This window comes from Corynebacterium sp. zg254 (assembly GCF_024701495.1).
Lineage (GTDB): Bacteria > Actinomycetota > Actinomycetes > Mycobacteriales > Mycobacteriaceae > Corynebacterium > Corynebacterium zhongnanshanii.
On record NZ_WIAR01000001.1, the window covers coordinates 403,701 to 634,386 of the forward strand.

Annotated in this window: 201 protein-coding genes, 2 tRNA genes, 3 pseudogenes and 1 riboswitch (2 of these 207 only partly in view); of the genes and pseudogenes, 86 read left to right on the forward strand and 120 right to left on the reverse strand. The window is 61.3% G+C overall.

The window, feature by feature from the left end:
* The 4 genes from GC425_RS01885 to efeB all read left to right on the forward strand — a co-directional run.
* A protein-coding gene (locus GC425_RS01885) for a hypothetical protein (RefSeq protein ID WP_257821735.1) crosses the window boundary here: on the forward strand, window positions 1-795 show its 3' end. The gene continues 807 nt to the left of window position 1, outside the view; only the last 795 of its 1,602 coding nucleotides appear in the window; its start codon lies beyond the left edge, outside the window; it ends in the stop codon at window positions 793-795.
* Between the two features lie 147 nt (window positions 796-942).
* Entirely contained in the window at window positions 943-1,833 is an 891-nt protein-coding gene (gene efeU / locus GC425_RS01890; protein WP_257821736.1) for an iron uptake transporter permease EfeU, read from the forward strand.
* A gap of 39 nt (window positions 1,834-1,872) precedes the next feature.
* Window positions 1,873-3,015: an iron uptake system protein EfeO gene (efeO, locus tag GC425_RS01895; RefSeq protein WP_151841760.1), complete on the forward strand. Its 1,143-nt coding sequence runs from the start codon at window positions 1,873-1,875 to the stop codon at window positions 3,013-3,015.
* Window positions 3,015-4,271 (forward strand): iron uptake transporter deferrochelatase/peroxidase subunit, encoded by a 1,257-nt coding sequence (gene efeB, locus GC425_RS01900; RefSeq protein ID WP_151844014.1) that lies wholly within the window; start codon window positions 3,015-3,017, stop codon window positions 4,269-4,271. The genes efeO and efeB overlap by 1 nt, the downstream gene beginning before the upstream one ends.
* Here the strand turns inward: efeB and serA are convergent.
* Both serA and GC425_RS01910 read right to left on the reverse strand, forming a co-directional pair.
* On the reverse strand, window positions 4,268-5,857 hold the full coding sequence (gene serA, locus GC425_RS01905) for a phosphoglycerate dehydrogenase (protein ID WP_151844013.1): 1,590 nt from the start codon (window positions 5,855-5,857) through the stop codon (window positions 4,268-4,270). The genes efeB and serA overlap by 4 nt on opposite strands.
* Window positions 5,858-5,953: 96 nt before the next feature.
* Window positions 5,954-7,063, reverse strand: coding sequence for a GTP-binding protein (locus GC425_RS01910; RefSeq protein ID WP_151844012.1), 1,110 nt, complete (start codon window positions 7,061-7,063; stop codon window positions 5,954-5,956).
* Window positions 7,064-7,176: 113 nt separating this feature from the next.
* Here GC425_RS01910 and GC425_RS01915 point away from each other — a divergent pair, with 113 nt between their 5' ends.
* From GC425_RS01915 to GC425_RS01930, 4 genes are all read left to right on the forward strand, one after another.
* Window positions 7,177-7,776 carry a VanZ family protein gene (locus tag GC425_RS01915; RefSeq protein ID WP_151844011.1) on the forward strand — a complete coding sequence of 200 codons (600 nt, stop codon included), beginning with the start codon at window positions 7,177-7,179 and terminating at the stop codon, window positions 7,774-7,776.
* Window positions 7,777-7,816: 40 nt separating this feature from the next.
* Entirely contained in the window at window positions 7,817-9,193 is a 1,377-nt protein-coding gene (gene bioA, locus GC425_RS01920; RefSeq protein ID WP_151844010.1) for an adenosylmethionine--8-amino-7-oxononanoate transaminase, read from the forward strand.
* The gene (gene bioD / locus GC425_RS01925; RefSeq protein WP_151844009.1) at window positions 9,190-9,921 is read left to right on the forward strand and encodes an ATP-dependent dethiobiotin synthetase BioD; all 732 of its coding nucleotides are present in this window, start codon (window positions 9,190-9,192) and stop codon (window positions 9,919-9,921) included. Before bioA ends, bioD begins: the two co-directional genes overlap by 4 nt.
* A 194-nt stretch (window positions 9,922-10,115) precedes the next feature.
* The gene (locus tag GC425_RS01930) at window positions 10,116-11,141 is read left to right on the forward strand and encodes a zinc-dependent alcohol dehydrogenase (protein WP_151844008.1); all 1,026 of its coding nucleotides are present in this window, start codon (window positions 10,116-10,118) and stop codon (window positions 11,139-11,141) included.
* Here the strand turns inward: GC425_RS01930 and GC425_RS01935 are convergent.
* The 4 genes from GC425_RS01935 to GC425_RS01950 all read right to left on the reverse strand — a co-directional run bounded on the left by GC425_RS01935 (window position 11,138) and on the right by GC425_RS01950 (window position 15,910).
* Complete coding sequence (locus GC425_RS01935; RefSeq protein WP_151844281.1) at window positions 11,138-12,361, reverse strand: 8-amino-7-oxononanoate synthase; 1,224 nt, start codon at window positions 12,359-12,361, stop codon at window positions 11,138-11,140. The genes GC425_RS01930 and GC425_RS01935 overlap by 4 nt on opposite strands.
* Before the next feature lie 48 nt (window positions 12,362-12,409).
* The gene (gene ilvC, locus GC425_RS01940) at window positions 12,410-13,426 is read right to left on the reverse strand and encodes a ketol-acid reductoisomerase (RefSeq protein ID WP_151844007.1); all 1,017 of its coding nucleotides are present in this window, start codon (window positions 13,424-13,426) and stop codon (window positions 12,410-12,412) included.
* Window positions 13,427-13,541: 115 nt separating this feature from the next.
* Entirely contained in the window at window positions 13,542-14,048 is a 507-nt protein-coding gene (gene ilvN, locus GC425_RS01945; RefSeq protein ID WP_151841770.1) for an acetolactate synthase small subunit, read from the reverse strand.
* On the reverse strand, window positions 14,048-15,910 hold the full coding sequence (locus tag GC425_RS01950; protein WP_151841771.1) for an acetolactate synthase large subunit: 1,863 nt from the start codon (window positions 15,908-15,910) through the stop codon (window positions 14,048-14,050). The genes ilvN and GC425_RS01950 overlap by 1 nt, the downstream gene beginning before the upstream one ends.
* 189 nt (window positions 15,911-16,099) lie before the next feature.
* Between GC425_RS01950 and GC425_RS01955 the strand changes: the two genes are divergently transcribed.
* The 5 genes from GC425_RS01955 (at window position 16,100) to GC425_RS01975 (ending at window position 21,227) form a co-directional block, all read left to right on the forward strand.
* Window positions 16,100-17,701, forward strand: a complete 1,602-nt coding sequence (locus GC425_RS01955) for a mechanosensitive ion channel family protein (RefSeq protein WP_151844006.1) — start codon at window positions 16,100-16,102, stop codon at window positions 17,699-17,701.
* Window positions 17,702-17,722: 21 nt separating this feature from the next.
* A complete protein-coding gene (locus GC425_RS01960) occupies window positions 17,723-18,271 on the forward strand; it encodes a PH domain-containing protein (RefSeq protein WP_225723456.1) in 549 nt (182 codons plus the stop codon).
* Window positions 18,272-20,119: a dihydroxy-acid dehydratase gene (gene ilvD / locus GC425_RS01965; protein ID WP_151844005.1), complete on the forward strand. Its 1,848-nt coding sequence runs from the start codon at window positions 18,272-18,274 to the stop codon at window positions 20,117-20,119.
* 85 nt (window positions 20,120-20,204) lie between these two features.
* On the forward strand, window positions 20,205-20,708 hold the full coding sequence (locus tag GC425_RS01970; protein ID WP_151844004.1) for a VanZ family protein: 504 nt from the start codon (window positions 20,205-20,207) through the stop codon (window positions 20,706-20,708).
* Window positions 20,709-20,900: 192 nt separating this feature from the next.
* On the forward strand, window positions 20,901-21,227 hold the full coding sequence (locus GC425_RS01975) for a LysE/ArgO family amino acid transporter (protein ID WP_192930364.1): 327 nt from the start codon (window positions 20,901-20,903) through the stop codon (window positions 21,225-21,227).
* 21 nt (window positions 21,228-21,248) lie between these two features.
* On the opposite strand, the gene GC425_RS01980 is transcribed toward GC425_RS01975, so the two are convergent.
* The 3 genes from GC425_RS01980 to gatB are packed head-to-tail and all read right to left on the reverse strand — an operon-like array spanning window position 21,249 to window position 26,026.
* On the reverse strand, window positions 21,249-22,988 hold the full coding sequence (locus GC425_RS01980) for an ABC transporter ATP-binding protein (RefSeq protein WP_151844280.1): 1,740 nt from the start codon (window positions 22,986-22,988) through the stop codon (window positions 21,249-21,251).
* A gap of 23 nt (window positions 22,989-23,011) precedes the next feature.
* Window positions 23,012-24,508, reverse strand: coding sequence for an ABC transporter ATP-binding protein (locus GC425_RS01985; protein ID WP_151844002.1), 1,497 nt, complete (start codon window positions 24,506-24,508; stop codon window positions 23,012-23,014).
* Window positions 24,509-26,026, reverse strand: a complete 1,518-nt coding sequence (gene gatB / locus GC425_RS01990; protein ID WP_187767867.1) for an Asp-tRNA(Asn)/Glu-tRNA(Gln) amidotransferase subunit GatB — start codon at window positions 26,024-26,026, stop codon at window positions 24,509-24,511. It lies immediately after the preceding gene.
* Between the two features lie 99 nt (window positions 26,027-26,125).
* Between gatB and GC425_RS01995 the strand changes: the two genes are divergently transcribed.
* A complete protein-coding gene (locus GC425_RS01995) occupies window positions 26,126-26,917 on the forward strand; it encodes a DUF4261 domain-containing protein (RefSeq protein ID WP_192930363.1) in 792 nt (263 codons plus the stop codon).
* Between the two features lie 48 nt (window positions 26,918-26,965).
* Here GC425_RS01995 and GC425_RS02000 read toward each other — a convergent pair whose 3' ends face one another.
* From GC425_RS02000 to gatC, 5 genes are read right to left on the reverse strand one after another with little or no spacing between them, the layout of a single operon-like run.
* Complete coding sequence (locus GC425_RS02000) at window positions 26,966-27,994, reverse strand: ATP-dependent 6-phosphofructokinase (protein WP_151844000.1); 1,029 nt, start codon at window positions 27,992-27,994, stop codon at window positions 26,966-26,968.
* Between the two features lie 10 nt (window positions 27,995-28,004).
* The gene (locus tag GC425_RS02005; RefSeq protein WP_151843999.1) at window positions 28,005-29,327 is read right to left on the reverse strand and encodes an MFS transporter; all 1,323 of its coding nucleotides are present in this window, start codon (window positions 29,325-29,327) and stop codon (window positions 28,005-28,007) included.
* A gap of 18 nt (window positions 29,328-29,345) precedes the next feature.
* Entirely contained in the window at window positions 29,346-30,017 is a 672-nt protein-coding gene (locus tag GC425_RS02010; protein WP_151843998.1) for an NUDIX domain-containing protein, read from the reverse strand.
* Window positions 30,017-31,513 (reverse strand): Asp-tRNA(Asn)/Glu-tRNA(Gln) amidotransferase subunit GatA, encoded by a 1,497-nt coding sequence (gene gatA, locus GC425_RS02015; RefSeq protein ID WP_151843997.1) that lies wholly within the window; start codon window positions 31,511-31,513, stop codon window positions 30,017-30,019. The genes GC425_RS02010 and gatA overlap by 1 nt, the downstream gene beginning before the upstream one ends.
* A gap of 7 nt (window positions 31,514-31,520) precedes the next feature.
* A complete protein-coding gene (gene gatC, locus GC425_RS02020; protein ID WP_151841784.1) occupies window positions 31,521-31,829 on the reverse strand; it encodes an Asp-tRNA(Asn)/Glu-tRNA(Gln) amidotransferase subunit GatC in 309 nt (102 codons plus the stop codon).
* Between the two features lie 27 nt (window positions 31,830-31,856).
* On the opposite strand from gatC, the gene GC425_RS02025 reads away from it, so the two are divergent.
* Window positions 31,857-32,519: an amino acid-binding ACT domain protein gene (locus GC425_RS02025; RefSeq protein WP_151841785.1), complete on the forward strand. Its 663-nt coding sequence runs from the start codon at window positions 31,857-31,859 to the stop codon at window positions 32,517-32,519.
* 47 nt (window positions 32,520-32,566) lie between these two features.
* Here the strand turns inward: GC425_RS02025 and ilvA are convergent, their stop codons facing one another.
* From ilvA to GC425_RS02045, 4 genes are all read right to left on the reverse strand, one after another.
* Window positions 32,567-34,108 carry a threonine ammonia-lyase, biosynthetic gene (gene ilvA, locus GC425_RS02030; RefSeq protein WP_151843996.1) on the reverse strand — a complete coding sequence of 514 codons (1,542 nt, stop codon included), beginning with the start codon at window positions 34,106-34,108 and terminating at the stop codon, window positions 32,567-32,569.
* Window positions 34,109-34,131: 23 nt separating this feature from the next.
* Window positions 34,132-35,559: a cation:dicarboxylate symporter family transporter gene (locus GC425_RS02035; protein ID WP_151843995.1), complete on the reverse strand. Its 1,428-nt coding sequence runs from the start codon at window positions 35,557-35,559 to the stop codon at window positions 34,132-34,134.
* A 76-nt stretch (window positions 35,560-35,635) separates the two neighbouring features.
* Complete coding sequence (locus GC425_RS02040) at window positions 35,636-36,304, reverse strand: 3'-5' exonuclease (protein WP_151841788.1); 669 nt, start codon at window positions 36,302-36,304, stop codon at window positions 35,636-35,638.
* Window positions 36,305-36,351: 47 nt separating this feature from the next.
* Window positions 36,352-37,434 carry a hypothetical protein gene (locus GC425_RS02045; RefSeq protein WP_202879016.1) on the reverse strand — a complete coding sequence of 361 codons (1,083 nt, stop codon included), beginning with the start codon at window positions 37,432-37,434 and terminating at the stop codon, window positions 36,352-36,354.
* 667 nt (window positions 37,435-38,101) lie between these two features.
* Between GC425_RS02045 and ligA the strand changes: the two genes are divergently transcribed.
* Window positions 38,102-40,132, forward strand: a complete 2,031-nt coding sequence (ligA, locus tag GC425_RS02050; protein ID WP_151843994.1) for an NAD-dependent DNA ligase LigA — start codon at window positions 38,102-38,104, stop codon at window positions 40,130-40,132.
* Window positions 40,133-40,168: 36 nt separating this feature from the next.
* Here ligA and GC425_RS02055 read toward each other — a convergent pair whose 3' ends face one another.
* The 30 genes from GC425_RS02055 to rho form a co-directional block, all read right to left on the reverse strand.
* Window positions 40,169-41,218: a hypothetical protein gene (locus tag GC425_RS02055; protein WP_151843993.1), complete on the reverse strand. Its 1,050-nt coding sequence runs from the start codon at window positions 41,216-41,218 to the stop codon at window positions 40,169-40,171.
* Window positions 41,211-42,341, reverse strand: a complete 1,131-nt coding sequence (gene mnmA, locus GC425_RS02060; RefSeq protein WP_151843992.1) for a tRNA 2-thiouridine(34) synthase MnmA — start codon at window positions 42,339-42,341, stop codon at window positions 41,211-41,213. Before mnmA ends, GC425_RS02055 begins: the two co-directional genes overlap by 8 nt.
* 14 nt (window positions 42,342-42,355) lie before the next feature.
* A complete protein-coding gene (locus GC425_RS02065; protein WP_151843991.1) occupies window positions 42,356-43,582 on the reverse strand; it encodes a cysteine desulfurase family protein in 1,227 nt (408 codons plus the stop codon).
* Between the two features lie 18 nt (window positions 43,583-43,600).
* Window positions 43,601-44,482 (reverse strand): siderophore-interacting protein, encoded by an 882-nt coding sequence (locus GC425_RS02070; RefSeq protein WP_151843990.1) that lies wholly within the window; start codon window positions 44,480-44,482, stop codon window positions 43,601-43,603.
* 4 nt (window positions 44,483-44,486) lie between these two features.
* Window positions 44,487-45,278 (reverse strand): ABC transporter ATP-binding protein, encoded by a 792-nt coding sequence (locus GC425_RS02075; RefSeq protein WP_151843989.1) that lies wholly within the window; start codon window positions 45,276-45,278, stop codon window positions 44,487-44,489.
* The gene (locus GC425_RS02080; protein WP_151843988.1) at window positions 45,275-46,297 is read right to left on the reverse strand and encodes an iron chelate uptake ABC transporter family permease subunit; all 1,023 of its coding nucleotides are present in this window, start codon (window positions 46,295-46,297) and stop codon (window positions 45,275-45,277) included. Before GC425_RS02080 ends, GC425_RS02075 begins: the two co-directional genes overlap by 4 nt.
* Window positions 46,294-47,262: an iron ABC transporter permease gene (locus GC425_RS02085; protein ID WP_151843987.1), complete on the reverse strand. Its 969-nt coding sequence runs from the start codon at window positions 47,260-47,262 to the stop codon at window positions 46,294-46,296. Before GC425_RS02085 ends, GC425_RS02080 begins: the two co-directional genes overlap by 4 nt.
* Before the next feature lie 21 nt (window positions 47,263-47,283).
* Window positions 47,284-48,318, reverse strand: coding sequence for an iron-siderophore ABC transporter substrate-binding protein (locus tag GC425_RS02090; RefSeq protein ID WP_151843986.1), 1,035 nt, complete (start codon window positions 48,316-48,318; stop codon window positions 47,284-47,286).
* Between the two features lie 145 nt (window positions 48,319-48,463).
* Window positions 48,464-49,417 (reverse strand): electron transfer flavoprotein subunit alpha/FixB family protein, encoded by a 954-nt coding sequence (locus GC425_RS02095; protein WP_151841798.1) that lies wholly within the window; start codon window positions 49,415-49,417, stop codon window positions 48,464-48,466.
* Between the two features lie 22 nt (window positions 49,418-49,439).
* Window positions 49,440-50,228: an electron transfer flavoprotein subunit beta/FixA family protein gene (locus tag GC425_RS02100; RefSeq protein WP_151841799.1), complete on the reverse strand. Its 789-nt coding sequence runs from the start codon at window positions 50,226-50,228 to the stop codon at window positions 49,440-49,442.
* 93 nt (window positions 50,229-50,321) lie between these two features.
* Window positions 50,322-51,542 (reverse strand): SAM-dependent methyltransferase, encoded by a 1,221-nt coding sequence (locus GC425_RS02105; protein WP_151843985.1) that lies wholly within the window; start codon window positions 51,540-51,542, stop codon window positions 50,322-50,324.
* A 6-nt stretch (window positions 51,543-51,548) separates the two neighbouring features.
* The gene (locus GC425_RS02110; RefSeq protein ID WP_151843984.1) at window positions 51,549-52,436 is read right to left on the reverse strand and encodes an NUDIX hydrolase; all 888 of its coding nucleotides are present in this window, start codon (window positions 52,434-52,436) and stop codon (window positions 51,549-51,551) included.
* Window positions 52,426-53,298: an ABC transporter ATP-binding protein gene (locus tag GC425_RS02115; protein WP_151844279.1), complete on the reverse strand. Its 873-nt coding sequence runs from the start codon at window positions 53,296-53,298 to the stop codon at window positions 52,426-52,428. The genes GC425_RS02110 and GC425_RS02115 overlap by 11 nt, the downstream gene beginning before the upstream one ends.
* Before the next feature lie 58 nt (window positions 53,299-53,356).
* Window positions 53,357-54,253: a tetratricopeptide repeat protein gene (locus GC425_RS02120; protein WP_151843983.1), complete on the reverse strand. Its 897-nt coding sequence runs from the start codon at window positions 54,251-54,253 to the stop codon at window positions 53,357-53,359.
* Between the two features lie 35 nt (window positions 54,254-54,288).
* The gene (gene nucS, locus GC425_RS02125) at window positions 54,289-54,969 is read right to left on the reverse strand and encodes an endonuclease NucS (RefSeq protein WP_151843982.1); all 681 of its coding nucleotides are present in this window, start codon (window positions 54,967-54,969) and stop codon (window positions 54,289-54,291) included.
* A 78-nt stretch (window positions 54,970-55,047) separates the two neighbouring features.
* Window positions 55,048-55,461 (reverse strand): DUF2550 domain-containing protein, encoded by a 414-nt coding sequence (locus GC425_RS02130; RefSeq protein ID WP_151843981.1) that lies wholly within the window; start codon window positions 55,459-55,461, stop codon window positions 55,048-55,050.
* Window positions 55,462-55,608: 147 nt separating this feature from the next.
* Window positions 55,609-55,983, reverse strand: a complete 375-nt coding sequence (locus GC425_RS02135) for a F0F1 ATP synthase subunit epsilon (RefSeq protein WP_151843980.1) — start codon at window positions 55,981-55,983, stop codon at window positions 55,609-55,611.
* 12 nt (window positions 55,984-55,995) lie between these two features.
* Window positions 55,996-57,441, reverse strand: coding sequence for a F0F1 ATP synthase subunit beta (gene atpD / locus GC425_RS02140; protein WP_151841806.1), 1,446 nt, complete (start codon window positions 57,439-57,441; stop codon window positions 55,996-55,998).
* A 2-nt stretch (window positions 57,442-57,443) separates the two neighbouring features.
* Entirely contained in the window at window positions 57,444-58,424 is a 981-nt protein-coding gene (locus tag GC425_RS02145; protein WP_151841807.1) for a F0F1 ATP synthase subunit gamma, read from the reverse strand.
* Window positions 58,425-58,481: 57 nt separating this feature from the next.
* Window positions 58,482-60,119 (reverse strand): F0F1 ATP synthase subunit alpha, encoded by a 1,638-nt coding sequence (gene atpA, locus GC425_RS02150; protein ID WP_151842405.1) that lies wholly within the window; start codon window positions 60,117-60,119, stop codon window positions 58,482-58,484.
* A gap of 59 nt (window positions 60,120-60,178) precedes the next feature.
* Window positions 60,179-60,997 carry a F0F1 ATP synthase subunit delta gene (locus GC425_RS02155; protein WP_151841808.1) on the reverse strand — a complete coding sequence of 273 codons (819 nt, stop codon included), beginning with the start codon at window positions 60,995-60,997 and terminating at the stop codon, window positions 60,179-60,181.
* A gap of 5 nt (window positions 60,998-61,002) precedes the next feature.
* Window positions 61,003-61,566 (reverse strand): F0F1 ATP synthase subunit B, encoded by a 564-nt coding sequence (locus GC425_RS02160; RefSeq protein WP_151841809.1) that lies wholly within the window; start codon window positions 61,564-61,566, stop codon window positions 61,003-61,005.
* Between the two features lie 79 nt (window positions 61,567-61,645).
* Window positions 61,646-61,888 (reverse strand): ATP synthase F0 subunit C, encoded by a 243-nt coding sequence (locus GC425_RS02165; RefSeq protein ID WP_151841810.1) that lies wholly within the window; start codon window positions 61,886-61,888, stop codon window positions 61,646-61,648.
* 108 nt (window positions 61,889-61,996) lie between these two features.
* The gene (gene atpB, locus GC425_RS02170; protein ID WP_151841811.1) at window positions 61,997-62,794 is read right to left on the reverse strand and encodes a F0F1 ATP synthase subunit A; all 798 of its coding nucleotides are present in this window, start codon (window positions 62,792-62,794) and stop codon (window positions 61,997-61,999) included.
* A gap of 442 nt (window positions 62,795-63,236) precedes the next feature.
* Window positions 63,237-63,710 carry a hypothetical protein gene (locus tag GC425_RS02175; RefSeq protein ID WP_151841812.1) on the reverse strand — a complete coding sequence of 158 codons (474 nt, stop codon included), beginning with the start codon at window positions 63,708-63,710 and terminating at the stop codon, window positions 63,237-63,239.
* Window positions 63,676-64,839, reverse strand: a complete 1,164-nt coding sequence (locus tag GC425_RS02180; RefSeq protein WP_370451931.1) for an MraY family glycosyltransferase — start codon at window positions 64,837-64,839, stop codon at window positions 63,676-63,678. The genes GC425_RS02175 and GC425_RS02180 overlap by 35 nt, the downstream gene beginning before the upstream one ends.
* An 11-nt stretch (window positions 64,840-64,850) precedes the next feature.
* Window positions 64,851-65,510: an L-threonylcarbamoyladenylate synthase gene (locus tag GC425_RS02185; RefSeq protein WP_151843979.1), complete on the reverse strand. Its 660-nt coding sequence runs from the start codon at window positions 65,508-65,510 to the stop codon at window positions 64,851-64,853.
* A gap of 27 nt (window positions 65,511-65,537) precedes the next feature.
* Window positions 65,538-66,422 carry a peptide chain release factor N(5)-glutamine methyltransferase gene (prmC, locus tag GC425_RS02190; protein WP_231699692.1) on the reverse strand — a complete coding sequence of 295 codons (885 nt, stop codon included), beginning with the start codon at window positions 66,420-66,422 and terminating at the stop codon, window positions 65,538-65,540.
* A 4-nt stretch (window positions 66,423-66,426) separates the two neighbouring features.
* Window positions 66,427-67,503 carry a peptide chain release factor 1 gene (gene prfA / locus GC425_RS02195; protein ID WP_151841814.1) on the reverse strand — a complete coding sequence of 359 codons (1,077 nt, stop codon included), beginning with the start codon at window positions 67,501-67,503 and terminating at the stop codon, window positions 66,427-66,429.
* Window positions 67,504-67,505: 2 nt separating this feature from the next.
* Window positions 67,506-69,338: a transcription termination factor Rho gene (rho, locus tag GC425_RS02200; protein ID WP_151843978.1), complete on the reverse strand. Its 1,833-nt coding sequence runs from the start codon at window positions 69,336-69,338 to the stop codon at window positions 67,506-67,508.
* Window positions 69,339-69,565: 227 nt separating this feature from the next.
* Between rho and GC425_RS02205 the strand changes: the two genes are divergently transcribed.
* On the forward strand, window positions 69,566-71,260 hold the full coding sequence (locus GC425_RS02205; protein ID WP_151843977.1) for a long-chain-fatty-acid--CoA ligase: 1,695 nt from the start codon (window positions 69,566-69,568) through the stop codon (window positions 71,258-71,260).
* 6 nt (window positions 71,261-71,266) lie between these two features.
* Window positions 71,267-71,920 (forward strand): DedA family protein, encoded by a 654-nt coding sequence (locus GC425_RS02210; RefSeq protein ID WP_151841817.1) that lies wholly within the window; start codon window positions 71,267-71,269, stop codon window positions 71,918-71,920.
* A gap of 45 nt (window positions 71,921-71,965) precedes the next feature.
* On the opposite strand, the gene thrB is transcribed toward GC425_RS02210, so the two are convergent.
* From thrB to argS, 4 genes are all read right to left on the reverse strand, one after another.
* Window positions 71,966-72,892: a homoserine kinase gene (gene thrB, locus GC425_RS02215; protein WP_151841818.1), complete on the reverse strand. Its 927-nt coding sequence runs from the start codon at window positions 72,890-72,892 to the stop codon at window positions 71,966-71,968.
* A 5-nt stretch (window positions 72,893-72,897) separates the two neighbouring features.
* On the reverse strand, window positions 72,898-74,232 hold the full coding sequence (locus GC425_RS02220) for a homoserine dehydrogenase (protein ID WP_151841819.1): 1,335 nt from the start codon (window positions 74,230-74,232) through the stop codon (window positions 72,898-72,900).
* A gap of 94 nt (window positions 74,233-74,326) precedes the next feature.
* Window positions 74,327-75,724 carry a diaminopimelate decarboxylase gene (lysA, locus tag GC425_RS02225; protein ID WP_151843976.1) on the reverse strand — a complete coding sequence of 466 codons (1,398 nt, stop codon included), beginning with the start codon at window positions 75,722-75,724 and terminating at the stop codon, window positions 74,327-74,329.
* Window positions 75,725-75,795: 71 nt separating this feature from the next.
* Window positions 75,796-77,448 (reverse strand): arginine--tRNA ligase, encoded by a 1,653-nt coding sequence (gene argS, locus GC425_RS02230; RefSeq protein WP_151843975.1) that lies wholly within the window; start codon window positions 77,446-77,448, stop codon window positions 75,796-75,798.
* A gap of 60 nt (window positions 77,449-77,508) precedes the next feature.
* Here argS and GC425_RS02235 point away from each other — a divergent pair.
* Window positions 77,509-77,581 (forward strand) — tRNA-Arg (locus GC425_RS02235).
* Between the two features lie 54 nt (window positions 77,582-77,635).
* Here the strand turns inward: GC425_RS02235 and GC425_RS02240 are convergent.
* From GC425_RS02240 to GC425_RS02255, 4 genes are all read right to left on the reverse strand, one after another.
* Entirely contained in the window at window positions 77,636-80,476 is a 2,841-nt protein-coding gene (locus GC425_RS02240; RefSeq protein WP_151843974.1) for an AAA family ATPase, read from the reverse strand.
* Entirely contained in the window at window positions 80,473-81,669 is a 1,197-nt protein-coding gene (locus tag GC425_RS02245) for a DNA repair exonuclease (protein WP_231699691.1), read from the reverse strand. Before GC425_RS02245 ends, GC425_RS02240 begins: the two co-directional genes overlap by 4 nt.
* Window positions 81,666-82,556, reverse strand: a complete 891-nt coding sequence (locus tag GC425_RS02250) for an SWIM zinc finger family protein (protein ID WP_151843972.1) — start codon at window positions 82,554-82,556, stop codon at window positions 81,666-81,668. Before GC425_RS02250 ends, GC425_RS02245 begins: the two co-directional genes overlap by 4 nt.
* A 61-nt stretch (window positions 82,557-82,617) precedes the next feature.
* The gene (locus tag GC425_RS02255; protein WP_151843970.1) at window positions 82,618-85,689 is read right to left on the reverse strand and encodes a DEAD/DEAH box helicase; all 3,072 of its coding nucleotides are present in this window, start codon (window positions 85,687-85,689) and stop codon (window positions 82,618-82,620) included.
* A gap of 107 nt (window positions 85,690-85,796) precedes the next feature.
* Between GC425_RS02255 and putP the strand changes: the two genes are divergently transcribed.
* The 3 genes from putP to GC425_RS02270 all read left to right on the forward strand — a co-directional run bounded on the left by putP (window position 85,797) and on the right by GC425_RS02270 (window position 88,712).
* The gene (gene putP / locus GC425_RS02260) at window positions 85,797-87,377 is read left to right on the forward strand and encodes a sodium/proline symporter PutP (protein ID WP_151841825.1); all 1,581 of its coding nucleotides are present in this window, start codon (window positions 85,797-85,799) and stop codon (window positions 87,375-87,377) included.
* Window positions 87,378-87,581: 204 nt separating this feature from the next.
* Window positions 87,582-88,169, forward strand: coding sequence for an HNH endonuclease family protein (locus GC425_RS02265; protein WP_192930361.1), 588 nt, complete (start codon window positions 87,582-87,584; stop codon window positions 88,167-88,169).
* A gap of 57 nt (window positions 88,170-88,226) precedes the next feature.
* On the forward strand, window positions 88,227-88,712 hold the full coding sequence (locus tag GC425_RS02270; protein WP_151843967.1) for a hypothetical protein: 486 nt from the start codon (window positions 88,227-88,229) through the stop codon (window positions 88,710-88,712).
* Between the two features lie 36 nt (window positions 88,713-88,748).
* Here the strand turns inward: GC425_RS02270 and GC425_RS02275 are convergent, their stop codons facing one another.
* From GC425_RS02275 to GC425_RS02290, 4 genes are all read right to left on the reverse strand, one after another.
* The gene (locus GC425_RS02275; protein ID WP_151843965.1) at window positions 88,749-90,584 is read right to left on the reverse strand and encodes a S9 family peptidase; all 1,836 of its coding nucleotides are present in this window, start codon (window positions 90,582-90,584) and stop codon (window positions 88,749-88,751) included.
* Between the two features lie 35 nt (window positions 90,585-90,619).
* Complete coding sequence (locus GC425_RS02280) at window positions 90,620-92,881, reverse strand: DEAD/DEAH box helicase (protein ID WP_151843964.1); 2,262 nt, start codon at window positions 92,879-92,881, stop codon at window positions 90,620-90,622.
* A gap of 63 nt (window positions 92,882-92,944) precedes the next feature.
* A complete protein-coding gene (locus GC425_RS02285) occupies window positions 92,945-94,261 on the reverse strand; it encodes an FAD-dependent oxidoreductase (RefSeq protein WP_151843962.1) in 1,317 nt (438 codons plus the stop codon).
* Window positions 94,262-94,433: 172 nt separating this feature from the next.
* Window positions 94,434-95,036, reverse strand: a complete 603-nt coding sequence (locus GC425_RS02290; RefSeq protein ID WP_151843961.1) for a hypothetical protein — start codon at window positions 95,034-95,036, stop codon at window positions 94,434-94,436.
* Between the two features lie 201 nt (window positions 95,037-95,237).
* Between GC425_RS02290 and GC425_RS02295 the strand changes: the two genes are divergently transcribed.
* The 3 genes from GC425_RS02295 (at window position 95,238) to GC425_RS02305 (ending at window position 103,328) form a co-directional block, all read left to right on the forward strand.
* The gene (locus GC425_RS02295; protein ID WP_151843960.1) at window positions 95,238-96,026 is read left to right on the forward strand and encodes a hypothetical protein; all 789 of its coding nucleotides are present in this window, start codon (window positions 95,238-95,240) and stop codon (window positions 96,024-96,026) included.
* A 29-nt stretch (window positions 96,027-96,055) separates the two neighbouring features.
* On the forward strand, window positions 96,056-99,496 hold the full coding sequence (locus GC425_RS02300) for an ABC transporter transmembrane domain-containing protein (RefSeq protein ID WP_151843959.1): 3,441 nt from the start codon (window positions 96,056-96,058) through the stop codon (window positions 99,494-99,496).
* Between the two features lie 88 nt (window positions 99,497-99,584).
* Window positions 99,585-103,328, forward strand: coding sequence for a multifunctional oxoglutarate decarboxylase/oxoglutarate dehydrogenase thiamine pyrophosphate-binding subunit/dihydrolipoyllysine-residue succinyltransferase subunit (locus GC425_RS02305; protein ID WP_151843958.1), 3,744 nt, complete (start codon window positions 99,585-99,587; stop codon window positions 103,326-103,328).
* A 547-nt stretch (window positions 103,329-103,875) separates the two neighbouring features.
* Here GC425_RS02305 and GC425_RS02310 read toward each other — a convergent pair.
* Window positions 103,876-104,514, reverse strand: a complete 639-nt coding sequence (locus tag GC425_RS02310) for a hypothetical protein (RefSeq protein ID WP_151843957.1) — start codon at window positions 104,512-104,514, stop codon at window positions 103,876-103,878.
* Window positions 104,511-104,735: a hypothetical protein gene (locus GC425_RS02315; protein WP_151841837.1), complete on the reverse strand. Its 225-nt coding sequence runs from the start codon at window positions 104,733-104,735 to the stop codon at window positions 104,511-104,513. Before GC425_RS02315 ends, GC425_RS02310 begins: the two co-directional genes overlap by 4 nt.
* 65 nt (window positions 104,736-104,800) lie before the next feature.
* On the opposite strand from GC425_RS02315, the gene GC425_RS02320 reads away from it, so the two are divergent.
* Genes GC425_RS02320 through GC425_RS02330 form a run of 3 tightly spaced genes read left to right on the forward strand, consistent with a single transcriptional unit; the run spans window position 104,801 to window position 107,831 of the window.
* Entirely contained in the window at window positions 104,801-106,078 is a 1,278-nt protein-coding gene (locus GC425_RS02320) for a magnesium transporter MgtE N-terminal domain-containing protein (protein ID WP_151841838.1), read from the forward strand.
* 21 nt (window positions 106,079-106,099) lie between these two features.
* Entirely contained in the window at window positions 106,100-106,657 is a 558-nt protein-coding gene (locus GC425_RS02325; protein ID WP_151841839.1) for a DUF1003 domain-containing protein, read from the forward strand.
* A gap of 43 nt (window positions 106,658-106,700) precedes the next feature.
* Window positions 106,701-107,831 carry an Mrp/NBP35 family ATP-binding protein gene (locus tag GC425_RS02330; RefSeq protein WP_151841840.1) on the forward strand — a complete coding sequence of 377 codons (1,131 nt, stop codon included), beginning with the start codon at window positions 106,701-106,703 and terminating at the stop codon, window positions 107,829-107,831.
* 139 nt (window positions 107,832-107,970) lie between these two features.
* Here the strand turns inward: GC425_RS02330 and tatB are convergent.
* The 3 genes and pseudogenes from tatB to sigE all read right to left on the reverse strand — a co-directional run.
* A pseudogene (gene tatB / locus GC425_RS02335) lies at window positions 107,971-108,357 on the reverse strand (Sec-independent protein translocase protein TatB); the annotation flags it as partial.
* A gap of 4 nt (window positions 108,358-108,361) precedes the next feature.
* Window positions 108,362-108,724 carry a zf-HC2 domain-containing protein gene (locus GC425_RS02340; protein WP_151843955.1) on the reverse strand — a complete coding sequence of 121 codons (363 nt, stop codon included), beginning with the start codon at window positions 108,722-108,724 and terminating at the stop codon, window positions 108,362-108,364.
* Window positions 108,725-108,811: 87 nt separating this feature from the next.
* Complete coding sequence (sigE, locus tag GC425_RS02345; protein ID WP_151843954.1) at window positions 108,812-109,468, reverse strand: RNA polymerase sigma factor SigE; 657 nt, start codon at window positions 109,466-109,468, stop codon at window positions 108,812-108,814.
* A 201-nt stretch (window positions 109,469-109,669) separates the two neighbouring features.
* On the opposite strand from sigE, the gene GC425_RS02350 reads away from it, so the two are divergent.
* Window positions 109,670-110,398: an O-methyltransferase gene (locus tag GC425_RS02350; RefSeq protein ID WP_231699690.1), complete on the forward strand. Its 729-nt coding sequence runs from the start codon at window positions 109,670-109,672 to the stop codon at window positions 110,396-110,398.
* A gap of 44 nt (window positions 110,399-110,442) precedes the next feature.
* Window positions 110,443-111,903, forward strand: coding sequence for a GH32 C-terminal domain-containing protein (locus tag GC425_RS02355; RefSeq protein WP_231699689.1), 1,461 nt, complete (start codon window positions 110,443-110,445; stop codon window positions 111,901-111,903).
* Window positions 111,904-111,957: 54 nt separating this feature from the next.
* Here the strand turns inward: GC425_RS02355 and GC425_RS02360 are convergent, their stop codons facing one another.
* The 5 genes from GC425_RS02360 to dapE form a co-directional block, all read right to left on the reverse strand.
* Window positions 111,958-112,839, reverse strand: coding sequence for a methyltransferase domain-containing protein (locus GC425_RS02360; RefSeq protein WP_151842410.1), 882 nt, complete (start codon window positions 112,837-112,839; stop codon window positions 111,958-111,960).
* A gap of 74 nt (window positions 112,840-112,913) precedes the next feature.
* On the reverse strand, window positions 112,914-114,386 hold the full coding sequence (locus GC425_RS02365; RefSeq protein WP_151843953.1) for a M17 family metallopeptidase: 1,473 nt from the start codon (window positions 114,384-114,386) through the stop codon (window positions 112,914-112,916).
* A gap of 19 nt (window positions 114,387-114,405) precedes the next feature.
* Window positions 114,406-114,699 carry a DivIVA domain-containing protein gene (locus tag GC425_RS02370; protein WP_192930360.1) on the reverse strand — a complete coding sequence of 98 codons (294 nt, stop codon included), beginning with the start codon at window positions 114,697-114,699 and terminating at the stop codon, window positions 114,406-114,408.
* Between the two features lie 50 nt (window positions 114,700-114,749).
* Window positions 114,750-115,703 carry a TIGR00730 family Rossman fold protein gene (locus tag GC425_RS02375; protein ID WP_151843951.1) on the reverse strand — a complete coding sequence of 318 codons (954 nt, stop codon included), beginning with the start codon at window positions 115,701-115,703 and terminating at the stop codon, window positions 114,750-114,752.
* Window positions 115,704-115,776: 73 nt separating this feature from the next.
* A complete protein-coding gene (dapE, locus tag GC425_RS02380; protein ID WP_151843950.1) occupies window positions 115,777-116,940 on the reverse strand; it encodes a succinyl-diaminopimelate desuccinylase in 1,164 nt (387 codons plus the stop codon).
* Window positions 116,941-116,979: 39 nt separating this feature from the next.
* On the opposite strand from dapE, the gene GC425_RS02385 reads away from it, so the two are divergent.
* Window positions 116,980-118,365: an amino acid permease gene (locus GC425_RS02385; RefSeq protein ID WP_187767871.1), complete on the forward strand. Its 1,386-nt coding sequence runs from the start codon at window positions 116,980-116,982 to the stop codon at window positions 118,363-118,365.
* Window positions 118,366-118,386: 21 nt separating this feature from the next.
* Window positions 118,387-119,343 (forward strand): 2,3,4,5-tetrahydropyridine-2,6-dicarboxylate N-succinyltransferase, encoded by a 957-nt coding sequence (gene dapD / locus GC425_RS02390; RefSeq protein ID WP_151843949.1) that lies wholly within the window; start codon window positions 118,387-118,389, stop codon window positions 119,341-119,343.
* Window positions 119,344-119,802: 459 nt separating this feature from the next.
* Here the strand turns inward: dapD and GC425_RS02395 are convergent, their stop codons facing one another.
* The 7 genes from GC425_RS02395 to typA all read right to left on the reverse strand — a co-directional run bounded on the left by GC425_RS02395 (window position 119,803) and on the right by typA (window position 127,477).
* Window positions 119,803-120,666 (reverse strand): pseudouridine synthase, encoded by an 864-nt coding sequence (locus GC425_RS02395; RefSeq protein ID WP_231699688.1) that lies wholly within the window; start codon window positions 120,664-120,666, stop codon window positions 119,803-119,805.
* A 3-nt stretch (window positions 120,667-120,669) separates the two neighbouring features.
* Window positions 120,670-121,818 carry a succinyldiaminopimelate transaminase gene (dapC, locus tag GC425_RS02400; protein WP_151843948.1) on the reverse strand — a complete coding sequence of 383 codons (1,149 nt, stop codon included), beginning with the start codon at window positions 121,816-121,818 and terminating at the stop codon, window positions 120,670-120,672.
* Between the two features lie 113 nt (window positions 121,819-121,931).
* Complete coding sequence (gene fdxA, locus GC425_RS02405) at window positions 121,932-122,255, reverse strand: ferredoxin (RefSeq protein WP_151841852.1); 324 nt, start codon at window positions 122,253-122,255, stop codon at window positions 121,932-121,934.
* A 13-nt stretch (window positions 122,256-122,268) separates the two neighbouring features.
* Window positions 122,269-122,754, reverse strand: a complete 486-nt coding sequence (locus GC425_RS02410) for a hypothetical protein (protein WP_151841853.1) — start codon at window positions 122,752-122,754, stop codon at window positions 122,269-122,271.
* Window positions 122,754-123,689, reverse strand: coding sequence for an N-acetyl-1-D-myo-inositol-2-amino-2-deoxy-alpha-D-glucopyranoside deacetylase (gene mshB / locus GC425_RS02415; RefSeq protein ID WP_151843947.1), 936 nt, complete (start codon window positions 123,687-123,689; stop codon window positions 122,754-122,756). The genes GC425_RS02410 and mshB overlap by 1 nt, the downstream gene beginning before the upstream one ends.
* A complete protein-coding gene (locus tag GC425_RS02420; RefSeq protein WP_151843946.1) occupies window positions 123,673-125,499 on the reverse strand; it encodes an ABC transporter substrate-binding protein in 1,827 nt (608 codons plus the stop codon). Before GC425_RS02420 ends, mshB begins: the two co-directional genes overlap by 17 nt.
* Before the next feature lie 61 nt (window positions 125,500-125,560).
* Window positions 125,561-127,477 (reverse strand): translational GTPase TypA, encoded by a 1,917-nt coding sequence (gene typA, locus GC425_RS02425; RefSeq protein WP_151843945.1) that lies wholly within the window; start codon window positions 127,475-127,477, stop codon window positions 125,561-125,563.
* Window positions 127,478-127,760: 283 nt separating this feature from the next.
* On the opposite strand from typA, the gene GC425_RS02430 reads away from it, so the two are divergent.
* Window positions 127,761-128,447 (forward strand): hypothetical protein, encoded by a 687-nt coding sequence (locus GC425_RS02430; RefSeq protein ID WP_151843944.1) that lies wholly within the window; start codon window positions 127,761-127,763, stop codon window positions 128,445-128,447.
* A 290-nt stretch (window positions 128,448-128,737) separates the two neighbouring features.
* Here GC425_RS02430 and GC425_RS02435 read toward each other — a convergent pair whose 3' ends face one another.
* The 7 genes from GC425_RS02435 to GC425_RS02470 form a co-directional block, all read right to left on the reverse strand.
* The gene (locus GC425_RS02435) at window positions 128,738-129,130 is read right to left on the reverse strand and encodes a hypothetical protein (protein WP_151843943.1); all 393 of its coding nucleotides are present in this window, start codon (window positions 129,128-129,130) and stop codon (window positions 128,738-128,740) included.
* Between the two features lie 3 nt (window positions 129,131-129,133).
* Entirely contained in the window at window positions 129,134-129,514 is a 381-nt protein-coding gene (locus GC425_RS02440) for a hypothetical protein (protein WP_151843942.1), read from the reverse strand.
* Between the two features lie 644 nt (window positions 129,515-130,158).
* Window positions 130,159-130,290 carry a hypothetical protein gene (locus GC425_RS02450; RefSeq protein WP_257821816.1) on the reverse strand — a complete coding sequence of 44 codons (132 nt, stop codon included), beginning with the start codon at window positions 130,288-130,290 and terminating at the stop codon, window positions 130,159-130,161.
* Between the two features lie 120 nt (window positions 130,291-130,410).
* The gene (locus tag GC425_RS02455) at window positions 130,411-130,791 is read right to left on the reverse strand and encodes a hypothetical protein (RefSeq protein ID WP_151843940.1); all 381 of its coding nucleotides are present in this window, start codon (window positions 130,789-130,791) and stop codon (window positions 130,411-130,413) included.
* A gap of 3 nt (window positions 130,792-130,794) precedes the next feature.
* Window positions 130,795-131,175, reverse strand: a complete 381-nt coding sequence (locus GC425_RS02460) for a hypothetical protein (protein WP_151843939.1) — start codon at window positions 131,173-131,175, stop codon at window positions 130,795-130,797.
* The gene (locus tag GC425_RS02465) at window positions 131,151-132,677 is read right to left on the reverse strand and encodes an LGFP repeat-containing protein (protein WP_257821818.1); all 1,527 of its coding nucleotides are present in this window, start codon (window positions 132,675-132,677) and stop codon (window positions 131,151-131,153) included. Before GC425_RS02465 ends, GC425_RS02460 begins: the two co-directional genes overlap by 25 nt.
* Before the next feature lie 168 nt (window positions 132,678-132,845).
* Window positions 132,846-133,262: a DUF3151 domain-containing protein gene (locus tag GC425_RS02470; RefSeq protein WP_151843938.1), complete on the reverse strand. Its 417-nt coding sequence runs from the start codon at window positions 133,260-133,262 to the stop codon at window positions 132,846-132,848.
* Between the two features lie 244 nt (window positions 133,263-133,506).
* Between GC425_RS02470 and GC425_RS02475 the strand changes: the two genes are divergently transcribed.
* Complete coding sequence (locus tag GC425_RS02475) at window positions 133,507-133,941, forward strand: hypothetical protein (RefSeq protein WP_151843937.1); 435 nt, start codon at window positions 133,507-133,509, stop codon at window positions 133,939-133,941.
* A 107-nt stretch (window positions 133,942-134,048) separates the two neighbouring features.
* Here GC425_RS02475 and GC425_RS02480 read toward each other — a convergent pair whose 3' ends face one another.
* Window positions 134,049-135,218, reverse strand: coding sequence for an acyl-CoA dehydrogenase family protein (locus GC425_RS02480; RefSeq protein WP_151843936.1), 1,170 nt, complete (start codon window positions 135,216-135,218; stop codon window positions 134,049-134,051).
* Between the two features lie 287 nt (window positions 135,219-135,505).
* On the opposite strand from GC425_RS02480, the gene GC425_RS02485 reads away from it, so the two are divergent.
* From GC425_RS02485 to GC425_RS02500, 4 genes are all read left to right on the forward strand, one after another.
* On the forward strand, window positions 135,506-136,129 hold the full coding sequence (locus tag GC425_RS02485) for a DUF4232 domain-containing protein (protein WP_151843935.1): 624 nt from the start codon (window positions 135,506-135,508) through the stop codon (window positions 136,127-136,129).
* Window positions 136,130-136,213: 84 nt separating this feature from the next.
* The gene (locus GC425_RS02490) at window positions 136,214-137,965 is read left to right on the forward strand and encodes a hypothetical protein (RefSeq protein WP_151843934.1); all 1,752 of its coding nucleotides are present in this window, start codon (window positions 136,214-136,216) and stop codon (window positions 137,963-137,965) included.
* A 63-nt stretch (window positions 137,966-138,028) separates the two neighbouring features.
* Complete coding sequence (locus GC425_RS02495) at window positions 138,029-138,937, forward strand: DUF808 domain-containing protein (protein ID WP_151843933.1); 909 nt, start codon at window positions 138,029-138,031, stop codon at window positions 138,935-138,937.
* Window positions 138,938-139,037: 100 nt separating this feature from the next.
* The gene (locus tag GC425_RS02500; RefSeq protein ID WP_151843932.1) at window positions 139,038-139,913 is read left to right on the forward strand and encodes a patatin family protein; all 876 of its coding nucleotides are present in this window, start codon (window positions 139,038-139,040) and stop codon (window positions 139,911-139,913) included.
* Between the two features lie 209 nt (window positions 139,914-140,122).
* Here the strand turns inward: GC425_RS02500 and GC425_RS02505 are convergent, their stop codons facing one another.
* From GC425_RS02505 to GC425_RS02515, 3 genes are all read right to left on the reverse strand, one after another.
* The gene (locus GC425_RS02505) at window positions 140,123-140,731 is read right to left on the reverse strand and encodes a hypothetical protein (protein ID WP_151841869.1); all 609 of its coding nucleotides are present in this window, start codon (window positions 140,729-140,731) and stop codon (window positions 140,123-140,125) included.
* A 798-nt stretch (window positions 140,732-141,529) separates the two neighbouring features.
* Window positions 141,530-142,183 (reverse strand): hypothetical protein, encoded by a 654-nt coding sequence (locus tag GC425_RS02510; protein WP_151843931.1) that lies wholly within the window; start codon window positions 142,181-142,183, stop codon window positions 141,530-141,532.
* Window positions 142,184-142,279: 96 nt separating this feature from the next.
* Window positions 142,280-143,029, reverse strand: a complete 750-nt coding sequence (locus tag GC425_RS02515) for a sulfite exporter TauE/SafE family protein (protein WP_151843930.1) — start codon at window positions 143,027-143,029, stop codon at window positions 142,280-142,282.
* Window positions 143,030-143,239: 210 nt separating this feature from the next.
* A riboswitch (TPP riboswitch) is annotated at window positions 143,240-143,354 on the forward strand.
* Here GC425_RS02515 and thiC point away from each other — a divergent pair.
* The 7 genes from thiC (at window position 143,352) to GC425_RS02550 (ending at window position 150,174) form a co-directional block, all read left to right on the forward strand.
* Complete coding sequence (gene thiC, locus GC425_RS02520) at window positions 143,352-145,172, forward strand: phosphomethylpyrimidine synthase ThiC (protein ID WP_151843929.1); 1,821 nt, start codon at window positions 143,352-143,354, stop codon at window positions 145,170-145,172. Its footprint overlaps the riboswitch before it by 3 nt.
* Entirely contained in the window at window positions 145,153-145,968 is an 816-nt protein-coding gene (locus tag GC425_RS02525) for a thiamine phosphate synthase (RefSeq protein ID WP_151843928.1), read from the forward strand. The genes thiC and GC425_RS02525 overlap by 20 nt, the downstream gene beginning before the upstream one ends.
* Window positions 145,969-145,980: 12 nt before the next feature.
* Window positions 145,981-147,108, forward strand: a complete 1,128-nt coding sequence (gene thiO / locus GC425_RS02530; RefSeq protein WP_151843927.1) for a glycine oxidase ThiO — start codon at window positions 145,981-145,983, stop codon at window positions 147,106-147,108.
* On the forward strand, window positions 147,105-147,305 hold the full coding sequence (gene thiS, locus GC425_RS02535; protein WP_151841875.1) for a sulfur carrier protein ThiS: 201 nt from the start codon (window positions 147,105-147,107) through the stop codon (window positions 147,303-147,305). Before thiO ends, thiS begins: the two co-directional genes overlap by 4 nt.
* A 6-nt stretch (window positions 147,306-147,311) precedes the next feature.
* Window positions 147,312-148,094, forward strand: a complete 783-nt coding sequence (locus GC425_RS02540) for a thiazole synthase (RefSeq protein WP_151843926.1) — start codon at window positions 147,312-147,314, stop codon at window positions 148,092-148,094.
* Window positions 148,094-149,299 (forward strand): ThiF family adenylyltransferase, encoded by a 1,206-nt coding sequence (locus tag GC425_RS02545; protein ID WP_151843925.1) that lies wholly within the window; start codon window positions 148,094-148,096, stop codon window positions 149,297-149,299. The genes GC425_RS02540 and GC425_RS02545 overlap by 1 nt, the downstream gene beginning before the upstream one ends.
* Window positions 149,296-150,174, forward strand: coding sequence for a bifunctional hydroxymethylpyrimidine kinase/phosphomethylpyrimidine kinase (locus GC425_RS02550; RefSeq protein ID WP_151841878.1), 879 nt, complete (start codon window positions 149,296-149,298; stop codon window positions 150,172-150,174). The genes GC425_RS02545 and GC425_RS02550 overlap by 4 nt, the downstream gene beginning before the upstream one ends.
* Here GC425_RS02550 and GC425_RS02555 read toward each other — a convergent pair.
* Window positions 150,171-150,677, reverse strand: a complete 507-nt coding sequence (locus GC425_RS02555; RefSeq protein WP_151843924.1) for a 2'-5' RNA ligase family protein — start codon at window positions 150,675-150,677, stop codon at window positions 150,171-150,173. The two genes, GC425_RS02550 and GC425_RS02555, sit on opposite strands and share 4 nt — an antisense overlap.
* A 94-nt stretch (window positions 150,678-150,771) precedes the next feature.
* On the opposite strand from GC425_RS02555, the gene GC425_RS02560 reads away from it, so the two are divergent.
* Window positions 150,772-151,176: a hypothetical protein gene (locus tag GC425_RS02560; protein ID WP_151843923.1), complete on the forward strand. Its 405-nt coding sequence runs from the start codon at window positions 150,772-150,774 to the stop codon at window positions 151,174-151,176.
* Window positions 151,177-151,196: 20 nt separating this feature from the next.
* Here the strand turns inward: GC425_RS02560 and ychF are convergent, their stop codons facing one another.
* The gene (gene ychF, locus GC425_RS02565; protein ID WP_151843922.1) at window positions 151,197-152,282 is read right to left on the reverse strand and encodes a redox-regulated ATPase YchF; all 1,086 of its coding nucleotides are present in this window, start codon (window positions 152,280-152,282) and stop codon (window positions 151,197-151,199) included.
* Between the two features lie 233 nt (window positions 152,283-152,515).
* On the opposite strand from ychF, the gene GC425_RS02570 reads away from it, so the two are divergent.
* The 4 genes from GC425_RS02570 to GC425_RS02585 all read left to right on the forward strand — a co-directional run bounded on the left by GC425_RS02570 (window position 152,516) and on the right by GC425_RS02585 (window position 156,935).
* Window positions 152,516-154,186 (forward strand): sodium-dependent transporter, encoded by a 1,671-nt coding sequence (locus GC425_RS02570; RefSeq protein WP_151843921.1) that lies wholly within the window; start codon window positions 152,516-152,518, stop codon window positions 154,184-154,186.
* A 17-nt stretch (window positions 154,187-154,203) separates the two neighbouring features.
* Window positions 154,204-154,368 carry a methionine/alanine import NSS transporter subunit MetS gene (gene metS, locus GC425_RS02575; protein WP_151841883.1) on the forward strand — a complete coding sequence of 55 codons (165 nt, stop codon included), beginning with the start codon at window positions 154,204-154,206 and terminating at the stop codon, window positions 154,366-154,368.
* Between the two features lie 117 nt (window positions 154,369-154,485).
* Window positions 154,486-156,021, forward strand: coding sequence for an AI-2E family transporter (locus tag GC425_RS02580; RefSeq protein ID WP_192930359.1), 1,536 nt, complete (start codon window positions 154,486-154,488; stop codon window positions 156,019-156,021).
* Window positions 156,022-156,041: 20 nt separating this feature from the next.
* Window positions 156,042-156,935 carry a DUF6542 domain-containing protein gene (locus GC425_RS02585; RefSeq protein ID WP_151841885.1) on the forward strand — a complete coding sequence of 298 codons (894 nt, stop codon included), beginning with the start codon at window positions 156,042-156,044 and terminating at the stop codon, window positions 156,933-156,935.
* Between the two features lie 13 nt (window positions 156,936-156,948).
* Here the strand turns inward: GC425_RS02585 and GC425_RS02590 are convergent, their stop codons facing one another.
* Window positions 156,949-157,935, reverse strand: coding sequence for a 4-hydroxy-3-methylbut-2-enyl diphosphate reductase (locus GC425_RS02590; RefSeq protein ID WP_151841886.1), 987 nt, complete (start codon window positions 157,933-157,935; stop codon window positions 156,949-156,951).
* Window positions 157,936-157,997: 62 nt separating this feature from the next.
* Between GC425_RS02590 and xseA the strand changes: the two genes are divergently transcribed.
* Together xseA and GC425_RS02600 are read left to right on the forward strand one after the other, a co-directional pair.
* Complete coding sequence (xseA, locus tag GC425_RS02595; RefSeq protein ID WP_231699685.1) at window positions 157,998-159,335, forward strand: exodeoxyribonuclease VII large subunit; 1,338 nt, start codon at window positions 157,998-158,000, stop codon at window positions 159,333-159,335.
* Between the two features lie 40 nt (window positions 159,336-159,375).
* The gene (locus GC425_RS02600; RefSeq protein ID WP_151843918.1) at window positions 159,376-159,693 is read left to right on the forward strand and encodes an exodeoxyribonuclease VII small subunit; all 318 of its coding nucleotides are present in this window, start codon (window positions 159,376-159,378) and stop codon (window positions 159,691-159,693) included.
* On the opposite strand, the gene GC425_RS02605 is transcribed toward GC425_RS02600, so the two are convergent.
* Window positions 159,690-160,319, reverse strand: a complete 630-nt coding sequence (locus GC425_RS02605; RefSeq protein WP_151843917.1) for a DUF4245 domain-containing protein — start codon at window positions 160,317-160,319, stop codon at window positions 159,690-159,692. The two genes, GC425_RS02600 and GC425_RS02605, sit on opposite strands and share 4 nt — an antisense overlap.
* Window positions 160,320-160,548: 229 nt before the next feature.
* Between GC425_RS02605 and glpX the strand changes: the two genes are divergently transcribed.
* The 3 genes from glpX (at window position 160,549) to GC425_RS02620 (ending at window position 164,727) form a co-directional block, all read left to right on the forward strand.
* Window positions 160,549-161,514 carry a class II fructose-bisphosphatase gene (glpX, locus tag GC425_RS02610; protein WP_225723513.1) on the forward strand — a complete coding sequence of 322 codons (966 nt, stop codon included), beginning with the start codon at window positions 160,549-160,551 and terminating at the stop codon, window positions 161,512-161,514.
* A gap of 157 nt (window positions 161,515-161,671) precedes the next feature.
* Window positions 161,672-163,072: a class II fumarate hydratase gene (locus GC425_RS02615; RefSeq protein ID WP_151843916.1), complete on the forward strand. Its 1,401-nt coding sequence runs from the start codon at window positions 161,672-161,674 to the stop codon at window positions 163,070-163,072.
* 140 nt (window positions 163,073-163,212) lie between these two features.
* On the forward strand, window positions 163,213-164,727 hold the full coding sequence (locus tag GC425_RS02620; protein WP_308240235.1) for an MDR family MFS transporter: 1,515 nt from the start codon (window positions 163,213-163,215) through the stop codon (window positions 164,725-164,727).
* A 42-nt stretch (window positions 164,728-164,769) separates the two neighbouring features.
* Here GC425_RS02620 and GC425_RS02625 read toward each other — a convergent pair whose 3' ends face one another.
* From GC425_RS02625 to GC425_RS02635, 3 genes are all read right to left on the reverse strand, one after another.
* Window positions 164,770-165,366 carry a GNAT family N-acetyltransferase gene (locus GC425_RS02625; RefSeq protein WP_225723465.1) on the reverse strand — a complete coding sequence of 199 codons (597 nt, stop codon included), beginning with the start codon at window positions 165,364-165,366 and terminating at the stop codon, window positions 164,770-164,772.
* Between the two features lie 78 nt (window positions 165,367-165,444).
* On the reverse strand, window positions 165,445-166,023 hold the full coding sequence (locus GC425_RS02630) for a hypothetical protein (RefSeq protein ID WP_151841891.1): 579 nt from the start codon (window positions 166,021-166,023) through the stop codon (window positions 165,445-165,447).
* Between the two features lie 145 nt (window positions 166,024-166,168).
* Complete coding sequence (locus GC425_RS02635) at window positions 166,169-166,927, reverse strand: LysR family transcriptional regulator substrate-binding protein (protein ID WP_192930358.1); 759 nt, start codon at window positions 166,925-166,927, stop codon at window positions 166,169-166,171.
* Window positions 166,928-167,049: 122 nt separating this feature from the next.
* Here GC425_RS02635 and GC425_RS02640 point away from each other — a divergent pair, with 122 nt between their 5' ends.
* Entirely contained in the window at window positions 167,050-167,376 is a 327-nt protein-coding gene (locus GC425_RS02640) for a DUF5997 family protein (protein ID WP_187767991.1), read from the forward strand.
* 734 nt (window positions 167,377-168,110) lie between these two features.
* Window positions 168,111-169,286: an acyl-CoA dehydrogenase family protein gene (locus tag GC425_RS02645; protein ID WP_151841893.1), complete on the forward strand. Its 1,176-nt coding sequence runs from the start codon at window positions 168,111-168,113 to the stop codon at window positions 169,284-169,286.
* Window positions 169,287-169,467: 181 nt separating this feature from the next.
* Here the strand turns inward: GC425_RS02645 and GC425_RS02650 are convergent, their stop codons facing one another.
* Window positions 169,468-169,725 carry a MoaD/ThiS family protein gene (locus tag GC425_RS02650; RefSeq protein ID WP_192930390.1) on the reverse strand — a complete coding sequence of 86 codons (258 nt, stop codon included), beginning with the start codon at window positions 169,723-169,725 and terminating at the stop codon, window positions 169,468-169,470.
* Window positions 169,726-169,872: 147 nt separating this feature from the next.
* On the opposite strand from GC425_RS02650, the gene GC425_RS02655 reads away from it, so the two are divergent.
* The 7 genes from GC425_RS02655 to GC425_RS02685 all read left to right on the forward strand — a co-directional run bounded on the left by GC425_RS02655 (window position 169,873) and on the right by GC425_RS02685 (window position 178,143).
* Window positions 169,873-170,844, forward strand: coding sequence for a molybdenum cofactor biosynthesis protein MoaE (locus tag GC425_RS02655; RefSeq protein WP_151843914.1), 972 nt, complete (start codon window positions 169,873-169,875; stop codon window positions 170,842-170,844).
* The gene (locus GC425_RS02660) at window positions 170,841-172,007 is read left to right on the forward strand and encodes a ThiF family adenylyltransferase (RefSeq protein ID WP_151843913.1); all 1,167 of its coding nucleotides are present in this window, start codon (window positions 170,841-170,843) and stop codon (window positions 172,005-172,007) included. Before GC425_RS02655 ends, GC425_RS02660 begins: the two co-directional genes overlap by 4 nt.
* Window positions 172,004-173,131, forward strand: coding sequence for a GTP 3',8-cyclase MoaA (gene moaA, locus GC425_RS02665; RefSeq protein ID WP_151843912.1), 1,128 nt, complete (start codon window positions 172,004-172,006; stop codon window positions 173,129-173,131). The genes GC425_RS02660 and moaA overlap by 4 nt, the downstream gene beginning before the upstream one ends.
* 6 nt (window positions 173,132-173,137) lie before the next feature.
* Window positions 173,138-174,592, forward strand: a complete 1,455-nt coding sequence (locus tag GC425_RS02670; RefSeq protein ID WP_151843911.1) for a molybdopterin molybdotransferase MoeA — start codon at window positions 173,138-173,140, stop codon at window positions 174,590-174,592.
* Between the two features lie 17 nt (window positions 174,593-174,609).
* Window positions 174,610-175,080, forward strand: a complete 471-nt coding sequence (moaC, locus tag GC425_RS02675; RefSeq protein ID WP_151841898.1) for a cyclic pyranopterin monophosphate synthase MoaC — start codon at window positions 174,610-174,612, stop codon at window positions 175,078-175,080.
* A complete protein-coding gene (modA, locus tag GC425_RS02680; RefSeq protein WP_231699684.1) occupies window positions 175,070-175,897 on the forward strand; it encodes a molybdate ABC transporter substrate-binding protein in 828 nt (275 codons plus the stop codon). The genes moaC and modA overlap by 11 nt, the downstream gene beginning before the upstream one ends.
* Window positions 175,898-175,968: 71 nt before the next feature.
* Window positions 175,969-178,143: an ATP-binding cassette domain-containing protein gene (locus tag GC425_RS02685; protein ID WP_151843910.1), complete on the forward strand. Its 2,175-nt coding sequence runs from the start codon at window positions 175,969-175,971 to the stop codon at window positions 178,141-178,143.
* Between the two features lie 92 nt (window positions 178,144-178,235).
* Here the strand turns inward: GC425_RS02685 and GC425_RS02690 are convergent, their stop codons facing one another.
* The 3 genes from GC425_RS02690 to glyA are packed head-to-tail and all read right to left on the reverse strand — an operon-like array spanning window position 178,236 to window position 180,997.
* Window positions 178,236-179,054, reverse strand: coding sequence for an enoyl-CoA hydratase/isomerase family protein (locus GC425_RS02690; RefSeq protein ID WP_151843909.1), 819 nt, complete (start codon window positions 179,052-179,054; stop codon window positions 178,236-178,238).
* A 10-nt stretch (window positions 179,055-179,064) separates the two neighbouring features.
* Window positions 179,065-179,694: an isochorismatase family protein gene (locus GC425_RS02695; RefSeq protein ID WP_151843908.1), complete on the reverse strand. Its 630-nt coding sequence runs from the start codon at window positions 179,692-179,694 to the stop codon at window positions 179,065-179,067.
* A gap of 1 nt (window position 179,695) precedes the next feature.
* Entirely contained in the window at window positions 179,696-180,997 is a 1,302-nt protein-coding gene (gene glyA, locus GC425_RS02700; RefSeq protein ID WP_151841902.1) for a serine hydroxymethyltransferase, read from the reverse strand.
* A 109-nt stretch (window positions 180,998-181,106) separates the two neighbouring features.
* Here glyA and coaA point away from each other — a divergent pair, with 109 nt between their 5' ends.
* Window positions 181,107-182,096 carry a type I pantothenate kinase gene (gene coaA, locus GC425_RS02705; RefSeq protein WP_151843907.1) on the forward strand — a complete coding sequence of 330 codons (990 nt, stop codon included), beginning with the start codon at window positions 181,107-181,109 and terminating at the stop codon, window positions 182,094-182,096.
* 10 nt (window positions 182,097-182,106) lie between these two features.
* Here the strand turns inward: coaA and GC425_RS02710 are convergent, their stop codons facing one another.
* From GC425_RS02710 to mca, 3 genes are read right to left on the reverse strand one after another with little or no spacing between them, the layout of a single operon-like run.
* Entirely contained in the window at window positions 182,107-182,904 is a 798-nt protein-coding gene (locus GC425_RS02710; protein ID WP_151842416.1) for an isoprenyl transferase, read from the reverse strand.
* A 32-nt stretch (window positions 182,905-182,936) separates the two neighbouring features.
* On the reverse strand, window positions 182,937-183,383 hold the full coding sequence (locus GC425_RS02715; protein WP_225723467.1) for a hypothetical protein: 447 nt from the start codon (window positions 183,381-183,383) through the stop codon (window positions 182,937-182,939).
* On the reverse strand, window positions 183,380-184,258 hold the full coding sequence (gene mca, locus GC425_RS02720; protein WP_370451972.1) for a mycothiol conjugate amidase Mca: 879 nt from the start codon (window positions 184,256-184,258) through the stop codon (window positions 183,380-183,382). The genes GC425_RS02715 and mca overlap by 4 nt, the downstream gene beginning before the upstream one ends.
* 238 nt (window positions 184,259-184,496) lie before the next feature.
* On the opposite strand from mca, the gene GC425_RS02725 reads away from it, so the two are divergent.
* The 3 genes from GC425_RS02725 (at window position 184,497) to GC425_RS02735 (ending at window position 188,606) form a co-directional block, all read left to right on the forward strand.
* Window positions 184,497-184,976, forward strand: a complete 480-nt coding sequence (locus GC425_RS02725; RefSeq protein ID WP_151841905.1) for a DUF4307 domain-containing protein — start codon at window positions 184,497-184,499, stop codon at window positions 184,974-184,976.
* A 75-nt stretch (window positions 184,977-185,051) separates the two neighbouring features.
* Window positions 185,052-185,573 (forward strand): transcription elongation factor GreA, encoded by a 522-nt coding sequence (gene greA, locus GC425_RS02730; protein ID WP_151841906.1) that lies wholly within the window; start codon window positions 185,052-185,054, stop codon window positions 185,571-185,573.
* Between the two features lie 162 nt (window positions 185,574-185,735).
* Complete coding sequence (locus GC425_RS02735) at window positions 185,736-188,606, forward strand: ATP-dependent RNA helicase (RefSeq protein ID WP_257821852.1); 2,871 nt, start codon at window positions 185,736-185,738, stop codon at window positions 188,604-188,606.
* A 525-nt stretch (window positions 188,607-189,131) separates the two neighbouring features.
* On the opposite strand, the gene GC425_RS02740 is transcribed toward GC425_RS02735, so the two are convergent.
* Together GC425_RS02740 and GC425_RS02745 are read right to left on the reverse strand one after the other, a co-directional pair.
* Window positions 189,132-190,412 carry a hypothetical protein gene (locus GC425_RS02740; RefSeq protein WP_192930356.1) on the reverse strand — a complete coding sequence of 427 codons (1,281 nt, stop codon included), beginning with the start codon at window positions 190,410-190,412 and terminating at the stop codon, window positions 189,132-189,134.
* 584 nt (window positions 190,413-190,996) lie between these two features.
* Window positions 190,997-191,884, reverse strand: a complete 888-nt coding sequence (locus GC425_RS02745) for a Bax inhibitor-1/YccA family protein (protein WP_151843905.1) — start codon at window positions 191,882-191,884, stop codon at window positions 190,997-190,999.
* A gap of 244 nt (window positions 191,885-192,128) precedes the next feature.
* Here GC425_RS02745 and GC425_RS02750 point away from each other — a divergent pair, with 244 nt between their 5' ends.
* Both GC425_RS02750 and GC425_RS02755 read left to right on the forward strand, forming a co-directional pair.
* A complete protein-coding gene (locus tag GC425_RS02750; protein ID WP_151843904.1) occupies window positions 192,129-193,727 on the forward strand; it encodes a succinic semialdehyde dehydrogenase in 1,599 nt (532 codons plus the stop codon).
* Between the two features lie 99 nt (window positions 193,728-193,826).
* Entirely contained in the window at window positions 193,827-194,714 is an 888-nt protein-coding gene (locus GC425_RS02755; RefSeq protein ID WP_151843903.1) for a class I SAM-dependent methyltransferase, read from the forward strand.
* A gap of 70 nt (window positions 194,715-194,784) precedes the next feature.
* Here GC425_RS02755 and GC425_RS02760 read toward each other — a convergent pair whose 3' ends face one another.
* The 9 genes from GC425_RS02760 to GC425_RS02800 all read right to left on the reverse strand — a co-directional run bounded on the left by GC425_RS02760 (window position 194,785) and on the right by GC425_RS02800 (window position 203,072).
* A complete protein-coding gene (locus GC425_RS02760) occupies window positions 194,785-195,555 on the reverse strand; it encodes an SDR family NAD(P)-dependent oxidoreductase (RefSeq protein WP_151843902.1) in 771 nt (256 codons plus the stop codon).
* 18 nt (window positions 195,556-195,573) lie between these two features.
* Window positions 195,574-197,352, reverse strand: a complete 1,779-nt coding sequence (locus GC425_RS02765) for a bifunctional ADP-dependent NAD(P)H-hydrate dehydratase/NAD(P)H-hydrate epimerase (RefSeq protein WP_151843901.1) — start codon at window positions 197,350-197,352, stop codon at window positions 195,574-195,576.
* 45 nt (window positions 197,353-197,397) lie between these two features.
* Window positions 197,398-197,471: transfer RNA gene (locus GC425_RS02770), tRNA-Leu, on the reverse strand.
* Between the two features lie 122 nt (window positions 197,472-197,593).
* Window positions 197,594-198,589, reverse strand: coding sequence for a Ppx/GppA phosphatase family protein (locus GC425_RS02775; RefSeq protein ID WP_151843900.1), 996 nt, complete (start codon window positions 198,587-198,589; stop codon window positions 197,594-197,596).
* Between the two features lie 55 nt (window positions 198,590-198,644).
* Entirely contained in the window at window positions 198,645-199,217 is a 573-nt protein-coding gene (locus GC425_RS02780; protein WP_151843899.1) for a DUF501 domain-containing protein, read from the reverse strand.
* 59 nt (window positions 199,218-199,276) lie between these two features.
* Window positions 199,277-200,053, reverse strand: a complete 777-nt coding sequence (locus tag GC425_RS02785) for a septum formation initiator family protein (RefSeq protein ID WP_231699682.1) — start codon at window positions 200,051-200,053, stop codon at window positions 199,277-199,279.
* 86 nt (window positions 200,054-200,139) lie between these two features.
* Window positions 200,140-201,417 carry a phosphopyruvate hydratase gene (gene eno, locus GC425_RS02790; RefSeq protein WP_151841915.1) on the reverse strand — a complete coding sequence of 426 codons (1,278 nt, stop codon included), beginning with the start codon at window positions 201,415-201,417 and terminating at the stop codon, window positions 200,140-200,142.
* A 55-nt stretch (window positions 201,418-201,472) separates the two neighbouring features.
* Window positions 201,473-202,309 (reverse strand): hypothetical protein, encoded by an 837-nt coding sequence (locus GC425_RS02795; RefSeq protein WP_151844268.1) that lies wholly within the window; start codon window positions 202,307-202,309, stop codon window positions 201,473-201,475.
* On the reverse strand, window positions 202,302-203,072 hold the full coding sequence (locus GC425_RS02800) for a metal-dependent transcriptional regulator (protein ID WP_151843898.1): 771 nt from the start codon (window positions 203,070-203,072) through the stop codon (window positions 202,302-202,304). Before GC425_RS02800 ends, GC425_RS02795 begins: the two co-directional genes overlap by 8 nt.
* Window positions 203,073-203,293: 221 nt before the next feature.
* On the opposite strand from GC425_RS02800, the gene GC425_RS02805 reads away from it, so the two are divergent.
* Genes GC425_RS02805 through GC425_RS02815 form a run of 3 tightly spaced genes read left to right on the forward strand, consistent with a single transcriptional unit; the run spans window position 203,294 to window position 205,876 of the window.
* Entirely contained in the window at window positions 203,294-204,196 is a 903-nt protein-coding gene (locus GC425_RS02805) for a metal ABC transporter solute-binding protein, Zn/Mn family (RefSeq protein ID WP_151843897.1), read from the forward strand.
* Window positions 204,197-204,208: 12 nt separating this feature from the next.
* Window positions 204,209-204,976, forward strand: a complete 768-nt coding sequence (locus GC425_RS02810; RefSeq protein WP_151843896.1) for a metal ABC transporter ATP-binding protein — start codon at window positions 204,209-204,211, stop codon at window positions 204,974-204,976.
* A 3-nt stretch (window positions 204,977-204,979) separates the two neighbouring features.
* Entirely contained in the window at window positions 204,980-205,876 is an 897-nt protein-coding gene (locus tag GC425_RS02815) for a metal ABC transporter permease (RefSeq protein ID WP_231699681.1), read from the forward strand.
* Here GC425_RS02815 and GC425_RS02820 read toward each other — a convergent pair.
* Together GC425_RS02820 and mfd are read right to left on the reverse strand one after the other, a co-directional pair.
* Window positions 205,873-207,204, reverse strand: a complete 1,332-nt coding sequence (locus GC425_RS02820; RefSeq protein WP_151843895.1) for a MazG nucleotide pyrophosphohydrolase domain-containing protein — start codon at window positions 207,202-207,204, stop codon at window positions 205,873-205,875. The genes GC425_RS02815 and GC425_RS02820 overlap by 4 nt on opposite strands.
* Window positions 207,205-207,231: 27 nt before the next feature.
* Window positions 207,232-210,945 (reverse strand): transcription-repair coupling factor, encoded by a 3,714-nt coding sequence (mfd, locus tag GC425_RS02825; protein WP_151843894.1) that lies wholly within the window; start codon window positions 210,943-210,945, stop codon window positions 207,232-207,234.
* Window positions 210,946-212,472: 1,527 nt separating this feature from the next.
* Here mfd and GC425_RS02830 point away from each other — a divergent pair.
* The 5 genes from GC425_RS02830 to GC425_RS02840 all read left to right on the forward strand — a co-directional run bounded on the left by GC425_RS02830 (window position 212,473) and on the right by GC425_RS02840 (window position 215,733).
* Window positions 212,473-213,138: a hypothetical protein gene (locus tag GC425_RS02830; RefSeq protein ID WP_151843893.1), complete on the forward strand. Its 666-nt coding sequence runs from the start codon at window positions 212,473-212,475 to the stop codon at window positions 213,136-213,138.
* Between the two features lie 169 nt (window positions 213,139-213,307).
* Window positions 213,308-213,598 (forward strand): transposase, encoded by a 291-nt coding sequence (locus GC425_RS09920; RefSeq protein ID WP_374707623.1) that lies wholly within the window; start codon window positions 213,308-213,310, stop codon window positions 213,596-213,598.
* Window positions 213,583-213,900 (forward strand): IS3 family transposase, encoded by a 318-nt coding sequence (locus GC425_RS09925; protein ID WP_374707624.1) that lies wholly within the window; start codon window positions 213,583-213,585, stop codon window positions 213,898-213,900. The genes GC425_RS09920 and GC425_RS09925 overlap by 16 nt, the downstream gene beginning before the upstream one ends.
* A 191-nt stretch (window positions 213,901-214,091) precedes the next feature.
* On the forward strand, window positions 214,092-214,247 hold the full coding sequence (locus GC425_RS09930; RefSeq protein ID WP_231699680.1) for an integrase core domain-containing protein: 156 nt from the start codon (window positions 214,092-214,094) through the stop codon (window positions 214,245-214,247).
* A 250-nt stretch (window positions 214,248-214,497) separates the two neighbouring features.
* Window positions 214,498-215,733 (forward strand): hypothetical protein, encoded by a 1,236-nt coding sequence (locus tag GC425_RS02840; protein ID WP_151843892.1) that lies wholly within the window; start codon window positions 214,498-214,500, stop codon window positions 215,731-215,733.
* Between the two features lie 592 nt (window positions 215,734-216,325).
* Here the strand turns inward: GC425_RS02840 and GC425_RS09935 are convergent.
* The 3 genes and pseudogenes from GC425_RS09935 to GC425_RS09940 form a co-directional block, all read right to left on the reverse strand.
* Window positions 216,326-216,514, reverse strand: coding sequence for a hypothetical protein (locus tag GC425_RS09935; RefSeq protein WP_374707634.1), 189 nt, complete (start codon window positions 216,512-216,514; stop codon window positions 216,326-216,328).
* A gap of 24 nt (window positions 216,515-216,538) precedes the next feature.
* Window positions 216,539-216,985 (reverse strand): annotated as a pseudogene (locus tag GC425_RS02845) (transposase); the annotation flags it as partial.
* A 63-nt stretch (window positions 216,986-217,048) separates the two neighbouring features.
* Window positions 217,049-218,069, reverse strand: a pseudogene (locus GC425_RS09940) (IS3 family transposase); the annotation flags it as partial.
* Window positions 218,070-218,946: 877 nt separating this feature from the next.
* Here GC425_RS09940 and GC425_RS02865 point away from each other — a divergent pair.
* The 7 genes from GC425_RS02865 (at window position 218,947) to GC425_RS02895 (ending at window position 226,591) form a co-directional block, all read left to right on the forward strand.
* Window positions 218,947-219,492 carry a hypothetical protein gene (locus tag GC425_RS02865; protein WP_151843888.1) on the forward strand — a complete coding sequence of 182 codons (546 nt, stop codon included), beginning with the start codon at window positions 218,947-218,949 and terminating at the stop codon, window positions 219,490-219,492.
* A 31-nt stretch (window positions 219,493-219,523) separates the two neighbouring features.
* Complete coding sequence (locus GC425_RS02870; RefSeq protein WP_151841923.1) at window positions 219,524-219,742, forward strand: hypothetical protein; 219 nt, start codon at window positions 219,524-219,526, stop codon at window positions 219,740-219,742.
* 90 nt (window positions 219,743-219,832) lie between these two features.
* On the forward strand, window positions 219,833-221,161 hold the full coding sequence (locus GC425_RS02875; RefSeq protein WP_231699679.1) for an MFS transporter: 1,329 nt from the start codon (window positions 219,833-219,835) through the stop codon (window positions 221,159-221,161).
* Window positions 221,162-221,241: 80 nt separating this feature from the next.
* Window positions 221,242-222,723 carry a bifunctional UDP-N-acetylglucosamine diphosphorylase/glucosamine-1-phosphate N-acetyltransferase GlmU gene (gene glmU, locus GC425_RS02880; RefSeq protein WP_151843887.1) on the forward strand — a complete coding sequence of 494 codons (1,482 nt, stop codon included), beginning with the start codon at window positions 221,242-221,244 and terminating at the stop codon, window positions 222,721-222,723.
* Window positions 222,724-222,909: 186 nt separating this feature from the next.
* On the forward strand, window positions 222,910-223,881 hold the full coding sequence (locus GC425_RS02885; protein WP_151841925.1) for a ribose-phosphate diphosphokinase: 972 nt from the start codon (window positions 222,910-222,912) through the stop codon (window positions 223,879-223,881).
* 363 nt (window positions 223,882-224,244) lie between these two features.
* Window positions 224,245-224,904: a 50S ribosomal protein L25/general stress protein Ctc gene (locus GC425_RS02890; protein WP_151841926.1), complete on the forward strand. Its 660-nt coding sequence runs from the start codon at window positions 224,245-224,247 to the stop codon at window positions 224,902-224,904.
* A 310-nt stretch (window positions 224,905-225,214) separates the two neighbouring features.
* Window positions 225,215-226,591, forward strand: coding sequence for an NAD-dependent succinate-semialdehyde dehydrogenase (locus GC425_RS02895; protein WP_257821868.1), 1,377 nt, complete (start codon window positions 225,215-225,217; stop codon window positions 226,589-226,591).
* Window positions 226,592-226,612: 21 nt separating this feature from the next.
* Here GC425_RS02895 and gabT read toward each other — a convergent pair whose 3' ends face one another.
* Window positions 226,613-227,941 carry a 4-aminobutyrate--2-oxoglutarate transaminase gene (gabT, locus tag GC425_RS02900; protein ID WP_257821870.1) on the reverse strand — a complete coding sequence of 443 codons (1,329 nt, stop codon included), beginning with the start codon at window positions 227,939-227,941 and terminating at the stop codon, window positions 226,613-226,615.
* A gap of 209 nt (window positions 227,942-228,150) precedes the next feature.
* Here gabT and GC425_RS02905 point away from each other — a divergent pair, with 209 nt between their 5' ends.
* Window positions 228,151-228,666, forward strand: a complete 516-nt coding sequence (locus GC425_RS02905) for a hypothetical protein (RefSeq protein ID WP_151843886.1) — start codon at window positions 228,151-228,153, stop codon at window positions 228,664-228,666.
* 44 nt (window positions 228,667-228,710) lie between these two features.
* Here the strand turns inward: GC425_RS02905 and GC425_RS02910 are convergent, their stop codons facing one another.
* A protein-coding gene (locus GC425_RS02910) for a YhgE/Pip domain-containing protein (protein WP_151843885.1) crosses the window boundary here: on the reverse strand, window positions 228,711-230,686 show its 3' portion. The gene runs 73 nt beyond the window's last position; only the last 1,976 of its 2,049 coding nucleotides appear in the window; its start codon lies beyond the right edge, outside the window; the stop codon is at window positions 228,711-228,713.

Consider the following 230,686-nt stretch of genomic DNA (forward strand, 5'->3'; position numbering starts at 1 on the left):
ATCCGGCACCCGATTGCTCGCTCTCGGGGCGGCGCGGAGATCACGCGCCGTGCCCACCGCACGATCCTGGTTCCCTGGGCGCAGCCCGGCCAATTCGGCGCTCTGTATTCCCGCGCGCTGCGCTACTGGATTCGTGATACACGCCAACTGGCCAACATGATCATGCTGCCTCTCATGGGTGTGGCCTACTTCTTTCTCGGCATGACCGGCGAGGACCACTACATGACCTGGTTCAGCCTGGGTTTTGTCGTCGTGGCCTCTGGTAGTTTCCTCGCCAATGACATCGGCATGGACGGACCCGCCAACTGGGTACACCTGGCCGCCGGTGTTCCTGCCCGCGCCTTCCTGTGGTCCCGCTGGGCAGCTGGGGCCACGGTGATGCTGGGCTGGACGGCACTCATCGGCAGTGCACTGGGCGTTCTGCACCACTTTTCCCCGTTGTGGGTTGTTGTCGTGGGGCTCGCGGTTCAGGTGCTGGCGATGAACATCGCCCTGGGGTTGTTCTGTGCAGTCCTCGCGCCCTCCCCCACCGCCAAGCCCAAGGGCACACTCCACATTCAGAAGAACAACAATAGCGCTGGCGCCGCAGTACTTATGGGAACGTTCTCCTTGGCCATCATGGTGATGGTGGTCCCAGGCATTGTAGCGTACGTGATGCTCGACAACGCCTGGCTGGGACTACTCATTCAGATACCCGTCACCGTGGGTGTTGTGTGGGGAATGATGGCGATGGCAACCAAGCGCCTCACCTCCGCATGGCCCAGGCTTTTCTTCCGCGTCCGTCAGTGGGCATAGGTGTGCTACCCACTTTTGGACACACTTCAGGCATGGCTTATTGAAAAAAAGTACAGAACTGGCTTAACTAGAATTGTCCTTACGCTAAGGACAGGCTAAGGCAAACCAGCGTTAGCCTTGACTGTTCAAGAGAAATGGAAATTTAGCGTGCTGTACGCAAACTTCCTCATAGGCCTGCGCGAAGGCCTTGAAGCAACCATGATCGTGACGATCCTGGCTGCTTACCTAAAGAAAACGGGACGTACAAAAGAACTCCCCTGGCTGTGGGCAGGTGTAGCCACAGCACTGATTGTCACCCTGGCGGCGTTTGCCGGAATCCACTTCGGAACGAAAACGCTGTCCACCATCGGCCAAGAGCTCATCGGCGGTATCGCCAGCCTCATCACCGTAGCCATGATCACATGGATGCTGCTGTGGATGTCCAAGGCTGGTCACAACATCGCAGCAGAGCTCAAAGGAAAGATGGACAGTGCCATCGGCCCACGCGCCGTGTGGTTTGTTGCCTTCATCGCGGTGGCCCGCGAAGGCATCGAGACCATCCTGTTGGTGTTCGACAGCATCACCAGCGACAATTCCACACCCATCCTGGGACTCGCAGCCGGCCTGGCTATCGCCGTTGTCCTGGGTGTGGCCATGTACAAGGGTGCCATCAAGATCAACCTTGCGGTGTTTTTCAAGGTGGTGGGAATCCTGCTGGTGATCGTTGCCGCGGGAATCCTGCGCTACGGCATCGGCGATCTTCAAGAGGCAGGTGTGCTGCCCGGCGTGCACACATACGCCTTTGACATCAGTGCCGTGCTCACCCCAGGAACGTGGTACGCATCCCTGCTGGAAGGCATGTTTAACATCGTCCCTCAACCCACACTTCTGTCCTTCATCGGATGGGCAGTGTACCTGGTTGTGGCGATGGTCCTCTTCTTGAAGCCTCCGTCCACCAAGGCCACGGCCTCCACGACCAAGGCTTCCGAGGCTAAAGCCACCGAGGCCCAGGCTCCAGCAGCATCCGCTGACACCACATCCGAGCACACCGCTCGTTAACCACTCTCTTCGGATTACATCGGATAGAAAGAAGTCCTCATGACTACTCAGCCATTCAAAACCATTCGCGTTGCCGCTCCCCTTCTGCTGATCCCAGGCCTCCTAGTCGCCTGCGCGGACAAGGCAGACACCAGCGAAGCCATCACCGTTGCCGCCACGGACACCGCTTGCGAACTCAGCACCACGGACGCAACGACCGGTACCAACACCTTCACCATCACCAACAACGGTTCGAAGGTCAATGAGTTCTACGTCCTCACCGAGGCCGGCCGCATCCTGGGCGAGGTGGAGAACATCGGCCCAGGCGCCACCCGTAACCTGGTGGTGGAGATCCAGGAAGCCGGCTCCTACCTCACCCAGTGCAAGCCTGGCATGGTCGGAGAAGGAATCCAAGGGCCACTGAAGGTCACGGGTGATTCCGTGAACCTCGCCGAGGGCGATGCAGCCCTGTCTGAGGCCGTGGACCGCTACCTGGACTACGTCCGCAGTCAGACCAAGGCCCTGCAGTCCCAGGTGGATGAGTTCACCGCAGCCATCGACTCCGGCGATGTAGAGACCGCCAAGAAGCTCTACCCGATCGCCCGCACCCCATACGAGCGCATTGAGCCTGTCGCCGAGTCCTTCCCGGATGACCTCGATCCTCGCATCGACCTGCGTGAAGCTGACGTTGCCGATGGCGACGACTGGACCGGCTTCCACCCGATCGAGAAGGACCTGTTCACCAAGGGCAAGATCACCGACGAGACCAAGAAGCTGGCCGAGCAGCTGAAGAAGGACGTGGCCGAGCTAGTCGATGGTGTGAACGCCGACGATTACTCCGTCACCCCCGCTCAGATCGCCTCCGGTGCTCAGGGTCTGCTGGATGAGATCGCTACCAGCAAGATCACCGGCGAAGAGGACATCTTCAGCCACACGGACCTCTATGACTTCCAGGCAAACCTGGATGGTTCCAAGGCCGCCATCGCCTCCCTGGAGAAGCCTCTGCAGGAGCGCGACAAGGACCTCCTGGAGGAGATCAACAAGCGCTTCGATGCTGTGCAGAAGCTGCTGGATAAGTACCGCGAGGGCGACGGCTTCATCAGCTACGAGAAGGTCAACGAGTCCCAGCGCAAGGAGCTGTCTGTGGCTCTGGACCAGCTGACGGAGAAGGTCTCCGCTGTTCAAGAAAAGGTGACGAGCTAATGAGCACGTCTTTTTCCCGTCGTACCTTCCTGACCGGTGCGGGCTTGGGCGCCGTGGCAGTCGGTGGCGGTGCCGCCGCCGTCGCCGCCTTTAATTCCTCCGACGCCGAAGCGCAGGAACTGGAAGCCCCCGTCGAGTTCTACGGCCCTCATCAGGCCGGCATTGCCACCCCGCAGCAGGAGAACCTGCACATCGTGGCGCTGGATGTGTTGAAGGACGCGAAGGCCGAGGATCTGAAGAAGCTGCTGACCCAATGGACCGGCATGGCCGCGCACATGTGCGCGGGCGAGCCGGCGTCGGATAAAAATAATGGGATTCATGACGACATCAGCGAATACGCCGTGCCGTCGGATTCCGGCGAAGCCGCCGACCTTGCCGCCAACCAGCTGACCATCACGATCGGCTACGGCCCTAGCCTGTTCGATAACCGCTTCGGGCTGAAAAAGAAGAAGCCAGCGCAGCTGGAGCCGCTGCCGAAATTCCCTTCCGACCAGTTGGTGGAGGAGCTGTGCTATGGCGACATCGTGATCCAGGCCTGCGCCAATGATCCCCAGGTGGCTGTCCACGCGGTGCGCAATCTGACGCGCGCCGGCAGCGGTGTGGTGGAAGTGCGCTGGTCGCAGCTGGGCTACGGCCGCGCGAGCTCCACCAGCGAGGAGCAGTCCACCCCACGCAACCTGTTCGGGTTTAAGGACGGCACCCGCAACATCAAGGGCGAGGAAACCGCCGACATGGACAGCTATGTCTGGTCGGACGAACCCACCTGGATGGACGGCGGTTCCTTCATGTGCGTGCGCCGCGTGCGCATGCTGCTGGAGGTGTGGGATCGCCAGACCTTGAAGGATCAGCAGGAGACCTTCGGGCGTTACCGCAAGTCCGGTGCGCCGATGGGCACCGCCGATGACCCGGCGAAGGAGCACGATACCGTGCCTCTGGACCTGGTGATGGGAACGGAGCCTGCGGTTCCGGAGACCTCTCACGTCTACCTGGCTCACCCGGATAATAACGACGGGCAGCGCATTCTGCGAAGGGCCTACAACTTCGTGGAGGGCTCCGATAGCTTCGGGCACATCTCCGCGGGCCTGTTCTTCATCGCATACGCTGCCCGACCTGCGGAGAGCTTCATCCCTATTCAGATGAAGCTGTCCCGCAACGACAAGATGAATGAGTACGTACGCTACGAATCCTCCGCCATCTTCGCCTGCCCTCGCGGGCTGGCTGATGGGGAGGATTGGGGTACGCAGCTATTCGATTAGAAGTCCAGCTGGAAAGCGGACTCTGCCTTGAGCTCTGCGGAGATCTCCTCCAGCAGAGCCTCAGGGATGGTGTTATCCACGCGCAGCACCAGGGTTGCGGTGGAGTCACCATCGTTAGGCGACAGTGCTGCGGCATCGATGTTGATGCCCTCGGCGCCGAGCTTGGTTCCTACCGTGCCCAGGGCGCCTGGCTGGTCGCCGTAGACCAGGAACAGGTTGGAGCCCTGTGCGCGCAGGTCCAGGCCACGGTCGTTGATGCGCACGATCTTCTCTACACGGTCCAGGCCGGTCAGGGCACCGGTGACCACGGCGTTGGTGCCGTCGGCTGCGATGACGTTGACCTCCAGGACGGAGCGGTGGGTGACGGACTCATCGGCCTTCTCCACCTTCAGCGTTACTCCACGCTCTTCGGCGATCTTTGGTGCGTTCACGAAGGTGACCTGCTCGTCGATCACGCCGGAGAACACGCCGCGCAGTGCGGCCAGACCCAGGGCGTCAACAGACTCGGTGGACAGCTCACCGCGCGCGGTGACCTGAACGGTGGCAGGAGCAGCGCCCAGCAGGGCTCCACCCACGCGGCCCAGGTTGGTGGCCAGGGACAGCCACAGGGCAACCTCTTCGGAGACCTTTCCGCCGGAGACGTTCACGGCGTCCGGAACGAAGTCGCCAGCCAGTGCGCGCAGCACGGAGGCTGCAACGTCGGTGCCGGCACGGTCCTGTGCTTCCACGGTGGAGGCACCCAGGTGTGGGGTGACCACAACTTCTGGGAGCTCGAACAGTGGGGAGTCGGTGCATGGCTCGGAGGCGTAGACGTCGAAGCCTGCGCCGCGGATGTGACCGGACTTGATGGCGTCTGCCAGTGCCTGCTCATCCACCAGGCCACCGCGGGCGGCGTTGATGATGATCTGGCCCTTCTTGGACTTAGCCAGCAGGTCTGCATCGAACATGCCTGCGGTTTCCTTGGTCTTTGGCAGGTGGATGGTGACGAAATCCGCGCGTGCCACGAGGTCTTCCAGCTCCACCAGCTCTACGCCCAGCTGTGCAGCGCGTGCTGGGTTGGCGTAAGGATCGTAGGCGATGATGTCGGTCTCGAAGGCTGCGAGGCGCTGGGCGAACAGCTGGCCGATGTGACCAAAGCCCACGATACCGACGGTCTTGCCGAGGATTTCCACGCCGTTGAAGGAGGAACGCTTCCACTCTCCGTCACGCAGGGTCTTGTCGGCTGCGGGGATCTGGCGGGCGGTGGCCAACAGCAGGGAGATAGCGTGCTCGCAGGCGGAGTGGATGTTGGAGGTTGGGGCGTTGGCCACCATCACACCCTTGGCCGTGGCGGTGTCGATGTCGACGTTGTCAAGGCCCACGCCTGCGCGTCCGACGATCTGCAGCTTCTTAGCGGCTTCCAGCACCTCCGCGTCAACGGTGGTGGCGGAGCGGACCAGCAGAGCGTCTGCGTCGACGACTGCCTTCAGCAGCTCTGGGCGGTTTGGTCCGTCTACCCAACGGACTTCTACGGAATCTCCCAGTGCGTCAACGGTGGACTGGGAAAGCTTGTCTGCAATGAGGACAACTGGACGGTTGGTACTCACGAATTTATCTCCTGGAATGGAATATTGCGCCTCTACCACGAAACGACCGCGCCGTGATACAGGTGGACCACGCCTGCCAAATGTGACGTGCGACCCCTACAGAATAGCGCGTACCTCCTCATCCGTCAGCATGGCCTCCCGGAATTTTCGAACCGCTTGGTCTGCATCGAAGTTCACACCGATGAGAACCACTTCGTTTCCGGGCTTTAGGTCCACCTGTTGCCAGAATCCTGCAGCTTGAATCCGCAGGTCAGGTCCCGCTTGGTGCCATACCTGGACCTTGTCGATACTGTCGGCGATCCAGCAGTACCCCTTGGAGCGCACCAGTCCGCTGGTGGAGCGCAGCGCCTCGATGAGCCTCCCCCGATCAAACGGCCGGTCGCCGGTGAAGACCACGGAGCTGATGCCGTATTCTTCCGTTTCTGGCGTGTGGGGGTTGGTCAATTCGTCCATGTAGCCCTGGTAGGCGCGCGCCGTATCTTCGTCGTACAGGTGCGCGCCCAAGATATCCGACGCCACCGTGTGCCGTCCCCCATCGTTTCTGACAACTCGCCCGTGTTCCATCTTCTCGATGGTGGCGCGGGGGTTCATCCTGCGCAGGATCTGATACGTGGCGTGGTAGCGAGCCTCGGGGATGAGGTCTGCTTTGGTGATGTAGATTTTGTCGGCGAATTCCACCTGGTCAACGAGGAGGTCGGCGATGGTGCGCTCGTCGTCGGGGGTGGCTCCGAGGTCTTCGTCCACGAGCTTTTGTTTGTGGCCGATCTGGGTGAGGAATTGGTTGGCGTCCACGAGGGTGACCATGGTGTCGATGGGAGCGACGTCGGCCAGCCGGGTGCCGTCCTCCCACTGCCATTCGAAGGTGGCGGCCACGGGCATGGGTTCGGAGATGCCGGTGGATTCGATGACGATGTGGTCGTAGTCGCCAGACTTGGCGAGCTCGCCCACGGATTCCACCAGGTCTTCGCGGAGGGTGCAGCAGATGCACCCGTTGGTGAGTTCCACGAAGCGGTCTTCCCCGCGGGTGAGGTGACCTTCTCCGGCGATGAGGGCGGCGTCGATATTAATTTCGGAAAAATCGTTGACGATGACGGCGATGCGGCGGCCTTCTCGATTGGCGAGGATGTCGTTGAGGACCGTGGTTTTGCCGGATCCGAGAAATCCGGAGAGGATTGTCACGGGTGTTTTATTGGAAATGTTTTTCATGGTGGAGACTGTACACCGTCGTGAAAATACTTACCAATAAATGAGGGGTGTGAGGGCTCACTGCTAGGGTGGATGTTAATTATCCGAAACAACCCGAACAGTTCACCCTCATCATGACCACACGTACCTCCACACCACCCCGCTGGCTCACCCTCCTCGCACTCGCGGCCTACACCGCAGTCGTCCTTGCGCTCACCATGTTTAAGGCCTTCTATCAAATCGGCTATCTCTGGAATCCGGACAACCAACGGCAGCAAGGCATATCCCTGCAGCTGTTCGGCGAGTTCAGCCGAGGCGATAGCTGGTTTGCTCCCCTGTTCGGATACGTTGGCAACATCGCCTTCTTCGTGCCTTTCGGCATGCTGCTCTACTTCCTGCTTCGCGGCCACGCGTCTTCTCAGGGGCACACCTCCTCACGCGGCGTGGCGCGCACGATCGTGCTCACCACCCTCATCGGGATGTGCACCAGTGCTGCCATCGAGGCCGCCCAATACATCTTCTCCCTCGGTTTCACGGACATCGACGACCTCATCATGAACACGTTCGGCGCGGCGCTGGGCGGAGTGATTGCAGCGGCGTCGGATAAGATTTTTGGCCCACGCGGCCGGTGGGCATGGGTGTCCCTCGCACTGGCGCTCGGCATTGTCTTTGCGGTTCTGGTGGGGCTCGGGGAGCGCCTCGGTGACCCGGATAAGGTTGTGGAGGTTAACTAAACCACGCCCAGGTGTCGGGCCGACACACTAGAGTTGAACTATGTTCAATTCTGGCTCATTCCATGCTGCCTCGTCCCACGCTGAGTCCAACACATCAGGGCGCACGGCTCGCGCCACCCAGGCTGCTATCCGCCACGGCGACCGGCAGTTCCTGTGGCACCCCTACGCGCCCCGCACCTCACCCACCGACAACCTGGTGGTGGACTCCACCGACGGTGTGCACCTCACGCTCGGCAGTGGGCAGCGCGTCATCGACGGCATGAGCTCATGGTGGGCCGCAGCACACGGACACGGCTACCCTCACATCACGGCCGCCGCGCATCGGCAAATAGACACGATGAGCCACGTCATGTTCGGCGGGCTCACCCACGCGCCCGCCGTGGAGCTCGGCGAGAGACTCATCGCACTGTGCCCCAGCATGGACAGCGTGTTCTTCTCTGATTCTGGCTCCGTGGCCATCGAAGTGGCGCTGAAGATGGCCCTTCAGGCCCAGCGCGGCCTGGGGCGCCCGGATAAGACCCGCTTCCTCACCTGGCGCGGCGGCTACCACGGGGACACCCAAGGCCCCATGTCCGTCTGCGATCCTGACAACGGCATGCACTCCCTATGGGGGTCCGTGCTACGTCCTCAAGTGTTCGTGGATGCTCCGCCGCCGCGCGGGAGCAGCAGCGCTGACCTGCGAGCATATATGGAGACCGTGCGCGCGGAACTTGTCCGCCCGGATAGCGACATCGCCGGCGTGATCGTGGAACCCATCGTGCAAGGCGCTGGTGGCATGACCTTCCACGACGCCGAACTGCTACGCCACCTGCGCGAGCTGTGCACGGAGACGTCCACCGTGCTGATCTTCGACGAGATCGCCACGGGATTCGGGCGTACCGGACGCATCCTAGCCTGCGATCACGCAGGTGTAGCGCCGGATATTCTGTGCCTCGGCAAGGCCCTCACGGGCGGGTTCATGAGCTTCGCTGCCACCCTGGCGGCCGAGTGGATTGCCCGCGCGATCGACACTCCTGCTGGCGGCGGGGCGTTGATGCACGGGCCGACGTTCATGGGCAACCCGCTAGCCTGCGCGGTGGCCTGTGCCGCACTCGACTTGATCGACAGCGGCTACTGGAAGGAGTCCGTACCCAGGATTGAGCAGGAGCTTCGTGATGGCCTGGAGGATCTCGCCGATCACCCAGCTGTCGCCGACGTGCGCTGCCTCGGGGCCATCGGCGTGGTGGAGATGCGCGAGCCTCTGGATATGGCGCTTGCCACCCGCACCGTGGTGGAGCACGGCGTGTGGCTGCGTCCGTTCGGCAGGCTGCTCTACACCATGCCGCCATTCATCAGCACCAGCGAGCATATCGCCACAATCACCCGCGCGATGCGGGCAGTGGTGGCCGCACACACGCCCGGGGAAGGACTCTCATGATTGTTGCCATCACCGGAACCGGCACCGATGTGGGCAAGACCGTGGCCACCGCCGCCTTGGCCAGCCACACTGCGCGCGCCCACAGCGATGGGCTGGACGGCGTGCACATCGTCAAGCTTGCCCAGACGGGTGAGCCGGTGTCCGAGAGGAATACCACTGGCGATGCGGCCACGATCGCCGCGCTCACCGGGGCTCGTCACGTCCACGAGCTGGCGCGCTACCCCGATCCCTTGGCGCCCCTCGATGCAGCGGTGGTCAGTGGCCGCACTCCCCTGCGGCTATCCCATGCGCTCTCCCGGGTTGAGGAGATTCACGCAGCGGCCGGCGAGGATGGCTGGGTGCTTATCGAAGGCGCCGGCGGGCTGCTGGTCAACATCGGGCTGGATGATGGGGGAGACGCGTGGACGATGGCAGACTTGGCGTCGGCACTCTCTATCCCCGTCATCGTGGTAACCACGACAGGTTTGGGGAGTCTCAACGCGGCGGCGCTCACCCTGGAGGCGTTGAGCAGCCGGGGTGTGCAGTGCGCAGGGCTCATTGGCGGCAGCGTGCCTCAGGACCTCAGCGGCGCGGAGAATCTGGCGACGCGCATCAACCTGCAGCACTTCTCTTCCGGGGCTGCAGCACCGTGGCTGGGCGCACTTCCTGCAGGGGCAGGCGCACTCCCTCAAGAACAGTTTCGGTCAGGAAATTGGTTAAAAATAGAATCATTACTCGAAAATCATTAACAATTAGAGGATGCGGCGGGGGTAATTGTTAGGTTGCGCCATTTATCCCGTAGTGTCCACCACCAGGATAAACATCGCCACGCACGCCTCATCACCCTCCAGTCAGGGGTAACCGGAGTAGAAAGCATAGCCACACCTTTCTAATTTTGGAATGGAAATCAACCGCTCATACTTTTTCACGAAAGGATGCCACCATGACTGAACAATTCTCTGCCGCAGTGGTCGAAGAATTCGGCCCCACCCTCAACGTCCGCGGAGTGGACCTCCCCGAGCCAGGCCCGAACCAGGCACTGGTGCGCAACGTCGCGTCCGGAATCTGCCACACCGACGTCCACGCCGCCGAAGGTGATTGGCCCGTCAAGGCCACTCCCCCATTCGTGCCTGGCCATGAAGGCGTCGGCGAGGTCGTCAAGCTCGGCCCTGGCGAGCACACCGTCAACATCGGCGACATGGTCGGAAACGTCTGGCTCTGGTCCGCCTGCGGCACCTGCGAAAAGTGCCGCACCGGATGGGAGACCCTGTGCGACAACGCCGAGTACGGCGGATACACCGTCGACGGCTCCTTCGGCGAATACATGCTGGTGGACACGCGCTACTGCGCACGCATCCCCGAAGGCTCCGACCCCATCGAGGTCGCACCAATTCTGTGTGCGGGCGTGACGGTCTACAAGGGCCTCAAGGTCGCCGAGACCCGGCCGGGCCAGTTCATGGTCATCTCCGGCATCGGCGGCCTGGGCCACATCGCCGTCCAGTACGCCGTGGCGATGGGCATGCGCGTCATCGCCGTGGACGTGGCGGACGACAAGCTGGAGCTGGCGAAGAAGCACGGCGCCGAGTTCACGGTCAACGCCAAGGAGCAGGACCCTGCCGAGGCAGTGGCCGACTACACCAATGGCGGTGCCCACGGCATCCTGGTGACGGCCGTGCACCCGCAGGCCTTCGGCCAGGCGATCGGCATGGCACGCAAGGGCGGAACCATCGTGTTCAACGGCCTGCCTCCAGGAGAGTTCCCGGCACCGATCTTCGACATTGTCTTCAAGGGCCTGACCATCCGCGGATCCCTGGTGGGAACCCGTCAGGACCTGGAGGAGGCGCTGGACTTCTACGCACGCGGCAAGATCAAGCCGACCGTCAAGGAAGTGCAGCTGAATGACATCAACGATGTTTTCGATGGCCTGCTCAAGGGTGGCATCGACGGCCGCCGTGTGATTCGCTACTAGCGAGTCCACACCTCGCGGAGCGTATCCACTAATGTGTCGATCTGCTCCCGAGTGTGGGTGGCCATGACGGTCACCCTCAACATCGCGGATCCACGTGCCACCGTGGGATAACGGATAGCCGGCACGTGGATTCCGCGTTCCCGCAGACGTTTCGAGATCTCCATCGCGAGCGCCTCATCTCCCACATGAAGCGGAATGATGGGGCTGTGCGGATGAGGCCCCGGATGCAGATACTCCGAGGCCCGCTGTGTGAGATACTCCACGTTGTCCTGCAAGCGCTCCGCCAGCGCAGGCGTGTTCTGCAGCTGCTCCAGGGCCGCCCCCGTTGCAGCCATCACCCCGGCCGCGTTCGAGGTGGAGTACACATAGGGGCGGGATTGATTCCGCAGCAGCCGTGCGGTCTGCGTATCGCAACACACGAACCCACCCTCACTACCCAGGGCTTTGCTGGCGGTGCCGACCACGATATCGGGGCGCGCACCGGTCTCCTCGGCAAGTCCCCGCCCCGTGGGGCCTAAGGTTCCCAGGCTGTGCGCCTCGTCGACAATCAGCCATGCCCCGTGGCGGTGCGCGACCTCCACGAGCTCAGCGATGGGTGCGACCGTCCCATCCATGGAGAATAATCCGTCCGTCACCACGAACATGGGCCCCGCAGGGTGGTCACTCGAGGACTGTGTGCGTGCGCGATGCGCCGCTAATGCGTCATCTAATTCTTCGACGCCACAGTGCGGGTAAATGACGGTGCGCGCCCGAGACAGCCGGCACCCGTCGATGATGCTGGCGTGGTTGCGTTCGTCGGAAAAGATGGTGGCGGTGGAATCGGCGAGCGCTGTCAGGAGCCCCACGTTTGCTTGGTAGCCGGTGGCGAAGTACACGGCGGAGTCATAGCCCAGCCACTCGGCCAGGGAGCGCTCCACGGCATGGTGAATGTCCAGCGTTCCTGTGGTCAGGCGCGAGCCACCGGATCCGGTTCCCCTCTGATCGATGGCGTGCTGTGCGGCGGCTTTCACCTGGGGATGGACGGACAAGCCCAGGTAATTGCTGGAGGAGAATAGCAAAAACTCACGGCCATCAATGGTTGCGAGCGGTTCCTGGGCGGAAGAAAACTCCCAGGCAGAGCGTTCCAGCCCGTGCTCTGCCCACGCTGTGTTGCGTTGGCGGATCGAGGCTGGCACGTCCTGCCCGAAGCTCTTCGTGGGATTATGCCCGGTGTGATCCATCACTGGCCGTGAGTAGGTACCACTACTGACGTAGTGTGTGCGAAGGACTTAGGCGGTCTCTGCGCGAGCGTCAACCTTGACCCAGCTCATCAGGTCGCGCAGCTTCTTACCGGTCTGCTCGATCTGGTGATCGTTGTAGGATGCGCGCAGGCCTTCCAGCTCCTTGTTGCCACCCTCAACGTTGGCCACCAGGCGCTTGGTGAAGGTGCCGTCCTGGATGTCGGTCAGGATGTCCTTCATGCGCTCCTTAGCACCGGCGTCGATCACGCGTGGGCCGGACAGGTAGCCACCGAACTCTGCGGTGTCGGACACGGAGTAGTTCATGTTTTCGATGCCGCCCTCGAACATCAGGTCCACGATCAGCTTCAGCTCGTGCAGGCACTCAAAGTAGGCCATCTCTGGCTCGTAGCCAGCCTCTACCAGAACCTCGAAACCGGTCTTGACCAGTTCCTCGGTGCCACCACAGAGCACAGCCTGCTCACCGAACAGGTCGGTGACGGTCTCAGCCTCGAAGGTGGTGGGGATGATGCCTGCGCGGCCGCCACCGATGGCGGATGCGTAGGACAGGGCCAGCTCGCGGCCGTTGCCCTGTGGGTCCTGGTCCACGGCGATCAGGCAAGGAACACCCTTGCCATCGACGAACTGACGGCGAACCAGGTGGCCTGGACCCTTTGGAGCTACCATGCCGATGGTGATGTTCTCAGCTGGCTCGATCAGCTTGAAGTGGATGTTCAGGCCGTGTCCGAAGAAGACCGCGTCGCCGTCCTTGAGGTTCGGAGCGATGTCGTTGTTCCAGATCTGAGCCTGGGAGGTATCTGGAGCCAGCAGCATGATGACGTCGGCCCACTCAGCGGCGTCAGCGGTGTTCTTGACCTCGAAGCCGGCCTCCTGAGCCTTCGCTGCGGACTTGGAACCCTCGCGCAGACCAATAACAACCTCAACGCCGGAATCGCGCAGGTTCTGGGAGTGTGCGTGCCCCTGGGAGCCATAGCCGATCACTGCAACCTTCTTACCCTGGATCAGGGACAGGTCAGCATCCTTGTCGTAGAAAACATCGATTGCCATTGTGGTTACTTCCTTTCGTCGATCTGGTTGCTTACTCTATCAGATCGTTTCATCAATTGGGATATTTATTCCACATAGTGGAACTATGGTGCGGCCTCACCGGCCGCATCCACTGCTACAGCTTGGAGGGGTACATCGCCTTCGGGCCACGGCTCATCGCGGTCATGGAGGACTCCACCAACTCACGAATACCAAACGGCTCCAGCACATCCAGGAGCGCCTGCAGTTTCGTAGACGTTCCGGTGCATTCGATGATGACAGAATCCGGCCCCACATCCACCACGTGCGCGCGGAACAGCTTGGCGGATTCCACCACCTGGGCGCGGGTGGAGTTGTCCGCAGACACCTTCACCAGCATCAATGCGCGGGCCACAATCGCCTCTGGATCGTGGCGGGACACCTTGATGACCGGAATCAGCTTGTTGAGCTGCTTCGTGATCTGCTCCATCACGTGCTCTTCGGCCTCCGCGCGGATTGTGATGCGGTTGATGCCGTCGATTTCGGTGCGACCAGAACTGATGGAAATGATGTTGTATGCGCGGCGGGTGAACATGCCCGTGATACGGGACATGATGCCGTCGACGTCTTCACACAGAACAGACAGAGTGTGGATGGTTGCCATTAGTTCTGCTCACCTTCTTCAACTACTTCGTGGATTTCTGCGGGATCTTCAGCGGCGGACTCTTCGTCGTCGAACAGCGGGCGAAGATCGCGAGCGTACTGGATAGCCTGGTTGGACGTACCGGCGGGAACCATCGGCCACACCTGGGCGTCCTCACCCACGATGAAGTCGATCACCACGGGACGGTCATTGATCTCCATGGCCTTGCGGATCGTTGGTTCGACCTCTTCTTCCTTCGTCACACGGAACGCAGCACATCCCATGGACTCAGCCAGCATCAGGAAGTCCGGCAGGTACTCTTCCTTCGGCTTCAGGTTGGTGTTGGAGTAGTGACCATCGAAGAACAGGGTCTGCCACTGGCGAACCATGCCCAGGTTTCCGTTGTTGATCAGGGCAACCTTGATCGGCAGGTTTTCCACGGCACAGGTCACCAGTTCCTGGTTGGTCATCTGGAAGCAACCATCGCCATCGATGGCCCACACGGTGGCGTCGGGGTCGCCGGCCTGCGCACCCATGGCCGCAGGAACCGAGTAACCCATCGTGCCCAGACCACCGGAGTTCAGCCAGGTACGAGGCTTTTCGTAGTCCACGAACTGTGCAGCCCACATCTGGTGCTGTCCCACGCCGGCCACGTAGATAGCGTCAGGTCCTGCAACCTTGGACAGCGTGTTGATGACGAACTGTGGTGCCAGCTTGCCGTTCGGGTTTTCCTCGTAGCCGCGTGGGAAGTCGGTCTTCAACTTGTTCAGGTAGCGCAACCACTCGGCGGTCTCAGGCTTCGGCAGGTCCAGGTCCTCCATCGCCTCGTGCAGCGCGGTGAGCACCTCGCGGGCGTCGCCCACGATCGGCACCTGTGCCTCACGGATCTTGCCGATCTCCGCAGGGTCAATGTCGGCATGGATGACCTGCGCGTCAGGAGCGAAGCTCTCCAGCTGGCCGGTCACGCGGTCGTCGAATCGGGCGCCAATGGTGATGAGCAGGTCGGACTTCTGCATCGCAGCCACAGCCGGCACGGTTCCGTGCATTCCCGGCATTCCCATGTTGAGCTCGTGGCTGTACGGGAATGCGCCCAGCGCCATGAGGGTGGTGACAACCGGGATGTCGTTGGCCTCGGCGAAGCGGATGAGCTCGTCGGTGGCGTCGGATTTAATCACTCCGCCACCGATGTACAACGTCGGGCGTTCCGCGGCGCTGATGAGCTTGGCCGCCTCTTCGATCTGGCGGGAGTGTGGCGTGGTGACCGGACGGTATCCCGGCAGGTCGTAGACGGGTGGCCACACGAAGTCCAGCTCAGCGTTCTGAATGTCCTTCGGGATGTCCACCAGGACGGCACCTGGGCGTCCGGTCGAGGCCACGTGGAATGCCTCGGCGATCGCGCCCGGGATGTCCTCGGGGCGGGTCACCATGAAGTTGTGCTTCGTGATGGGCATGGTCACGCCGCGAATGTCGGCTTCCTGGAACGCATCCGTACCCAACAGCTGCCGACCGACCTGACCGGTGATGGCAACCAGCGGAACGGAGTCCATGTTGGCGTCCGCGATGGGGGTCACGAGGTTGGTCGCACCGGGGCCCGACGTGGCGATGCACACACCCACGCGGCCCGTGACCTGGGCGTAGCCCGTCGCAGCGTGTCCGGCACCCTGCTCGTGGCGGACCAGGATGTGATTGAGCTTCTCGGAGGAGTACAGCGCCTCATAGAGGGGCAGTACGGCGCCGCCGGGAAGGCCGAAGACAACGTCGGTTCCCAGCTCCTCGAGGGAACGGACAATGGCCTGGGCGCCATTGATACGCTCAGGGCTGCCTGACCTGTTGTTCTTCGCCACAGTTGCTGGGCTTGGTTGCGAGCGTGATGCGTCAGTCACGGGTAATTCGCTCCTGTTAGTACGGACAAAACGTGAGCCAGCTTATATGGCCGCTGGCGGGGTCGCAAACAACTATACCCCCATTCACCATAGTTTTCCCAAATGATGGTTATCTATTTCCCACAGAATGAAACATAGGTCACTTTTGCACGCCACGCTGTGTAGGACGTACGCGCTAGTGTGGCAAGCATGGATTTCAAGTTCTTCCTGTTCAAAATATGGGGTCTCTTGATCGACCACGGCATCCCCTTAGCCGCACTATTGGTCTTAGCCATCCTCATCCCGCGCGCCGGCAGGCTGCTCAACCGCATCCTGTCCCGCAAGCTCGATGAGGGTGAAGAATCCACCAAGGCCTCCCTGGCGTTGATGGGTGCCCTGGTGTACGTCCTGCAGGCGGTGGCCTACTTCGCCATCATCATGTTGGCCTTGACCAACGTGGGCGTGCCTCCCATGGGTGCGGCGATTCCCGCTACCGTCGTCTCTGCGGCCGTCGGTTTCGGTGCCCAGTCCGTCATCGGCGACTTCCTCTCTGGATTCTTCATCATTTCGGAACGCCAGTTCGGCGTGGGTGACTTCGTCTCCTTCGACGGAACTTCAGACTCTGTCTCGGGCACCGTGGTGGCCCTGACGCTGCGCGCCACCAAAATCCGCACCTCCACCGGCGAGGTCGTCACCATCCCGAACGGCTCCGCCGGTGTAATCACCAACTTCTCGCAAGAGTGGTCCCGCGCGGTGGTGGACATGCAGATCCCTCTGCGCCCCGGCGAGACGATGAAGGACCTCAACGAAGCCCTGAAAACGGCCACGATGAAGGCCTTGGAGGATACGTCCATCCGTCGCGACGTCACTGGCGAACTCGATATCTGGCCCGCCATGTCCATCAATCCTCCGGCCACCGCGGGTCAGCCGTGGACCGTGACCACCCGCATCAACGTGGAGGTCAATCCCGCCCGGCAGTGGGCCGTTGAGCGCGTCATCCGTGCCGCGTTGCTGAACACCTTCTGGGACCGTTACGAGCACACGCCCGACGTCACCGGGCTCACTCTCACCGAGTCCTCCCACGCGCTGCCCGTCGATGCCGCCGATGCTGCTACCGATACTGCCTCCGCTGAGGACTCCACGCCGTCCTCCTCCCCTTCTACCGACGCCGAGGCCTCCACCACCGAGGCACACTCGGACACCACGGAGGGACTTGAGGAGGTGGCTCGCGCCACGTCTGACGATGGCCCAGGAAAGCCGGCATTCTCGGACGAAGAGGATACGAGTCGGCCCGCGTCTACGCGGCCGAGCGCGGAGGATGTTGTCCAGGACACCTTGAGTGTGGGTGGCCGCATGCGCGCCTCGACCACGGTCTTGCTGATTACTCTGTTAATTCTGGGAACGTTGGCGCTGTTTTCCGCCAATCCAGAAGGTGCGGATGCCGGACTGCTCAATCCTGATCGGTGGAGGACCAGTACCGCGGCGTCCAGTGAGGAGACAACCCCCAGCGCCACGGAGACCGCACCGGCAGAGGCCACTGCGGAGAACACCGCGGGCGCCACCTCCACTCAGGATCCGAACGCGCAGTCCGGCACGGTGGAGCGCGGCACGCCGACGGAGAGCAACGGGCGCCCGAACTCCGGCTCCGATAATTCTGAGCGGGAACCCACCTCCAATAACTCCGGCGGCGCCGGTTCTACGGGACAGTCCCAGTCCGGCAATAACTCCAATGGCACTGGTGGACAGGACTCATCTACTGGCCAGACTGGACAAGGCGATAGCCAATCAGAGCCAATTGCAACCAATCCCTAAACAACTGATTAAATGGAACCCATGAGCTCACACCCAACCACCGTGATTCGCCCGAGCAGGGAACACCTTCTGGGCGCGGCCATTATGTTTTTGATCTGCCTGATGTTCACTGGCTATAACATCAAGTGGTTCTTCTGGGTGCCGATTCTGCCGTTACTGTTTATCGTGTGGGTCCTGCGCGTGCGCACCATCGTGACGGACAAGGGCTTGTCCACGCGCTATCTGTTGAAGTCCAATGAGTCCGTCAGCTGGGATGACTTCTCCGGCGTACTCATTGCGAAAAACGGACGTGGATATGCGGTTCGCACAGATGAGACGAAGTTTTGGCTCCCCGGTGTCACCTTCAACTCTCTCGTGGAGCTCAACAAGGCCAGCCAGGGTAGAATTCCTGACCCGGTGACCGCGGGTCGCGAGGCTGCCCATGACAAGGTGCAGGTTGTCCACAAAGACGGCTATGCAGTCTTGATGGATAAAGACGACTATGCAGAATACGAGGCTCAGCGACGCGCTGAATATGCTGAGCAGCACAACAAGAAATCCGCACACAAGACATCCAAAGAAGAAGAATAAATGAACGCCATCTCTCTGAGGTCCTCAGTCACCACCCAAGGCCGTAACGCAGCCGGTGCCCGTGCCCTGTGGCGCGCCACCGGTATGACCGATAATGACTTCGACAAGCCCATCATCGCGATCGCCAACTCCTACACCCAGTTCGTTCCGGGCCACGTACACCTCAAGGACGTGGGAGAGATCGTCGCTGACGCTGTGCGTGAAGCCGGTGGTGTGCCCCGCGAATTCAACACCATTGCCGTGGACGATGGCATCGCCATGGGTCATGCGGGCATGCTGTACTCGTTGCCGTCCCGCGAGGTGATTTCCGACGCCGTGGAGTACATGGTCAATGGCCATGCCGCGGACGCCCTGGTGTGTATCTCCAACTGTGACAAGATCACCCCCGGCATGCTCAACGCCGCGATGCGACTCAACATCCCCGTGGTGTTCGTCTCGGGCGGACCGATGGAAGCCGGCAAGGCTGTGGTTGTTGATGGCGTGGCTCAGGCGCCCACGGACTTGATCACCGCTATTTCTGCCTCCGCCTCGGATGCGGTCAATGCTCAGTCTCTGCTGACGGTGGAATCCGCGGCCTGCCCAACCTGTGGTTCGTGCTCCGGTATGTTCACCGCAAACTCCATGAACTGCCTGACCGAGGCTCTGGGCCTGTCCCTGCCGGGTAACGGGTCCACGCTGGCCACGCACGAGGCGCGTCGGGCACTGTTCACCAAGGCCGGTCATACCATCATGGACCTGTGCAAGCGGTACTACGGCGAGGGCGACGAGTCAGTCCTGCCCCGCAACATCGCCACCCGCGAGGCCTTTGAGAACGCGATGGCTTTGGACATGGCCATGGGCGGTTCCACGAACACGGTGCTGCACATCTTGGCCGCGGCTCAGGAGGGACAGGTGGACTTCAACCTGTACGACATCGATCGTCTGTCCAAGACCGTCCCCTGCCTGTCCAAGGTCTCCCCGAACTCGGACTACCACATGGAGGACGTGCACCGCGGTGGAGGAATCCCCGCAATCCTGGGTGAGCTGAAGCGCGCTGGAAAGCTCAACGGAGGGGTGCACTCCGTCCACGCGTCCTCCCTGGATGAGTGGTTGGGCACCTGGGACATCCGTAGTGGCACGGCCTCCGAGGAGGCCATCGAGCTGTTCCACGCCGCACCAGGTGGCGTGCGTACCACGGAGCCTTTCAGCACCTCCAACCGCTGGTCTGAACTGGATACCGACAGCACCAACGGTGTGATCCGCGATGCCGAGCATGCCTACACCGCCGATGGTGGACTGGTCATCCTGCGCGGCAACCTGGCCGAAGATGGCGCCGTCATCAAGTCCGCCGGTATCGACCCTGACGTCTGGCACTTCGAGGGCAAGGCCCTGGTGGTGGAATCCCAGGAGGACGCCGTGCGCGTGATCCTGGACAAGGTGGTCCAGCCTGGAGATGTGATCGTGGTTCGCTACGAGGGACCGTCCGGCGGACCTGGCATGCAGGAGATGCTGCACCCCACTGCCTTCTTGAAGGGCTCCGGCCTGGGCAAGAAGTGTGCGCTGATCACCGACGGCCGCTTCTCTGGCGGTTCCTCCGGAATCTCGGTGGGCCACATCTCCCCTGAGGCTGCCCACGGCGGCCTCATCGGACTGGTTCGCGATGGCGACCCGATCCTCATCGACGTGCACGAGCGCCGCCTGGAGCTGCAGATCTCCGACGAGGAGATTGCGCGCCGTCGCGAGGAGATGGAAGCCTCCGACAAGCCATGGACCCCCACCACCCGTCAGCGCACCGTCACCAAGGCGCTGCGCGCGTACGCCTCGATGGCGACGTCCGCGGACAAGGGCGCCGTACGCGAGGTGCGCTAGCACCCTATGCTCTTGCGCGCTAGCACCCTATGCCCTAGCGCGCTAGCACTTATGAATTAGTGTGCTAACCCCTATGATGTGAGGTATGACCCGAGCCCTCGCAACCCGCCAGGCAACCGGCATCACACTCGGTGTGGTGTCGGTTGTGGTGTTTATCCTCACCCTCGGCAAGAGCCTGGTCTCCCTGGCAGGCCTGTGGTCCACGGAGGCGCACAACCAGCGTTCCCTGGACTTCATCCTCTTCAACGACTGGTTCCGTCCCACCGTCTGGTACGCGCCGCTGACCAACACCTTCGGGAATATCCTGCTCTTTCTCCCCCTCGGCTTCTTGCTGATGAATCTCCATCGCCGCAGTTCCCTCCGCGTCGTGGCGCTGATCGGCCTTGCGATCAGCCTGTCCATCGAGAGCCTTCAGTACATCTTCGCCCTGGGCTACTCGGACATCGACGATGTCCTCTTCAACACTCTCGGTGCCGTCGGCGGCGCGCTGCTGGCCCGCCGTCACTCGGTACCAGCCCGGGGCGCCGTCACAGGTATTATCCTTGTCTCGTCGCTGGCCATCCTTGTGCTGATGGCCCTCACCAACTAACAACCAGCTCGAGCATCATCGAGGAGGAAATCCAGTGAGCTTTTCTGTGGCCGCGCAAGCGTTTGCCCTGTGGATCTCACTCATCGTGGCCATCGGCCCGCAAGTGGGGTGGCATTGCGTAGCTGGTGTGGTTCGCTTGGACGAGCTTCCGGGAGGCCTTTTCTTCCTCGTCGCTGTCCCCCCACCGACGTTGTGCGTGATCCTATCAATCCCGACGCCCAGCCGTCGCCCACTCGGCGCGCCGTCACCACCGCCCTCGCATTGACCTGGCTCAATCCCGCGATGTACGTGGACACGCTGGTGATGCTAGGGAGCCTCTCAACTCATTTCCCCGGAGAGCAGCTGTCGCTGGGACTGGGGAGCATGGCCGGCACACTGCTGTGGTTCCCTGTGCTGGGATTTGGCGCGGCGGCGCTGTCGAAGCCGCTTTCCCGCCCACGGGTGTGGACGTGGATCAACTGTGCGATCGGCTGTGTCATTCTTGCCGTGGCACTCAACCTCGCGCTGAACGCACTCTGAGGTATGGGTCAAACCGGTGGCTTACTGCTGCCCCTCCCAGCGGTGGAACAGCTCGGCGTACTTTCCGCCGCGGTTCACCAGCTCCTGGTGCGTGCCGTCTTCCACGATGCGCCCCTGCTCCATCACGAGCACTCGGTCGGCCAGCATCGCCTGGTCCAGGCGATGGGCCACCACCACGCTGGTGCGCCCCTTCGCGATAACTGCCGCGGCCTGCTCCAGCGACCGTGCGTGATCGGAGCCGGCTTCCGCCGTGGCTTCGTCCATGATGAGCACGGGCGGGTCCCTCAAGATCACCCGTGCCAGGGAGATCTGCTGGGCAACCTCCGGCGCCACAGGCTCCGCCCCCGCCCCGATGAGTGTGTCCAGTCCTTCGGGGAAGGCCCTGCGCCACGCAGCCGTACCCGGCTTGAGCCCCGTGATCGCCAGGGCTTCCAGAAGCTCTTGGTCCGAGCGCTCCCCCGCCATCAGCAGATCCTCGCGCAGCGTTCCGGAAAACAGGTGCACCTCCTGGGAGACGAGGGCCACGGTGTGCGAGAGCCAGGCGTCGGATATATCGGAAATATCATGACCACCCACAGCAATCGTGCCGCGCGTCGGTTGCAGCAGCCCCGCGATGAGGGAGGCGACGGTGGACTTGCCCGCCCCGGACGTGCCCACCAACGCCGTGGTGGTGCCCGGGTGCAGGGTCAGGTTTAGCGACTCCACCACCGGGGCGCCCGTGGGATAGGCGAAAGTGACATCGCGCAGCTCCACGGCGGGTGCGGTGACGGGCTCCGGGTGGTGGGCGTGATCCTCCGGAGCCATCGTCGCCAACGCCACCGCGCGGCCCACACCCACCATGGATTCCTGGATCTGGCCTGCGAACATCAGCACGTTGAACACGTGGATCTCTAGGCGCACCACCAGGACAGTCGCTGCAGTCGCCGCGCCGATGCTCAGCTGCTGCTGGTGGACCAGCACCGCGTTGAGAGCGATCGTGCCGATCAGCAAGATCCCATAGACCACATGCCCCACGGCCATCAGGCGGATGAACAACGGGATCCGGCGCACGTGAGCCTGGACCGCATCCCAGGAACCGCGCTCCATGCGCTGCAGTGCCCACGGGCCGCGGCGCAGAGCCTGCAGCGTGGGAAGGCCGCGGACGGTATCCAGCACCAAGTTATTGCGGTGGGCCTCCGCGGCGGAGACAGCGTTGGCAGTCGGCGGCAAGACCTCAAGAATCCGGCGCAAGGCAGGCCAGACGATCAACGCGCCCGCAATAAACAGGAGGAGATACCACGGGCTGATGAACAGCATGGACACCACGGTGAAGGGGAAGATCAGCAGCGTCACCACCAGGCGCAGGCCGATGATGGTGGCGACCATCACCGCCTGGTCAATGTCCTTGGTCAGGCGGGTGATGACGTTTCCGGTGCCGAGCTCAAGGACCTGCGGGGCGGGCGCCCGCAGCACGCTCGCCAGGCCCGCGCGGCGCAGGTCCACGCTGAGCGCGCGGACCTTGGACAGCAGCACATAGTTACTCACCGAGCGCGCCAGGTTTTCCACCAGCAAGGCCGCGGCAATGACGGTGAGCAGCAGGGCGAAGTTGTCCCCGATGAGGGGGATCGACCGTCCATCAATAATGTCGACGGCAAAGCCCATCAGGTTGGCACTGGCCAGCATGCACAGCACCACCGTGCCGAAGGACAGCACACTCGCAAAAATCCAGCGTGCCCGCGGGCGGCTGGGCAGCGTGCCCAGAAACGCCGCGGACTGTCTCATGGAGGCGGGAGCCAGAGCATCACTCACAGCCGCACCACCTGATCCGCCACGGACTGCCAAGCACGGGATGTGGAAATGACCACGGTGGTATAACCCTGGCGCATGGCCTTCACGTTGTGGGCCACGCGGTCAAGGGTGACCGCGTCCAGCCCGGTGGTCGGCTCGTCCAGAATGAGCACGGCGGGACGGGCGGCCAGAAAGCGCGCCAAAGCCACGCGCTGGCGCTGGCCGCCGGAGAGGGTCAGGCCGGCCTCCCCAATGAGCCCCTCGAGCCCGCCGAGACGAGCAAGGATGTCTCCGCATTCGGCCACATGCAGGGCGGCAAGCTGGTCTTCTTCGTCCGCGGCCCAGATGTTATCCCGCAGCGTGCCTTCAAACACGGACACCGTATGGGGAGCCGCCACTGCCCCATCCCGCGTGAGCGCAGCCACCCGGCGATGGACCTCCGCCAGGCTGTCCTCCGTCTCCGCATGCCAGACTGTGAGTCCCTCGGGTAGCGCGACTTCGCCCGTTACGTCCTCGGGCTGCGCCTCCAGCTCCTCCAGAAGCTCGCGAACGCGCGTGGACGCCGCCATGCCCCTGCCCCACAAGTCAGCCATGACATTCAGGGACTGCCCCGTCACCATCAGCGACGGCGGTGCCAACAGCACCGTCGTCAGCAGCTGCCCGGAGGTGATCGCGCCCGCGTGAGCGAGCCAGCCGCCCAGGACGATCACGGCGATGGTGAAGGCAGTGGGCACCAATTGTCGAAGGAACATCACCAGGGAGGACACTGTGGCGTCGGTCAGCATGGCGCGCAATGCGCGGTCGGTCACCTCGTCGAAACGGCGGCGCGTAATGTCCACGGCGCCCAGTCCCTTGATCACGCGGGAGCCTTGCGCCACGTCCGTGGCCAGCGCAATGGCGCGGCTTTCCTCCACGCGCCGCTGACGGGCGACCCGGGCAATGGGGGCGGACGTGACATAGCTCGTCACCGCGGTACTTGCCCCGCCCAGCACCAGAAGCAGCGATATCCAGGGTGAGGCTGCCCACAACGTGACAGCCGAAGCGAAGAGAAAGCCCAGCATCACCAGCGGAAAGTTAAGGATCTGCTTCAACTGCCCCAGTTGCTTGGAATCCTCGTCCACAGTGTTGAGTACGGTGCCCGAATGGACCGGCCTGCCCGCCTGAATCAGGCGGCCGGTGAGCAACAGACGCAGATCATGGACGGCCCGCGCCTCGGAGAGGTCCGTCAACGCGTCGCCGGTGATGGAGCCCAGCCATGCGCAGAAGAGGCACAGCACCAGCAGCAGGCAGGGAATGAGCAGTGCCCCGCCGTCGGTGATGCGCCCCACGATCAAGGAGGTCAACGCGCCCGTTGCCGCATCCGTCACGGTTCCCGCCACAATGCCCACAACCGCCGCGGGGTAGGACGTCAGCATGTCCCAACCCACGCGGCGGTCAGCGTTCCACCTCTCCAGGTGGAGTTGGTTGGCGGTGCGTGGCGGATGTGCAGGAGCGAACCATCGCCACGTGCTCACCTAGCTCAGCTTCTTAGCAATCAGCTGGTTCACCTGGCCTGGGTCGGCCTTACCCTTGGTGGCCTTCATCACCGCGCCAACGATCGCGCCGGTGACCTTGGTGTTTCCAGCCTTGTACTTCTCCACGATGTCTGGGTTGGCGGCCAGAGCCTCATCAACGGCAGCCTCGATAGCTCCGTCGTCACGCACAACCTCCAGGCCGCGGGATGCGACAACTTCATCGACGTCGCCCTCACCCTCCAGCACACCGTCCACAGCCTGGCGGGCCAGCTTGTTGGTCAGCTTGCCTTCGCCGACAAGCTCGATGACACGTGCTACCTGGGCCGGGGTGATGTTTAGTCCGTCAAGCTCCACGCCCTGCTGGTTGGCCTTTCCGGCAAGGTATGCAACCCACCAGGAGCGAGCCTCCGACGGCTGCGCGCCTGCCTCCACCGTCTCGATGATCAGGTCCAGTGCGCCGGCGTTCACCAGGTCGCGCATCTCCTCGTCCTTGAGTTTCCACTCTTCCTGGATGCGGGCGCGGCGGATCCATGGCATCTCCGGCAGGGTGGAACGAATCTCCTCCACCCACTCCTCGGGGGCCAGGACGGGTGGCAGGTCGGGATCGTTGAAGTAGCGGTAGTCCGCCATGGTCTCCTTCGGACGTCCCTTGGAGGTGGTGCCGTCCGTCTCCTGGTAGTGGCGGGTCTCCTGGACGATCTCCACGTCGTTGAGGATGCACGCAGCCTGGCGCTGCATCTCAAAGCGCACGGCCTGTTCCACGGACTTCAGAGAGTTGATGTTCTTGGTCTCTGTGCGAGTGCCGTACTCCGTGGCTCCCTTCTTCATCAGGGAGAGGTTGGAGTCCACACGCATGGAGCCCTGATCCATGCGTGCGTCGGACACGCCCAGCGCCTTCACGAGCTCGCGCAAGGCGGTGACGTACGCCCGGGCGACCTCAGGGGCGCGCTCCCCTGCACCCTCGATGGGCTTGGTCACGATCTCGATGAGGGGCACGCCTGCGCGGTTGCAGTCCACCAGGGATGCGGTGGCGCCGTGGATACGGCCGTCCGCGCCTCCGAGGTGGGTGAGCTTGCCCGTGTCCTCCTCCATGTGCGCACGCTCAATCTCCACGCGCCACTCGGTGCCGTCCTCCAGCACAACGTCCAGGTAGCCGTCGTAGGCGATGGGCTCGTCGTACTGGGAGATTTGGTAGTTCTTTGGCTGGTCCGGGTAGAAGTAGTTCTTCCGGGCGAAGCGGGAGTACGGGGCGATGGAGCAATTCAGCGCCAGGCCAATTTTGATGGCCCATTCCACGCCCTGCTTGTTCACCACGGGCAGTGCGCCGGGCAGTCCCAGGGAGCATGGATCAACGTTGGAGTTAGGATCGTCGCCGAATTCGGCGGACGACGTGGAGAACATCTTCGTTTTCGTGGCGAGTTCAACGTGAACTTCCATACCCATGACGGGGTCGAAGTGCTCGAGAACCTCGTCGAAATCCAGTACATCATCTGAGTAGTCGTACACAGGCGCAGTCATGTGTGCCATCTTAATACGTATCTGGCTCTGTGTAACTGTGAGGTCGTGAATTGCCGATGTGCCCTCGCGATGCCGCGTACGCCTTGTACCCTGAAGGGCATGACTACCGAAACTCCCCACCTCATTGATCAGTCTTTCATTCGGCACCCTTTGCTGAATATCTTGTTGCTGTCCCGCGTTCCTACGCGTGACGAGATTGAGCAGGTATTAGCGGCAACATTTGGCCCCCGTCTGGGCGAGAAGAAGAACACGGAACACGCCGTGGCCGTGGAACTGGATGATCACTATTTGGTGCACGCCATGGTGCTGGATGCCCCGCCTCAGGATCCTCAGGCCACGTATGAGCTCCACCCAGTGCTGACGGAGGACCCTTCTGGACTGGAAAAAGTAACCGCCCAGATTATGCTGTCTGTGCTTCCCGATAATGAATGGACGGCAAAAGCCAAGCAATTCCGTGAGCCTCGGCTGCACGAGATTATGCTTCATGCCCAGGCCACGGCGGCACTGGCCGCGCTGGAGGGCGTGGAGGCTATTCATAATACGGTGGGAGACGTGACCATTTCTCCGCGTGTGTTTGTGGAGGCAGTGACCAATAATGATCCCGCGATGTTTAGCACCAGCGTGTGGCTCACCCAGGGCGAGCGCGGCATTACCGCCTACACGGTGGGCATGGTGTGCGCGGGCCACCCGGAGATTATGGCTGTGGATTCCACGCAGGATCCCACGAAGCTGTTTTATTCCATGCTCAATGTGGTCAATTACGCGCTGTTGGTGGATGCGCTGAAGGATGGCGATACGTTTGCCTTTGAGCCCGACGCCGAACCTCTCTCCATCACAGCCGGCCCCTACATTTCGGATCCCACTATTCCGGCTGTTCACGTTCCCCTCTAAGGGGAGCGCCGTTTAGCGCTAAGGGGCGCTGCTCAGCCGAACAGGAACTCAGCCGAACAGGGACGTTGCGGTGCAGTAGCGACTCTCGGGAACAACCTTGAGCTCCCCCACGGCCGATTCAAAATCGATGAGCTCAATGTTTTCGCCCTTGAGGGCCACCACCTTTCCAAAGTCGCCATTCATGGCGGCTTGGGTGGCATTCACGGCAAAGCGCGTGGCGAGGACCCGGTCGAAGGCCGTGGGGGTTCCTCCGCGCTGGATGTGACCAAGAACCGTGGAGCGGACATCAATATCCAGACGGTTTTCCAATTCTTTGCGCAATTCACCGCAAATATCCTGGAACTTTTCGTGCCCGAATTCGTCCACTTCCCGATCTTTGGTGTGGAACGATCCCTTTTTCGGCAGCGCTCCTTCGGCCAGAACAATGATTCCGTATTTTTCACCCATCTGGAATCGCCTGGCCATCCGCTTTTCCACGTCATCAATATCGAAGGGGAACTCAGGAATCAAAATGTCGTGCGCGCCACCGGCCATGCCCGCGTGGAGGGCAATCCATCCCGCGTGGCGGCCCATCACCTCCACGATCATCACGCGATCGTGAGATTCGGCAGTGGTGTGCAGGCGATCAATCGCGTCCGTGGCCACGGCCACCGCGGTATCGAAACCAAAGGTGTAATCGGTGCCGTTGACGTCGTTATCGATGGTCTTGGGCACACCCACCACGGGGACGCCGTTGTCGTGGAGGAAGCGCGCGCCCTTCAGGGTGCCTTCACCACCGATGGGGATGAGTGCGTCGATCTCAGCATCCCGGAGGTTGTCCTTCACCCGATCGATTCCCGCCATGAAGTCCCGAGGATGCAAGCGACCGGTGCCCAGGATCGTGCCGCCGCGCAGCAAAATGCGGTCAATGTGCTCGTCGTCATACAGCTGGACTCGGCGGTCTTCCAGCAGACCTTCCCAGCCGTCCTCAAAACCTACGACCGTGTGGCCGTGAGTTGCTGCCGTTCGGACAATTCCCCGGATCACGGCGTTCAGCCCTGGGCAGTCACCACCGCTGGTCAAGGTCGCAATACGCATGCCCTCGATACTACTGTTCCTTCGCCCGCGATGCAGCCCACAGACCCACGCACAACATCACCAGCGCCGGCACCAAGGACTCAGCAAACGCGGCGGCGCTGCCCATATCAACCCGAGCCTGCAGCACCGCAGCCAACACGGCCGTTCCCGTGACCGCACCCAGCTGGCGCATGAAGTTATACATGCCCGAGCCGGCACCGGCCACCTCCCCGGGAAGGTCGCGCAGCGTCAGCGTGGAATTAGGCGACCACACGCACGCGTTGCCAAAGCCCAGCACCACCATCGCCCCGGTAACCCACCATGCGGACACCTCCGGACGCAGGCAGAACACCAGCATCGCCACGCCCACCGCCATCATAAGGAAACCCGCCATGGACACAGGGCGAGGATCCCGGCGATCCACCAGCCGCCCCACATACGGCGCCAGCACCCCGGCGATGATGGACATCGGCGTGACCATCAGCCCCGCAGCCAGGGGACTCACATGCTGCACATCCTGCAGGTACATCATGACGGGCACCATCATGCCGGCGATCGTGAAACCCATCGCGAAGATGGAGACATTGCCAAAGGAGAAATGCCGACGACGAAACAGGCCCACGGGCAACAGTGCGGTCTCGGACAGGCGCGCTTGGCGTCGGATAAACATCACAGCAAGCACCAGCCCCGCCGCAAGTAACCACCCATGGGCGCGTTCCTGGATCGAAAACACCACGCAGGAAATGCCCACGATGGACAACACAATGGACGGGCCATCGATGCGGGACTGGGTGGTCTCCAGGTTCGGCACCCACCGCAGCACCAGCGCCAGCGTGACCAGTCCCAGGGGGACATTGATCAAAAAGATCCACTGCCAGCTCGCCAGCTGGGTAATCACGCCTCCGAGCAGCGGACCCAGAAGATTGGACAAGCCGGCCACCGCACCCCACACGCCCAGGGCGGCACCGCGTTTGTCCCGAGGGAACACACGATTGATGACCACCATGGTCTGCGGCGCCATCATGGCACCGCCCACCCCCTGGGTGGCACGGCCGGCGATCAGCACCTCGATACCGGGCGCCAGGCCACACACCACGGAGGATGCGGTGAAGAGCACAAGACCACACAGGTAGACCCTGCGCGGGCCGCACCTGTCCCCCAAACGGCCCATCACCAGCAGGGGCACGGCGAACGTCAGGAGGTAGACGCTGTGGACCCACATTGCCTGGGAATAGCTGGCCTGAAGCTCCTCCTGGATCGCGGGCGTGGCCACGGAGACGATGGACTGATCCAGCAGGATCATGAAAAAGCCCACGCACAAGGCGGAGAGGGCACGCCAGGCTTGTGTCATCATCACACCCTTTGTGTAGCCCTAGTCCGCATCCCGGTTCGGGGCTTCGTTCGTGTTGTGGTCCAGTTCGCGCAGCGCAGCGCGGAGCTGTGGGAGGCTCGCGGCGAACGCAGGCATCAGCGGCAGGTCCTCCACGTTATTCCAGGGGACCCAGCGCAGCTCGTCGGACTCCCACGTGGTGGCCACGGACAGCTCGGAGGGCGCGCGCCCCAATACAGTGGTGTAGGACCATTCGGTGACAGACGTGTCTTGGTACTCCCACCAGTACTGCTCGCCCAGGCCGTAAATCAGGTGGGATCCATGCTCGGGGTGAACGATGGGATTGCGTTCCAGCCATGCATTGGACGGGTGGGCCTCGGCCAGGAGAGGCTCGTCCTCCGGGAGGACCGGACGGCGGGCCAGCGCATAGGCAACCTCCCGGCGCGTGGTGACCACGGAGCCCATCACGGTGATCAGCGCTGGATCAATGCCGGTCTCCTCGTGGTTCTCACGCAGGGCGCCCTCAACGGCGCTCTCCCCGACCTCGATCGCTCCTCCGGGTAGCGCCCACGTTCCGCCTTGGGCGGTGAGGACGGAACGGTGTTGCATGAGCACGCGGTTATCCGGGGAAAACAGGCATAGGCCAGCGGCGCCGAGGGTTCCCCACATCCGGGAACCGTCCGCGGCTACTGCCCAACCATCGCCCGTGTGCATTAGCTGGCGCGACCTGCCTCAAAGGCTCCACCCACGCGGTAGAGAATGTCGTCGCCGTGGGCAGGTCCCATGATCTGCAGGCCGGTGGGCAGGTTCGTGTCTGCCGCAAAGCCACCGGGGACGGACATGCCACACACGCCGGCCAGGTTCAGCGGCAGAGTGAACAGGTCGAAGGCATACATCGCCAACGGATCGTCCACCTTCTCCCCCAGCTTGAAGGCGGTGGACGGGGTCACGGGCGCCACGATGGCGTCCACCTGGCTGTAGGCCTTCTGGAAGTCCTGGGCGATCAGGTTACGCACGCGCTGTGCCTGCAGGTAGTAGGCGTCATAGTAGCCCACGGACAGGGCGTAGGTGCCGATCATGATGCGGCGCTTGACCTCGGGGCCGAATCCTTCGGCGCGGGTCAGGGACATCACTTCGTCGGCGGAGTGGGTTCCGTCGTCGCCCTTGCGCTGGCCATAGCGCATGCCATCGAAGCGGGCGAGGTTGGAGGACACCTCACACGGCAGGATCAGGTAGTACGCATTCAGGGCGTGATCGAAGTTCGGGCAGTCGACCTCCACCAGCTCTGCGCCCTGTTGCTTCAGCTGCTCCAGGTTCGCGTGGTACAGATCCAGCACGCCAGACTGGAAGGCCTCGGGGCGCTCGAACTGCTTCACCACGCCCAGCTTCACTCCGCTGAGGTCGCCGGAGGCTCCCTGGCGGGCTGCCTCAACTACGGGGGCGATGGGGCGTCGGGAGGAGGTGGAGTCGTGATCGTCGTGACCGGCGATGACCTCGTGCAGCAGCGCGGTGTCCAGCACGGTGCGGGCGGTCGGGCCGCCCTGATCCAGGGAGGAGGCGCAGGCAACCAGGCCGTAACGGGACACGGTTCCGTAGGTGGGCTTCACACCCACGGTGTTCGTCAGTGCTGCCGGCTGGCGGATGGAACCACCCGTGTCCGTTCCGATGGCCAGGGGTGCCATGCCGGAGGCCAGCGCGGCAGAGGATCCACCGCCCGATCCGCCGGGGGTGCGCTCCGTGTCATAAGGGTTGCGGGTCACGCCATAGGCGGAGTTTTCGGTGGAGGAGCCCATGGCGAACTCATCCATGTTGGTCTTGCCGAGGATCGGGATGCCTGCGTCGCGCAGGTTCTTGGTGACCGTGGCGTCGTAGGGGCTGATGTAGCCGTCCAGGATCTTGGAGGCGCAGGTGGTTGGCGCGTCCGTGGTGGTGAAGACATCCTTCAGGGCAAGAGGAACGCCAGCCAGAGCGGAGGCGGGCTTGTCGCCTCCCGCGATGGCGTCGTCGACCTTCTTCGCCGCCTCCAGCGCCGCCTCAGGTCCCACGTGCAGGAACGCGTTGATGTCCAGGTTGAGGGATTCAATGCGGTCCAGGTGTGCCTGCGTGACCTCCACGGAGGTGATGTCACCGGCGTGGATTTTCTCCGCCAGATCCGCGGCGGTCCACGTGGTGTAATCGGATTCGTTGTATTCGCCTACTACGTAATTCATCTTCTTTTTACTCCCCACCCAGGATCTGTGGAACTTGGAAACGCTGCTCTGCCTGCTCTGGAGCCTGGTCCAGCGCCTGCTGTGCGGTCAGCGATGGGATCACTACGTCGTCTCGCATGACGGAGACGTCACCGTCAACGTTTTGCGTTGGGTGACTGAGCGGCTTCACGCCGGTGGTGTCTACCTTCCCGATGGCGGCAACATGTTCCACGATGCCGTCAATCTGGGTGGCGTATTCCGTCAATTCTTGTTCTGTGAGCGTCAAGCGGGCCAAGCGGGCCAGGTGTGCAACGTCGTCGCGGGAAATCTCAGACATGTAGTCCACTCTAGTACACTGGGGCACATGTCTTTTTTGATGCGTGTCCGTATGCCCGATTTGCCGGGTGCCCTGGGTCTGCTTGCTGCAGCGCTGGGGACGGTCGGCGGTGACATCCGCGGCGTGGACATCGTCGGGCACGATGAAACTGGTGAGGTCATTGACGATATTGTGGTCAGCCTGCCGTCTGGTCGTCTTCCCGATGCGTTGATCACCGCCGCACAGGAAATTGACGGTGTGTACGTGGATTCTATTCGCCCGTACTCCGGCACCGTTGACCGTCGAGGCCAGGTGCAGATGCTTGCGGGCGTTGCAGAACGACGACGCCAACTGGATCATGCCTTGAGCATCATGATGAAGGATCTGCCTCAGTCCATGACGGCTGGGTGGGCGATCATGCTAAAGACCACGCCCAATACCCATCGTGTGGCTGCCTCCGACGCCGCCCCCGAAGATAACGGCCGCGTGCTGGATGCGCCTCCCGTGGAGGAGGCTCGGGTGCTTCGCCCCGAACGTGAGGACTGGATCCCGCCGAACTGGTCGGTGATGGACTCTGCGCTGGCGGCCACGCCGGTGGAGGGAACGGACCTGATCCTGGTCATCGGGCGCCCCGGCGGCCCGGACTTCCTGCTGTCCGAGGTGGAGCATCTCCGCCAGGTGGGCACCATCGTGGGTGCGTTCTTCAGCTGATGGGCTGATGAGCTAGTGAGCTCATCAGGAGAATTAAGGATGGCGCCTTAAGCCCTCTGGGAAGGCTGCAGGAAGAACTTGTAGGCCTCACTGTCGGACACGTCTGTGGCGTGGTAGCCCAACTGCGTCAAGTGCTCCTGGAACTCCGGATCCGCGGACACGTTTTCAAACGCCGTGAGGATGCGGCCGTAATCCATGCCGAAAGAACGGTAGTGGAACATGGAGATGTTCCAGCGTGTTCCCAGCACCTCCAGGAATCGCTGGAGTGCGCCCGGGTGCTCAGGGAACTCGAAACTGTAGAGAGTCTCGTCCACATGCGTTGGCGGCTTTCCACCGATCATGTAGCGGACGTGCTCCTTGGCCATGTCATCATCGGACAGGTCCACTACCCCGTAGCCTGCGGCCTCGAGGTCCTTCATAATCTCGGCGCGCTCCTTCGCACCTTCGGTGATCTTCACACCCACGAAGATGCGGGCTGGCCGTTCACCCTCGCGCTCATCCACGCGGTAGGAAAACTCGGTCACGGCGCGACCACCCAAGACGCGGCAGAACTTCAGGAAGGATCCTTCCACCTCTGGGATGGTCACTCCGAAAATGGCCTCGCCGCCTTCACCGAGTTCCGCACGTTCGGAGACATAGCGCAGGGAGTGGAAGTTCATGTTCGCGCCGGACAGGATGTTCACCAGGGTCTCCCCCGCGATGCTGTGGTCCGCAACGTAGCGCTTCAAGCCGGCGAGGGACACGGCGCCGGCGGGCTCGGCGATGGCGCGCGTGTCGTCGTAGATATCCTTCGTGGCCGCCGAGATTTCATCGGAGGACACGGTGATGACGTCGTCCAGGTACTCGGTGCACAGACGCAGGGTCTCTGCACCGATCTGCTTCACGGCCACGCCCTCGGCAAAGAGGCTGACGTGGTCCAGGGTCACAGCCCGGCCTGCCTTCAGGGCGGCGCTCAAGCACGCGGATTCCTCCGGCTCCACACCGATCACGCGAATGTCAGGATTGAGCTGCTTCAAAAGCACGGCCACGCCGGCGGCGATTCCGCCGCCTCCCACGGGAACGAAGACGCGGTCGACTGTGGGCAGGGACTGGAAGATCTCCAGGCCAAGAGTGCCCTGGCCGGCGATGACGGCCGGATCGTCGAAGGGAGCCACGAACACCATGCCGTCGCGTTCCGACAATTCAATGGCCTTGGCCTTGGCCTCATCGAAGTTCGAGCCGTGCAGCAGGACTTCGCCGCCAAAACCCTGGACGGCGTCGATTTTAATGGTCGGCGTGGTCACCGGCATCACAATGATGGTACGGATCCCCAGTTCGCGACCAGACAAGGCCACGCCCTGGGCGTGGTTGCCCGCAGAGGCGGCCACCACGCCGGCGGCGCGCTCGGTCTCGCTGAGTTGTGCCATCCGGTTGAAGGCACCGCGGATCTTGAAGCTGTGCACGGGTTGCAGGTCTTCTCGTTTAATGAAGACGGTGTTTCCCAGGCGCTCGGAGAGCGCCTTCATGGAATCCAGTGGCGTGTGAATGGCCGCCCGATAGACAGGGGCGGCCACGATTTGCTTGAGGTAATCAGCACCAGTCAGTGACATGGTTGCCGATTATAGTTCCACGGCTACTTGTCGTAGTCCTTGAGGTTCACCTGCGGGGTTGGCTGCAGGTCATCTGCTGGGTTCTCCACAGAGGGATACGCCAGGTTCACGTCATGGCCATCATCCTCGCCGGGAACGTACGGATCCTCCCCGTTCAGCACGCGGTGGACCTGCTCCTTATCGACGGTCTTGGTCCACGTGCCCACCAGGAGGGTGGCCACAGAGTTACCGGCGAAGTTGGTCAGGGCACGTGCCTCGGACATGAAGCGGTCGATACCCACGATGATGTCCACGCCGTTCAGCAGCTCTGGGCGGTGCGATTGCAGGCCCGCGGCCAGGGTGGCGATACCGGCGCCACTCACGCCGGCGGCTCCCTTGGAGGCGATCATCATGAAGACCAGCAGACCGATCTGCTCGCCAATGGTCATCGGCATGTTCATCGCGTCCGAGACGAAGATGGCTGCCATCGTCAGGTAGATGGCTGTACCATCCAAGTTGAAGGAGTAGCCGGTGGGTACCACGATGCCGACGGTGGACTTGTCCACGCCGATGTGCTCCATCTTGCGCATGAGGTTCGGCAGAGCGGACTCGGAGGAGGACGTGGCGAAGATCAGCAGGAACTCGCGGCCCAGGTACTTCGCCAGCTTGAAGATGCTAAAGCCGGTGAACACCTTGAGTACCAGGCCGAGGATTCCGAAGACGAAAACCACGCAGGTGATGTAGAAGCCCAGCATCAGCACACCCAGTTGGATGACTGCGTCCAGTCCCGTGCCCGCAACCACGCCAGCGATCGCACCGAAGGCGCCGATGGGGGCGAGCCACAGGATCCAGGACAGGATCTTGAAAACGAGGCGCTGGAGCATCGCCACAAAGTTCAGAATCGGCTCCCCTGCCGGCCCCATGGATTGGGTGGCGAAGCCCACCAGCAGGGCGATGAAGAGCACCTGGAGAACGGATCCGGAGGTGAAGGCGCTGAAGAAGCTCTCGGGGATGATGGATTGGACGAATCCAACCAGACCCTCGTGGTTGCCTTCTGCTTTCTTGATCAGGGCGCTCGCATCACCGCCGGTGTGACCCACGTTCAGGCCGTCTCCGGGCTGAAGCAGGTTTCCCACGATCAGGCCCACTCCCAGCGCCAAGGTGGACATCGTGATGAAGTATGCCAGGGCGATTCCGCCGGCTTTACCCACGGAGGCTGCCGCACGGACTGATCCGATGCCCAGCACGATAGTGCAGAAAATCACAGGAGCGATGATCATCTTGATCAGGCTCACGAACATCGTTCCGAGAACCTTGAAGTTGATCGCAATGCTGGGGGCAACGAGCCCAAAGACGATACCGCCAATAACGGCGATGATCACTGCGATGTATAGCCAGTGCGTGTGGTCCTTGCGTGGCTTTGAGGATGCCGCGATCTGCGGACCATGACCACGGTCGTGTGTGGATGCCATGGGTCTTCTCTTTTCTGTGTGGACACAAGTCTTGAAAACGTCAGACAGAATGTTACGCCCCTGTGGCCTCCAACCACTACACAATCAGTGGCCAGGACGTTTTCACGTCTGCCTCTTTGCCAATGCGTGTGAAGTACTCCTGCAGATCGGTCTGCGCTTCGTAGTGCCACGTAGCCTGGGCGTGCATGAGTTCATCGCCAGTCATGGAGACGATCTCAGGGTAGGCGCGGCTGAGTTTCCAGGCCACTCGAGCCGCAGCAATGGCGTCTGACGTGGCCTCATGGGCATTCTCGACAGGCACTCCGTAGTGCTCGCTCACGCTCTCCAAGGTCTTTTTCCCCTTGCGGTATTGGTCCATCTTCTTGTCGATCACCAGCGGATCCACAACCAGGCCGTCGATCGTGAATGAGGGGTCCAGGGATTTCAGCACGGAGAGGTCATAGGGGGCGTTGTAGACAATGAGCGTTGCCCCCTGAGACCACCCCTCACGAATGCGATTTATTGTTTCTTTTAGAACTTCTTCGTGGTCGCGACCATGCTCGCGGGCATAATCCGTGGTGATTCCGTGCACGTCGCTGGCGGCCTTGGGGATCTCGATGCCGGGGTCGGCCAGCATCTCGAGGTCCTGGCGCTCACGCCCGCGGATGGTGACCAGCGCACTGGTGACAATGCGTGCAGTTGTGGGGTCCACTCCGGTGGTTTCCAAGTCGAAGCTGAGCATGTGTGAGGGGTCGAATCCGTTCATGCTCACCACTCTAGTGGCTAGGGGTCACGCACCCCGATGCGCAAGCATCATGGCTTGCGGGTGAAGTGGCCCCACAACGCAGGCCCAATGGCCACGCCCAACCCAATGGCCCCCAAAAAGGCGATCAGGCTCAGGAATCCCACTGGTGTACGTGGTAAGGGCGAGATGTCGCTGTGGGACAGCACTGCGAAACCACCCGGAGTCGATTCTGACTCAGCCGCATCTAGCTCACCTGGCACGTGCTTCTTCGAAGTGCCTTCGGCAGGCCGTAACCACGATTCACCTCGCGGACGCAGCTCATCGTCACGATGGCCTGTGTACACCTTGGGAACGACCTCGCCCCGAGCGCGCGCCCTCTGCAGTTGCCGGGCTGCCCGTGGGTTCGTGGATGCTTGTTCGATGAGATCTTCCAATTCCCGGCGCCGCGCCTCGTTGGTCGTCGCTGGGCGCAAAAACTTCTTGGTATTCACCCGCTCGTGACCGCGTGGGGATTCTGCAAGGGCAGCCAGGAGAGAATCCACAGTATATCCGCCCGTTCCTCTGTGAGGGGCATCCTTGTGTGGACGTGGCTTTGTGGATGGCTTGGACGGCTTCACGGGTTTCGCAGGCTTGCCCGGCGTGGATGGCTTCGCAGGCTTGTCAGAAGGCTTGTCCGGCTTCGCAGGCTTGTCCGGGTTAGACGGCTTGGAAGGCTTCGTAGGCTTCCCGATTTTGTCTGAAGCACCGGGCTTTTTGCCGCTCGGCCTTGCACTACTGCCATGAACGTTTCCATGATCATGTCCATGGTTATGAGACGGACCCCCGGTGATCGGAATGACATATGAGTCATCCGGTTGATGAGGGGCAGGTGCCGGCTGTGATGCTGGCGTCTCTTCATCTAGATCCGCCAACGGTTCAAAATCAAAATCAGAGGCATCAATAACGGAGGTATCACTGAGAGGAATCTCAAGGCCAGGATCGACCTCGTTGGTAGTGTCCGGCTCATCTGATTCGGAGGGGCCCCACTGGCTATCGCATTCCAGATCTTCTGCGCAGGGGTCGCGCAACACTATTCCGGACTCATCAATGTCGTCGACGATGAACGTCTCCGCAGTTGGCTGGTCGGTGCCAGTCGGCTGTGCATCAGCCACGGCGGCGAGTGCAGGGTATGAGAAAAGTGCAGCGAGTGCCACAGGCGCTGCTAAGCCTTTCCTTATACTCCTACTTTTCACATGTGTAGTATCTCAGAGTAGACCTCAAAAGACCACTATTGAGCTGACCAGGGCGTTTCCCTTCCCCCTCCCCACCCAGGTTGCATATAGCCGTGCACTTCACTAAGAAAAGCCAGGACCCGCACAGGTCCTGGCTTAAGCATCTGTAAGGATGTGCTTTAGATCAGCATATCCTCGGCGATGCGGTTGGTGTTGTCGGCGGGGACGAAGAGTTCTTGGTCATCGCCGAAGAGGTAGCCGTTTGCCTGGAGAGTCAGAGCGTCGAACAACATAAGGTTATTCCTTTCACATTTTCTTGGGTGTTTGCCTTGAGGTTCCTTTACGCTAACGCTCGACCCCGCCCCACCTGAACACCCTTCGCGGCGCCGTCGCACCTGATAATTCAATAATCGAAAGAACGAACACCCAGCGCTAGAGGGGCACTCACACGCGATATATCTATATTTCCCATTGTTTTACCCACCCCCTTGTGTTACCTAGACCGACCCAACACGTGATCCAGCTCACTCACACACCCGGTGATCACATAATGTTTTCACAACTAACTCCCGCGACCGCACCCGCTCACACCGTAGAATGGCTTATCGTGACTGACCCTTCGCTGACCGAACTCACCCAACACTGGCAACGCCTCGCCGAGCAGGTGCGCCACCACCGGCACCAGTATTACTACGCCACGCCGGAGATCTCGGACGCGGACTTCGACCAGCTCTTCACCGACTTGAAGAACTTCGAGGAGGAGCACCCCGAGGCCGTCACGGGTCCCAGCCCCACACAGGAAGTGGCTCCCGCTCCCCCTACCAGCACAGCTTTTCGCAATGTGAACCACCGCGAGCGCATGCTCTCCCTGGACAACGTCTTCGATACCGAGCAGCTCCAGCAGTGGCTCGACCGCACCCCGGCCAGCGAATACCTCACTGAACTCAAGATCGACGGCGCCAGCATCAACCTGCTCTACATCCAAGGCAAGCTAGAGCTAGCCCTCACCCGCGGTGACGGAACCACCGGCGAGGACATTACCCACAACGCCCGCACACTGTCCGACATCCCGGACACCCTTCAGGGTGACAACATCCCCGAGCTCGTGGAGATCCGCGGAGAGGTGTTCATCGACGTGGACGACTTTGCCGCGATGAACGCCCAGCGCCAGGCCGAGGGGCTCAAAATGTTCGCGAACCCCCGCAATGCTGCCGCCGGTGCGATGCGCCAAAAGAACGCAGAAGATACTGCCAAGCGTCCGCTGAAACTCATCTGCCACGGCATCGGCGCCCGCGAGGGGTTCGACGTGGACAGCCAGTGGGACGCCTACCAAGCCATCGAATCCTGGGGGCTGCCCGTCAGCCCCTACACCAAGCGCCTGCACAGCACGAAGGATGTGCTGCGCGAGGTCACGTATTGGGGCGAGCATCGCCACAGCGCCACCCACGAGATGGATGGCCTGGTCATTAAGGTCAACGACCTCGCCGACCAGCTTTCCTTGGGCACCACCAGCCGCGCTCCCCGATGGGCGATCGCCTACAAGTACCCGCCCGAAGAGGCGATGACCGTGCTGAAGAACATCCGCGTAGGCATCGGGCGCACCGGCCGGGCTACCCCGTATGCCGTGATGGAGCCGAAGTATGTTGCCGGTTCCACCATCAGCATGGCGACGCTGCACAACCCTTCGGAGGCGCATCGCAAGGGCATCCAGCTGGGCGATTCCATCATGATCCGCAAAGCCGGCGAAGTCATCCCCGAGGTGCTAGGGCCCGTGGAGGATGCCCGCACGGGGCGCGAACGCCCCTTCATCTTCTCCTCCCTGTGCCCGGAATGTGGCACGCCCCTGGCTCCGTCGAAGGAGGGCGACGCCGACTGGCGCTGCCCCAACACCCGCCGCTGCCCCGGCCAGCTGCACACGCGCTTGACCTACCTCGCCGGGCGCGGCGCCTTCGACATTGACGCCCTGGGGGAAAAAGCCGCCTACGACCTGATCCACTCCGGCGTGCTGACCGACGAGTCCACCCTCTTTTCCCTGACGGCCGAGGACCTGGAACGAACGAGTGCCTACACCACCCGTTCCGGCGCTCTGAATAAGCAAGGAACAACCCTGCTGGAGAAGCTGCAGGCTGCCAAGGACGTGGACCTGTGGCGCGTGATCGTGGCGCTGTCCATTCGGCACGTGGGTCCCACGGCCGCGAAGGCCTTGGCGAAGCACTACGGCTCCCTGGAGAAGATCCGCCAGGCCAGCCCGGAGAGCATGGCCGAGATCGACGGCGTGGGCGCCACCATCGCCCACTCCATCGCCGACTGGTTCACGGTGGACTGGCACGTGGACATCGTGGAGGCCTGGGCTGCGGCCGGGGTCCGGATGGAGGAGGATCTGCCTGAGCCGGACGACCTTCCCGAGGCCACGCTGGAGGGCCTCACGATTGTGGTGACCGGCACCTTGGAGGAGTTCGACCGTACCCAGGCCAAGGAGGCCATCGAGTCCCGTGGTGGGAAGGCCGCCGGAAGTGTCTCGAAGAACACGGACTACCTGGTCGCCGGCGCGAAGGCGGGCTCCAAGCTCACGAAGGCGGAGCAGTTGGGCGTGCCGGTTCTGGACGAGGCGGGCTTCAAGGAGCTCCTGGGTCTGTAGCCAGATGGCGCACTACAGCGCCTCAGCCGTAGCCCGCTAGTTATGCCAGATCATCGCAGCAGCGCTCCGAATGATCGCCGCCTGTGTGCTGGCCTCGGCCACACTCCGCACGCCCTCGGGCAGCACGAGGTCCAGCGCATGCGGCAGCAGCGCTGGCTCCAGCGTCCACTGATCCCACTGACGCACAACGCCCGTCGCAATCGCCGCCGCCTGCTGCTCCACGGCGCTCGCCCCTGATTTTTCCCCGACGCCCAGCTCACGTCCCCCAGGCACCCATCCGATCCGCACTCCGCGTGCCAACAGGTCTCCCACGAAGTCCTTACCCGCGGTGGTGCGTGCCTGCGAGGCGGGTATGACCACGCGCTCGAAATCCTCGATCCCCTCTCCCAGCTGCTGAGGAAGCTCGCCCTCGCAGTCCAGGATGACCGGCAGGTCCACCTGCCGCAGGAAGCGCTGCCACACGCCACGCACGTGCTCGCGGTCCACCGGCGGGAGGTGCTCAAAGTCTGTGGCTCCGCGCACCCCGGCTAGGACCTCGTGCACGTGAGGTTCGTGCAGCACAATGCTCACGTCCACGCCTAAGGAAGCTCGCAGCTGGCCGGCGAACTCGCGCACCCCGTCCCCGAGGGACAAGGCGCAGTCGCGGAAGGCGGGCTTGTCGCGCAGCAGCGGGTGACCCGCATATTCCACGCTTACTCCGAAGGACCACGGCCCCAGCACGTGCAGCAGCATCCGCTGCGCGTGTCCCGCTACCAGTTCTTCGGCAACGTCCGTGGCCTCACGCAGGAATCCCGCGGTACGGCGGGATTCCAAGGAGGGGTGGGCCGTGAGCTCCCAGCCTCGCGGGTTGGTGCGCAGGGGCAGCTGGGCCATGCTCGCGCTAGTGGCCAGCAGGGAGCGTTCCAGGTGGTCCACGCGGATAAACCCGAGGGTAGAAGGCGCGCCGGTGTCCTCGTCCACGTCAACGCTACGGGACAACGCGCTAGTCCACGCGGCATGCACGTCGGTGTGCGGGGTGATGGTGTTCTCCCACCAGCCGTAGCGCTCGCGCCCCTCGTCCTGGCTCGGGGACACTGCATCAGGCATGCGTGGCTCGAATGGTTCCGGAGCCGAGGAGGATGTCGCCGTCGGCGTCGGGTTGATAGACCACGGCGGATTGCCCGCGGGCCACGCCATCCAACGGCTCCAGCAGGTCCAGCTCCAGGCGCCACGGTGCCTCGTCCGCCTTCTTTTCCCGGCCGGCCGGGGTCACGGGGTCGGGGTCGTCCACCAGGCGCGCGATGGCCGGAACCACCCCGCCGTGCGCACGGACCTGGACCTCGCAGCGGAACTCGCGCCCGTGGACGTCGGGGTTCAAGCGCTTCAGGCGATCGGCCACGATAGACCTGGTTTTCAGATCTTCCCTGCGGCCAATGGTCACGGTACCGGTCGCCGCGTCGATGTCGGTCACATAGCGTGGGGTGCCGTCCAGCCCTTCGCGGGGAAGGCCGAGCCCCTTGCGCTGACCAATCGTGAAGCCGTACACGCCGTCGTGGCTGGCCAGGGTCTCCCCGTCTTGGTCCTTCACCAGGCCGGGGCGCAGCCCGATCCGGGATCCCAGAAAAGCCTGGGTCTTCCCATCGGGGATGAAGCAGATGTCGTGAGAATCCGGCTTGGAGGCCACGCCGAAGCCATTCTCGGCTGCCTCTTGACGGATCTCCGGCTTCACCGTGTCCCCCACCGGGAACATGCAGTGCGCCAGCTGCTCGTCGGTCAGCACGCCCAGCACGTAGGACTGGTCCTTGTTCTCGTCGATCCCGCGGCGCATCACCCCGTCCTTCAACCGGGCGTAGTGACCGGTCACGACGGCGTCGAATCCCAAGGCGATAGAGCGATCCAGCAAGGCCTCAAACTTGATCTTCTCGTTGCAGCGCAGGCACGGATTCGGGGTCTCTCCGATCGCGTAGGAGTCCACGAAGTCGTCGATCACGTCTGCCTTGAAGCGATCGGAAAAGTCCCACACATAAAAAGGGATCCCCAGCTTATCGGCCACCCGGCGCGCGTCCGCCGAGTCCTCCAGGGAGCAGCATCCACGCGACCCGGCGCGCACGGCCTCAGGGGATTGAGACAGGGCCAGGTGCACACCGATGACCTCGTGTCCTTCCTCCAGGGCACGGGCTGCTGCGACGGCGGAGTCCACCCCGCCACTCATTGCTGCTACTACTCGCATGCCTTGCACCCTACCTATCTAGTTGATTTATCACCAAATGCCATTCCGGCGGCTCGAGCCTGCGCCACGACCTCGGGCAACAGGCCGGCGATCCGTCGCGCGTCCTCGTCGGTGGTGCCTGGGCCTAAGGTGATGCGCAGCGCCCCACGTGCCACGTCCACCGGCACGCCCATCGCGGTGAGCACGTGGCTGGCCCGGTTCACACCGGAGCTGCACGCCGACCCCGTGGAGGCATCCACTCCCGCCACGTCCAGCAGCATGATCAGCGAATCTCCCTCCGCGCCGGGGAAACTCACGTGCAGGTGGCCGGGCAGGGCGGGTTCCTGCGTCCACACGCGCACGTCGTCGATTCCCCGCGCGGCCTGGGCCACGTGATCCCGGAGGCGGGTAACGCGGGCGTGGTCCTGTTCCATTGTTTTATACGACGCCGCCAGCGCCGCGGCCACCCCGGCCGCCGCCTGCGGGTTGGCGGTTCCTGAGCGGAGGCCTCGTTCTTGGCCGCCGCCGCGCAGGGGGCTGTCGATCTGGGCGTCCCTGCGGGCGAGGAGGATGCCGGCAGACTTGGGGCCGCCGAACTTGTGCGCGCTGGCGGCCAGAGTTTGGACTCCGAGGGCATGGAAGTTCACGGGGACGTGACCGACGGCCTGGACGGCGTCGATATGGAAGGGCACAGTGCCCGCGTGGCTACTGCCCTGGCGGCGGTGCTGTGCACGTCGCTGGGTGATCGCCTCGATGGGCTGGAGGTTTCCGGTTTCGTTGTTCGCCCACATGCAGGTGGCGACGGCCACGTCGTCGGTGTCCAGGAGGTCCGTGTCCGTGTCCACGCGGCCGTGCTGGTCCACGGCCCATTCGCGGTGCTCAAAGCCCAGGTGTGTGAGCCACTGGACCGATTCCAGCACGGCGGGGTGCTCGATTCCGCTGCTCACCACGGCGGTCGCGCCCCGCAACCGCCGTGAGGCGAAGGCGAGCCCTTGAATCGCGATGTTGTCCGCCTCGGTGCCGGAGCCAGTGAAGATCACCTCCACCGGATCACAGCCGAGCAGCTCCGCCACCTGCTCCCGGGCCTCCTCCAGCACGGCGCGGGCCGCACGGCCAGAGGCGTAGTGGCCCGCGGGGTTCAGCAGGTGCTGGGCCTGTTCCATCGCCTCGATCGCCTCCTGACGTAGCGGCGCCGTGGCAGCGTAATCAGCGAAGATGCGCCGTGGTTGGCTGGGGCGATTGGTGGAGGAGGTGGTAGTCACGGCACACGAGTATACGCTTTAGTGCGTGTCCTTCCAGTAGCCCATGAAGGAGACCATGGAGCGCGGAACCCCGGCGTTGCGGACGGCGTCGCGGCGCATGGCCTTCACCACGGAGGATTCTCCGGCGATCCAGTAGTAGCACTCGTCGGGTCGGCTTTCCTGCGGGGCCTGGAGGTCCTCACCGGAGGAGCTGTAGGCAGGGGTTTCCCACACCAGCATCTCCTGATCGTCGCCGGACGCGTCCTCGCGGGAGGCTGCCTCCGTCTCAGCAACCGTGAACCCGAGAAGCTCGGAGAGCTTGTCCTGCATCGCCGCACCTCGAGCACGGTCCTCGCGCGGCAGCCAGGTCACCTCGCAGGCGTCGGGAGTCTCGATATCCAGGATGTCCTCGGCGCTCGGCACCTCGATGAAGGCGTGACCAGTCACGCCATCGGGCCACTCCTCCACCGTCCGGGCGATGGCGGGGGCTGCGGTTTCGTCGCCCAGGAGGTAGGCGGTGGTGGCATCGCCGGGGTTGAATTCGATGCCCATGCCGGAGGCGTCATCCAGCGGCGGGCCGATCACCACCACGGTGTCGCCGGGCTCACAGGCCGCGGCCCACTCGCTGGCCAGGCCACCCGGGTGATCCACAAAGTCGATGTCGATCTCTACATCGCCGTTATCCTTCACACGGCGGTCTCGGATTGAGTAGGTGCGCAGAGCCTCGCGCTGCGCCACCGACAGGTGGGAGTGCCAGTCGGGCACGTTCGGCAGGGGCTCGTCGCTAATCAAGAGCTTGACGCGCAGGTCGTAGATGGGGCCTGCTGGCCCGAAACCTGGGGCGTCCAGCGTGATCCGGCGAAAGCTCGGCGACAGCTTGGTGTTGCGCACCACGGTGCACGGGATGGGTGAAAAAGCCATTGTATTAATACCTTCCGATCGGGGTGACCAAGGGAGATCCAGAGACAGGATCTGTGATCACCTGAGATTTCACGTTAAAGATGCGTTGCACATTGTCCTGTGTGACCACGTGCTCGGGCGTGCCCGAGGTGACGATCGCGCCGTCGCGCATCGCCACCAACTCGTCCGAGTAGCGGGCGGCCAGGTTGAGGTCGTGCAGAACCATGACGATGGTGGTCTGATGGGTGAGGTTTAACTCCTTCAGCAGATCCAGCACGTCCAGCTGATGAGCCACGTCCAGATACGTGGTGGGCTCATCCAGCAGGAGCACATCCGTGCGCTGAGCCAAGGCCATGGCAATCCACACCCGCTGGCGCTGCCCGCCGGATAGCTCCTCGATGCTGCGTTCGGCGAGTTCCGCCACCCCGGTCATGGTCATGGCCTGCGCCACGGCGTCGTAGTCATCGCTGCTCCACCGGCCCAGCATCCCCTGGTACGGCGTGCGGCCACGGCCCACCAGGTCCACCACCGTGATGCCCTCAGGCGCCAGCGGGGTCTGCGGCAGCAGGCCCAGTGTTCGGGCCAGCTCCTTCGATCCCCACTCCTGAAGCTTCTTCCCGTCCAGTTCCACCCGGCCGGCGGAGGGGTGAAGAAGCCGGGCCAAGGACTTCAGCAGGGTGGACTTCCCGCACCCGTTGGGACCGATGATCGAGGTGATCTTTCCCGGCGCGATGGATAGGGACAAGTCTCGGGCAATCACCCGATCGCCATAGTGCAGGGTCACATCCTGAGCCTGCAGACTGTGAGACGTGGTCATAGACCTGCTCCTTTCTTCGTGGTGCGGATCAACAGGTAGATCAAGAAGGGGGCGCCCAAGGCGCCGGTCACCACGCCCACGGGGTAGCGATACGGCAACACCAGTTGTGCGAGCGCATCGGCACCCAGCACGAGGATCGCCCCCACCAGCGCGGAGGTCAGCACGCTGTTGGTGTGTGGCAGGCGGGCTGCGATCGGCCCGGCCATAAACGCCACGAACGCGATCGGCCCCACCGCGGCCGTCACCACGGCGATGAGGAACACCGCGATACTCATGATCACCAGCCGAGTCCGTCCGGCGTTCAGCCCCAGTCCGGTGGCCAGCTCATCGCCCAGGCGCAGCACGGACAGGTGATGGGTCAGGACAATCAATGCGGGTAGGAGCACGGCCACGAGCACCGCCACGGGCACGATGATGTCCCACGAGGCCACGTTCAAAGAACCGGCCATCCAGCGGGAGGCCGCCTGTAGGTCCGGCGCATTGGCCCGGGAGAGCACAAATACCACGATGGAGTTCATGAACGCGCCCACACCGATGCCGGTCAGGATCAGCCGAGTGCCACCGCGCGCGAAGGCGTACATCGCGGCGGCCAGCGCCAGCGTTCCCGCCAGCGACAGCACGGACACGGTCCACTGGTCCAGGTGGAACATGGTGATACCGATGACTCCCACAGCACTGGCCGCAGCGGAGATCCCGATGATGTCGGGACTCGCCAGCTGGTTGCGCAGCATCGTCTGGAAACTCACACCAGCGCTTCCCAGTGCCAGCCCCACCAACACCGCCAGGATGGTTCGAGGTAGGCGGAGCTCACCGACCGTGTAGGACGCTCCCGGCACGGTCTTGCCCTGGATCACCTGGAGTACCTGGCTCATCGGATAGAAGGTCTCCCCCATCATCAGCAGGCAACACACAAAGGCCATCATCACGGCGAGTAAAGCCACCGTCACACACCAGGACCGGATGCGGGCGCGGCGCTGGTGGCGTCGGATATCGTGGGCGGTGAGCACAGGATTCGTCATGCCAGCTCACGCACCTTAAACGTCCGGACGATCCACACAAACACGGGCGCACCGAGCAGCGGCATCAGGATACCCACGGCGATCTCGGTGTTCGGGATGATCATGCGGCCGACCGTGTCCGAGAGCAGCACCACGAACGCGCCCATCAGGGCGGCGAACGGCACCAGGACGTGGTGGTTCGTGCCGGCCAGCATGCGGCACACGTGAGGCACGATCAGCCCCAGGAAGGTAATCGGGCCACACAGGGCCGTGGCCATGCCACACAGGACGATGCCCGCGGCGCCCGCCAGGACGCGCACGCGCGGCACGGACAGGCCTAAGGACGTGGCCGCCTCATCGCCCAGGGCCAGGGCGTTCATGCCGCCCGCCTGGCTCCACAGCAGAATGAGAGCCAGTGCCATCACCGGCGCGGCCACGGCCAGGGTGTCCCACTGCGCGCCCGCGATGTCACCCACCTGCCAGTGACGGAATTGATCCATCACCTGGGACTGCGGAAGCAATACCGCACGGATCAGGCTCACCAAGACGGCGGCGGTGGCGGCGCCGGACAGAGCCAGCTTCAGCGGCGTGGCGCCACCGGGCCCCATGGAGCCGATGACGAACACGAACACGCCCGCCAGGCCAGCGCCCAGCACGGCCAGGAGGAACGGCGCGTGAAGACCAAAGGTGATGCCCAGCACCACCGCGAGAGCGGCGCCGTGCAACACGCCAAAGATGCCGGGATCAGCCAGGGGGTTTCTGGTGATGGATTGGAACGCCACGCCCGCGGTGGCCAGCGCCGCACCAGCGACGATGCCCAGCACCGTGCGCGGAAGGCGTGCCGCAGCCACAGCCTGGCCGGCAGTCTCCGTGTGGCCCTGCGCGGCGGCCATCACGTCCTGCAGGGAGATGTCTCGCACGCCCAGGGTGATGCTGGCGATGATCGCGAGCCCCACCAGGACAATGCTCAGCAGAATATGTTTCATGAACGTGGATGCGTGGATGCCCTAGAGAACGTCGCTGAGTTTCGTGAAGTACTCATCAATGCCCCACTCCAGCGCCAGCGGCGACGGGTTCGTCGCTGCCGCCTGCGGACCATTACCCAGGAAGAGCACACGGCCTTCCTTGATGGCTGGGATGCGGCTGAACAGCGGATCCTTCTGCATCTTCTTCAAGGCCTTCTCGTTGGCCTTCGGATCATCCTCACCATAGGCGACCATCAGATCCACATCCTCGAACTGCTCCGGCTTTTCCAGGGAGCGCTCCACATAGAACTGGTTGGACTCCTCAGCGGCCTTCTTCACCACCTCGGGCACTCCCAGGCCGGCATCGGCCAGGAAGCCCATGCGTGGATCATCGGTGGTGTAGAAACCGATCTTAGATCCGTCAGTAGCGGTGCCGAAGGAGGTGAACAGAACCTTCTTCCCCTCCAACTCTGGGTGCTTCTTCATCGCGTCTGCCACGCGGGCCTTCAGCTGCTCGTCCAGCTTCTTGCCTTCTTCTGCCTTGTTGATGCCCTGGGAGTCCATGAGGTTCATCTGCTCCAAGGTGGTCGCCCAGGCCTCACCCGGCTGCGCCACCACTGGGGCAATCTTGGAGAGCTTGTCGTAGTCCTCCTGGGTCAGGCCGGAATATGCAGCCAGGATTACGTCGGGCTTGGTGTCTGCAACCTGTTCGAAGGGGATGCCATCCGTTTCGTCGAAGAGCGCGGGCTGTTCCCCGCCGAGTTCCTTGAGCTTGTCCTCCACCCAGGGGAGGATGCCGTTGCCGTCGTCATCGCCCCAGGTGGCCTTGGACATGCCGACGGGAACAACGCCGAGCGCGAGGGGGATTTCGTGATTACCCCAGCCCACTGTGGCAACGCGCTGTGGCGTGCCGTTGATCGTGGTCTCGCCGAAGGCGTGGGTGATGGTGACGGATTCTCCGGAGGTGGAATCGGAGGAGTTCGATGCCGTGGTGTTCTGCTGGTTGTCGGAACACGCTGCAACGGACAGCGCGAGTAGCGCTGCGGCTGCGGCGGCGACGAAACGAGGTGCGTTCATGTCATTCTCCAAAAAGTTAGGTTGCCCTATTTTAGGCGTGGCTATATTTATAGCACGATCGAGAATGCATAAGAAAAACCGCCAGCGTACCTCCCGTGTGACGGGAGTACGCCGGCGGCTCGGTTACGCGATGAGCGCGACGGGCTTACTTACGGCCCTTCAGCTCCTCGGTAGCCTGAGGTGCAACATCGAAGAGGTCACCCACAACACCGAAGTCTGCGATCTCGAAGATCGAAGCCTCTGGGTCCTTGTTCACTGCAACGATGGTCTTGGAGGTCTGCATACCTGCCTTGTGCTGAATAGCACCGGAGATACCCAGTGCCACGTACAGGTTTGGAGACACGGTCACACCGGTCTGGCCGACCTGGAACTTGCCTGGGTAGAAGTCCGCGTCCACGGCGGCACGGGAAGCACCCACGGCAGCACCCAGCACGTCTGCCAGTGGCTCGACGGTGGTCTCGAAGCCCTCGGCACCTGCAACACCACGGCCACCGGAGACAACGATGTTTGCCTCGGTCAGCTCTGGGCGGTCGCCCTGCTCCGCTGGGGAGAAGGAGGTGATGGTCACGGCGGTTGGGCCTGCACCTGGCAGCTCCACTGCCTGAACGTTACCTGCGGCACCCTGTGGCTCTGGGTCCACGGAGCCTGGGCGCACGGAGAACACTGGGGACGCACCAGCTGCGGATGCGGTCACGGTGTACTCACCACCGAAGATGGAGATCTCGGCGGTCTTCTCAGCGGTGACGTTGGAGGCGTTGTAGATCACGCCGGAGGCCACGCGGGCACCCACACGGCCAGCGATCTCGTTGCCGGTTGCGGTGGCAGCAACCAGAACAGGAACCTGCAGGTTGGCAGCCAGTCCGGACAGAGCGTCTACGGCCGGGGTAACGAGCAGCTTCTCAGCCTCGTCGGACTCAGCAGCGTAGATGTTCTCTGCGCCGGCCTCTGCCAGTGCGCCCTGAAGCTTCTCAGCGGAGCCTGGAGCGCCCACAACGACAGCTCCCACGGTTCCGAATGCTCGACCTGCGGTGATGAGCTCGAGGGTGGTGTTCTTCAGTTCACCTTCACCATGCTCAACCAGTACCAATACGTTAGTCATAGTTGTTATCTCCCTCTTGTCCTTAAACCAGCTTTTCCTTGACCAGGAACTCAACCAGCTTCTTGCCGCCCTCGCCCTCGTCGGTGATGATCTCACCAGCAGACTTTGGTGGCTTCGGGGTAGAAGCGGACACGGAGGTGGTGGCGTTTGCCAGACCAACGTTGGCAGCGTCTACGCCGATTTCCTCGATGGACAGTTCCTTGATGGTCTTCTTCTTTGCAGCCATGATGCCCTTGAAAGCAGCGAAGCGTGGGGTGTTTGCCTTCTCGGTCACGGAGACGATGGCTGGGGTTGGTGCCTCGAGGCCGAAAACGCCCTCTTCGGTCACGCGGTTACCGGTCACCTTGCCGCCTTCAACGGTCAGGGTTTCCATGTGGGTCAGGGCTGGGATCTGACGGTACTCAGCCAGCAGACCTGGGATGGAGCCAGCTCCACCATCGGTGGAAGCGTTACCAGCGATGATCAGTTCGATGTCCTCGATCTGGTTCAGCGCGTTGGAGATGGTCCATGCGGTTCCCAGTGCATCGGAGCCAGCCAGGGACTCGTCGGTCACCAGGATCGCCTCGTCGCAGCCGAGGGACAGAGCCTTACGCAGAGCCTCGGTGGCGCGGGATGGTCCCACGGACAGCACGATCACGTTGCGGGAGTCATCAGCTTCCTTGAGCTGAAGAGCTGCTTCCACAGCGTTTTCGTTGATTTCATCCAGGACAGCATCTGCGCTGTCACGGTCCAGGGTGAAGTCATCTTCGGTGAGCTTGCGCTCGGAGTAGGTGTCCGGCACCTGCTTGACCAGAACAACGATGTTCGACATTCGTTGGCCTTCCTGCTCGGGTGTATTTGTCGTAGGCCATCCTACCCATGCTTCGGTGACCTCTGCCACAAGCAAGCAACTATTTATTTATTACTACCCCCGCACAGGACGGCAGATGAAGGCCATCCTCTGGTCTTCGGAATCAATCCGGGCGATAATCACGCTCACCGCGGCCTTTCCCTTCAGCTTCCACTTCTTGCGCAGCACGTCCGGATCGAGGTCCACCCCGCGGATCAGAATCTCGGCGCTGCCCACCCCGCGCGCCGCCAACGCCGCCTTGACCTGGCGCAGCGGCACCTGCTCCAGCACCTCGAACCCGCGCACCCCTGGCGGCACCGTATCGCCGGACAGAAATGCAATATGGGAATCCAGTTGCCACAGGCCGTGGGCGTGCCCGTAATGTCTCACGAGGCCTGCGCGGATGAGGGCGGCGTCGGGTTCCACGATGAATCTCCCGACCGGCCGCACATCACAACCCTCGTCGGGCATGTCGGACGTCCATATGTCCCTCGACGTGGTGCCCGAATTATCACCGATGACTACCGCTCGCCGAATAATATCCGACGCCGGCCTGCCCACCACCGGCGCCGAATACACACTGGCCTCCTTCATGTCGCCCCCGACGGAGATGAAATCAACTTGTCCCGCCCAGTCGGAGACATCCTTCACGTCGATGCCCGGAGCGCACTTCACGACCAGGCGCGGGTAGCGTTCGACCAGCTCCGGCAGGGTGGGGCGCACCTCGTCGAGGCGCGCGATGCGGCCCGAGGAGTTGCGGCGCGCGGGATCGGCGATCACGATGTCCGAGGGGCTCTCCCCCGCCCCGGCAGGCCCGTTCGGCAAAGCGGTTCCGGTCCACACAGGCTGCAGCGCATCGGCCTGCGCCACGCCCAGAACCTGGGAGCACCCGCGTGTGTTATGCACGGCCATGCGTACCCGAGACGCATCCAGATCCGAGCCCGCCGCGGGGACCTGCGAGAACAGCAACTCCGTGCCGATGGAACACGTCACGTCGGTCACGCGGGCAGCACCCAGGCTGCGGAGGTACTCGGCGCGGAAACGCGCGACGGCACCGGGCGTGGCCTGCTGGGCGGAATCACTATCGGCCAGCCACTCGCCCGGGCCGATCTTAGCCTCCAGGCTGCGCCGGGCAAGCGTGGCCTCCACCACCGCCCGGGCGTAGTCCCCGTAGGTCTTCTTCAGCACCCCCATGTCCTTCATCATGGAGGTTCGTGTCAGCTCGTGCTGGGATGCCTCGGCGATAGCCTCCGGGTGAGCACACAGAAAGTTCAGTTCGTCGCGGTCAAAAGCCATGGCTCTCTACTCGAAAAAGAACCCAGGGCGATCCTCGAAAGGATGCGCCGGCAACTCTTCGGGATCAATGGCGAACTTCATACCCGGAGCAAACTGGCGCTTCGGGCGGCCATACATCTGCGCTTCCATCAGGTAATACTCCGCCATGTACGGAAGATCGATCGGCTCTTCCAGCACCGGGTCCACCGAGAGATTCGCCGAAAACTCCAGGACCTCATCCACCGTGCGGAACGTATCCAACAGCTTCAGCTGCGCCCAGGTGGGAGGCATCAGACTGATCTTCCGGGAACGCCACCCATCCAGCAGCGTGGACGGGCGGAACCAGCCCGTCGAGGTCGCCTCCTGAGTATCGGCACACGTGCTCTGGCCTTCCGGCATCGCGGCCACGAAGAAAGCCGTGTCATAGCGGATCGGTTGCTCCTTCGGCGTGACCCAGTTGGCCCACGGACGCATGAGATCCGAACGCAGCACCAGGTTGTTCTGGTGCATAAAATCCGAGAAGCTCAAGCGGTGAGCCTCCAGGTCCTTCCGCTCCGCCTGAAACGGTGCGGTATCTGCCACGATGGTGCCGTCCTCGTGGCTGGCCAACAGCGTTCCCGATTCTTCGAAGGTCTCCCGCACCGCAGCGCACACCAGCGCCCTGGCCATGGCCTCGTCCTTTTGCAGGCGAGAACCCCACCACTCCACGGGTGGGCCCTGCCAGCGGATCTCCGGCTCGGAGTTCTTGTCCCGGGCATCCACACCACCGCCGGGAAACACGGTCATCTCTGCGCAAAACGCCATGGTGGAGGCGCGTTCCTGCACATACACTTCAGGCCCGGACAGGGTGTCCCTCAGCAGAATCACCGTCGACGCATGCCGCGGCTCCACGGGACCGAGAAGACTATCGTTCACGGTGGCTCCCTCCCGTGCGCACACGCCGGGCAAACCAGCGGCCGTCGTCGTTGCGAATCTCAATCGGTTGGTGGAAGGCGCGCGTCAGGTGCTCGGACGTCAGGACGTCGTCGATAATTCCCTGAGCCACAACCTGTCCTTCATCCAGCAACATCGCGTGAGTGAATCCCGGTGGGATCTCCTCCACATGGTGCGTGATCAGCGCAATCGCCGGGGAGTACGGGTCCTGGGCCAGGTCGGTGAACAGCGCGACCAGGTCCTCGCGGCCTCCCAGGTCCAAGCCGGCGCCCGGCTCGTCGAGCAGCAGCAGCTCGGGGTCCGTCATCAACGCGCGGGCGATCAAGGTGCGCTTGCGCTCTCCCTCGGACAGGGTCATCCACTTGTGCCCCACCAGGTGAATGGCGCTGACCTTCTCCATGATCTCGTAGGCCTGCTCGCGGTCCGTGTCATCGTATTCTTCCCGCCACCGTCCCAGGACGTCGTAGCCGGCGGAGATCACGATGTCCTCCACCAGTTCATCCCCTGGGATGCGGTGCGCCATGGCGGAGGAGGACATACCAATCGACGTGCGAATCTCGCGCAGATCCACCCGGCCCATCTGTGCTCCCACAAGCTTCACGGTGCCGGTCGTGGGAAACATCTGGGCGGCAGCCAGCTTCATGAGCGTGGTCTTGCCCGCCCCGTTCGGGCCAATGATGACCCACCGTTCATCCACCTCAACCTGCCAGTCCATGGGGTGCAAGATGGTACGGCCGTCGCGCACAACGGACACGCCCTTCATGTCAATCACCACGTCCTCCTCTGCAGCGGCTGCAGTGGACGGGGCAGAGATCAGGTTGGTGTAATCAGTCACGGGTTCCATCGTGCCACAAAGTGAGATCTCCATGTGGAAGACCCCACGGTGGCGGGCCCCGCTGGAATCAGAACAGGGCGCTGGCCATGGCCGTGCGCGCGGCGATCACGTCCGGATCCCCCGGTTCATACATTGCGAACAGCTCGAACAGGCGCTTCTTCGCCTCTTCGCGCTCGTCGCCCGACGTGGCCACGATGTGATCCACCAGCACGGAGAAGGCCCCGGCCTTGTCGTTGCTCACCAGCAGCCGGTCGGCCTTCACGAACGGATCGGTCGCCTCTTCGGCGGACGCCTCCGAAAACTCCTCACTGCTCATCCGCGCGAGCAGCAGTGCCTGCGCTCGGGCTGCGACGGCCTCTTGGTTCTTCGGCTCCTCAGCCAGGATCGAGTCATAGACAGCCAGCGCTGCGTCTACCTCCCCGGCTTCCAGGTAGTCCGCAGCCTGCGCCATACGAGGATCCTGCTGTTCCTCAGCAAGGCCCGGCAGCTTACCCTGCGTGGCCTGAAGCAGAGCGCTCACCCACTGCTGGAGCTGATCGGGTGACTGCGCCCCCTCAAACTGCGTGAGCGGACGCCCCGCAGCCAAGGCGATCACCGTCGGCACGGCCTGCACCTTAAACGCCTGGGCGATCTCTGGGTGCTGGTCCACATCCACGTAACGGAACAGCCACGTCACCTCGGACAGGTTCTCCGCATCCTGCTGGTTGACCATCTGCTGAAAATAGCCCCGCATCTGGTCGCTCTCCGTGGAGCGGGCCGATCCCACCTGTGTCACCACAACCACCTTCGTGGAGGGCATCACCAGGTCAGACTCAAACGTCTCCGGGGTAACAGCAGCGCACAGGGACACCTGCCCCGCATCGGACTGTGATGGCTGCGGGGACGAGTGTGGTGACTTCTGTGCGGCCTGGCCGAATTGGCCAAGATCCACCGCACCAGCAGCAAAACGGCGAGGGGTAGTCATGAACAAAGCTCCTTACACGCGAGAAAAATTAAGCTCTAAAACAATCGCAACTCATCGGATTCGGTACCGCGCATGGCGTCGTAATCCAAAATCACACACCGAAAACCTCGATCCTCCGCCAGAGTACGCGCTTGCGGCTTAATTTCCTGCGCGGCGAAGATTCCGGACACCGGAGCCAGCAGCTCATCCCGGTTCAACAGTTCCACATAGCGCGTGAGCTGTTCCACGCCATCGATACCCCCGCGGCGCTTCACCTCGACTGCAACGGTGGCGCCGTCGGCGTCGCGGGACAACAGATCCACGGGCCCGATGGGGGTGGCATATTCACGGCGAATGAGGCGATACCCCTCCCCCAACACCTCGATCTGCTCCGCGAGCAATTCCTGCAGATGCGTCTCCACACCGTCCTTTTCCAGGCCGGGGTCCTCGCCGAGCTCAAACTCCGAGTCGGAATGCACCTCAAATATTTGGATGCGTAATTGCTCGCCCTTTTTATTCTCGACGATCCACAACTGCCCCTCGTCGCTTTCCGGCAGCGGGCTTTCGGTGAGAAAACACGGCGGGGTCATCCAATTGAGCGGTTTATACGCGCGATCATCCGCGTGGACGGACACGGAGCCGTCGGCCTTTAACATAATCAAACGCATGGCCTTCGGCAGATGAGCAGATAACCGGCCCACGTAATCAACTTGGCAGTCAGCAATGACAAGACGCATAATCCCCTAGCGTAGCGTATGGTCCTTCGTCAGCGTGGCCCATGCACGCTGCCGTGCCGAATCAGCGCACGCGCCGGGTTAGCGCACGCGCCGCTCCGAGGGGCGGGACTCCAGCCACGCCACCAGCGCCGTATCGGCTTGGGAATCCAGGGCGAGCTCCAGAGATTTTTTATTGCATTGCAATTCCACGATGTGCAGCGAGGATTCCAGAATGTGCCGCTCTACGTCCTTCACCTGCCGACGCCCAGCAATCTCCGTGCTCAGCCGCTTCAGGTGAAAATCTGCTCGCGGGAGCAGCGATCGCAATTTATAGACGCGCAGTGCGTTGGGTGAATACACTACAACCCCGTGTCGCCAATGCCGGCCTTCCTCACCGGGAAGGCTGCGGACGACCACGGGGAATCCCTTGGTACGCAAGGTCAAAAATCGCCACGCCGCGGAGGCCATGGCACAGATGCCAACGACCACCAAGAAGGACACTACGAACGTCATCAGTCCCCGTTTCCTGCTCTCTCTTTTGCCAATAAATTACTCCCCAGTAGGTGTGGAAACAACTTCGTGACGCACGAAAAAACACCCCCGATTACTCGGGGGTGTTTTTCACTTAAGGTCCTGGGACCAGCCTTGTTATCACAAAGGCTACTTCTCCTGGAGTCGCTTCACAGCGCGCAACTCGGACTCAGCGATCGCCTTTTCACGCTCATCGGAGGATTCCGTGGCGCGGCGCTGAGCATCCGCCTCGTTGACCTCAGAGGCCCACGACGCAGAATCCGCCAAGATGGTGATCTTCTCGCTGGACACGGAGAGGAAACCTCCCTGTACCGCAGCGACAAGCTTGTCACCCTCGCCGGTCCGGATGATCACAACGCCGTTGTCGACCAGCTGGCCGAGCATTGGTTCGTGACCAGGGAGCACGCCGATCTCACCCTCAGTGGTCTGTGCGATAACGGACGTTGCGGTACCAACCCACAGCGCACGCTCCACGGAGACCAGTTGTGCGGCAATCTCAGCCATGTGCGATTCCCCTTACTTTCCGGTCAGCTTCTTGTATTCGCGCTCGACGTCGTCCAGACCACCCAGGCCGTTGAAGGCCTGTTCTGGGTAAGCATCGAATTCACCGTTGCAGATGCGCTCGAAAGCATCGATGGTGTCTTCCAGCGGAACGTAGGAGCCTGGGATGCCGGTGAACTTCTCTGCAACGAAGAAGTTCTGGCCAAGGAAGCGCTCAATGCGACGTGCGCGCTGAACGGTCACCTTGTCGTCCTCAGACAGCTCGTCCATACCCAGAATTGCGATGATGTCTTGCAGTTCCTTGTTCTTCTGCAGAATGTTGATCACGCGCTGTGCCACAGCGTAGTGACGCTCACCGACGATGCCTGGCTCGAGGATACGAGAGGTGGAGGTCAGTGGGTTCACTGCTGGGTAAATACCCTTGGAGGCGATACCACGGTCAAGCTCGGTGGTTGCATCCAAGTGGGCGAAGGTGGTTGCTGGTGCCGGGTCGGTGTAGTCATCGGCTGGAACGTACACGGCCTGAAGGGAGGTAATGGACTTACCCTTCGTGGAGGTGATTCGCTCCTGCAGAACACCCATCTCGTCAGCCAGGGTTGGCTGGTAACCCACTGCGGAAGGCATGCGGCCCAGCAGCGTGGACACCTCGGAACCTGCCTGGGTGAAACGGAAGATGTTGTCGATGAACAGCAGCACGTCCTGGTGCTGAACATCGCGGAAGTACTCCGCCATGGTCAGACCGGACAGTGCCACACGCATACGCACTCCTGGTGGCTCGTCCATCTGGCCGAACACCAGGGCGGTGTCCTGGAGCACGCCCATCTCTTCCATTTCCAGGAAGAGGTCGGTGCCCTCACGGGTACGCTCACCCACGCCGGCGAACACGGAGGTTCCGGAGAACTCACGTGCGATACGGGTAATCATTTCCTGAATCAGAACGGTCTTACCCACACCTGCACCACCGAACAGGCCGATCTTGCCGCCCTTCACGTATGGGGTCAGCAGGTCGATGACCTTAATGCCGGTTTCCAGGATCTCGGTCTTACCCTCGAGCTGGTCGAAGGCTGGTGGCTCGCGGTGGATTCCCCACTGCTCGCCGTCGCGGCCGAGGCCTGGCTCGTCGATGCAGTCGCCCAGTGCGTTGAACACGTGGCCCTTCACGACGTCACCAACGGGAACGGAAATAGGCTTGCCGGTGTCCTTCACCTCGGCACCGCGGACCAGGCCGTCGGTAGGTGCCATGGACACGGCGCGCACCAGGTTGTCGCCCAGGTGCTGTGCGACCTCCAGGGTGATGGTCTTTGCTACTGCCTCGAGGGAAACCTCGACGGTCAGAGCGTTAAACAGAGCCGGCTGCTCGCCGCGTGGAAACTCCACATCGACCACAGGGCCGATGACTCGCACGACGCGGCCCGCAGCAGTCGGTGCAGAAGTGCCCTGCTCCTGAATTGCTGTAGTCATAATTAATCGCTTTCTCCGCTATCGGCGAGCGCGGATGCGCCACCGACGATCTCTGTGATTTCTTGAGTAATCTGTGCCTGACGTGCCTGGTTAGCAACACGAGAGAGCTGCTTGACCAGGTCGGTCGCGTTGTCCGTAGCCGCGCTCATAGCGGTACGGCGGGCAGCAGATTCAGACGCTGCGGCCTCCAGCATCGAAGCAAAGATGCCGCGGGATACGTACTGCGGAAGCAACGCATCCAGCAACGTGTCTGGGTCTGGCTCAAACTCAACTTCGGCGGACACGTGGTCAACCTTGTCGCTGACCATGTCGTCACCCAGGTTGAGCTTTTCGGTTTCAACAACAGTCTCAATGGGCAGCAGGCGCTGCGCGCGAGCGGTCTGGGTCAGCATGGACTCGAACTTGGTATACACGATGTGCACCTCGTCGAAGCCCTGTACGCCCTGGCCTTCCTCGCTGCGCAGGCCCTCGCGCCACTGAGTGGTTCCTTCGGAACCGGCGACGAAGCCTTCAATCAGGTGGTGACGAAGATCGTGGGTGAGCTGGTACTCGGGGTCCTGGGAGAATCCGGTCCATGCGCCCGCGAAGTTCTCGGCGCGGAAGTTGTAGTAGGTCACGCCCTTGTTGCCTGCGATGTACAGGACAACTTCCTTGCCTTCCTCCTGCAGCTTCTTGCGAAGCTCTGCAGTCTTCTTGAAGACGTTGTTGTTGTAGCCGCCGCACATGCCACGGTCACTCGAGACCACCAGGATGGCCGCGCGCTTCGCGTTCGCTGGCTCCTGAAGAATCTTGTTCTCCAGGGAGCTTGCGGACGCCAAGCGCTGGATCACAGCGGTGATCTCATCCGCGTAGGGCTGAGCAGCCTCCACACGAGCCTGTGCCTTGGTAATCCTCGAGGTGGCGATGAGCTCCTGAGCCTTGGTGATCTTCTTGGTTGAGTTCACGGACTTGATGCGTGTCCTCAGTTCACGAAGATTTGCCATTGACTATCGCCTCCCTTCTTGTCCGTAATTTGTGGTCACTGTGCTACACCTAGTCCTTTACTTGGACTTGCGGGACACGGTGATCTGGGACTTAGCGTGGTCTTCTTCAGCCAATGCCTCTGGCTCTGGTTCGTTGATAACCGAGCTGCCATCGGTGGTCTGGAAACCGCGCTTGAACTCCTCAACGGACTTCTTCAGGGTCTGCTGAGACTCATCGCTGAAGGCCTGACCGCCGGCGATCTGGTCGTAGACACCAGAAGCGTTCGCGTGCAGGTGATCCAGCAGCTCAGCCTCGAAGCGACGCACGTCCTCAACAGGAACGGTGTCGAACTCGCCCTCGCCGGCCAGGTAGATGGACACCATTTGGTCTTCCACCGTCTGTGGCTTGGTCTCGTTCTGCTTCAGCAGCTCCACCAGACGCTTACCGCGCTCCAGCTGAGCCTTGGACGCTGCATCCAGGTCAGACGCGAAGGCTGCGAAGGCCTCCAGGTCACGGTATGCAGCCAGGTCCAGACGCAGGGAACCGGATACCTTCTTCATGCCCTTGGTCTGTGCGGCACCACCCACACGGGACACGGACACACCAACGTTGATAGCTGGTCGGACACCCTGGTTGAACAGGTCGGACTCCAGGAAGACCTGACCATCGGTAATGGAAATAACGTTGGTTGGAATGAAGGCAGACACGTCGTTTGCCTTGGTCTCAATGATGGGCAGTGCGGTCAAGGAACCGCCGCCGAGGTCATCGGACAGCTTTGCAGCACGCTCCAGCAGGCGGGAGTGCAGGTAGAACACGTCACCTGGGTATGCCTCACGGCCTGGTGGGCGACGCAGCAGCAGGGAGATCGCACGGTAGGCCTCTGCCTGCTTGGTCAGATCATCGTAGATCACCAGAACGTGCTTGCCCTGGTACATCCAGTGCTGGCCCAGTGCAGCACCTGCGAACGGTGCCAGCCACTTGAATCCAGCGGAGTCAGACGCTGGGGCTGCAACGATGGTGGTGTAATCCAGCGCACCGTTTTCCTCCAGGGTCTTACGGATGGAGGCGATGGTCGAACCCTTCTGGCCGATTGCTACGTAGATGCAGCGAACCTGCTTGCTTGGGTCACCGGACTCCCAGTTTGCGCGCTGGTTCAAGATGGTGTCGATGCAGACCGAGGTCTTACCGGTCTTACGGTCACCAATGATCAGCTGACGCTGGCCGCGGCCGATGGGGGTCATTGCGTCGATAGCCTTGATGCCGGTCTGCATCGGCTCTTCGACTGGCTGGCGCATCAACACGGATGGTGCCTGAAGCTCGAGGACGCGGTCCTCTTCCTTCTCGATGTCACCAAGGCCGTCGATAGCCTCGCCTAGTGGGTTGATAACACGACCGAGGAACTTGTCCCCGACCGGAATGGAGAGAACCTCGCCGGTCCTCTTAACTTCGTCGCCCTCGCGAAGGGACTCGTAGTTACCCAAGACCACAACACCAACCTGGTCGGTGTCGAGGTTCTGGGCGACGCCAATTACGCCACCTGGGAACTCGAGCAGCTCATTAGCCATTACAGATGGCATGCCGCTCACCTGGGCAATGCCGTCAGCTGCCGTCGTGACCACGCCGACCTCCTCACGGGAGGCCTCCGGGGAGTAGCTCGAGGTGTAGTTCGCAATCGCGCTACGGATCTCATCGGAGGAGATCGTCAGCTCCGCCATGTTCTTCCTGCTCTCGGTTTTGTCTTCCAGCATGTACTCGTTATTACTTTCGGCCGGCCTTAAACGAGGCTGCGACGGAGGCGCTGCAGCTTACCTGCAGTGGATCCGTCGATGACCTCATCGCCAACTCGGATAACAGCACCGCCGAGGAGGCTGGAGTCAACCTCGGTATGTACTGAAATCTTACGACCGTAAATCTTTTCCAGCTTGTCAGCCAGCTGGGACTGCTGTTGTTCGCCCAACGGTGCCGCAGCACGGACACGTGCAACCTCGGCGCCCTTGAGCTGTGCTACCTCATCACACAGAGCGTCAAGCTCTTCGACTGGACGTTGCTGCAAACGGCCAACGGCCTGCAATGCCAGCGCTTCTGTGACAGAGGTGACCTTTCCGTAGAGAACCTTCGCCAGCAGGTCGCGGCGGGCATCTGCCGATACCGCGCGGTCTGCGAGCAAAAGCTCCAGTTGTGGCTCGCGCTCGATGATACGTGCCAAACGGAAGAGTTCATCCTCAACACGGTCCAGCTGTCCCTGCCCTTCAGCAGAACGCAGCAGGGCGCGACGTCCCAACTGCACCAATCCGGCGCGGAAGTCACGGCTATTGGACCAGGTTTGAGCAACAGCAGCGGAAACGTTTTCCACAGTGGTTGCGGATGCCTTGCCACCGAAGAGGTTTTCCGCGAGTGCGGAGCGCTCTGCTGGTGACTTGGACTGGTCAACCATTGCGACACGTAGGGTGCGGTCCGAATCCAGGATGTCGACGATGTCGAATAGCTCGGATCCGATGACGGCGCCTACGCCGACGGTTTCGTTGGACTCGTTCAGCCCCTTATCGAGGGCTGTGCTAAGTCGTTCTAATGCCTCACGGCTCGCTGCGTGCATACAGATCACTTCCCAGCGGCGCCGACGTTATCCAGGTCAGCGAGGAAGGAATCGATCGTGCCCGAACGCTTAACATCATCGGAGAGCTGCTCTCCCAGCAGACGCTCTGCCAAGCTGATGGAGTTCTCGCCCATCTCCTTGCGCAGATCGGAGACAACTGCGGAACGCTGTGCCTCCAGCTGCTTGTTGCCAGCCTCGATAATGCGGTTGGATTCTTCGGTTGCCTGAACCTTGGAGTCAGCAATGATCTTCTGACCCTGGTTACGAGCATCGTCACGAATCTGTGCGGCCTCGGTACGTGCCTCAGCGAGCTGAGCGTTGTACTTCTCCAAAGCAGCCTTGGCTTCTGCTTGAGCAGCCTCGGCGCGCTGGATGCCACCTTCGATCTGATCTTCGCGCTGGTTCAATACTTCCTGGAACTTTGGAAGAACGAACTTCCAGAAGACCACCAGGATCACAATGAATGGGATGAGGGACCAGACGAGGTCATACAGGGGTGGCACGAGCGGGCTAGGAGCCGTCTCCAAAGGGAGGTGCTCCTCAGCCGCTAGCAAAAATGTGTTCGCCATAGTCTCTAGCTTTCAGATTTGTTTAGTAGTGAATTCAACTGCTTGTCTGAAGTGTGGAGCACTTCAGTCGAAGCATCAACTAAAACATCAAGCCAGCGACCAGGCCGATCAGGGCCAGCGCCTCAGTGAATGCAATACCCAGGAACATGGTGGTACGCAGCTGGCCGGCCATCTCTGGCTGGCGTGCCATAGCCTCAGCGGTCTTGCCTGCAACCAGGCCCACACCGATGCCTGGGCCGATTGCTGCCAGGCCGTAGCCGACTGCACCGAGGCCCTTGAAGGTGGTGGTGGTGTCCTGCGCGAGGAGGAGGATGTCGTTCATGTGCTTTCCATTACCTTTCTGGTGTTCGACCAGCTGTCTTGGTCTATGAAGTTCTGGTCGAGCTAGTTGAGTTTTTAGTTATGTCTGTGAACCGCGGTGGCGCCAGGCTTAGTGCTCATCAGCATGCAGAGACAGTTCGATGTACACAGCGGCCAGCAGAGCGAAGATGTACGCCTGCAGGAAAATCACCATGAGCTCGAAAAGGCTGAATGCGATTGCGAAGAGCAGAGTACCTGCCGACAGCAGGGTCCAACCGTTCATCTGCCAGAACAGGAAGTTCGTACCAGAGAACAGCATGACAAGAATGAGGTGTCCCGCCAGCATGTTGGCCATAAGACGAATGGCCAGAGTGGCTGGACGGAGGATGAATGTGGAAACGAACTCGATTGGCACCACAAGCAGGTACAGAAATGGTGGCAATCCAGGAATAATCAGCGAAGACTTGATGTACTTACCGAGTCCGTAGCGCTTCACGCCTGCGTAGATGAAGGTCACATAGGCGATGAGAGCCAGCACCACTGGGAATCCAAATCGCGCAGATGGCGAGATATTGAGCCCAGGGATGACGGTTGGCGCGTTCACAGCAAGAACAGCGAAGAAGATCGCAGCGATTAGTGGAAGGAAACGTCGGCCTTCCTTCTTTCCCAAAATATCCTCCGCGATGTGAATACGTACGAAATCCAGAGCCAACTCAGCGAAGTTCTGGACGCCGCTTGGGATCAGCTTTGGCTTGCGCATCGCAAAGAAGAAGAATGCTGAAACCAGCACAATCATCAGGATACGAATGAGCATCAGCCTGTCGAGCGCGAAGGCTCCGTTGGCGAACTCATTAAACCAAAGGTCCCCATTCACATGCCCCGGGAAGAATTCGTGTTCCAATGAAGGCGCGTGAAACTCGCCCTTCATGGCCAAGGTTGTTACGCTCAGCGTTCTCTCCCGTGATTGGGCCGCGAGAATAAGTATTCAGGCGGTGCGATGGAGGTCTTTTGTGATGTCCAGCCTGCAAGGACTCCGTCGCACGTCCAAGCCAGACCGGTGGGCACATTGGCCTAGGGAAACTGTATCATTCCGCCCGCCGAAACTCCCGTTGCCACCCCCTTTGATTGGGTGAGTGTTACCCTGCAGGCGGCCAGTTCTCCATGAAAAACCGTGGATGCACTGGGTTTTTCTGCTAGATACTTCACCCCACCCCTGCAAAAAGTGGTATAAGTCACCGGTGACGCCGCCCGTTATGTCCCCCGCTGTGCTCCCCCGTCGCCGAATACAAACCGACGCCAGGCTCTCCTCCCCCCCGGCCTCCGCCCACGCACGGGCCTCCTGCACGCGGAGTTCTAGCGTGCGCGCAGGCCTAGCCCACGTATAGGCGCTGCGCCTGGGTCACGGCATACGTCTCCGTTGCCAGGGCCGCGATCATAGCCAGGATGGTCGTCACGGCAAACGCCGGTCGGTAATAGAAGTCCATGTCCTGGATGAAGATCATGATCCCAAGGAACACAGCCATCTTGAGCAGCCAGCTTCCCAGGACAATCACCAGGGTCCGCGTGGGGGTAGTCCGGGCGCTCAGCAGAACCACCCACACCGTGAGCAGCATGAAGCTTCCGCCAATCAGGCCTCCGATGAGCGCGCCCCACAATCCGGGAAGGTCGTTCGTTGCACCCCAGAACATGAGAGACACCACGATCAGCGCGGCCACGGCAATGCTTCCGTTGCGGACGGCGCGGGTGAGCGGCCACACCTGGTCGTCGACCTGACTCACATCGTTGAGTTCAGGCAGGTCCGCAGGCCGATCATGTGCTGGAGTGTTCGCGTTGTGTTCGCTCATGGTTGTTCAGTCTAGACCACTGGGGAATGACCGTGATCGCCAGAACGGCCAAAAGCGATACACCGAAGATAACCAGCGTTAATCCCGTGGGGAAGATGGTGGAGCCGATCGCCACGAAGGCCACCACGGCCACCCACGCGTAGAGCACCAGCACCACTTGCTTTTGGCTGTGGCCAAGGCGCAAGAGGCGGTGGTGCAGGTGTTCCTTGTCCGGAGCGAAGGGCGACTTGCCGGCCGCAAGCCGCCTCACCACCGCCATCAGCAGATCTAGCAGCGGGATGCTCAGGGCAGCCACCACCACAATCACCGGGGACATCAATGCGAACATGTCCGCGGCACCGAACAGGGACATGTTGATGCGGCCGGAGGCCGACACGCACGCAGCGGACAGCAACAGCCCAATCAGCATGGAGCCACTGTCCCCCATGAAGATGCGGGCCGGGGAAAAGTTGTGAGGCAAAAAGCCCATGCACATGCCGGCCAGCGCGGCGGAGATGATCGCGGGCGGATAGGCGGAGACCGTACCACCCTGGTCGTAGAGGATTGTGAGGGAATACAGCAGGATCGTGGAGGCCGCGATCAGGCCCAGTCCGGCAGCTAGCCCATCCAGGCCGTCCACAAAGTTCATGGCGTTGACGATCGTGACCGTCAGTAGCGCCGTCAAGATCGTGGACTGGACTTGGTCGAGCACCAGCGTGGTTCCGTCGCCGAAAGGCAGGGCCAAGAGATACCAGGACAGGCCCATCAAACTCATCACCACGGCGCCCACCACCTGGCCGCCGAGCTTTAACCACCACGCGATGTCATACAGGTCGTCGAGGATTCCCACCACCACGATCACGAAGGCGGCCATAATCACGGCAGCCATATCCGGGGTGACAGGCGGGAAGCCTCTGTTGAGGGCAGGCAGCTGCGCTGCCACCACCACGGACACGATCAATCCGGTGAACATCGCCACGCCGCCCAAGCGCGGCGTGGGCGTGCTGTGCACATCGCGGTCGCGCGGGGCCTCCATGCGGCCGTAGCGCACCATAATGTGACGGACGATGCCCGTGACCAGGTAGGTCACCGTTCCCGCCAACAGCAGCACAAGCCCTAGCTCGCGCAGTGGTACACCAACGCCCATCATTCACCTACCGTCTAGATGTCCCCGCGCAATTCTTCGGCACTCATGCCCAGCACCTCGCCAATTTGCTCGGCGGTAATTGCTCCCTCGCGCAAGATGCGGGGCCGGCCGCTGGACAGGTCCACGATGGTGGAGGCTGTCCCCACGGTGGCGTCGGCGCCGTCGATATACACGCTGACGGACTCGCCCAGCTGGTCCTCGGCCATCTGCACGGTGGTCGCCGGTGGCTGGCCGGAAATGTTCGCAGAGGAGACAGCCATGGGGCCGGTCTCCTGCAACAGCTCAATGGCCACAGGGTGCAGGGGCATGCGCAGCATGACCGTGCCGCGCGTATCGCCCAGGTTCCACGGAAGGCTGGGGGCCTGATGCACCACGATGCTCAGGCCGCCGGGCCAAAACGCCTCCACCAGCCTGCGCATGTCATAGGTGTAGTTCTGCACCAACCCCTGGACGGTGCTCCAGCTGCCCACCAACACTGGCACCGGCATATCGGGGCCGCGGTGCTTGGCCTGCAGCAGCTTCTCCACGGCACGGTTGTTAAAAGCGTCGCAGCCAATGCCATACAGAGTATCCGTGGGCAAGACCACCAACCGCCCAGCCTTGACCGCGGTGGTAGCGATCTGGATCGCCTGCTGTCGGTCCTGGGGGTCAGTTGCGTCTACTCGCTGTGCCATAGGGGTGATAAAACCTTTCGTGATCGCCTATATCTTACGCGCGCTCACAAAGCGTGGGCGTTCAGTAAGGTCATAATGTTGTTCGCGGGCCTCGAAGCCGTCCTCCAGCAGCGCCAGTGTGGCGGGGCCGGTCGAGTCATCGTGCTCAATGGCCACCACCCCACCGGGCTTCACGGCTGCGCGCGCCGCCGCCACGATGTGCGGCATCAGCTCCATCCCATCAGTGCCTGAAAACACAGCGTGATGTGGGTCCGCCAGGACCTCCGGTTCCACCGACTCCTCGTAAGCCCCTGGTCCTTCGGGAACATACGGAGGATTGCACAGCACCACGTCATAGTCCTCGCTGAAGCCCAGCGCGTCGATACTCCCTGAATCGGACAGGTCGGCCTGCACAAAGCACACGCCCCCGGGCACGAGACCTTGGTCCTGAAGATGAGCCTGGTTGCGGCCAGCTAGATCCAGGGCCGTGGCGTCGATGTCCACCGCGGTGATGGAGAGCTGGGCGTCGGGGAATTGGGAGGACACGGCCAGCGCAATCGTCCCAGGTCCGGTGCACAGATCGAGCACGCGCCGCGCTCCGGTCTCCCGGATCATCCGCACGGCCCAGTCCACCAGCAGTTCGGTCTCCGGACGGGGAATAAACGCACCTGGCTCCGCCAGCATCGGCAGGCCATAAAACCATGCCCGGCCCGTGATGTGCTGCAACGGCTCGCGCGCGACACGTCGGCGGACCAACGGCCACACCTCGCTCGGCGCGGGGTCATCCCCCAGCAGGAACAGCTGCGTGGGCTCGGCATCCAGCACATGAGCCATCAGCAGACGCGCATCCACCAACGGCGAGGCCACCCCAGCCTGCTGCAACTGTGCGGCAGCCTCCCGGAGAGCCTCGGACACCGTGCCACGCCCAGCCACGAAACTAGCCTTCCGCCTCAAGGCGCCGCTGGCGATCCGCCTCCTTCAACGCGGTGAACAGCGCATCCAAATCGCCACTCAACACGGCATCCAGGTTGTTGGCCTTGTAGCCAATGCGGTGGTCGGACACACGGGACTCAGGGAAGTTGTACGTGCGGATACGCTCCGAGCGGTCCATCGTGCGGATCTGCGCCGCTCGATCCTCAGCGGCCTCCGCGGCGGCCTCCTCCTCGCGCATCTGCTGCAGACGCGCTGCCAAGACTTGCATCGCGCGGGCCTTGTTCTGAATCTGCGAACGCTCCTTCTGGCAGGTCACCACAATGCCCGTGGGCAGGTGAGTAATGCGCACCGCGGAGTCCGTGGTGTTCACGCCCTGACCGCCCTTACCAGAGGAGCGGTACACATCCACGCGGATGTCCTTATCGTCGATCTCCACGTCCTCCACCTCGTCGGGCTCCGGATACACCAGAACTCCGGCGGCAGACGTCTGGATACGCCCCTGGGACTCGGTCACTGGGATGCGCTGCACGCGGTGCACTCCGGCCTCAAACTTGAACTCGGACCAGGCGCCGTCGCGGGACGGGTTTTTCGCGCGAATGGACAGGGTCATGTCCTTCACGCCACCCAGATCCGTTTCATTGAGCCCCAGGATCTCCGTGGAGTAGCCGTGGCGCTCAGCGTAGCGCTGGTACATGCGGGCCAACTCACCGGCGAACAGGGCTGCTTCTTCCCCACCGGCACCGGACTTGATCTCCATCACGATGTCATCGGCATCGTGCGGATCGCGCGGAGCCAACAGGTCCGTGAGCTGCTCTTGGAGCTGCTCGATCTCTTCCTCGAGGCGTTTCGCTTCCTCTGCGAACTCCTTGTCCTCGGAGGCCATCTCCACTGCTGCCTCGTGGTCTTCGCGGGCCTGGGTCAGCTTCTCGTGGGTCTGGATGATGGGCTGCAGCTGGGAAAAGCGCTTACCCACCTTGCGCGCGGCGGCAGGGTCGTTGTGCAGCTCCGGATCACTGAGCTGCATCTCCAAGCCCTGGTATTCAGCCAGGATGTCATCGACCATAGACGGTGACTCTGCCATGATTAGTCCTCCTCACTCTCACCGGCCAGCGGCGCGGAGCTTGCGACCTGCATCAGGAACTCGCGGTTGTTCTTCGTCTTGCGCAGCTGCTTGATCAGCAGATCAATAGCGGCCTGGGAATCCAGTGCAGACAGGATGCGGCGCAGCTTGTGCATGATGCGCGCTTCCTCCGGGTTCAGCAACAGCTCGTCCTTGCGGGTGCCGGACGGGTTCACGTCCACCGCCGGGAACACGCGACGCTCGGAGATCTTGCGATCCAGCTTCAGCTCCGCGTTGCCGGTTCCCTTGAACTCCTCGAAGATCACGGTGTCACCCGCGGATCCGGTCTCCACCATGGCCGTGGCGATGATGGTCAGGGATCCGCCATTCTCAATGTTTCGGGCGGCACCCAGGAATCGCTTCGGCGGGTACAGCGCGTTGGAATCCACACCACCGGACAGGATGCGTCCGGACGCCGGAGAGGAGTTGTTGTACGCGCGGCCCAGGCGGGTAATAGAGTCCAGCAGAAGCACCACGTCCTTGCCCTGCTCCACCAGGCGCTTGGCGCGCTCCACGGCCAGCTCCGCCACGTTGGTGTGCTCCCCCGGTGGACGGTCGAACGTGGAGGCAATGACCTCGCCCTGCACCGACCGCTGCATGTCGGTGACTTCTTCGGGGCGCTCGTCCACCAGCACCACCATCAGGTAGCACTCGGGGTTGTTGCGGGTGATCGCGTTGGCGATGTCCTGCATGATCGTGGTCTTACCGGCCTTCGGCGGGGACACGATCAGGGCGCGCTGGCCCTTACCGATCGGCATGATGAGGTCGATCACGCGCGTGGTCAGGATCTTCGGATCAGTCTCCAAGCGCAGACGCTGGTTGGGGTATAGCGGCGTGAGCTTGTTGAAGTGTGGGCGCTTGTTCGCCTCATCCGGGCTGAGCCCATTGACGGTTTCCACCTGGTAAATGGGGGTGTACTTCTGACGGTTGCGGCCGCGCTGGTGGCCACCATTGTTGCCGTTGTTTCCGTTGGTGCGGTTGCGGATGGTGCCGGTGATCGCGTCGCCGTGGCGCATGCCGTATTTGCGGACGGTGTTGATCGGCACGTACACGTCTGTGGGGCCGGCGTGGTAGCCGGAGGTGCGGATGAAGGCCGTGTTCTGGTCCGCGAAGTCCAGGATGCCACTGATACTGGTCAGTTCCTCAGGATCAACCGGCTGGTTGTCGTTGTTCCGGTCGTTACGGTTGTTGCCATTGTTACCGTTGCCGCCGTTACGGTCGCCGCGGTTGCGACGATTCCGACGGTTGCGGCGGTTGCGGCGCCCACCACGCTCATCATCGTCATTGTTGTCCCGATTGTTGTTGCGGTTGTTGTCGCGCTGATTGTTTCGGCCGTTGTCGCGATTGTCCCGGTTGTCGCGATCCCTGTTGTTGTCCGAATTATCCGACGCCGGCTCTCCCTTGTCGCGGGCTTTCGAGGACTGAGGCTCGGCGTCGTTGGAGGAATCATCGGATGCATTGCCCTGGTCATCGCGACCAGCAGCGCCGGAGCGGCGGACGATCTGGCGACGCACTCGGCGAGCCGGACGGCCATTCGCAGCATCCTGGGAGTCCGTCCCAGAAGCCTCCTGGCTACGTTCCTGCGGCGCCTCGTGCTTCTTTTCCTGCGGAGCATCCTGCGGTGCAGGTGCAGAGGAACGCCCCCCAGCGTTTTCAATAGCCGCGATCAGTTCCCCTTTGCGCACGCCAGAGGTGCGCTTGATGCCCTGAGCTACGGCAATCTGCTTGAGCTCAGGGAGCTTTAAAGAATTCAGGCCATTGGCTTCTGCGCGGGCCAAAATTTCGGACAGGCTCACGAAAGTCCTTCCATCGACTGGCGGAAAAAGTGCACGCCAGCGTCTCAACTGTGGTTTAAAAATATGTGATTCGCACGCATAGATACGGCGTGCTGAAGAATAAGGGATCCTTGGGGATTACCGGAGAAAAGCAAAAGCAAGGGCAATCTCACCGAAGTTAAGCACCAGCATAGCACCAACCACATCGAGGCACACTTTTCAGGGCACGGAATGTAGGCTACGTAACTATGAAGTCAACGATGCAGGATGTTCCTCTGTCCATCGCCCGAATACTGGACTACGGGGCCACGGTGCACGGACACACCACGGTTGACACCTATTCCACAGCAGAACCGGACCACACCACCTTCGCAGAAATCGCGGCGCGCGCGGCGGCGCTGGCACACGTCATGACTGAGGAATACGGCATTGGCGTGGGCGATACCATCTCCACCTACATGTCCAACTGCAACGAGCACCTAGAAACCATGCTGGGCGCAATGGCCATGGGGGCGGTCTTCCACCCCATCAACCGGCTGCTGGCCACCAGCCAAGTGAAGTACGTCATCAATCACGCGGAAGACCGCGTGATTGTGTGCGACCCGCGCTTTGCCGACGACCTCATCGCCATGCTGCCCGAGTGCCGCACCGTGGAGGGAATCATCCTGATCGGCTCCAACCTCGCAGAGGTCCGCCGAGTTCGGGAGGCCGTGAAGGATCTGGGCATCCGCGTGGACGGTTTCGAAGACATCTTAGACGGACGCCCCACGCACTACGACTGGCCGGAACTGGATGAGAAGTCCCCCGCGGCGATTTGCTACTCCACGGGCACCACGGGCGATCCCAAGGGCGTGGTGTACTCTCACCGTTCGTTGTGGCTGCATTCTCAAACGCTGCGCACCGCCGACGGCTTCGGTATCCGCAATGGGCAGAAGTTTTTGTGCTCCGTGCCGATCTATCACGTCTTAAGCTGGGGCGTTCCCCTGGCCGCGTTCATGAGCGGCACGCCGCTGGTGTTTACCGGCCGCACGGCCTCGGCGGCCCACCTGGCGCACGTCATTGAGGACGCCATGCCCCGCCAGGCCCACGGCGCCCCCAGCATGTGGATCAACCTGCTGCAGCACTACCTCATCCACAAGCCCACGCGCATGAGTCTGCGGGAGATTTACTCCGGAGGCTCCCCCGTGCCCGCCGCTCTGATCGAGCAGTGGGAAGAGCTCTACGGCGTGGACATCATCCATGCCTGGGGCATGACGGAAACCGGCCCTGTGGGGACCGTGGCGCACCCGCCCGCAGGAGTCGCGGGCAGGGCCCGCGCCCGCTATCGCGAATCCCAGGGCCGCTTCTCCGTGGGCATGCAGTACCGCCTGGTGGATGATGACGGTCATGTGCTGCCCGCGCATGACCGCACCACCGGCGAGCTGCAAGTGCGGGGCAACACCATCACCGCCCGCTACCACCACCGCGATAGGCCCGAGCGCTTCACCGAGGACGGCTGGTTCTGCACCGGCGACATCGCCACGGTCACCAAAGACGGGTTCCTCACCGTGCACGACCGCAAGAATGACATCATCCGCTCCGGTGGTGAATGGATCTACTCCGCGGTGCTGGAGAACTACTTGATGGAACACCCGGCGGTCGTGGAAGTGGCTGTCATTGGCGTACCCAACGAACAATGGGGTCAGCGCCCCCTGGCGGTCGTGCACCTGGAAGACCAGAGCACCGTGCCGACTGAGGACAAGGACTCCAACGCTGCCCATGCCATGGCAGAAGACCTCGCGCGCACGCTCGGCACCAAGGTTCCACGCTGGATGGTTCCGGAGTATTACACATTCGTCGATACGCTGCCGAAGACCTCGGTGAGCAAATACGATAAAAAGCTTTTAAGAAAGCTGGAAAACGCCGACCGCTTCGCCATTGTGGATATCTCGAGAGTACTCTAAGGTTCCATGAGTGAAACTGTGATGGCACTGGGGCCTGAATGGGCAGATCCCATGGTGCTTCTGAGCGGATCAGGCCCTTTCGGCGATGCCATTCTTGCCGCGATGGCACTTATCGTGTTCATCGAATCCGGGCTGCTGTTCCCCTTCCTGCCCGGTGATTCCCTCCTCTTCACCGCGGGGCTGCTCGCCCGGCAGCCGGACCCCTTCGCACCGCTGTGGCTCATCATGGTGGTAGCCCCCATCGCCGCGTTTCTCGGCGACCAGGTGGGCTACATGATCGGACACAAACTGAACCCGTACCTGGAGCAACGTCCCGACGGAAAGATCTTCAAGCGGGAGTACGTCACGCAGACGGAGGACTTCTTCGACAAGCACGGACCGATCACCGTGATTCTATGCCGCTTCGTTCCCATCGTCCGCACCTATGCCCCGCTGGTCGCCGGCATGGCGGGCATGCATTACCGCACGTTCGTGGCGTACAACGCCATCGGTGCTGTCTTGTGGGGCGCCGGCGTGGTGGGGCTCGGCGCCCTGTTGGGAGAGATTGACTTCGTCAAGAACAATATTGAAGCAATCTTCCTGGTCATCGTGCTCGCCTCCGTCGTGCCTGCACTGTATGGCGTGATCCTTAAATGGTTCAAGAAGGAGAAGAAGGCCTAGTCCGGAAGGACGATGAAGGCCTAGCCCGAAACGGGCGATGAAGGCCTAGCCCGAAACGGATACTTCCACGGGGCCCGCCACCTCTAACTCGAGGACGCGCATACCGCGCTGGCGGGCCTCTTCCAGCAGTTCCGAGGCCACCGGCTTGGTGTCCAGCACCATCACGGTCGGGCCGGCTCCGGACAAAAACGCAGGATAGCCCAGGTTGCGCAGGCGGTTGATCCACTCCGCGGTTACGGGCAGCACTTCCGCACGATACGTCTGGTGCATACGGTCGCGCGTTCCCTCAAGCAGCAGCGACGGGTCATCACGCAGAGCCACGGTCATGACGGCGGTCCTGGAGACGTTGAACCGGGCGTCGAGGTGAGAAATGTCGCTCGGCAGCACCCGGCGCACGGCTTCGGTGGACGCGTGGAAGTCAGGGACCAGGGCGGTGACCACGATGTCCGGGTGCACGTTGATCGGCGCGGCGAAGTACTGCGGCGCGGTACGGCCGTCGATGGGCACATTCGTCCAGCTGACCACCCCGGAGCCCAGGATGGATGCCGCGGCGTTATCCGGATGTCCCTCAAACGTGGAGGCGATCTGGACCATCTGCTGATCGGACAGCGTGTTGCCCGCCAGCGCATTCGCCGCAGCTACACCGGCCACCGCAGCAGACGCCGAAGAACCCAGGCCACGAGACTGAGGAATGCTGTTCTGGCAACGCACCTTCAGCCCCCGCACGCTCACGTCCGCGACCTTCAACGCCTCGCGTATCGCGCGCACCACCAGGTGGCGTTCATCCAGCGGAACCTCGCCGGCTCCCTCGCCGGTGACTTCCACCTCCAGGCCAGAGTCGATGACCTCCACCACCACGTGATCGTAAAGCCCCACCGCCAGGCCCAGGGTGTCGAACCCAGGGCCAAGATTGGCCGAGGACGCGGGAACCTTCACCGTCGCAGTACGACCGACCGGAATCTCCGTGCTCACTGTGATTAACCCTCCATGCGGATGACGGACCGGACAGCCTTCACGCTCTCCAGCTGCTTGAAACGCTCCACCGTGGCCTCCAGGTCCGCCTCCTTGGCGTGGTGGGTGATGACCACCAGTCGAGCGCCTTCTTCCAGGCCCTCCTGACGCACCGCACGGATGGATACTCCCTGCTCAGAGAACACGTTGGACACCTCAGCCAGCACGCCCACCTTGTCGTCCACGTGCATGTCCACGTGGTAGCGGGTCAGCACATCGCCGAAGTCAGCGATGGGCAGACGCGCGTAGGTGGACTCGCCTGGTCCCCGGCCGCCGTGAACGATGTTGCGGGAAACTGCCACCACATCGCCCAATACTGCCGACGCCGTCGGTGCGCCTCCCGCACCATTGCCGTAGAACATCAGCCGTCCTGCCGATTCTGCCTCTACGAACACGGCGTTGTAGGACTCGTTGACGCTCGCCAGCGGGTGGGAGGTTGGGACCAGCGCGGGGTAGACGCGGGCGGACACGGACTCCTGGCCCTGCTCGTCCACCAGACGCTCACAGATAGCGAGCAGCTTGATGGTGGAGTTGGCGGCCTTAGCTGCCTCGATGTCCTCCACCGTGATGGTGCGGATACCTTCGGTGTGCACGTCGTCGGCGGTCACGCGGGTGTGAAACGCCAGGGACGCCAGAATGGCGGCCTTGGATGCCGCGTCGTAGCCGTCCACATCCGCGGAGGGGTCGGCCTCCGCGTAGCCCAGAGCGGTGGCCTCGGCCAGCATCTCCTCGTAAGAGGCGCCGCGGCTGTACATCGCGTCCAAGATGAAGTTGGTGGTGCCGTTGACCACACCAATGACGGTATCGACCTTGTCACCAGCCAGGGACCGGCGCAGCGGTCCCACCACAGGGATGGCCGCGGCCACAGCGGCCTCGAAGAACAGGTCCACGCCCTGAGCCTCAGCAGCCTCGGACAGCTCCTCGGAATGCGCGGCGATCAGAGCCTTGTTGGCCGTCACCACAGCCTTTCCTGCGCGCAGAGCGGCCAGAACCACCTGGCGTGGATAGTCAATACCACCGATGACCTCCACCACCAGATCAATGTCCTCGCGCTTGACCAACGACAGCGCGTCGTCGGTCAACAAGTCCTTCGACACACCGGGACGCGGCTTCGACAAATCGGATACGGCAATACCGCGGACCTCGAGGTTTCCGCCGATGCGAGCAGCAAATTCATCCTTGCGCTCCTCCAACAGACGGAGCACCTCCGTGCCGACGGTGCCCATGCCCAGAACAGCTACGCCAACGGTCGCGCCGGCGCCCTTGCCTGGCTTGAAGGTGGAAGTGGTTGTATCGGTCATGTTTCATCCTTGGGGGTTGTTAATGGAACTGCTTAAAGTGTAGGCCATTGCACGCACACACGCGCGCCCGGGATCGAACTGTTCTACTCGATGCTTAGAACACGTCCAAGCTTAAGATGTCCTCCAGGGTCTCGCGGCGGACCATCACACGCGCCTGTCCATCTCTAATGGCAATGATCGGCGGGCGCAGCATCATGTTGTAGCGAGAGGCCATGGAATAGCAGTAGGCGCCGGTGGCGCCAACCATAATCAGATCGCCCACCTGCACATCATCGGGAACTTGGGCGTCGTTAATAAGAATATCCCCGGACTCACAGTGCGATCCCACGATGCGAGTGGGGATCACACGGCCAGAGACCTCGCGGTTGACCACGCGGAAATCATATTCGGCCTGGTAGAGCGCGGGGCGAATATTGTCGCTCATGCCGCCATCCACGGAGATGTAGCGACGGGACAGCTTCGTGTTGACCGGCACGTCCTTCACGGTGCCCACACGGTAGAGGGTCACCATTGACGGACCAGCGATCGCGCGGCCGGGCTCCACGTTCAAATTCGGGTAGGGAACGCCGGCCTCCTTCGCGGCCTCGGCCACCTTGTTCTTCAGGTCCTCGGCAACCGCCGCCACATTCAACGGCTCCTGATCCGCGGTGTAAGCGATGCCGTAGCCGCCGCCCAGGTCCAGGGTGTCCAGGGACGCGGTGGCGTCGGCGGGCAACTCATCCAACAGCTGGGACCAGAATCCCAGCAGGCGCTCGGCCGCCAGCGCAAAACCGGAAGCCTCGAACACCTGGGAACCCACGTGGCAGTGCAGACCACGCAGGCGCAGCCCCGGCGCGGCGGCCGTCCGCACGGCAGCATCGTGTGCCACCCCGGCGGCCAAGGAAAAGCCAAACTTCTGATCCTCATGGCTGGTGGCGATGAACTCGTGGGTATCCACGTGCACGCCGGGAGTCACGCGGATCAGCACATCCTGCGTGCGCTGGTGCTGCTGCGCCAACGCAGAGAGCCGGTCGATCTCCTGGAGGGAATCCACCACGATCAGCTCCGCGCCGCTGGTGATCGCCAGAGAGAGGAACTCATCCGACTTGTTGTTGCCGTGCACCGTGATGCGATCGGCGGGAAACTCCGCGGCCAGCGCCAGCGCCAACTCACCCTGGGAGGCAACGTCCAGCGCCAGGCCTTCTTCCTTCACCCAGCGAGCAACCTCGCGGGTCAGCAAGGCCTTGGACGCGTAATGCACACGCTCTCCACCGTCGAAAGCCTCGGCGAGTGCGCGGCATCGGCCGCGGAAGTCATCCTCGTTGATCACGAAGGCACTGGTGCCGTACTCCTCGGCGATGTCCGTCAGGTCCACGCCCGCGATGGACACGGACCCGCTCGGGGTGCGGACGGTGTCCACGGGGTAAACCGCCTCAGGAATGCGGTTGAACTCCGCAGCTGAGGAAATCTTCTGCTTCAGGGGTTCAGAGTGCAAGTGAGTTTCAGGATCCATAGGACGTCCACTGCTTTCTACATACGATTTTCTACCGACGTTGTTCTACATACTTGTGCTACATGCGTGGTCTACATGCGCTCTGGTGCAGTCACGCCCACCAACGTCAGCGCGTTGGCAAGGGTCTGGCGGGTCGCTGCGGCCAGCGCCAGGCGAGCGCCCGTGATGGGGGTCGCCTCTTCGTCGGACTTCGGCAGAATCTGGCACGCATCGTAGAAACGGTGGAACGTTCCCGCCAGCTGCTCTGCGTAACGCGCCACGCGGTGCGGTTCGCGCAGCTCAGCGGCGGACTGAACGACCTCCGGGAACTCGCCCAAGGTGCGAATCAAATCTCCCTCACGCTCGTGGGTCAGCAACGACAAATCTGCGTCGTCATATCCGACGCCCAGCTCACTCGCCTTCCGGGCAATCGAACACAGGCGAGCGTGCCCGTATTGCACATAGAACACCGGGTTATCGCTGGACTGGGATGCCCACAGGTCCATGTCGATATCCAGGGTGGAGTCCACGGAGCTGCGGATCAGCGAGTAGCGGGCGGCGTCCACGCCGATCATTTCCACCAGGTCATCCAGCGTGATGACGGTTCCTGCGCGCTTGGACATGCGCACGGCCTTACCGTCCTTGACCAGGTTCACCATCTGACCGATGAGGACCTCCACCTGGTTGGCGTCGTAGCCCAGTGCAGCGGCGGCAGCCTTCAGGCGCGCGATGTAGCCGTGGTGGTCCGCGCCCAGCATGTAGATGCACAGGTCGTGGCCGCGTTCGATCTTGTTGGCGATGTAGGCGATGTCGCCGGCGATGTAGGCGGCGTCACCGTCGGACTTGATGACCACGCGGTCCTTGTCATCGCCGAAGTTGGTGGAGCGCAGCCACCAGGCACCGTCTTGTTCATAGAGGTTGCCGTTGCCCTTCAGGGTGTCCACGGCCTTGTCCACGGCGCCGGATTCGAACAGGGAGTTTTCATGGAAGTAGACGTCAAACTCCGTGCCAAATTCTGCGAGGGTGCGCTTGATGTGCGCGAACATGAGCTCCACGCCTTCGGCGCGGAACAGTTCCAGCATGTCCTCGTCACCCAGGGTGTTCCACTCGGGGTGTGCCGTGGTGACCTGCTGGGCGATGTCCTGGATGTAGTCGCCGCCGTAGCCATCCTCGGGGGTGGGGTTGGCCTGGGCTGCTGCGAGCAGGGACTTGGCGAAGCGGTTGATCTGCGCGCCGTGGTCGTTGAAGTAGTACTCGCGTGTGACTTTCGCGCCGCGGGCGCTGAGCACCCGGCCCAAAGAATCACCGACGGCTGCCCAGCGGGTTCCGCCGAGGTGGATGGGGCCAGTGGGGTTGGCGGAGACGAATTCCAGGTTGATGGTGCTGCCGGCGAAGTCATCTCCGTGTCCGAAGGTGTCCCCTGCCTTCAGGATCTCTTCCACAATTTTGCCTTGGGCTGCGGCTGCCAGGCGGATGTTGATGAAGCCGGGGCCTGCTACGGAGGCTTCGGTGATTCCGTCGTTGCCACTCAAGTCCTCGACGAGCCACGTGGCCAGTTCGCGTGGGTTCGTGCCGGCCTTTTTCGCGACCTGCATGGCGATGTTGGTGGCGTAGTCACCGTGCTCGGGGTTGCGGGGGCGTTCCACGGTTGCGGCATCGGGGACAACGGAGCTGTCCAGATCGTGGCTGTTCAGAACCGCGCGAGTGGTTTCGGTGATGAGATTTGAGAGTTCAGCTGGAGTCACGGTTATCAACAATATCAGTCATGCTAGACTGTCTTCTCGTAGCCATACAGTTGGTTGCTTGCCCTCGTAGCTCAGGGGATAGAGCACTGGTTTCCGGTACCAGGGGTCGGACGTTCGAATCGTCTCGGGGGCACACTTTTTATCAGGGTGTGCGCGCACCATGCAGGTGCGTGCACACCCCTTGTTGTTACTCCCCACGTGCCGCGACGGCGGATTGGTTACTTTTCGCCTGGTCGATGCTGATGGTGTATGCCCCGGCCACCGACGAGAACCTGCGTGCATCACAGGTGGTCACGATGATCTGGTGCTCCTTGCCCATCAGAGCCAGCACCGCGTTCATGTTCTCTGTGCGGAACTCATCGGTGTATCCCAGCGTGTCATCCAGGAAGATGGGGACGGACTCTCCCTTACCCATGAGGCTTGCAGCGGCAAGCCTGTAGAGCATGGCGATCTGTTCCGTTGCACCTCCCGACAGCTGATCGAGGGCTATCCCCTCCCCATTCATGATTCTCTTGGTTACAGACAGGTCCTGCCCCAACTCGAAGGTCACACCTGTACCAAAGATTCGCTTGGCCAGTGAGGTGAACTCGTCCAGGAACGGGGCCTGGTACTGAACCATCACGTCCTCGTAAGCCTGGTCGAACAGCTCCACCAGAAGGTTGGCTGCCTCGGCTTGGCTTTCGGCTGAATGCACGGACTGTCGCAGGTGTTCGTAGCGCGCTTCCGCTTCTTGAACGTCTTCCGCGGTTCCACCCGCGCTGTCGATTTCGTGGCGTGCGATGTCGATAGAGCGTTCTTCCTCGCGCTCTCGACGGTCCACGTCGCGCAGCGCCTGACGTTTGCCGTTGACCTTGGACGCCAGCATCTCTGGCGAGTCCACCCCGTCCACGGAGGCCTCTACCTGTTGCTTGTTCTGTACAGCTGTGTCCAGGGCAGCGCTCGCTTCCGCAATGCGCGCCTCCAGGTCATCATCGCTCAATGCCTCCCGTGCGGCGGCAAGATCCTGAGTGCGCAATTCCAGGGCGCTACGCACGGTGGCATACTCGCTTTCTGCCTTCGATTGTGCGGCCTCGCACCGCTCCACAGCGCTGTTGTCCGCCCGCTCTGCGTCATCAATGCGCTCACGAAGATCCTTGATCCACTGCTCATCGAAGAACTCACGGGAGCGAAGCTCCTCCAGGTTCAGATCTGGAGACTCCGCCTGGTGAGCATAGTTGTCGTGCTCCGCGCTAAGCATGCGCTCAGCGGTCGCAACCGTGTCTAGCGCGTGGCGGTGTTGCGCCTCCAGTTCCTCAAGCTCCTGTTGGCGCTGTGCCAGGGATGCTGATCCTAGAAGCTCACGTAGATCCCCCATCACGTCATCCAACTGCGTGGTAAGCGCAGCTCGCCGTGTAGCGCTCTGCCTCACCTCCTCGACCAAGCGCGCACATTCTTCGCCAGAGGTCAGTGGCTCCTCCAGGTGGATTCCCGCTTTCTTGAGGCTGGCCACCAACCGATCGTGAGCATAGTGAACACTCTCCTCCAGGTCTTCGGCGTGGCCAGCCGGCGCGACGGTGACGCGGTAGTCACCCAGAGTGAAGGTTCTTCGCGAACCCACGGTGATGTCCACTCCATCATCGCCAAGGGGCCAGGCACGATCGCCGTCGCCGACTGTCGCTCCCGCTGGGCCCTCGATGTGGACGGTCGTGGCGGCGGCGTCCCGGCGTGCGGTACTCACTGTGAAGTCATGCGCCCTCTCCTGGATCTCGGACAGGATGTCCGAGGTCACAGGAAGCTCGTCAATGCGCTCCTTCAGTTCAATGCGCTGACGATCAAGGGATGTCGCTGCGTCTACCTTCTGCGCCACGTCATCGCGCCGCTGGGCACACCGGGTTGCATCGATTCGTGCCCGCAAGAGTTCTCGCAAGGCTTGGGCCACGTTCAACTCCACGCGGATGCTTTTCAAGGAGCTGCGTTGCGCTTCCCGTGCGCGTTTCTCTGCGTCCGTGGCCTTGGTGGCCTCCTGCACCTTCACGTCCAGTGCTGCAAGTGCGCGGGTTTTGGAGTCAATCTCCTCAATCAACGCACGGCGTTTGTCCTGGACAGATCGGGCTTCATCGACCGCAGAGTGCGCCGCTGTGACCTGTTCGGCAGCCTGCGCCAATTCTCGTTCTTTGCTCTGTGCCTGCTCCAGCAACTGTTCCAGTTCCTGCAGACGCTGCGTCAGCTGCTGTTTCTCGTCAGAAAGATTCTTCAGCGATAGCGTTGCTCGCTGAATGGTCTCCGCGTGCCGTTGAGCTTCACTCATGCGTTCACGAGCGGTGTGCAATGCCTGTTCTGCCTCGGCGAGCTCGTCGACGTGAGCTTTAAAAGCCTTCGTGTACGTGTTGGTCGATTTCGGTGTGAAGTATTTTCCCCGAACTTCGCGCGCACGATCAATGAGTTGTTGGGTGTCAGCGTCCATCGCCACATCAGCCACGGAAGGTGCGGCAGCTTCCTCGGTAGTGCTCGCACGGCCGATAGCCTGGCTCAGGCTGTTGTGCTTAAACAACTCCTCGATGCGCAAAATGTCGCCCTGCTTCACGCTCATGGAACTGCGCAAGGATTCATCGGAATAGGAGGACAAAATCGCCTGAAAGCGATTAATGGCCTCCACTCCCGTCACGTTCTCAACGTGGGGTGCATCCACCCGGAGTTCCGCCTTGGATTTCTTACCGGCGAACACCCGGCGATAGGTGAGGTGATAAGGACCGATCTGCAGTGTGGCTTGCACATCGGGCTGCTCGTCCCGAGATACGGGTCTTAAGGCCTTCACGTCGACCTTTTGTGATGTCAGCGCGCTGCCCGCCAAGAGTTGGTGGAAGGCCTCGATAATGGTTGACTTACCCGTTTCATTATCGCCATGAATAACGGTCACGCCGGTGGCCTGCGGACGGACGATGAGGTGGTCAATGGCCTTCACATTCTTCAGCTGGATTTCCTCCACGCGCAAGGCCGGGTGAAGTCCGCTTGTTCTATCCTTTTCGGGCTGGTCGACAAAGGGGTTCATCGCTCCGTCACCTTCATTTCTTGGGAGAGCTTGTACAGCAGGTTCAGCGCGTCGCTGGCTCGCGTGTCTCCTGCGTCGATCAATTCCGCCAGGCGGTGTGCCACGGTTCCTGCGATGCCGTCACCGAAGGCCTCTCCGCTCAGCTCCTCGTCGCTGGGGCGGGTGTAGAGGGACCACGTTCTGGTGCGGCGATACAGGGCTGCAAACTTGGGCGCCATCTGTTCTGCCATGGACTCCAGCCAGGCGTAGGTATCCACATCCACCACCCCCGACAGTGAATACTTCACCGAGGTCTGAGCCTTATTGGGGAGGGCTTTTAATGTTTCGATGAAACGTTCAGCGTCCTGCCTATTGTTCACCTCTGCACTCAGCGCCTGAAACGCCCACTGGCCGATGGTGATCTCCTCCACTGCAACGTCTGCCGGGCGGAATGGATCCTCCACAGTGATGTCCACGATCAGTGCTTTACCGGAATTGGACTCTCCGCCGCCATCGGGCTCTCGGTAGTCCGTCACCTCGGGCGAGCCGGAGTACCAGATCGCACCATCCTGGTCGAGCTGCATCGCGGAGTGGGTATCACCGAGGGCAATGTAGTCCACCACACGGCGCCGGTAGGCCTCCTCGGCTCGCGCAATGTCGATGTGCTCGGGCTCTGGAGTCCCGAAGGCAATGGCCGCACCATGGCCCACCAGAACCGTGATGGTGGAATCCAGAGGCGGCATGAGAGTATCCAACGCCTGACCCACCAAGTCCACATTCACATGGCGGGAACGCATGGGCGCTCCCACAATCCGGGCGGCTCCCTCCCCCAGGCGCTCCAGCTGAATCGGCGTGGAGTCAGCCAGGACCGTCACATTCTTGAGCTGTTGGATCCCGTCGGTGCGATAGATGCTGGCGGCGTCCAGAGGATCGTGATTGCCTGGAAGGAGAAACACGGGCAGCTCTGCGTCCTCCAGGATGTCCAGCGCACGCTGGTACACCTCGGGCTTGAGGAAGTTGTTATCAAAGACATCCCCTGCCACAACCACCGCATCGCACTGATGCGCCTCGGCTTCGGCGAGAACTTTTTTCACAGCGACCAGGCGGTCATAGGTGTATCGGGGGCGTGCTTCCTCACTCAAGAAACTGGGCGACATGCCCAATTGCCAATCTGAGGTGTGCAGGATGCGGAGGTGGTTGGCGTGTGTGCTCACGAGTCATCCCTTTCTTCTTTGTCTGGGTCATTTATCTCATACACCTCAGACATCCGAGCCGAATAATCGAACAAAGGTTCTGCGTTTTCTAAGGTTTCATAGCAACGATCGATCTGATACGAGGCATCCAACTGGTCAATGTGCGTCCACGTCACGGACTCTAACGCCGCCATCAGATGCTCCCGCTCGCCCAGTTCCATACCTTCTTCTACGTCAGGTGGATCCCAGCTCACTGCCGTGGAGCCTCTTCCCCAAAAAGCTCGGGGATCCACCATCTGTTCCGGCTGCGGATCATCCAGGAGCCGGGGCTTAGAGGGGCCTCCCGACGGTCCCCACAGAGCTTCTCCGCTCGCCAAGGCGTCCTTGAATGGCTGGGGATCAATGCCACGCAGGTGCAGCAGCTCTAATGGGCTCTCCTCCAACTCCCGTGCAAAACGCATCGCCACAGCCACAATATGTTTACAAACAGGCATGCGATCCGGGCAATCGCAGTAGCACCCTGCAATCGCACTCAACAAGGGCGTGGTCAGAATCGACGGCGGACGCCCCACCATGTACTCATGCAGCACCTTCGGCGAGCTTCCGAGCAGCGTCGCCACGGCATCCTTCGTATCCTCATCCATCGGGTTGAAGGTCATCACTACCTCAAAGGGCTCGAGCTGACTACCCTTCACCCAACCCACCAGGTGATCGGTCGACCAGGCCACATACAGGACATGTCCTGCGCGGAAATAGTCCCGACCTCGCGTCACCCTTCCATGATCCGCCCCCTCGAGCGCCAGGTCCATAAAGGTAGTGGAGGCCCAATTGCCGCCAGAGCGTGGAACGGCGGGGCGGCGGATCTCAGCCTGCTGTTCGGCGCGTCGGCGCGCTCCAAAATCTGCCATCACCACCGTGTCATCGATCCGCTTGCGGCCTCGGCGACCCCGACCATGAGAATTCGTTGGCCTAGTGACCACTGTCCTCACCTCCACGCTTGAACCGATGTAGCGGTTCGTCCGAGCCTGTACGAAGGGTCCACAATTCGGACAGCTCGGCGTCGGATAGATCGGCAATCCATCCTTCCCCGGCCCCGACCACGGTGCTGGCCAGCTCGCGTTTGCCCATGATCAGATCGTTGATGCGCTCATCCAGCGTTCCCTGAGCCACGAGTTTGTACACAGTCACGTCCTTATTTTGCCCGATGCGGTACGCGCGATCGGTCGCCTGATCCTCCACCGCTGGGTTCCACCAGCGGTCGATGTGAATGACCACACTAGCCTCCGTCAAGGTAATTCCCGTCCCGCCGGCCTTCACGGACAGCACCATGAATTGCGGCCCATCGGGGGATTGAAAATCCTCCACCAACCGCGCGCGCTGCGCTCTGGTTAAGCCTCCATGAAGCATAGGAATCTTCATGCCGAAATGCTGTTCCATCTCCGGAATGAGCAGTGATCCGAACGTGGGAAACTGGGTGAACAGCAAGGCCTTTCTGCCATCGACCCGAGCCTGCTCAAGAATCTCAAAAATCCGTTCCACGCGATGAGAACGATGCTTTCCATCTTTCAAGATTCCCGATCCATCCTGGGTGAAATGCACCGGATGATTGCAAATTTGTTTAATCCGCACCAACGCCCCCAAAATCATCGCACGCCGACCCGTTGTTCCGCGTTGCATGTCCTCTTCCAACCGGCTGATATACGCCTCGTACAGAGCCGCTTGTTCAGCGGTGAGCGCAATGGTCTCCACAATTTCCTGCTTCGGCGGTAGATCCAGCCCCACCTCTTCATCCGTTTTCAACCGTCGCAAAATAAACGGCTGCACCAGGTTTCTTAACCGCGCCGTGGCGTCGGGATCCTGATAGCGCTCAATGGGTATCGCCAAACGATTCTGAAAAGCCGGAGCGCTGCCCAAAATCCCAGGATTAGCAAAATCCATCAGCGCATAAAGGTCCGCCAGTTTATTTTCCACCGGAGTTCCCGACAGGGCAATATGGTGATACGCATCAATACTGCGCACCGCGCGCGACTGTTTCGTGTTCGGATTCTTAATAGCCTGCGCCTCATCGGCCACAACCCTGCCCCACCTCTGCCCGCGATAGCGTTCAGGGTTGCGCGCCACGCGCCCATAGGTGGTGAGCACAATATCCGGCGCTTCTTCAGGCGCCTGCTCATCCATTGCAAGCGACTCCGGCGCCCGAGGTCCATGATCGACCAGAATCTTCAGGCTGGGAACGTGCGTACGCGCCTCCCTCACCCAGGCGTTCAGCACCGAGGTTGGCGCAATGACCAACGTGGTGACGGACGCCTGTCCTTCCTCCGCCCGATGCGCTTTTTCCCACGCCACGAGCGCCAAGATCTGCAGCGTCTTCCCCAAACCCATGTCATCAGCCAAGATGGCCCCAAGGTTATGCTGCAACATCCAGGCCAACCACTTCACGCCCCTGAGCTGATGCTCACGCAGGGGTGTCACGACCGTCTCCGGCAGCTCGATATTCTGGGGCGGCTCCACCCGGTTGTCGTGGGTGAGCAGCTGATCCACCCATCCGTCCGTGATCACCGTGAATTCGTGTTCGTCCTCGCGATCGTCCTGGGATGCCGCGTTGGCCTCCAGCACATCGCGTACTGTCACCGCGGCCAGGTCCTGCTGTCCGCTGCGTTCCTTCGCCGATTCCTTCAGCGCATCCATCCACTGCCGAGCACGCCGCAAGGTTGTCTGGTCAAGGTGAACATATTTCCCATTGATCTTCACAATGGACGACGCCGAGTTCACCATCTCTCGGGCAACCCGTTCATCCACAGCCTGACCGTTGAGGGAGATGCTGACGCTGAAGTTCATGAGCTGATCCAGACCCAGCTTGCCGCTGCCGGGCCCATCCCCCACTGCGGTGGTGCGAATACGTACCGACGGCCGCTGCGCGATCCACTCCCGAGGGATCATCACGTTGATCCCCCGGGACTTGAGCTCTGCCGCGCGAGTATCCAGCAGCTCCGCCACCTGGTCAAGAGTGAGTCCTATGGCGACCATGCGGTCGCGCAGCGGATCCCCCGTCACGATGTCCGATCCGGGGATCCACCAACCGGGTTGTGCCCACACGTACACCGCATCTAGGGCTGGCCGCAGCTCGGGCCAGGCTTTCACCAGATCGTCCACGAATCTGGCGACCATGGTTCGGGTCTGCTCAGGCGTCTCCGCCGCGACCAGCGGCGTGACTGGGCCACCGTTGGTGGACAGCGCGAAGCCCAGCCGCCAGTGCCGTTTCTCCATGTTTTCTACGGTGTCCTGCGGCGAGGACAGCATGAGCGTGAGCTCGGTGGCTTTCCGTGCAGCAGAACGGCGCCACTCAGCCAGAGCCTCCATGGTCCTGGAGCTCACGCGGGACGATTCAGTTCCCGTGGCGAGTGCCTCCACAAACTCAACGCTTAAGTCCTCGTGCAACCCCTGGGCACGGCCGAGATGTTCCACAGCAATCCAGTGGATAAAATCATCCAGCACAGCGTGAACATCGGTGCCGTTGCGTGACAAGACTCCGGGCAGCACGCGCTCAAAGCGTTCTATCACGCGGTGATGGTCACCGGCGGCAGAGACCACCCAGCGCGGATACCACGTCCGCTCCACCAAGTCCGTCCGAAACATGATGCGTCCCGAGCGCACGAGAGAATCGGCGAAGGCAAAAAGGTCGCACAGATACAGTATTTCTGGAGATAGACCTATCTCCTCGGGCGTTTTCCCCTCAGATTCGGTAGCCGCTGTATTGATATAGGAACACAGTGCCGTCATCAGCGCCACGCTTTCCTGTGGCGTGAAGGCCAGCGTGGGAACCTGGATCTCCACAATCCGACCCTTCGGCGAGGCCAGGGTATGCATACCCCTGCGGCGCCTGGGACGGGAAATGACCAGTTCAAAGAGCTCGTGGGGCAGGCTCGTCCGGTCCAGTGTGCGCGGATCAAGCACCACGGAGTGGCCGTCTACTTGCTCTACCCACACGTGAATGCCACCGGAGGCCGGTGCGAAGGCATGAACGAGGTGGGTGTAACTCATACCTGAAAGTTCTACCAGTCCCCTCCTACATGACTCACATCACAAAAGACTCAAAATAGAACACAGGTCATATGATATGGTCGGTCGGAACCCTAAGGAGAGTTTTTATGACTGAACAAACATGGTTCGTCATTGCCATGGTTATCTACCTCGGCGCCATGTTGCTCATCGGACTTTATGGTTACAAGAACACCGACGAGTACGAGGACTACATGCTGGGTGGGCGCACACTGCACCCATTCGTTGCAGCGTTGTCTGCTGGCGCTTCCGATATGTCTGGTTGGCTGCTGATGGGCCTGCCAGGTGCCCTCTACATGTCCGGCTATGGAGAATTGTGGATGGCAATCGGCCTGCTCGTGGGCGCTGCCGTGAACTGGAAGATCACGGCTCCACGTCTGCGTGCGTACACTGAGGTCGCGAACAACTCCATTACTGTTCCGTCCTTCCTGGAAAACCGCTTCAATGACAGAACCCACATCCTGCGAGTAGCATCCGGTCTGATCATTTTGCTGTTCTTCACCTTCTATGTCTCTTCAGGCATGGTTGCAGGTGGACGCTACTTCGAATCGACCTTCGACGGCGATTACCTAACCGGAATGATCATCATCGCCGCCGTGACGGTGGGCTACACCTTCATCGGTGGCTTTACCGCTGTGTCCTACACGGACATGGTGCAGGGACTCATCATGTTCCTGGCGCTCATCGCGGTGCCTATCTTCGCGCTGATGGCGATGGACGACCCAAGCCAGATCTGGACCTACCAGACTCAGCACTCCTATGGAGCGAACCTGATCGAGGCTAACCCGAACTGGTTCTCCATGTTCGCGGGAGTCAGTGGCGTGGTCATCATTTCCAACCTGGCCTGGGGCCTGGGTTACTTCGGCCAGCCACACATCATTGTGCGTTTCATGGCTCTGCGCAAGCCGTCCGACGCCCGCGCGGGTATGGCCTACGGTGTGGGCTGGATGGCGCTGTGCCTGGTTGGTGCCGTGACGGTAGCCACCATCGGACCGGCCTACTTCGGCATGGACCCCAGCATCTCCATCGTGGACAAGCAGAACTTTGAGACGATCTTCCTGGACATGGGACGCATTCTGTTCCACCCACTGATCGCCGGTCTGGTTCTCACCGCTGTGCTGGCGGCAATCATGTCCACCATTTCTTCCCAGCTGCTGGTGGTTGCCTCCGCGCTGATCGAGGACATCTACAAGGGCCTCATCAACAAGCAGGCTTCCGACAACGCTCTGAAGAACCTGTCCCGCATCGCAGTGATTGCCGTGGCACTGTTCGCGGCACTGATCGCCCTGAACCCGGACGCCGGTATCTTGGCCCTCGTGTCCTTCGCCTGGGCTGGTTTCGGTTCTGCCTTCGGCCCTGTCATCGTCGGTGCGCTGTACTGGCGCCGGCTCAACGCCGCAGGCGCTGGAGCTGGTCTGGTTGCCGGTGCCGTGGTCGCGTTCCTGTGGGGTGGTCTGGAGTCCTTCGGAATCATGGACAAGCCCTTCGGCCTCTACGAGATGGTCCCAGGTGTGCTGGCCAACGTCATCGCCATGGTGGTCGTCACCTTGATCACCAAGGCACCGGACGAGACCGTGACCTCCACCTTCGATAAGGCCGTTCAGGTTGCCAAGGACCCGAACTACGCGCTGCCAACGACGCAGCAGAATCCCGCTGAGCAGCCGGCCTAAGGGCACGGCTGTTCCCCTTGCGGGACTACCGCGCGGGAATACACCCTTCGCGGGAATAAAAAAGTGAACCTTACAAGCGCCACTGCAGTCTAATACTGCATGTGGCGTTTTCTTTCTGTCTTCATCCGCTGTGCACGCCTCTTCTGTGTGCGCTTCTCCCCCGCACGCGGCTTCCTCGCCGCCTGCACCGCGACCTCCCTCCTGTTGCTATTTCTCCCGCAGCGCACCCCTCCCACCCCACCAGAGTTGGCCGCGTCGCTGACGCATGACCTCTCCACGCTCACCGTCATCGCCGTGCGCCCCAAAGTGCTTGGCTACGATCGCGACCAGTTCGGCCATGGCTGGGCCCACTCGCTCAATCAGCACACCGGCCAGCTCTGCACCACCCGTGAAGCCGTTCTGCAGGACACCTTCGCCCTGCACGATTGCCGCGACCGACGTGAGCTCGGCGTCACACATCCGCAGCCCGACCCCTACACCGGGCGAGCCATGGACCCCACCCACGTCGATATCGACCACATTGTCCCCCTGTCCGCCGCATGGGACCTGGGTGCCTGGTCGTGGACGTCGCAGCGTCGTCGCGATTTTGCCAACGACGCCCAGCTCAACCTCGTCGCGGTGGACTCCACCATCAACCGCACCAAATCCGATGCCACCCTGTCCGCCTGGATGCCGCCGGATCCGCGACAGCACTGCGCCTATGCGGCACGGTACATCCACGTGTCGGCGGTCTACGGGCTCGCCATCACCCGCGCCGACGAGCGCACAGCCCGCGCCGCGTGCGGCCTCTAAGAGTGCGAAGGCCTGGCTAATCTGACAAAGCCCTGCTCATCTGACAAAGTAGAGCATATGGATAACATTATGGTGATTCTTCACGTCCTGGCCGCCATCCTCCTCATCGGCCCCGTCACAATTTCCACCTCCATGTTCGCACCGCAGTTCCGTCGTGCCGTCGCCGGCGAGGCTGCCGCGAAGGGAGCCCTGCGCATCCTGGCAGGTATCACCCGCACCTACGGCTACATCTCCCTGCTGGTGCCGGTTCTAGGTATTGCAGCATGGTTCACCGTCGAGGGCGCCATGCAGCGCTACAACTTCCACGCCGCCATCCTGCTGGCCGTGATCGCATGGGTTCTGCTGGTGGCCGTGGTCATCCCGAAGCAGCGCGTGGCAGTGCTGGCCGCGGGCGCTCAAGAGCCTGGCGATGACCCAGCAACCCCTGGTGAAGAGGAGAAGCTCCGCGACGTTGACGTGGACAAGATCCCAGGTCAGACCGCAATGTTCGGCGGCATCTTCAACCTGCTGTGGTTCATCACCGCGGTGCTGATGTTCTTCTAAGAATTCACCGAGCCAGCTCGCTTATCAGCTAGCCCACTAATCAGCTGACTCAAGGCACCGAATCGTTCTCAAGAAGTCCAGCATCGTATCGGCAATCAGCCGGCGCGACTTCGGCTTCACAAACTGGTGCCCCTCCCCCGGAACCGTCAAAAACTCCGGGGTGTGCCCCGCATCAACCACAGCGTCATACAGCTGCTGGGATTCCTGCAGGGGCACATTCGTATCGTTCGCGCCGTGAATAAACAGAATCGGCGTGACCAACTCTCGCGCCTTATACAGCGGCGAAATCTCCAGCAACAACTCCGCGTCATGCATCGGATAGCCATACTTCGGGGACGCCGCCGAAGCCAACCACGGCTCCGTGGACTCGTAATACGTCTCGAAGCTCGTCATGCCGCAGGCATCCACCACACCACAGAACATCTCCGGGTAGCGGGCGGCCGCCAACAGCGCCAAGAATCCGCCATAACTGCGGCCTCCCACGGCGATGCGGCCGGGGGACGCGAGGTTGGCGTCGAGCAAAAAAGAGGCAGTATCCGCAACATCATCGACGGCGGCAAATCGCCCGTAACGGTCATCGGCGTGCACAAACGCACGTCCATTGCCCTGCGACCCGCGGATGTTGGGGGTAAACACGGTCACTCCGGCGCTGACCAGATCGGCCAACACGTCATGGTGGCTGGGGCGCGACTGGCCCTCCGGGCCGCCGTGGAGATGGATATACACCGGGCGATTCTCGGCAGGCTCCGCGGGAGCGGGCTCGGCGGGCATATACAACCAGCCGGAAAGCTCCAGCCCATCGCGCGCGGTGTAATGCACCAACTCCGGCGAATCGGCCTGGCGGGCTTGCTCCTCCAGACGCTCGGTCCGCTCCGGATCCAGCGGCTCCACCCGGCCCACGTCGATGCGCAGCACCTCCACCGTCGGAGGAAGGCCGGGCCCCTCCACGGTCAGGGCCAGAAGCCCGCCGTCGTCCGTGATCGACAGATGTGCTGCCACCATTCCCGGCAACTCTACCGCGCGGCGAACCTGCACGCGCTGCTCCTCCCCCAGTGCCAACAGCTCCAATGTGGAGATGCCGGCCTGGTTCCACAGCACAGCCACGGTAGATAGGTCTTCACTGATGACGAACTCGTCCACGTCCGCATCGGGGTTACTGATGAGCTCCTCCACCTGGCGGCACACCGGGCGCGGCTGGCCGTCGTGGGCCAGCTCCACCACGATGCGTAAGATTCGACACCGATCGGCCCCGTGGTCGGACACCACCAGAACCACCAGGGTTTCCTCATCAATCGGCAGGATCACGCCCCGGTCCGTGGTCGCGCCCGGCTCCGGGGGCAGCAGAGGCATCCACTGGCCATCGGGGGTGACCAGGAGAAGCTCGCGATTGCCGCGCGGGCCCACGCGCATCAGGCAGTAGCCAGCCTCGGACGCCACAAGCATGGAGTCCAGGCGGCGATCCATCACCACGGAGCGGGAGTTCTCAGGATCTACCAAGCGGGCCTCGGACACGCCATCCACGGCGACCACGTCCATCGCCAAGCGCCCGCGATCCCATTCCACGAGGGACGCGCGGGCGTCGTAGGTATGGCGCAGAGCAATAGCGTCCGGGATCACGGGGTCGGTGGAGACAATGAAGGTCTCCAAGCGCTCGGAGCCCTTCGGGGAGACCTCGCAGGCCACCCACTTGGTGTCCGGCGAATGCAGCACACGGGTCACCGGCCCCTCGACCGGCAATTGCACCGGACGTTCTGTGCCGATCCCCTCACCCGTCACTTCAGCCTGAACGGCATAGGGGTAGCCGCCTTCGCGAACGATATAGGCGATGGCGGACCCATCAGGTGACAAGGAGGGTGAGGTGGTGTGACGCATAATTCATGCATTCTATCGAATGCGTGGGTGCGTCCCTAGAAGCGGTCGCGGCGACGATCATCCCGACGCCCACCGCGCCGGTCGTCGCGGTCGCGGAAGGTGCGGCCGCCGCGGCGGTCACCGCCCCGATCATCGCGTCGGTCGTTGCGGTCACGGAAGTTACGGCCGCCACGACGATCGTCTCGTCGGTCGCCGCCGCGGTCACCGCGTCGGTCGTTTCGGTCGCGGAAGTTACGGCCGCCACGACGATCATCTCGTCGGTCGCCACCCCGGTCGTCGCGGCGGTCGTCGCGGCGATGCGCCGCAGGACGGCCGGCCGGTGGGCCCGGATCTGGCTCAATGTTGATCAACTGGCCAGACACGCGCGTCTGGTCCAGCTGGCGGAAGACATCATCATCCAGGTCCGCCGGAAGCTCGATCAGGGAGTGCTCAGGGAAAATACTGATGCGGCCAAAGTCCTTCGAATTCAAACCGGCTTCGTTAGCAATCGCGCCCACGATCGCACCCGGGCGCACACGCTGACGGTGACCAACGCTCAGGCGGTACACGGCAAGCTCATTGCCGTTGCGATCCGCGACGCGTGGAGCCTCCTTATTGAAACGTTCCTCGAAGGAGCGGAAGGAACCGCCACCCTTACGGCCGCTATCACCATAGCGGTCATCGCGGTTGCGCTTCGGACGCTCCTGCTGCGGCATTTCCTTCAGCAGGAAGTCCTCGCCAGCCTGAAGCTGCACAGCCAGGGACGCCGCCACATGCTCCAGAGACACATCGTTGGACTCTGCGTACTCCGTTACTAGTTCACGGAAGATGCCGATCTGTGGATCGTCGAGGTGCTCCCCCACGGCCTCGCGGAACTTGTCTTTACGGGACTCGTTGACCTCATCCACACTGGGCAACTCAATCTCGTTGAGGTGGGACTTCGTGGCGCGCTCAATGGCCTTGAGCAGGCGGCGCTCTCGAGGAGTCACAAACAAAATGGCACGGCCCGAGCGGCCTGCGCGGCCGGTGCGGCCAATGCGGTGCACGTAGGACTCGGTATCGTGCGGGATGTCGTAGTTGAACACGTGCGTGATGCGGTCGACGTCCAAGCCGCGGGCGGCAACGTCCGTCGCCACCAGAATGTCCAGGCGGCCATCTTTCAACTGGTCCACCGTGCGCTCACGCTGGGCCTGGACGATATCACCGTTGATCGCCGCAGCATTGAAGCCGCGGGCGCGCAGACGCTCAGCCAACTCTTCAGTTTCGTTCTTGGTGCGCACGAACATGATCATGGCTTCGAACTCAGTGACTTCAAGAATGCGCGTCAGGGCGTCCAGCTTATTGCGGTGATTCACCAGCAGGTAATCCTGCTCGATGTTCTTATTCGTCCGCTGTGCTGCCTTGACCGTGATTTCCTGGGGATCATTGAGGTATTGGCGGGACAACCGGCGGATTCCCTGCGGCATCGTGGCGGAAAACAGCGCCACCTGCTTCTGCTCTGGGGTGTCCTCCAGGATGCGCTCCACGTCCTCCTGGAAGCCCATGTTCAGCATCTCATCGGCCTCATCCAGCACCAGGAAGCGCAGCTGGGAAATATCCAAGCTGCCCTTCGACAGGTGATCGATCACACGGCCGGGAGTACCGACGATGATCTGAGCTCCACGGCGCAGTCCGGACAGCTGCACGCCGTAGGACTGTCCACCGTAGATCGGCAGGATATGAATGCCGCCCAGGTGCTCGGCAAAGGACTGGAAAGACTCAGCCACCTGCAGCGCCAGCTCACGCGTAGGAGCCAGCACAAGAGCCTGAGGCTCCTTACGGGACAGGTCAATGCGCGACAGGATAGGCAGCGCGAACGCTGCGGTCTTACCCGTACCCGTCTGTGCCAAGCCCACCACATCCTGGCCGTCCATCAGCACAGGGATAGTCTCAGCTTGAATAGGTGAAGGTTCTTCAAATCCGACCTGCTTCACGGCGTTCAGCACGCGCTCTGGCAAGCCTAGCCCCTCGAAACCGTGGGGGCTTTCAGCGGATGGTTCTTCCTCGGTGGACGATTCTTCCGTGGTGGGGATGTCATCCGTGGTGGGGGTGTCAATCGTTTCTTCCGCTACCTGGTCAGTAGCGCTCTTCTCATTCTCAGCGTTTTCGGCGTTCTCAGAAATTACTGCCTCGTCAGCGACATCGCTGGATGCGTGCGCCAGCACGTCATTCACATCAAGCGGGCTATCTACATGCTCGCTACGCAGTTCACTCTGAGTATCCAGATTCTCGTTGACCGGCTCGTTCACGTCGCCGGTGACGTTTTCAGTTTTACTCATTACCCATCGATGTTACGGGTTACCTGCGAAAAAAGCGATTTCGCACGCGTGTATGACGGTGCATCAGGGCGTATCGAGGGCATTCGCCACATGCTGGGCGGCACGCTGTCCGCTACGAATCGCACCATCCAACGTTGGCGTTGCATACTGCACCCCGGCCAAAAAGACCTTATCGTCCACGCAAAACTTTTGCCCCTTTTTGGACACCGCGCGGGTAGGCGGAATGATCGGCTTGGCTTCCGCAATATCGTGGCGCGTGACCAGGTCCCAGTGGGAGGAGTCCACATCAAACAGCTGTCCGAGGTGCTGCCGCATCTCGAGGTCTGTCGGCAGGTCTGAGATGGAATCATTCAGCGAATTGTGCACCACGGAACCGGCAACAAGATGCCTGCCCGGCGCGTATTCCGGTGATGCGGACGTCACCTCCGCGGCCACGGAAATGGGAGTGCGCTTGCAGCCATCGACGGTAATCAGGCCGTTATCATCAATGGGCTCATCAGAGACGAACCACCACGTGCTGCAGCCCACGCTCTCCAGTGGAGGCTGGACCCACCCAATGGAGTCCAACAGGCTCCTTTCCTCCGAAGGCTGCAAGGCGAGAATCACTTTGCGGTAGGTGGCATCCGGCGCACCATCAACACTCACCCGCACTCCGTTGTCCAGGATTGTCAGACCCGTAATGTGCGCGTTCAGGTGGGTGACCATTCCATGGACGCGAGCCATGATGGATGTCAGCTCCCCCATGCCCAAACGTGGGACGGCAAAGGTTCCGCGCAGCAGAGTGCCGATCATCCATTTCGCGAACGTCGCCGAGGAGCGGCCTTCCTTATCCACCATGAACGCCTCGATCACGGGGTCCACCACGCAGGTTCTCATGCGCCCCGTCACACCCCGGTGGTCGAGAGACTCCGCCACGCTCACGTCACAAGCCGCCTTGGCATCCCGAATACTGCGCACTTCCAGGCTGGAGCGATGGGGGATCTCGGACCCAATCCAGCGTTGCAAGCGCATGAACTCTTTAAAGGTCATCGCCGAGCGCACATGGGAGCGCATGAGGGCGGGAACCAAACGTGGAGCGCGAATCGGGTCCGCGAACATCGCCATGCCGCTGTCGGTCAGTGTTTGGATTCCCGGTTTGAAATTGCAGACGTCCAGGGTTTCGTATTCCCCACTGCCCAGGATTTCTTTCAGCGAGGGGTACCAGGAATTGAACCACTGGAATCCATAATCCACGGTGATGTCATCGAAGTATTCGCTGCGCACGCGCCCGCCGAGCTCGCCTGTGGATTCGTAAATATCGCATCGATAGCCCTTTGTGCGCAGGGTTCGTGCTGCCGCCAACCCTGCCACGCCGCCGCCAATGATGGCGATATCCGTCATCGTCTCCACCTTTCTGTGTGGTGATGCACTCCGAAGCCACCACAGCGCTGTGAGGCATATACGGACATGCTAGCCCACGGCCTGCAGCGCACCCCTTCACAACACACGACCCCGAGCAGCGCTCTGCCCCCACATGACACCTGTGAGGGGTTTCTCCTGATGCTCCGGGAGCTTATCGATCTTCCAGAGGAACCAGCAGTTCCTCCCAATACTCAGCCTGCGCGGCGGCAACCTCGAGTGCCGCAAAGAGTTGGTCCACCTCGTGAAACACCCCCAGCTCCAGGACTTCTTCCTCCAGCTCCTCATCATCCGCCCCGGCAGTCACAAACTGAACCTGCGCGGTCAGCTCCGGAGCGTCGGAGAGCAATTCCACCACGATGTTCGAATGCTCCGCAACGGGCGCCGTGACCTGCAGGGGATTATGCTCATCCTGTTCAAAGTCCAGGTCCGATAACCGGTCATCGGCGCTATCCACCAACGAGTCCAACACACTTACGATCTCATCGGTGGCGATGTGCTGGGCCACCGCCTCTACCGCTGCGTCCACCGTAAACACCACTGCCACTAACGCGGGGTCAAATTCCGGATTCAGCTCATCGGCATCCCATCCGTCCGACCGAGCTAAAAACACATTCGCGGCGGTAATAGGCGCAGAAATCTCCTCAAATTGGATTTCCAACTCTGGGGCGATGGGAACAAACAGCGTTCCATGATTAAAACGGGACTCAATTCCCTCGTCGTCCAACGCCGCGGCAATATCTTCAAAAAATCCCATGGCCGTCCTTCCCACTCCAGGAAAAACCACGACAACCCATGTCGAGCTGTCATTGGTTACGCCCCACGGGCGTTGTCCCCCATGGTAGCGCCCACGGCGCTGCAACGTCTCCCTTGGTAGCGCCCAGGCCGCTGCAGCGCGCCCGCTTGTGTACCAAGAATCCGTACAATGACGTAGAACCCCCTCACGAGGAGAGAATGCATGGCCCTCTTTGGCAAGAACCGTAAGAATGCGGACAACAACCCAGACACCAAGGACTCGACGACCTCCACACAGGATCCGATCGACCCCAACAACAAGAACTACCCGAAGGACAAGGTCGCTCGGATATTCTTCAGTACCATCGACCGGGTGGTGAAGGTCCAGGGCCCCGCGATCTCCTCCTATGTTCAGCGCATCAAGGACAAGCACCCCGATAAGTCCCTCGCCGAGCAGCAGGAACAGCTGGACAAGCAATTCCTGATGGCTGCCACCACCACGGGTGCGGGTACGGGCTCCGTGGCCGCGTTCCCCGGCATCGGCACCGCGCTGTCCCTGGCCGGCATCGCCGGCGAGGCCGTCCTCCTGCTGGAAGCCTGCGCCGCCTACGCGATCGCCAGCGCCGAGCTGCACGGCATGGACACCAGCGACGAAGAGATCCGTCGGACCATCGTGTTCCTGGCTGTCTACGGCGCCAACGATAAGGAGATCGTTGCCGCCCTCACCCAAGAGGGCACGCTAAGCTCCGTGAAGTCCCTCCGGGACCTGCGCCGATCCTCCAGGCCTCAGCTCATGAAGGCCAATTCCATTTTGGGCCGCATGGCCTTCCGTCAGCTACGCAAACGTCTCAAGAAGTCCATGTTCCGCAAGGTACTACCGCTGGGCGTCGGTGTTGTTCTGGGCGCTAGCGCGAATAGGGCGATCGCAAAGGAAATGATCAAGCACGTGCACGGGTTTATTAATTCTCCGGAAGCCCAGCGTGCCATCGCGGGATCGAGCACGGACGCCTAAGCGCCCCCGCGTCACATCCCACGTCCTCCATGCTCGCAGTTCTCAGACGATTCGCCCCGCGCAATCGCTGGACCCTCGCGTCCATTGTGGTGTTTACTGTGCTCCTGCCGTTCGTGGATGTGGCGCTTCCGCTGCTGATGGGCGCGAGCCTGGACGGTTCCCACGCGGCGATCCCCTTGCTCATCGGCGCGGCTCTAGCTCGCTTTGCGTTGCAAGCCAGCCGGCGCTTTTTGTCTGGCGTGTTCTCCTTTCATACCCAGCACCGCATACGCAGCCAGCTGTTCCGTGCCGTGCACAGCGTGGATGAACAGCGCGCGGCGTCCTCCGGGACGGGTCATGTGGTGTCCCGGTCGATCTCCGATCTCAACGCGATCCAGGTGACGACCGCCATGCTTCCCCTCCTGCTCAATAGCGTGGTGGAGCTCACCCTGATCACGGTGGTAGTGCTGTGGATCTCGCCACCGATTGCGCTTCTTATCCTTATCTTTGCGCCGCTGCTGATCTGGATCGGGAAGCACTCGCGCATGGATCTCTATCAGCCGACCGCGCGCGTACGCGAACAAGCGGCGACGGTGGCCACGCATGTGGAGCAGACCGTCACGGGCATCCAGGTGGTCAAGAGCTTCGCTCAAGAAGGCCGGCACGCAACGCGTTACGATCGCCTGACCCGGGCGCTGTTGTCCCTCAACGTGCATCTGGCCGCGATCAACGCGCGGTTTCAGCCGGCCCTGACTGCGGTTCCCAATGTGGCGCTGGTCGCCACCATCGCCGTGGGCGGCTGGCTGGCCCTCCATGGCGTGATCTCCCTGGGCGAGTTCTTATCTGTGGCCACCTACATCACCATGCTGTCGCGCTTGGCGCGCCAGTGCGCCTCGATGGTGGTGAACCTGCACACCACCCAGGCCAGCGTGGACCGTGTGCTGGAGGTGATCGACGCTCCCCCGCGCCCCACGGGCTCCATCGTCCCGTCGGAGGCGCTCAGTATCACGGGCACGGTGGACTTGGGCCACGCCCGCGTCCCCATCAACATCCCCGCGGGCTCCACTACCATCGTCCGCGGCTCCGTGGCCAGCGGGAAGACGCGCCTGGCGCACGCGCTGGCGGGACTCAACAGCCAGACGGCATCCACTCTCAACACGCAGTTCGGGCCGCTGTTAGACATCCGGGAGGACCATCGGCCCGTCATCGTCATGGACGAGCCTTTCCTCTTCTCCGCCAGCATCCGGGACAACATCCTGCTGGGCCTCCCCCATGATCCCTGCACCATCGACCAGGAGATCCGCCGCGCCACCGACATCGCCTGCGCCACCGACTTCATCGACGAACTGGGTGGCCTGGACACGATCGTGGGCGAGCGCGGCGTGACCTTATCTGGCGGCCAGCGCCAACGTATCGCCATCGCCCGCGCCGTTCTGCGCCGCCCGTCGATGATTATTTTCGACGACGCCACCTCTGCGCTCGACCACTCCACCGAAGAAACAATACTGTCTCGTTTGAGCAGCGCTACGGAGCAGAATCAGGTCACTGTGGTGGCGATCAGCCACCGTGCCGACGGTGGCTTCCGCCATCCCGACCAGTTCCTGGATCTCCCAAGCGTGCCGGGAGGCGATACGTCCGAGGCAACCCGCGCTTCTGACAAACGCGCATCAAGCGCCACTGCCGAACAGTGCGCAGAAGATCCGGAAGTACCCCGCTGGATACAGACTATGGGTGTTCCCCACCTTCCGGGAAGGGACTCCACTGGACCGGTACCGATGCGCACTCTGCTCGGGCTCGCTCCCGGGTTCATCGTGGCGGTCGCGCTCACGCTCCTGGCCACCGCGCTGGCGGACATTAGCCTTCCCACCTTCATCCGTCACGCCCTGGACACGGGAGTGCAGCACCAGCAAGAACAGGTCCTGTGGATCACCGCCGCAGCTGCCTTGGCCATGGTGGCGTTCTCCTGGATCGCGGCCATCGCCAACACGCTGCTCACCAGCATCACCGGAGAAAAGCTGCTCTTCGCCCTGCGGCAACGCATGTTCACCCACCTGACCCGCATGGATCTGCTGTGGTTTCATCGTCAGGCCTCCGGCCGTATCATGACACGGTTGACCACCGACATCGATACCTTAAGCACGTTTTTGCAGTCCGGCCTGTCCCAGGCCATCGTCTCCACCACCATGCTGCTCGGCATTTTCGGCATGCTCCTAGCCACGGACGCCACTCTCAGTGCCGCCGTGGCGGCCTTCCTGCCGCTCATCATCGGCATCACCATTATCTTCCGGCGCGTATCCCGCAGGCTCTACACGCGTGCCCGGAACCAAATCTCCCATGTCAACGCCATCTTTCAAGAGGCACTCATGGGGCTCACCACCAGCCAGGCCTACCACTATGGTCCCGCCCTGCAGAACACTCTGGAGGAGCAATCCCGCGACTACGTCACCCGCCGCACCCGCAGCCAAGCCGCGGTCTCCCTCTACTTCCCCACGCTCAACACCATCACCTACATCGCGCAGGCCACCGTCCTGGCCGTGGGCGCGTCACACAACGTCTCGCCCGGAACGCTGGTGGCGTTTAGCCTCTACCTCTCCCTGTTCTTCAGCCCCATCCAACAGCTCTCGCACGTCTTCGACAGCTACCAGCAAGCACGAGTCAGCTGGACCCGGATCAACAGCTTCCTCGCCGAGCAGCCAGCGATCGTCTCCGGGAGCGACCCCCTGCCAGATCTCGGCGGGCACCCGCCAACCATCCGATTCAACGGCGTGACTTTTGACTATCCGCGTTCGGACGCAGGCTCGGCGTCGGATATTCCATTAATCGACATCGACCACGAGTTCCGCGGCACCACGGCGATCGTCGGCCACACAGGGGCGGGTAAGAGCACCATCATCCGCATGGTCAACCGTCTCATCGACCCGACACACGGCACCATCACCGTCAATGGTTGTAACCTTAGAAACATTTCCTTAGGTCAGTGGCGCACACATGTTGGCACCGTGCCCCAAGAACCACACCTATTTGTGGGATCTGTGAGAAGCAACATAGCGTTTGGCCAACATGACGCAACCCACACGGACATCATGAACGCCATCCGCAGAATCAACGGCGAACACATCCTCGCCACCATCCCCGGAGGCCTCGACGGGTACGTCGGTGAAGGCGGCCGCGGGCTGTCCGCAGGCCAGAAACACATCATCGCGCTGGCACGGGCAGAACTGCTTACACCTGCGATAATGCTGCTCGACGAGGCCACAGCACTCATCGAAGATAGCGAAGAACAGCAGATCGTGGACGCCATCACGCGGGCAAGCACAGGCCGCACCACCATCATCATCGCCCACCGTCTCCGCACCGCCGCACGCGCGGACACCATCCTGGTCATGGACCACGGAAGAATCGTGGAACAAGGAAGCCACCACCAGCTCCTTTCCCGGGGTGGCCAGTACAAACGCCTATGGGACGCCGCGCACGCCACGCCGGACAAGTGAGATTTTCACCCACGGAAGGCCACCCCATCACAGTGGTAGGGTGGGCAACCAAGACTGTAGTCATTGAAGAAAGAGGCGAGGACCTGCTGTGAGCAGTGTGAATTTCGGCCAAAACGAATGGCTGGTAGATCAGATGTACCAGCAATACAAGCAGGACCCACAGTCCGTGGACGCGGAATGGCGCGACTATTTCGCACAGAACCCACAGGACGGTGTGTCTAGCGCATCGGCAGCGAACAACGCTGCCTCAACGCCTTCCCACAACAACGCACAAGGCGCAACACAGGCGGCACCAACAAACGCTGCCTCGGCACAGACCCAAACCCGCTCCACTGCGACGGGCGCAGGATCCAGCGCAGGGCAGACCAAGAAGGAAGCCAAGGCATCCAACGACGCCTCGGCTGCCCAATTTAGCGCGTCCCCCGCGATCCCTTCCCGCGTTGTCCCACCGGCGCCGAAGGGCCCAGTCGAGGCACCAGAGCCAGGTAAGAAGGCTATTAAGGGCTCCGCGAAGGCCGTGGTGAAGAACATGGACGCCTCCCTGGAGATCCCCACCGCCACGTCCGTGCGCGACATGCCCGCCAAGCTCATGTTCGAAAACCGCGCGATGCTCAACGAGACGCTCACCGCGCGCGGCGGCGGCAAGATTAGCTTTACCCACATCATCGGCTTCGCCCTAGTCAAGGCAGTCATGGCTCACCCAGACATGAACAACGCCTACGAGGTCGTCGACGGCAAGCCCACCCTGGTTACCCCAGAGCACATCAACCTGGGCCTCGCCATCGACATGACCGCCAAGAACGGATCCCGTTCCCTGGTCGTGGCCGCCATTAAGGAAGCAGAGAGCCTGTCCTTTAGCGAATTCGTGGAGAAGTACGAGGACGTCGTACGCCGCGGCCGAGAAGGCAAGCTCACCATGGATGACTTCTCCGGAGTCACCATCTCCCTCACCAACCCCGGCGGTATTGGAACCCGCCACTCCGTGCCACGCCTGACCAAGGGCCAGGGCGCGATCATCGGTGTGGGCTCCATGGATTACCCAGCTGAGTTCGCCGGCGCCTCCGAGGACCGTTTGGGCGAGATGGGCATCGGCAAGCTGGTGACCATCACCTCCACCTACGACCACCGCATCATCCAGGGCGCAGAGTCCGGCGAGTTCCTGCGCACCATGAGCCGCCTGCTCATCAACGACGACTTCTGGGATGAGATCTTCGAAGCCCTGCGCGTTCCTTACGCTCCTGTGCGGTGGACCCAGGACGTCCCCAACATCGGTGTGGATAAGTCCACCCGCGTGATGCAGCTGATCGAAGCGTACCGCTCCCGCGGACACCTGATCGCGAACACCAACCCACTGCACTGGACACAGCCAGGCCTGCCGCAGCCGTCCCACAAGGACCTGCAGATCGAGACCCACGGCCTGACCCTGTGGGATTACGACCGCACCTTCAACGTCGGTGGCTTCGCCGGCCGCGAAACTATGACCCTGCGCGAGGTACTCGCCACGCTGCGCAAGTCCTACACCCTGAAGGTCGGTAGCGAATACGCGCACATCCTGGATGCCGAGGAACGCCAGTGGCTCCAGAACCGCATCGAAGCCGGCCAGCAGACCTACAGCCCGGCTGAGCAGAAGTTCATCCTGCAGAAGCTGAACTCCGCGGAGGCCTTCGAGAACTTCCTTCAGACCAAGTACGTGGGACAGAAGCGTTTCTCCCTGGAGGGCGCAGAGACCCTGATCCCGATGATGGATGCCGCTATCGACCAGGCCGCGGGCGCGAACCTGGACGAGGTTGTGATCGGTATGCCGCACCGCGGCCGCCTGAACGTGCTGGCCAACATCGTGGGCAAGCCGTACTCCAAGATCTTCACCGAGTTCGAAGGAAACATCGACCCTGCCGCCGCAGGTGGCTCCGGTGACGTGAAGTACCACTTGGGTGCGACCGGCCACTACGACCAGATGTTCGGCGATGGCGAAATTGATGTCTACCTGGCAGCAAACCCATCCCACCTTGAAGCGGTGAACCCTGTGATGGAGGGTATTGCCCGCGCCAAGGCGGACAAGATCGCCCGGAACAACACGGTCATGCCGCTGCTGCTGCACGGAGACGCCGCCTTCGCCGGCCTGGGCATCGTCCAGGAAACCATCAACCTCTACAAGCTGGACGCCTACGACGTGGGCGGCACAGTCCACATCGTGGTGAACAACCAGATTGGCTTCACCACCACCCCGGACGCCGGCCGCTCCACCCACTACTCCACCGACCTGGCCAAGGGCTTCGACTGCCCTGTCTTCCACGTCAACGGTGACGACCCGGAGGCCTGTGTGTGGGTAGCACGCCTGGCTGTGGACTACCGCAACCGCTACGGCAAGGACGTCTTTATCGACCTGATCGCCTACCGTCGCCGCGGCCACAACGAAGCCGACGACCCCTCCATGACCCAGCCGCTGATGTACAACATCATCAACGAGCAGCAGTCCTCCCGCGCCCAGTACACGGAGACGCTGATCGGCCGTGGAGACCTGTCCGAGGACGACGCCGAGCGCGTGCAGCGAGACTTCCACGAGCAGCTGGAGACCGTCTTTAACCAGGTCCGTGAGGCAGAGAAGGGAGCTAAGCCGAAGGAGCAAAGTGGTATCACCAGCTCCCAGGAGCTGCCACACGGTCTGGAGACCAACATCAACCGCGAGCTGATCGAAAAGATCGGTGACCTGTTCTACGAGGTACCGGATTACTTCAAGCCGCACCCACGTGTGGCTCCTGTGATCAAGCGCCGCCACGACATGTCCCGCAAGGGCAACATCGACTGGGGCTTCGCAGAGCTGCTGGCCTTCGGTTCCCTGGTGGAAGGCGGAAAGACCGTTCGCTTGGCTGGTGAGGATTCCCTGCGCGGAACCTTCACGCAGCGCCACGCTGTGCTGTTCGACCACGAGGATCACGACCGCTACTCCCCACTGGAGGTGCTGGCCGAGGAGGCTGGCAACGGCGGTAAGTTCGCGGCCTACAACTCCGCCCTCACCGAGTACGCGGGCATGGGCTTCGAGTACGGCTACTCCGTGGGTAACAAGGACGCCCTGGTGGCCTGGGAAGCACAGTTCGGTGACTTCGCCAATGGTGCACAGACCGTCATCGACGAATACGTTTCCTCCGGTGAAGCCAAGTGGGGCCAGATCTCCAGCCTGGTGCTGCTGCTGCCACACGGCTACGAGGGGCAGGGACCAGACCACTCCTCTGCACGCATCGAACGTTTCCTGCAGATGTCCGCGGAGGGCTCCTGGACGATCGCCCAGCCATCGACCCCAGCGAACTACTTCCACCTGCTGCGCCGCCACGCGTTGGGCTCCCTGAAGCGCCCACTGGTGGTCTTCACCCCGAAGTCCATGCTGCGCAACAAGGCCGCGGTGTCCTCCATCGAGGACTTCACGGAGGTCAAGAAGTTCAAGTCCGTGATCGACGATCCGAACCAGAACGGCGAGAACAAGGACATCAAGACTGTCCTGATGTGCTCCGGAAAGATCTACTGGGATCTGGAGAAGAAGCGCGCTGCGGATGAACGTGACGATGTGGCCATCGTCCGCGTGGAGATGCTCCACCCCATTCCGTTTAACCGCATCAAGGAGACGCTGGCCAACTACCCGAACGCCGAGGTGCGCTGGGTTCAGGACGAGCCGGCAAACCAGGGTCCATGGCCATTCCTGGCTCTGAACCTCCCTGAGCACATCGAGGGTCTGCAGATGAAGCGCGTGTCCCGCCGCGCTCAGTCCTCCACGGCTACGGGTGTGGCAAAGGTTCACCAGCTGGAGCAGAAGCAGCTGCTGGAGGAAGCCTTCGAATAGCTCACCCCGTACAAATTGTTCGCTCAAAACGCCAGATTTGGGGTCAAATCTGGCGTTTTGAGCGAACTTTTTGTTGTGGAGAGCGCGGGGCTAACCACAGAAGAGGAAGCCCGCCCCTTTACAACCCGTGCGACAACCTACGCACTGATCAGCGACAGTGAACCCACCACAACAACGATGGCGGTCACAGCGGCACACACAAATCTCACACCTTTACGTTCCGCCATTAAGCCAACCCCCACAAGGCCTAGCGGCAAAGACACCCACACAACAGTTTGATAGTGATCGTGAACCCAAGCCTTATCCTGGTATGCAACGCACAGAAACATCGCTGCCAGTGATGCAATAAGTAGACACTTGCCCGCGGTTCTTCTAAAAGGACTTCTCTGCTCTGCCATATGCCTGGCCTTCTCTCACCGCGCTCAGTTTCAATGTACTCAGTCTGATTGCGCTCAGTCTGACTACACTCGATCTCACAACCATTACCAACACGACTTACGTTAGGCTAAGTTAAGTCACTATGCAATAGTGAAGACCCAATAGCCCCTTAGCTGTTCAGCAAACTCGTCATCGACCGATCAAAATCCATACCCGCCGTCGCATTATTCACAGCCACACGCTGCTCTCGGCTCATAAGTCCCTTGGCATATACCGCAATCAGATTTTGCGGCAAAGAATCATCCGCACAACCATGCGCTTCGCCCGGAATACTCGCCGCCAATTCCGCGGGCAGAGTAGACAGCAACGTGGTGTTAGAAATATCCCGCCATTCCGTTGGGTCCGGATTTTCCTGCTCCGCATAAAGTTTCCTCAACAATTCAGCCTTATGCGCATCAAGACTATCCAGCAGCTCGCCGGTACACCCAAACACCAAATCCACTTGCCCGGAGCGCACCGCCTCCAAACGATCCTCCGCCCGCACGGGAACCTCCTCCACCGCGCGGGCCTCGTCGCGTTCCCTCATCTTGCGCTCGCTCAGCCAATACCCGTAGTACGCCGCCAGGTCACGCGCATGCGCGTCCGTCATACCCGACGCCGGGCTCTCCGTCGTGACGCCAATGACCAAGGGAGGTTCGGCGTCGAACAGGCTGCACGAGGTCGCCCCGAACACAGTCATCGCAGCGCACAACGCGGCCCCCACGCGTCGGATAGGCTGCGCACGCCGCTGCCGCATCGGTTCACTCATAGCCACACCGCCCAGTACACGCCCACAAACGCCACAACCGCCAGCAGATTCCACACCCAGCTGGCACGGCCCTGGCGACGCGACAGCCCGTCGATGCCAATGGCCAGCAGCGCCACGGCCGCACCGATGGCATGGGCCACCCACGCCGGATTTGCAATCAGGTACAGCACCACGGCAAACACCACTAGACCACCTGCGACAAGGCGGGCAAGAAATCTCATGTCGAAGATTCTACAGGCTCGCGCAAGTTAGAGACTGGAGCGGCCAAACCGTATCATGGTCAGTTATGAACAATCTTCGCGTGTTTGCCGGACGATTAGCGGGAATGGTGCTGATAGGCCCCGACGGAGAATCCGTGGGCCGTATCCGCGACGTGGTCATCACGATCCACGACAAACGGGGCACCGTGCTGGGCATGGTGGTGGAGGTTGCGGGCAAGCGCAGGATTTTCCTGCCAATGGGCCGCATTTCCGCGATTACGGAGTCCGACGTCACCAGCGTGTCCTCCAACATCAACCTGCGCCCGTTTAAGTCCCGCGCGGGTGAGTTGAGCCTGCACGACGATCTGGTGGGTGCGAAGATTCACACGGACGATCCGGAGCACGAAGAGCTGCACGGAAAGGCCTTGGAGATTACGGACGTGGAAATCGCGCGGACGCGTAATCGCGAATGGGAAATTCGTTCGGTTGCGGTGATTCAGCGCGGGCGGCTGGGCCGGCGTAATAGCGTCACTATTTTGCCGTTTAATCACGTCCATGGCTTGCACGCCGGCGGAACGGGCGCGGTGGACCTTAATGCGGAGGTTATTGCCTCCTTTAAGAATCTGCGCAAAGCGGACGCCGCGAATGCACTGCTGGATCTCCCCCAGAGCCGCCGTTTCGATATTGCCCGGGAGCTGGATGATGAGCTGCTGGCCGATATGCTCGCGGAAATGCCTGATGATGACCAGGCCGAAATCTTAAGCCACCTGAATTTGGAACGCGCCGCGGACGTGCTGGAGGAAATGGACCCGGACGACGCCGCCGACGTCCTGGCAGAACTCCCCGATGAACAGTCCGATGTCCTGCTGGAATTGATGGACCCTGAGGAATCTGCCCCGGTGCGCCGCCTGATGGATTTCTCCCCGGAGACGGTGGGTGCGATCATGACCCCTGAGCCGATCATCCTCACGCCCCAGGCGACCGTGGCCGAGGCCCTGGCGCATGCCCGTAACCCGGAGCTGCCTACCTCTTTGAGCTCCCTGGTGTTTGTGGCGCGCCCTCCGCAGGCCACCCCGACCGGCAAGTACTTGGGCTGTGTGCATCTGCAGAAGCTTCTGCGTGAGCCGCCGTCCTCCCTGGTGGGCGGGATCCTGGACCTGGAATTGCCTGCGTTGTTTGCGGAAGATTCCCAAGAGACCGCGGCACGTTATTTTGCCACCTATAATCTTGTCTGTGGTCCGGTGGTGGATGAGGACGGCCATCTGTTGGGCGCAGTGTCCGTCGACGACTTGATTGACCACCTTCTGCCGGATGATTGGCGTGAACAGGACTGGCGCGTCAGCTCTAATACCCACTTCAACTAGCTTTCCAAGGAACACCCACCTATGGCTCAGAATCTAAAGCGTACGAAGCTTGATACCCCTACCACGAAAAAGCGTAGTTTTAGCGTGGATTTAGACGGTGATGCCGTTGGGCGGAGCGCTGAATCGATCGCTCGTTTTTTGGGCACGGGTAAATATCTTGCCTATCAGACGATCATTGTTGTGGTCTGGGTTCTGTTAAACATTGGCGCTTTTGCCTGGTCCTGGGATCCTTATCCGTTCATCTTGCTGAATCTGGCGTTTTCCACGCAGGCGGCATATGCCGCGCCGTTGATCTTGCTTGCGCAGAACAGGCAGGATGACCGTGACCGTGTGTCCCTGGAAGAAGATCGACGCCGGGCTGCCGAAACAAAGGCCGATACCGAATTCTTGGCGCGCGAGTTAGCCGGCTTGAGGCTGGCCGTGAATGACACGGTGACGCGTGATTATCTGCGCAAGGAGTTGGAGGATTTGAACGATCTTCTGACCCGCATCGATGACAAGCTGGATGACCATCGCGCCGATGAAAGTTCGCTGCGCCCTGAGGAGGAGCACGGCGGGTCGCGAGGTAGCTCGCAGTAACAGATTTGTCACTCCCCTATGAAGGACTAAGCTGGAGGTCGTTATGGCTGAAATCACCGAATCCGCTGTCCGCAGCGCGCTGTCCCGCGTAGAGGATCCCGAGCTCAACCGTTCTATTACGGACTTGGGAATGGTCAAATCTATCGACATCGACGGCACTCACGTTGCCGTAGAAATCTATCTGACCATTGCCGGTTGTCCTATGAAATCGCATCTGACGGAGAAGACCCGCGAGGCCACGGAGTCCGTAGCCGGCGTGGAGTCCGTCACAGTCACCACGGATGTGATGAGTGATGAACAGCGCCGCGAGATCCGTAAGAAGGTCCGGGGCGACGCCGCCGATCCCGTCATTCCTTTCGCACAACCAGATTCCACCACCCGCGTGTACGCCGTCGCCTCCGGTAAAGGTGGCGTGGGCAAGTCCTCCGTGACGGTGAACCTGGCGGTCTCTTTGGCTAAGCGCGGCTTGAAGGTCGGCATCGTGGACGCGGATATCTACGGCCACTCCATTCCTCACCTGATGGGTTCTCATGACAAACCTCACCAGGTTGATGAGATGATCATGCCGTTGCAGTCCCACGGTGTGAAGATGATCTCCATCGGGCACTTCGTGGGCGACAACTCCCCTGTTGTGTGGCGTGGCCCGATGCTGCACCGCGCCATCCAGCAGTTCCTGGGTGACGTGTTCTGGGGCGACCTGGACATCCTGCTGCTGGACCTGCCCCCAGGCACCGGCGACGTGGCCATTTCCGTGGCGCAGCTGGTTCCTAATGCGGAGTTGCTGATCGTGACCACTCCTCAGGCCGCGGCCGCTGAGGTGGCGGAGCGTGCGGGCTCGATTGCGCAGCAGACCCGCCAGCGCATCGGTGGCGTGATTGAAAACATGAGCTGGATGGTGATGCCGGATGGCTCGAAGAATGAGATCTTCGGTTCCGGCGGCGGCCAGGTGGTGGCGGATCGTCTGACCCAGATTTCTGGCGCGAAGGTGCCGCTGCTCGGTCAGATTCCGCTGGATCCGAACCTGCGCATCGGTGGCGACTTGGGGAACCCGATCGCGATCTCGGAGCCTCAGTCCGAGGCCGCCATTGCCTTTGGTGGAATCGCCGATCACCTGTCGCTGCGTCGTTCGTCGTTGGCGGGCAAGAGCCTGAACCTGGGTGTGACTCGGAAATAACCGACGCCCGGCGCGTCTTTTAGATCACATCGTCCCACTTATCGGGTGATGCGGTCATGGAGTCCGCGGACGGGGATGCTGCCGGGGTGTCCTGGCTCTCTGGCCCGGGCGGCACCTCGATGTCGCGCACGGCCTTGTTCTCGCTGGATGGAACGCCCGCCGACCCCTTGGCAAAGTCCCTCAGGTTCGGCTTCTTCACGCTGTTAACCGTGGATTGCACGGACTTTTTCGCCTCATCCAGTGGGGTGAGGAAACTCTCGTCTCCATCGAACAGGGTCTGGGTGATAAATCCTCGCGCCCCCATTCTGCGTACATTATTGAGCTCGTTCAGGGGCTCGGCTATGGATTTAATCTCGTCGCCGAATTCGTTGTCCAATTGTTGGCGCGCCTGCCCCACCGCATTACGAATGGCCAGAAGAACAGCTCGAACTTCTTTGATCACACCAGGCAGCCTCTCTGGCCCGATAACAATCAGAGCGACGATCAGAAGAACGAGGATTTCTCCCCAACCAACATTCGAAAACACGTGTTTACCTTAGCAGGGTTCCGAGCTTCCGCAAGAGAAGATCCACGGCGTCCGGGAGGGTTTCCGGCTTGCGTCGGCCGTCCGTTCCGATGTTGTGGTGCTTGTCCCGTTCGGATTCGGCCGCCTCTGATTGGTAGTTCGCCGGGATGGCGTTGAGGCGCTCGATGAGGGTTCCGGAGGCACTCATGGGGCAGGTGTTGTCCCGCAGCCGTTGGGCGGCTTCCCGCTGCGTGTTGACCTCGTCGCGGCATTCCTTGCAGTGAACCAGGTGAATCTTGGCGCGATGTTCGGCTTTTCTGGTCAGTTCCCCATCCACCAAGGCTGCGATTGCTTCAGGGGAGAGATGTTCAATGGATAAACCGTCCATAGTCCATGTCGCCTTTCGCTCGCCGTCACGGTGTCCCTGGTGGTTCAGGGCCGTTGTGAGTCAGGGGTTACTGCTTATTGTGGGGTTTCAGGCTGTGGGGTCAGCCCCGTCAGCCCCGATGAAGGTCAGCCCACCTTCGCTGCTCTGCTCCAGCTGGGCGCGCAGTTGCGTACGAGCGCGGTGGATGCGGGATCGAACTGTTCCCATCTTCACGCCAAGTGTACGCGCGATCTCGTCGTAGCTCATACCCAGCCCGTCACACAACACCACGGCCACGCGGAACTCAGGTGTCAGCGTGTCCAGCGCCTGCTCGAGGGCGGGGTCCAGGTTGTTCATGGCGAATGCCTCTTCGGGTTGGACTTCGCCCGCCCGGTGGGATTCCACGCGGTCGTAATCCTCGGGAAGTGCTTCCATCCTGATGATAGATCGACGCCGAACCATATCGAGGAAAAGGTTCGTGGTAATGCGGTGGAGCCATCCTTCGAAGGTTCCTGGCTTGTAGTCCTTCAGACTGCGGAACACCCTCATGAAACAATCTTGGGTGAGGTCTTCTGCGTCGTGGCGATTACCGGTCAGTCGATACGCGAGACGATAGACACTATCGGCATGTTGCGCTACTAGTTCTCCCCAGCTGGGCAGTGCGCCCACCCCGGCGTCGAAATCGGCGGTGCTTGGAGCCTGGGTCTCCTGGGTGCGGATCTCCTCGGCGGGGGACGGAAGCAGGGGCGCAGTCATGGTTCTCATTATTCAGCACCAATGTACTAGCCCACTTTCGATTCGCTGGCAATTGGCTGTGAATGCCAGCGCGCCTCACCCCGGCGACTCCCACGTGCCACCATTCCCATGCGTCACACCTATTTACTTGGGTTTCAAATTTTGAACAAGGTCTAGAAAAACGCCCACGCCTGCGGCTTTCACCACCATTTCTCCCCTAGTGTGGGGCATGTGAATGTAGCAAAGACTTCTGGTTATGACTCCCTCCTGTCGTACATCGAGACCACCCGCCAGAGCCAGGACGCCACGGTTGACAACGGCTCAGCCACCGCCACGGTTCTCCAGGCACTGGGCGCGGCACTCGAGGCGGCCAAGGAGTTCGGTTTAGACACCCCCGATGCGGCCACCGCGGAGTTCCTTGAGTTCACCGCTGCCCGACAAGCCGCTGCGGCCACCCAGCGCGAGCACCAGCCGTCGGCCATTATTATGAGCCCCGCCAGCGGTGTCCTGGGCCTGCTGCTGGCCAGAGGATTTATGGCTGGCTCCCCCGTCACGGGACACCTGACGTGCATTGAGCCAGATGTCACGCACCAGCAGCTCGCGAAGGAGGCCTTCTCGAGCGCGAAGCTGCCCTCCAACGCCTTCCGTTTCCTCCCCAGCCGCCCCCTAGACGTGGTGGGTCGCCTCACCAACGACAATTACGACATCGCCATTGCTGAATGCGCCGTGGAAGATTTAGCCGCCACTGCACACTCGACGCTGCCCGCACTCCGCCCCGGCGGTGTGCTCATCCTTTTAGATTCCCTGATGGACGGGCTGGTTGCCGATGGTTCCCGCACCGACCGTGACATCGTTGCCGCCCGTACCGCCGACGCCGACATCCGCGCTGTAGAAGGCGCTCACGTGTGCCGTCTTCCCCTCGGTGCCGGCCTGACTCTCATCACGAAGGTCGCCGAATAATTACCCCCTCCATCAGTACTCAAACGCTGGTATAAGTGGAGACTATGCATATAAGCTCGTCCTCCCACCGTCCAGAGTTGCACCTCACCGCAGAAACGGGCGTTTTGGAAGCGCCCGCCGGTGCCGTCATTGTCAACGGCGCAATGCACGTATTCCATCAATTCCGCCCACGCCCCACCAGCGGCTCCCGGTGGGCGCACCAATATGCACCAGTACTGTCCTATGGCTGGGATGTGTGCGACGATGTCCTCTCCCCCGAAGGCGATGAAATCGACATCCTCGCCGGATCCTCCATCCCCCTCAATCACGAAGAAACACACTCCACCAGCGTGGAGCTGTTCTTCGTCAGCACCCAGGGCACTGACACCACCAATAACCCAGAGCTTCAGGGTAACAATGTTCCCCACAACGAGGTAGGCGCACGCACCTTCACTATCCAGCGCGCTCTCATCGAGAACCTCGAGGAGGCCGTGGACTGCTCCGACGACCCCTCCACCATCGACCCACACGTCACTCGTCTGGGCCCCATTAATGTAGACGACAGCGCCTACCCTGTAGGTCAGCTCGTCACCCCGTCCGTGATCCACGATGACTCGGACCCGGATGCTCCGTGGTTGATGCTTGCACTGTCGCTCAGCGGCACCACCGATGCAGAGATCATCGTGCTGCGCTCCTTGAACCGCCAGGACTGGACGGTGATCGGCCCGCTGGAGATCTCCCCTGAAGCCGAGCTGCCGCAGGGCAGGCTGTTCGCCCCGCGCATCGTTCGCATGACGGACTCGGAGACCGGGGATAACAAGCACGTGGTGGTTATTACCTACCCCACGCAAGACAACCTGGTGGGCACCACCGACGGCGAGGTAGCCGGATACATCGTCGGTACCTTGACCGGAGCGTCTTTTAAGGCGGACAAGCCTCTGGCGATCTTGGACTACGGCTATGACTTCACCCGTCCACGCATCATCCAGAACGATCCCCCTATCCTGATCGGGCTCGTGGGAGCGCACCCCTCCGAGGATGACCAGTGGGCAAACTGCCTGAGCTCTCCACGCAACCTGACGCTGACGGACGGTCAGCTCTTCCAGGACATCATTGGCGCACCCCGTGCAGTGAAGAACTTCTCCAACCTGGGACTGATCTGGACGGCACAGTTGGACGCTCACAACGGCAGTGTGGTGGTGGACATCATCAACTCCGCAGACCAGACCCTGGCGACGGTCACCTACTCCGATAAGGAGCTCACACTCGTTGTGCCGGGCAAGCAGCCACGCACTGCTCCCCTGGCAGACGCAGACTCGGATTCGATCACCATCTTCGTGGACGGCCCCCTCTGCGAGGTCTACGCCGACGGTGGCGCCACCACTCTGACCGCCACGATCGCTGTGGATCGCAAGCTCAAGGGCATGGAGATCGCCACCACCGGCGGCGCCCGAGTGATCGGCTCCTTCTCCGCGAATGGACAGGAGCTGCAGATGCGCCTGGCTGGTACCGGCGAGGACGACTAACCCGCGAACGCGAGCGGGCGTCCGCGGCTTCTGCCTTAGTTCGCGAGTTCTGCCTTAGTTCGCGGAGTCAGCCTTCGCCAAACGGGTGATCGCCGCGCGGGCGGTCACCTCCATCGTCTCCGGCAGAGCCGCAATCCGCTCCTGCAGCACATCAGGGTGAATATGCCGAGCCGACGGGCTCATGCCAATCTGCGCCGCGATGGACGCCTGGTCCAGCTTCATCGTGAACTCGATGACCTCGGACTCCCCCACCGGCACCAAGTGGCCAGAGGCCTGCGCGATCATGCGCTGCACCTTACCCTCTTCCACATCGATGATTCCCAGAGGCTCGCGCAGCTCCGCGAGGTGCCCCACCTCAGCGGTCAAGACAACCACCTGCCCCTTCGGGGCCAAGATGCGCGCAAACTCCGCCGCATTGCGTGGAGCGAAGACCACAGCGATGGCGTCGATAGAACCAGAACGGATGGGCAAGGTCGACCACGCATCGGCTACCACGGCACCCACGCGTGGGTGCGCGTGCGCCAGACGCTTCGCGGCGGCCGTGGACACGTCGATACCAATGCCGCGGGAGCCCTCAATCAGATCCAGTGCGTGCGACAGGTAGTAGCCCGTTCCAGCGCCGACCTCCACCAGGGCGGGCTGGGCGTCCTGGGAGACCTGGGCGTCGTCCAGAACCTGCTCCACGTTGTGAGACACGGCCTCCACAAACGGCGCGAAATGGCCGCCAGAGAGGAAGGTTTCACGCGCATCGATCATGGAGGCATCGTCACCGCTGTAGCGCAGGCCAGAGCCGCCGGCGAGGGTCACATAACCCTGACGAGCAACGTCGTAGCTATGCCCAGATGGGGACACCAGCGTGCGCCACTGATCATCGCCAGCGGCCAACGGAGTGCCATCTACGGGATCCGCCAAGAGGTCAATCACATCAGCAAGCACTGCTTTAAGACCATCCAATCATCACTATTTTTGCTCAATGCCATTCACTGTAGCGCACGTGGGGGCACCGCGTCTTAGCGGGACAACCAATTTATCAGCGTACGGGCGCCAAATCCGGTTCCCAGTGGGGTGATCTCGTCAAACGTGGACTCAGCGCGGCCGGGGCCCGCGATATCCAGGTGGTAGAAAGGCACACCGCGGGTGAAGCGTCGCAGGAACATCGCCGCCGTCACAGCACCCGGCCCCTTCGGGGTTTGGTGCACATCCGCCACGGTGGAATCAACCGCATCCTCCAGGTACTCCAGCATCGGCATCGGCCACCACCGCTCGCCCACCACGGCGCCGCGTCGGGCAAGTTTCACGCCCTTGCCCCAGTTGGGGGCGAATACAGCACCCACACGCAGACCCAGGGCCAGCTTGGCCGCGCCCGTCAGGGTCGCCAGCGTCACCACGGTGGAGGGCTTGTACTTCTTCGTGCCATACGCCACGGCATCGGCCAGTAGCATCCGACCCTCGGCGTCCGTGTTGGACACCTCGGTGGTGATGCCACCGTAGTGCTCTACCACGTCACCGGGGCGATAGGACTTTCCATCCACCATGTTTTCCGCCATAGGGATCAGCGCCACCACCCGGCGCGGCACTTGCATCTGCGCCAAGGCCCGGAAGGCTGCCAGGACGCTGGCCCCGCCGGTCATGTCCGTGCGCATGGAGCCCATGCCTGCGGCGGGCTTCAGAGAAATACCTCCAGTATCAAAGGTCACGCCCTTGCCGACCAGCAGGACCGATTTACGTCGACGCCGCTGGCCCACCCTGTCCGGGTTCCATTCCATCTCCACCAACGCAGGCTTGTGCTTGGATCCGGCACCCACCGCGAGGATTCCGCCGAAGCCCTTGGACTTCAGCCATGCTTTATCGCGCACGCGGACCTTCACGCCCGGGATGTCCTCCACCGCGGTCAGGGCCTTGTTGGCCAGCCACTCGGGCGTTTTGATGTTGCTGGGGGTGTTGGACAGGTCGCGTGCCAGACACGTGGCCTGTGCCAGGCGTTCGCCGTGGGCTGCGGCCTCGCTAAGCGCCTGAACGCGAGACGGGTCCGTGTGCTCGAAGACGATATTGACGGCCTGAACACGCGCCTTCTTGGTGTGCGAGGTCACGAGGGTGTGATTGCCCACCACCAGGCCGATCACCAGGGACTGGACATTGGTGGCTGTCGCGACGTCCGGCACGCGCACCTGCACGAGATGCTTCTTCGCGCGCACCGGGTGACCGTCAATCTGCGTGGAAATACGACGCACCAGCGAGCCACCAGCGGCGCGCCATCCATCGTCGAAGAATTCGGCACTATCGGTCAGGTCGTGGTCGGGAGTGGGATCTGTGGGAACGCCGGTCACCCATTCCACGGACTGCCCTGCCTGACCGGGGCGCAGCTCCACGGTTCCTACACAGTCGTCCACGACGATGCGGGCAGAGATGACCTCGTTGCCTTCGACTGCGTCACCCACTGCGATGGTGACGGTGGGCTGTGGGATTCGTGGCAGGGCAGACATGTGAAACAGAACAACCTTTCTAACTGTCGTGTGTGTTGTGGTGGTGGTGAGGCTGGCGTTCCAGCTGTTCAAGGCGGGCGGACACCCGTTCCAGATACGCATCAACCTGCTGTGGGTTGTACCCGCGCACGGATTGCGCGAACTGTATCTCCTGGACCGAGGAGGCTGTGATCGGGGCGTCCAAGAGGGTTTTCCACGGCTCTTGGGCGTCCGGCCCCTCCAGGCGTGGCGGGTAATCTTCCTGACGACCCACGGCGGTGCCGAGCACCAGCGTCAGAAGGGCGCCGAACACCACAGCTCCGAGGAGAGACACGATCCAAAACATAGTTAATAATCTACATCCCGGGCCCTACAGAGGCACCGTTAGCCGCGCTGCTGATCCCTCGGCTCGTCGCGCTGATGGCCCCGCGACTCATCGCGCTGCTGACCCAAGTGCTCCAGCGTGGCAGCCAGCTCTTCCTGCTCCTGACGAAGCTCCTCCTGGCGGGCTTTCAAGTCCTCAATGCGGCGTTCGTCTTCCTGATGCTGGTGCACCGCCACACAAAAGTTCACAGCCTCGGCAGGATCATCGGTGACGTGAATGAGGTCCACGTCCTCCGGCGCGATCATGCCCTCGTCCACCAGGCGGGTGGTAATCCAGTCCACGAGCCCACCCCAGAACTCCGTGCCGATCAGGATGATCGGGAAGCGTTCCACCTTCTCCGTCTGCACCATCACCAGCGCTTCGAAGAGTTCATCCAGGGTGCCGAAACCACCCGGCAGGCACACGAAGGCCTGGGAGTATTTCAGGAACATCGTCTTGCGCACGAAGAAGTATCGGAAGTTTAAGCCTAAGTCGATGTAGGGGTTCAAGCCCTGTTCCATAGGAAGCTCGATGCCCAGGCCAATGGACAGGCCTCCCGCTTCCCAGCATCCGCGGTTCGCGGCTTCCATCAGTCCCGGGCCGCCGCCGGTAATGGTGGCGTAACCGGCTTCGTGAATCAGCTTTCCCAGTTCCACGCCGGTGCGGTAGTACTGGTGGTCTTCATCAATCCGGGCTGAGCCAAACACAGTAATGGCCTTGGGGATTTTCGCCAGCGCACCGAAGCCGTCCACGAACTCCGATTGGATGCGCATCACGCGCCACGGGTCGGTGTGCAGCCAGTCCGTGTGGGGCTGTTGACGCAGCAGGCGCTTATCCGTGGTGGAGCGGTCGGCGCTGTCGCGCTGACGACCGCGCACCAGCACGGGGCCGCGGTAGCCGAAATCGCGCTGTGGCTTGGATGACGGCGTTGATGCCGACGTGGATGATGTGGACGAAGAAGTACTGTCGCTCATGGCTCTCACAGTACGTTGCTGCGGCCGGTCTCGCTCGGCGACGGCTCTCACCCCACCACGCGCGCGGCAGACCCTAGCTCCGCAGGAAGCTCAGCAACTGCTCACTGACCTGACGGATCTGTGATACCGGGCAATGCTCGTCCTTCGTGTGGCACAAGCCGGGATCCCCCGGCCCGAAATTCACCGCAGGGATGTCCAATTGGGTAAAGCGGGCAACATCGGTCCAACCGAACTTCGCGCGCACATTCCCCCCGGTCGCTGCCACTAGGCTTGCGGTCGCCGGACGGTCCAACCCAGGCGTCGCCGCCGGAGAGATATCGTCGATCTCCAGGCTGAACCCCTCAGCGGGTGCATCTGGAGTGCCCGCACCCATCACCTCAAACAACAGGTCCAAGGCCTGCTCGGCAGTACGGTGCGGAGCATAGCGGAAGTTCACAAAAGCCCAGGCCTCATCGGGGATTGTATTCGTGGCCACGCCCGACTCAGCTATCACAGCATTAAGCCCTTCGTGGTATTCCAGGCCGTCCACGTCGACCACTTGGGCGTCGAATTGATCAACACGCACCAGGACATGCGCCAACTTGTGCAGCGCGTTATCACCCAGCCACGAGCGGGCGGAATGGGCGCGCACCCCGTGGGCGGTGACCTTCACGCGGATCGTCCCCTGGCATCCCGCCTCGATCAGCCCACCGGACGGCTCACCCAGCAACGCCACGGTACCCTGCAGCAGATCCGGATCGGACGAGACCAGGTGGTTCAGGCCGTTGTAGCGGGAGGCGACCTCCTCCCCCTCGTACAGCACCAGGGTGATGTCCCGGGTCAGGTCCTCGCCCTGGGCCATGGTGGCAAACGCATGGAGGTAGCAGGCACACCCGGACTTCATATCCACGCTGCCCAACCCGTAGATCACGTCCTCGCCGGCATCCGGATCGTGCACCAGCCGGCTGGGCAGATTATCCGCGGGAGGAACCGTATCAATGTGACCGGCCAGCACCACGCGCTCGGCAAGCCCGCGAGCGGTCCGCGCCACCAGCGTGTTGCCGCGCCGGGTCACCTCGACCTGCGGAATAGAGCGCAGCACAGGCTCCAGGGCATCGGCGATCTGCTGCTCGTGGTGAGACTCGCTGTAAATGTCCACGAGCGCGCGGGTGAGCTCCACGGGACCGTTGTTCAGTGCGTCCCACAGGGTCTGCGCTGCGGGCGGGGTTAGAGAATCAGTGTTTTTTGGGGGGATCATCAATCATCCATGCTACGTGACGTGTGTTCTAATGCTTCTATGAGTACTTCTACACCCACACAAGATCAGGAGCTAGGCCGCGATCTGAAAACGCGCCACCTGACCATGATGGGACTGGGTTCGGCCATTGGCGCGGGCCTGTTCCTCAGCACGGGCAAGGGAATCCAGGCTGCCGGACCCGCGGTTCTGTTGTCCTATATCGTCGCCGGTGTCATCGTTATTTTCGTGATGCAGATGCTAGGCGAATTGGCGTCCGCCCGTCCGGCCTCCGGCACATTCGCCACCTATGGAACCTACGCCTTTGGCAATTGGGCCGGTTTTAGTTTGGGCTGGCTGTATTGGTTCATGCTGATTATGGTGATGGGCGCGGAAATCACCGGCGCCTCGGCGATTATGGCGAATTGGTTTGGGGTACAGCCGTGGCTTCCTGCGCTGATTGCCGTGCTGTTTTTCTCCATTGTGAACCTGGCGGGTGTGCGCGGATTCGGCGAATTCGAGTATTGGTTCGCCTTCATCAAGGTGGCCGTGATCGCCGCATTCATGCTGATCGGCTTCGGGCTGTTCTTTGGCCTCTTCCCGAATTACGATTCCCCGGGCCTGTCGCACTTCTCTGACTTTGTCCCCCATGGCATTCCGGGTGTGGCCACGGGCCTTCTGGCTGTGGCGTTCGCGTTCGGTGGCATTGAAATCATTACCATCGCCGCTGCTGAGTCCGAGGATCCGTCGCGCTCCATCGCCTCTGCCACCCGTGCGGTGATTTGGCGTATTTCCGTGTTTTACCTGGGCTCTGTCTTCCTGATTACGGCCTTACTGCCGTATGAATCTATGGGTGAGGCCTCCGGCGCCTCCGACTCCCCATTCACTCGCGTGTTGGCGCTGGCGAACATTCCCGGTGTGGTTCCATTCATGGAAGTCATCATTGTGCTGGCCCTGTTGTCCGCGTTTAACGCTCAGATTTACGCTACGTCTCGCCTGGTCTTCTCCTTTGCCCAGCAGGGCAATGCTCCACGCATTTTCACGTCCGTGAATAGCTCCCACGTTCCCAATGTTGCAGTGTACAGCTCCCTGATTTTCGCGTTCGTGTCCGTGGCTTTGCAATTCTGGGGCCCCGATAACCTGATCGGCATTCTGTTCAACATTGTGGGTGGCTCACTGTTGGTGATCTGGGCGATGATCACGTTGTCCGAAATTAAATTGCGCCCCGAGCTGGAAGCCGAAGGCACGCTGGTTGTCCGCATGTGGGGCTACCCCGTCCTGCCGTGGATTACCGTGATACTTCTGGCCGGTTTGGCAACCCTGATGCTGTGGGATGGCGACGCCCGCCCGCAGTTACTGTTCGCCATCGGCACCTTCGTGGCATTGTCCGTGCTGGGCCTCGTCATCGCCGGCCGCTCGAAGAACCCTGCTCACACCCCCGAGGCTTAAAGAAAGGTAGTATCGACAACCATGACTGGAGCTATTGGAACTGGATACGCAACCCTGACCGCCGAGGGCGATGTCCTCGACGTCTTGTTCACCGAATTCGCATTGTCGACCGACGCCACGGCCTCCGGTACCGAACAATCTCATGAGGGTCCCCTGGCCGGCACTGATGAGGTTCGCGGCACCACCCGCGTGCATGTTCGTACCGTCATCGAGGATCTTGAGGCAGCCCCTGCGGACACGTTCGATGCCTACCTGCGCCTCCACTTGATCTCCGGACGTGAGATCAAGCCTCATGGCTGCAACCTGGATGGGGTGTTCGGAAAGCTCAACAATGTGGTGTGGACCAACCACGGCCCCTGCAAGGTGGAGGGCTTTGCTGCGGTGCGCGAGCGTCTGCAGGCAGAGCGCGGTCCTGTGACCGTGTACTCGGTGGACAAGTTCCCACGCATGGTGGACTACGTGGTGCCGACCGGTGTGCGCATTGGCGACGCCGACCGCGTGCGCCTGGGCGCGCACCTGGCTGAGGGCACGACCGTGATGCACGAGGGCTTCGTGAACTTCAACGCCGGAACCTTGGGAAGCTCCATGGTGGAAGGCCGTATCTCTGGTGGTGTTGTTGTGGGCAACGGCTCAGACGTGGGTGGCGGCGCCTCCATCATGGGCACCCTGTCCGGCGGCGGCAAGCAGGTCATTTCCGTGGGCGAGCGGTGCCTGCTGGGCGCTAACTCCGGCATCGGCATTTCCATTGGCGATGACGTCACCGTGGAAGCTGGGCTGTATCTCACCTACGGAACCAAGGTTGTGGTCCGCGGTGCTGTGGCTGAGCTTGTGGGCGCCGAGGAGGGCGCTGCAGTGAAGGCTGCGGAACTGTCCGGACAGTCTGGCATTCTCTTCCGACGCAACTCCGTCTCCGGTGAAGTGGAGGCTGTGGTGAACACCAATGCTGTGGAGCTCAACGAGGATCTGCACAAGAATTAAGCGTCTGACCGCGCCTTATTTTTCGCCTAGAAGCACCCACTGAATTGTCAGTGGGTGCTTCTTCATTTTAAGGGGTAGGCACTACCTGCGAGATAGGAACTACAGATGTATGAGTGTGTATATTGCCCAGGATCCGAACAAAAGGACCGGGGGAAGAAGGATGACACACACTCCTAGAACAGCCAGCTTGACGGACTTCGCACGGATACCGAAGATAAGCGCCACAATCCCACAGCCAAGGACGGCCCACCAGTGATACAGATCGTTATCGTTGATCACGAAGGCGCCGATGACGGCGACGAGAATCCCGACAATCGCCGCACCCACTGCAATGCGTTCGCTGCTAGTGGGTTGAGGCGACCTGTTAGGGCGGACTGAGATATTTTCGGGAGTCATTATTTCACCCTAGTCCATTTCTTTCCCAAAATCAATAGATTTGAAAAAATAGTTCACAAACGTCTATTTTTGTGTGATTTCTACAGCTCTTCCGCCCACAGCAGGATCGCGAAAAGTAAGAGACACCGCCCGCAAGCCCAAACGCGGTTCGGTCCGTAGCGCCTCATTACTAAAATCCGTTGGCCGATACATCGGGTACGTACTGTCCCCCACCAGCGGCGCTCCCAGATGATTCATCAGCACCCGCAACTGATGCGTATGCCCCGTTTCTGGACGCAGAAGATACTCCCACTCCCCCGCCTCCGTGCGCCCCAGCAACCGCACCCGAGTTCTGGTGAGCTTGCCCGCCGGATCCACCCTCACCTGGGGTACGTCCTTGATCTTGAGCATCGGCAGCTCCACCACCGTCTCCTGTTCAAATCCCGCGACCCGCACGGCTGAGCGTCCCACATAGGTCTTAGCCACAGTGCGCCGCAGAAACTGAGTCTGCAGAAACCCTCGAGTGTCCGGCCTGCGCGATAACAGCAGCACTCCCCCAGTCAGACGATCCAGCCGATGCGCCGCCACCAGATCCATCTCTGAACGGTGAACGCGCAACATCGTCTGCGCATTCGCCCGCATCAACGAGCCATTGGGAGTGGACGGCAACCCATGGGGCTTATCCACCACCAGAACATCCCGCGACTCATACAGCACGGGAATATCCAGGTTCAGAAGGTAGTCCGGCTCCTCATGCACCTGCGGGTGAAACCATGCCGGAGTGGGAACATCCAAAGCTGTGAGCGGTTCCAGCAGTGTCCCCGGAGGAAAGGGTGAATCCCCGGCACCAGCCGCCCAGTACTCCACACCATCGGCAGGCACGTGGCCCCGCAGCACCACGCGCTGAGCCGATACTCCCTGCCGTGGCGTAGGCCGCCAGCGAGACACGAGTTATTTCGACAGCAACGTCGCGATGCGCTGCGCGGCGGCGTCGATCTTCTCGTCCGTGGCAGTCAGGCCAATGCGCACATGCTCCACGCCCGTCGGTCCGTAGAAGTCCCCCGGTGCACATAGCACGCCAATGGCGGCGAGGCGGTCCACCGTCTCCCGGCAATTGCGGCCCTCGGTTGCCCACAGGTACAGGCCACCATCGGAGTAATCGATACTGAAGCCAGCCTGCTCCAGTGCCGCGCGCAACACGGTTCGGCGTTGACGATACAGATCCTTCTGCAGCATCTCGTGGCCATCTTCCTCAAGAGCCGCGATCATCGCCGACTGAATAGGACCGGGGTTCATCAGGCCCGCGTGACGGCGCACCTCCAACAGCTCCTGGATCAGCTGCGTGTCACCGGCCAGCCAGCCTGCACGATAGGACGCCAAGTTGGAAGTCTTCGACAGAGAATGCACCGCGATCAGGTTGGTATGGTCCCCGCCGCACACCTCGGGATCCAGGATAGACACCGGCCGGGTGGAATCCTCTCTGGAGTTGTTGTCGTTCCAGCCGAGACCCAGGTAGCACTCGTCGGACACGATGATCGTGCCGCGCTGACGCGCGAACTCCACCATCTTCTGCAGATGCGCCACCCCCAAGACCTTGCCATGAGGATTCGCCGGGGAATTGATGTAGATCAACGACGGCGTGGACGGCCCCAGCTTCAGCAGCGAGTCACTGCGCACCACGGTCGCCCCGGCGAGCTTCGCTGAGACCTCATAGGTGGGGTATGCCAACTCCGGGATCACCACGGTGTGGCCCTCACCAATGCCCAGCAGAGTCGGCAGCCAGGCGATTGCCTCCTTCGTGCCCACCACCGGCAACACGGCACGCTCCGGGTCCAGGCCCGTCACGCGATAGCGCCGCTCCATCGCACCCACAATCGCCGCGCGCAGCTCCGGGGTACCCTTCGTCTGGGGGTAACCCGGCTGAGCTGCATGCTCACTCAAAGCCAACTGGATGTGCGGAGCTACAGGGTCAACTGGAGTTCCGACCGACAGGTCAACAATCCCGTCCGGGTAAGCCTGCGCCGTTGCCTTTGCCTCCGCCAAGGAATCCCAGGGGAAATCCGGGAGCTGTTGGGCGACGGGGATGCGAGTGGGTGCCATGGTGCGATGTCTGCTTTTCTTGTGTCGTGCTTACACGCAGCTACTGACTCATGCTCAAGTTCTGCGTTCGAAGCTGATCAATAACTGGTCGAGTGCTGCAGCAATTGCTGTTCTTATTCTTCGTTCTGAGGTGGCAGGGCAGCCACCAGCTCAGCGTCAAAGTCCTGTGGGCCCAGCTTGGCCGCGCCACCCGGAGAGCCTAAGTCGTCAAAAAAGGCTGCGTTGGCGTCGTTAAACTCTTCCCACTCCTCCGGAACATCATCCTCATAGAAGATGGCTTCCACAGGACAGACGGGTTCGCAAGCACCACAGTCCACACACTCGTCAGGGTGAATGTACAGGGAGCGCTTCCCCTCGTAGATGCAATCAACGGGGCATTCTTCAACACATGCTCGGTCCATGACGTCAACGCATGGCTGTGCGATGGTGTAAGTCATTATCTCTTCTTTCTCACTTGCTAGTTTGTCGCACTGTGGCAGCGGTTGGCTGTGGGGTGCCCAAATCCGGGAAGCGTGGTCGCAACGGCCACGCTCCTCCAGCCAAACCGGCTATAAATACCAATATAGACCAAACGGTCTGTGGCACTAATTGGTCACCCGTGATACCCACGGTTGGCCACGCAGTCAACGCGATGAAACCGAAGGTCCACAGGAGGAAAGGAATCGCCGCGACCAGCGGATTGTCAGTCCACAGCTTCGCGATCCTCGAAATAGAGCGATTAAAGAAAAACGCGAAGAGTATGGTCCACGGAACAGGTATTCCGGTTCCACCCACGGTAATCCTAGAGCCTACGTACAGGATTTCCACAAACAGACCAAACAGGATCCCGACCGACAGCCAGGATAGCCCCATGATGGTTTCCTTCCGCGTGACATCCCGCCGTGCCTGGGAGCGGGTGGGGTCGCCCCAGTGGGGTTCGCTGGTGTCCTTATGCACTAGAACTCGTCACTTTCTGTCATGAAACCCGTCACCGTCTCGGCCGTCTTGTCCGTCGCAGCCTCGCCCTCGAAGAACCGCTGTGCGTAGTCCCTATCCTCCCCGGGCGCAGTGAACGCCACGGTATAAGCTTCCGTATCCAACAGCGGCTGCACAATCTGGTTGGACAGCGCGAACACCGGCCCATCCACCACCACCTGCGTGGCGTGGTCCGCCATCGCCGCAGCCTTCGCCGCCACGTCCTGGCTGGTGCCATGGATGGTGAAGTCCACCTCGCTGTGGTCCGCCGCGGCCACCTCACCGAAGCGCCAGCCCTCCGGAATCTCGGATCCGCTCACGCCCGCAAGCCCGTCATCGATGGCCTGCCGGTCGCTCACACACCACAGGATCTGGCGTGGTTTCATCACTGCTTCCAGCCGTTCCACCGCGGCGTGCGTCACGCGATGAGCGCGCTTGTGATCCGGGTGGCCGTACCCGCCATCCGTGGCATACGTGATGACGATGTCCGGTCGGAGTTCCTCCAGCAGCTGCGCGAGCTGCTGAACCTCCTCGTCGAAGTTATCCACATGAGCAAACGCCCGCGGATGCTCGATGGACGGCGTTCCCTCCATCCCGGAGTCTCGCCAGCGCCCCACCCCTCCCAGAAATACAGGGCCCGCGTCGATTCCCAGGGACGTCAGGGCCCGCTGGAGCTCGGCAATGCGGTAGCCACCCAGCAGGCCGGTCCCGTCGGGGCGCTGGGCGTCGGTCACTAATCGGGCGAGCTCGTCCCCGATGACCTCGCCTTCCTCCCCCAACGTGCAGGTCACGTTGATGACCTTCGCGCCCAGCCGCACGGCTTTGGCGAGGGCGAGGCCGGTCCAGATGGCTTCGTCGTCGGGGTGCGCGTGAACGGCGACGATGGTGGGTGTGCTGCCGTTATCCGTGCCTGTCATGATTCTCCTTCGTGTCAGCCAGCGGGTCGATCGTCCACTGATGCGCCGTGGCGAAGATTCCCGCGCTGGAGGTGATCGGCCACTCCGCCAACTCGTTGGTGGGGCCTTGCAACACCTTCGCCCGCGCCACGCTACTGCGGCTGCCCAGCAGGGGCTGCACGACTGCTTGCTCGGCGATGAGCGTGTTCAGCTCTTCACGGGAGCCGCGCAGGTCCTCGTCCCCGGCCTCGAGCTTGGCGAGCAGGGCGTTGATGTCGTTGTCACACAGCGCGGACACGTTGCCTCCGCCGAGTGGCACGTCTCCCTCCTGCACCGGCGGCAGCGACGTGGCACGTGAGGTGCTGTCCTGCCCGTGTGATGGATGTGCGTGCTCGCCCTGTGATTCGGAGTGATCGTCTAATTTTTCCGACGACGCCGCAGCGTGCGGCTCCTCAGCATTCTTCCCCTTTCCAGATTTGCATTGGAATTGGGATACATAGTCCCCTAAATCAGAGGGAGAATACTGCCACAACACAATTGCATCGGGCGCATCCTTCGTGGATGTTCGGGAAAATAATTCCACTGAGTCCTGCTGCACGGCGCGCGCCGGAATGCCCGCCTGGCTCAGCTGGTCCGCGGCCGTGCGGGCGGCCACCACTGCCTTCTGGTCTTCCTGCGGAGCCGCGATCACCAGCGGTTCGTCGGCGGTGAAGTGCGCGCGCTTCGGGGCGTGAGAGGCACTCGGCGAGACCTGCCACTCAGGCCGTTCGGCGTCCATATCCTGTGCCACGATCTGCCCGATTTCCCGGGCGCGAATGCTGCTGAGGATGTGTGCTCGGGCGGAGCTGGTGGTGAGTCCCGGTTTCTGGGAGTTTAAGACCAGGTTGAGCTGCACCGGACGCACCAGGCTGCGCTGCTGCACGTCTTTCAGCTGGTTCAGCGTGAGCTGCGTTGTGGATTCAGACTGTTGGACCAGCATGTTGATCTGCTTGGTGCGCAGCATCTGCGCGCCGGTGTTGATATCGGGAACGCTGGTGAACAGGATGCGATCCGTCGCAGCCGGTTCCTCACCCCAGTACCGGTCATTGCGTTGGAGTTCTACGAACCCGCGCCCGGCGTCGATATGTTTCAACGCGTAAGCACCACCGGAAGCGGCTGAGGCCTCCCGCATCATTTCGGCAAAGGGGCGATTTTCCCCGCGGTAAATATGGCTAGGCAATAAGTGGTGGAAAAGGCGTTTCCAGGAGGTAAATGGCTGATCGAACACCACCGTGAAATGCGTGGAGGACACGCTGGTTTCGATGGTTTTAATGTGCTGATACAGGCCGGATTCCGCCGCCGCGGGTTCTTCGGCTAGTTCCTCGGCCAAATACTGGAAATCACTGACTGTAATCGGCGTGCCATCGGACCACTGCGCCGCCGAGGTCAGCGTGTAGGTCACGCGGGTGGGGGCCTCCTCGTCGTCCGGCTTCACGGACTCCACGAGGTCCTTGTCCATCACCAGGCCCTTCGGGCCGGCGGTGAACACGCTGGGCAGGGTTAGGTCCGAAATGGCGGACACCACCGGATCCAGATTGCCCTTCATGTGAGGATTCAGGTTGCCGGTGAAGGAGTCCACGCCCACGCGGATCACCCGGCGGGCTTCCTCCTGAGCCTTGTGCTCCGCCTTCTCCCTGGCCTCGTTGTTCGTGCGGGCAGATTGGGAGTTCTGCTCGGCCGGCATGCGGTCCTCGACCGTGGGAGCGTCGCTCGGGCGGGCGGAACAGGATGCCAGCACTAGTGCCGCTGCCACAGACGCCGCGAAGGCACGCGCAGTACTACTCTTCGTCACTCCACGTGCCTCCTTGGGTCATTCACCGGCTCACTGTCACCAGTACCATACAGCCCCTACATTAGGACTTGTTGTTGCGCTGCTTCTCGCGGGAGCGTGCACGAGCACGCTCGGTTGCGTTCAGGATGGTCTTGCGGACGCGCAGAACGTTCGGTCCAACCTCCACGCACTCGTCGTTGCCACAGAACTCCAGTGCCTCATCCAAAGACAGGGTGCGGGCCTTGGCCAGGGTGACCGTGGCGTCTGCCGTGGCAGAACGCATGTTGGTGAGCTTCTTTTCCTTCGTGATGTTGATGTCCATATCCTCATCACGGTTGTTCGCACCCACAACCATGCCCTCGTAGGCTTCCATGCCTGGCTCGACGAAGAAGTCGCCGCGGTCAGCCAGCTGCTGGAGTGCATAGGCGGTGATCTGTCCGGAACGGTCAGCCACCAGGGATCCCGTGGGGCGAGACTTAATGGCGCCGGCCCACTCGTCCCAGCCATCGGAGATGGAGTTGGCGATACCTGCGCCACGGGTCTCCGTCAAGAACTGGGTGCGGAAACCGATCAGGCCGCGGGCTGGGATGCGGAACTCCATGCGCACCCAGTCGCCTTCGCGGACATCCATCGTCTGCATCTGACCCTTGCGGGTAGCCAGCAGCTGGGTGATCGCACCCTGGAACTCGGATGGGGAATCCACGGTCAGCATCTCGTACGGCTCCATGGTTTTGCCGTCCACGACCTGCGTCACAACCTGTGGCTTTCCAACGGTCAGCTCAAAGCCTTCGCGGCGCATGTTCTCGATCAGCACGGACAGAGCCATCTCGCCTCGGCCCTGAACCTCCCAGGCATCGGGACGCTCGGTAGGTAGCACCTTGATGGAGACGTTACCGATCAATTCCTGATCCAGGCGGGCCTTCACCATGCGGGCGGTCAGCTTATCGCCGCCGCCCTGGCCTGCCATCGGAGAGGTGTTCACGCCGATAGTCATGGAGATAGCTGGCTCATCGACCTTGATGCGCGGAAGCGGCTGTGGGTCGTCCACGTCGGCAATCGTGTCGCCGATCATGATGTCCGAAATACCGGAGATGGCGACGATGTCACCGGCGATGGCCTCCGTGTCCGGCTGGCGCTCGAAGCCCACGGTGCGCAGCAGCTCTGCAACCTTCACCTGCTTGATGTGCTGTGCGCCGTCTTCGTCGTAGTGGATCCAGGAAACCTGCTGGCCCTTCTTGATCTGTCCGGAGTAGATGCGCAGCAGAGCGATACGGCCCAGGAAGTCGGACGAGTCAAGGTTGGTGACGTGCGCCTGCAGTGGGCCGTCCACGGACGCCGATGGCTCAGGCAGCACGTCGTAAATGACGTCGAAGAGGGCCTGCAGGTCCGCCGCCTCGGGCACGTTGCCGTTGCCTGGATTCTCCGTCGACGCCTTGCCCTCTCGACCGGAGGCGTAGAGCACAGGAAGGTCGAGCAATTCTTCGGCGGCCGCGGCGGCGTCGTCATCTTCCAGGCCTGCCGCGATTTCCAGCAGGAGGTCCTGAGACTCGGTGACAACCTCGTCAATGCGGGCGTCCGGGCGGTCGGTCTTGTTGACGCAAATGATAACCGGCAGCTTGGCTTCGAGGGCTTTGGTCAGCACGAAGCGGGTCTGCGGGAGTGGACCTTCGGAGGCGTCAACCAGCAGAACCACTCCATCCACCATGGAGATGCCGCGCTCAACCTCGCCACCGAAGTCGGCGTGGCCTGGGGTATCAATCACGTTGATAATGAGGTCGCCGCCGTCTTTACCTAGACCCTTGCGGTGAATGGCGGTGTTCTTCGCCAAGATCGTGATACCGCGCTCGCGTTCCTGATCATTGGAGTCCATCACGCGATCCGTGTGCTCACCGTGGTCGCCGAAGGCACCGGATTGTTCCAGCATGCCGTTCACCAGGGTGGTTTTACCGTGGTCAACGTGTGCGACGATGGCAACATTACGGAATTCAGTTCTAGCCAAGATCCCAAATCTTCCTTATGTGGGGGAAAAGTTTAACCACAGCATTCTACCCCCTCACCCCAGGTTCGATCCATTCGACAGGCGGTAGCGCCCTGCGTGTTACTGACATCCGTGCTGGCCAGAGGCTCTTTTGCCCGAATCTATAAAAATTTCTTCGTTGTGATGACATCCGAGGCTAGGGGTGCTAATGTAAGCAAAACGATCATACAGCATGACAGATGTGAACAAAGTGACTAATGTGGTTAATGTTACTCGTGATGTTCACCAATTTGAGAGGTTGACCGTGTCTATCACCAAACGATCTTTTCGCGCCCTTGTGGGCCTCAGCACCGCCTGCGCCCTGGCAGTACCTACGCTGATCGCCCCAGCAACTGCTAACGCACAGGTAGGATCCTTGGATCACCTCGGCCGCCCCAATGCCGAAACCCTGAACGCCATCGAAGAATTCACCAAGAACCCTAACGTTCCACCACAGGTTGGAGCAGCACTCACCAAGCTTGTTGGTTTCTTCCGCGGCGAGGAAGGCAAGGGAGTACCGATCCCTAAGAACGGCCCACACTTCACCCAGTTCGCATGGCCAACTATCTCCCAGAACTGCATCGGCGGCAAGAACAACGCTGTCGGTACCGCAGCAGCGGTCCCGGGTCCAGCAAACCTGCCACTCCCGGGCGTTGCGCCAGGCGAAGTGAACTTCGTGTTCACCGGCCTGGGCACCGGAACCATTGCCAAGGAACAGCACTCCCAGATGAATGTTCACTGGGTCAACATCAACAACGGCAAGCGCGGCGTTACCCCACTGGGCTTCAACGGAATCAACCCAGAAGGCCCCGGCACCGTCAACGGTGCAGCCCAGACCGGCCCCGGCACCGTGCTCGCCTACATTGATGGCGGATTCACCGTGAACAACAAGGATGCAGCTCCAAGCACCTGCAACTTCCTGCCCACCGCCGGAGTTATCCAGGTTCCTTAAACCGCGCAACCCCGGTGGTCAGCTTTAGCTATCAGGAGCGCACACTGCCAAAACAATGAGGTGCCCAGCGTCATATCGACGCTGAGCACCTCATTGCCGATCTCTCACTTTACCGTTCCAGTAGATCTTAAATCCCCGATATTCTTGGTACAGTCTCGCTACCTTGTATCTGGTATTACTCTCGATGGCAGCGCAGATGCGGTCGCCTTCGTCTAACCAGCCATGCTCATCTATTAACTCTTTCCAGGCCTGAGCATATTTCTCAGATGAAACCAAGGGAACATGGGCAATCAGCGCCCATAGCGAGACCGATAGTGAGGACGCCACCTTCCTTTAAGTGCATCATCAACCTGCACACAATCTTCGTATTTTCTATACACTCTAGCTACCCTATAGCCAGTTTCAGATTCTATAATGTCGGAGATTCGATCACCTTCCGCAACCGACTCAAGCACGTCGAAGCCCGTTTCCCATACCTGATGATACTTTTCGAGATACTCAGTATAGAAGTTCTCCTCCCATTGCCTAATCCAATCTTTCAAATCATCCAGAATATTCGGGGCTTTTTCATTACATGCCGCCTGGAAGGCTTTCAATTCCTTTTCCGCAACACCCCAGATCCCATCAGGCTTTACCACATCAGCATAGATAGCAACACAACAACACTTTTCATCAATAAACATATTTCATATTCTAAAAGAAGAGTACCTACTAAGGTAACTAGTAAACCCTAGACGTACTCCATATCCAGTTTCACGTTCCAAATTCTGAGCAATAATAAAACCCTCACGTATCCAGCCATCAAGGTCCAAATCTTCAGAAAAACCCCTCTTATTATTAGAATGATGTCCTTCAACAAACTTTCTATCAGGACCAACATAATTATCAAGCCAGGCCTTGTTCCAATCCCTTAAACGTTGCGTTAATTCTCCAGACAGCCCTAAATACTGAGGTGTTGCAAATCCTGGATTATTTCGCACTTCTTCCTCTGTCTGGCCTCCCCATATTCCCCATTCAACCCCCCATTCGGGATCTAAATTTATCATCGTATCAGGAACTTCCGACATCCGCCCCAATTCCTTCCCTCATCACCTGTAGTGTATGCCGTTCTAATAAGTTTCGTATTAGACCATACTATAACAAAACTTCGCACGCCCGATCATGTATTGTACCTGGCCCTAATATACATTTCTGCGCCTTTGACTCGGCCACCCTAGAGCACAGTATCCTGTGCGAATACACGTCGGCACCAAACGCAACGTAGCAAAACCCAGCCTGGTGTAGACATAAGCAAAATCTGCCACCCACCACTGATCCGGTCCTTCCACAGCTTACGACGCTCAACGACCCGCCGACTAGCAACACACAAGTCATAGAGCCGGTGCGCCTCGTATGCTTGGTCAAGCTTCGCATCGGGAGGGACCAAAACTACAGGTCTGATACCGATAGTAGGTCGCAGGAGAAATATGGTGTTGGTACTCAACTAGGACCTGACACATCTGCTCGATGGAATACAAGGGCCGGTAAGCATAGAGAAACTCCACGACTACTATTGTCGCGCAGTCGAGCTCCGCTTGGACACAAAGCCGACGGCAACCTCAAGATATCGTTGGCCCCTGTCAGCTGTTTGTTTCCATTGCGCAGCCGGGCAATCTCAGCATCCTTGTCCCGCTCGGCAACATCCGAGGAGGCCATTGCTTCCTTCTCAGCATTAAGGATCCAGTTGTTCAGTGTCGCCAAGTTGATAACCAGCATCCCAGCGATCTTGCGGCGCGCCCACCTCAGCAACCACCTCGTAGTGCAAGCACAGCGCACGGATCTTGGCTTCTTGATCAAACCTCATAGCGCCCATTAGCCCCCATTATCCCCTCTTTAGCTCGTAGACTCTCACAACCCTAGGCCCCACATTTTGCATTATTAACAATTGAGCTTGCCTCAAATGTAGCCAGGGAAACCTGAGTAATCAGTACCGATAGCGAGGACGCCACCTTCCATTAAGCGCATCATCAACCTGCACACAATCTTCGTATTTTCTATACACTCTAGCTACCCTATAGCCAGTTTCAGATTCTATAATATCGGAGATTCTATCGCCTTCCGCAATCCACTCAAGCACGTCGAAGCCTGTTTCCCATACCTGATGATACTTTTCGAGATACTCAGTATAGAAGTTCTCCTCCCATTGCCTAATCCAATCTTTCAAATCATCCAGAATATTCGGGTCTTTTTCATTACATGCCGCCCGGAAGGCTTTCAATTCCTTTTCCGCAACGCCCCAGATCCCATCAGGCTTTACCACATCAGGATAGATAGCAACGCAACAACAATTTTCATCAATAAACATATTTCACATTCTAAAAGAAGAGTACCTACTAAGGTAACTAGTAAACCCTAGACGTACTCCATATCCAGTTTCACGTTCCAAATTCTGAGCAATAATAAAACCCTCACGTATCCAGCCATCAAGGTCCAAATCCTCAGAAAAGCCCCTCTTATTATTAGAATGATGTCCTTCAACAAACTTTCTATCAGGACCAACATAATTATCAAGCCAGGCCCTGTTCCAATCTTTTAAACGCTGCGTCAGCCCCGGAGATAATCCAAGGCTTCGAGGGCTTGCAAATTCTTGGCTATTTAGTTCTTCTTCTTTCGTCTGACCTCCCCAGATTCCCCACTCAACTCCCCATTCGGGAGAAAGATTTATCACCTGATCAGACCCTTCCGACATCCGCCCCAATCCCTTCCTTTTCGATCATCTTCAGTAAAAGCTGTTCGGATCAACTTGGTATCTGACCACACAATCACATAACTACGGACCTTTGAATAAGTATTAAACCTTGTGCGTATGTACGTACCCCGCTGACTCTCCCTATCAGAAGGCTCACGAGAGAACAAAGTGTAAGCAACACAAGTCTGAAAGTCCTCCCATATCTGCCTAGTTATAAACTTTTCATCTGGCATATGCTTTTGTGAAATATGGTAAAATCCCCCACAGTCCAGACGCTCACCAGTACGATGAAAAATCGTCAACACCCTGCGATCTTTTTCACCCCAACACTCAAATATCCTATCATAATTATCACCAATCACCTTAAACTCGCCGGGCGTCCGGAATTGCTCTCCAGCAGGAATATACTCCGACAGCTCCGTGTAGGTAGGTGACGGAATCCCTGGAATTTTTATATTTCCTCTCTGAAAAACTTGGCTATCTGCACCGTTGGGATCTCCTTGAATATCGGAAATGGGATAGCCATACGGACCTTTTTCATAGCCACCGGCAGCCCACTGAGCCAAGATAGGACCATACACAGGATGCGCACCAGTCTCTGGCGTCCAGTATATAAATCCCCACACAAACCTACTGTACCGCCCGATACCATCAGGAGTCGGCTTTTCATCCTCAACTGGATAACCCAGCATCTGCCCGGATTCACCTCCTAGCTCAACCCATCGATCAAAGATCCGACCCTCAACCGACGCCAACCCAGCCAACGAACCAAACACATGAGCCCGCTGAAAATCCTGCCGACGACCCACACCATCACCAAGACCATACTCATCACTGACCGGATACCCCATCCGACCAGCCTCCCAACCATTACGCGCCCACACCACAGAAAAATGAGTCGTCACAGCATGCGCACCCGTATCCGGATGCCAATAAATAAACCCATTCACAAACTCACTCCGACGCCCCACACCATCCGGAACACCCAACTCATCCGACTTCGGCCACGTCAAAAAACTCCGCGGCCCACCTAGTTGCTCATACTTCTCCCGAATAGCACCACACACCCTAAAAGGACTCGGCCAATACGTCCGACAATCCTGCCCCACCCCACGAAAACGCACACCCCACCTCTCAGCAGCCTCCTGCACCTCAGCCCGATCCGCCTGCTCCTTCGAAAAACCCCCAGGAACCTCCTCCCGATCAGAACGCATCCCACCAACCACCACCCGAGACTTCGGATCAACAGTAGGAACCCACCCCGCACCAGCATGATTATCAATCACATTATCCCCAAAACCAGCCTCACCAGGCACCAAACCCTCACGATCAGGAGCAGTCACTGTGGTATCTACCCCTTCTAACTCTCCAAGCATGTCTCCAACCAGAGTGCTTTCATCTTTCATATCCTGCGCCTGGGATGCAGGAACCGTCGCTAGAACCGTCCCGGCGGCAAAGACCAGACTGAGAAATTTCATCACAGGACGCATGGCAACCACCATCATAAGAATGTTAGGGAAAGTGAATTAAACACTATCCTACACGAAACGTCTGCTGTGTGGCCAAACTCACAGCTTATCACCCGAATCAGGGTGCACAACACCTTTTCCCTGACCATAGATACTCGAAGAAAAACGTGAGGTCTCGCCCTTCCTCATCGCTGCTCTCAGCTACAGTTTGTCGTCGATAAGAGACTGCACGGACGAGGGGTCGGCGTCGGACAGCATCTGACGGCAGCGGTCGTATTCGGCATCGTCGTCAATCATCTTCGACGCCAACGCCAACGCAGCGATAGCGCGCAACACCCCCTGATTTGGGCGATGGTCGAAAGGCACCGGACCCCAACCCTTCCAACCATGGGCACGCAAACGATCCAAACTACGATGGTAGCCCGTCCGAGCAGCCGCATAGGCAGCAACCCGCTGATCATCGGTCTCGGCACTCCCGATGGCACGCTCAGCAATCGTCGCCCAGACCAAAGGGCTTTCGGGGTGCTTGAGTGCAGTCTCAACGCCAATGTCCGCAGGAATATTCTCTTCGGGAAGCTTCACTGGAGGCGGGGCCATCATATCTTTCATCTCAACCATGGCCCCCATTGTAGGGACTTTCATGGGAAGTATGGGGAGCGCACCCGATGAGTATCCCACCCCAGTGGCGCAGGCCTTAACCTAACTAGTACCTTAATCTTAGATGAAACAAAGCTAAGAAAGCGACGTTATGCGGCCTACCAAACAACCTCTACTTCTCACGCTTCTCCTCAGCACGGGACTATGTATCAGTGCGTGCGGCTCAGACGAAGACTCACCCGAACCGCAGGCACAGTTCTCGGCTGTGAGCACCGATTCGGAAGGTTCGCCGGATTCGAAGGACTCATCCGATTCGGAGCGTGATTCCTCCGAGGACGTGAACCCCACGTCTGAGGCTCCGTCAGAAGAGGCCGAAGCGCCCCAGGAGGACCACGAGGCTTCGGCGCCGAACCCCGTGGGCGAATGCACCACGGAGGCTATGCAGGGCATCGCTCCCATGCCCAATCCGAGTGTCATGGATTGTGATGGCCACATAGCAAGAGTGGGCCAGCCAAACACTGACTGGATCGCAGTCATGGTGTTTAACGGCCGCGATTGGGAACATGTCAAACCCTTCGGCGAGACAACCGGCTTGGGAATGACACAGTCGTGCTATTCCGCAGAGCAATTGGCCAGCGGCTCTGCGTCCATCGTCGACAAAATCCCGAACACTGGGAATAGAGAATGTGTCGCCCGTTGATGTATTGCACAGCAGGCGGCATCTACTGAGAAAGAATCTCACGCAATGGCGCCCCAGAGGGGCGCCCGTCTATGTATCCCGGGCACTAGCCCAGGGTGTCCCGGGCACTAGCCCAGGATCTGGCGGCCCATCACCATGCGGCAGATCTGGTTCGTACCTTCGTAGATCTGGGTGATCTTTGCGTCACGCATCATGCGCTCCAGCGGGAAGTCGCGGGTGAATCCGTAGCCACCCAACAGCTGAACCGCATCCACGGTCACCTGCATGGCCACATCAGAGGCGAAAGCCTTGGAGCCTGCAGCCATCAGGCCCAGCTTCTCTCCGCCCTCTGCAACACCACGCTCAGCATTGGATGCCGCGGTGTAAATCATGAGACGTGCGGCGTCGATCTTCATCTTCATGTCCGCCAACATGAACTGAGTGTTCTGGAAGTCGGCGATGGCCTTACCGAACTGCTTACGCTCCTTGACGTACTTCACGGCCTCGTCGAACGCACCCTGGGCGATACCCAGCGCCTGCGCGCCGATCGTTGGACGGGTGTGGTCCAAGGTCTGCAGGGCGGTCTTGAAACCGGTTCCCTCCTCACCGATCATGCGTGACGCAGGAACGCAGCAATCCTCGAAGAGCAGCTCAGCCGTGGGGGACCCCTTTATGCCCAGCTTGTGCTCGTAGCCAGACACGGAGAATCCTGGATCATCCTTGTGCACCATGAACGCGGAGATTCCGCGGGCGCCAGCCTCCGGATCCGTCACGGCCATCACGGTGTACCAGGTGGACTTTCCACCATTGGTGATGAAGCACTTGGAGCCGTTGATGACCCACTCGTCACCCTCGCGCACAGCGCGGGTCTTCATGGAAGCAGCGTCGGATCCTGCCTCACGCTCGGTCAGGGCGTAGGAAGCCATCGCACCCTGGGCGATGTCACCCAGCACTTCCTTCTTCAGCTCCTCGGAGCCGTTCAGGATCAGGCCCATCGTACCCAGCTTGTTCACCGCGGGGATCAGGGAGGAGGAGGCACACACGCGCGCAACTTCTTCAATAACAATGACAGCCGCCAGGGAATCGCCACCCTGACCACCAAACTCCTCGGGAACGTGCAACGCATTGAAGCCCGCAGCATTCAAGGCATCCAGGGCCTCCTGTGGGAAACGCTCGTTTTCATCCACGTCCTTCGCATGAGGAGCAATCTCGCTCTCAGCGAGATCGCGGATGGCTGCACGTAGCTCCAGGTACTCCTCTGGAAGCTGAAAAAGATCGAAATCTGGGTTAAATCCCATGCCTGTGTATTCCCTTCGAATAGTGGCGACTGAGTTCTTCGTACACATGTTATCTGTTTCCGCCTGTCGACGGCAGAAGCCCTAGAGCGTTCTGGGGGTAGCAAGTGGCGGATTGGCACGAACGCGCTGCCAATCCTGCACCACATCGCCGCCATCCCGCCCCTTTCCCCACCCTCATAAGAGCTGTACATCAGCTACTGATTACAATTCGGACACAATCTGCCTCTGTGGCTCCATATTTCGACTTATCACTTTCATGTTCCACCTCTTCCAGATACTTTAGGGGCATGACTTTCCACTCACCCCGTCTGAACGAGCGCTCCCAGGCTCGCCGTCACGGCCGTAGCGCAGCAGTTGTTCTTGTGGCCTCCGCCGCCCTCGGGCTCACTGGGTGTGCAGAAAACAACACCACCAACGAAGCTGAGTTCTCCAGCGCCGCAACCCGCCAGGAAACCCAGGCCGAACCCACTGGAGACGCGCCACGCACGTCGCAATGCAAAACCTCCAACTTGGAATTGAGCGTTGCCAACCTCCAAGGCGCAGCCGGCTCCAAAGACTTCGACATTGTCTTTAAAAACATTGGCGACGACCAGTGCACCCTGGAAGGCTACCCAGGAGTATCCCTGGTGACCGACAACAACGGAACCCAGCTGGGCGAGGCCGCCGAACGTGAGAACGGCGTGAAGCCCAAGCCCGTCACCCTCGCGCCGGACGCCACCGCCACCGCAGCCGTGAGCCTCACCAACGCCGGTGCCCTCCCTCCCCACGAATGCCAGCCCACGCTCGCCGACGGACTGCGCGTGTACCCGCCCAACGAAACCGCCTCCGCATTCATCAAGGTCAATGACCTGGAAGGATGCCACGGCAAAGAGAAGCTCCTCAAGGTACTCCCCGTAACGTCTGACGCTTAATCGGCGCATAAATCACCGCACGCTACACAGCACAAAACTCCAAAAGTGGAACACTCTGCACCCGTGCCAGGTAGGGTAACCACCATGCTTGGGATCCTCGTGTTCGCGCTGTGTGCCCGCGTCCTCCAGCTGAGCCAACGAACCCTCTACTGGGACGACCTGGTCATCCCCGCACACTTCAGCCCCTTAAGCCTCACCGGCGAACACTCCCTGTTCAGGCTCTACGACGGCCACCTCATGCCCGCCTCCGCGCTGGTCCAAGTCCTCGTCCACAACGCCGCACCCCTGGCGTGGTGGCTCCCTGCCCTCATCATCGTGGCACTCACGCTCGCCAGCGCACTCGCCTGGATCCCCGTGGTGCGCCTGCTGCTCCCACACCACCCCCACACGCAGAGCCTGACCTTCGCAGCACTAGTGTTCTCCCCCTTCCTCATGGACGCCGCCGGCTGGTGGTCCGCCGCCCTCAACGCCTACGCCTGGCAGCTCTGTGCCGCGGGCATGCTGTGGGCTCTCCTCGTGCCGCCGTCACCTCGCGCAGCATCCCCTGCAACAACCCGCACATCAACCCGTGCGACAACCCGGCGCTGGCTACTCCCCCTCCTTATCTTGCTCGCCGGCCTGCTCTTCACTGAGAAATGCCTCACCATCGTCCCACTGATCGCAGCGGTGCTCCTCCTGCGCCGCACACCGCGCGCGCAGCTCCTCCCCCTCGGTCCAGCCTGCGCACTCTGGGCAGGCTGGATCGCGCTCTACGCCACCCTCTCCCACACCGCCGAACACTACGCGCACCCTTCCGGCCTCATGGCGGCCCTGCCGGACGCACTCACCCAAGCCATCCTCACCGGCACACTCGGCGGACCCTGGGGCTGGGAACGCTGGACACCCGCGAAAGCCTACGCAGCCACCCCCTTCATCCTCAGCGCGCTGTCCGTCATCGCAATCCTCGCAGCGCTGTTCCTTCTTCTTCGCCGCTCTCCTCACCCCCGCCGCACACTCTGCGCCCTCGGCATCTCCCTTGCCTACCTCGCTACCCTGCTGTGGCTGCTGCACAGCACCCGCGACAGCGAGCACACCTCCGGCGTACTCCTGCGCAGCATGCACTACTATGCCGACTGGTGGACAGCCACGATTATTCTGCTGGCTGCAACGAGCGCGCGCCCGGCGTCGAATATAAAAAACAACGTGCGCACCGCCATCATCACCACCCTGCTGATCGTCTCCTCCACCCTCTCCCTGGCCACCTGGACATGGGCGTGGAAGGACGACCCCACCCGCGACTACCTCGCCAACCTCCGCGCATCCATCCGCGAACACCCGCAACCCATGCTGCAACAACAGGCGCCGCTGAACATCCTCCTGCCCGTACTGCACCCCTACAACCTGATCGGCAACATCACCGGCCATGGCTCTACCGACGCCACCGACCGCCCCACCATGATCGACGACCACGGGCGGCTCACCGAAGGGCGCGTCGGCGGATTCTCCCGCACGAGCCCCGGCAACGAACCCGGCTGCGGCACACGCATCTACGCCGGACACAGCGGCTTCATCCACATCGACAACGACCTCCCCTTCGGCGAATGGACATGGGAACTCAACGCCGCCGCCACTCACCCGCACACGACCGTCACCCTGACCACGCCTAACGGACTGGAAACATTATCCGACGCCGAAGCGCGCGCCAGCCACGCCTCCATCGGAACCGAGCTCGCCACGCAATGGGTCAGAGTCTCCGGCGGAGGAGGGTTAATCAGAATCGACGTGCACAATCCAGCGCCAGACGCCAGCGTGTGCATCGGCGCCGGCGCGGTCGGGCCGCTCATTCTGGCAGAATAGGTGAGCACGCACGACGTCTAGGAGAACAGTAGACAAGACGTCACACACCAACCGGGAGACAACATGGCAGGTGGTCTGGTAGCGCTACTCGACGACGTAGCACTCATCGCACGAACCGCAGCAGCAAACATCGACGACGTCAGCGCCATGGCTGGAAAAACCACAGCCAAAACAGTCGGCGTGGTGGTAGACGACGCCGCCGTCACACCCAAATTCGTCGACGGAGTATCCCCCGCCCGGGAAATCCCCATCATCTGGCGCATCGCCAAAGGCAGCCTGGTCAACAAACTGCTGATCATTCTGCCCATCGCGCTGCTTCTGTCCTCCTTCGCGCCGTGGGCGCTCACCCCGCTGCTCATGTGCGGAGGGCTCTACCTGGCCTTCGAAGGGGCGGAGAAAATCGTGGAGCTCTTCGGCGGCGGCCACACTGAGAGCCATGAAGAAAAGGCCAAGGATGAAGACTCCCTGGTCAAAAGCGCGGTGATGACCGACTTCATCCTCTCCGCGGAGATCATGGTGATCTCCTTGAACGAGGTGGCCGACCAGAGCCTCGGCATGCGCGCCGCCGTCCTGGCGATCGTGGGATTGATCGTCACGCTGGGCGTGTACGGCGTGGTTGGTCTGCTGGTGAAGATGGACGACATTGGACTGCACCTCGCCCGACAGGACCGGGGTGGACTTCAAAAGTTCGGGCAAGGCATGGTAAACGCCATGCCGAAGATCCTGGCCACCATCGGAGTGATCGGAACCTTCGCCATGCTGTGGGTAGGAGGCCACATTCTGCTGGTCGGCACCGACGAGCTGGGCTGGCATTGGCCGTACCACACCGTGCACCACATCGTGGAGAGCATCCACCACCTGGGCTCGGTGGTGCAATGGATCGTCGAGACCTTCTTCTCCATGATCTTCGGACTTGTTGCAGGATTTATCATTGTGGGGATAATCCATCTTCTCCCCGGGAAGAAGCATTAAAGCACTGGACCACTCGACCACGAGATCGCTAGATCGCTAGATCGCTAGACCATTGGGCACTAGACCACGAGGTACTAGACCATTAGACACGGAGGATCCCATGATTGATGCCACCAACGTCGCACTCGTCTTCGAAGGCGGAGGCATGCGCAACGCCTACACCGCAGGCTGTATCGACCGGCTCCTTGCCGAAGACGTAAAGTTCGGCTGGGTCGGCGGTATTTCCGCCGGTGCGACCCACACCGTCAACTTCCTGTCCAGATCCAGGGAACGCAACCGCAAGAGCTTTGTGGAACTCGGCGCGGACCCCTCCACCGGTGGTGTGAAGTCCTTCCTCCGCGGCACCGGATACTTCAACGCCGAATACATCTACGAGCAAATTGGCCTGCCCGACGAAGCGCTGCCCTACGATTTCGAGACCTTCGCCGCAAGCGACACCCCCTTGCGCATCGCGGCCATGAACGCCCGCACGGGAGAGACCATCAATTGGAGCCGCGAGGACATGGACACCATGCCCAAGCTCATGAAGAGAGTACGGGCAAGCTCCACGTTGCCGGGGCTCATGCCCGTCCCCGAGTTCGACGGAGAGGAATACGTGGATGGCGCCCTGGGAGAATCCGGCGGATTGATCACCCAAGCTGCCCTGGACGACGGCTTCGAGAAGCTGCTCATCTTGCGCACCCGGCCTCGCGGTTATGAGAGGAAACCTCCCCGGAGCCCGCAGATGATCCGGCGGCTGCTGCGCAACCGTCCCGTGGTGGCGGAGGCGATGATCACGCGCCACGAGCGCTACAACGCGTCGGTGGCTCTGATCGACAAGTTGGAAGCCGAGGGCAAGGCGCACGTGTTCTATCCCAACCGCATGAAGATCGCGAATACCGAGCGCAACTTCGACCGCCTGGAGCAGGCCTTCAATTACGGTGTGGTGCAGACGCTGAACGAGTGGGACGACTGGATGCGGTTCATCGAGTCCTAGCGCGGCAAAAGCGCGCCTAGGCAGCCTGTCCCGCCACCCGGCGCGCTGCCCGGCGCGGCGGCGCCCATGAGGCGCGGCCTTGAAGCTCAGTGGCACAACCATAGGATTATTTCGCACTTGGAAAATGCCGACCTGGGAAAACACCCCCAGACATGCCACAAAATCCTATGGTTGTGCCACGAGCCTTGCCAAAACCTCCGACCGAAACACTATCGCCTTCTTCTCCGCGGCTTCCGCCAAGCAAGTTCACCGCCTCCGATAACGAAGCGCTTTGGTTCACACAGCCCCTTCCGGCTTTCTAGTGCGCTGCGAATGTCCCTCACTCCCAGCCCGTTCCTGAAACTCTGCCGTTCAACGCGAATCACACAGATTCCTAGGTTCTCCAGGTACGTCTGTCTGCGCCGTTCTTCAAGAAGCACCTCCTGCAGGGACTTTTGGGAGTATTGCCCGCGGTACTTCCCCTCACCGTCGTATTCGACCGCCACTTGTTCCTCCTCAAATAAGTAGTCGGCACGCGCCACAAAAAGCCCATTGTCGGCACGGCAAATGACCGCTTGCTGCAGCGGCGCTGGAAGGCCTTCCTCCCACATCTGAACTTTGAGCTCTGATTCACGAGGGCTCTCTGACTTGCTGCTCACAAGACCAGAAAGGTGCTGAGCTCGTTTAATCCCCGAGCATCCCCTCGCATCACCGAGTGCGGCTTCGAGTTCACTCCGCTTTAACAATCCTCTTTTCAATGCGTAGTCCCCCATCACCACAGCAGCTTCTAGCGATTCCCACCTGGCGACATCCACAATCGTATGCGCCACTGAAGTCACGCGGATTTCTCCCCAGACTGTTGCCACGGGAATCGCATGATGGACCGCCCCAGCGCACAATTTCCGATCGACGGACCTGCCATGGACTTTTCGTTTAGGGACTAGGTATCCAAGGTTTACTCGCTCGGGTTCTTCTGAATAGCTCATAGGTAGGCCCAGTAGGTGCGCTGCACTGAGTCCACAGACAATCGCCTGAGGATTGCAGATGCGTTCTGCTGCAATCACCAGTGTCTTACGATCACGATCATCTAGATGTCGGATTTTATCTCTTTCTAGGTACACCCCTCGGGCATAGCGGTGGAATCCCAGCTGTGCTGCATGCTTGGTGAATCTATTGCGCTCGTCCGCAGCCAGATCTCTCAGCGCAATGATGTGCGGTATCGCCTGATCGCGTCGTTCGTGCGGCGGGGTGACTGACCTGCGGCTTTCCCCATGTACTGACATGACATCCCCCTAGTGTGCCTACATCGCGTGTTGGTCAGATTCTTTTCTCCCTATATAAGACTTCCGTAAGCCGAAAAAGGTTCACTTTTTCTTGGAATCGTGTGGAGGGAACCGGGGAGGATGAGTCGACGGGGGCTCCCCAGCTTGAAGACGCAGCTGTCTCCGCAGTCGATGTGGCGACGATGGCACAACCATAGGATTATTTCGCACGTGGAAAATGCCGACCTGGGGAAACGCATCAGCACATGCCACAAAATCCTATGGTTGTGCCGGTACCTCCTACACCGAGCCCAGTAGCAGGCGTAACGACCGGCACTACGTCCCGGTACAGCGTGCTAGCACCACCCGGCGCGGCTACAGCATCACCACACCCAGCACGATCAGCACCACGCCGATGGCATAGCCCGCATACGCCGTCGCCAGGTCCTGCCGCGCCCTCATGGCCACCAGCATCTGCCCGAACGAGCTCTCCGGCGCCCTGACAGCCAGCCCCACCAGCACCGCGCTGATGGCCGGCAGGCTTAGCGCCAGCGACGCGTACAGAAACAGCCCAAGGTACGTCACGACCAGCGGAAAGCCCGCCGTAGAGAGAAACGCCAGCCCCACGAAGAAGGGTATCGACGTCGCCGATTGAATCAGCCCGAGCCCCATCCCCACCAGGAACGTGCGCAGCGATGCCTGCCTCAGTGGTGCGGCAAGTTTATCGACCATGGCTGAGGAGTCTCCCCCGCGCATCGTAGCCACGATGCTCAGCAGCCCCACCGCGATCAGCAGAATGCCGACCCACGGCGATTCCAGCACGCTCCGCACCAGGTCGCCAATCCCGCCGAAGATGACCATCGTGATGAAGGACAGCAGCAGCACGCCGAACCAGTCGCCCACCACCAGCACGGCCGCGATTTTTCGGTATGCGCGCACGGTGGGGTGCATGATGCCCAGTGCGAACAGCACGCCGATGAGCAGCAGGTTCACGGAGTCTAGCAGCGCAAAGCTGAGCGCGTGTAGCATCTCTTTCTCCTTTATATTCGACGCCCAGCGTTCTCCTCCCGAGGCGTGAGCATTAGTGTTCTACCCTACTGGTCGGGCGGTGCGCTGCGCGACTGTTTAGAGGGCGAGGAGGCCTCGGACGAGCACGCTGAAGGCTCCGGCGAAGGCGAGAATGAAGGCGAGTCGCCGTGCGGTCTCTCTGTTGATCCGCGTGGCCAGGCGTGAGCCCAGTGCGATGGCCAGGATCATGGCGACGATGCAGGCGGGCCAGATGGCCCAAGGCACCGCTCCGAGTGATGCTGCACCGGTGAGTTCTTTGACCAGGAAGCTTAAGCCGCCCGAGATGGCGAAGAGCGGTTGGAGCGTGGAGGCAAGCCGCATGTGGTCCCATTTTGCGGCTTGGGCGTACACCGTGATGACGGGCCCGGCGACTCCCGCCAGGGTGTTGGTGAAACCGGCGATCGCTCCCGTGACCAGGGCCGGGGCGGTGCCGTTGACCGGCGGGACGTATCGCTTCCCGAAGATCACGATCAGCAGAGCCACTGCGATGGCTGCTCCCACCACCACTTGAAGGGCGGGGATGGAGATTCCCCGGATGAGCAGCGAGCCGCACAGTGAGCCGATCACCATGACGGATCCCATGCGCCGGACCATGGCCCAGTCGATTCCGCGGCGCATGCTCCAGGAATTCATCACGGCATTGATGCACGCAAGCACGTTGACCAGCAAAATCCCTTGCACGGGTCCGATGATGACGCTGAGCAACGGCGCGGAGATCAGCCCCATGCCCATTCCACCGATGCGTTGCATGGTCGAGCCGATGAAGATCGCGCATGCGACGGTGATGATGAGCAGTGCTCCGCTCATAGGTTCTTACTCCTCGTCAGTGGTCTAAGGCATGGGTAATCATGCACCAGGTGGACATTCTCTCATGCCGCGGCCACCGTGCGCGGCAAGCATTCCACCCCTGCCTCAAGCCCACCGCCTATGCCGCGCCTCTCGCGATCGGTTACATTGGAAGGGCGATATGTGAAATATCCACAACTGAAAAACTCCACAACTGAATACTTGTGCACAAATCCACCCCACGGGGGCCCGGAGGAACCGGGCTGAGATGGCAGCTGATACCGCGCTACAACCGTCCGAACCTGTCTGGTTAGAACCAGCGAAGGAAGAGAGGTGCAGCACGATGGCTGCTGCAACACACCCAAATTCAGATAACTCCACGCCACGCAACGGCGCCCAGGAGACCCGCCCCAGCGCCGGCGAGATCCACCCCAAGCACTCCTACGCTCCCATCTGTGAGCACGGGCTGGAAGTCCCAGAGACCGCCATCGAATTGGACGACTCTCCCACCGGCCCTAACGAACCCTTCCGCGTCTACCGCACCCGCGGACCCGAGGCAGATTCCCACGTGGGACTCCCGCCGCTACGTCAGGACTGGATCCTCGAACGAGGCGACGTGGAAGCCTACGACGGACGCGAGCGCAACCTCGCCGACGACGGCCGCGGCGCGGAGCGACGCGGCGAAGCGTCCAAAGAATGGCGCGGAGAAAAAAGGAAGCCGCTGCGGGCGCAGGCTGGGCGTCGGGTGACTCAGATGGCCTACGCACGCGCCGGAATCATCACCAAGGAGATGGAGTTCGTCGCCCTGCGTGAGCACTGCGAGCCAGAGTTCGTACGCAGCGAAATAGCCCGCGGACGTGCGATTATCCCCAACAACATCAACCACCCGGAATCCGAACCGATGATCATCGGCCGGAAGTTCCTCACCAAAATCAACGCCAACATCGGCAACTCCGCCGTCACCAGCTCCATCGACGAAGAAGTATCCAAGCTGCAGTGGGCCACCCGCTGGGGCGCAGACACCGTCATGGACCTGTCCACCGGCGATGACATCCACACCACCCGCGAATGGATCATCCGCAACTCCCCCGTCCCGATCGGAACCGTGCCGATCTACCAGGCACTGGAGAAGGTCAACGGTGTAGCAGAGGACCTGACCTGGGACATCTTCCGCGACACGGTGATTGAACAATGTGAGCAGGGCGTGGACTACATGACCATCCACGCCGGAGTTCTGCTGCCCTACGTCCCGCTGACGTCCCAACGCGTCACGGGCATCGTCTCCCGCGGTGGATCCATCATGGCCGGCTGGTGCCTCGCCCACCACAAGGAATCCTTCCTGTACGAGAACTTCGACGAGCTCTGCGAGATCTTCTCCCACTACGACGTGGCGTTCTCCCTGGGCGATGGCCTCCGTCCCGGCTCCCTGGCCGACGCGAATGACACGGCACAGTTCGCCGAGCTCAAGACCATTGGTGAGCTCACCAAACGCGCCTGGGAATACGACGTGCAGGTCATGGTGGAAGGCCCGGGCCACGTGCCACTGAACATGGTGCAGGCCAACAACGAGCTGGAGCAGGACTGGTGCCACGACGCGCCGTTCTACACGCTGGGCCCCCTGGTGACGGATATCGCGCCGGGATACGACCACATCACCTCTGCGATCGGCGCCGCGCACATCGCCATGGGCGGCACGGCCATGCTGTGCTACGTCACGCCGAAAGAGCACCTGGGCCTGCCGAACCGCGACGACGTGAAGACCGGTGTGATCACCTACAAGCTCGCCGCGCACGCCGCCGACGTGGCCAAGGGGCACCCTGGTGCCCGGGCGTGGGACGACGCCATGAGTAAAGCCCGCTTTGAATTCCGCTGGCACGACCAGTTCGCACTGTCCTTGGATCCCGAAACCGCCGAGGCGTACCATGACGAGACGCTGCCGGCGGAGCCTGCCAAGACCGCGCACTTCTGCTCCATGTGTGGCCCGAAGTTCTGCTCGATGCGCATCAGTCAGGATATTCGGGACACCTTCGGTGCGGACCTGGGCATGCCGGGTGTAGGTTCTCCTGTGGATCCCGAAGTGCGCGAGGCTGCCGCTGGGGAACAGACCATGGCGAAGAAGTTTAAGGAGCAAGGATCCGACATTTATGTCGAAGAGCAACAATGACGAGGGCGTGCCTCGAGATAGTCAGGCCCGGCACGGCTGTGGCTCGGACGTGACACGGTTGGCTGCGGGGTACTCTGTGGCAAAGCCCGCGGTGGACTACACCGCCTACTTCGTGACCGGCGCCGGCGATCCGCGCACCATCGTGGACCGGGCAACGGCTGCGGCTCGTGGCGGCGCCGGCGTGATCCAGGTACGTTCCAAGCCGATCAGCGCGCGGGAGCTGTTTCAGCTGGGTGCTGCCGTGGCCGAGGCTGTCGCTGAGGTGGCTCCCGGGGCGGCGTCCCCCGCCGGAGCAGGCGCCGAAGCCCCCTCCCCCCGCGTCCTCATCGACGACCGCGTGGACATCGCGCTGGCGCTGCGCGCCCAAGGGTTTCCCATCCATGGTGTGCACGTAGGACAAGACGATCTGCCCGTCACCGCGGTGCGCCAGCTCCTCGGTCCGGACGCGATCATCGGCCTCACTACCGGCACCCTGGACCTGGTCCATGCGGCGAACGAGCACGCCGACGTGCTGGACTACATCGGCTGCGGCCCCTTCCGGGACACCCCCACCAAACGCTCCGGTCGCACGCCCCTGGGACTAGCGGGCTATCCCCCGATCGTTCGGGCGTCCGCCGTGCCCGTGGTCGCCATTGGTGACGTGACTGCCGACGACGCCGCGGATCTCGCCACCACCGGCGTGGCTGGTGTGGCCGTGGTTCGAGGCATCATGAATGCCGAGGATCCCGAGAACTATGTTCGCACCCTGCGCAGCAACTTCCGCGCCGGGCAGCGGTCTGTTACCCAGAGTCGCTAAGATCGGCAATCAATGAGAGTCACAATTATTGGCGCCGGCCTGATCGGGCTGGCCACGGCCCTTGAGCTGCACGCCACAGGTCATGAGGTGACGCTGGTGGACGAGAGCCCGGCGTCGGGAGCAACATATCACGCAGGAGGAATGCTGGCACCCGCGGCGGAGGTCGTCTACGGGCAGGAACCGCTGTACCCGCTGATGATCGCGGCGGCGCGACTGTATCCGGATCTGCTCGGCCGCCTACCCGCCGATGCGCGGACCGGGTTCGACGCCACCGGCACACTCCTCGTCGCCGGCGATCGCGCGGACGGCACCCACCTTCGCGAGCTCGCCGCGCACCAGCAGACGCACGGGATGGATGTGGAGGTCATCACCACGCGGCAGGCGCGACAGCTCGAGCCGGCGCTGTCCCCTCAGATTTCTGGCGCGGTACACATCCCGGGTGACGTACAGGTGGTGCCGCGTATTTTTGCGCAGACAATCCTGCAACACCTGGGCGAGGGCGCCATCGTCCGCGAGCGTGCCTGTGAGATCGACGGCACGCAGGTCATCACCGCCAGCGGTCGCAGGGTGGACGGCGACCACGTCATCGTGGCATGCGGCGTGGCGGCAGCGGACCTGCTGGCTCCGCATGGAGTCACGCTTGACCTGCGGCCCGTGTACGGCGACATCCTGCGGGTGCGCACCCCGAACAACACACCCATCGTGCGGAAGGTGGTGCGCGGATTCGTGGAGGATCGGCCAGTGTATGTAATCCCTCGGCCGATCGACGGGACTATCGCCATCGGCGCCACCAGCCGCGAAGATGGGCGGCCGGCCCCGCAGGTGGAGGGCGTGCACCAACTGCTCCGCGATGCGATCCGCCTGGTGCCGGGGTTGGAGGAGTGCGATTTCCTGGAGGCAACCGCCGGAACCCGCCCCGGAACCCCCGATGACCTGCCGTATTTCGGCAAGATCTCAGACCAGATCACGGTCTCGACGGGCTTTTTCCGCCACGGTATTCTGCTGTCCAGCCTGGCGGCCAGGGCAACGCGCGCGCTGCTGGAGGGCGAGGATCTTCAGCACGCGACGGGCGTTGACTTCAGCGCATGCGACCCCTGGCGCAGCACACACTTCCCCCACGAACGAAAGGATGAGCAATGACCATCACCCTCAACGGAGAATCCACCACCTGGCCCGGTGGCAGCGTGGCTGACCTTGTCCAGCACGTCACCGGCCAGGAGGACAGCGCCGGTGTGGCCGTGGCGCTCAACGGCCAGGTTGTTCCGGCATCGCAGTGGGACCGTGCTGTCAGCGATGGCGATAGCGCCGATATTCTGCTCGCGGTTCAGGGAGGCTAACCCACCATGTTGACGATTGCGGACCGGAGTTTTCACTCCCACCTGATCATGGGCACGGGCGGAGCCAGCTCGATGGACATGTTGGAGCGCGCTTTGGTGGCGAGCGGCACTCAGCTCACCACCGTGGCCATGCGGCGTTTCCGTGCTGGTCAGCAGGCTGGCGAGAGCGTGTTTGACCTGATGCAGCGCCTGGACATCGCCCCGCTTCCGAACACGGCGGGCTGCCGGACTGCGCGCGATGCGGTGCTGACTGCGCAGTTGGCCCGGGAGGCGCTGGGCACCACCTGGGTCAAGGTGGAGGTGATTGCTGACGATCACACGTTGCTTCCGGATGTCCTGGAAACCGTCGACGCCACCGAGCTGCTCGTCAACGAAGGCTTCACCGTTTTGGCGTATACGTCCGACGACCCCGTGGCCGCCCGCCGCCTGGAGGATGTGGGTGCTGCTGCCGTGATGCCGTTGGGCTCGCCGATCGGGACTGGCTTGGGGATCCTGAATCCGCATAATGTTGAGCTGATCTGTTCCCGCGCCTCTGTTCCTATTATTCTCGACGCCGGCGTGGGCATCGCGTCCGACGCCACCCTGGCCATGGAGCTGGGCTGCGACGGCGTGCTGCTGGCCAGCGCGGTGAACCGCTGCCAGGACCCCGTGACGATGGCACACGCGATGCGCCAGGCCGTGGAGGCGGGGCGCTTGGCACGCAGTGCCGGCCGCATTCCGAAGCGGGAGCACGCGCTGGCCTCCTCCAGCTTTGAGGGCTTGGCGAGCTGGGAAGATCAGGTGTTATAATGAGTGACCACACGGAGCTTCCGGCAAACGAGTTGAAGCGTGTTGCGCGCCAACTGAACCTGCCCGGTTTTGGCATGGAGCAGCAGGTAGCGCTGCATCAGGCGCATGTGTTGATTATCGGCGCGGGTGGTTTGGGGTGCCCGGCGCTGCAGCAACTCGCGGCCGCGGGGGTGGGGCGCATCACGCTCATCGACGATGACGTGGTGGATCTGACGAACATTCACCGGCAGATCCTCTTCGGCGCCGAGGACGTGGGCAAGCCCAAGGTCGCAGTGGCAGCCGAGCGGGCTCGGCAGTTGCAGCCGGGCATTCAGATTGAGACGGTGCAGAAGCGCCTGACCGTGGACAATGCGGTGCAGCTGTGCGCGGATGCGGATCTTGTGCTGGACGGCAGCGACAATTTCGCCACAAAGTACCTGGTGGCAGACGCCTGTGAGATTACCTCCACTCCCCTGGTCTGGGGAACCGTTCTGCGCTTCCATGGCGATGTGGCGGTGTGGCATTCCGGTGCGAATGCTCGCGACGGCAGGGGTGTGGGCTTGCGGGATCTGTTCCCCCAGTCGCCCGACGCGGGATCCGTTCCCGACTGCGCCACCGCTGGGGTGCTGGGTGTGACCACCAGCGTGATCGCTGGCCTGATGACCACCGCTGCGATCCTGTGGATCACGGGCCTTGAGCAGGTACAGGGAAAGGTCACGTCCTATGAGGCACTGGGCGCACGCTTTCATAGCTACACCGTGGCGGCGGATCCGGGTAGGACGCTAGAGACCTCTCTGGGACAACATCAGCGGCAGGATATCGTCCCGGAGGAGCACCCGGCCGATGAAACGGTGCGCGAGCTGTTGAATCGCGTGCGGTCCGGGGAGGCTGTGCTGGTGGATATTCGTGAGCCTCACGAGGTGGTGGTGGACAGCCTGCCTCCGGAGCCGCTCGGCGTACCCAGTGTGAATATTCCTCTGAGCACCATCAATGACCAGGAGGAGTTCCTCCGGGCATGGCAGGAGTATGACGAGCGGCCCACTGTGGTGATGTGTGCCTCGGGCCGGCGCAGCGCACGCTTCGTGGAAAGCTTCGGCTCCCTGGCCACGCTCCTGGACCTCCCTGGCGGCATTGCCGCTGCTCACCGGGTGCTCGAACAGAACCAACAGGTTATGCACCAGGACACGACGACCCAGGACACGACAACCCACGAGGACAAAGCATGATCCCGAACATCCTCTCCATCGCAGGCTCCGACCCCTCCGGCGGCGCGGGCATCCAAGCTGACCTCAAGGCCATCTCCGCCGCCGGAGGCTATGGCATGTCGGTGATTACAGCCCTGACGGCACAAAACACCTGCGGTGTCACCGCGGTGCACGTGCCAGATACGGACTTCCTCACCGCACAGCTGGAAGCCATCAGCGATGACATCCAGATCGGCGCAATCAAGATCGGCATGCTGGCCACAACCGAGGTGATCACCACGGTCAAAGAATGGTTTGACCGCAACCCTCAGCTGAACCAGGTGCCGGTTGTGCTGGACCCCGTCATGATCGCGACCTCGGGTGCACGCCTCCTCGACGACTCAGCCATGGAGGCACTTCAGGGACTCCTGCCCTACGCGCGCGTGATCACGCCAAATATCCCGGAACTGGAAGTCATCAGCAATGTCCAGGATGACAACGGCATCCAGCGCGACCAAGACAACCAAGGCTCGTCTGAGCACTCCATCACCAGCCTGGATGACGCCGTGGAGCTGGCCCAACGCTGGCAGCACCAGGTCGCGGACTCCGGATCCCTCCGCCACGGCTCCGCCCCCGCCGTACTAGTCAAGGGCGGGCACCTCTCAGGATCCCAGGCGGACAACGTGTTGGTGAGGCCCGACGGGAGCACGCTGTGGATCCCGTGCGAAAGGATCAACACCACAAACACGCACGGCACTGGCTGTTCCCTCTCCAGCGCCCTGGCCACGAAGCTAGCCGTGGGTGACCTCGATCATGCGGCGAGCTGGGCGACCACATGGCTGCGTGGGGCGATTGCGGCGTCGGATCAATTGCAGGTCGGGCGGGGACACGGCCCGGTTCATCACTTCTATCGCTAGCACCCGCCGGCGAACGGCGTATAGCGCTGGGCGGCGGGGCTCCACAGGCCCGCGCGCACCGCGTCCAGTTTCTTGAAGTGAGGGGACGTGAGCTCGTCCAACGCCCGGATGTAGTCCGGCACCACGGCCCGGGGCAGGCGCAGCCCCACGGTCAGGTGCGGCGACCAGCGATCCCCACGGCCGTCCGGGTTCAGGACGTTGAGCTCGCGGGCGGCCTGCTCTAGCTCGTCGGTGGTTTCCAGCAGCCATGCTACGGTCTGCTTGCTCTTCGTTCCGTAGACCACCACGCCGCGGCGCTCGAACTGCGCCGGAATCACCGGCGGCAGTATCTGGGAGGCGCGCTTCACGGTGGCGGGGTCCATCGCCGGGGAAAAAGTGATGGTGATGTGCGGCGTTTGATTCTGGCGGGGGAAGCCTCGCGCCTCAAGCTGGTCGAAAAGCTCCCGCACATAGGCTTCGTGGGGCTCGCTGAGGTGCAGCAGGATGTTATCCGGTGAGGTCACAGTCTCATTCCACCTCCTTGAAATGTCGCCTCGATGTGTCAATTTCTGTATTTTAGTGATGAAGCGTCTTGTCACAACCGTCAGGATTTATCCCATGCACCATCTACCAGATATCGAATGCATTTTCTCAGCCACGCAATGCGCCCCCGACACAGTCAATTCCATACTCAACGATATTGACACACATCAGGCAGAGACTCTCACCGCGGCGTTGCGTCTCCTGGAAGATTATATCCTCGCACACACGGAGACAGACGCGGAAAACGGAGCCGACAAGGACCTCATGACGTGCTACGAGGTCACTATTGGTGAGTTGATCAAGCGCTATATTCCTGCTCGCTGGAAAAAGCTCGAACAAACCACAGCAGGGCTGGACGGGCACGGCATTCTTCTGCCCGATGATTCCGTCATTGTTCCGAAAATAATGCTCGAAGATTTACTTCACACTCGCCAAACCGGAACCCTCGAGTTTTATCTTGTGGGAGTTAATGGAGAATAACCGCACCCGATTTCCTTCCATTACACATTGAACTTAAATTCAACGACGTCTCCGTCGTTCATAACGTAGTCCTTACCCTCCTGACGAACCTTTCCAGCCGCACGAGCCTCCGCCATCGAACCCAGCTGATCCAAATCATCGAAGGCAACAATTTCCGCCTTAATAAAGCCGCGCTCGAAATCGGTGTGGATTACACCTGCAGCTTGCGGCGCCGTGGAACCCTGCTTAATGGTCCATGCGCGGGACTCCTTAGGGCCTGCCGTGAGGTAAGTCTGCAAACCGAGGGTCGCAAAACCGGCCTTCGCAAGGGTCTGCAGACCAGGCTCGTCCTGCCCCACTGAGGCCAACAGCTCCGCCGCCTCATCCTCATCGAGTTCCAGAAGCTCCGCCTCCGTCGCAGCATCCAGGAACACGCAGTCAGCCGGTGCAACCAGATCGCGCAGTTCCTGCTTCTTCGCCTCATCCGTCAGCACGGACTCGTCGGAGTTGAACACATACAGGAACGGCTTCGCGGTCAGGAAGTGAAGATCGCGCACGGTGGACAGGTCAATCTCGCCCTTCACCGCAGCCGAGGACAGCGTACGGCCATCCTCAAGGATCTCCTGAGCCTTCTTCGCACCATCCACCTGGTCGGCCAATTCCTTATTCTTCCGCGCTTCCTTCTCCAGGCGCGGGATGGCCTTCTCTACCGTCTGCAGGTCAGCCAGGATCAGCTCCGTCTCAATGACCTGAATATCCGACGCCGGATCGACGCGCCCGTCCACGTGAATCACGTTATCGTCACCGAATGCGCGGACGACCTGGCAGATCGCGTCGGCGTCGCGAATATTGGCGAGAAAGGCGTTACCCATGCCCTCACCGTCGGCGGCACCCTTCACGATGCCGGCGATGTCCACAAAGGACACGGTGGCAGGCAGGATGCGTTCGGAACCGAAGATGTCGGCCAGGCGTCGCAGTCGTGGGTCCGGCAGTTCCACCAGACCAACGTTGGGCTCGATGGTCGCGAAGGGGTAGTTCGCGGCCAACACGTCGTTGTGGGTCAGTGCGTTAAATAGCGTGGACTTGCCCACGTTAGGCAGTCCAACAATTCCGAGAGTTAGAGTCACGCTCCTCATCGTATCGTGTCCCCCATACAGAGACACGACGGGCTAAGGCTTGCGCCCCGACGTGTGCCCCGCGTGGGGGCATTTTGACTCAGACTGGCTGGAAGTTTGCAGTTTCCATTCCGAAAATGCCCTGAAGTGTGAGGGCGGTGATATAAGGTGTGAACACCCTAATTGGTGACTCTCGCCTGCTCCCACCGTGCGTGCAGGCGAGACCTATTACGGAAGAGATTCCTATGACGTCTTCAACGGAAAACCGTGCTCGCAACACTCGAGCAACTTTCAATACACGTCTTGTGTTCCTCATGGCCGCCATCGGCTCCGCCGTCGGCCTGGGAAATATCTGGCGATTCCCGTACGTGGCATATGACAACGGTGGAGGGGCCTTCCTGATCCCCTACCTGGTTGCGCTGCTGACCGCTGGTATCCCGCTGTTGTGGTTTGACCTTGCCTTTGGGCACCGTTTCCGCGGTTCCGCTCCCCTGGCGTTCCGCCGCCTCAACCGCTATGCGGAGCCCATCGGATGGTTCAAGGCTGGCGTGAACTTCTTCATCGCTATCTACTACGCCGCCATCATCGCCTGGGCTTTGCTGTACACGATCAAGTCCATCAACAAGGCCTGGGGCACCTCCCCGGACACGCACTTCTCCAAGGAGTTCCTGCGTGCGGACACCGGCAGCGTGTTCTCCGGCGAGTTTGTGGTTCCCGTGCTGATCACCATGGTGATCGTGTGGATCATTTGTATCCTGGCTCTGGCCACGGACATCAACAAGGGCATCGGTAAAGTGTCCAGCCTCTTCATCCCCGTTCTGCTGGTTCTGTTCCTGATCCTGGTGGTACGCGCCCTGTTCCTGGACGGCGCACTGGAGGGCTTGAACGCCTTCTTCACGCCGAACTGGTCCGCCCTATCTAACCCTTCTGTGTGGATCGCGGCGTACAGCCAGATCTTCTTCTCCCTGTCCATTGGTTTCGGCATCATGATCACCTACGCGTCCTACCTGAAGCCGCGCACCAACCTCACGAACACCGGTATGGTCACTGCCTTTGCGAACTCCTCCTTCGAGGTGCTCGCAGGTATCGGCGTGTTCGCTGTGCTGGGGTTCATGGCGCAGCAGCAGGGCGTTCCCGTGTCCGAGACCGTATCGAGTGGTATTGGTCTGGCCTTCGTGGCCTTCCCCACCATCATCAACGAGATGCCGTTTGGTGAAGTCTTCGGTGTGTTCTTCTTCGGATCCCTGTTCCTGGCAGGTGTGACGTCCCTGATCTCCATCATGGAAGTGGTGATCTCCGCCGTTGCTGACAAGTTCGATCTCACCCGTCGCACTGCAGCCCTGGCTGCCGGCTCCGTCATGGCAGTCATCTCCTGCATCCTGTTCTCCGTGACCTCCGGTCTGGCCACGCTGGACATCGTGGACAAGTTCACCAACAACCTGGGCATCGTCATCGGCGCAGTGGCAGCCGTGCTGACCACGGGATGGATCCTGGGCCGTCGCAACGAAATGGAGCAGCACATCAACGCGGTGTCCTCCGTCCGTGTGGGACCTGTGTGGCAGGCATGCGTGTTCGTCATCACTCCGCTGGTCCTGATCTACTTCCTGGCCAAGGAGATCATGACCCTCATTGACGAGCCGTACGAAGGTTACAGCTCCGGCCAGCTGCTGGCCTACGGATGGGGCGCCGTTGCCCTGATCTTCGTGGCCAGCATCGTGTTCAGCCTGCTGGCCTACCGAGGCAACAACTACCTGAACGGTCTGGCTACATCGGACTTCGGTGTTCCTATCAAGGGCCGCAAGCGCGGTGAGCCGAACCTCCTCGTCGCAGCAGCTCAGGGCGCTGGCGCTGCATCCGCCGCGGAGGCAGGCACCGCCGATGCCGATTCCTCGAACGCCCCAACCCCCAAGAACTAGGAAAGAGAGAGTACCTCATGGAAGCATCTGCTCTTATTCTGATGATCCTCTTCATCATCGTCATCTGGGGTGGGCTGGCCGTCTCTGTCACCTTGCTGACCCGTACCGACGACGACACGTGCGGCGACCTCGGTGATTACCCAGGCACCGACGACGATTCTCTGATGAAGCACCCTATGTAGCCCGGCTGCTGCCGTGGCTTCACATGAGCCACCGGCTACAGCGTCACTTCTGAATAAAGGCACCGCACTGCACGCGTAATGCGTGCAGTGCGGTGCCTTTTCATGCACAATAGCAGAATGACTTCACGTAAAAATCAGGGTGATCCCCGCGACCACGTCAACGGTCGTGACCTAGCTGATCTGATCGCTGGTTCCGATCGGCTGGACCCTCAGACCCAACTGCCTCTTCCTGAAGATCAGATTGTGTCCATGAAGGAAGAAAAGGACCAGCGTACTCAGGCCGAAACTCACGGCAATAACGAAGAGATCCTGGAAGCTCATCACGACACACACGGTCCTGATGCGCAATCCTCCGACGACTCATACACAGACGAATCGGACAAGACCAGCACAACCCCCATCAACGAGTCTCAGGAGATCGACAAAGATCTGCGGCCAGAATTGCGTGACCGCGCTGAGGTCATCGGCTCTTCGGTGCGTTGGTTCACCGGCTGGTGTGTTCGTTTCATCATCCTGATTGGTGCCGCCTACTTGGCAGCCCTTGCCTTCGGCAAGCTCTGGGCCGGCGTGCTTCCTGTCCTGTTGTCCCTCATCGTCTGTACGATGCTGTGGCCTGTGGTGCGCACGCTCCGCAACCTCCGCGTCCCCAATGCACTGGCTGTCTTCACAACCATTTTGGGATTCTTCGCGGTTGTCATCGGAGTCTTTTGGGCTATCGCACCGTCTGCCGTTGACCAAAGCCGAACGCTGATTAACCAGGCCACCGATGGTGTCCAGAAGGTCCAGGAATGGCTGCAGGGACCTCCACTGAATCTGCAGGAGTCTCAATTCAACGAGGGCCTGGAGAAGGCAACGCAGTGGCTAGAGGAACGAGCCGGCGAGATTACCTCTCAGTTGGCTGCCGCAGGCTCGGCAACGGTGTCCGCAATGGCCACCCTTCTGGTGATGTTGGTGTTGACGTTCTTCTTCCTGAAGGATGGCGAGAAGTTCCTTCCGATGATCCGCCGCGTGACGGGTCGGCGCGTGGGCTGGCACTTGACCGAGGTTCTGACCCGCTGCTGGAACACCCTCGGTGGCTTCATCCGCACCCAGGCAATCGTGTCCTTCATTGATGCGTTCTTCATTGGTCTTGGTTTGGTCATCCTGAACGTGCCACTGGCAGGTGTGCTGGCGGTGCTGACCTTCTTCGCGGGATTCATCCCGATTGTCGGTGCCATCACGGCCGGTGCGCTGTCTGTCTTGATCGCCCTGGTTGCCAATGGCCTGACGAACGCTCTGCTGGTGCTGGCTCTGATCATTCTGGTTCAGCAGCTGGAGAGTAACGTCCTGCAGCCGGTGCTGCAGTCCCGTGCGATGAACGTTCACCCAGTAGTTATTCTGTTGGCTGTGACGATCGGTTCCACGCTCTTCGGCATCGTCGGCGCATTCCTGGCTGTGCCGGTTGCTGCGATGATCATGGTGGTGTTGCGCTACATGGGTGACCTGACGGACCTCGCCACCGGTGAGCGAACCGCTCAGGATATCGACTTCGCTACCACTGCGGGATCGCTGACCGCTGAACGCAGCGAGCAAAATACTCAGCGTTGGTTGGACTTAAGAAAAAACATCTTGAACAACCAAATTCTTAATCAGCTACGCGGAAACGATAAGTAAGCCGTGTACGATAATCCTTCGTGACTACTACCACAGACAAAAAGCGCCGTGGCCAACTGCGGGAGCCGAAGCCAATGAAGCAGGCTCCCTTCCCAGTGTGGTCCCCTGTGCTGATCATGCTTGCAGTGATCATCACGGGCATTGTGCTGGGTACAGACGCTCAGGCCGTAACAAAATCTTTCTTTGTGATTTTCGCCGTGGTCGCGATTGTCACCACCGTGCTTGTTGAGGCACGGGGGTTATTTCTCACTGTTGCATCGCTGCCGTTGTATTTCGTGGCGGGCACAGTCATTGTGGGGTGGATTTCCACTCCGAAGCATCCCGGCTCGGGTCGTCGCACGCTCATCATTAATGCGATGTACCCGGCCGTTTCCCATTTCTTGTGGTTGATTTTCCCGTTCCTCGCCTGCGTGGTCATCGCGCTGGTGCGGTGGTGGCTCTACCGGGAGGAGCTGGCTCGCCACCTTGCCTACCAGGAACATATGCGCCGACGCCGAGCCGCGCGTGAACGCAGCAATCTTAGTTCTTACGCTCGTGTACGCGCGGGCCGGGCAGCCGCCGATGAGGACAGCGCACGCACCGACAAGGATTCCCCTGAACGTTCTGCCACGTCTTCGACCTCCAGGGAGTCCAGAAGCTCTAGCGAGTCAACCCGTTCCACCAGCTCCCCTCGCTGGACTGAAGTTCCAAAGACCCCTACCCCCTCGGGCTCTCGTTCCTCCGATGACAAGCGCTCCTCTGCAGAGGAGCGCAACTCCGTGGATCGCGCCCAGCGCACCTGGAGCACCCCCACCACAACTCCGCGGCTGCAGCGCCGTGAGCCTCTCCAGCGCCGCGAACACATCCAGCGCCGAAGCCTCAAGGACCTCGGCAAGCACCAGGATGTGGACGGCTTCCGCCTCGAAGAAGACTAGCTTTCCTGATGAGTTAGCTCTCCTGGCACCGGTTGGTGCGTGCCGGCCGCAGCTCCCGTGGCAGGGAGAAAATGAGGTCTTCGGTGGCGGTCGTCACTTCCTCAACGTCACCAAAGCCGCGTTCCGCGAGCATCTCCAGCACTCCACGCACCAAGATCTCCGGGACCGACGCTCCCGAGGTCACTCCCACGGTTTCCACGCCGTCGAACCAGCCCTCTTCCACCTGCTCTGCGTAGTCCACCAGGTGAGCATCCTTGGATCCGTGTTGCAGGGCAACCTCAACCAGACGCTTGGAGTTTGAGGAGTTCTGCGAACCGACCACGATCATCAGATCCACCTTCGGAGCAATCGCCTTCACGGCCACCTGACGGTTTTGGGTGGCGTAGCAGATATCGTCGCTTGGAGGGTCTTGGATGTGGGGGAACTTCTCGCGCAACAGCTTCACCGTGGACATGGTTTCATCCACGGACAGGGTGGTCTGGGACAGCCAGATCAGCTTGGTGTTCTCGTCGAACTCCAGGGCGTCCACGTCCTCCTTGCCGTCAACCAGGTGCACAACGTCCGGGGCTTCGCCGGCGGTGCCTTCCACTTCCTCGTGGCCGTGGTGGCCGATCAGGATGATCTGGTACCCCTGACGCGCGAATCGCTTCACTTCCCCATGAACCTTGGTGACGAGAGGGCAGGTCGCGTCGAACGTCTTTAATTGCAGTTGGCGCGCTTCCTCGTGCACCATCGGGGACACGCCATGGGCGGAAAAGACCACGTTGGAGCCCTCTGGCACTTCGTGGGTGTCGTCCACGAAGATCACACCACGTTCCTCGAACGTCTTCACCACGTGCTTGTTGTGCACGATCTCCTTGCGGACGTACAGCGGCGCCCCGTGCTTTTCGAGCGCCTTTTCTACTGTTTCTACGGCGCGGTCAACGCCTGCGCAGTATCCGCGCGGGGCAGCCAGGTACACCTTTTTGTCAGTTGTGCTTGGGGCAGTCATGTCCCCCATCGTACGTCATGTTCGATTTTGTATTCATGTGGATGTAGGGGCTATCTCTTACAATGGTGACCATGAATTCTCCCATGCATTCTGGAGCCAATACGGCGGAGTCTCCGTGGCCGGTCAGCCAGCTGAATCAACAGGTCAAAGGCTGGATTGAGCGTTTGGGTTTTGTGTGGGTCGAAGGCCAGATCACGCAGGTGAACATCAAGCCCACGTGGAAGTTGTCCTATATCACGTTGCGGGATGTCGAGCGGGAGGCCAGTGTCCAGGTCACGCTGAGCACGAAGCTTGCGCAGAGTCTGCCTACGCCGTTGCGCAATGGGGATCGGGTGTTGATGTACGGCAAGCCTGCGTTTTATGCGGGCCGTGGCTCGTTTTCGTTGTGGGTCACCGAGGTGCGGCCGGTGGGTATTGGTGAGTTGCTGGCGCGCATTGAGATGCTGAAGAAGGCTTTGTCCGCGGAAGGGTTGTTTGATCCGCGGATGAAGTCTCCGTTGCCGTTCTTGCCGACGACGGTGGGGTTGGTCACGGGTCGCGGGTCGGCTGCGGAGCGTGACGTGTTGGCGGTGGCTCAGGAGCGCTGGCCGGAGGTGACGTTCCGGGTGATCAACACCGCTGTTCAGGGGCCGAATACCGTACCTGAGGTGGTCCAGGCCCTGACGGAGTTGGAGCAGGACCCTGCGGTGGACGTGATTATTGTGGCTCGCGGTGGTGGCTCGGTGGAGGACTTGCTGCCGTTTTCCGAGGAGGCGTTGGTGCGCCATGTCTCCCGGATGCGCACGCCGGTGATTTCCGCGATTGGCCACGAGCCGGATAATCCTCTGTTGGATAACGTGGCCGATGTGCGTGCTGCCACGCCCACGGATGCTGCGAAAAGGGCCGTGCCTGACGTTGTTGTTGAACGACGCCAACTGGTCGATCTCCGCCAGCGCGCCGGCGGCGCGCTTCGGGCGTGGGTTCAGCAGGAGCGGCGCGGGCTGGAACACACGCGAAGCCGCCCGGTGATGGCCAACCCACTGTTGCCCGTTCAGCAACAGCAGCAGCTGGTAGCCGAGGCCTATCAGCGCAAAGATCGGGCGTTGGGGGTCATTGTGCGTGATATGCGATCGCAGGTGACGTCTCTGAAAGCGCAGGTCAATGCTCTGGGTCCGTCGCAGACGCTGGCTCGTGGGTATTCCATTGTGCAGGTGGTGCCGCGGGACGGTTCGGATACTCATGTGGTGACCACGGTCGATGAGGTGAACCCTGGCTCCCAGTTGAGGATTCGCGTGGCCGATGGTTCGGTCACGGCTGCTGCGATGGCGGTGTCGCGTTCGCCGGGCCGTGAGTCGCCGGTACACGAGGAGCACACGGCAGAATCACCGGCGCACGAGACACCAGCGCAGGATGCACCAGAACGAGACTAAAAGCTACACAAACACAACGAGGCTAGGTTAAGGACACACAATGGCAGATCAGAATACTCAGAATAATCAGCAGAAGTTCCGCCCACTTCGCGAGCTGACCTACGAGCAGGCGCGCGATGAGTTGGTGGAGGTTGTGCGCATCCTCGAACTCGGACAGATGTCCCTCGAGGAGTCCCTCAACTATTGGGAGCGTGGCGAGGAGCTCGCCGCCTATTGCGAGGACTACTTGGACGGGGCGTCCAGCCGCATTGAAAAAGCCCTGGCCGCACGCCACGGAGGCAATTCGGCTCAGGGGAATTCAGCGCAGGGTGGACAGTCAGCTCCTCAGGGAGGCAACGCCACGCACAGTGAGGGCTAGCTGGACGCTGCCTCGCTAGTCTGTGGCGCGGTCATCGACTTGTCCGTGTCGATGGGCTTCGCCGTGCTCACGCGCTCAGCGGCAGTCTTCATGGACCCGAAACCTGCCATGCCTTCAAGAATCAAGCGGTGATCCCCCCGGTCCGCCACCCACCGAGGACGCACGTCATCACCGGTGTATACGTGCCACTCCAGGGTGCCCGCCGCGCCGGCGTCGATCTTCTCCACGCTAGATTCGGAACGGGCGGAATCATCAGGAAACGCCGCAGCCTTCATGTCGGCGGCAGTTTGAGTGAGGGAAATGTAATCCTTCCCGTCGATCACCCAGCCCACCAGACTGCCTGGCTGATCCCCCACCTGGGTGCGCCGAGCAGAGTTCGCAACCCAGCCCTCAGGCATCTCCGGCAACACAATCGGATAATCCACGGACCGCGCCTCCAGCCCCAGGAACGTGGCCGCATCCACCTTCTGCACCTCACCCGAACGCTCCGCAGGACCAGGATTAAAAGAACACAACCCCGTAAAACCCACGGTCAAGAACATGGCGAACAGAAGCACACCGATGGACAACAGGAAGTCTCGGGACGACTGAAAGATTCTAGGCTTTTCGATCTGCACACCTCTCATTATGAACCACCACCCAAGCCAGAAACCACTTCCCCTTAAATAGGTGGGCTAGGGATCCACAATCTCAGAGGCAAAGATGGAACAATAGAAGGGTAAGAGTGACCTTCTTAGACATGAGTAGACACGAAAGCTGGTGCCCATGAGCTCCGAAACCCCAAACGGACAAACCTCTGCCCCCGTCGAACCTGCCATCTCCCCCAACCCGCAAGCCCCAGACCGTAACCTCGCCATGGAGCTGGTACGCGTCACCGAAGCTGCGGCGCTGGCCTCCGGAAAATGGGTAGGCCGCGGACAGAAAGAATCCGGTGACGGTGCCGCCGTGGACGCCATGCGCTCCCTCATCAACACCGTCGAAATGGACGGCGTGGTTGTCATCGGTGAAGGCGAAAAAGACGAAGCACCGATGCTCTTCAACGGCGAGCAGGTCGGCACCGGCAGCGGCCCAGCCATCGACATCGCCGTAGACCCCGTCGACGGAACCACCCTCATGGCCGAAGGACGCCCCAACGCCATCTCCGTCATCGCCGCCGCAGAGCGCGGCAGCATGTACGACCCCTCCGCAGTGTTCTACATGGAAAAGATCGCTGTGGGACCGGAGGCCGTGGGCGTCGTAGATATTGAAGCCCCCGTGGCGCACAACATCAACGCGGTGGCCAAGGCAAAGGGAACGTCAGCAGGCAACATCACCGTGGTGGTACTCGACCGACCACGCCACGCAGACCTCATCCGCGACATCCGTGCAGCAGGCGCCAAGGTTCGCCTGATTGGAGACGGTGACGTGGCAGGCGCCGTCGCCGCAGCCCAGCCCGACGAGCAAAGCTCCGTGGACATCATGATGGGCATCGGCGGCACCCCCGAAGGCGTGATCACCGCCGCCGCCATGAAGTGCATGGGCGGAGAAATCCAGGGCAAGCTGTGGCCAAAGGACGAGGCAGAACGCCAGAAGGCCATCGACGCCGGACACGACCTGTCCCGAGTCCTCACCACCAACGACCTGGTGAACTCCGAACACTGCTACTTCGTCGCCACCGGCGTGACCAACGGCGACATGCTGCGCGGCGTGAGCTACAGCAAGAACTTCGCCACCACCCGATCCCTGGTGATGCGTTCCCGCTCCGGCACGATCCGCTACATCGACTCCGTGCATCAGCTGGCCAAGCTCCAGCAGTACGCGGTGCAGGACTACACCAGCTAGGCACTCATTCGGATCGGCTGAGGCTCGGGCTGGTGCTTCGGCGCGGTCTCAGCTGAGGCTCCACTTAGGCAATACTTACGCCAATGCGGCCACGTAGGCCATAATGGTGAAGACAACAATCACACACGAAAGAATCCCACAAGAAAGGTAAACACTCATGAGCGAAGAATTCCGCATTGAACATGACACCATGGGCGAGGTTAAGGTCCCCGTCAACGCACTCTGGCGTGCACAAACCCAGCGTGCCGTGGAGAACTTCCCCATCTCCGACCGCCCACTGGAATCCGCGCAGATCCGCGCCATGGGCTTGCTGAAGGCAGCCTGTGCACAGGTGAACAAGGACCGCGGACTGCTGACCGACGAGCAGGCCGACGCCATCATCAGCGCAGCGAAGGAAATCGCCGACGGCAAGCACGACGCGGAGTTCCCCATCGACGTGTTCCAGACCGGCTCCGGCACCTCCTCCAACATGAACACCAACGAGGTCATCGCGTCCATCGCCAAGGCCAACGGTGTGGAAGTTCACCCGAACGACCACGTGAACATGGGCCAGTCCTCCAATGACACCTTCCCGACCGCGACCCACGTTGCTGCGACCATCGCTGCAGTCAACGATCTGATCCCAGGCCTGAAGGTTCTGCAGGAGTCCCTGGCGAAGAAGGCCACGGAGTGGAAGTCCGTGGTGAAGTCCGGACGCACCCACCTGATGGATGCTGTTCCTGTGACCCTGGGCCAGGAGTTTGGTGGCTACGCCCGCCAGATCGCCGCTGGCATCGAGCGCGTGGAGGCTACCCTGCCGCGTCTCGGCGAGCTGCCTATCGGTGGTACTGCTGTGGGAACCGGCCTGAACACGCCCGCTGATTTCGGTGCGAACGTCACCGCAGAGCTGGTGAAGCTCACCGGTGTGTCCGAGCTGCGCGAGGCAGAGAACCACTTCGAGGCACAGGCAAATCGCGATGGTCTGGTGGAGTTCTCCGGCGCAATGCGCACCATCGCCGTGTCCCTGAACAAGATCGCCAACGACATCCGCTGGATGGGCTCCGGCCCACTGACCGGCCTGGGCGAGATCCACCTGCCTGATCTGCAGCCAGGCTCCTCCATCATGCCGGGCAAGGTCAACCCTGTGCTGTGTGAGACCGCAACTCAGGTTGCAGCGCAGGTCATCGGAAACGACGCCGCCGTCGCCTTCGGTGGCTCCCAGGGTGCTTTCGAACTGAATGTGTTCATCCCGATGATGGCGCGCAACGTTCTGGAGTCCGCGAAGCTGCTGGCGAACACCTCCCGTGTGTTCGCTGAGAAGCTGGTCGACGGCATCGAGCCAAACGTGGAGCGCATGCAGACCCTGGCTGAGTCCTCTCCATCCATCGTGACCCCCCTGAACTCCGCCATTGGCTACGAGAACGCGGCAAAGGTTGCGAAGACCGCGCTGAAGGAAGGCAAGACCATCCGTCAGACCGTGATTGATCTGGGTTTCGTGGACGGCGACAAGCTGACCGAGGAAGAGCTGGACAAGCGCCTGGATGTGCTGGCTATGGCGAACACGGACCGCGATAAGTAGGCACTAGCGACCGTCACAAATTGCTCGACGGAAACGCCGATTTTCGGGGAAAATCTGGCGTTTTCGTCGAGCATTTTGTCTAGGTGAGGCACGCCGCAAAAATTGCACTGACTGCAAAATCACGTGTACATTGGCAAAGAGTGAACAACAACACCAAAATCGTCTTCTCATGCCTCATGCTCGGCATGCTCATGTCCTCACTGGGACAGATGATCTTCTCCACTGCCCTGCCCACGCTCGTCGGCGAACTCGGCGGCGTGGAGCACATGAGCTGGGTCATCACCATCTTCCTAGTGACCATGACCATCGGAATGCCCATCTACGGCAAGCTGGGCGACCAAGTGGGGCGAAAACCTCTCTACATCATCGCCATTGTTCTCTTCCTCACCGGTTCCGCAGTAGGCGCCCTGGCCCAGAACATGACCATGATGATCATCGCCCGCGGTATTCAAGGCGCAGGCGCCGGCGGACTCATGATAGGCTCTCAATCCATCATTGCCGACGTCATCCCCGCCCGCGAGCGCGGCAAATACATGGGCATCATGGGCTCGGTGTTCGGCTTATCCTCCGTACTGGGCCCGCTGCTCGGAGGCTTCTTTACCGACGGTCCCGGCTGGCGCTGGGCATTGTGGTTTAACCTCCCCCTGGGACTGCTGTGCTTGTCCATGGTGATCCCGTTCATGAAACTGCCACGGCATCACCGTCAGGCACGCTTCGACTACCTGGGCGCAATTTTCCTCGCGATCGCCACCAGCTGCCTGATCCTGTTCATCACCTGGGGCGGACGCGACTACCCGTGGGGCTCGGCCATGATCCTCACCCTCATCGCGGTCACGGTAGTAGCGACGACGATCTTCGTGATCGTGGAACGCCGCGTGGAGAACCCGCTGGTTCCTATGGGCCTGTTCAGGGTCCGAAACTTCACGCTGTCCACCATCGGGGGAACCATCGTGGGCGTGGTGATGTTCGGCACGCTGGCCTACATGCCCACCTATATTCAGATGGTGCACAGCATGTCGCCTACCGCGGCGGGCCTGATGATGATCCCGATGATGGCCGGCATGATCATCACCTCCACTATCTCGGGGCGCAGGGTCTCCCAGACTGGAAACTACAAGTGGTATCCCGTGGTGGGCATGGTGATCGTGGCTCTTGCCATGGTGCTCTTCGGTCAGTTCACCGAGCAGGATTCCCTTCTTCGCCTGGGCACCGTGCTGGCCATCATGGGCGTGGGCCTGGGGCTGGTCATGCAGATTCTGGTTCTCATTGTTCAAAACGCCTTTCCCATCACCATGGTGGGCACCGCCACCGCAACGAACAATTTCTTCCGCCAGATCGGTGGCGCCATCGGTACAGCTGTCATTGGTTCCGTATTCACGCACAGGCTCCAGGATCTGTTGGCCGAGCGTATGCTAGCGGCGATCAAGACCATGGGTGCGCAGGGCGCTCAGCTGGCACAGCGTTCCGAAGGGATGTTGCACAGCCTCACGCCGGACAGCGTACAGCAATTGCCTGAGCCCATCTTCCACGTGATCGTGGGCTCCTACAACGACGCACTGGTTCCTATTCTGCTCTGTATGGCTCCTGCGGCCCTTGCTGGCGCGCTGGTCTTGTCCTTCAACAAACATCAAACGCTGAAGGAAACGATCGAATAAGGCTGCGCGGCCGTAGTGCTGCCGGCCTGTACAGCCGCTCAGCTACTCCTGAGTGGGCAGCTCGTGCGCGGCCACGTGTGGCGAGTCCACCTCACTCCACGCCGGGCCTTTTTCGACGATCTTTTCCATGGTGTAGGCATCGCGCCACTGCCCTTCATAGGGCCCATGGGGCATCTTAGCCATCGCACGGAACGTTCCCACGTGCACGAATCCTCGGGATTCGTGCAGCTTGATGCTCCCCTTGTTTTCCGGGAAGATGCTGGAATGCAGCTTCCAATAGCCCTGATCCGCTGCGGATTCCAGGAGCTTATCGAGGAGTGCCCCTGCCACGCCGCGCCCAGCTGCCTCGGGAGAGACGTACACGCTGTCTTCAACGACGCCGTCGAACACTCCACGATGGCTCACCGGCGTGGCGGTGATCCAGCCCAGGATCGCGCCCGACTCACTGCACTCAGCCACGAAGGCGAGATCCATGATGCGATGTCGGGTGAAGTCCTCCCACTGTGGGGCCTCCACTTCATAGGTTGCCAATCCCGAATCCAGACCGTGCTGGAGGATCTCGGCGACCTGCGGATAGTCGCGCTCGACCATGGGGCGAATCTCAAACGTGGCCTGCGAGCCACCACGAGGGGATGTCATAGTGGACGATCCTACCGAAAAAAGAAACACCGTCGCATCCACTGGATGCGGCGGTGTTGAGCACAATCCGTCAGGCTCTTAGTGCTTCACAACGGTGTCGGAGTACTTGCCGTCGTCCTGCTTGGACCACTCGATGTGGCCCTTGGTGAAGCTCTGGGTCCAGCCGGAGGCTGCGTCGCCCTTCTCTGGTGCGGTTGGCAGGCCAACCTCGTTGTCCAGGCCACCACCGTTGATCCAGGTCTCGGCGATCTTACCGATGACTGGAACAGCACCGTTGTCCTTGGAGTAGACGATGACGTTGCCGCTGTCGAAGGTGGTCAGCACGTCGCCGTTGTCGTTAGACTCGGAGGACTTTACGTCGCCCCATGGACCTTCAGCGCCGCCCTCGTTTTCCCAGACGGTCTTGGTTTCCTCAGGCAGCTCGTCCGCGTTCTCGCTGGTCATGGCGTCGGACGCCTCGGAGGCCTTGTCCTGGGCGCCGTCCTTGGCGTCGTTGGCCTTGTCCTTCGCGTCATCCACAGCGGAGCCGGCAGCAGCGGTGGCCTCGTTGGCCTTGTCCTCTACGGAGTCGTTGTTATCGGAGCAGGCTGCAGCGCCAACGAGCAGCATGGTGCCAGCAGCAACAGCAGCGGCCTTACGGGACATAGAAGTAAACATTAAGGTCTTTCCCTCCTGGAGAAATCTATCTCTGACGCGTCCTGTGGTGGACTGCATCTCTTCTTTTCACGCGTGTTTCCACTCGCATGGTCAAGCCATCGTGTGGCTCGTTCTACATCCAGCGTACCGACGTTTCACCCAGGTTTCACCCCCGCTGTTTCTTTTTTCTCCGTTTCGCTGCGCTCTGGGCACTCCCTGTGTTAGCACTTCCGCGCCGTACACGGGCCTTGGTCAGTGCCTGTCGACTGGACCCCGCGCCACGCCCGCGGCAGATCCCCACGAAGTCCTGAATCACCTCGTCATCACGCTCTTTCGCCCACACCACAGCCACACGGGTACCGCCGATTCCGGTGGGCTGAAGAAGATCCCGATGCACCACGCGTGGCTGATTCACGGCGCGCAGTAGCGGCCTCGGAGCAATACACACTCCAACATTTGCTCCGACCACCCCCAGGACCTCGCGCACGGCGTCGATATCAACACGTCCATCGAGGGGCGTGTGATAGAGGATTATTTCGTCGGACAGCTCGGCATGCGTTACCGAATCCATGACCTTGATCGGGTGCTCCTTTGGCGCGGCCACCCCAAGTTGCTCGTCATAGAGGCGCACGTGGTGGTAGTCCTCCCCGGCGTCCTGCTGGGCGGCACTCAGGCGCACGAGGGCGATATCGGCCGCGCCGGACCGGATGTATTTCATGGGGTCGTCCACTTGTGCACCGGCGGCACACCAGCCACGGGTGCGTTCGTCGAAGCGGGAGAACCACTTGTCGGGGACCACGCCGGGGCTGAATACCACCTTCAGGTACTCGGTGGCCGAACGAGAAGGAGTACGACGCTGGCCTCGCGCGGGTTGAGGCGTGCGTGACTGCTGCGGCGAGGATGCTGGCTGAGGCGCAGAGGGCATGGACTCAGTGTAGCCCGCAGCATCGACACTGCAGGTTCCCGCCGCAATTGTGATGGTTTATGCTGACACATATGACTACAGATACTCAGGCGTCCACGTCGGCGTCCCACTCCGGCCCTCCGATGAAGCCGCTGACCGCCGCGAAGAAGCTGGGAATTCACCTTCCTGCGGCTCCCCAGGAGTTTCAGGATCATCCGCTGTCTCACGAGGAGTTCGTGGCGCTGCAGAAGAACCCGCCTGAGTGGTTGGAGACGCTGCGGCGCGAAGGTCCGCATCCTCGGCCGGAGGTTGCGCGCAAGTTGGGAATCACCATCACGGCGCTGAAGAAGCATGGGATGGACCAGGCCCTGACCACCGCTGAGATTAAGGCGCTGCTGGAACATCAGCCGGATTGGCTCCGTGAATCCCGACGCCAGCTGGCCGAAGAACGGGACAACCAGAAGAAGTAGCGGCCGCGGCGCTGTGACACGCGCTGCGCGGCGATGGCGGCTGCCACGTAAAAGCGCCGCACAAAAGGAGGAAGGGTGCATCCCCCACCACCTCAGTGGCGTGGGATGCACCCTCAAATACTGCGGGAACCAAGGTGACGAGCCTTGAGAAGTGTTCCCTCTTTAAAAGATCCACCGTGAACTTCCTACGGGTGACGAGTCCGTGGGCAGTGAACCTTTCGAAGCCTGGTACAACATCCAAAACCGCAGCCTTGCGAGAGGGAGAAGAGAGAAAACCTCTGCATGGGCGAACTAGGGAGTGTTCGTACTGTTGGCTTATCCACAACTGCAGTGCGCCTCGGGTGACTAGCCCTTGACACGTTCACTAAGTTAGCTAATGCTTACCTAGCATGTCAAGACATTTCGCAACATTCATGTTTCCAAATGGGTCAATCTAGCGGAAATACCCAGGTCGCAGGCTTAAAATATTTTTGAAAAAAATTTGGCAAACCCACCCCAGATGCCCCTCACTCCACCCACCCAACCCCCTTCCCTGAGCGGAAATTTCACGACCAGCGCAACGATGGTACTATTTTCATTAGTAACGCGAGATGAGCGTCACACTTTCATGTAAGCCCATCGGCTGAAGCGCTGGTCGCGTCAGCGATGAGGCCACATGCACAAGTGGTTCACAACAGTCAAAGTCGCCCCTGCCCCACCAGGCGGCACGGGTGGTTGAGAGGAAGAACAGAACTATGAAGAATTTCTTGCCACGTAACATCTTCGAAGAAGAGCACAACATGTTCCGCGAGGCCTGCCGCGACTTCGTCAACGCAGAGGTCAAGCCAAACGTTGAGCGCTGGCACGAGCAGGGCTACTGCGACCGCTCCCTGTTCGAGAAGGCCGGCCAGCAGGGTCTGCTGGGCATGATGGCTCCTGAGGAGTTCGGTGGCGGCGGACAGGCCGGCGACTACCGCTTCAACGCCATCCTGTCCGAGGAGCTGGCTGAGGCTGACTCCGGTTCCGTGATCGTGGGAATCCAGACCATCAACGACCTGGTCATCCCTTACCTGGACCGCTTCGCCAACGACGAGCAGAAGGAGCGCTTCCTGAAGCCACTGTGCTCCGGTGAGAAGATCGCCGCACTGGCTATGACCGAGCCTGGCGCAGGTGCTGACCTGGCCGGTATCCGCTCTGTTGCTCGCAAGGACGAGAACGGCGACTTCATCCTGAATGGCGCCAAGACCTTCATCTCCAACGGTGTCCAGGCTGACTTCACCCTGGTTGTTGCCGTCACCAACCCAGAAGCTGGCCGCGCTGGCGTGTCCATGCTGATCATCGAAGATGGCATGGAGGGCTACACCAAGACCGGCCCACTGAAGAAGGTTGGTCTGAAGTCTCAGGACACCGCTGAGCTGTCCTTCGAAGACGTCCGCATCCCTAAGGAGAACCTGCTGGGTGAAGAGGGTGCCGCCTTCGGCTACCTGCGCACCAACCTGGCTCAGGAGCGTCTGTCCATCGCCGTTGGTTCCGTGGCAACCTCTCGCCGCGCCTTCGACCTGGTGTACAAGCACTCCCAGGATCGCAAGACCTTCGGTAACCGCCTGATCGACCACCAGGCATACCGCTGGGAGCTGGCCAAGATGGCTACCGAGATCCAGTCCGCACAGTCCTTCGTGGACGCTGCGATCGTGGAGAAGGTCAACGGCACCCTGGACGAGGTCACCGGCGCTATGGCCAAGTACCTGACCACTGAGCTGCAGATCAAGGTTGTTAACGAGGCACTGCAGCTGCACGGTGGCTACGGCTTCATGATGGAGTACCCAATCGCTACCCACTACCTGGACTCCCGCGTTCAGCCAATCTACGGTGGTCCAAACGAGATCATGATCGAGATCATCTCCCGCCGTCTGGCAAAGGGCGACAAGTAAGCCCCACAGCGCGCTTAAAGCCTGAGCTCTAGGCTCAGGCTCGCCTCCCTAGAGGCACCAAGCCCAGCCGCTCATCCTCCTTCGGGGAGGATGGGCGGCTTTTGCCGTCTGCGCAAGCTTCCGCAAGCCATCGGCACTGCGAAAGGCTCCCCCCCAAGACTCGCTTCCTTCGATACCCGCACTACCCGCCGGCGAAGGGGGGCATCACATCCACCCGGCTGGCGCCTTCCAGGGCCGCGTCCTGATCGCGGCGCATGCCGTCCACAAGGAAGCTGCACTGGGTGAGAACCTCTGCGAGAGAAAGGCCGGCGTCGGTCATCCCTGCGTGGCGACTCCCGAGCAGCGCAATCAGATCAGCGAGCGTGGCAGGAACGTCCTCGATGAGTTCCTGCGACGTACCCGCAGCGGCTTTGGCGGCAGCGAAGTAATGGACGGAGATGCTCATGGTGATTAAGCCTAGCGCCGCCACAACACTGTGGAGTGTAGGGGCGGTTCGGTAGGGTGGATGACGATTCGGCTGCACGCTAAAGCAGTCAGAAGACGCGTGAAGTCGCGCGCGCAACATCGCGCAACATGAGGAGTGAGCATGAGTGAACGTCAGCGAACCGGACTGGTCATCGTCGCGTCGACTCGCGCCGCCCACGGAGTGTACGACGATCGCTCCGGCCCCATCGCCGTGGAATTCCTGCGCGCTCACGGCTTCACCACCCCGGATGCCATCGTTGTCCCCGACGCCCACATAGCCCACGCCGTGGACAGCGCACTGGGTCACAACCCGCCATCTGTGCTGCTCACCTCGGGCGGCACAGGCGTCACCCCAGACGATCTGACTGTGGAGGCTGTCACGCCTCACATCACCAAACCGCTACCCGGGCTGGTGCAGGATTTCTTTGCGCGAGGCCTTGCGCACACGCCGCTGGCGATCACCTCTCGCGCGGTCGCGGGCATTGCTGGTAGCACCGTGGTGATGACGCTTCCGGGGTCCACCGGCGGGGTAAAAGACGGGATCGCCACGCTGGAGCCGGTGCTGCAGCATCTGGTGGAGCTGGTGGAGCTGGAGGACTCGGATGGTTCTGAGGCAGCCGGCACGGCCACAGGTGGCACGGGGCCGGCGGATGGCACGGCTCCGGGTGGCACGGTGCTGCACGCCTCGATCATGTCCACCCCGATCGAGGACGTGGTGGACGCCGCCGTGGCCCAGACCGCCACCGAGGCCGATGGGGCGGTCGTCACGTTCCACGGGGTTGTCCGGAATCACGACGCCGGCCACTCAGTCCTGTCCTTGGACTACACCTGCCACCCCACCGCGGACGCGGAGATCCGACGCGTCGCCGAGGAGGTGGCCAGCGCCTACCCGAACGTGCGCCTGTGGACAGCTCACCGCATTGGGCACTTAGCCATTGGCGACGTGGCTTTTGCTGTGGTTGCCGCCTCTGCTCATCGCGCGGAGGCTTTCGCCGCCTGCTCCCTGCTGACTGATCGGGTAAAGGCTGAGGTCCCGATCTGGAAGGAGCAGCAGCTCAGCGATGGTTCAGCCCAGTGGGTGGGGTTGGAATGAGTGAATACAACAACGCCGAACAGGCAACGCAGGCCGAGCGCTACGCCCGCCAGGTCGCGCTCACTGGTTTCGGGGCCGAGGCCCAGGAGGCACTCGCGGCCTCAACCGTGGCACTCATCGGCGCCGGCGGACTAGGCTCCCCCGCCATCCAATACCTCGCCGGGGCTGGGGTGGGGCGCCTCATCCTCATCGACGACGACGCGGTGGACGAATCCAACCTTCATCGCCAGACCATTCACCCCACGCGTGCAGTGGGGCGGGCCAAGGTGGACTCGGCGCAAGAGGCCGCGCTGGCAATCAACCCGACCATCCAGGTCACCACGTATTGCTGCCGGCTGACGCATTCCAACGCCGATGGGCTGCTCGAGGGCGTGGACGTTGTTCTCGACGGTAGTGATAACTTCCCCACACGGCACATCGCCTCCGCGGCATGCGCCCGGCACGGCATTCCCCACGTGTGGGGCTCGGTGCTGGGATTCCAGGCGCAGCTCAGTGTGTTCTGGGCGGGTCACGGACCAATCTACGAGGACTTATACCCACATCCGCCGGCTCCGGGGAGCGTTCCGAACTGCGCCGAGGCAGGAACCCTGGGCCCCATAGTGGGCGTGGTGGGAAGCGCCATGGCACTGGAGGCCATCAAGCTTCTCACGGGCGTGGGCAAGCCCCTGATGGGCCGCATCGGGTACTTCGATTCCTTGGAGGCCAGCTGGGACTTCGTCCCCCTGCAGGCCGACCCGTCGGTTGCTGGGCGCATCATCGCGCACGGGCCGGTGGTTGATGAGATCCTCACCACCACCGAGGTGCCGCAGGCATGCTACACGGGTGACCTGCCGCTCATCGACGTGCGCGAGGCCCACGAGTTCCAGGCCGCCTTCATCCCTGGCGCCATCCACATTCCCTTAAGTGCCTTGGCGGAGAATCCTTCCGCGTTGGCGATCACCGGCCCGGCCGTGGTGTACTGCGCCGCGGGCGTGCGCAGCGCAACCGCCATCGATGTGTGGCAGAAGCTCGGGGCATCGGGGCTAGTTAACCTGGCGGGAGGTATTCATGCGCACGCGGATCGAGGCGGTCCTCTCACGCGGGATGTGTCGCGGGCGGGAGAGTTGGGCGTCGTTGTTCATCAGGATTCACAGGCAGCCACCGGCGAGGGGGACACGGTATGAGCGTTGTGGCCCTCGGCACCCCCTTCCCACCTGCCCCCAGCACGGCCGAGCGGCGCGACGCCCTAGCCAACCCGGTCCTGGACGATCGCTACGGGCGCGTGGCCCGGGACCTGCGCGTATCCCTCACCGACCGCTGCAACCTGCGCTGCACCTACTGCATGCCCGAGGAAGGGCTGGACTGGATGGCGCAGGACACGGTGCTCAGCAACGACGAGGTGATTCGCCTCATCCGCATCGCGGTGGAGGAACTCGGCATCCGGCACGTGCGCTTCACCGGCGGTGAGCCGCTGCTGCGGCGCGGCCTAGAGGACATCATCGCGGCTACGCATCAGCTGACTACCGACCTGGGGCAGCCCGTGCGCACGGCGCTGACCACCAACGGGCTGGGGTTGGAGAAACGCGCGGCGTCGCTGGCACGAGCCGGGCTGGATCGCGTGAATGTGTCCCTAGATACGATCGACCGGCAGCGCTACGCCACGCTCACCCGACGCGATCGCTTAGACGATGTGCTGGCGGGTATCGAGGCAGCCGTTGCAGCGGGGCTGAATCCCGTGAAAATCAACGCTGTGGTGATGCCGAACACCAATGAAGAAGATATTGTGCCGCTGGCGGAATACTGCCTGGAACATGGCCTTGAACTGCGGTTTATTGAGCAGATGCCGCTGGGGCCACGCGGGCAGTGGCGCCGAGACAACATGGTCACCGCCGAGCAGATCCTGGAGCGGCTGGGCGAGCGCTTTCACCTGTCCCCGGTGGTGGAGCCGCGTGGGTCGGCGCCGGCGGAGCTGTGGACGGCGGTGGCGCGCGACGGTGGGCGCGAGCAGGACACGGCGCGCGGGCAGGACAGCGCGCGGCTGCAGGGGACGATCGGCGTGATTGCGTCGGTCACGCATTCCTTTTGCGGCGCGTGCGATCGCACCCGCCTTACAGCCGATGGCGCGGTCCGGACATGCCTGTTCGCCCGGACGGAAACTTCGCTGCGGCAGGCGATGCGTCAGGGCGCCAGCGACCTGGAGCTGGCGGACATGTGGCGCGTGGCGATGTGGAGCAAGCTGCCGGGCCATGGCATTGACCGACCGGATTTCCTGCAGCCGCAGAGGCTGATGTCCGCTATCGGCGGGTGAACACAGATGTTGGAGAAGCTGAACAGGCCAGATGAGCCAGAGCGGGAGGAGCACCCGATGAATCAGGCGCACGCAGATCAAGCGCACACCCATCACACGCACGCCGACGGGTGCTGCCCGCCAACGCACCCGCACGGCGCGCAGGGCTACCGCTCCATCGAGGAGCACTACGCTCAGACCATCGCCCTGGCCGAACAATGCAAGATTACGGACACGGCACTGGCCAGCGCCCCTGAGGCGGCAGGACTGTACCTCGCCGAAGACGTGCACGCGCGCCTGCCGATCCCGCCGTGGAACAACTCCGCGATGGACGGTTTCCTGGTCCGTCGGGAGGATGTGCTGGGCAGCAAGCAGTCCCCGGTGGCTCTGCCCATCACTCTTCCCGTGGCTGGCGATGTCCCCGCCGGGCATGCTGCACGCGCCGTCCCGCCGGGCCACGCCGTGCGCATCATGACGGGTGCGCCGATCCGCGAGCAGGACCTGGATCACGTGCTGGTGATTCCCGTGGAGTTCACGAACATTCCCGCCGGCCCGCATCCGCTGCCGACTGAGGTGACGATCCATCAGGTGGGTGGCGCCGCCATCCGTCCTCGAGGTGCGAATATCCAGGTCGGTGACCTGATTGCGCAGGCGGGGTCGCGAGTTGATGCGGGGTTGATCGCCGCGTTCATTTCGGCCGGTACGGTTGATATTTCTGTCCGACGCCCAGCCTCCATCGCCATAGTCTCCAGCGGGGATGAGCTTCTCGACCCGGCGGCTATACGGGGTGGGCTTGCCGAGGGGATGATCCCTGATTCCAACGGTCCGATGCTTGCGGCATTGCTGCGCCAAGCGGGATACAGCCAGGTGACCGTGGCGTACACATCGGATGAGCCTGAGGAGTTTTCCCGCACGCTGGATGAGTTGAGCCAACAGCACGACATGATCATCACCACCGGTGGCGTGTCTGCGGGAGCGTTCGATGTCACGCGTCAGGTGGGTGAGGAAAAGGACGTGTGGTTCGGTCCGGTGAACATGAAGCCGGGGAAGCCGCAGGGGTTGGGGCGGTGGAACAAGGCGATGCTGGTGTGTCTGCCAGGAAACCCTGTGGCGGTGTGGGTGAGCTTTCACATGTTCGTCCGGCCTGCCTTGGATGTGCTGCAGGGGTTGGGGGCACAGCCACGGCGGGTGATCCCGGCGGTGGCTGGTGCTCGTTTCCCTAGCTCGGGAGATCGTACGGGCGCGATGCCGGTGCGGTTAGAGTTCGCGGAGTCGCAGGGTCTTAAGCGCGGGTCTGAACGCGGGTCTGAACGGGGAGCCGAGCAACTGTGCCCTGTGGCTCTCCCCTACTCGGAGTCCCAGTTGGGCAGCCACTTCGTTGGCTCGCTCGGTAATCTGGACGGGATCGTCATCGTGGAGGCCGACCCCAGCCCGTCTGTGCAGCCGGGTGATATCGTGTCGGTTATCGTGACCAGCGGCTAGGAAGGCTCACATTCACCATGGACTTCACTCATCTCGATCATCGCGGCTCCGCCTACATGGTGGATGTCACCGACAAGAAACCCACGGTCCGGACTGCCACGGCGGTCGGGCAGGTAGCGTGCTCCCCTGAGGTGCTGCAGGCTCTTCGCGACGGCACTGTCCCCAAAGGTGATGTCCTGGCGGTGGCACGCATCGCGGGCATCTCCGCGGCAAAGAAGGTGCCCGAGCTGCTGCCCCTGGCTCATACGATCGGGGTGCACGGCTGCTCGGTGGAGCTGGAAATCAAGGATGATCACGTCGCCATCTCCGCGACGGTGCGCACGGCCGATCGCACGGGCGTGGAGATGGAGGCGCTCACGGCTGTGTCCGTTGCGGCGCTGAATGTGATCGACATGGTCAAGGGAGTGGATCGCAGCGCCTACATTCGCACGTGTGGGATCACGGCGAAGTCTGGGGGGCGTTCTGGAGATTGGTCCCGTGAGCTTTAAAAGAACGTCTGTCTCCGAAGACCTCGCCGCACGGCGTTCGATGGCACTGTGGGTGACTCTAGGCCCAGCGCTGTGCCTGGCACTATGCGTGGCACTATCCCTTGCACTGTCCGCGTGCGCCCCATCCACCACGGGCTCGCAGCAGGCGGAGGACCCGGACACACTCACGGTGTTCGGTGCTGCCTCCACGCGGGTGGTGAACGAGGACCTGCAGAAGGAATGGGATCACCCCCTCACCATCGTCAATGGTGGTTCCTCCGGTCTGTTGCAGCAGCTGGCCGACGGTGCCCAGGCCGACGTGCTCATCACCGCGGATAAGACCACGATGGATGCGGCAGTTCAACAGGGCCTTGTACGCGATCCCGTCGCCGTTGCCACAAACACGATGGTGATGGTGGTGCCGAAGGGCAATCCTGCGGGCATTACCGATGTGGACGAGGCGCTGTCCTCTCACCGCCTGGTGCTCTGCGCCCCGCAAGTGCCGTGTGGCCGGACGTCGCAGGCAATTCAGGAGGACCTGGGGCTGCATCTCACGGCGGCGTCGCTGGAACAATCTGTGTCTGACGTGCTGGGCAAGGTGACGTCCGGGCAGGCTCACGCGGGGTGGGTCTATTCCACCGACGCCGCCGCGGCGTCCGACAGCGTCACCTCCATCCCCATCCCTCGTGCTGAGCAGCGCGCCAACACCCTCTATGCGGCAGTGACGACTCACAGCACAGCGACACGTGAGCAGCGCGCCGCCGAGCTCGTCACATACTTATCCAGCAACTCAGCGCGCAGCCTGTGGTCCTCCCACGGGTTTCACCCAGCGGATTAACCAGCTGTATCAGCCCAGCAAGTTAACTGTCACTGAAGGGTGTGTGAGGGCTAGCCGCTACACTTTCAGTCATGATTGCTCCCGCCCACCAACGCCCCGCCCCGGCGGCCACAGCGCTGGCGGCACTGGCCCTCCTGCTGATCGCGGTGCCGCTGCTGGCGCTGTCCCTCAGGGTGCCCTGGGGCGAGGTCGGCACGGTCCTGGCGCAACCAGACACCATCGATCTCCTCAAGGTGACGATCTTTTCCACCGTTCAAGCTACGGCCATCGCGGTGCCCCTCGGGGTGGCGGCCGCGTTGTGGCTCAATGCTCTGCGCGCGGGAACCATGAGCACCCTCATCCTGCGGCTGCTGATGTACCTGCCGCTGGCCCTGCCCCCGGTGGTGGGAGGCTTGGCGCTCAGCGCAGCCTTCGGGGCGACGGGCCTCGCCACTCCCGTCCTGAATGCGCTGGGCCAGGACTTCGCCTTCACGTTCCCGGCTGTGGTGCTCTCGCACGTGTTTATCGCGCTGCCCTTTGTGATCGTCACCATGGACGCCGCCATCGGGCGATTGCCGCGGACGGTGGAGGCTTCGGCGTCGGGGGTAGGTATGGGGCGCGGCGCTATCCTGTGGCGCATCACCCTGCCCGCCCTGGCGCCTGCGATCGGCAGTTCGGTGGGGCTTGCTGCGGCGCGATCGCTGGGTGAGTTCGGGACCACGCTGACGTTTGCCGGTTCCTATCCCGGCGTGACGAGGACGCTGCCGATTGGGGTGTACCTGACGCGCGAATTCAACCCCGATCACGCCTATGTGCTGGCGGTGCTGCTGATTCTTCTGGCTGTCGCGGCGATTCTTCTGACCTTGGCGCCGCAGGGTGTGCGCGCCCTTGTGAGGCGACGCCGCAGCTTACGCACACCCGTAACCCCCGGCGCTGTGGTGCTCCCGCCCATTAAAACCGACGCCGTGGCGCGGGTTCTCTCAGCCCTCCACATCCTTCCGGAATCGGATGCGGGACGGGGACCTGCGGTCGAGATTCGCGCCACGGATAAGGACGGCGCCCCGTGGACGGCGCGCTTTCCTGGCGGGCAGACCACCGCGATCATCGGGGACAACGGGGCCGGCAAGACCACGTTAGCGCAGCTGATTACCGGCGGCTGGACCGGGGCGCGCGTCTCCTTCGAAGGGGACGCAGCACGCGGACAGCGACCGGGTGTGATCCTGTTAACGCAGGATCCGGGGCTACCGTCGACCACCACGGCGCTGAAGGCGGTGGCGATGGTCAGCGGCAACGCGGACGAGGCCCGGCAGCTATTCCGCGCCGCAGGCCTCAGCGACATGGCCGACACCCCCGTGCCGCTGCTGTCCGGTGGGCAGGCAGCCCAGGTTGCCCTGCTGCGAGCGCTCGCGGCGCGGCCGAGGGTGTTGATTCTTGATGAGCCTCTGGCCGCGGTGGATCACGCTAGCGCGGGTCGGTGGAGAGCGATCTTCCAGCAGCTTCGGGGGCTGACTGTGTTGCTGATCTCCCATGATCCGGCAGATATCGCCACGCTTGCGGACTCGGTGGCCGTAATGGAGAAGGGCCGGGTGGTGTCCGTGGACAGTGTGGAGCAGGCGCTGGCGTGCCCTGCGACGGAGTTCGCCGCGTCGATGATGGGGCTAAACCGTGTGATTGGACGAGTGGTCGGACACGTGGACGGCGGCGCGGATGGGGGCATGGACGGACGCGTAATCAGTGACGGTGATGAGTTCGTGGCGGTCCGGGTTCCTGGCGGTAAGGCCGGTGGCTCTGTGAGGTTCGTGGGGGTTCCGAGCCCAGGCACTTCGGGCTCGAGTGAGACATACTCGGATAAGACCTGCTCGGGTGAGACATCCCCGACCGGGACCGTCATCTTCGCGGCCTCAGCGGTGTCCATCACGCGAGGCCAGAGTTCCGTTCCCGACAGCCCTGCCGCGCCGGGTTCAAGCGCCGTGAACTCCAACCCCGCAGACTCCACCCCGCCGGTGAATACTCTCCCCGGAGTGGTTCAGTACCTGGACACGGATGCGCGCACGGGGCACAGTGTGGTCTCGATTGCCCTGCTACCCACTGGCGTCGAAGGGGCTGAAAGCACCGAAAAACCCCAGGGTACCGAAGGCGCACACATGCCACAGCAGCCCACTGTGATCCGAGCGTTGGTCTCCCTCCACACACTCACGGAGCTCTCCCTCGCACCGGGGGACGCAGTGACCGCACGGATTGCGGCCACTGCGGTGACAATCAGATAGTGCCGTTGTGACGCCCGGCGCCCCGGTGCCCTGGCGCCCCGGCAGCTGCTCAGTAGCACATCCGGCGCCTCATCCAGCAGCTGCGGCAGGCGCTACTTGCCAGCGAAGTTCGGCTTCCGCTTCTCCACGAACGCAGTCACCGCTTCCGCATGGTCCTCGGAGTGGAACAACCGCTCCTGCGCCTCAGCCTCCGCGGCAGCAGCCGCATTGATCTTGGACGCGCGCTTCACCAGCGCCTTCATCTCCTTGTACGACGCGGTCGGACCAGACGCCAGGCCCGCAGCGAAGGCAGCAACCGTATCGTCCAATACCTCTGGGTCCACCACCTGCTGCACCAGCTGAAGGGACAACGCCTCCTCAGCACCGATCTTCTGATCCAACAGCAGGATCTGCAGCGCACGGGCGCGCCCGACAGTATCCACCAGGGACTGCGACAGACCCGAATCCGCTGCCAAGCCCACGCCGGTGAAGGCTCCCTTGAAGGATGCGGCGCTGCTCATGATGCGGAAGTCTGCGGCCATCGCAATGCCCCAGCCGGCACCGGCGGCAGGTCCCTGTACAGCGGCGATGGTGGGAACCGGGATGTCCAACAGAGCCTCGATCATCGGGTTGTACTCCTCTACAACCTTCTCAAGACCCGTCTTATTCTTCGTGTCCTGCAGCTGCTCCTTCAGGTCCTGTCCGGAACAAAAGGCCCGTCCAGCAGCGCGGAGAACCACAGCGCGAACGGAGCTTCCAGCCTCCGCGGCATCGGTAGCCGCGGTACGGAAGGCGCTGATCAAAGCCAGGCGCAGCTCCTTGTTCAGGGAGTTGAAGGCGTCTGGCCGGTTGATGGTGATGGTGCGCACGCCGTGCGCGTCCTCGATTTGCACGAGGGATGGGGTGGCGTTGTCTGAAGTCTGCTCTATCATAGAACCCACGCTACTGCACGCGGGCACCGGCTTCCGAAAGTTCGTGGAAAACACCCTCAGATGCGTCGGGGTTCACCGGTGAGCACAGCTCGCGCATCACAGTGACACCAAAGCCCTGCTCACAAGCATCCAGCGCGGTGGCGCGCACGCAAAACTCCGTAGCGATACCGCAGACCACCACGTCGGTGATTCCAGCAGAGCGCAGCCACTCCCCCAACAGCACCTCTTGGTCGCTCGCTGCATCCCCGTCGCGAGCCGTATCTACGCCCGGGTCGCGATGAGCTTCAAAACCGGAGTAGGCGGCGGTGTATTCCCCTTTGAGGAACCACTGCTCAATCAGATCAGTGTCCAGATTGGCATGAGGCTGCGCGCCGCGAGACCCCGCCACGCAGTGCACGGGCCAGGTCGTCACAAAGTCGGGCTCCTCGCCCTCGGGCGCGAAGTGCCCCTCCGGGTCAATATGCCAATCTTTGGTGCCCACCACCACGCCATAGGTGGTTGCACGCAGATGGTCCGTGATCAACGACGCCACCGCCGCGCCCCGCCCCGTTGCCAATGAACCATCCACGAAGTCATTCTGGACGTCGACGACAATGAGGGCTGTTGAGGAGCGCGCTGTGGCGTCGTTCATCTCGGTCATGCTAGGCCAGCTTCCACTCCTCGAGGCCTTCGTACAGCGGGAAGTCCTCAGCGATCTTGGAAACGCGGGCGCGCAGGGCCTCCACGTCAGCGTTGCCAGCCAGGGCGGTGCCGATCACGTCAGCAACCTCGGTGAAGGCGGCAGCATCCAAGCCACGGGATGCCAGTGCGGAGGCACCGATGCGCAGGCCGGAGGTCACCATGGGTGGGCGTGGGTCGAACGGCACGGCGTTGCGGTTAACGGTGATGCCCACCTCGTGCAGCAGATCCTCAGCCTGCTGGCCGTCCAGCTCGGAGTTACGCAGGTCTGCCAGGACCAGGTGCACGTCGGTGCCACCGGTCAGCACCTGCACGCCGGCAGCCTTGGTGTCCTCACCGTTCAGGCGCTCAGCGATGATCTGGGCGCCCTCCAGGGTGCGGCGCTGACGGTCGCGGAACTCCTCAGTCTGAGCAACCTTCATCGCCACAGCCTTCGCTGCCACCACGTGCATCAGCGGGCCACCCTGCTGTCCCGGGAAGACAGCGGAGTTCAGCTTCTTGGCGTACTCCTGCTTGGACAGGATCAGACCGGAGCGAGGACCGCCCAGGGTCTTGTGCACGGTGGTGGACACCACGTCTGCGTGTGGCACTGGGGATGGGTGCAGGTCCGCAGCCACGAGGCCTGCGAAGTGAGCCATGTCCACCCACAGCTTGGCGCCCACTTCATCGGCGATGGACTTGAAGGCCGCGAAGTCCTGGTGGCGAGGGTAGGCAGACCAACCTGCGATCATCACCTGTGGCTTTTCCTTCAACGCCTGCTCGCGGACCTTGTCCATGTCAATGCGGAAGGTCTCTGGGTCCACTTCGTAGGCAACAACGTCGTAGAGCTTTCCGGAGAAGTTCAGGTGCATGCCGTGGGTCAGGTGACCACCGTGTGCCAGGGACAGGCCCATGATCTTATCGCCAGGGTTGGCCAGCGCCATCAGGACTGCAGCGTTAGCCTGCGCACCGGCGTGTGGCTGCACGTTCGCGAACTCTGCGCCGAATACGGCCTTCGCACGGTCGCGCGCCAGGTCCTCGATGATGTCTACGTGCTCGCAGCCGCCGTAGTAGCGGCGGCCTGGGTAACCTTCTGCGTACTTGTTGGTCAGTACGGAGCCCTGTGCCTGCAGCACTGCGCGGGGGACGAAGTTCTCGGAGGCGATCATCTCCAGGGTGTTGCGCTGGCGACTCAGCTCGCCGGCGATGGCGTTGTTTACCTCGGGGTCGAACTCGCTGAGTGGGATGTTGTGCTGCAGCTGATTGTTCTGTGGCGTTTCAGTCATCAGACAATGGGCCTTTCGAAGAAGGGAAATGGTTTTCCTGAAAAGTCTAACCTTTATCCTCTACATTGCAATTTTCCCATTGACCCCGTTTAGGTGCACAATTGATGCCATGACGTCCACTGGGTCCTCCCCGCATGCAGCGCAGCCTGCTTTTCCGCAGGAATCACACCACGGCTCCGCCTCAGCCGCGCCGAGCCCGTACATCGAGTTCGACCGCACCCAGTGGCGCGGACTCCGCCAGGCGATGCCACAGGTGCTGTCGGAATGTGAGCTGGAGCGCCTGCGCGGCATCGGTGATGAGATCGACCTGGAGGAAGTCTCCGAGGTCTACCTGCCCCTATCGCGCCTGATCAACCTGCGCGTGGAGGCCCACAAGCAGCTCAATCGCGTCACGGAGGAGTTCCTGGGCAAACCCATGCCGAAGATCCCGTACATCATTGGAGTGTGCGGTTCGGTGGCTGTGGGCAAGTCCACGGTGGCTCGTGTGTTGCAGGTGTTGCTGCAGCGCTGGGAGTCCTCCCCGCGGGTGGATTTGGTGACGACCGATGGTTTCCTCTTCCCCACCGAGGAGCTGGAGCGGCGCCGCTTGCTGCACCGCAAGGGTTTCCCGGAGTCCTACGACCAGGGCGCGCTCCTGCGCTTCGTCACGCAAGTGAAGTCCGGCCGCCGCAATGTGACCGCGCCGGTGTATTCCCACGAGGCGTACGACCGTATCCCCGACGAATTCGTGACGGTCGATTGCCCCGATATTTTGATCGTGGAGGGGCTCAATGTACTGGAGACGGGCCCAACGTTGATGGTCAGTGACCTGTTTGATTTTTCCATTTATGTCGACGCCAAGCGCGAGGACATCGAAGACTGGTACATCAACAGGTTCCTGAAGTTAAAGAACACTGCGTTCCAAGATCCCCAGGCGCACTTCCACCATTTCGCGGAGTTGAGTGATGAGGAGGCGAGCTTCGTCGCCCGCGAGATCTGGCAGACGGTGAACCTCCCCAACTTGATGGAGAACATCCTGCCCACGAGGGTGCGGGCGTCCTTGGTGCTGCGCAAGGGCCCGGATCATCTGGTGCAGAAGGTTCGGATGCGCAAGGTGTAGCGCCTGCCGCTTATTTTCCGAAGCGACGGTGCCGCTGCGAATAATCCCGCAGCGCCCGCAGAAAATCCACGCGCCGAAACGCTGGCCAATACGTGTCCGTAAACCAAATCTCTGAATACGCAGACTGCCACAGCAAGAATCCGCTGAGGCGTTGCTCACCAGACGTACGAATCACCAGATCCGGATCCGGTTGGCCAGACGTGTACATGTGATCCCCCAAAGCCTGCGCGGTAATCTTCTCCGACAGCTCCTCCGGCGCCACCCCATCGGCCACCAGCTCATCCACTAGCTTCTGCACCGCATCCACGATCTCCTGGCGGCCCCCGTAGCCCACGGCCACATTCACCCGCACACCCGTATGTTCCGCGGCCTTTTCCTGGCTACGCTGCAGGCGGCTGCGCAGCGTATCCGGCAACAAGTCCAACTGGCCCACGGTACGAAGCCGGAAGCCTGCCGGGTCGCCGGCCAGCTCGTCGGCAACATCACCGATGATGTCGCACAGCAAGCTCAGCTCCTCCGGACTGCGCTGCAGGTTCTCCGTACTCAGCAGGTACACAGTCACGGTCTCGATGCCCATCTCATCGCACCAGCTGCACATCTCCGCGATCTTCTTCGCACCCACACGGTGACCGTGAGAAACATCGGTGAAGCCATTTTCGCGCGCCCAGCGTCGATTTCCATCGCACATAATCGCCACATGCTGAGGGATCGACTTCCCCTTCAAGGCGCGCACCAGCTGCGCCTCATAGGCTGGATACAAAAGACTGGGAACCTTCACGCCGGGCACCTTCACTGCGGGTATCTTCATGCTGGACGAGGACATGGACACACCTTGAAAAACTAGTCGCGGTCCTCTGCGGAACCAGACTTCGACTGGTTGCGCTCGGCGTCGATGGCATCAGGTCCCTTCAGCGTCCCGGACGACGGAAGGAAACGATCATCAGTCTGCGGCACCTCAGTACGGGCGTACATGACCTTGGAGCGGCCCACGGTCTCGTGGAAGCCCTCCTCCTCCATCTTTGCCTCCAGCGCCTCCTTGTCGAACAGGTCAATGCCCCACTTGTCCGCAAACGCCTTACGACGCTCCATGCGGCGAATGCGCTTGTTCATGTTGAAGCCCAGCAACAAAATTACCAAGGTCAGCGCCACGATCACGAACAAACCCATCGGGCCGGCCTTGCCGAACTCCGGGCCCATCGGACCCCGATTGCTCTGATCCTGCGCAAAGACCATCAGATCCGTGGCATACAACTGCGCATTGCTCAGCGCGACAACTGCAGAGTTCACTGTGCTACTCCTTCTAGACCCTCAAAAAGGTCATGCTCGTAGGGTTCACTGTACTGTGGCAACTCACCAACGCGCGACCTCGCCAGCTCAAACTCCTCGGTAGGCCACACCTTCCGCTGAATATCCGCAGAGCAGAATAGGAACGCGCCCTCGGGATCGATCTGGGTTCCGTGGGCACGCAACGCGTCATCGCGTCGTTCAAACCAATCCCCCACCGGCACCTGCGTGGTGACCCTCTGCATAATGTCAGGCGCAGACTGCCACAGGCGCAGATGCTCCTGCACCGTCTCAGACAGCTCCACGCCTTGATTCTGCAGGTAATCCGTCAGCAGCTCAAAACGCGTCCGGACAAAACCGTGGGTGTAATACAGCTTGGACACCTCCCACGCCTCGCCCAGCTCAGGATGATAGGTGGGATCAGCGGCGGCGTTCCAGGCTTCCATGCTCACCGCATGCACCATTAAGTGATCTGGGTGAGGATAGCCGCCGTTTTCGTCGTAGGTAATGATCACGTGCGGGCGGAACGTGCGGATCACCTTCACCACATCCTGCGTGATAACTTGCGGATCCTGCAACGCAAAGCAGCCCTCCGGCAGTGGTGGCAGCGGATCCCCCTCCGGCAAACCGGAATCAACATAGCCCAGCCACTCGTGCTCCACGCCCAACACGTCCACGGCATCGGCCATCTCACGCTGGCGCAGAATGCGCATCTGCATCAAAGGATCCAGGTCGGAAAACAGGCTCAAGCCTTCGAAATCGTCGTAGCCGCCCAGCTGGCCGTCCGTGGAATAGTACGGGTTCAAAATGTCCCCACGCTCACCGCCCGTGCAGGTCAGGACCTTGACACGGTGGCCCTCGTCGACATAACGCGCCATGGTGGCCGCGCCCTTGCTGGATTCGTCATCCGGGTGGGCGTGAATCGCCAAGACACGATACTTAGGGCCGGCTGGCTGCTCGGAATGAGGAGAATGCACGATAACTGGAACCTTCAGAATCTCACAGGGGTCAGTGTTGCTTGTGTGTTGCTGTTATAGCGTTGCTCTTACTGTCCATCCAATTTACTTGGTCTGGGCTAGTGGATCGAAACCTGCGTGATATAAACTCGGACACATCATGAATGCATCAGGCACCGCAGGCACATCAGGCACTGCTCCTCAGGCAGGCTCCCCGTCCACTCCGAAAGCGCGCTACGGGAAGCGCTCCGGTGGAACCTTCACCGGCAAGATCCTGGCCGTGGTTTTTGCTGCGATGATGCTGGCGGCCGTGGTGTACATCGTGGCGATGCTTCGCAACCAGTCCACGGTGGATGTCACTGCAGTGGAGACGGGCGGCTCGGTGGTCTCCGATCACGAAATCAAGGCAAGCATCGACATCACGCGCGATGACCCGTCCAAACCCGCCTACTGCATTATTTACGCGTTGGATTACGAGAAGAACGACGTCGGCCGTCGCGAAATCGCCCTGCCCGCCGGAGGCGACAAGACTGTCCGCGTAGAAACCACCATGCCAACGCGCGAGCGCGCCCACGCCGCGAAGGTCTACGGCTGCTCCTCCGACCTGCCGCCATATTTGACTCCGGAGACACAGAACTAGCGGCAAGCCGGGGCGGCGCTGCACGAAGCAGAACTAGTCGCACCCCGCGCGACCTTGCATGTTAGACTTTTGGTCATGTCTGAGAACCAAACAACCTGGCTTACCCAGGAATCCTACGACCGCCTGCACAGCGAGCTGACCGCCCTGCGTGAGAACCGCCCGGTGCTGGCCGCCGAGATTAACGAACGCCGCGAAGAGGGCGACCTTAAGGAAAACGGTGGCTACCACGCCGCCCGTGAGCAGCAGGGCCAGGAAGAGGCTCGCATCGCCTACCTGGAGGAGTTGCTGGACAACGCCACCATCGGTGAGGCTCCAATGGAGTCCGGTGTGGCCTTGGTCGGAACCGTGGTCCACGTGTACTACGACGGCGACGAGGACGACAAGGAGACCTTCCTGATCGGTACTCGCGGTTTGGAATCCTCCAACCCTGATCTGGAGACCTACTCCACCGACGCCCCTCTGGGCGCCGCGATCGTTGGTGCCAAGGAAGGCGAAACCCGCACCTACTCCACCCCGAGTGGCGAAGAGGTGCAGGTGACGCTGGTCAAGGCCGAGCCATACGACGCCGACCGCGATATTCCCCGCTCCCAGCAGTAATTCACGCTCTCGTGGATCGACGGTGCCTGCGCGCGCGTACGTTGGCGGCGCATACGCCTGCGGTGCGCCGCGCGCAATGCGTACCAACGGTGCCTGCGAGTACCTGCGGTGCCTGTGCGCAATGCGTACCAACGGTGCCTGCGCGCGTAACGGGAGTTCGCGATGATTAACGCAAGCACCCCGTCCGACAACCCGACCTCCACGCCGTTCACCAGCACGAACTCCGCGCCGTTCACCAGCACGAACTCCGCGCCGTTCGATCTGGAGAGCATCGGCGCAGGACTCCCGGTCTTTCAATCCCTCGGAGAGCTCTGGGGCATCCTGGATTACAGCACCACTGCTGTTATCCAGGCACCGCCGGGCACAGGAAAGACCACCCTGATACCACCGGCGGTATCACACTGGCTCCGCGCGAACCATATCGACGGCACCGTCATCGTGACCGCCCCGCGGCGCGTGGCGGTTCGCGCCGCCGCGCGCCGCCTCGGCCACCTCAGCGGCCCCTCAACCCTCGGCACGCACGTGGGCTATTCCATCAAAGGCGAACACACCCCCGGCGACCTGGTGGAATTCGTCACCCCAGGTGTGCTGCTGCGCCGCCTTCTCGCAGATCCGTCCCTCGACGGCGTGGCGGCCGTCATCATCGACGAAGTGCACGAACGGCAGCTGGACACCGACCTGGTCCTGGCCATGTGCATCGAATTAACTCAATTGCGCGAGGACTTCCGGCTCCTCGCGATGTCGGCAACACTGAACTCCCACGCTTTCGCGTCCCTCCTGGCCACTGGCACTACCCGTAGTACTAGCCCGATCCTCAGCACCCCCGCCGTCACACACCCGCTGGACATCACCTACCAACCGCACCCAGGCCGCGCAGAATGCACCCGTGAGTTCCTCCACTTCCTCGCCGACCACGCCATCCAAGCCGTAGAGCAACACCACCGGCAACACTCAGCGCTGGTCTTCGTCCCTGGTCAGCGCGAAATCGACATCGTTGCACGCCGTATCGAAGAACACTCCACCATTGAGGTGCGCCGCCTGCACGGAGGGTTGGCGTCGGAGGAACAGGACAACGCGTTACGCAAAACCCGCAACGCACGCATCATCGTCAGCACCTCCATCGCGGAATCATCCCTAACCGTTCCCGGCGTGCGGATCGTGGTGGATTCGGGGCTGTCGCGCGTCCCGCGGCGCGACAACACGCGGCAGATGACCGGGCTGGTGACGCTCGGCTGCGCGCAATCCACCGCCGACCAACGCGCCGGTCGCGCAGGCCGCGAAGGGCCCGGCACCGTCATCCGCGCCTACAGCGCCGCCGACTACTCCAACGCCGCGCCGGACATCACCGCCGAAATCCTGACGTCCGACCTATCCGACGCCGCCCTCGTCATGCTCAGCTGGGGAGCCGGAGCGGACTTCCCCTTGCCGGACGCACCCGCTGACGCGGCGATGACGGACGCCATCGCGACGCTCACGAGCCTCGGGGCTGTGGAGGGTGCCGAGGTCGCGCCTGGCCGAGTGAGTGCAGGTAGCGGAGTAGGCGGAGTGGGCAGAGGGTCCGCGGCAGATGGCCACGGCGCGGCTGGCGGCAGTGGCGCGGGATCTGCGAAGCCTCCAGCGAGCCCAGGCGGTGCAGCTCCTGCGCTCGCGCGCGCAGGCGGTGCGATGGAAAAGCTGCATGAACTGCGCATCACTGACCTGGGGCGCGCCCTGGCGCTGCTGCCTGTGGACCCTCGTCTGGGCAGGGCGTTGCTCATGTGCGGGCCCGCTGCCGCGGATGTTGTCGCTTCTTTGGCGGACTCGCCGCGAGGTGATCTGGGGCAGCTTGCCGCTGGGGCCACCCGGCACGCGAACCGCAGGAAGGCCCATGCGAAGGAGGCTCGGAGGCTTCGAGCGATGCTGGCCTCCCTCAACGCCAACTCCCCCGCCGAGACACAATCTGCCTCTCCATCCAACGAGCGTCCCGATGGTTCGCACGGCTCCCATGCCGCTAGTTCCCACACCGACGAGACCTCCGCCTCTCATGCCGGCGCGACGTACAGCCCCCAGTCGGGCGAGTTTTGGGGTGAACGTGAGCCCGGCGTCGTCACGGCTCTCGCGTATCCCCAACGCATCGCCCGGCGCGTCGGCACCACGGACGAGTACCTGCTCGCGCAGGGCACACGCGCAACCCTACCCGCTGACCTGGGGCTTTCGGGCGCGCCATGGCTCGCCATCGCCGACGTATCCCGCAGCCGTGCGCGCACCCACTCCGCGTCAGCCACCATCCGAGCCGCCGCGCGACTCAGCGAACGCGACGCCCTGCGCATCCTCCCGGTGCGCGAAACCCTCGAAGCCACGGTGGAAGGCGGGGCGCTGCGCGGGCGAAAAATACGCGCAGCGGGCGCCATCGAACTGTCCTCCACGCCCTGTGCAGTACCTAAGGACGACGCCGTGGATGCGCTTGCGCACCACATCAGACAACACGGGCTCACAGACTTCCCGATGTTCGAACTGTCCGCGAAAGCCCGCCAGCTTCGGGATCGTGTGAACTTCCTGCACGCGCAGCTGGGAGCGCCGTGGCCTGATTTGGGGAAAGACTTCTCCACCCTGGAACCCCTGGAGTGGTTAGGCCCTGAGCTTGAGGCTATCGCCGGCGGATCCCGGGCGGCCGTCGACATGCATGCTGTGCTCCAACGCGTGCTGCCGTGGCCGGAAGCCCTTGAGCTGGATAGTTTGGCGCCTGCCAATGTGGAAGTGCCGTCCGGTTCGCACCCCGCGGTGGACTACTCCACGGGGCGACCTGTGGTGAAAGTGAAGCTTCAGGAATGCTTTGGGCTGGCCGAATCGCCAGAATATGCAGGCATAAAAGTGCAGTTTCACTTGCTTTCCCCAGCTGGCCGCCCACTAGCAGTGACCGATGATCTGGCAAGCTTCTGGTCCGGGCCATACAGCGGCGTGCGCGCAGATATGCGCGGGCACTACCCGAAGCATCCTTGGCCGGAAGATCCGTGGAGCGCGGTGGCGACGTCGAAGACGAAGAAGCGGCTTTGATGGGCTGGGGTGAAATGAGATGAGATGCGGTGTTCTGGGCTGTGTCGTGCTGGGCTGAGCTGAGCTTTCTTCCCAGCACCACGCTCCACTTCTTGCCCAGCCCCACGCCGCAAACCACTACACTGCGCTTTCTTCCCAGCACCACACTCCACATCCTGCCCAGCACCGCTCGGAACAACATCACGCTGCGCCGCTTCCACGGCTCATCCCCGCTCCGAATAGAACACCGCGTTTGGTGTAGCAGGTTTTGCGCCAAAACTGCAGTGATTTTGGCGAAATCACTGCAGTTTCACCGCATCTGCTGCCTCAGCAGTTGCGCTCACAATGCACCACCCACTTCATAAGCCTGTGACCTGCGGTTTTGCAAAGTCACTGGCTCTAGCCTCCCAAAACTCACGCCACATCGAAGCGTGCTGCTCAAGGGCTCAGCAAGCTTCCGTGCTAGAGTTCAGCAAGCTAGAGTCCACCAAGCTCTCACAGTATCGAAGTCTCTGCGCCAGAGCTCCCGCGCTAAAGCTCAGCAAGCTAGAACCCACCAAGCTTTCGCACGATCACAACCTTCAGCTCATCTTCACGCAGCAAACCGACTGTCACACGCTGCACCTTTACGCCGAACTCATCGCACACCACTCCAACGGCTGTATCGAAATCGCGCTGAGATCTATCAAGGTGATGTGCCCCGTCATATTGAAGACCAACGTGCCGAGAACGTGCCCACATCTGGGCATTTCCCACTAGCTCGACGCTCTTCGAAGTCTGCAGATGCGCCCACAGGCGGCTTCCTACTTCCACAACCAGCAGGTCAAGGGCCGTGATCCGCCTCCCATGCTTCAGAAGCTCCACCTGAGGAATCACTTCAAATCTAGGCGCAACGACCTTGACTGCACGCGCATCACCCTTGCCGCCAGCACCGCTCTTGCCACCAGCACCACTCTTGCCACCAGCATTAGCGCCACCACCAGCACCACCCTTGCCGCCACCACCCTCACTCACGCTCACCCCATTCCGCGCCATGGCGTTCATGATGCTCTGCACCATCAGCCTCATGATGGTTTCTTGCGGCGAGTCCGCCTCCGCACTCGAAGCCTCCCACACCTGAGCAAACAGCTTCCCATTCATCAAACCTTTCGCTTCGGCGCAGGCCATATCTTTGCGCATCTGCGGCACCAAAAACCGACGCACCGCGTCCATGACCTGCACACTCCTCACGAAGTCCTGGCTGAGCTCAGCCGTGTACGGCACTCTCCATGGTTCGACGTGCACGCGGCCGTGGCTCAAGGCGTCTATCACTCCAGCGCACGCCGCCATGGGTCGCAGGACGTACATGCCGGGCAGCTGCGCGTCCGGAGCATGGGTGGGCAGTGGCGCGGCATCGGCGCTTCTGCGCCGCAGCACGAGTCGGTTATCTGCAGGAATCTCATGCCCAGAGCCTGTTTTCTTGCCGAAGGGAACGCGCCTCACAATCTCGCCGCTCGCGCCCACCTCTCCACTCGCGCCATTCCCACCCACGCCTCTCTCGCGCACTTTCACAAGCGCCCTAATCGCGTTGTCGCTGTTCGTCACGAAGCAGGTCGGCTGCTCATCCACCCAGAGCGTCAGTCCGCTACAAGCAAGCGCCGAGAAATGCGTCGCGACAGAGCTCGGATTACTGAGGTGGTACGCGCGCGTGCGCGTGACCTGCGTGAGCCCATTCGCCGCTTCATCTGCAGGCACCAACACGCCGTGGCTGATGGCGGTGTACTTTTTCTGTGCTTCCCATCGGGACACGCTGGTCGCGGCGATGGGCATGAGGTGATCCCTTCCCATGTGCCTTACTCTGCCAGCGCGCAGCGCCGCGCCGCAATGGGCTCCGCGAAACCTGTGGATAACTCGCGGGCGTGGCGGGGTCTGTGTGACGTTGTGGATAACTCCACGTGCCCTTTTTATATTCGACGCCCAGCTTCCCTCCCCACAACCTCCCCCAGAAGTGATGGCGTGCTGAGCACAGGTCGCAGAGGCGCTGGGCAAAAGTGATCAGCCAAAGTGATGGCGTGCTGAGCACAGGTCGCTGACGCGCTGGGCAAAAGTGATCAGCAACAGTGATGGCGTGCTGAGCACAGGTCGCTGACGCGCTGGGCAAAAGTCATCAGCAACAGTGATGGCGTGCTGAGCACAGGTCGCTGACGCGCTGGGCAAAAGTCATCAGCAACAGTGATGGCGCGAAAACCCGTTGGTGGGGTTCCACCAACGGGTTTAGTGCGCGAGCTTGACTGCGCACGCGTTAGTGCGCGAGCTGGGCTGCGTAAGCTAGCCTGCGCGGGCGTTGCTGCAGGAGCGAGAATGCGCGTGCGTTGCTGCACAGCACGTTATGGTGCGCAGCTTGCAGCGAGCGCAGCGCGCTGCGCTCCCTGCTAGTTCCTGTTCAACATCGACAGGAAGCGCAGGATCTCGGTGTACAACCACACCAGCGTGACAGCCAGCCCCAAGGCAACGCCCCAGGCCATCTTGGATGGAGCACCAGCGCGCACCAGCTTGTCAGCCTGGTCGAAGTCCAGCAGGAAGCTCATCGCTGCCAAGCCGATGCACACCAGGGAGAACAGGATAGCCAGCGGGCCTCCGTCACGCAGTGGGCCGGCGGAGCCGGTGAACAGTCCAAACACCAGGTTTCCAAGGGCGAGAACCAGAACACCAATCAGCGCGCCCACCATGAAGCGCGTGAACTTCGGGGTCACCCGGATAGCCCCGGTCTTGTACACAAAGAGCATTCCCACGAACACTCCCAAGGTTCCGAGGACGGCCTGGGCGATGAGAGCTCCGGCGTCGGCACCCCCTACGTACATGCCCGTGACCATAAAGCTGAAGCCGCCGACGAACAGTCCCTCGAACGCCGCGTATGCCAAGGTGACAGGTGCCGAGCCGTACTTCTTACCGAAGCTGGAGATCAGCACGGCGACCAGGCCACCGATCATGCCCACGAAGGTCAGGATCATGCCGAGGCCCGGGTTGGAGAGGTTAATGAAGTAGTTCACTGCAGCCAGAGCAACGATCACGGCCACCACAATGCCCGTCTTAGCAACAACATCGTCCACGGTCATGGGGCGGTCGGCGCTTCCGGCGGAGCCGTAGTTAGCGGCGTCCTGTGCTCCGTACTGGTGAGCGGCGGTGGCGACACCCCCACGCGCCGACGTTGCGTAAGGGTTGGTTCCCTGCTGTCCGGCCTGTCCGTTGGATTGTGTGAATGGATTACGCTGGCCGTTATCGTTGGCCAGCGAACTCATGAAGGGGTTTGAGCTTTTCATATAGTCACTTCCGTTGTTGTGCTGGTCATTCAAAGACGCTTCCGGGTGTGAAGCCTCAGAAGCTCGGGTGTATGTCACCGCTCGATATGTACAACGTATGACTGATAGGTTTTGTTCCCTGGTTGCATTGGGGGTAGCTAAAACCATTTCGCACGCCGCCATCACCCAGACACATCTCAAAGAATTTCCCTCTTGCAACCAAAAGCGCCACAGCAGCCCGCATGTTTCGGTACGCTCCCTAACTATGAACCTGAAGCGACTCCCTCTTGGCCCCTTGCCGTCTGATGTTGAAGAAGAACTGCGTGACCTGTCCGCCAACGCCCGCGTGTCCACCAGCACACCGAAGCTGGACCCCAATGGCTCGATCCTGACCGTCGAGATCCCCTTCACCGGCGAGACGCTGGGCTGGGTGGCCTCCGGCACCGAAGATGATGTGACTGAGGCGTTCCGCATCGCGCGTCGCGCGCAGCGTTCCTGGCGCCACGTTCCGTTCTCTGAGCGTAAGAAGATTTTCAGCCGTTTCCACGATTCCGTGTTGAAGCAGCGTGAGTTGCTGGCTGATCTGGTTCAGCTGGAGACGGGTAAAAATCGCGCCACGGCGATGGATGAAGTGCTGGATATTGCGAATAATGCTCGCTATTACGCGAATAATGCGGAGAAGTTTATGCGCGAGCGCTCCCGCTCGACTGCTCTTCCTGTGCTCATTAAGTCCCGTGAGCAGCGCGAACCTTTGGGTGTGGTGGGTCAGATTTCCCCGTGGAATTACCCGTTGTCTCTGTCGATTGGCGATGCCATTCCCGCCCTGTTGGCTGGAAATGCGGTGGTCGCGAAACCTGATTCCAATACTCCGTTCACCGCCTTGCTCGCCTTTAAATTATTATTCGACGCCGGCCTCCCTCGCGACCTAGCCCAACTTGTCACGGGAAGTGGCCGTGTGGTCGGTACCGCCATCGCGGAACAGTGTGACTACTTGATGTTCACCGGCTCCACCAAAACTGGCAAGATCCTGGGCGAGACTGTGGGCCGCCGCCTGGTCGGCTACTCCGCGGAGTTGGGTGGAAAGAACCCTCTCATCGTCGCGAACGATGCCGACATGGATTACGCCGTGCGCAATATCGTGATTGGTTGTTTCTCCAACTCGGGTCAGCTGTGCGTATCCATCGAGCGCATTTATGTGGAGCGCGGATCCTATGACGAATTCGTGGCGAAGTTCTCGGACGCTGTGAAGGCGATGAGCATTGGTCCCGGTTTTGATCCGGAGGTTCAGATGGGAAGCTTGGCGTCGAAGGATCAATTGGATACGGTGACGGAGTACGTGGAGGATGCGCGGGCGAAGGGCGCGACTATCATCGCGGGTGGTCGCGCGCGGCCGGATTTGGGCCCGTACTTCTACGAGCCGACCGTGATGGTTGATGTGCCGGAGGATGCGCGGCTGCGCACGGAGGAAGTGTTTGGGCCGGTGGTGTACATCGAGCCGGTGTCCGACCTGCAGGATGCGGTCGAGAAGGCGAATGACACTGCATATGGTCTCAACGCGTCGGTGTTTGCGCAGTCGGAGACCGCGTGGCGGATCGGATCGCAGATCCAGGCCGGCTCGGTGTCCCTGAACGACGGGTACATGGCGGCGTGGGCGTCCATCGACAACCCGATGGGCGGCATGAAGGAATCCGGCATGTCCCACCGCCACGGCGAGGAAGGCCTAATCAAGTACACGGCCAGCCGCAATGTCTCTGAGCAGCGCTTCATGAGCATCCGCGGCCCGGAGGCTCTTAGCCGGAAGGCGTACAGCACCATCATGGCCCAGGCGATGCTTGTGGGTAAGAAGCTGCGGGTTCTGCCGTAGTTGCTGTGATGCGGTGGCTAGGGCCTGAGCATAGCGGCTAGGGCCTCAGCGCAGCGGGTCTGTAGACTCTTCGCAGTGGGGCTGTAGACTTGCGCCATTATGACTGTTGATGGCCAGATCGCCCGTGCCCATTGGGATTCCGACGCCCAGCGCTATATCGCCGAACATTCCGACTATCTCTCGGAGTTTTATTGGTGCCCGGAACGCCTTCACGAGCGTGAGGCGCAGCTGCTCGGAGATGTCTCCGGTCAGACGGTTGTGGAGATCGGAGCCGGAACGGCTGCGTGCTCCCGCTGGTTAGCGGAGCGCTTCCCCACGGCGCGGGTGCTCGCTACAGACATTAGTGCTGGCATGCTGCGGCAAGGAATGAACCGAGCTGCCGTGGCAGGCACTGGAGCAGCTCCAGCCGCAAAGGCCGGCGGCGGAACGGCTTCCGGCGACTCTCGGCTGCACCGCGCACAGCCCACTGTGCTGCACCGCGCGCAAGCCGATGTACTGGCCTTGCCGGTCGCCACCGGCAAGGCTGACGTGGCGTTTTCCTCCTTTGGAGCCTTCGCCTTCGTGAGGGATCTTGCTGCTGCGCTTCGGGAAAGCGCTCGGATCCTGCGCCCCGGAGGTCGACTGGTCATTGCAGCGAACAACCCGTTCGCGTGGGTATTCCTCGACGACCCAGGCCCGGAAGGCCTGATGGCCTGCGTGCCCTATTGGCAGCGGGAGTACCGGGAGCAGGAGGCGCCAGGCGAGTCAGGCCACGCCGCGCAGCACGAGCAGAGCGCGCAGGAGCCGGACTCCGCGCAGACCACGACCTACGTGGAATACCATCACACCTTCGGTGACTGGGTGCGCGGTTTTGCGTCGGCGGGCCTGGCGCTTCACGACGTCGTGGAACCGGAATGGACCGACGGCGCCGAGGTGTGGGGCCAATGGTCACCACTACGCGGGGCGATCTTCCCCGGAACGCAGATCTTTGTCACCACCAAGCAGTAGCGGCTGCGCCGTGGCGGCCTCGCGTGCCCTACCCCACCGTTGCGACGGCGCAGTCGCAACTACGACGCCACTACTTCCCGTTAATCGGGCGGATCGTCAGATTCTCCACCATCGCGTCCTGCGGCGTGTCCAACGCGAAGCGCACCGCCTGCGCAATGGAGGCCGGGTCCACGAACTCGGACCGCTCATACGCATTGCCGCGCAGATCCTGAATCTCACGCTGCATATCGGAATGGGTCTTTCCTGGGTGAATGGAAATCACGCGGAGCTTTCCGCGGTACTCCTCACGCAACGCATCGGTGTAGGCACGCAGCGCAAACTTCGTGCTGGCATACGGCCCATACCCCACCGAGGAGTGGAAGCCCGCGCCAGAATTGATGCTCACGACCGCGGGCAAGGTGCCACTACCTGTAGTTGCAGCGGGCGTTGCAGCAGGCATCACAGCGGGCGTTGCGGCAGGTACTTCAGTCAGCGCCGGCACCATAAGCCGAGTCAGCTCCGCCACGGCAAAGAAGTTCACATTAAACGCATGCTGCCACTGAGCATGCGTAGTCTCCGTCACGGGAAGGTGAGACACCACGCCGGCGCAGTGAACCAGCACGTCAAGACGGTCCAACTCGAGTTTCTCCACAGCGTGCTGGAGGGATTCAATATCATCCAGGTCCGCCACGAATGCCTCCGCACTAGGGAACTCCTTGGCCACCTCAACGGCTGTGTCGCTGGAGCCGCCGATGATGAGGTGGTGGTCGTCGGCAAGAGTCTTGGCGATCTCATATCCGATACCACGCGTCGCCCCGGTGATGAACGCGATCGGACGACCTTGTTCACGTGCTGTAGCCATTGATCTATTCCTTTCCTATCAATGTCGTGACTGTCCTAACAATGCCGTCGCTGCTGGAATCGCATTCACAATTCCGCTAGCCGATACCGGGGCTGACCCGAACTCAGTCCGTGCGCCGCATCGCGCCGCAGTGCAATGCACAATGACCGCCGCCACGATGTGCTGCATAAACTGCACATCCTGAGTCGCTTCCACATCCTCCAGCTCCGGGAAAAGATCCTGCAGATCCTTCACAATCCCCGGCACCTGGGCGATGTACGCCCCCAGGATTCCGGTGAGGACATCACCGGAACCTGGGGTCGCCGCCCACGAGGACCCAGCATCCACCACCGTAACGGATCCTCCTGGCGTGGCGATCACGCTCGCGCGTCCCTTCAAGATCACATAACACTGCAGCTCAGAAGCCATCTTGACCGTAGCCCCCACCCTGTCCTCCAGGAAGCCCTCCCCTTCTCCCAGAATCTTCGCCAGGCGGAGGAACTCCCCCTCGTGAGGAGTGAGTACCGTCAAACCCTCGCGATCGCGAACCTGCGTCCGGATGTCCTCCTCTTGAGCCAGGATGCTGATGGCGTCGGCATCAATGACAACGGGATCGGGAGTAGACAGCACCGAGCTCAGCTCCAGGATGGACCGCTGCTCCACCCCACGTCCGGGGCCCACCGCGTAGGCATGCGAGCGGAAGCGGTGCACCATATCCGTCACCCGGAGGATCTCCGGCGGCAGGTTATTGGTGGACACGGAGTCACCCACAAAGCGCACCCCATAACTGGTGGCTTTCATCGCAGAGATCGCGCACAGCTGGCCGGCGCCGGGGTACTTGTCACTGCCGGCACACACGGTCACCACGCCACCGGAATACTTGTGGGCGCGGGGGCTCGGCTCGGACGCGATGACTGCGCGCAAGGAATCCATCTCCAGGTCGCTCTGTGGCGCATTGTTGGACAATATGCCCGGCACAGAAGAAAAATCGAAGCGGTACGGCGTACCGCTAGGAAGCTGAATGAAGCTCAACGCCTCCTGACCCGACACCTGCTGAGCCCACAACTCCTCGGACAGTGGCCGCACGGGACGCGAAAAGCCCAGGTCAACAAGCACAATCTGCCCGCACTCGTGCTGAGCCAAACCATGGGCGCGGCGAAGGCCGCCAAACGTCACAGTCACCGTGGCCTGCACATGTGCAGGCACCCTCTGCACCGCCCACTGGGCATCCAACGCATCAAAGCCCCGGGCGTGCACAATCACGGGATCGGGCACCTGCCCGGTGTCCGCCGCCACGCCACTGGGCAGATCAATAGAGAGGATGGGGATACGGGAACTGTGGGCGTCGGAGAGTAATTCGGCAATGGGTTCGTCAAGGGGACGGCCGCTGCCGAGTCCTGAAATGCCATCGATGATCAGCCGGTAGTCATGTGGAAGTGGTATCTCCTGTAGTACCACGCCGCCGGCATCCGTGAATGCCTCCAGTGCAGGTGCATGGGCGGGTTCGCGCTCGGGTTCGTGGTCGGGTTCGTGGTCGGCAGGCTCCTGCAAATCCGCCACAAGAACCGCATGAACATTGCGCACCCCCAGCAGCTCTGCACCGGCATACAACGCATCCCCACCATTGCCCCCAGGCCCCACCAGCAGCAACACATCATCGCTTTCTGCAATGGGCGGCCGATCCTCCGCGAGCATCACCCGCGCCACATCCGCCACGCGCGCAGCGGCCAACCGCATCAGCTCGTCCGGCTCCACTTGCTCGTTGAGAAGGGGCCATTCGGCATCCCGAACCTGCTGCGCTGTGTAGAGGTACATCATGCCAGCAAGTCTAGCGAACACCCCCCTACAGCCGAATGTGCACTGTGCCCCCAGTCGGACTCGAACCGACACTGAATGGATTTTAAGTCCACTGCCTCTGCCAATTGGGCTATAGGGGCTAGCCTTAACACGTCAATTGTGGTCACACAACCGTGGCGCGAAGACCATGGAACATCTTAGCGCACGGACGCGCACGCTAAAGAAAACGACCCTCTGCTAGCGGCGATCACCGCGCAGCCGATCACCGCGCGCGGTCAATCACCTCAGCCAAAATGCCATCCAAGATGTCCTTCTCGCTGATGGTGATGTCCGTCAGCCCCAGCTCCTCAAATCGCCGAGTGAACGCCTCCACCACCAGCGCACCTCCACCGATCACATCGGCGCGGCCCGGGTGCATCGGCCCAAACTCCATCCGCTGCTGGGGGGTGAGCGGCACTAGGTTCATCGCCACCTCCCTCAGACGCGCCAGGGGCAGCGTGTGCATGTGGATCTTCTCGGGCTCGTAACTCTCCAGCTCCTGGGCCAGGGCGCACAGCGTGGTCATGGTGCCAGCCACTCCCACCACGCGCGTCACACTGCTCAGATCCACGTGCTGTTCCACGTCGGCGAGGAGTTGGGCGACGGTGGCTTGGGCGTCGGATATTTCGGATTCCTTCGGCGGCACCGTCTGAAGGTGGCGTTCGGTGAGGCGCACGCAGCCCATGTCCGCGGAATACGCCTGCGTGCCGCCGACCACGAACTCGGTGGAGCCGCCGCCCAAGTCGATCACGCAAGTGGTATCCAGGGAATCCGCGCTGGTCTGCGGAAGATCCATCACCGCGCCACGGAAGGACAGGCGCGCCTCCTGTTCGCCGCTGATGACCTCCGCCACCGCACCCTCGCGGACGCGACCCAACAGCCTGCGGGTGATCTCGAAGAACTCTTCCCTATTGGACGCATCGCGCGTAGCGGAGGTGGCGCCCATCATCACGTCGCGCACGCCATACTCCACCATCCGATCCGCGTAGATCTCCAGCGCATCCTCCACGCGGCCCAAAGCCTCATCCGCGAACCGCCCCGTGGCATCCACCCCTTGCCCCAGGCGCACGATGATGTTGTCGCGGTTCAGCTCCCGCAGCGTGCCGTCCTCGCGCACTTCGCTGATCAGCAGACGAATGCTGTTGGTGCCGCAATCAATGGCCGCGTATCGCGGTGCCGTGCCTGTGTGCGGTGCCGTGCCTGTGTTCTGTGGTGCCATGTGCTTGTCCTCCATGCTGCGCTAGTCCGTCTGTCTCGTTTATTGGCGCTACCTTCTAGTCCGTCTCTACCGATGCTTCCTGCATCGACGTCCCCAACTCCTCACTGGTCGGCCAGTCGGTAGGCAGCGCCGTGCCCACGAGCTTCGGGTTATTCTCCGCAGCCAGCGCCACCGCCTCGGTTCCCAGCCGCACGCGATCCGGCCCCTCGGCCAGCGCATAGGCGATGAGCACGTGCAGGCACTTCACGCGATCGGGCATGCCGCCGCCGGAGAAGTCCGTCCCGAGGGACTCCATGGCATTGCGTTGCGCCAAGAAATGCTCGTGCGCCCGCTGGTAGTCGGCCGCCAGCTCGGGATCGTTGCCCAGGCGCTCCTGCATGGTCTTCATCACGCCGGCGACTTCCAGGCGGGATGCCTCGGCCGTCAGACGCGGATCCGTCAGGTAATACAGCGTGGGAAAGGGCGTGCCATCAGGTAGCTTAGGCCAGGTTTTCACCACGGCCGGTTGTCCGTCAGGGGAGCGGTAGCTAACCTCGACCGCGCCACGGGGGCGCCGGCCCAGTTGCTGCTCCATAATGTCCAGGTCAGCCTCGGTCACGCTGCTTTTATCATCCGTGTATTCACTCATCGTCCTTTAGCTTAGACGATGCGCCCTACAGCCACTCATCTGCTCGCGGCCGGAGCCGCCTAGTTCTTTGGCGGCGGTGGCGGATCCCCCGCCTGCGGTACCGTCGGCAGTTTCAGCGCGGGGCCGTCTTCGTCGTTGTCATCAACCACGGATTCGTGTTCCGGCACGCTAATGGAATCCCAGAGCTGCTCGTACCACGGCGCTGGCGCAGTCGGCTCTTCCTCGCCCGGCACGAAGTCCGAGCCCTCAGCACCCACCTGACCATTGGCTTTGATCTTCGGCGAGATGATCCTGAACGCAGATTCCCCAGGCTCGATCAAGCCCAGCCGCGTGCGTGCCACTTCCTTGATGTAGTTCTCGTTGCCGTAGCGGTTGATCTCCTCGATCAATTCGGCCTTGTACTGCTCCTGCGAGGTGATCTTGCTCTCCAACTCCGCGATCTGGGAGCGTTGCTCAAAGTAGTTCCGCAGGGGTTGCGCGATGGAGAATGCCAGGAATGCCACCAGCAATGCGGTGAACACCGTGACTCCTGGGTTGATGCGCTGGGGTAACTGCACGAAGTTGCGTGCCAGGCGGGCGGGTGCTTGCCGTGCCTGTGCCCGACGCCGAGCCTGCCGTTCCACAGACCTCGCCTGAGGAAGCGAGCCCCGTGATTCTTGGGGCCGCTCGTCGCGCTCATCCCGCCCGTCTTGCTGCCGCACATCCCGGTCCATCTGAGCCTCACGCCGAGCTGCACGCCGAGCGTCACGCGCAGAGGAACCCCGGCCACGACCGGCGCGTTGGTTCGCGCGGGTTCGTGAGCCGGGGTTCGAGCTCTTGCGTGGTTGTGGAGTCATATGCCTACAGCATACCCGCGATCACGCGGGTCTCCGTGCGCACCACACCGGCCTACCGCCGGAAAGTAGAACGCACTGTGGGAACACTAGCCCTGGAAGCGAGGGAATGCGTCGCGGCCAGCGTAGACAGCTGCGTCCTCCAGGTACTGCTCGATGCGCAGCAGCTGGTTGTACTTCGCCACACGCTCGGAGCGAGCAGGTGCACCGGTCTTGATCTGACCACAGTTCAGTGCCACGGCCAGATCTGCGATGGTGACGTCCTCGGTCTCACCGGAGCGGTGGGACATCATAGTGCGGTAGCCGTTGCGGTGAGCGAGCTCGACGGCGTCGAAGGTCTCGGTCAGGGTACCGATCTGGTTCACCTTCACCAGCAGCGCGTTGGCGGCCTTCTTCTCGATGCCCTCCTTCAGGCGGGCTGGGTTGGTGACGAAGAAGTCATCGCCCACGATCTGCACCTTGTCGCCGATGGCTGCGGTGAGGTTGGTGTAGCCCTCCCAGTCGTCTTCCTGCAGAGGATCCTCGATGGAGACGATCGGGTACTCGTTGATGAGCTCCTCGTACACCTTTGCCATCTCCTCGGCGGTGTGCTCGCCGCCTTCGAAGTGGTACTTGCCGTCCTTGTAGAACTCGGAGGATGCTACGTCCAGAGCCAGGGCAACGTCGGCGCCGAGCTTGTAGCCCGCACCCTCGATAGCCTCGACGATCAGGTCCAGTGCAGCCTTGGTGGACTCCACGGAGGGGGCGAAGCCACCCTCGTCACCCAAGCCGGTGGACAGGCCCTTGTCCTTGATGACCTTCTTCAGGTTGTGGTATACCTCGGTACCCATGCGCAGAGCCTCAGAGAAAGTCTCCGCGCCGATAGGAGCAATCATGAACTCCTGAACGTCCACGCCGGAATCAGCGTGAGCGCCACCGTTCAAGATATTCATCATAGGAACCGGCAGCACGTGGCCGTTCGGGCCACCGATGTAGCGGAACAGCTGAAGATCAGCTGCCTCAGCGGCGGCGTGAGCCACTGCCATGGACACACCCAGCAGCGCGTTAGCGCCCAGGCGGGACTTGTTGGCGGTGCCGTCCAGGGCGATCATCGCGTTGTCGACCAGGCGCTGGTCATCTGCCTCCAGGCCCACCAGCTCGTCATTGATCTCCTCGATGACGTTGCGGACAGCCTGGGTCACGCCCTTGCCGAGGTAACGGTCGTCACCATCACGCAGCTCGTGAGCCTCGTGAACACCGGTGGAGGCGCCGGAAGGAACGGCAGCGCGGCCGGTGGAGCCGTCGTCCAGTCCCACCTCAACCTCAACCGTGGGGTTACCGCGGGAGTCCAGAATCTCACGTGCAATGATCTGCATAATTTCAGCCATGTGTGTGCGCCTCCTTGGCAGCAGTTAGGTGATGAACGCCCCTATTATTGCAGGTTTATCCGTGGGCGCGCTGCCCCAGGGCATAGTTCGCCGCCGCGTCGCGGACATTTAGCATGTATTCGTTGCTTTGGTTGTACCCCCGAACGGCGGAGGTCCACCCTTCTGGGGTGGATAGGTCGCGCTCGTGCGAGCAGAGCAGGCGTGCGGCGGCCACGGCGGCGTCGTCGATATTCTGGGGATTTCCGGTGTAGTCGCGGATCGGGCTACCCCCGCCCATGTCGGCTCCATACATGCGCCAGGCTTCGGGGATGAATTGCATCGGCCCGACGGCGCGGTCGAAGTCCTTGTCGCCGTCCAGGGTGCCGTCATCGGTGTCCCCGACCTCGGCGAAGCCGTCGCCGTTGAGCTGCGGGCCCACGATGGTTCCCGAGCCGTCGCCGCGGGACGTGCCGACCACGTTGCCGCGGTCATCCAGTTCCGTGTGGCCGTAACCCTTGCCGTTGTAGGCGCCGTGGTGGGTCTCCACAAAACCGATCGCGGCCAGCGTGTTCCACGTCAGATTGCAGTCGGGGAGGTTGTAGCGCGCGTAGACCTCACCCTGGCCGTACGCCATGAGAGCCTGCACCGGAATACCCAGATCCTCCGACCCTGCCTGCGCCCACGCGTGCAACTGCAGAGCCGTGCGCCCACCGGCAGCCAGGTCCATCTCCGGAGCTGGGGTGGCGGCGCGGGGCGGGACGTCGTCGTGGATCGGGAGGCGCTGCGAACGGTTCCAGTCCTGGCCGCCGAGCACGCCCGCGACCAGGTAGCCCACCAGGGCGATCACTCCGACGATCGCGGCGATGGAGACCAGGCTGCCTACGAGGAGGCCCTGGCCACGGCGTTTACTCATCATCGCCCTTCAGGTCAGCCGGCAGGTCCGGCGCCTGGTCAGCCTGCACATCCGGTGCTTGGTCAGCCTGCAGGTCCGCCTCCTGCACGCGCCGACACATCACAGCTCCCAGACTGGAGGATGGCAGCTGGACTCTCGAGTGCACCTGGCCGTCGGCGTCGATAATGGACAACTCCGCCATATCCGCGAACACCCGGGGCTGCATCTCCACCTGCACGCCCGGCTGCACGCCATGCTGGTAGAGGTACTTCAGCAGGTCGCCCTCGCGGTCGCTGATGCGGTCGATGTACACGCGGTCACCGGGCTCCACCTCCCGAAGACCCAAGGTGGGTGGGGTGCGCAGATTACCGTGCGCGTCCGGAATGGGATCGCCGTGCGGATCGCGGGTGGGATGCCCCATCACGGCGGAGATCTTTTCCAAGAAGCGCTCGGACACGGCGTGCTCCAGGATCTCGGCTTCATCATGGACTTCGTCCAAGGAGTAGCCCAATTCCGTGCACAGGTAGGTTTCGATCATGCGATGACGGCGGATCATGGCCAGAGCCATGGTGGTGCCTTGGTCGGTGAGTTGAATGTCACCATAGGGGGCATGTTCCACCAGGTCTTGGGCGACGAGGCGCTTGATGGCTTCGCTGGTGGTGGATTTCCGTTGGCCCATGTGTTCTGCCAGAGAGGACAGGGTGGCACCTGGTCCCCATTCCTGCAGGTCGTAGATCTTCTTCAGGTAATCCTGAGTGCGATCTGGCAGGTCATCGATATGCATGGGTGCCAGTGTACTTGCGCGCGATTGTGCGTGCGCACGCACGCCACGCCGCCACCCAGCGGACTAACCGTCGGGCTAACCACCGGACTGTTCACCCTACCCCTTATCGACAAACGTTATTGACAAATACTTCTACTAAGGCTAGCCTTCGTGCCAGAGTTCAACGCATTGAACTTTTATGATTTAATGACAGAACACCTTCGATCACACCAAGGAAACCCATGTCCCTTCGCCACGTCACCCGTGCAGCCGCCGCACTCCTCATCGCGGCCATCCCCCTAGGCCTCACCGCCTGCTCGGACACCACCAACTCCGCCGACGGCAAGCCCACCATCAGCACCACCTTCACCATCCTCCAAGACATCACCGAAAACATCGCCGGGGACACCGCCACCGTCACCAGCCTCACCAAACCCGGCGACGAAATCCACGGTTTCGAGCCCACACCCGCCACCATCAAAGAAGCCGCCCACGCGGACATGATCATCACCAACGGCCTCGGCCTGGAGAACTGGGCCGAACAGCTCTACAAATCCAGCAAGGCCACCCGCGTGACCGCCAGCGACGGCGTGACCCCCATCCCCATCGACGGCAGCGACCTGCCCAATCCACACGCCTGGATGAGCCCCACCGTGGCACAGAAGTACGTCAGCAACATCGAAAAAGCCCTGGCCGAGAAGTACCCAGAACACGCCGAGACTTACCATCGCAACGCCCAGACCTACCGCGATAAGATCCAGAAGGTCCGCGACGACGTTGCCCACGAACTGGCCACCATCCCCAACGCCACCCTGGTCACCTGCGAAGGAGCATTCAGTTACCTCGCCAAGGACTTCCACCTGAAGGAGGGCTACATCTGGCCGGTCAACGCCGACGGCGAGATCACCGCCTCCCAGATCAACGGCGCGGTCGAAACCGTCAAACGCAACAAGGTCCCTGCCACGTTCTGCGAATCCACCGTCAACACCGGGCCGCAACACCAGGTGCTTGCGGCCACCGGAGCCTCCGACGGCGGCACGCTGTTCGTGGACTCCCTCACGGACTCCTCCGGTCCCGCGCCGACCTACCTTGACCTCCTGACCCACGACACAACCACCATCGTCAACGGCCTGAAAAAGAAATAACCCACGTCACCTATGCAGTCCACATCCACGTCCGCGCCCATCCCCGCTCTGACCGCGAAGGGCTTGCGCGTCCGTTATAGCCCGACTTCCTCCCCCGCCCTCTTCGACGCCTCGCTCTCCCTTTATCACGGCCATATCAAAGCCCTGATCGGCCCCAATGGTGCCGGCAAATCCACCCTCTTCAAAGCACTCATGGGCCTAGTGCCCCATGTGCACGGCACCGTGGACATCCCCGGAGGGCGCGGAAAAATCAGCTACGTTCCCCAACACGATGACGTCAACTGGAACTTCCCCATCAGCGTCAAAGAGGTCGTGCAAACCGGCGTGCTCGCCGGGGCGAAAAACAAGTGGATCGGGCGACTCACCGCACAACAACGCCAGCACGTCCGCGACGCCCTTAAAGCCGTGGACCTGGAACACCTCGCCGACCGGCACATCTCCGAACTCTCCGGCGGGCAAAAGAAGCGCGTCTTCGTGGCCCGGGGGCTTGCCCAGAAAGCCACCATCATCCTGCTCGACGAGCCGTTCGCCGGCGTGGACCAGGCCACCGAACACTCGCTCATCGAACTGCTCCACAGCCTGCGCGACCAGGGCGTGGCGATGCTCATCGCCACGCACAACCTGGATCAAGTGCCGCGGCTCGCGGACTCAGTCCTGATGCTCAACCGCACGGTCATCGCTGAAGGCGACGTGGAGGACACCTTGACGAAGGAGAACCTCATGGCAACGTACGGCTGGGCGTCGGCTCATACGATCGAATCAGAAGCACAGGAGGGCTAACGCGTGACCGCATTGATTGACATGCTCAGCTACCCCTTTATGCACAACGCACTCATCGTGGCGGTGGCGATGGCCATCGCCGCGGGGCTGGTGAGCTGCCTGCTCATCATGGTGGGATGGTCGCTGCTGGGCGACGCCATCTCGCACGCCCTGCTCCCCGGCGTGGTGGTGGCCTACATCGCCGGGCTGCCGTACGCGGTCGGCGCGTTCGTGGCGTCGCTGATTGCGGTGGGTGTGGTCAATGGGCTCAAAACCCGCACCACCCTGAGGGAGGACACCACCATCGGCATCGTGTTCACCGCCTTCTTCGCGCTGGGGCTGGTGCTCATCTCCCGCACGCCGGGCACCGGACATTTGGAGGAGATCCTGTTCGGCAACCTGCTGGGCATCAGCGAGTCCGTGAAGTGGCAAGTGGTGGGATTTGGCGCTGCGGCCGTGGCGCTGATCCTCTTCGGGCGCCGGGCGCTCAGAATGTGGGCCTTCGACCCGTTGCACGCCGCGATGGCGGGATTCCCCGTGCGGGTGGTGCGTTGGATTCTGCTGACCGCGTTGGTGTTTGTGGTGGTCAGCGCCGCCCAGGCAGTGGGTGCGATCCTGGTGGTGGCGATGCTGGTCACCCCGGGTGCTACGGCCTATCTGCTCACGCGGCGTTTCGGTGTGATGCTGGTGCTCGCACCCAGCATCGCGGTGGTCTGCAGCGTGGCCGGCCTGCTGGGAAGCGTAGGCCTGAACGTCTCCCCTGGTGGAGGCATCATTCTGCTGCAGTTTATGGTCTTTATTCTGGTGTGGCTGTTCGCACCGCGCGAAGGCGTGCTGGTTCGGCGGATCGGCGCGCGGGGCAAGGCACTGAAGGGCACTACGCCGCGGGCGGCAAAGACCGAGGAAGCGCCGCAGGCCTAAGAGTTCTGCTGACGCTCCGCCAGGTGCGCTCGGAAACTCTGCACCGCATCCAGCAGGCGCTTCTCCGCCTGACCCGGCGCGTCCAGCTCCAACCCAACCATGGGGTAACGAATATCAGTGGGGATTTCCATATCGGAGATCCCCATCTCGCGTGCCTCACGAATCACCTTGTCCGCCTCGGCCAGGCCGGACAGTCCCGCGGGCTGTGCATTCTGCGGCTGTGCTGGTTGTGCCGCCTGCGCGTTCTGTGCATTCTGTGCCGGGAACTGCGACGCCTCCGGCTCCTGCCGTCCACCAGCAGACTGAGCTGCGGACGAGGACTGCGCAGACGAGGAGCCGGCGTCGGAATTGTTTTTCGCATCCACGAAGGAACGGTAGGACTCGCCGAATTTCTCGACCCGCTTGTCCTTCTCCGCCTTCTTGCCCGCGGCCCACAAACGGTCCTGCTCAGCCTTGGACACCGCACGCTCCACATCCTCAAACAGGTACGGCGCGCGGGAACGCAGCTTCACCGCCAGCGCACCGGCCACATGTCCGATGTCGAAGGAGCCGCGCCGGTTGGCGATCTCCGCGTGGAACAGCACCTGCAGCAAAATGTCGGATAGTTCCTCGCACAGCTCCTGCTCCAGCCACTCCGGCTTGGACGCCGCCGGTTTCCCACCCGCGCCGTACTGCGCTGCAATGCTGACAATGCGCTCCAGCTCGTCGGTTTCCTGGCGAAGATACGTCATCAGCGAGCTGTGGGTTTGCTCCTTCTCCCACGCTCCCTGACGTAGTGCGCGCGCCATCAACGCCACTGCGTCTTCCAATTCATCCATTACCGACGCCGGCACCTCTGTCCGCGTGGTTCTCCTCAAACCTGCCACTGTGGCTGTGTGCTGGTCCGTCCCGACGATCGATCCGTCCACCACACCTGCGCCGGAGTGCTGGATCTGGTCGGTGCTAGGCGCGGGGACCCCTCCGGGCTGGGTGCCGTCTGCGTAGGCGGCATCGTCCGCGCGGGCGGGGACGTTGCTGTCGGTACCGCCGGTAGTACTAGCCCCCGCGGGACCGGCGAGCAGTTCGCGATCACCCTCGATCTCCACCAGCAGTGACGGGGCCTTGATGATCTCCTCGCCCTCGTCAAGGTGCTCATGGACCGCTTCGTTAGTGATATCCGTGGTGACCAGGACATCGGCTTCGTCGACCACATGACCACCCAGATCGGCGATGACCCACCGGACACGAATGGGCACTTCTTCGGTGTACGCAACATCACCCTGGAGAAGCTTGGCGGCTTCCACAGGGATCATTGCAGGGAATCGGGGGTCTAGAAGTACGACAGCCATAACGGGAATCATACCCCGCCACAGGCGCTACGTGTGGGCAGGCTGGGCGCCTGTCATATCCCGGGCTGGGATTCCCGCCAGCTGAGTGAGCACGTCAGAGCACCACTGCACCAGTTCTACCCCGGCCAGCGGCACCGCACGCATGCCTTCACCCTTCTTCGGCAGCGGTATCAACACAATCTTCGTGGTGGCCCGGTACTGCGCCGAACGGAACAGACGCTTGAGGCGAACTTGGCCGGAATCGGCCAGGTCAATGGGGCTGAAGCTGATCTTCTGTCCAGTCAGCACAATGTCGTGAACCTTCAGGTCTCGGCACAGCATCCGCAGCCTGGTCAGAATGGCGAGCAGCTGAATCTGCTCCGGCGGAGTACCGTAGCGGTCGCGCAGCTCCTCCAGAACCGCGTGGATTCCCTCCTCGTCGGTGATCTCCGCGAACTTGCGGTAGGCCTCCAGGCGCAAGCGCTCCGACGCAATGTATTCGGCCGGGATGTGTGCATCCACCGGAAGGTCCAGCCGGATTTCCTTCTTCTCTTCCTCTGTGCCATCCACGGGCTTGCCGTCAGCGATAGCGCGGAACGCCTCTACGGCCTCCCCGACGAGTCGCACGTAGAGGTCGAAGCCCACACCCGCGATGTGACCGGACTGCTCCGCGCCCAGCACGTTACCGGCGCCACGCATCTCCAGGTCCTTCATGGCCACAGCCATGCCGGCGCCCAGATCATTGTTCTGGGCGATCGTGGTCAGGCGGTCATAGCTGGTCTCCGTGAGCGTTTCACCGCGAGGGTAAAGGAAATAGGCATAGCCGCGCTCACGGGAACGGCCCACGCGTCCGCGCAGCTGGTGAAGCTGCGACAGCCCCATGTGGTGGGCATTCTCCACGATCAACGTGTTGGCATTGGCGATGTCCAGTCCGGTCTCCACGATGGTGGTACACACAAGCACGTCGAACTCTCGATCCCAGAAGCCCTGAACCGTGGTCTCCAGTTGCTCCTCAGACATCTGCCCGTGGGCCACCACCACGCGCGCCTCGGGAACCAGACGGCGGATATTCGCCGCGCAGTCCTCGATGCTGCGCACCTTGTTGTGCACATAGAACACCTGGCCGTCACGCAACAGCTCCCGGCGGATGGCCGCGGCCACGTGCTTATCTTCCTGCGCTCCCACATAGGTGAGCACCGGATGGCGGTCCTCCGGGGGAGTCAAAATGGTGGACATCTCGCGGATGCCTGCCATGGACATCTCCAACGTGCGCGGGATCGGTGTGGCGGACATGGTCAGCACGTCCACGTGCGTCCTCAAGGACTTGATGTGTTCCTTGTGCTCCACACCAAAGCGCTGCTCCTCATCCACCACGATCAGGCCCAGGTTCTTCCAGGTCACGCCGGTCTGAATCAAGCGGTGGGTGCCGATCACAATGTCGATCGTCCCATCGGCAAGGCCCGCCAGGATCTCCTTCGATTCCTTCGCGCTAGTGAAACGGGACAGCTCCCGGATCGTGGTGGGGAAATCCTGCATGCGATCCTGGAACGTCTTCAGATGCTGCTGCGCCAGCAACGTGGTGGGAACCAGCACCGCCACCTGCTTGCCAGACTGCACGGCCTTAAACGCCGCGCGCACAGCAACCTCCGTCTTACCGTAGCCCACATCACCCACGATCACCCGGTCCATCGGAACAGGCTTTTCCATATCCGCCTTCACGGCCTCAATGGCATTCCACTGATCCTCCGTCTCCGTGTACGGGAAAGCCTCCTCCAACTCCCGCTGCCACGGCGAATCCGCCGCGAACGCATAGCCCGGAGCTGCCTGCCGCGCGGCGTACAACTGCACCAGCTCACCAGCGATTTCCCGCACCGCGCCACGGGCCTTACGCTTCGTGTTCTTCCAGTCCGCGCCGCCCATCTTGGACAGGGCAGGCTTCTCACCACCCACGTAGCGGCTCAGCAGGTCCAGCTGATCCATCGGCACGTACAGCTGATCTCCCGGGCCGCCCCGCTTACTGGGGGCATACTCTAGCACCAGGTACTCGCGCCGCGACCCCTCCCCTGGCTTGCCGATCGTGCGCTCCGTCATCTTCACGAACTTGCCAATGCCGTGCGAGTCATGCACCACCAGATCCCCCGGCTCCAAGGCCAACGGATCCACACGGTTGCGCTTCTTCGCAGGCTTGCGCTTACCCGTGGCCTTCGCGTCCACACGGTTACCCGTCAAATCCGTTTCCGTTAAGAACAGCATCGACGCCTGCGCGTCATCCCCCGCGAACGGAAAGTCCACACCCACGTGCGCCACCGCGTGGTAGATCCACACCTTCCCGCCGGCAGGTTCGTCCGCCACCGTGGCAGTGGGCTTGGACAGCCGCCCCAACCGTTGGCCCGTGAGATCGACGCCCACTGCTTCGTTCGGGAGGCCGGCGTCGTTTAAACGACGAATCATACGGGCAGCCACAGCAGGCGTGGGCGCGGCGAACACCACCCGGCCCCCGCCCTCCACACGACGACGAATATCGGCCATCACACGGCCAATCGCGTCCAGGTCCCCGTGCGGGGCAGGTGCGGCATCGTAATCCAAGGTCAGGGCATCATCCTGCGCATCATCGGCGTCCAGCCCATCCAGCATGCCCACGGCCGACAACGTCCACCACGGGCGGCGCAGCTTCTCCTGAACCTTCTGGACCGCCAACAAGGACATGTACGCCACGCTCTGCATCGGGGCGTCGCCACCAGCGGCGGCAATCTCCCACCCGGCCTCCATGAACTGGCGGCCCGTCTCATCCAAATCCACCGCGCGGCGCTCCACTGCACCCGGGGACACAATCACCGTATGCGTCCCCTCCGGCATCAACTCCGGCAGGGACACCAAATGCTCGCCACGCAACAAAGGAATCACAGACTCCATGCCTGCGACCTGCATTTTCTGCGAAATCTTGTCCAAAAACTCCGCAAGATCCCCCACCTGGGCGTGCTCCTGAGCGGCCTGCGCGGCACGGGCGGCAAGCTCATCCGTCAGCAGCAACTCGCGGCAGGCATAGACCGTAATATCAAGGTCATCCACGCCATCAATCGTGCGCTGATCCCCCACGGAAAACGCGCGCACCTCGCTAATTTCATCGCCCCAGAAATCCACGCGGACTGGAAGATCCTCCGTGGCCGGATATACATCCACAATTCCACCGCGAATAGCGAAATGACCGCGCTTCGCCACCACATCCACATGCTGATACCCCAAGGCCACAAGCTGGTGTTGAAGATCCTCGAAATCAATCTCCACACCCGGCTTCAGATGAATAGGCTGCACCTCGCCCAGATCCTTCTGGATGGGCTGGACCAACGCGCGAGTTGGAGCCACCACAACCTTCAAGGAGGAATCCGTAGCCAACCGACGCAACACCCGCATGCGATGGGACACCGTCTCCGTGCCCGGCGACAGGCGCTCATGCGGCAGCGTCTCCCAGGCGGGGAAATACTCCACGGAAGAACCGAGCATGTACTTCAACACCGTCGTGAGATCCTGCGCCTGACGGCCCGACGGAGTGACCACCAGCACCGGGGCGTGCTGCGCCACCGTACCGACCACAAACGGCCACACTCCGTCCGGGCCCTGAATATGTAAGGAACGCTCCCCCACGTTCGCCACCACGCCCCGCAATTTCGAGTCCCTCGCAGCAGCCTTCAACACACCAGATAACGCCGGTGACGTGGGCTTTTGCGAAGTATTTACAGTGGTAGTCTGCGCGGATGAACTCATAGCCCACAAGTGTAGCGCCCGGCACCTACAACGGTTCAACCAGAGGTTTTCACAAACCACAGGACGATGAGGTATTGTGTCCACAGCGTGTGCAAACACGTGGATTCTCCCATGGTGTAATCGGCAACACTACGGTTTTTGGTACCGTCATTCTAGGTTCGAGTCCTGGTGGGAGAGCTTTTTATGCTCCGGGGCTGGGCCCACGCTGGGGAGGCTAAACGAAAAATGCGTGTCTGTTGTCGGTGTGTCGCGGTTATGCTGGAAGGCACCCCGACCCAATTACAAGGTTATCTCGCTCTTATGACATTTTGCACTGGGGAAATGCTCGAGAACCGCAACGAAGTCCTATGGTCGCGCCAGCGTGCTAACTGCTGAAATGACTGACAATGTCGCAACCGATGCAGTGGGGATTGTTCCAGTCTCCGCACATGTGGATTACAGGCAGCCCAGTGCTGTGGAAGACTTGCGACACAATGTGTGTGTCCGGCGCAAATGATGATGCGGCATTTCCCGACGGAGGACGCCCCACCGTGGTTGATCCATTGCAATGGAGGATAAAACTTCACCACTGCGTACCACCTGGTGGGTACGACATCGAGGATTTCTGATGGAGTAGCCCGATATATACTCACCGAGCATATATTTTGACCGTTAGCCCAAGTCAAACCCCGGACATCGCCGTTTTCGGTCACACATTTTGTCGTTCAACCCGCTTCTAGCGATGCTGAGGTAACCTCCGGCGGTATAGGTCCCATCGTGGAAGATCTGGTTGCAAATAGACACCCGACGGTGGGGTCAGGGGCCTCAATGAGTCAACAAATTGGGGGGACAGACCTTGATGACTTGTGGTGAGCAACCCATGCTGTGTGGAGTGTGTCTGGCCGAATGTTGAAGATGAGACCGTCGATTCTTTGACATGAGAGATAGAGGACGACTTCGCCGCGCACCACATAGCGAGTTCAGCACCGAGAAGTTCTAACTCAGTAGCCAGACACTTCCTTGATAAACATATATTATGAGCATTATACCAGGTCTGAAGTAAGAAATAGTCAGTTCTAGCCTTATTTTGTTGTCGCTCACCCCTCTGGAAACGAAAGATTGACTATGGAGCGGCTGTATGCGACCTAAGCGGCAGATTGAGGCATCAGCTTGGCGGCCAAGCTCGAACGTTCATTAAGGGAACTACGATCACGATTTCAACACGATTGATTAAACAACAGGTTACAGGTGTTGACACAGGAACCCTTCCATGATTACATAGGCAACAGATGTCATTAACTAGCTGAAAGGACATCATTATGCACTCAAGATCGATTGGCATCTACGCAACAGTAGCTCTCGCCTCTCTGACTGTTTATGTGATTGCTACCTTCTATCGAGGCGCTACACCTAGAGATCCACAGGAGTGGATTTCCTTTTCCTTAATTGGAATGGCGCTCGCAACAATCACGTCAGCGGTCATTGGTTCCCTTGTAATCGCAAGAGGAAACAAGAAAACACAAACAGTCGAATCTAAGTAGGAGAAGAATGCGCTTCCGTAAAACTTTCATCGCGACCGCTCTCGTTGCGACAACCATCACCACCCCTTCTTTCGCTACAGCTATTGAAGCAGATCAACAATCAAATTCTACCATATCAATTGAGGACGGAAAGCAGGTAGCGAAGCCCATTTCGCCAGAACAAAGATCGACGATCAAGTCTGCTGTGAACAACGGCGATCTTAAAGTTCAAACGGACAACTCAAACCTCTACTACGATGGCGCTAAAGCCTCCGTTAACAGCAAGGGCGACACCCTTGTGATGATACCAATCAAGAATGAGGGAATGGAATACAGCAATCTCTCAGTCATACTTTCAAGTAGTGGCGATATTGCAAACTACAGCGAGTCGCACTTCATTGAAAAAACGCAAACTTCTGGCCATGTCACAGCGTGGAATAACGGCAACAAGGTTAAAGATCAAGAGGTTTCCGCCCCACAGGATGCGACAACCGCGGCGCGATCAGTAGGCGACGCAGTGAGTGAACTCAATCGCTGTCTTTCTGCAGCTGGCATTCCTGCTTGGGTAGTCGCAGCTGCGACGGCTGTCTGCTCTTTTGGTAGCCTGCCTGGGTATATCGCCTGCCTCACTGCAGCGGGTGTAGGAGGAGGCACCGCCGGATACTGTGGAGCTTCTGCTTGGCACAAATTATAGTTCACTGCCCTTTCCGTTGAAAACTTCTCGGTGGGGAACCCTACCGGGAGGGAAAGCGGTCTAGAACCTGAACTCCAAAAACACCTCATTGTTTACACACCTCTAGCGTGAGATTACCCTCGTATAGTGGACATCCGATTAGTACGAATTTTTGTGTCCGTAGGAGAGGATGTTCATTGTGAGTGGGCAACAGAGAAAGAGGTACACTCCGGAGTTCCGAAGGGAGGCGGAGCATCTTGTGATTGAGCCTGGAAAGCCGATTGCACATGTTGCTGCAGAGATCGGTGTCGGGGCTGGATTGTTAGGCACGTGGGTCACAGTCGAGCGAGAACGCATAGGCTCGGATTTTTATCGAAAGCCACCGCCTTCTTCGCTGCGAAGCAACGCGATCGGAAAAGTTCGAACTGACGCTTCCAGAAGAAGGCTTACTACAGTATTAACCGGATGGCGCGCCTTTTAGGTGTATCCCGATCTGGTTATCACAAGTGGGCCTGTAGGAACACTGACAAGCGAGCAAGCCGCGATAGGCGTCAAAGGTTCTACGATGATCTCGATCAGCAAGTCCATTCGATTTGGAAAGATTCCGATGAGGTCTACGGTTCGTCGCGAATTACTGCTGAGCTGCGCGATCGTGGTGTGAAGGTTTACCGGAAAACTGTGCCAAAGCGTATGCGTCTGCTGGGGATTGTAGGGATGTCACCGAGGACTTTTACTCCGGTGGCCACCATCCAGTCGCCGTGTTGTTGGCTGGGCGACGGATGATGTTCAAGATGCTAACCTGATTAAACAGGCATTGCGGATGGATTATACGCTGCGTGGAAAGGCCCTGACGGATTGGTGTTTCATGCTGATGGTGACCCTTAAATTCACCAGTGACCAACTATGGATGGTGCGTCCAGAGCTCGCGGATTGCCCAGTCGGTAGGTCGAACTGGCGTGTGCTTCGATAACGCGATGGCTGAGTCATTCTGGTCGACAGTGAAGGCCGAGTTCTATGACCGGAAAACGTGGGCTAGCCGCAACGAGGCTCGTACGACTGTGGCCCGGTGGATCGAGGTGATCTACAACCGTAGTAGACGGCACTCGGCAAACGGGATGATCAGCCCGTAGAATTCGAAAGCCGGATCACCGACTAACAACAAGCTGTTTAACTACGTGTCCACTATTTGCGGGCAACCCCAACATGCCTAGGAAAAACCGAAGCGCTTCTGATATAATATACTCATGAGCACTCCCCCCCCGTACCAACACAGCAGTCTGTGCAGCACTTGTTTTCACGGCCCTCACACTGACCAGTTGCTCCAGCCCTTCGCAGACTGAACACCACTTCCACGCTGACCCACACGCCACCAGTGGGGAGATGAACTACGTACCTAAAGAGGGTTACTTCAATGAAAATGGTGTCATCACAGGTGATCTTGCAAACTTCTCCCGAGATGATCAACACCCCGTCGATGAATCTGTCCCCTACAAGGTCATCCAGATCATGAACGGTAATACTTTGCTTGTCAAGTCTGAGCACGACGATAAAGCCCGATTTGTTCATTTGCTGGATACAGCAACGGCTTCTCAGTTCGACAGCCCTAAAAAAGATCTTGCAAGTAGCTCACGGTTCAACAGCAATATCACTATGCCCGGAAATGTGGCATATAGCACATGGCAAAGTAACCTCACCACCACGAACCTTAACCCTAAGGAACGTAAACGATATGAGGATGACAAGCAGTCTGCCGACAACCAAGTCACATCCAAACGTATTATCGCTGACTTCTTGGATAAAAACAACGGCATCATTTATCTCGAAAACTCCCCCGATATGACGAACATGACGTTGGCTGAATCTCAAGGGTTCGCTGACTCCACGTCAAAACCAGTATCCCGAGAAGAAATTGTGGATAACGTGTCCACGAAACAACCACAGTGGCCTGTCTACGCCTGGGATACTCCCGCCTCCAAACGTGACAATTCCCTAGAGTTCTACCGTGATCATAGTATCAACGGTCAACTTGCTCATCGGGGAAGTTTTCAGTGTCTGTCTCCTAAAGATGCTGTGCGACTAACTAATGAGATCCACACGGAAGCATCCGAAGGACCTTTGGTTGACCTACGTCGATATGCAATTGAAGATGTGCGTATTCTATCGTTTATCAAGGACCCGGCCTCCGAGCCCAACCCCGTGGTCTCCGACTGCGGTGGTTTTGCACCAACATATATCAAGGATACGAATGATATCATCACCATGGCAGATGCTGAGAAACAAGAAGCCACTACCACAGATTACGCACACTACTTAAACCCTGACCGTGTACGACAATATGAGGAGATTGACTTCCCTGACATCTATTCAGGAGGTCGCTGGGAAAGGCATGGGGTGGTCCACGGTATTGATACTATGGTCACTACCGAACGGAAAAATCAAACAGCTGGTCTAACTCTTGCTGAAGTAGGATATGACCACCCGGAACTACGGCGTTATGTGACGATTGTCCCGACGAAGTACTCCACGTACGCTACGAAGCTATCGCACCAGTTCTGGGCCGAACGTGCACCAGAGCGTATTGATAACATCATGCGTCAGCGCGAACAAAACGACTAACGCACTCATCTATCAACAACACATCACACACCATGTGTGGTGTGTTGTACTATATATCACGAGAAAAAGCACACATTTACAACATGAAAGAAATATATACATCACGTCTACCGCAACTGAGTCGCCCCAGGTTTTGTTCCGTTTGAGTAGATGGGAAAAATTTGATGCATACCAAAGAAGTTTGATCAGGATGCGGAAGACCGCGTCGTTCGCTTGATCAAGGAGTGCATCCTGGCAGAGAAACTTTCTCTGCAGACAGCGTCTCAGGCCGTTGCACCAAAGCTAGTGATGTCGTGGCATACTGTGTGCCTGTGGGGCCAAAAGGCTCGCCGCGATGCTATTATCTCCCGCGCCGAGGAGGATATCATCGCTGAAAACGCCAGGCTGTGCCGAGAAAACCAAGAACTTCGTGACACAAACGATTTGTTGAAAGCCGCCTCAGCTTTTTCCCAGCGGAACTCGACTCGACACGTCGGAAATGATCCGATTCATCGATACATGCCGAGATCGTTTCACAGTCGAGTTCATCTGCACGACGATGAAGAATATCCGCGAGGAAGGCTTTATCACCTCCCGTGGCTACCGACAGTGCTCAAGTCCAGGGTAGTGGTGTATCTGTCTTTTCTGAATCCGGGACAGTGTTAAGGCTGGGGTTCTGGTCCAGCCCGGAGACGGTGGTGGGCTGTGACCATGCCGCGGACTCCTTGCCGTTAGGCCGTTGATTGTCGATGACGCCAGCGGTAATGGTCTCCCTGGTGTGCACCAGGCTTGTCAGCGACATGTAACGCTTGTACTGAATCCACTCACCATATTGTTCTACCAACACAGACCCAATCAGCCGAACGACAGCATCCCTGTTAGGGGAAATGCCCAAAACATCAGTGCGGCGACGTATTTGCCTGTTCAACCATTCTGTGGGGTTATTCGACCAAGTTTTAGGCAATACCGACTTCAGTGTTGCGGCAACTGCCTACAACTTGGTCGAGGTTTTCTTCCAGGTAGTCAGCCACATGAGGAAACCTGATGTGACAAAGTCCACCACGTTATGGTCTTAAGCCCACACGCTTGGAGCGTCAGGTTGCTGGAAAATGGTGTGAAACATCGCCGACAGTGTCGGCCACTGGGTTTTCGCCGCCATTGTGGTCAGATTCTTCGCAAAATGTGTCCAGCAGCGCTGCCAACTTGCCTGCGGCAGGCACTCGCTGACAACGGCTTGGATCCCTAGGTGGGCATCACTGGTGATGAGGAACACCCCGGGGTTGCCCGCAAATAGTGGACACGTAGTTAAACAGCTTGTTAGTTAAGCTGCTTGTTGTTAGTCGGTGATCCGGCTTTCGAATTCTACGGGCTGATCATCCCGTTTGCCGAGTGCCGTCTACTACGGTTGTAGATCACCTCGATCCACCGGGCCACAGTCGTACGAGCCTCGTTGCGGCTAGCCCACGTTTTCCGGTCATAGAACTCGGCCTTCACTGTCGACCAGAATGACTCAGCCATCGCGTTATCGAAGCACACGCCAGTTCGACCTACCGACTGGGCAATCCGCGAGCTCTGGACGCACCATCCATAGTTGGTCACTGGTGAATTTAAGGGTCACCATCAGCATGAAACACCAATCCGTCAGGGCCTTTCCACGCAGCGTATAATCCATCCGCAATGCCTGTTTAATCAGGTTAGCATCTTGAACATCATCCGTCGCCCAGCCAACAACACGGCGGCAACGGCCATCACGAATAGCACACAAATACAACCAACCTTCACGGGTGCGAGGAAAAGTGATATCCGACATCCACACCATATTAAGTTCTCCCGGATCACACTCACGCTTAACCAGGTCAGGCAACGAAGAACAACCCAGCGACTGGATGGTGGTCATCGGAGTAAAACACCTCGGTGACATCCCTACAATCCTCAGCAGGCGCATACGCTTTGCCGCCGTCTTACGATTAATCGCCACCAGCTCACGTGTAGTAGCCAGATCGGGACACGCCCAAAAGCCGTGCCATTGGCTTGATGCTGTAGGTCGCCTTTTCCTGGAAGCATCAGTTCGAACTTTTCCGCTCGCGTTGCTTTGCAGCGAACAATGCGGCTGCTTTTGACAAAAACTCATTAACCAGCTGAGACTCAGCCAATTCCCGGCACAGCCTGGCGCTTTCTGCACGCAGATCAGCAAGACTCCTATGATCATCACAGCACAGGCGTTCTCGCTCGTTTTTGACCCATCTGCACAGCAGCCCGGCAGACACGCCAATCTCTTCAACAACCCGTGTGATCGGCCTATCAGACTCGATGACCAACCGAGCTGCCTCCCGCCGGAACTCGGGAGTTCTACTTTTTCCTCTGCTGCTTACTCACAATGAACATTCTCTTCTACAGACACAAAAATCCGCACCAATCAGGTGTCCACTAAACGAGATTAACTTTATATTTAAGAGCTCATGTCAAAGCGAAAAAATGTGACCGCAAAAACAATCAATGTGCTTGCTATCATAAATTCAGGAGTAACTTTCCCCGCATGGGAAACGGTGACAATTCTTATGATTCCAAGCACAAACGCTACAAGTGCCAGAATGGCGAATACCCAAGCGGCTTGTCGGAAACGGTAGCACTTTTTCAAAGGATCTCCTGCATGTTGCAACCTTAATTAAGAAATCTGACGCTCAGTATAAACACGGGAAGTAGACCACATCATTCTCTGAGGTGATGATGCATTTGTCATGCTACCCATCACTCGCGACTCAAGTAAGTTTTAGGGGGCATATCTTTATATACGTATAGTCTTACGATCTCAAAATAGAAACTATGTGTTGTTAACTAGTTTTACACACTTGGCACACAGCCTGGAGATAGATATGCGAACCAATGGAGCGAACCTCAGACACACCAGACCGCAGCTTAACTCCTTCACGCCATGACCAAATCAGAGCTACCGGCCGCAGCAAACTACCCACAGAAACACTGGAGACTAAGGAGCATGCTCAGGAACAAAAACCCGGAGCTCCCCCACCTCAGCGACAACAAGCCCCCTGATGATCAGCCACGCTTACACCTCTTAGACTTTCTCATAAACCCATGTCAGAGGTGTTAAAATTCCCCCAAATGAGGGTATTCAAAGCATTTCTTAGGTAAACCTATTGACGTCCCATCCTCTTGAGTTCATCATTACGAATGAAAGTCATCTTCACCCACTGTTTCTACCGAAAGGATTGCAACATGCACCACACGCCACTAACCAAGGTCACGGCCCTCGCATTGGGGACTGTCCTCATGATTCAAGGAGCCACACTCGCAACGGCAGCGCCATCACAGCAGGACAGCAACTACACCTCCGGACAATCGTCTGAGCAAGCACAGGAAATCCAGCAAACCGCAGAACTCTTGAAAGCTCTTGATTCGGCAAAAACACCAGAAGAGCGTGAGCAGATTTTCGTCTCTACCCTTGGCGAACAGGATGCTCAAGAGGCAGCCGCCTTTGTTGGACTCACACCCGCTGAACTTTTTTCCAATGAGCTCACCACAGATACCACCAGCTTTCGCGGCGCACCGCAGTTCCTCTCCTGTATGAAGAGCAAAGTCTCCAACGACTTGAAGTCAATTTTCAACATCAATGCGATTGCTTCGCTAATTGGCCAGCAAAAATACTACGAAGCTGCAGTCAAAGCGGTTCAGTATCTCGCTAAGCAGGGAATCAAGCGAAATGTAGCCGGAATCGCTGGCGCCCTTGCATTCTATGGTGCTAAATGCTACTTCTTCAAATAAACACTGAGCACCACCCCAACCGAGGAGAATCATGGTTAAGATAAGCGCTCAAAGAATGAAGTTCCCGCAGATCCTTCTGCGCTGGGTCATCATGATCGTGGGAACTCTAGCCTGGGTCGGACTAGGCTACGTCCTCCATGTCTACGACGACTACTGGAAAGACTGGTCGCAACTAGCCTTCCTGTGCACCTTCCTGATCCTGCTGTTCTGGATCTACGGCTGGCCAACCTTCGATTTCTCAGAAGACTAACGCGAACCATTCATCACCACCCCCGTTGTAGGACGTACCGAGTAACGTGGATGCCACACAACGACAGACGACCAACTCGGGGGTGCGACTATGGCTCAACAACAGTACAAACAGCCAGATCAAGCACAAGAAAGGCCCGCCGGCATCGGCCACAAAGGCCGACTGTTCGGCGGCGCCTTAGGCTTCCAAAACATCGGCGATCAGCTGGTCAATCCCAAGACCACGCTCCCCTGGTTCATCAACGCCATCGGTGCGCCCGCATGGATCCTCTCCCTCCTAGTTCCCCTCCGGGAATCGCTGGCGATGCTGCCACAGGCAGCGATCCGCCCGTTCCTTCTGAAATCCGGACGCCACCGTCTGCTCCTTCTGACGGGCACAGCTTTCCAGGGGGTTGCGTGCCTTCTCATGGTCGTGGCTGTGGCCATCGCCGCAGGCGCTGGGTGGGAACAAGGCTCCCCGCATGAGCAGGGAGGTTCGCAGGCCTCTGGCCCCATCCTGCTTGCAGGTCTCACCATCCTGGCGGCACTCACGCTGCTTGCTTTAGCACGCTCCCTTGTGTCTCTCACCAGCAGTGATGTGAAAGGAAAGCTGATCCCCAAAGGCGTACGCGGGCGCGTCACCGGGTTCGCCACCACCATTGCAGGCGCAGTGGCCATCACCGTCGGCGTGCTCGTGCAACTCATCAAAGGAGAACTGAACTCCTGGGGATACGGAATTATCTTTGCGACGGCAGCGGCCGGATGGGCACTCAGCTTTGTATTATTTGCGGTGTTAACACGGGAACTGTCGGCGTCGAATATAGATAAAGGAATCAGCGAGCCAGAACAGCACACGCGGGTACTCACGGCGCTCAAGGAGGATAAGAAGCTGCTGAAATTCGTGACCGTGCGATCCATGCTGCTGGTCACGGCGCTGTCCCCGCCATTTATTGTCACGCTGGCGCACGGAAGCGCGAAAACCCTGCTCACGGGGCTTGGGGCATTCATTATCGCCAGCGGTTTGGCGAGCCTGCTGTCGGGGCAAGTCGCCGGGTATTTCAGTGACATTTCCTCCCGCATCACCATGGCCGGAGCGGCGCTGGCGGCCTCCCTACTGATTGGCATTGCTCTAGCTCTGCACACGTGGATACCCCAGTGGAGCACCGTGGCACTGCCGCTGATTTTCTTTGGGATCTCCCTGGCGCACGCAGTGATTCGCGTGGCGCGCGCCACCTACGTGGTGGACATGGCCGAAGGCGAGCAACGCACCACATACATTTCCGTCGCAAATACAGCCATGGGAGTGATTCTGCTCATCGCAGGCGCGCTGACCTCCGCGCTCAGCGCCATCGGGCCGATGTGGGCGCTGGGGGCACTCGGAATCCTAGGGCTGGTCGGCGCCATCAGCTCCTGGCGATTGGAGGAGGTAAGCCTGGGCTAACGCGTACGTCCACGAAAAACAGCACGAAAACGGCTAAAGTACAAAGTACGAAACCGCCCCCAACCCGTCAAAGGAACACTGTGAGCAACAGCAACCCCGTTGCCGTCGTCATACTAGCGGCTGGTGCCGGCACACGAATGAAGTCCGCAACTCAAAAAACCCTGCACGCCATCGGAGGACGCACCCTCCTCTCCCACTCCATTCACGCCGCGGCTGGCATCGACCCACAACACATCGTCACCGTCATCGGCCACGGACGCGAACAAGTAGGCCCCGCGGTGGAAGCCGTTGCCGATGAGCTCGGCCGCCCCGTTGCCACCGCCATCCAGGAAGAGCAAAACGGCACCGGCCACGCCATGCAGTGCGCCATGACGCAGCTGGAAGTCTTCGAGGGCACCATCATCGTCACCAACGGCGACGTACCGCTGCTCACCGCGGACACGCTGGACAAACTCCACCAGGCGCACACGCACAACCCCACCGCCGTGACCGTGTTGACCGTCCGCCAAGACAACCCCACCGGCTACGGGCGCATCATCCGCACCGAAGACGGCGAAGTCACCGCCATCGTGGAGGAAAAGGACGCCACCGACGAGCAGAAGGCGATCACGGAAGTCAACTCAGGTGTTTTTGCCTTCGACGCCGCCATCGTGCGAGAAGCCCTCGGCCAGCTGACCAGCGACAACGCTCAAGGCGAGCTGTACCTCACGGACGTGCTGGGCATCGCCCGTGCCGAAGGCCACCCCGTGCGCGCCTTCATGGCCGCTGACCCCAACGAGCTCGCCGGCGTGAACGACCGCGTGCAGTTGGCCGCCGCCGGCGCGGAACTGAACCGCCGCACCGTCGAAGCCGCCATGCGCGGCGGCGCTACCATCGTGGACCCAGCCACCACCTGGATCGACGTGGACGTGGTGGTGGGCCAAGACGTCACCATCGAACCCGGTGTGCAACTGCGCGGACGCACCACCATCGGTGACAACACCACCATCGGCCCCGACTGCACACTCACAGACGTCCGCATCGGCACCGGCTGCTCCGTGACCCGCACTCACGGCATCGACGCGGTCGTCGGCAACAACGTCACCATCGGACCCTTCGCCTACATGCGCCCCGGCACGGTCCTCGGCGACGGCTCGAAGCTCGGCACCTACGTGGAAACCAAGAACGCGGCTGTGGGCCGCGGATCCAAGGTGCCGCACCTGACCTATGTGGGCGACGCCACGATCGGCGAGGACTCCAACATCGGCGCCTCCAGCGTGTTCGTGAACTACGACGGCGTGAACAAGCACCACACCACCATCGGCTCCAACGTCCGCACCGGCTCGGACACGATGTTCATCGCACCCGTCACCGTGGGCGACGGCGCCTACTCCGGCGCCGGCACCGTCATCAAGGACGACGTCCCACCAGGCGCGTTGGCCGTCTCCGGCGGCCAACAGCGCAACATCGAAGGCTGGGTGGAAAAGCGACGCGAAGGCACGCCCGCTGCGAAAGCCGCGAAGGTCGCCCAGCAGCGTATCGCTGAGGGCGGTGAGCCGGCGTCGCCGACGAGTCCGGAATGATCGGCTAGTGAGCCGCCGGTCGGGCGGTCGTCGGCCGGCCGGTTGCTAACTGCCCGCCACCTAGTTATTGCAGCACTGGTGGGGTACGCAAGAATGCTGCCTACCCCAGCAGGGTTGTTCAACAAGAATGAACCCCACTAAGCTGGGGAAGACCAACTATTCCAAACCTTTGGAAGGCCTAACCCTGTGTCCACAACTCACTGGATTGACAACCAGAAAAACTTGATGCTGTTTAGCGGCCGCGCGCATCCAGAGCTCGGAGACGCCGTCGCTAAGGAGCTTGGCATCGAGGTCACCCCCACGACCGCCCGCGACTTCGCCAACGGCGAAATCTTCGTTCGCTTCGAGCAGTCCGTGCGCGGTTCGGATGCCTTCGTTTTGCAGTCCCACCCTCAGCCGCTGAACAACTGGCTAATGGAACAGCTCATCATGATCGACGCGCTGAAGCGCGGTTCCGCCAAGCGCATCACCGCGATTCTGCCGTTCTACCCCTACGCCCGTCAGGACAAGAAGCACCGCGGCCGCGAGCCCATCTCCGCCCGCCTGGTAGCCGACCTGCTGAAGACCGCCGGCGCTGACCGCATCGTCTCCGTGGACCTGCACACGGACCAGATTCAGGGATTCTTTGACGGCCCGGTGGATCACATGCACGCCATGCCGATCCTCACCGACTACGTGGCGAAGAACTACAACCTGGACAACATCTGCGTTGTGTCCCCCGACGCCGGACGTGTCAAGGTTGCAGAAAAGTGGGCGAACGTACTGGGCGATGCGCCGTTGGCGTTCATCCACAAGACCCGCGATGTTGATGTGGCCAACAAGGTCACCGCAAACCGCGTGGTGGGTGACGTTGAAGGACGCACCTGTGTGCTGCTGGACGACATGATCGATACCGGTGGAACGATCGCCGGTGCTGTGGGTGTGCTCCGGGAAGCTGGCGCTGGTGACGTGATCATCGCAACCACCCACGGTGTGTTCTCCGGTCCAGCTCGTGAGCGTTTGAGCTCCTGCGGTGCCCGCGAGATCATCACCACGGATACCCTGCCTCAGAACACTGAGGGCTGGGACAACCTGACCGTTCTTCCTATCGCTCCTCTGGTGGCGAAGACGATCCACGAGATTTTCGAGAACGGTTCTGTGACCACGTTGTTCGAGTAGAGCGAAAGTGGCTGGCGCCTGACGTCTGGCGCCTGGTCACGAGGCCTCAGGCAGAGACCGCAGCGGGAGCCGGCGTGCTGTTGTACAGTGCGCCGGCTCCCTGCTATGATATGTGCTGATCTCGGCGAGGGCTGGCGCACGCTGGCCGTTATCGGCGCGAACCACTCATCCAATCAGTACTCCCTTTGTGCTGGTGGACTTGATATGCATCGCCGCGAGAGACCGCGGCGTTTTTTGTGTCTGGACTATGCCTTTGGGACAGCCCACGGGCTTGCCCACCGGACTGTCACAGACAACAAGAAACGCACACTTAAACCGCACACACGGGAAAGCATTTCCCGGTCAAGATTTTAAGGAGTACCTATGGCAAAGATGACCCGCCTGGAGGCACAGCCACGCAACGAGTTCGGTAAGGGCGCTTCCCGCCGCCTGCGCCGCGCCGGCCGCATCCCAGCAGTGGTATACGGCAACGAGCAGGAGCCACGCCACATCTCCGTGGACATCCTGGAGTTCCACTCCCTGCTGCGCTACGAGGGTGTTAACGCCGTGTTCGAGCTGGTTGTTGAAGGCGAAGAGCACCTGGTGATGGTGAAGGCCGTTGACCAGAACGTCCTAACCCTGGACGTTGACCACGCTGACCTGATGAACGTCAAGCGCGGCGAAAAGGTCGAGGTTGAAATCCCAGTTGTCTACACCGGCGAGCCTGCACCAGGCGCACTGGTTGCTCAGGACGCAGACGTCATCGCCGTTCTGGCTGACGTTCTGGACATCCCAGAGCAGATCGAGCTGGACGTTGAAGGCCTGGAGATCGGCACCCAGATCACCGCTGGTGAGATCCAGATGCCATCCAACTGTGAGCTGGTTTCTGAGGAAGACACCCTGGTCATCAACATCGTTGAGCCTGAGGAAGAAGAGCTTCCTGAACCAGGTGAGGAAGGCGAAGGCGACGCAGTCGGCGAAGCCGGTGCTGACGAGGAGGAGTCCGAAGAGTCCGAGGACGCTGAGGGCGAGTCCGAGGAGTAATCCTCCCGCAGGAATAGCCTGCCGCGCGCAGCGCGACGCTCTCCGAGCAATCCGCGCAGCGCCGCCCGAGGCTACCCGCGCGGCATAACCCGCTATCCCACAGGCGCACTGCACATCGACCCCGATGTGCAGTGCGCCTGTCCCATATCGCGCCCCTCCTTTACCCAGGACTTTCCCCACGGGCGGACGTTGACCTAGATCACACGTACACTCGTACGTACATGCTGTCCTGATGAAGGTGGGCCGGCGTCGTCGGTCATCACGTCAGGACAGGCAGACATCACAGATTGACTGTAAGGAGTTGGTTTCCATGTCTACCCAGTACCGAGTCCAGAACCCCGTGACCAACGAGGTCATCGAAACCTTCGATTTCGCCACCGACGCCGACGTCGAAGCAGCCCTGGGCAAAGCCACCACAGCCTTCCGCGAATGGTCCGCCCGCCCCATCTCCGAACGCGCCGCCATCGCCGCCCGCGTGGGAGAGCTGTTCAAGGAACGCAAAGACGAACTCGCCAGAATCGCCGGCGAAGAAATGGGCAAACTCTACTCCGAAGCCGTAGAGGAAGCCGAGTTCTCCGGCGACATCATCGGCTACTACGCCGAACACGGCGAAGAGTTCACCAAAGACCAGGAGATCCCCACCTTCTCCGACGGCACGGCCGCCATCCGCCGCCTCCCCATCGGCCCACTGCTCGGCATCATGCCGTGGAACTTCCCCTACTACCAAATCGCCCGCTTCGCCGGCCCAAACCTGGTGCTCGGCAACACGATCATCCTGAAAGACGCGGAGATCTGCCCCCGTTCCGCCTTGGCCGTGCAGAAGATTATGGACGACGCCGGGGTTCCCGAAGGCGTGTACACCAATCTTTTTGCCAGCCACGAGCAGGTGTCTACCATCATCGCTGACTCACGCATCCAGGGTGTATCCCTGACGGGCTCTGAGCGCGCTGGGTCGATTGTGGGCGCGCAGGCCGGTGAGAACTTGAAGAAGGCGGTGCTGGAGCTCGGTGGATCCGACCCTTACGTCCTGTTGGACACTGACGACGTCGCGGCCGCTGCGAAGCTCGCCTGGGACACCCGCATGTACAACACGGGGCAGGCCTGCAACTCCAACAAGCGCATGATCGTGATGGAAGACATCTACGACGAGTTCGTGGCCGAGCTGGAGAAGCTGGCCGCGGCCGCCGTGCAGACCACCCCGGACAAGGAGGTGGAGGGAGGCTACTCCGCGCTCTCCTCCCGCGAGGCCGCGGAGAAGCTCCGCGATCAGCTGGACCGTGCTGTTGAATCCGGCGCTGACCTGCGCGTGGGCGGCGAGCTGTCCGAGCGTGGGGCGTACATCTCCCCCGCTGTCATCACCGACATTCCCGTAGGCTCCGACATCTACTACGAAGAGTTCTTCGGGCCAGTGGCTGCCGTGTTCAAGGTCTCCTCTGATGAGGAAGCCCTGGACCTGGCCAACAACACGCAGTTCGGCCTGGGCGGAACCGTGTTCTCCCAGGACACGGAGCGTGCCGCGGCGATCTCGCGGCGCCTGGAATGCGGCATGACGAACGTGAACACGCCAGCCGGCGAAGGGCAGGAGCTGCCCTTCGGCGGAGTAAAGCGCTCGGGCTTCGGCCGTGAGCTGGGGCCACTCGGCATGGATGAGTTTGTGAACAAGCAGCTCTACTACGTGGAGAAGTAGCGCGCCGGCCCGCGCCGCGCGCTACTTCACGCGCCGGAACTGCTCCACCACCACCTGCAAAGCCTCCCGCCACAACGCCTCCGGGATCGCCAGCGACGGCAAGAAGCGGATCACGTTGTGGTCGAGTCCGCAGGTGAGGATCAGAATCCCCTCGTCCTTCACGGCCGCGGCCAGCTGATGAACCAGCTCTGCATCCGGCTGGCCCTCCGGCGTGATGAACTCCAGAGCCAGCATCGCCCCGCGCCCGCGGAGCTCCGCCACGCGCTCGTCCTCCAGGATTTCCGCCAGCTCTTCCCGAGCGATCTCTTCAATTCTTAGCGCCCGCGCCCCGAAGTCCTTCTCTTCGAACTCCTTCAGCGTGGCCAGCGCCGCCGCGCACGCCACCGGGTTGCCGGTGTACGTTCCGCCCAGCCCGCCGGGCTGCGGCGCGTCCATGATCTCTGCCCGGCCGGTCACGGCGGACAGCGGCATGCCGGAGGCCACTCCCTTGGCGATGGTGACCATGTCCGGCACCACGCCTTCGTGTTCGGAGGCGAACCAGGTGCCGGTGCGCATCATGCCGGCTTGGATCTCGTCCACGATGAACACCACGTCGTTGTCGTTGCACCACTTCTGGAGCGCCGGCAGGTAGCCCTCAGCTGGGACCACGAAGCCGCCCTCGCCTTGGATCGGCTCCACGACCACGCAGGCCAGGTTCGCCGCGCCCACTTCCTGCTCGATCACGGTGATGGTCCGCTCGGCGGCTTCCTCTCCACGAAGCCCGTCGCGCAGCGGGTAGGACATCGGCGCGCGGTAGATTTCGGGCGCGAAGGGCCCGAATCCGCTCTTGTACGGCGACTGCTTGGCGGTCATGCCCATGGTGAGGTTGGTGCGCCCGTGGAAGGCCCGGTCCATGACCACTACTGCCCGCTTGCCGGTGTAGTTCCGCGCGATCTTCACGGCGTTTTCCACGGCTTCTGCCCCGGAGTTAAACAGCGCGGTTTTCTTCGCGTGGTCCCCTGGCGTGAGTTCATTGAGCCGCTCCGCCACTTCCACGTAGGACTCGTAGGGCGAGATGGTGAAGGATGTGTGGGTGAAGTGCGCCACGGCGTCTTGCACGGCTTTCACCACGGCGGGGTTGGATGCCCCGGCGGACGTGACGGCGATTCCGGAGGCGAGGTCGATGAATCGATTGCCGTCGGCGTCGACAAGGATTCCACCATCACCGTCGACCACATATCCAGGCAGCGCAGGGATCATGCCGGCGGGCAGGGCGTTGGCGCGTCGTTCGTCCAGGGCGGCGCTGACGGGTCCGGGGATGTGCTGGCCGAGGTGGCGGGTTTGCTCGATGCGGTAGTTCAGGTCGGACATGGCCGTTCCTCCTGTTGTGTTGGTGGTGTTTGTTCCATTGTGGCGTAGGGCCGTGGTTGCGCGCTAGGTTCCGCGCCGTGTGCCCCCGTCGCCCATATTAATCCGACGCCCAGCCTCTCGCCCCGCCGCCCCACGCCATGAATCTGGGGTGTATGGGCTGGCAGGTATAGTGTGCGCATACATTTGTCCAGTGAAGGAAAGGAACGGCTGTGAGTGATATTAATGTGCTAGCGTTCGCTCAGCTTCTGTGGGAGCTGCCTCGCGAGGCGCCAATTACGGAGGCTATGGAGGCTGCCTCGGGCGAGAAGGGCTGGTGGGATTCGCAGCAGGACCATATGACGAGCTGGTTTACGGCGCAGAGCACGCACGGCAGTGGATCGTACACTCGTCAGACTCCGAATTTGTCGGCGCGGAAGACGTACAACCGGCTGCAAAGCCCGGAGGGCCTGATGTGGATTGCCGAGGCTCTGGGCGTGGATAAGGATCTCCTCAAGCGGGTGGCGGACGAGGCTTTGACGGTGCCGCGGCGCAGCCAGAGCAAGTTTGTTCGACAGCATATTCCGTGGGAGATGATCGTGGAGCTGGCTCTGAAAGAGATAGCTCAACGGGAGCTTGTTGAGCCCGTGGAGCCGGTGGAGCCTGAGAAAGTTGCGGATCCCTTGCCTCCCATTCGATCCGGATGGTGGCTTCATCTGAAACGAGGTGGACGACGACGAGGACGATGATGAGGACTGGCTGCAGTCCTGAGCTGGGATTGTGCTAGCTGGGTCTACATCAGCTTGGTGGACTCCAGCGCGGAGTTCAGCTTCGTGGTGTAGGCAGCCAGCGGCTTGCGCAGCACCGTGCCCAGCAGCAGCGCCGGCAGCACGAACGCCAACAGCGCCAACAGAGACAGCCAGTAATCGCCGTGGTAGGTGCCGGCAATGGCCGCGCGGTAAGCGCGGATCGCATACGTTGCCGGCAGCCAGGGGCTGATGTTCTGGAACCACTCGGGCAGCAGCTGCAACGGATAGGCGCCGCCGGAACTGGAAATCTGGATCACCAGCAACAGCACCGCCAGGGCCTTGCCGGCGTTCGCCAGCGCCGCGACCAGCGCATAGACCAGGAACATGAACACCGCAGAAACCACCCAGGAGGCCAGCACCAGAAGCACAGGGTGCGCCGGCTCAATCTGGACGAAGAATAGCAGACCCAGGCTGACCAGCGTGGACTGCGCTGCGCCCAACAGCGCGAAGATGCCAAAGCGTCCGAAGTAGGTAGCGATGGGGCGCTCGGCGCCCACGGACGCGTCCGTGCGCAAGAACACCGCGCACAGCAGCGCCCCCACCCACAGCGCCAGAGTGGTGTACAGCGGCGCCATGCCCGCGCCGAAGCTCGGCACCGGATACACGGCCTGCCGGTCCACACCCACCGGCGCCGCCAGAGCCGTGGCCAGGGCCTCCGGATCCGCGCCGGCCAGTTGGCTCAGCTTGGAAAAATCACCGGTGTTCCGGGCGCGGGAAATCTCCCGCCGCAGGTCACCCAAGGTGTTCGCATGGCCCTCCAGGGTTTCCGCCAAGCTGGCGGCGCTATCTTGAGCGCGCCGCAGGCCGTCCGTGTTCAGGTCCACGCTGGTATCCAGGCCGCTCAACGTACCGCGCAGGTTCCCCAGGGAATCCTGCAGCTGCTGCACCTTCGCACGCAGATCAGACTCGCGCAGCGCAGCGATCGAATCACGCGCGCTGTCCAGGCTATCCAGCTCCGGCTTGCTGATCTCACCGCGAGGCACCGCCGCACGCAGCCGCGCCTCCACAGCCTCCTGCGCAGCAATCGCCCTATCCAGTTCGCCGATTATCTGCCCCGCGGGCTGTCCGTTCGTGAGGTTGAGGGCGGCGTCGAGGGAATCACGGACACGCCGGAACGCGTCAACGTTGTCACGCACCTGATCGGCGACGACGGTCAGCGCCTCGCCGCGTGTCTGGCGGGCGGAATCGGCAGTACGCTGCAGGTCAGCGACGCGATCGCGCACGGCGGAGTAGCTCTCGGCGGTGCGGGTGAGGGCGGCATCGAGGGCATCGGTAGGCACATTGATCGGGTCGGCGGCGGGCGGAATCTCCGGGGTCGGCCGGTTCAGGATCGCCTGCGCACTATCCAGCAGAGGCGCCGTCGAGCCGACCAAGTCAGACAGGGAGCGGGCCGTGCGGGCGCTGCTGGCCAACTGCTGTTGAGTCGACGCCGTCCGCTGCTCCACCCGATCCAGCGCCTGCTGGGTGTCCCCAGATTGCACAAACTCGTTCAGATTGGACACGAGGCTCAACGAAACCTCACCAAGGGTGTGGCTGAAGGACTCCGCGATCTGGGACGACACGCCCTCGGCCCCCTGATCGGTGATCTTCGGCGCGAGCGGATTCTTCTTCTCGTTGGTGTAGAGCGTGATGTCCGTCGAGTGGGAGCCGCCGGTGTAAAAGGTCATCATGTCCGAGCTGAAGGACTCCGGCAGGATAATCGCAGCGTAATACTCGCCGGAGTGTGCGCCATCGAGGGCATCCTCGGGGTCTGTGACAACCCAATCCAGACGATCGTTCGCGCGGAGCGTGGAGAGGACCTTCTCGCCGACGTTCAGCGGGATCGGGACAATGTCGCTGGTGTAGCCAGTGTCCTTGCTGGCCACAGCCACTTTGAGGTGGCTGGTGTTATCGAAAGGGTTGAGCGTGGCGAGCACGTTGAACCACGTGAACAACAGCGGAATGACCACCAGGCCGAACA

What these genes read in the sequence shown, in the direction of transcription:
- efeO (WP_151841760.1), top strand. Translation starts at nt 1,873, where the DNA reads ATGACTACTCAGCCATTCAAAACCATTCGCGTTGCCGCTCCCCTTCTG.
- efeB (WP_151844014.1), top strand. Translation starts at nt 3,015, where the DNA reads ATGAGCACGTCTTTTTCCCGTCGTACCTTCCTGACCGGTGCGGGCTTG.
- GC425_RS01910 (WP_151844012.1), bottom strand. Translation starts at nt 7,063, where the DNA reads ATGAAAAACATTTCCAATAAAACACCCGTGACAATCCTCTCCGGATTT.
- GC425_RS01915 (WP_151844011.1), top strand. Translation starts at nt 7,177, where the DNA reads ATGACCACACGTACCTCCACACCACCCCGCTGGCTCACCCTCCTCGCA.
- bioA (WP_151844010.1), top strand. Translation starts at nt 7,817, where the DNA reads ATGTTCAATTCTGGCTCATTCCATGCTGCCTCGTCCCACGCTGAGTCC.
- bioD (WP_151844009.1), top strand. Translation starts at nt 9,190, where the DNA reads ATGATTGTTGCCATCACCGGAACCGGCACCGATGTGGGCAAGACCGTG.
- GC425_RS01930 (WP_151844008.1), top strand. Translation starts at nt 10,116, where the DNA reads ATGACTGAACAATTCTCTGCCGCAGTGGTCGAAGAATTCGGCCCCACC.
- GC425_RS01935 (WP_151844281.1), bottom strand. Translation starts at nt 12,361, where the DNA reads ATGGATCACACCGGGCATAATCCCACGAAGAGCTTCGGGCAGGACGTG.
- ilvC (WP_151844007.1), bottom strand. Translation starts at nt 13,426, where the DNA reads ATGGCAATCGATGTTTTCTACGACAAGGATGCTGACCTGTCCCTGATC.
- ilvN (WP_151841770.1), bottom strand. Translation starts at nt 14,048, where the DNA reads ATGGCAACCATCCACACTCTGTCTGTTCTGTGTGAAGACGTCGACGGC.
- GC425_RS01955 (WP_151844006.1), top strand. Translation starts at nt 16,100, where the DNA reads ATGGATTTCAAGTTCTTCCTGTTCAAAATATGGGGTCTCTTGATCGAC.
- GC425_RS01960 (WP_225723456.1), top strand. Translation starts at nt 17,723, where the DNA reads ATGAGCTCACACCCAACCACCGTGATTCGCCCGAGCAGGGAACACCTT.
- ilvD (WP_151844005.1), top strand. Translation starts at nt 18,272, where the DNA reads ATGAACGCCATCTCTCTGAGGTCCTCAGTCACCACCCAAGGCCGTAAC.
- GC425_RS01970 (WP_151844004.1), top strand. Translation starts at nt 20,205, where the DNA reads ATGACCCGAGCCCTCGCAACCCGCCAGGCAACCGGCATCACACTCGGT.
- GC425_RS01980 (WP_151844280.1), bottom strand. Translation starts at nt 22,988, where the DNA reads ATGAGACAGTCCGCGGCGTTTCTGGGCACGCTGCCCAGCCGCCCGCGG.
- gatB (WP_187767867.1), bottom strand. Translation starts at nt 26,026, where the DNA reads ATGACTGCGCCTGTGTACGACTACTCAGATGATGTACTGGATTTCGAC.
- GC425_RS01995 (WP_192930363.1), top strand. Translation starts at nt 26,126, where the DNA reads ATGACTACCGAAACTCCCCACCTCATTGATCAGTCTTTCATTCGGCAC.
- GC425_RS02000 (WP_151844000.1), bottom strand. Translation starts at nt 27,994, where the DNA reads ATGCGTATTGCGACCTTGACCAGCGGTGGTGACTGCCCAGGGCTGAAC.
- GC425_RS02005 (WP_151843999.1), bottom strand. Translation starts at nt 29,327, where the DNA reads ATGATGACACAAGCCTGGCGTGCCCTCTCCGCCTTGTGCGTGGGCTTT.
- GC425_RS02010 (WP_151843998.1), bottom strand. Translation starts at nt 30,017, where the DNA reads ATGCACACGGGCGATGGTTGGGCAGTAGCCGCGGACGGTTCCCGGATG.
- gatA (WP_151843997.1), bottom strand. Translation starts at nt 31,513, where the DNA reads ATGAATTACGTAGTAGGCGAATACAACGAATCCGATTACACCACGTGG.
- gatC (WP_151841784.1), bottom strand. Translation starts at nt 31,829, where the DNA reads ATGTCTGAGATTTCCCGCGACGACGTTGCACACCTGGCCCGCTTGGCC.
- GC425_RS02025 (WP_151841785.1), top strand. Translation starts at nt 31,857, where the DNA reads ATGTCTTTTTTGATGCGTGTCCGTATGCCCGATTTGCCGGGTGCCCTG.
- ilvA (WP_151843996.1), bottom strand. Translation starts at nt 34,108, where the DNA reads ATGTCACTGACTGGTGCTGATTACCTCAAGCAAATCGTGGCCGCCCCT.
- GC425_RS02035 (WP_151843995.1), bottom strand. Translation starts at nt 35,559, where the DNA reads ATGGCATCCACACACGACCGTGGTCATGGTCCGCAGATCGCGGCATCC.
- GC425_RS02040 (WP_151841788.1), bottom strand. Translation starts at nt 36,304, where the DNA reads ATGAACGGATTCGACCCCTCACACATGCTCAGCTTCGACTTGGAAACC.
- GC425_RS02055 (WP_151843993.1), bottom strand. Translation starts at nt 41,218, where the DNA reads ATGCCTGATGCAGTGTCCCCGAGCCAGGACGAGGGGCGCGAGCGCTAC.
- mnmA (WP_151843992.1), bottom strand. Translation starts at nt 42,341, where the DNA reads ATGCGAGTAGTAGCAGCAATGAGTGGCGGGGTGGACTCCGCCGTCGCA.
- GC425_RS02070 (WP_151843990.1), bottom strand. Translation starts at nt 44,482, where the DNA reads ATGGCTTTTTCACCCATCCCGTGCACCGTGGTGCGCAACACCAAGCTG.
- GC425_RS02075 (WP_151843989.1), bottom strand. Translation starts at nt 45,278, where the DNA reads ATGACCACGTCTCACAGTCTGCAGGCTCAGGATGTGACCCTGCACTAT.
- GC425_RS02080 (WP_151843988.1), bottom strand. Translation starts at nt 46,297, where the DNA reads ATGACGAATCCTGTGCTCACCGCCCACGATATCCGACGCCACCAGCGC.
- GC425_RS02085 (WP_151843987.1), bottom strand. Translation starts at nt 47,262, where the DNA reads ATGAAACATATTCTGCTGAGCATTGTCCTGGTGGGGCTCGCGATCATC.
- GC425_RS02090 (WP_151843986.1), bottom strand. Translation starts at nt 48,318, where the DNA reads ATGAACGCACCTCGTTTCGTCGCCGCCGCAGCCGCAGCGCTACTCGCG.
- GC425_RS02095 (WP_151841798.1), bottom strand. Translation starts at nt 49,417, where the DNA reads ATGACTAACGTATTGGTACTGGTTGAGCATGGTGAAGGTGAACTGAAG.
- GC425_RS02100 (WP_151841799.1), bottom strand. Translation starts at nt 50,228, where the DNA reads ATGTCGAACATCGTTGTTCTGGTCAAGCAGGTGCCGGACACCTACTCC.
- GC425_RS02105 (WP_151843985.1), bottom strand. Translation starts at nt 51,542, where the DNA reads ATGGCTTTTGACCGCGACGAACTGAACTTTCTGTGTGCTCACCCGGAG.
- GC425_RS02115 (WP_151844279.1), bottom strand. Translation starts at nt 53,298, where the DNA reads ATGGAACCCGTGACTGATTACACCAACCTGATCTCTGCCCCGTCCACT.
- GC425_RS02120 (WP_151843983.1), bottom strand. Translation starts at nt 54,253, where the DNA reads ATGACTACCCCTCGCCGTTTTGCTGCTGGTGCGGTGGATCTTGGCCAA.
- nucS (WP_151843982.1), bottom strand. Translation starts at nt 54,969, where the DNA reads ATGCGTCTTGTCATTGCTGACTGCCAAGTTGATTACGTGGGCCGGTTA.
- GC425_RS02130 (WP_151843981.1), bottom strand. Translation starts at nt 55,461, where the DNA reads ATGACGTTCGTAGTGTCCTTCTTGGTGGTCGTTGGCATCTGTGCCATG.
- GC425_RS02135 (WP_151843980.1), bottom strand. Translation starts at nt 55,983, where the DNA reads ATGGCTGAGATTGCCGCACAACTGGTCTCCGTGGAGCGTGCGCTGTGG.
- atpD (WP_151841806.1), bottom strand. Translation starts at nt 57,441, where the DNA reads ATGACTACAGCAATTCAGGAGCAGGGCACTTCTGCACCGACTGCTGCG.
- GC425_RS02145 (WP_151841807.1), bottom strand. Translation starts at nt 58,424, where the DNA reads ATGGCAAATCTTCGTGAACTGAGGACACGCATCAAGTCCGTGAACTCA.
- atpA (WP_151842405.1), bottom strand. Translation starts at nt 60,119, where the DNA reads ATGGCGGAGCTGACGATCTCCTCCGATGAGATCCGTAGCGCGATTGCG.
- GC425_RS02155 (WP_151841808.1), bottom strand. Translation starts at nt 60,997, where the DNA reads ATGCACGCAGCGAGCCGTGAGGCATTAGAACGACTTAGCACAGCCCTC.
- GC425_RS02160 (WP_151841809.1), bottom strand. Translation starts at nt 61,566, where the DNA reads ATGGCGAACACATTTTTGCTAGCGGCTGAGGAGCACCTCCCTTTGGAG.
- GC425_RS02165 (WP_151841810.1), bottom strand. Translation starts at nt 61,888, where the DNA reads ATGAACGACATCCTCCTCCTCGCGCAGGACACCACCACCACCTTCAAG.
- atpB (WP_151841811.1), bottom strand. Translation starts at nt 62,794, where the DNA reads ATGAAGGGCGAGTTTCACGCGCCTTCATTGGAACACGAATTCTTCCCG.
- GC425_RS02175 (WP_151841812.1), bottom strand. Translation starts at nt 63,710, where the DNA reads ATGAGCGAACACAACGCGAACACTCCAGCACATGATCGGCCTGCGGAC.
- GC425_RS02180 (WP_370451931.1), bottom strand. Translation starts at nt 64,839, where the DNA reads ATGATGGGCGTTGGTGTACCACTGCGCGAGCTAGGGCTTGTGCTGCTG.
- GC425_RS02185 (WP_151843979.1), bottom strand. Translation starts at nt 65,510, where the DNA reads ATGGCACAGCGAGTAGACGCAACTGACCCCCAGGACCGACAGCAGGCG.
- prfA (WP_151841814.1), bottom strand. Translation starts at nt 67,503, where the DNA reads ATGGCAGAGTCACCGTCTATGGTCGATGACATCCTGGCTGAATACCAG.
- GC425_RS02205 (WP_151843977.1), top strand. Translation starts at nt 69,566, where the DNA reads ATGAAGTCAACGATGCAGGATGTTCCTCTGTCCATCGCCCGAATACTG.
- GC425_RS02210 (WP_151841817.1), top strand. Translation starts at nt 71,267, where the DNA reads ATGAGTGAAACTGTGATGGCACTGGGGCCTGAATGGGCAGATCCCATG.
- GC425_RS02220 (WP_151841819.1), bottom strand. Translation starts at nt 74,232, where the DNA reads ATGACCGATACAACCACTTCCACCTTCAAGCCAGGCAAGGGCGCCGGC.
- lysA (WP_151843976.1), bottom strand. Translation starts at nt 75,724, where the DNA reads ATGGATCCTGAAACTCACTTGCACTCTGAACCCCTGAAGCAGAAGATT.
- GC425_RS02240 (WP_151843974.1), bottom strand. Translation starts at nt 80,476, where the DNA reads ATGAACCCCTTTGTCGACCAGCCCGAAAAGGATAGAACAAGCGGACTT.
- GC425_RS02250 (WP_151843972.1), bottom strand. Translation starts at nt 82,556, where the DNA reads ATGGCAGATTTTGGAGCGCGCCGACGCGCCGAACAGCAGGCTGAGATC.
- GC425_RS02255 (WP_151843970.1), bottom strand. Translation starts at nt 85,689, where the DNA reads ATGAGTTACACCCACCTCGTTCATGCCTTCGCACCGGCCTCCGGTGGC.
- putP (WP_151841825.1), top strand. Translation starts at nt 85,797, where the DNA reads ATGACTGAACAAACATGGTTCGTCATTGCCATGGTTATCTACCTCGGC.
- GC425_RS02270 (WP_151843967.1), top strand. Translation starts at nt 88,227, where the DNA reads ATGGATAACATTATGGTGATTCTTCACGTCCTGGCCGCCATCCTCCTC.
- GC425_RS02275 (WP_151843965.1), bottom strand. Translation starts at nt 90,584, where the DNA reads ATGCGTCACACCACCTCACCCTCCTTGTCACCTGATGGGTCCGCCATC.
- GC425_RS02280 (WP_151843964.1), bottom strand. Translation starts at nt 92,881, where the DNA reads ATGAGTAAAACTGAAAACGTCACCGGCGACGTGAACGAGCCGGTCAAC.
- GC425_RS02285 (WP_151843962.1), bottom strand. Translation starts at nt 94,261, where the DNA reads ATGACGGATATCGCCATCATTGGCGGCGGCGTGGCAGGGTTGGCGGCA.
- GC425_RS02290 (WP_151843961.1), bottom strand. Translation starts at nt 95,036, where the DNA reads ATGGGATTTTTTGAAGATATTGCCGCGGCGTTGGACGACGAGGGAATT.
- GC425_RS02295 (WP_151843960.1), top strand. Translation starts at nt 95,238, where the DNA reads ATGGCCCTCTTTGGCAAGAACCGTAAGAATGCGGACAACAACCCAGAC.
- GC425_RS02300 (WP_151843959.1), top strand. Translation starts at nt 96,056, where the DNA reads ATGCTCGCAGTTCTCAGACGATTCGCCCCGCGCAATCGCTGGACCCTC.
- GC425_RS02310 (WP_151843957.1), bottom strand. Translation starts at nt 104,514, where the DNA reads ATGAGTGAACCGATGCGGCAGCGGCGTGCGCAGCCTATCCGACGCGTG.
- GC425_RS02315 (WP_151841837.1), bottom strand. Translation starts at nt 104,735, where the DNA reads ATGAGATTTCTTGCCCGCCTTGTCGCAGGTGGTCTAGTGGTGTTTGCC.
- GC425_RS02320 (WP_151841838.1), top strand. Translation starts at nt 104,801, where the DNA reads ATGAACAATCTTCGCGTGTTTGCCGGACGATTAGCGGGAATGGTGCTG.
- GC425_RS02325 (WP_151841839.1), top strand. Translation starts at nt 106,100, where the DNA reads ATGGCTCAGAATCTAAAGCGTACGAAGCTTGATACCCCTACCACGAAA.
- GC425_RS02330 (WP_151841840.1), top strand. Translation starts at nt 106,701, where the DNA reads ATGGCTGAAATCACCGAATCCGCTGTCCGCAGCGCGCTGTCCCGCGTA.
- GC425_RS02340 (WP_151843955.1), bottom strand. Translation starts at nt 108,724, where the DNA reads ATGGACGGTTTATCCATTGAACATCTCTCCCCTGAAGCAATCGCAGCC.
- sigE (WP_151843954.1), bottom strand. Translation starts at nt 109,468, where the DNA reads ATGAGAACCATGACTGCGCCCCTGCTTCCGTCCCCCGCCGAGGAGATC.
- GC425_RS02355 (WP_231699689.1), top strand. Translation starts at nt 110,443, where the DNA reads ATGCATATAAGCTCGTCCTCCCACCGTCCAGAGTTGCACCTCACCGCA.
- GC425_RS02365 (WP_151843953.1), bottom strand. Translation starts at nt 114,386, where the DNA reads ATGTCTGCCCTGCCACGAATCCCACAGCCCACCGTCACCATCGCAGTG.
- GC425_RS02375 (WP_151843951.1), bottom strand. Translation starts at nt 115,703, where the DNA reads ATGAGCGACAGTACTTCTTCGTCCACATCATCCACGTCGGCATCAACG.
- dapE (WP_151843950.1), bottom strand. Translation starts at nt 116,940, where the DNA reads ATGATCCCCCCAAAAAACACTGATTCTCTAACCCCGCCCGCAGCGCAG.
- GC425_RS02385 (WP_187767871.1), top strand. Translation starts at nt 116,980, where the DNA reads ATGAGTACTTCTACACCCACACAAGATCAGGAGCTAGGCCGCGATCTG.
- dapD (WP_151843949.1), top strand. Translation starts at nt 118,387, where the DNA reads ATGACTGGAGCTATTGGAACTGGATACGCAACCCTGACCGCCGAGGGC.
- dapC (WP_151843948.1), bottom strand. Translation starts at nt 121,818, where the DNA reads ATGGCACCCACTCGCATCCCCGTCGCCCAACAGCTCCCGGATTTCCCC.
- fdxA (WP_151841852.1), bottom strand. Translation starts at nt 122,255, where the DNA reads ATGACTTACACCATCGCACAGCCATGCGTTGACGTCATGGACCGAGCA.
- mshB (WP_151843947.1), bottom strand. Translation starts at nt 123,689, where the DNA reads ATGACAGGCACGGATAACGGCAGCACACCCACCATCGTCGCCGTTCAC.
- GC425_RS02435 (WP_151843943.1), bottom strand. Translation starts at nt 129,130, where the DNA reads ATGTTTATTGATGAAAAGTGTTGTTGTGTTGCTATCTATGCTGATGTG.
- GC425_RS02440 (WP_151843942.1), bottom strand. Translation starts at nt 129,514, where the DNA reads ATGTCGGAAGTTCCTGATACGATGATAAATTTAGATCCCGAATGGGGG.
- GC425_RS02450 (WP_257821816.1), bottom strand. Translation starts at nt 130,290, where the DNA reads ATGAGGTTTGATCAAGAAGCCAAGATCCGTGCGCTGTGCTTGCACTAC.
- GC425_RS02455 (WP_151843940.1), bottom strand. Translation starts at nt 130,791, where the DNA reads ATGTTTATTGATGAAAATTGTTGTTGCGTTGCTATCTATCCTGATGTG.
- GC425_RS02460 (WP_151843939.1), bottom strand. Translation starts at nt 131,175, where the DNA reads ATGTCGGAAGGGTCTGATCAGGTGATAAATCTTTCTCCCGAATGGGGA.
- GC425_RS02465 (WP_257821818.1), bottom strand. Translation starts at nt 132,677, where the DNA reads ATGGTGGTTGCCATGCGTCCTGTGATGAAATTTCTCAGTCTGGTCTTT.
- GC425_RS02470 (WP_151843938.1), bottom strand. Translation starts at nt 133,262, where the DNA reads ATGGTTGAGATGAAAGATATGATGGCCCCGCCTCCAGTGAAGCTTCCC.
- GC425_RS02480 (WP_151843936.1), bottom strand. Translation starts at nt 135,218, where the DNA reads ATGGGATTTAACCCAGATTTCGATCTTTTTCAGCTTCCAGAGGAGTAC.
- GC425_RS02485 (WP_151843935.1), top strand. Translation starts at nt 135,506, where the DNA reads ATGACTTTCCACTCACCCCGTCTGAACGAGCGCTCCCAGGCTCGCCGT.
- GC425_RS02490 (WP_151843934.1), top strand. Translation starts at nt 136,214, where the DNA reads ATGCTTGGGATCCTCGTGTTCGCGCTGTGTGCCCGCGTCCTCCAGCTG.
- GC425_RS02495 (WP_151843933.1), top strand. Translation starts at nt 138,029, where the DNA reads ATGGCAGGTGGTCTGGTAGCGCTACTCGACGACGTAGCACTCATCGCA.
- GC425_RS02500 (WP_151843932.1), top strand. Translation starts at nt 139,038, where the DNA reads ATGATTGATGCCACCAACGTCGCACTCGTCTTCGAAGGCGGAGGCATG.
- GC425_RS02510 (WP_151843931.1), bottom strand. Translation starts at nt 142,183, where the DNA reads ATGCTACACGCGCTCAGCTTTGCGCTGCTAGACTCCGTGAACCTGCTG.
- GC425_RS02515 (WP_151843930.1), bottom strand. Translation starts at nt 143,029, where the DNA reads ATGAGCGGAGCACTGCTCATCATCACCGTCGCATGCGCGATCTTCATC.
- thiC (WP_151843929.1), top strand. Translation starts at nt 143,352, where the DNA reads ATGGCTGCTGCAACACACCCAAATTCAGATAACTCCACGCCACGCAAC.
- GC425_RS02525 (WP_151843928.1), top strand. Translation starts at nt 145,153, where the DNA reads ATGTCGAAGAGCAACAATGACGAGGGCGTGCCTCGAGATAGTCAGGCC.
- thiO (WP_151843927.1), top strand. Translation starts at nt 145,981, where the DNA reads ATGAGAGTCACAATTATTGGCGCCGGCCTGATCGGGCTGGCCACGGCC.
- thiS (WP_151841875.1), top strand. Translation starts at nt 147,105, where the DNA reads ATGACCATCACCCTCAACGGAGAATCCACCACCTGGCCCGGTGGCAGC.
- GC425_RS02540 (WP_151843926.1), top strand. Translation starts at nt 147,312, where the DNA reads ATGTTGACGATTGCGGACCGGAGTTTTCACTCCCACCTGATCATGGGC.
- GC425_RS02545 (WP_151843925.1), top strand. Translation starts at nt 148,094, where the DNA reads ATGAGTGACCACACGGAGCTTCCGGCAAACGAGTTGAAGCGTGTTGCG.
- GC425_RS02550 (WP_151841878.1), top strand. Translation starts at nt 149,296, where the DNA reads ATGATCCCGAACATCCTCTCCATCGCAGGCTCCGACCCCTCCGGCGGC.
- GC425_RS02560 (WP_151843923.1), top strand. Translation starts at nt 150,772, where the DNA reads ATGCACCATCTACCAGATATCGAATGCATTTTCTCAGCCACGCAATGC.
- GC425_RS02570 (WP_151843921.1), top strand. Translation starts at nt 152,516, where the DNA reads ATGACGTCTTCAACGGAAAACCGTGCTCGCAACACTCGAGCAACTTTC.
- metS (WP_151841883.1), top strand. Translation starts at nt 154,204, where the DNA reads ATGGAAGCATCTGCTCTTATTCTGATGATCCTCTTCATCATCGTCATC.
- GC425_RS02580 (WP_192930359.1), top strand. Translation starts at nt 154,486, where the DNA reads ATGACTTCACGTAAAAATCAGGGTGATCCCCGCGACCACGTCAACGGT.
- GC425_RS02590 (WP_151841886.1), bottom strand. Translation starts at nt 157,935, where the DNA reads ATGGGGGACATGACTGCCCCAAGCACAACTGACAAAAAGGTGTACCTG.
- xseA (WP_231699685.1), top strand. Translation starts at nt 157,998, where the DNA reads ATGAATTCTCCCATGCATTCTGGAGCCAATACGGCGGAGTCTCCGTGG.
- GC425_RS02600 (WP_151843918.1), top strand. Translation starts at nt 159,376, where the DNA reads ATGGCAGATCAGAATACTCAGAATAATCAGCAGAAGTTCCGCCCACTT.
- GC425_RS02605 (WP_151843917.1), bottom strand. Translation starts at nt 160,319, where the DNA reads ATGAGAGGTGTGCAGATCGAAAAGCCTAGAATCTTTCAGTCGTCCCGA.
- glpX (WP_225723513.1), top strand. Translation starts at nt 160,549, where the DNA reads ATGGAGCTGGTACGCGTCACCGAAGCTGCGGCGCTGGCCTCCGGAAAA.
- GC425_RS02615 (WP_151843916.1), top strand. Translation starts at nt 161,672, where the DNA reads ATGAGCGAAGAATTCCGCATTGAACATGACACCATGGGCGAGGTTAAG.
- GC425_RS02625 (WP_225723465.1), bottom strand. Translation starts at nt 165,366, where the DNA reads ATGACATCCCCTCGTGGTGGCTCGCAGGCCACGTTTGAGATTCGCCCC.
- GC425_RS02630 (WP_151841891.1), bottom strand. Translation starts at nt 166,023, where the DNA reads ATGTTTACTTCTATGTCCCGTAAGGCCGCTGCTGTTGCTGCTGGCACC.
- GC425_RS02635 (WP_192930358.1), bottom strand. Translation starts at nt 166,927, where the DNA reads ATGCCCTCTGCGCCTCAGCCAGCATCCTCGCCGCAGCAGTCACGCACG.
- GC425_RS02640 (WP_187767991.1), top strand. Translation starts at nt 167,050, where the DNA reads ATGAAGCCGCTGACCGCCGCGAAGAAGCTGGGAATTCACCTTCCTGCG.
- GC425_RS02645 (WP_151841893.1), top strand. Translation starts at nt 168,111, where the DNA reads ATGAAGAATTTCTTGCCACGTAACATCTTCGAAGAAGAGCACAACATG.
- GC425_RS02655 (WP_151843914.1), top strand. Translation starts at nt 169,873, where the DNA reads ATGAGTGAACGTCAGCGAACCGGACTGGTCATCGTCGCGTCGACTCGC.
- GC425_RS02660 (WP_151843913.1), top strand. Translation starts at nt 170,841, where the DNA reads ATGAGTGAATACAACAACGCCGAACAGGCAACGCAGGCCGAGCGCTAC.
- moaA (WP_151843912.1), top strand. Translation starts at nt 172,004, where the DNA reads ATGAGCGTTGTGGCCCTCGGCACCCCCTTCCCACCTGCCCCCAGCACG.
- GC425_RS02670 (WP_151843911.1), top strand. Translation starts at nt 173,138, where the DNA reads ATGTTGGAGAAGCTGAACAGGCCAGATGAGCCAGAGCGGGAGGAGCAC.
- moaC (WP_151841898.1), top strand. Translation starts at nt 174,610, where the DNA reads ATGGACTTCACTCATCTCGATCATCGCGGCTCCGCCTACATGGTGGAT.
- GC425_RS02685 (WP_151843910.1), top strand. Translation starts at nt 175,969, where the DNA reads ATGATTGCTCCCGCCCACCAACGCCCCGCCCCGGCGGCCACAGCGCTG.
- GC425_RS02690 (WP_151843909.1), bottom strand. Translation starts at nt 179,054, where the DNA reads ATGATAGAGCAGACTTCAGACAACGCCACCCCATCCCTCGTGCAAATC.
- GC425_RS02695 (WP_151843908.1), bottom strand. Translation starts at nt 179,694, where the DNA reads ATGACCGAGATGAACGACGCCACAGCGCGCTCCTCAACAGCCCTCATT.
- glyA (WP_151841902.1), bottom strand. Translation starts at nt 180,997, where the DNA reads ATGACTGAAACGCCACAGAACAATCAGCTGCAGCACAACATCCCACTC.
- coaA (WP_151843907.1), top strand. Translation starts at nt 181,107, where the DNA reads ATGACGTCCACTGGGTCCTCCCCGCATGCAGCGCAGCCTGCTTTTCCG.
- GC425_RS02710 (WP_151842416.1), bottom strand. Translation starts at nt 182,904, where the DNA reads ATGAAGATACCCGCAGTGAAGGTGCCCGGCGTGAAGGTTCCCAGTCTT.
- mca (WP_370451972.1), bottom strand. Translation starts at nt 184,258, where the DNA reads ATGGCGCGTTATGTCGACGAGGGCCACCGTGTCAAGGTCCTGACCTGC.
- GC425_RS02725 (WP_151841905.1), top strand. Translation starts at nt 184,497, where the DNA reads ATGAATGCATCAGGCACCGCAGGCACATCAGGCACTGCTCCTCAGGCA.
- greA (WP_151841906.1), top strand. Translation starts at nt 185,052, where the DNA reads ATGTCTGAGAACCAAACAACCTGGCTTACCCAGGAATCCTACGACCGC.
- GC425_RS02735 (WP_257821852.1), top strand. Translation starts at nt 185,736, where the DNA reads ATGATTAACGCAAGCACCCCGTCCGACAACCCGACCTCCACGCCGTTC.
- GC425_RS02740 (WP_192930356.1), bottom strand. Translation starts at nt 190,412, where the DNA reads ATGGGAAGGGATCACCTCATGCCCATCGCCGCGACCAGCGTGTCCCGA.
- GC425_RS02745 (WP_151843905.1), bottom strand. Translation starts at nt 191,884, where the DNA reads ATGAAAAGCTCAAACCCCTTCATGAGTTCGCTGGCCAACGATAACGGC.
- GC425_RS02750 (WP_151843904.1), top strand. Translation starts at nt 192,129, where the DNA reads ATGAACCTGAAGCGACTCCCTCTTGGCCCCTTGCCGTCTGATGTTGAA.
- GC425_RS02755 (WP_151843903.1), top strand. Translation starts at nt 193,827, where the DNA reads ATGACTGTTGATGGCCAGATCGCCCGTGCCCATTGGGATTCCGACGCC.
- GC425_RS02760 (WP_151843902.1), bottom strand. Translation starts at nt 195,555, where the DNA reads ATGGCTACAGCACGTGAACAAGGTCGTCCGATCGCGTTCATCACCGGG.
- GC425_RS02765 (WP_151843901.1), bottom strand. Translation starts at nt 197,352, where the DNA reads ATGATGTACCTCTACACAGCGCAGCAGGTTCGGGATGCCGAATGGCCC.
- GC425_RS02775 (WP_151843900.1), bottom strand. Translation starts at nt 198,589, where the DNA reads ATGGCACCACAGAACACAGGCACGGCACCGCACACAGGCACGGCACCG.
- GC425_RS02780 (WP_151843899.1), bottom strand. Translation starts at nt 199,217, where the DNA reads ATGAGTGAATACACGGATGATAAAAGCAGCGTGACCGAGGCTGACCTG.
- GC425_RS02785 (WP_231699682.1), bottom strand. Translation starts at nt 200,053, where the DNA reads ATGACTCCACAACCACGCAAGAGCTCGAACCCCGGCTCACGAACCCGC.
- eno (WP_151841915.1), bottom strand. Translation starts at nt 201,417, where the DNA reads ATGGCTGAAATTATGCAGATCATTGCACGTGAGATTCTGGACTCCCGC.
- GC425_RS02795 (WP_151844268.1), bottom strand. Translation starts at nt 202,309, where the DNA reads ATGAGTAAACGCCGTGGCCAGGGCCTCCTCGTAGGCAGCCTGGTCTCC.
- GC425_RS02800 (WP_151843898.1), bottom strand. Translation starts at nt 203,072, where the DNA reads ATGCATATCGATGACCTGCCAGATCGCACTCAGGATTACCTGAAGAAG.
- GC425_RS02805 (WP_151843897.1), top strand. Translation starts at nt 203,294, where the DNA reads ATGTCCCTTCGCCACGTCACCCGTGCAGCCGCCGCACTCCTCATCGCG.
- GC425_RS02810 (WP_151843896.1), top strand. Translation starts at nt 204,209, where the DNA reads ATGCAGTCCACATCCACGTCCGCGCCCATCCCCGCTCTGACCGCGAAG.
- GC425_RS02820 (WP_151843895.1), bottom strand. Translation starts at nt 207,204, where the DNA reads ATGGCTGTCGTACTTCTAGACCCCCGATTCCCTGCAATGATCCCTGTG.
- mfd (WP_151843894.1), bottom strand. Translation starts at nt 210,945, where the DNA reads ATGAGTTCATCCGCGCAGACTACCACTGTAAATACTTCGCAAAAGCCC.
- GC425_RS02830 (WP_151843893.1), top strand. Translation starts at nt 212,473, where the DNA reads ATGCGCTTCCGTAAAACTTTCATCGCGACCGCTCTCGTTGCGACAACC.
- GC425_RS09920 (WP_374707623.1), top strand. Translation starts at nt 213,308, where the DNA reads ATGTTCATTGTGAGTGGGCAACAGAGAAAGAGGTACACTCCGGAGTTC.
- GC425_RS09925 (WP_374707624.1), top strand. Translation starts at nt 213,583, where the DNA reads ATGGCGCGCCTTTTAGGTGTATCCCGATCTGGTTATCACAAGTGGGCC.
- GC425_RS09930 (WP_231699680.1), top strand. Translation starts at nt 214,092, where the DNA reads ATGGCTGAGTCATTCTGGTCGACAGTGAAGGCCGAGTTCTATGACCGG.
- GC425_RS02840 (WP_151843892.1), top strand. Translation starts at nt 214,498, where the DNA reads ATGAACTACGTACCTAAAGAGGGTTACTTCAATGAAAATGGTGTCATC.
- GC425_RS09935 (WP_374707634.1), bottom strand. Translation starts at nt 216,514, where the DNA reads ATGTCGCTGACAAGCCTGGTGCACACCAGGGAGACCATTACCGCTGGC.
- GC425_RS02865 (WP_151843888.1), top strand. Translation starts at nt 218,947, where the DNA reads ATGCACCACACGCCACTAACCAAGGTCACGGCCCTCGCATTGGGGACT.
- GC425_RS02870 (WP_151841923.1), top strand. Translation starts at nt 219,524, where the DNA reads ATGGTTAAGATAAGCGCTCAAAGAATGAAGTTCCCGCAGATCCTTCTG.
- GC425_RS02875 (WP_231699679.1), top strand. Translation starts at nt 219,833, where the DNA reads ATGGCTCAACAACAGTACAAACAGCCAGATCAAGCACAAGAAAGGCCC.
- GC425_RS02890 (WP_151841926.1), top strand. Translation starts at nt 224,245, where the DNA reads ATGGCAAAGATGACCCGCCTGGAGGCACAGCCACGCAACGAGTTCGGT.
- GC425_RS02895 (WP_257821868.1), top strand. Translation starts at nt 225,215, where the DNA reads ATGTCTACCCAGTACCGAGTCCAGAACCCCGTGACCAACGAGGTCATC.
- gabT (WP_257821870.1), bottom strand. Translation starts at nt 227,941, where the DNA reads ATGTCCGACCTGAACTACCGCATCGAGCAAACCCGCCACCTCGGCCAG.